Source organism: Streptomyces sp. NPDC052036, from assembly GCF_040680495.1.
In the GTDB taxonomy this organism is placed as follows: domain Bacteria; phylum Actinomycetota; class Actinomycetes; order Streptomycetales; family Streptomycetaceae; genus Streptomyces.
The window spans coordinates 57,672-220,560 of sequence record NZ_JBFAWW010000011.1 but is presented as its reverse complement, the minus strand read 5'-3'; the positions used below and the strand labels follow the sequence as shown (position 1 = coordinate 220,560).

Below are 162,889 nucleotides of genomic sequence, written 5' to 3'. Positions count from 1 at the left end.
CCCCGCGGCCGGTCCGCGCAGCAGGTCGAACAGATCACGCAGCGGCCGGATTCCGACCCTCCTGCGGGCCTGCGCCGGCGCGCCGGCCGTCGGAGCCGCTGTCGCCGGTCCTTCCAGGCCGGCCGTCAGCCGCTGCCACACCTGCTTCCAGCCGATCCCGGGAAACAAGGACCCGGCCAGCAGCAGGTACACCACCACACGCGAAGGCAAGTTCCGTATCCGCTGCTGGGTCCTGCCGGACTCGGCCAAGACCTCGTCGACCATCTCGAACGGGACGAGCTGCGTCAACTCGCCCAGATGACCGGGCGCGAACGGCCCCGCGGCAACCACTACCTCATGAGAAATGACAGACTTGGCGTCCAACGGAGCTCCTGCTGAACAGTGATCTTGGTCGACACGGTTCTCACAGGAGCTCCGTCTGTTCTCAGACCGCTTGACACATCAGCCACACGCCTCACTACACGGCATTGGGACTAGCCCAGCAACGGAATCTCGATGGCCGGGCAGCGGTCCATCACCATGTCCAGACCGGCCGCGCGCGTGCGTTCGTAGGCACCTTCGTCGATCACGTCCAGCTGGAACCAGACGGCCTTCGCACCGATCGCGGCGGCCTGGTCGGCCACCGGGCCCGCCAGGTCGCTGTTGACGAAGACGTCGACGACGTCCACCGGGAACGGGATCGCGTCCAGCGACGGATATCCCTGCTCGCCGTGGACCGTCTCCGCCTTGGGATGGACCGGCACGATCCGCTTGCCGAAGCGCTGAAGGACCGCCGCGACCCGGTAGGCGGCACGGCCCTGGTTCCCGGACAGGCCCACGATCGCCCAGGTGTCGCCCCGATCGGTGAGGATCTTGCGGATCGTTGCTGCGTCGCCGTACACGGCCGGTCTCCTTCGACGTCCCGCGACGCGGCGGACCCGCGCCGTCTGCTGTGGGGCAACCGCGCACGGAACAGAGGGATTCCCCGCACAGCGACGACCGCCACCCACGACCGTACGGTGGTCCGCCCCCTGCCCGGAACGGGCCCCTCCTCCCTGCGCCGGGGCGCTTGTGCGCCTACGCTCGCTCCGTGCTCCGTATCATCGACGCCCGCGACGGCGAGCCCACCGGCGTCCGCCCCGGCCTGGTCCGTGTTCACGCCCATGTCACCGGGGCCGACACCGCTGCGCTGAGGGTGCTGCTGATGGCCGATGTGCTGGCCCGGGCCCTGGAACTGGGCGGAACGCCCGTGGTCACGGTCGCGGCCCCGTCCACCTCCCTCCGCGAACGCGCCGACGCCCTCGGCATCCGCCCCGCGGAGCCGGACGCGCCGGGTCTCGGCCGCGCCCTGCATGTGGTCGGGGCGGGGCACACCGCACCCGACGGGGTGCGCATCGAGGTCGCCCCGGCCACCGGACCCGCCGACACCGCCGCCTCGCCGTCGGCCGTACGCCTCGCCCTGCTCGCCCGCCCCCGCCGCCACCCCGTGGACCTCGACCCGGCCGCCCTGACCGCGGCGCACGACACACTCGGGCGCTGGCGCGGCGCCGTCGCCGACTGGGCGGTTCACCCCTCGCGGCCCATCCCGGAACAGGTGCGGCAGGAACTGCGCGCCGCCTGGGAGGACGACCTCGACGTACCGGCCGTCCTGGAGGTGCTGGGGCGCGTGGAGGGTGACGACGACCTGCCAGCCGGCGCACGCTTCGAGACCTATGCCTACGCCGACCGCCTGCTCGGCCTGGACCTGGCCCGCGAGATCGGGGCCCGGGCATGATCACCCGTGCCGAGTACGGCCCGCTGCGCCGACTCGTGGTCCTGCGGCACGCCAAGTCCGCGTGGCCCGACGGTGTCGCCGACCATGAACGGCCCCTCGCGCCACGCGGCCGCCGGGATGCCCCGGCCGCCGGGCGTGCCCTCGCCGAGGCGGACTGCCTGCCCGACCTCGCGCTGTGCTCCACCGCCGTGCGCGCCCGCCAGACCTGGCAGCTGGCCTCGGCCCAGTGGGGCACCCCGCCACCCGTACGGTTCGACCCGCGGCTGTACGCCGCCGACCTGTCCGATCTGCTGGAGGCCGTGCACGAGACGCCCGCCGAGGTGGAGACACTGCTGCTGATCGGGCACAACCCGGAGCTGACGGACCTGGTGCTCGCCCTTGCCGGCCAGGGCCTCGACGACACGCTGGAGCGCGTCAGGACGAAGTTCCCCACAGCGGCCATCGCCGTCCTCGCCGCCCACGGCGTCAGTTGGGAGGTCCTCGCCCCCGGCAGGGCACTCCTGACGGAGATGACCGTGCCGAGGGGCGAGAAGAAATAGCCACGGGACGAAGCAGCTACGGGACGAAGCAGCTACGGGAAGAAACAGCGTTGGGAAGAAACAGCTATCCGACGTGGATGCGGGGGCGGCGCGCTGGGTCCGGCTCGGCGCGGCGCAGCACTTCGCGGGTGACCGGAGCGACCTCGCCGTCGCCGAACACCAGGAAGCGCAGCAGATGGCTGAACGGGGCGCCCTCGGTCCAGTTGAAGTAGGCGTGCGGCACCTGGCCGGTGCGGTCGCGCAGCTCCATCAGGACGGCCGCGATGGTGTTGGGCACGGTCGCCCCGGACACCCTCAGCCTGCGCACCCCGTACTTCTCGTCGCCGTGCACCGTCAGATCGGCGCTGAAGTCCGAGGAGTCGGTGACGAACACCTCCAGGAACAGCACCGGCCGCCCGTCCGGGATATGGGTCTGCTCGCGCTGGCTGTACTCCTTGGCGCGGTACTCCCGTCTGCTGTGCTCCTGGGGCTCGTTGGCGATCAGCCGCAGCGGCCCGCGCGCCGCCGCCGCCTCGATGAACCTCGTCGCCGGCTCGTCGAAGGTGACGGTCGCGGCGCGCAGTTCGAAGGCGCGGTGCACGCGCGAGGCGAACGACGTGATCAGGATCGCGAGGATGAAGATCAGCGCGATCTTGAGGCCGTCGGGACGCTCGATCACATTCGTGACCAGGGTGTACATCAAGACGGCGGTGATCGCTCCGAAGCCGAGCGCGGCGGCCCGGTGACCGCGCCGGTGCACGGCGACCGTCGAGGCGAACGCCGCGGAGAGCATCAGCACGAGCACGCCCGTCGCGTAGGCGCCGCTCTGGGCGTCGACATCGGCGTGGAACCACAGCGTGATGACCACGGCGGCCACCATGAAGACCAGGACCAGGGGCCGCACGGCACGGGTCCACTCCGGGGCCATGCCGTAGCGCGGCAGATAGCGCGGCACCAGGTTGAGCAGCCCGGCCATCGCGGAGGCGCCCGCGAACCAGAGGATCGCGATGGTGGCGACGTCGTAGACCGTGCCGAACGCCCCGCCCAGCTGCTCGTGCGCGAGATAGGCCAGCGCGCGTCCGTTGGCGGGGCCCCCGCTCTTGAAGGCGTCCTGCGGAATCAGGATCGTCGTCGCCAGGCTGGACAGCAGCAGGAGACAGCTCATGATCACCGCCGCCGTGGTGAGCAGTTTCCGTGTGTCACGCACTCGCCCGGCCGGATGGTCGTAGGTGTCCGTGCGATCGCCCTTGATCTGCGGCATCACCGCAACGCCCGTCTCGAAGCCGGACATGCCGAGCGCCAGCTTCGGGAAGACGAGCAGCGCCACACCGATCATCGCGAGGGGCGAGGAGTGCTCGGCGGTCATCGCGTCCGTCCAGTCGCCGATCTTCACCGGGTGGCTCAGCACCTCCCAGACGGCGACCGCGAGCACGATCACGTTGAGGCTCAGATAGGTCGCCACCAGGGCCAACGCGATGCCGATAGCCTCCTTGAACCCCTTCAGGAAGACGGCGCCGAGCGCGGCGAGCAGAAACAGGGTGATCCAGGTATTGGCGCCGTCCGCCCAGCGCGGGGCGTACGGGTTCTCCACGACGTGTGCGGCGGCGTCCGCGGCCGACAGAGTCATCGTGATCATGAAGTCGGTGGCCGCGAAGCCCAGTAGCACCAGCACGAGGATCTTCCCCGCCCACCACGGCAACAGCCGCTCCAGCATCGCGATCGAGCCCTCGCCGTGCGGGCTCTCATGGGCCACCCGGCGGTAGACGGGCAAGGCGCCCAAGAGGGTCAGCGCGATCAGCACGAGGGTCGCGAGCGGCGACAGCAGGCCGGCCGCGAGGGCGGCGATACCGGGCTGGTAGCCGAGGGTGGAGAAGTAGTCCACACCCGTCAGGCACATGACGCGCCACCAGGGATGCCCCTCGTGCGCGGCGTCCGGGGTGGCGTGCGGGCCCGGGTGCCGGGCCGCCCGCTCGCTCAGGCCGTCCAGCAGCCAGGCCCGCCAGCGGACTTTGGCGGGGGCGGACGGCAACTGGCCGGGCTCGGCGGCGTCCGGACTCTCCACCTGGGTGCCGGTCATGCTTACGCTCTCTCCTGTGCTCGCTCGGGCGGCCTCGCGAGGCCGCGGCTCCGGCCCGGGCCTTGGACGGCCCGGAACCCGGCAACGACGAGCGAGTATCCATCACGGGGCAGTGTGCCCGGCCCCTCGGGGGCGGACGCGCCGAGGTGCAGCGAATCGGTGAGATGTGTCGCACACCTGCTCGGAGGGGCCGGGAGGGCCGGGACCTGCGGGGAATCGGAGGGCGCGGAAGGCGCGGAGGCGCCCTCGTGCGGTGCTTCCGGGAGCGCCGCATAGGCTGGCGTGATGCAGGACGAGTACCGCACAGTCGCCCGCGCGGGCGTGCACGAGACCGAGGTCAACCGCTCCCGCTTCCTGTGCGCCCTCGCCCCGGCCGCCACCGAAAAGGAGGCACAGAACTTCATCGCCGGGGTCCGCAAGGAGCACGCCGACGCCACCCACAACTGCTTCGCGTACGTCATCGGGGCCGACGCCGCGATCCAGAAGGCCAGTGACGACGGCGAACCGGGCGGCACCGCGGGCGTCCCCATGCTCCAGATGCTGCTGCGCCGCGACATGCGGTACGTCGTCGCCGTCGTCACCCGCTACTACGGCGGGGTGAAGCTCGGTGCGGGCGGGCTCATCAGGGCCTACGGGGGAGCCGTCGGCGAGGCCCTGGACGCGCTCGGCACCCTGACCCGCCGCCGGTTCCGGCTCGCCACCGTGACGGTGGACCACCAGCGCGCGGGCAAGGTGCAGAACGACCTCAGGGCGACCGGCCGCGAGGTGCGCGACGTGCGCTACGGCGAGGCCGTCACCATCGAGATCGGACTCCCCGACGCCGACGTCGAGGCCTTCCGGGCCTGGCTCGCGGACGCCACCGCGGGCACCGCCGGGTTCGAACTGGGCGGGGAGGCCTACGGGGACGCGCACTCAGGACGGTGAGGGCTCCGGCGTGACGTGCTCCTCGTCTATCTGCGTGCCGGACCGGTAGACGGTCACGACGCCGTCGTGGATCTCGTAGCGGTACACGCCGTTGCGGGCCTCGTAGCCGTCGCTCGTCCGCTCGGCCTTCATGGCGATGCCCTTCGCCCGTCTGTCGAGGAACTCGCCGAAGTAGTACAGCGAGCCAGCCCGGGTGCGGCAGAGCGTGATCTGGTGGTGCGCGGTGTGGAACGCCGCGACCAGCACGGCGCCGTCGCCGCGCGGGAGTTGCCCCGCGATGCGCCCCGGACAGGCGGTGGAACTCGTCGCGGCCGAGCTGTCCGGAGTCGGCGAGGCGCCGGACTCGAAGAGGTTTCCGCAGCCCCGGGTGAGAAAGGTCAGCACGCCGAGGAGCAGAAGGACGACGACGCAGCCCGGGACGCAGCCGGACTTCGGCTTCGCCGGAGGCGGGGGGTAGGCCGGCCGCGTCACCGTCGGAGGGCGCGGGGGAAGAACCGGTCCCGGAGAAGGGGGCGCGGGAGCCGCGGGGGTCGTGGTGGGCGGCCGGTATCCGGCGGAGGGCGAGGACGGGAAGAAGACCGCCTCCTCGCTGCCCGTACCGGAGGCGGCGACCGGCGTCGTACCGGACGAGAACGGAGACGGGGACGGGGGACGGGCGGCGGCCGAGGTGCGTGGCGACCGGGGAGGGGGCGGGGTGCGCGGGGGCGTCGGGTCGCGGTCGGGCGCGCCGGCGGACGGCATCCTCTTCGGTGTGGGCTTCTTGGGAGCCGGCTTGCGGTCGGTGGTCTTCTTCGCCGTCGTCCTCGCGGACGCCGCGGACTTCGTCGCAGCCTTCTTGGTGGCTGTCTTCCAGCCGGTGCCGCACACGATGCACGACAGGTCCGTACGGGCGTTGTTCGTGTCGCACTTCGCGCAGCGCCAGTCGGCCGTCGGCCGGGCGGCCCCCGGCCGCTTGGCGGCGGGACGCGAGGCCCCCGACGCTCCGGAGCCGCCGGCCGGCTTGGCGGCCGGCTTGGACGTCGTCGAGGTCGCGCGGGGTGCGGCGCCGCGCCGTCTGCCGCCGCACGTCCCGCAGGACGTCTCCGCGGGGGCGTTGTAGGTGTCGCAGTCCGCGCAACGCCAGTTCGCCGATGCCGCCACTCGCCGGTGTCCTCCCTGTCATGCCGTCGGCCGTCGGATGCCGCCCGACTCCCGTACTGCTTCCGGGGGTTCAGCCCGGGTCGTCGGCGACGCGTGCCATCACATGCCGAAACAGTTCCTCGGACGCCGCTCCGGCGGAGGCGACGATCCACTCCCGTGTGCCCGGCGGCACCCGCTCCAGCACCGCGTCCTCGGCGGTGTCGTCCGGGCGGTCGGGGATCCCGTACCGGCGGCGCAGCACCTCGGCGTAGTCCTCCGCCTCCCCCACGCGGTCCGGTGGCACATCCACCCGGATCACGACGAGCCCGGGCGTCGGGCTCCGGGGGGTCCGGAACTGGAAGATCCACTGATGGGCGCCGTCCGAGCCCTGCGGCACCAGCCTGATGTGGGCGCAGTTCCCGGCATGCGACCTGACCTGGCTGAACGAGGGCCAGGTGAACGTCAGATAGCCTTCCTCGCTGCAGTGCAGCTGGAAGTCGGGCCAGTCGAGCGTCACAGGCTGTTCGCGATCGTCTCGATGATCTCGTCCATCTCGAACTCCTCCAGTCCCTCGCCCGCCTTTGAGGCGAAATGGAGGGTGAGATCCCACTCCTCCGCGATCGGGTCGGACCAGGGGGCCTCGTCCGGTGCGAAGAGCACCAGCCGCTTCGCCGACTGCTCCATGACCGCCGTCTGGCTGCGGGCGTACCCCCACTGCTCGAACAGTTCGTCGATGCTGCGCGGGATGCCTGCCGGGTAGGACTGGGCGGATGTACCGACCGTGCCCAACGGATGGGCGGGGGCGTCGGTGAACATCACGATGACGTGCCTTCTGCGGTCCAGGCCGGTCTCCCAGGGCGAGTTGACAGCCAGGGCGAGCGCCTCAAGGCCCGACTCGGGGATGTCGCCGCCGCCGGAGGCGTCGATGCCCCGGACGAACGCCTCGAAGTCCTTCGCCTGCTCCGGGAGACGGAGGAAACCGGTCTGCTGGATGGCGTCCGAGGCGTCGTCACCGAAGTCGCGGAACGCGATGACCTTCAGCCGGAGCTGGCTGATCGCCTTGCCCTTCTTGCCCATGACGTCGTTGAGCCGGTCGTGGAACTGCAGGGCGCTCGACTTCACGTTGTCGAGGACGGGGAACATGCTTCCCGTCGCGTCGACGCACAGCACGATGTCGACGGCGTACTGCAGATTCCCCTGGTACTGCTCGATGTTGGCGCTCATACGGAGTCTCCTGAGTGGTGCGGCGGATGTCGGCGGACGTGGTCACGAGGAGCCGCGGCCCGAGCCGGGGGTGCGGCCACCGAGGTTGATGCGGACGCGCGAGGTCCGGGGTGCCGACGCGTCGGGGGACGGCGGCGGAGGCGTCGGGGCGGCGGTGGGCTCAGCCGCGGGCGTCTCGTCGGGCACGGTCGGGGCCGGGTCCGCCGGGGGCGGGACCGGGGCGGTCCGCCCGCCGCCCGGGGGCCTCGTGGACTTGAGGTTGGCCTTGATACGGCTGGGCCGCCGGCCCAGGGCCGTCGGCCCGGGCGGCTCCGGCGTGCCGTCGGTGCTCCCCGTCGTGCTCTTCGCCGCGGTCTCCGGCTTGGTGGTGCCCGGGCGCCGGTGCTGGAGCGCGCACACCTTCGGGTCCGCCAGGGTCTTCAGGAACGTGGCCATGCGCGGCCGGCTGCCGGACGCACGGGCGGTCATGGCGCGCAGCAGCCCGAGCATGGGCTCTGACAGCCGGGTGTCCAGGTCCAGCCGTGCGCCCGCGTTGACGGCGTCGGCCGGAGACCCGTACCGCCGGTCGTGGTGGGGCAGGTCGCCCGTCAGATACAGGTGGGTCATCACCCCGAGCGCGAACACGTCCACCGCGCACGTCAGGTGCTCCGGGCCGACCGAGCCGTCCCCCTGGAGATAACGGCGCCACTCCGGGGCCCCGAACAGGGAGTCGCCCGCGATGTCCTCGGGGGCCGGCGGCGCGCCCGAGACGTACGAGTCGTCGAAGTCGATGAGCTTCGCCGTGTGGAACGCGGCGCCGTCCCGCTTCTGCACCAGCACGTTCAGCGGCTTGAGGTCGCCGTGCACGATGTCGATGTCGTGCAACTGCTTCAGGCTCATCCCGAGCGTCTTCAGGAGCACCATCTTCTGGCGCGGCTCCAGAGCCTGTGGCTTCTCCAGGCTGGAGGTGTCGATCCGCTCGGTGACCTTGTAGTAGGTGCTGCCCTCGTGGAAGAAGTCGATGGCGAGCACCAGATTGCCGCCGCCGCGCGCGTCCGGGCGCAGCCGCTTCATGATCGTGCGGTGGCGTTCCTCGAACTCGCGGGCGAGCTGGCGGCGGATCCGCAGGCTCGGCGTGTCCCGGGTGTCGTCGTCGCGGGGGCGTTTGGGTTCCAGGAACCTCTTGACGAAGTACTGGCCGCCGCCCTTCTCGGCGAACGCCCACATGCACTTTCCGCCGTTGGCGTTGGTGGGCTCGCTCGTGATGCGGTAGCCCCCGATGACATCGCCCTGCTTCATCCGTGCTCCTCGGGTGCCGGGGGCAGATGGCTCTCGTAACCGGGGCGGTACTCCTGCCAGGTGCTCTCCTGCCAGGCACGGACCCGGGCCGGCAGATCCGCGGAATCCTCCTGCGCCGACGGGCCGGCCGCCGTCCCGGCCTCGGAGAGCCGGTCCAGCCCCCGGGGCCTGGTGCGTACATACCGCTCGGTCATCTCTCCCAAGCGTGCCGTGAACCGGGCGCGCAGATCCTCGAAATGCCGGTAGCCGAGGGCCAGTACGGCCAGGGAGGCGTCGTCCGCGGTGTAGGCCTGCACCTCGCGCCGGATCAGGTCGGCCCACTCCTCCTCGTGGCGGGCCTCGTGCAGGGTGCGCAGCAGCAGCAGCTCGAAGTCGGCCGGGGTGTGCACATAGCCGAAGAAGCCGTCCGTCGCGGCCACCAGAACACAGGGGAGCCGACAGGCCAGCCGCCGGCTGTCGATCTCGAACTCACGGTCCGCGGAGACCAGATTGGTCATGGGCGGATCCGTGCGCAGCAGCTCCAGCGCATCGCTCTCCCGGGTGTGGTCCCGAGTGAGCACCCGTAGCCCGAGCTGTGGTTGCAGCACATACGCGCGGGAGTCCCCGGCCCACAGGGGCTGGAGTTCCACCTCCTGACCGACGGGGGTGTCGCGCAGCCGATAGTGCACGGCGGCCAGGGTGGTGGGCAGCAGTCGCCGCATGGTGCCGCCGATCTTGCTACGGCGCTGCGGTGCGAAGGCCAGGAAGTACTGGAGGTATTCGCGCAAGCTCTCCGGCACGGCCGGTTCGCCGCCGGTCGCCACCTCACGGAACCAGCAGTCCGTGGCCAGGCGCGCCACCCTGGCGCCGACCCAGGCACCGGTGCGGGGCGTGCCGTCCGGTGCCTGCCACACGGACGCGGACCCGGAGCCGCCGGATCCGTCGAAGACCGCCAGCAGGCCCTGGCCGCCCGCCCAGTGGTGGGCGACGAACGGCTCCGCGTCCTCACCGCGGTGCGGCACCCGCTCGGTCCACACGGACAGTGCCAGCAGGCCCTCGACGCTCTCCCGCCAGATCCCCGGGGGAAGCGGGCCGGCGGGACGTCCGGGCCGCTGCCCGTCGGGATCCGTGGCCCGGCGGTCGGCATCGGGGGGAGCCTCGACCACCGCCGCCTGCGGCGACGACGGGTGCGTCGGCTGGTACGGCTCCGACGGAGGAGCCGACTGCTGGGGGGAGGGCGGGACCGGTGGCTGCGGTGCGCGGGACGGGGCGGGCCAGCCGGCCGGAGGAGCCGGCGCGTGGTTCCGGGGCCCGGCCGTGGCCGGGGGTGGGCCCGACGTCGCCTGGCGCTGCGCCGACTGCTCGTGCTCGGTCATCGACGCTCCCCGTCCTGGGCCGTGGTGCCGGGGGTGCCGCCGCCGGGGCGCTTGGCGGTGCCGCGTACGCGGCTCACCCTGGGGGCGGGCGGTGTCACGGGCTCCGGTTCGGGGCGGGGGCCGACGCGTGTCGCCCCGTCCGCGCTGCCGTGCGGACGACCGGGTCCGCCCCGTGCCGAGCCCGCTGTGCGGCGGTCCGCCCCCGGAGCCGGACCGGCCGTGCCGCCGTCCGTCTCCGCAGGGGAGACCGGAGGCCGCGCCGGCCGCCGGACACGGCCGACGGGTCCCGCCCCGCCCGGCAGCGGTTCGTCCTCGGGCGGCCCGGCCGCCGTGCGGTCGCCCGGCCGGACGTCGGCGGGCCCGGAGACCCGTATCCGAGGGGCACCCGGCCGTCCGTCCCGGCGACGGGAGTCCGGCGGGTCAGCCGCGCCGCCGCGGACGGACGGACGGTCCGCGTGCCCCTCGTACCGGTCGCGGATCACTTCGCCCCGGAGCGGCTCCCGCTCCCGAGAGCCGTCCTCGGGCCCGGCCGGGTCGTCCGCGCCGGCCTCCAAAGCCCGTGCCAGGCTGCCGCGGAACCGCCCCCGGCGGGTCGCTGTCTCGAACAGTCCGTCGCCGTCCCGGAGCACCTCGTCGAGAACGGCCCGCTCCAGCGCCGCCTGCTCGAAGGGCTCGCGGTCGGCGTCGCCGCGCTCCAGGACCATGCGCATGACCTCGCGGCGGATCTCCCGCTTGTCCGCCTCGCTCTTCTCGATCCATACGAGGGCGGCCCGGGGGCCCTCCTCCTCCAGGATCCCGGCGATCAGTCCGTCGACACCCTCCTCCCGGATCATGTCGAGGTGCCGCTTGCGCCGCATCCCCTCCAGCCGGGTCTCGCGCACCACGTCCCGGAACTCCCTGCCGCCGGCCGCGATCTCGTCCTCGTCGACGAGCAACTCGATCTGGATGTCGCGCAGCCGGATCGCGTCGTCCCCGCGGAAGGAGGCGAGGGCCGCGTTCAGGGCCGTCTCCGCCTCGTGGAACTCGGCGATGTCGTAGTCCCGGGCGACCGAGCGCAGGGTCCTGCGCAGATAGCCGTACAGCGCGCCGCTCATGTCGCGCATCCCGCGCGCGACCACCTCCGCCGGGTCGGCGACCCGGCACACCAGGTCGACCCGGCTGCGGAAGGAGAACGTGGGGTCGCGGCTGAGAAGAGGGATGTCCAGGATGAGCCGGTGCTCGGTCATGTCGACCGTGAACACGCTGCGGTAGGCCCCGAACCGGGACGACGGGATCTCCTCGTCGCTGCGGACGGTCAGCGAAGGTCCGCCGTCACGGACGAGGACCAGAGCGCGGCCCGGAGCCGGTGGCCGCAGCGGGTTCGTCAGCCGCCACTTGGGCAGCTCCTCGACTTCCAGGACCGGGTTGTAGGTCTGTTCCTCCATGCCTCCCCCTCTCGGCTTGATGCCGGGATAGGTGTCGGATGCGGTGATGTGTCCGGGCGTCTTTCGGGCCGTGGTCCGCGTCCGCTCATGAACCGCGCTCCACGACCCGGAGCACATGGGCGGCGTCGGCCGACGGGCGGTCCCGGTCGCGAGCCCATGCCGCCAGCCACCACAGCAGCCGTTCGCGGTGCCGTCCGGGTCTGCGGGCGACGGAGACGAGGAGCGTGCCGATCTCGTCGAGCGCCCCCGGGGATCGCCCGGCGTATTCGTCGATCCACTGGTGCAGGGCGTTCAGCGCGGAGTCCTGCACCGGTCGCCGGGCCAGCGCCCGCGCCCACAGCTCCGCGAGCCGGTCGCGGTGCCGGGGAAGTCCGCTCAGCAGGACGGGAACTCCGGGCGGACCGGGGCGGTCCGTGTCACCGGTGTCGATGACGGGCTGCTCGTAGGGCCGGGAGACCGCGAACACGAAGGCGGACAGAGACTTGACGACCATGGGGGACAGATCCTGGGGCTGGGACCACTCCAGATAGGCGTCGAGCAGGGTCGCCGCCTGCCCCTGGTGGATGAGGTGGACGCCGCCCCAGGCCACTGACGGCAGCGTCCCCCAGTCGTCCTGGCGGTCCAGTGCGCTGCGCAGCACGGCCACGGCCCGTTCGGGAGAGGTACGGCCGAGCAGTCCGCCGACGGCGTTCGCCGCGGTTCCGGCGAGGCGCCTCCGGAATGCGGAACTGTCGCCGCGCGCCCACTCGTGCAGCAGTTCCCACACCGTCTCGGCCGTCTCGGGACGGCTGCCGGCCACGCCCAGGGCGGTGGCGGCGGCCTGCCGCAGCGGCCAGGAGGTACCGCCCGCCCACTCCCTGAGGAACCGGTGCACGGCATAGTGCGGATCGGCCAGGGCCAGCACACCGGTGGCCACCGATGCCCGGGCGCGCACCTCGAGATCCTGGTGGTTCACGAGCCGGCGCAGCCAGCCGAGGACGGCGTCACGGCGGCCGTCCAGCGCGTTCCACGCGTACGCGAGGATCGCCTGCCCCAGCAGCGCGCTGCGGAAGCGCACCCGGGGCGCACCGGCCGGGGAGCCGTCGTCCTCGGGCAGTTCGAGCCGGATCCACTGCTGTTCGTGGCCGATCCGGTCCCCGAACCTCAGGTCCGGCGGCGCCGGTTCGGGTGCGGCCAGGCGCGTGCGCAACTGCACCGCCGCGTCCGCGACGGTGAGATAGGTGCTCTCTTCCAGGACCGCCGCGGCGAGGGCGAAGGAGACCGCCTCGGGCCCACGGTGCAGGTCGAACCAGGCGCGCACCTGCTCGCTGGGGTCACGCAGGCGCGCCACCTCCCCGGCCACGTCGCCCCCCGCGGTGATCACGGCGGCCAGGCGGTCGGCGTCGCGGGCCGCGGGCTGCTCCCGCAGCGCTCCCACCGCGCCGGTCCTCTCCAGCAGCGCCTGCAGGTCCGCGTGCGCGTCCGTGGTGGGGCGGTAGCCGAGGACGCGCCGTTCCACGATGGTCACCGGGTCGGCCGGGGCGAGCGTCCGCCGGGCGACCCGGTCGCCGCCGCCGGCCGCGAGCAGGGCGAGGTCGTGCCCGCCGGTCAGCACCAGACGGCAACCGGCGGCCTTCAGCGCGGCCGCCACGGCGGCCCACTGGGCGGCGGTGCCGCCGGCGGCACCGGCCAAAGTGACCGCTCCCGGTCCGCCGAGCGCGGCCGCCAACTCCTGCGCTCCGGCCGGGCCGTCCTCGACCGCCGCCAGGTATCCAGCGTGACGGACGGGTGGTTGCCAGCCCGCCTCCAGCAGGGCCGCGGGCCGCAGAATCCGGTGGCAGCCGCCTTCGCCGCCGTCGTCGAGGGCCATGGACTCGGTCAGCAGGTTCACCGCGGCGGCCTCCCGCCCGCTGCCCGGCGGGCCGGTCAGCACGAGCAGGTCCCGATGGCACAGGGCTTCCAGGGCGTCGTCATAACCGTCGGGTTGGACGAAGAGTTCGGTGTGTCCCGTGATCTCGGCGTCGTCCATGGTGAGCACGGACACACCGCCCAGCTGGGGCCACGGTCCCTCGGTGCCGCCCGTGTGGAATCCGCCGCCGAAGCGGACCGTCTCGTTGAACAGTGCCAGGGTGCCGATGCGGATCCCCGAGGCGTCGGCGTTGAGCCGCTGGGCGATGGAGTCGGCGATCGCGCCCGCCCGCAGGGCGTCGGACCGCTCCGCGTCGTCCTGCGCCGCGTCCCCCGCCAGGGCGCGCAGCGCGTCCTGCTCGCTGACCGGTCCGTCCCGCTCCTCGGCGGCGGTACGGACATCGGGAGTGGCGGGGGAATCGGCAGGCGACGCCCTGTCGTCCTCCGGTTCCGGCGCTCCGCCGTCCTCGGCGGAACCTCTCCCGGTGTGCTTGCGATCCCTCGACGGATCGTCCGTGTGCACGCTGCCTCTGTCCCCGTCGCGGGGGCTCTCGGCAGACGACTCCTCGCTCATGCTGCGGCCTTCGGTTTCGGTCGCCGCCGACTCGGCTCTACGACGTCTTCCAGTCCCCCTGGACCTCGACCTTGCCGTTGAAGACCTGAGCGTTCTTGATCAGCGCCGCGCTGATCTGCGCGCCGGAGCGGCCCTGTGCCGCGACGGCCTCGTCGACCAGCCGCCGGATCTCCGTCTCGAAGGCCGCGTCCAGCAGCATCTGGGCGGCCAGCTGCCGTTCCAGGTCCTGCTGGGCGCCCTCGTCGTCCGGGGCACGGGTCACGCGGTCCAGGGCGTCCTCGGCGGAGGCGTTGCCGCGGAACCTCGCGTGGATCCGCTCGACGAGCCGTGCACCACCGCTCCAGCCGGACCGCCCGGCCTCCTCACCCGCCGCTTCGAGCGCGCCCTTGACCACGAGCGCCACCCCCGCCGCCGCGACGGCCGTCACTGGATCCATGCCGTTCCCCTGAGTGATTGCACAGAACAGGGGCGTCAATTTAGGGCGAGGAGTGCGAGCCGCGGAGTGGCTCCGGTCACGTTGGCCGAAAGTCACTGGACCATCACTCGGGCGTCCAGGGGGTCGACAGGGTGTCACCAGGGAATCGAAGCCGCTCCTGCGGCCACGGGCACCGGTGACACCAGTGGCAACCGAAACGTACAGGTGGGAAAGCTGGCTCAAAAAGGGTGCGTCGGAAACAGGGGGACCAACCGGTTCTCGGGAGGGGGGAGGGGGCGGCCGAAACGGGAGTATCCGCCCGTGATGTCAGACCCGGCCGTTAGTCTCGGGGATCATGAGGCTGCTGCACACTTCCGACTGGCATCTGGGACGGGCGTTCCATCGCGTGAACATGCTCGACGCCCAGGCCGCGTTCATCGACCACCTCGTCGCGACCGTGCGCGAGCGTGGCGTGGACGCCGTGGTCGTGTCGGGAGACGTGTACGACCGGGCGGTGCCGCCCCTCGCCGCGGTCGAGCTGTTCGACGACGCCCTGCACCGCCTCGCAGCCCTCGGCGTGCCCACGGTGATGATCTCCGGGAACCACGACTCGGCGCGCCGCCTCGGCGTCGGCGCGGGTCTCCTCGGCCGCGCGGGCGTCCATCTGCGCACCGAGCCCGCCGCCTGCGGCACCCCCGTCATGCTCGCGGACACCCACGGGGACGTCGCCTTCTACGGCCTGCCGTATCTCGAACCGGCCCTGGTCAAGGACGAGTTCAGCACCAAGGCAGGCCACGAGGAGGTGCTCGCGGCCGCCCTGAACCGAGTGCGCGCCGACCTCGCCACGCGCCCGCCGGGCACCCGCTCCGTCGTCCTCGCCCACGCCTTCGTCACCGGTGGCGAGCCCAGCGACAGCGAGCGGGACATCACGGTCGGCGGGGTCGCCGCGGTGCCCGCGGGCATCTTCGCCGGGGTGGACTACGCGGCCCTGGGCCATCTGCACGGCAGCCAGACCATCACCGAGCGCGTGCGCTACTCCGGCTCCCCGCTGCCGTACTCCTTCTCGGAGGCCGGCCACCGCAAGAGCATGTGGCTCGTCGACCTCGGGGCCGACGGCTCCCTGACGGCGGACCGGGTCGACTGCCCGGTGCCGCGCCCCCTCGCCCGGATCCGGGGCAGACTCGAGGACCTCCTCGCGGATCCGGAGCTGGAGCGCCACGAGGAGGCCTGGCTGGAGGCCACGCTCACCGACCCGGTGCGGCCCGCCGAGCCGATGGCCCGGCTGGCCGGGCGCTTCCCGCACACGCTCAGCCTCGTCTTCGACCCCGAGCGCGCCCCCGAGGACCCCGCCGCGTCGTACGCGCGACGGCTGGCGGGCCGCTCCGACCAGCAGATCGCGGAGGACTTCGTGGCCCATGTGCGCGGAGCGGGACCCGACGCACCCGAACGGGCGGTGCTCCAGGACGCGTTCGACGCGGTCCGCGCCGACGAGACCGTCCGGGAGGTCGCGTGACCCCGCACGCCCGGGACACGGAGGGAGCCCTGTGAGGCTGCACCGGCTCGACATCACCGCCTTCGGCCCCTTCGGCGGCACCCAGGGCGTCGACTTCGACGCGCTGTCCGCCGCCGGACTGTTCCTGCTCCACGGACCCACGGGCGCGGGCAAGACCTCGGTCCTGGACGCCGTGTGCTACGCGCTGTACGGGGCCGTTCCCGGCGCCCGGCAGAGCGGCCAGGGCCTCACCCTGCGCAGCGACCACGCGGCGCCGGGCACCCGCACCGAGGTCCGGCTCGAACTCACCGTCGCCGGACGCCGTCTGGAGATCACCCGGCAGCCCCCGTGGGAGCGCCCCAAGAAGCGCGGCACCGGCACGACGACCGACAAGGCACAGACCTGGCTGCGCGAGTACGACGCCACCCATGGCGCCTGGAAGGATCTGAGCCGCTCCCACCAGGAGATCGGTGAGGAGATCACCCAGCTGCTCGGCATGAGCCGTGAGCAGTTCTGCCAGGTCGTGCTGTTGCCGCAGGGCGACTTCGCCCGTTTTCTGCGCGCCGACGCCGAGGCCCGCGGCAAACTGCTGGGCCGCCTCTTCGACACCCGCCGCTTCGCCGAGGTCGAGAAGCGCCTCGCCGAGCGGCGCCGGGCCACCGAGGCCGAGGTGCGCGAGGGGGACGCGGCACTGCTCGCCGACGCGCACCGGATGCAGCAGGCCGCGGGCGACCCGCTGCCCCTGCCGGATCTGGCACCGGGCGACCCGGGCCTCGCCACCGCCGTCCTCGGCTGGGCCGCCGTCGCCCGGAGCACGGCCCGGGAGCGGCTCACGATCGCACAGTGCACGCGGACGGCCGCCGAGTGGGCTGTGACCGCCGCCGAGCGCGCTCTCGACGACGTACGCGAACGGGCCCGGCTCCAGCGCCGGTTCGCCGAGGCCCGGGAGCGCGCGGCCCTGCTCGAACAGCGGGCCGACGCCCACCGGGAGGCGCAGGGACGCATGGAGCGCTCCCGGAAGGCCGAGGCCGTGGCGCCCGCCCTCGATCTTCGGGAGTCCGCCGAGACCGAGCACCGCGGGGCCGTCGCCGAGGAGGCACGCACGCGTGCCCTGCTCCCGGAGACGTTCGCGAACGCCGGTGCGGCCGGTCTCGCCGCCGCCGCCCGCCGTGCCGCCGAGGAGCTCGGCGGACTGGAGTCGGCCCGCCGTGCCGAGCGGCGGCTGGCCGCCCTCACCGCGGAACGGACGGGTCTGGACCGCGAGGAGCGCGCCGACGAGGCCGCCCTCCAGGACGCCGAGGACTGGCTCGCCGAGTGGGAGGAGACCCGCTCGGGCCTGCAGGCCCGGATCGACTCCGCCCAGGAGGACGCGGCCCGGGCCGAGCAGCTCGCGGTGCAGCGCGAGCCCGCGCGCAAGCGGCTGGCGGCCGCCCGCGAGCGGGACCGGCTGACCCACGAGGCCGACGCCGCCCAGGCCTGCGCCCTCGCCGCACGGGAACGCGCGCTCACGGCCCATGAGCACTGGCTCGACCTCAAGGAACAGCGCCTCAAGGGCATCGCCGCCGAACTCGCCAGCGGACTCGTCGACGGCGAACCCTGCGCCGTGTGCGGCGCGACCGACCACCCCGCGCCCGCGCGGAAGGTCGCCGGACATGTCGACCGGGAGGCGGAGGAGCAGGCTCTCGCCGCACATCGGCACGCCGAGGAGCAGCGCGCCGAGGACGAACGGCGGCTCGGCGTCGTACGCGAGGCGCTGGCCGCCGCCACCGCAGAGGCCGGTGAGGAGCCGACCGCCGAACTCGCCGCGCGGGCGGAGGACATGGAGCGGCGCTACGGCATCGCCCGCGAAGGCGCCTCCCGGCTGCACGCGGCGCAGGAGGACCTGAGGCGGGCCGAGCACGAGCGGGAGCGGCGGACCGCGGCCCGCCAGGAAGCCGCCGTGCGCGGGGCGGCCCGGACCTCCCGCAGGGAGGCCCTGGAGAGGGAACGGCTCACGCTGGAGGAGGAGTTGGCCCAGGCGCGGGGCGACGCCGTGAGCGTGGCCGCGCGCTCGGCGCAGCTGGAGCGCCGGGCCGCCCTGCTCACCGACGCGGCCGACGCCGCCCGGGCCGCTCAGGACGCCGCACAGCGACTCAAGGAGGCCGACGCGCGCCTGGCCGACGTGGCCTTCCGCGCCGGGTTCGACACCCCGCACGCCGCGGCCGCCGTACTCCTGGACGACACGGCCCATCGCGAGCTGCAGCGCCGACTGGACGCCTGGCAGCAGGAACAGGCCGCCGTGCGCTTGATGCTGGCCGAGGCCGGCGCAACAGCCGCCGCGCAACAGCCGCCCGCCGATCTCGCCGCCGCCGAGCGGGCCGCCGGGGCCGCGGCCCGGCGCCTCCAGGAGGCGGTCTCCGCGCTGGACGCGGCGGTGAGCCGCTGCGCCGAACTCGACCGGCTGTCGGGGCGCGCCACCGCGTCCGTACGGCGACTCGCGCCGCTGCGCGAGGAGTACGACCGGGTGGCCCGGCTGGCGTCCCTTGCGGCCGGCACCTCCGCCGACAACGAACGCAGGATGCGCCTGGAGTCGTATGTGCTCGCCGCCCGCCTCGAACAGGTGGCGGCCGCCGCGACCGTGCGGCTGCAGCGCATGTCCTCCGGCCGCTACACCCTTGTCCACTCCGACGACCGCTCGGGACGCGGCCGCAGCGGCCTCGGACTCCATGTCGTCGACGCGTGGACGGGGCGGGAGCGGGACACCGCGACGCTCTCCGGCGGGGAGACGTTCTTCGCCTCCCTCGCCCTCGCCCTGGGCCTCGCGGACGTCGTCACCGACGAGGCAGGCGGGGTCCGGCTCGACACCCTCTTCATCGACGAGGGGTTCGGCAGCCTCGACGACCAGACCCTCGACGAGGTCCTCGACGTGCTGGACTCCCTGCGGGAGCGGGACCGCAGCGTGGGCATCGTCAGCCATGTCGCGGACCTGCGGCGCCGCATCCACGCGCAGCTGGAGATAGTCAAGGGCAGGACGGGGTCGGCCGTACGACAGCGGGGACCCGGCTGAGGCGGGTTCGACGGGAGCCGGTCAGCGGCCGAGGGGACGCTGGGGGAGGGGTGACGAGTAGACGACACTCGTCGTCACCGAACCCAGCGCGCCGATCCGGCCCGACACCTCCTCGAGGTGGCGCATCGAGCGCGCCGCGACCTTGATGACGAAACAGTCGTCCCCGGTGACATGGTGTGCCTCCAGGATCTCCGGTGTCGTGGCCACGAGATCGTGGAACGGACGGTAGTTGCCGTTCGGGTAGCGCAGGCGGACGAACGCGAGGATCGGCAGGCCCAGGCGCTCGGCGTCGACCACCGCCGCATAGCCCTTGATGACGCCTGCCTCCTCCAGCCGGCGGACCCGTTCGGTGACCGCGCTCGCGGACATGGAGACGGCACGGGCCAGTTCGGCATAGCTGGCGCGGCCCTCGCGCTGCAGGACGTCGAGAATGCGCCAGTCGGTGGCGTCAGGCGAATACGTGGTCATCACGGAGAGATAGCAGGGGAATCCCCGGCAGATCAAGGGGTGTGCCGTGGATCGCGCCTTCAGACAGTCGGTCAACGGCCATAGATTCATGGCACATCGAGATCAGCGAGAGAAGGGCCCACCCATGACCACCAGCCCCGCCGCCGTCAACGCCGTCCTGGGCGTCGCTCCGGCCGACCCGGCCACCGCCGCCGCCCACTTCCGGGCGAGCCTCGCCTTCCATACCGATGTGGCCGACGTCGCCGCCGCGCTGTCGGCGGGCGGCGACCCCGGTTTCGTGGTCATCGACTCACGCTCGACGCAGGCGTGGGACCGGGGGCATGTCCCCGGCGCGGTCCATCTGCCGACCGCGCTCATCCCCGAGCGGGCCGGGCAACTGCTGGACAGGTCCGTGCCGGTGGTCACGTACTGCTGGGGCCCCAGCTGCAACGGTGCGGCCCGGGCGGCCCTCGCCCTCGCCGAACTGGGCTTCCAGGTCAAGGAGATGCTCGGCGGGTACGAATACTGGGTGCGCGAGGGACTCGCCCACGACACCGGGCAGGGACCCGGACCCGCGGCCGTAGCGGACGACTGCGGCTGCTGACCGGGCCGGGAAGGCCCTGACGCAGTCGCCCCCCGCACGGGTCGCGAGGGCCGCGCGGGCGCTCGGCGGACGGACCGACATCCCTGGCGCCGACCACGCGCTCCGCGGCGCCGACGGCACGCTCGACACCGACAACGCCGCCATGCCGGCCCACGCGTGCGTGCCAGGCGTCGTCACGCCGGGCGCCCACTGCGCCCGCTCACTGACCCGCACCGCCGCCACCGGGCCCCGCCGGTGGCGCGGGCCCGGTCGCTCGCGGGTGTGGTCAGAGCCGGGACAGCTCGTCCACCAAGTCGTCCAGGCCCAGAGAGCCCTGCGAGAGCGCCGCCATGTGCCAGGCCTTCGCGTCGAACGCCTCGCCGTGACGCTTCCTGGCGTTCTCGCGGCCCAGCAGCCAGGCGCGCTCGCCGAGCTTGTAGCCGATCGCCTGGCCGGGCATGCAGAGGTAGCGGATCAGCTCGCTCTCCACGAAGTCGGCCGAACGGCTGCTGTGCGCGCCGAAGAACTCCTGCGCCAGCTCCGGCGTCCAGCGCTCGCCCGGATGGAACGGCGAGTCGGCCGGGATCTCCAGCTCCAGGTGCATGCCGATGTCGATGATCACGCGGACCGCCCGCATCATCTGGGCGTCCAGATAGCCGAGCCGCTGCTCCGGATCCGTGAGGAAGCCCAGCTCGTCCATGAGGCGCTCGGCGTACAGGGCCCAGCCCTCCAGGTTGGCGCTCACACCGCCCACCGTCGCCTGGTAGCGCGAGAGGTCCTCCGCCACGTGCGCCCACTGGGCGAGCTGGAGGTGGTGGCCGGGCACGCCCTCGTGGTACCAGGTCGAGACCAGGTCGTACACCGGGAACCGGGTCTGCCCCATCGTCGGCAGCCAGGTCCGGCCCGGGCGGGAGAAGTCGGCGGACGGCGCCGAGTAGTACGGCGCCGCGGCGCTGCCCGGCGGCGCGATGCGCGACTCCACCTTCCGTACCCGCTCCGCGAGCTCGAAGTGCGTGCCGTCGAGCGCCTCGATCGCCTCGTCCATCAGACCCTGGAGCCAGGCGCGGGTCTCCTCGACGCCCTCGACATGGGCGCCGTGCTCGTCGAGGTGCGCGAGCGCCACCCACGGCGTCGCGGCGCCGGGCAGGACCTTCTCGGCCTCCTTCTTCATCTCGCCGAGAATGCGGTGGTACTCGGACCAGCCGTACGCGTACGCCTCGTCCAGGTCCAGGTCCGTACCGTTGAAGTAGCGGGCCCAGCGGGCGTAGCGCTCGCGGCCGACCGTCTCCGGCGCGCTCTCGACCGCGGGTGCGTACACATCGCGCACCCAGTCCCGCAGCTCGACGACGGCCGCGGACGCCGCACGCGCGGCCTCGTCCAGCTCCGTGCGCAGCGACGCCGGCCCCGGCGAGGCGAAGTCCTCGAACCAGCCGTGGCCCTCGCCGTCCACGTCCGACCACTCGGTGAGCTGCTCGACGAAGGTCGCGGTCGCGCGCGGGCCGCCGTGCAGCTTGCGCTCCAGGCCCAGGGCGAGGGACTCGCGGTAGCCGCGCAGGGCGGCCGGTACGGCCCGCAGCCGCTCCGCCACCGCGGCCCAGTCCTCCTCGGTCGCGGTGGGAGTGAGCGTGAAGACGTCACGCACGGAGTGCACCGGGGTGTGCATATTGCCCACCGCCCTGAGGCCCTCGTCCGCCTCGTGCACGGCGAGTTCCGCGGTCAGCCGCTCGCGCAGCAGCCGCGCACACCGACGCTCGATGTCACTGTCCGCGCCGGGTAGGCGCTCCGCCTCGTCGAGCCGCGCGAGGGTCGCCCGCGCCAGCTCGGCGAGCGCCTCCTGTCCCGCGGGCGAGGTGTCGGGCAGCTTGCTCGCGCTTTCCTTCACACCGAGGTAGGTGCCGGTGACCGGGTCGAGGGCGACGAGGTCGTCGACATAGGCGTCGGCGACCTCCCGGGGCAGAAGTCTCCTGGTGGTGTCTGACATGCGGACCATCCTCATACGGTGACGTGGTCCGCGTCACGGGGTTTCCGCGTTCGGCTTACGCCTGCTCAGCGGGTTTCGGCGCGGTCTGGCCGGGTGGCAGCAGAGGCCCGCAGTCCCACTGCTGGAAGATCAGCCGGGTCTCCACCCGCGCCACTTCGCGCCGGGACGTGAACTCGTCCAGAACCAGCCGTTGGAGATCCGCCATGTCCGCCACCGCGACATGGACCAGATAGTCGTCGGGTCCGGTGAGATGGAAGACCGTACGGGACTCCGCCAGCGCCCGGATCCGCTCCACGAAGGGTCCCACCAGTTCCCGTCGGTGCGGTCTGACCTGCACCGACAGCAGCGCTTCGAGTCCGCGCCCCAGCTTCGCCGGATCCAGTCGCAACTGATGGCCGAGAATCACTCCCGAGCGGCGGAGCCGGGTCACCCGGTCCAGACAGGTCGAGGGGGCCACCCCCACCTGCGCCGCCAGGTCGCGGTAGGTCGTCCGGGCGTCGTTCTGCAACAGGCGCAGAAGGTGGAGATCCACCGGGTCCAGTACGACAGATTCGGCCATGCGCCGAACGTAACACGGGTCACGCCGCAGCGACCCCGTGCGGTGTTCAGGCTGCGGCCCATGGATTCCCGTACTCAGGACACGCGGAACGGATTTTTCGTCGGCGAGCTGCCCGGCCTCCGGGCGCTGGCTACCGAGGCCGTGCACGCCGGACGTGAGGACCTCGTCGCCCAGGGGCTGCACGCCCCGCCCCTCGACCTCTCCACCACCTATCCCTCCTACGACAGCCGTGGGGAGGCCGCCCGGATCGACGCCTTCGCGGCCGACGGCGGGGAGCTGACCGGCCCGCCCGTCTACGCGCGGCTCGGCAACCCGACCGTCGCCCGCTTCGAGACCGCGCTCGCCCGGCTGGAGGGCACCGAGAGCGCGGTCGCGTTCGCCAGCGGGATGGCCGCGCTGAGCGCCGTCCTGCTGGCGCGGAACGCGCTCGGACTGCGCCATGTGGTGGCCGTGCGACCGCTGTACGGCTGCAGCGACCATCTGCTGAACGCCGGACTGCTGGGCTCTGAGGTGACCTGGACCGACCCGGCGGGCATCGCGGCGGCGCTGCGCCCCGACACCGGTCTCGTCATGGTCGAGTCCCCGGCCAATCCGACGCTCGCGGAGGTCGACCTGCGTGCGATCGCCCACGCCTGCGGCTCGGTCCCGCTGCTGGTGGACAACACCTTCGCGACGCCCGTACTGCAGCGCCCCGCCGGACACGGCGCCCGGCTGGTGCTGCACAGCGCCACCAAGTACCTCGGCGGGCACGGCGATGTGATGGGCGGCGTGGTGGCCTGCGACGAGGAGCTGGCGCGCCGGCTGCGGCAGGTGCGCTTCGCGACGGGCGCGGTGCTGCATCCGCTCGCCGGCTATCTGCTGCTGCGCGGACTGTCGACGCTGCCGATACGGGTCCGGGCGGCCTCCGCCACCGCCGCCGAACTCGCCGGCCGGCTCGCCGCCGACCCGCGCGTCGCCCGGGTGCACTACCCGCGCATCGGCGGCGCGATGATCGCATTCGAGGTGCACGGCGATCCGCACGAGGTGATCTCCGGCGTCCGGCTGATCACCCCCGCGGTGAGCCTTGGCAGCGTGGACACCCTCATCCAGCACCCGGCGTCCATCAGCCACCGCATCGTCGACGAGCCCGACCGCCAGGGCGCCGGGGTGAGCGACCGGCTGCTGCGGTTGTCGGTGGGCCTGGAGGACGTCGAGGACCTGTGGGCCGATCTCGACGGCGCCCTCGGGACCCGGTCGACCGACGGCGAGCGGCGGACGGAAGAGGTCGCGGGGCGGTAGCGGGCGCGGCCTTCGTCCGAGCCCCGGGGAAGCCGAACGGCCCGGCGCAGTACGCCGGGCCGTTCCGTCTGCCGTCCGCCGTACGCGCGGCGTCAGTCCTGGGCGCCCTTGGCGCCGTGCTGCTCGTAGGCGTGGTCGTAGGGCAGCCTGGACGCCACCGGGGTCGCGTCCAGACGGGCCGTGATGACGAGGACGCCCTCCTCGATCTGGTAGTCGAGGGGCAGCCCGAGGCCGCGCATCGCGGCGACCATGCCCGTGTTCGACGCCTGCGTGACCGCGTAGACGCTCTCGCAGCCGGCCTCGACCGCCATCGTCACCAGACGGCCGAGGAGTTCGCTGCCGATGCCGCGCCGCTGCCACTCGTCCTCGACGAGCAGGGCCACCTCCGTCTCGTCGCCGTCCCACAGCAGATGCCCGAGGCCGACGACGCGTCCCGACGCCGTCTGCACCACGAGCGTGCGGCCGAAGCGGGGGCTGAGCAGGTGGTTGAGATAGCGGTCCGCGTCGCCGACGGGCCCGTGGTACCGCATGCTCAGGGTGCGCGGCGAGCACCGGTCGTGCATGTCCTTGGCCGCTTCGAGGTCCGAGGTGTCGGCCCGCCGCACGGTGATCGCGGTGCCCTTCGGCAGGGTCAGTACGTCCTGGCTGCGGGGGATGCGCGGACCGAGCCGGGCGTCCAGCTCGACCAGCGCCCGCGCCCGTGCGAACTCCGTCGGCGTGAACGGCAGATAGGGCCGCTCCACCGTGATCACTCCGCCCTCCGGCGCCCGCAGCCGCATCACCGTGTCCTCCAGGGCCCCCTCGACGGGAGCGTCCCCCTCCGGGCGTCCTGAGCCGGGGGAGCGGGCGGGCAACGAGCGGATGGTGCACCGGCCGAGCAACTGACGGAGCGCAAGCGGGAGTTCCGCCGCGTCCAGCGCGGTGCGCGTGGCCAGACTCAGCACCCGGGTGGGGGCGTCCACGAGGTCGTGCGCGTCGGCCCGCTCGATCCAGGTCTCGGAGCCTCCGGAGCGCGACACGGCCCGCGTGATCTCGCCCGCGTCCAGCGCGGCCGGGGACCGCAGAAGGAACTCGTCCACCGTGCCCTCGGCCAGGGGGTGCGTCTGCAGGCTCAGGATGTCGATCCGTTGCCCGGCCAGCGCCGTGCACAGCGCGGCCAGGGTGCCCGGCTCGTCCTTCACCGTGGTCCGCATCCGCCACAGCGCGGTCGCCCCGGCGGCCGCGTCGCGCTCGGACGGCCCGGCCTGCTGCTCCTCGGTGAGCGGCCGGGCGCCGGTATCACTCGTCGGGGGTGCGTGACCGTGGCGGCGTGTCCACCAGATGTGGAAGCCGGCCGTCGCGACCAGGGCCACGGCCGAGAGCACCAGCAGAGCGGGACCGTCGGGACCGTGCCCGACCAGATCGACGGTCACGTCCGCCACCGCCACCGCCGTGAACAGGGCGGCCAGCTCGATCAGGTCCCGTCGCCAGTGGTGGACCGGGCGACCGTGCTTCGCACGCGTCACATCAGACATGTCAGGAGTCATGCAACCACTGTGGAGGAAGGGTGTTGCGTGATCACAAACGCTTTGTGTCTGGCGGGTAAAGTATGCTTCTGTCCTTTTTGTTGTTCTTTTGACGAAGCTTTTGCGTGGGGGCCGATCGCCCACGAGTGCCGCGCACCGGGGGATGACTCCGGTGCGCGGCGTGATGATCGAGGGTACGCCAGCCGGCCGCCGGCCACGGACCGGGCGGGACCGGCGCGCAACCCTCAACCGGGCCGTGGACAGGACGGTTCGGCGAACTGCGGGAGAGTACGGGAGCGCCGCCGACTACTGCCCGACCCGCCCCGGCTGAAGCATCTGCGTGAACAGCACGGTCCCGTCCTGCTCCCGCAGCCGGACCGTCAGCTCTCCGCTGTCGCCGTCGATGTCGACCTCGCCGAAGAACTGGTAGCCACCGGCGGGGGAGACGTTGGAGTCCGTCGGCGCCTTCACGAACACCCGGTCCGGGCCGAACGTGTTGTCGAGCGCGCTCGCCGGGAACGCACCGGCGTTGAGCGGCCCGGAGACGAACTCCCAGAACGGCTCGAAGTCGGTGAACGCGGCGCGCGAGGGGTGGTAGTGCTGCGCCGAGGTGTGGTGCACATCGGCCGTCAGCCACAGCGTGCCCGTGATCCTGCGGTGCTTGATGAACCGCAGCAGCTCGGCGATCTGCAGCTCCCGCCCGAGCGGCGCGCCCGGGTCGCCCTGCGCCACCGCCTCGATGTTGGGCAGGTTCTCCATGGGGTCCGGTACCACCAGGCCGAGCGGCATGTCCGCGGCGATGACCTTCCACACTGCGCGCGAGCGGACGAGCTCCCGCTTGAGCCACTCCAACTGCTCGGCGCCGAGAATGCCCTGCGGGTCCACGGTCTGGTCGTCGGTCGAGTTGGCGTTGCGGTAGGTGCGCATGTCGAGGACGAAGACGTCCAGCAGCGGACCGTGCCGCATGACCCGGTACACCCGGCCGTTGCGGTCGCCCGGCTCCAGTGTCGAGATCGGGAAGTACTCGCTGAACGCGCGCCGGGCGCGGGCGGCGAGCACGTCGATGCTCTTCTCGGTGTAGCGGGGGTCGGAGGACGCGATCACCTCGCCGGGGTACCAGTTGTTGCGGACCTCGTGGTCGTCCCACTGGATGATCGACGGGACCTGGGCGTTGAACCGCCTGAGGTTCTCGTCCAGCAGGTTGTAGCGGAAGTTGCCGCGGTACTCGGCCAGCGTCTCGGCCACCTTGGACTTCTCCTCGGTGGTGATGTTGCGCCAGGTGCTGCCGTCGGGCAGGGTCTGGGTCGCCGAGATCGGCCCGTCGGCGTAGATGTTGTCGCCGCTGCAGAGGAAGAAGTCCGGGTCGAGCTTCGCCATCGCGTCGTAGATCCGGTAACCGCCGCGGTCCGGGTTGATCCCCCAGCCCTGGCCCGCCAGGTCGCCCGACCACAGGAAGCGCACTCCGCGGCGCCGGCCGGGCGGGGTCGTGCGGAAGGTGCCCGTCACGGGTTCGCCCGTGCGCCGCGGATCGTGCGGGTCGGCCAGCAGTACGCGGTAGTGGATCTGCTCGCCGGCCGGCAGCCCGTGCAGCCGTGTGGTGCCGGTGAAGTCCGTGTCCGCGCCGAGCAGCGGCCCTTGCCGGCTGCGCGGATTGCGGAACGACTCCGTCGCCGAGGTCTCGACGATCATCCGGGCGGGGCGGTCGGAGCGCACCCAGACGAGACCGGAATGGGCGGTCACGTCACCGGCCTGGACACCCCATCCCGCCTTCGGGCGCCCCGACAGGGCGAACGCCGGTGCCGCGCCGAGCGTGGTGGGCAGAGTGAGGGCCGCCGAGGCGGCCAGCGAGCCGCGCAGCACGCTGCGGCGGCCGGGAAAGGGACGGTGTGACATGAAGGCGCCTCCGGTGGACGGTTCCTGCCAATGGGCACTGTCACAACTACTGGTGCGCCGCAGCGCACACGGAAACCAGAAGTGAACAACCAGCCGTGGTGACACGGGGACTGCCCCGTACGCGCCCCTCGTGTCGGCCGCCATCCCTCGGGCGACGGGTGAACCGCCGTCCCCGGGTCTTCGTCGCGTGCTTCAGGGAACGGTCCGCGGGTGCGGAGGCCCCGTACCCGGCGTGCTCAGCGGCTGCCGTCCAGGATGACCCGAGCGACCAGCGCCGGATCGTCGTTCATCGGCACGTGCCCGCAGCCGGGCAGTCGCACCAGGCGGGCCTTGGGGATGATCTGCTTGGCGCGCACTCCTTGACGGCGCATCAGCACCCGGTCCCGGGTGCCCCATGCCACGGTCACGGGCAGCCCGGACAGGTCCTCCGCGAACTGGACGGAGGTGCCCGCCCGGAGGGTCGCGGCGAACCCCTCGGCGCGGGCCAGTGCGAGTGTCTCGGCGACGACGGCCTCGGGTGAACGGCGGCCGGGACGGGCGTAGATGGTGCTCGTCAGCACCGTGCGCCCGGCCGCCGTGCGCGACAGGCGCTCCACCATCGGCACCGGCATGTTCCGCGCGGCCCGGCGCATCGCGAGGAGGACCGTGAACGCGTACCGCCGCTCCGCCGGGGTCCAGAACCCGGCGGGCGAGAGCGCCGTGACGGACCGTACGAGCTTCGTGCGGCCCAGCTCCAGGGCCAGCAGACCGCCCAGGGAGTTGCCCGCCACATGCGGACGCCCGAGCTCCAGCGCCGCGCACAGCGAGCCGAGTGCGGGCACCACCGTCGACAGGTCGTAGGCGAGTCCGTCCGGCAGGGCCGGGGACGCGCCGAAGCCGGGGAGGTCCACCGCGATCACGTCGCGCTCGGTGGCCAGGATGTCCACGACCGGGTCCCAGGCCTGACGGTGGTGGCCGATGCCGTGGAGCAGCAGGAGCGGTTCGCCGGTGCCCACGCGCGCGTACGAGACGGTGACGGTCCGCGGGCCGTGCGGGGAGGGAACGCTGAAGGAGACCGTGGCGGCCATGCTGCTGCTCCTCGTCCGGGGACACGCTGAGGGTCGATGTTCGTAGACAGCTTGTCAGCAAGTGCTACCGGTCGGTAGCCCTCGGTCGCGCCGGGCTCGGAACACAAAGCTTCCGTACGTGAACATTCGAGGACGAAAGGGTGTGTCCTCGTGTCGTCCGTGTCGCGCACCACGAACGCCGCGTGAACGGTCCGCGGCATCGCGTTCCCGCGATGCGTAAGGGATCGAGGATTGGTATTGACCAAGGGTGGGGGCCGCCCTATGGTCGCAGAGAAGTGCAACAACCTTTAATAAACAAGGGCGCTAAAACGCCGTCGCACCACGGCGATTGCGGAGGACAGGGTGGGGACCACGCAGCTGGAACCGGTGCCGGAGCCTAAGTACCGGCATCTGAAGACCGTGCTCACCGAGGCACTCGACTCCGAGTTCTCGGTGGGCGAGATCCTGCCCAACGAACGCGATCTCGCGGCCCGCTTCGGCGTCGCCCGTGCCACGCTCCGGCAGGCCCTCGAACAGCTCGAACTGGAAGGGCGGCTGCAGCGCCGCCGCGGAGTCGGTACGACCGTGGCCCCGCCGCGCGTGGGGGTCGCCGTCGGCGCCGAGCGGCACCAGTGGCCGGGTGCCGCCGGGGACGCCTGGCAGCCCGTCGACTGCACGACCACCGCCCCGCCCGCCGCCGTGGCCGATCTCCTGGAGACCGACCGGGACGAGCAGGTGCACACTGTGCGGCGCTCCCGGATGACCCACGGCCAGCCGGTCGCCGCGGAAGTGCTCTACATCCCGGACTCCTCGGTTCCCGACCTCTCCGCGATCGACGCGCCGTCCGGTGCGGCACGCGCGCGTGCCGTGCTGCGCGAGCTGCAGCACCTCGGGCTGGAGGACCAGGACCAGTCCGTCGAGCTGGGCTCGGCCAGTGCCGAGGACGCCAAGGAGCTGGACCGGCTGCCCGGCGCGCCCGTCCTCGTCGTCACCACCCGCTACTACGCCGGGGGCCGCACGGCGGCGGTCTCGCTCGCCACGTACCGCGCCGACACCTGCCGGCTGACTTTCGGCGCCTCGGGCCGCGTCGAGATCCACCACGATCCGGAGCGCCGCGCCTCCTGACCGCCGGGAGCCCCGTCCGTCGCGCCCCGGGAATCCGGGGCGCGACGTCGTGTGCGTGCCTGGTGCGCGTACGCGGACGGACCGGTCCGGTGCGTACCTCACACCTACGCCGCCGGACCCGCCCCGTCCGGTTCAGCGCCGCGCGGTGACCGTGCCCTCCACCGCGAACAGTTGCTCCTCCACATGGTCCAGGGCCAGCCGCAGTGCCCCCGTCGCCACCGCGGCCTCGCCGAGCCGTGACAGGGTCACCTTGGGCGGGCGCAGACAGTAGCGGTCCAGCTCGCGGCGCAGCGGATCCAGTACGCCGTCCAGACCCGCCGCCCAGCCGCCGATGACGACGAGTTCGGGATCGAGGGCCAGGGCGAGGGCGGCCACATCGTGCACCAGTCGCTGGATGAACCGGTCCACGGCCGCGCGGGCCCGCTGGTCGCCCTCCCGGGCGAGGGCGAAGACATCGGCGACCTGCTGTTCGTCCAGCGGTTGCAGCGGTTCGTCCGTGGTCGACAACAACTTCTCCGGAGCCGCCTCGCGGCCCAGCAGATGCAGCGCGCCTATCTCCCCGGCCGCCCCGCCGTAGCCGCGGTGCAGCCGTCCGCCGATCAGTGCGCCGGCGCCGGGACTGAGCCCCGCCAGCACGAAGACGACGTCGTCGGACTCGGTGGCGGCCCCCTTCCAGTGCTCGGCCACGGCCGCTGCGTTGGCGTCGTTCTCGACGAGGACCGGGCACTTGAAGGAGCGGCCGAGTCGTTCGCCCAGCCGCAGACCGGTCCACTCCGGCAGGGCCGTGCCCAGACGCACGGTGCCGTCCGCCTCCACGATCCCGGGGCTGGCCACGCCCACCGCGCGCAGGGAATCGCGTGCCACGCCCGCACGGCGCAGCAACTCGGCGACCGTGCCCCGCAGCCGGTCCAGACGTTCGTCCGCCGGCGCCGACTCGGAGATCTCCTTGGACACCGAGCCCAGCTCCCGGCCGTCGAGATCGGCGAGGAGGGCGGTCACCCGGTGGGCGCCGACGTCCAGGCCCAGCAGATGCCCCGCCTCCGCCCGGAACCGGAACCTCCGCGCGGGCCGCCCCTGCCGACGGGCCGCACCCTCCTCGGCGGCCTGCTCCACCACGAGTCCGGCCTCGATCAGTCCCTCGACCACGCCCTCGACGGTCGGCCGGGACAGCCCGGTCACCGTGGTGATCTCGGTGAGCGTCGCGCAGTCCGTGGCGCGCAGCGCGTGCAGCACCACCGCGGAGTTGATCCTTCTGAGCAGAGAGGGGTCCCCGCCGGTCAGCCGCCCCAACGTCTGTCCTCCCAGCTCGTGCGCGTGTTGGCCGGATCGTACTCGGCACCGCGCTCACCCGCGAGGGCCGGGCGGCAACGGAGCGGAGCGGGAACCGCCGGGCGGCGCCGCGGACCGTCCGCCCGAGCGGTCCGCCCGGCGGCTCAGACCCTGACGCCGCGCATGAGGTTCGCGACCAGGCTCACCGCGAACTCCTCGGTGAGGGGCAGGTCGGGCAGCAGCAGACGGTGGTAGCAGGCACCCCAGAGCTGGTCGACCAGGACCTCGGGGTCGACGTCGGCGCGCAGTTGGCCGCGCGACCGGGCTCGTAGCATCGTCTCCACGGCCAGCTGCCGCCGTGGGCCGGAGTAGCGCTTCAGAAGGGCGGCGGACAGATCGGGGTCGGTCTGCGCCTGGCCGATGAGTTCGGCGATCACCCGCCCGGCGGGGGTCCGGGTGACGACATGGACGAACGCGCGGAGCTGCGCCGTCAGATCGGCCTCGATGTCGCCGCTGTCGGGGAAGGTCAGCGCGGACTCGACGGCGTGGAAATAGCCGTCGAGGGCGAGTGCCCCCTTGGACGGCCACCACTTGTAGATCGTCGTCTTGCTGACGCCCGCCTTGTCGGCGACCGCCTCGATGGTGAACGGGCCCATGCCCCCCTCCAGCAGCAGGGCGCCGGCCGCCTCCAGGGCGTCGGCGCGCACCTCGGCCGCGGGGCGCCGCCCCCGGCCGCGCCGCACCCGCGAGGGCCCTTGCTGCTCTGATGGCTCCGGCATCCCTGTCCTCCCGTATGGCGTATGACCGGTTTCCCACCCTCACATATGGACGGTGCGTTCACAACATGCTTATATGAACTTGGCGTCCATAAGCGGGTCGTTGATCAGGAGAGAAGGGCAAGACCATGTCCGACACCACACGCGTCGCACGCGTCGCACTCGTCACCGGGGCCTCTGGGGGCATCGGCCGCGCGGTCGCCCAGCGGCTCGCCGCCGACGGCATGGCGGTCGGCGTCCACTACGCGGGCAACAAGGCCGCCGCCGACGAGACCGTCGTCGCCATCGAGGAGGCACACGGCCGGGCGATCGCGGTGACCGGCGACGTCGCCGACGAAGCCGCCATGGCCGAGGCGTTCGACGCGGTCGAGCGGGCCTTCGGCGGGATCGACGTCGTGGTCCACACCGCGGGCATGATGCGCCTCGGTCCGGTCGTCGAGTTCGACCTGGACACCCTGGACCGGATGCACCGCACCAACATCCGCGGCACGTTCGTGGTGGCCCAGCAGGCGGCCCGCCGCGTCCGCGGGGGCGGAGCCGTCGTCACCTTCTCCACCTCGGTGACCCGGCTGGCGTTCCCCGGCTATGCCGCCTACGCCGCCAGCAAGGGCGCCGTCGAGGCCATGACCCTGGTGCTGGCCCGCGAGCTGCGCGGTCGCGACATCACCGTGAACGCCGTCGCACCCGGCCCCACGGCGACCCCGCTCTTCCTCGACGGCAAGGACCAGGAGGCCGTGGACCGGCTGGCCGCGCAGTCCCCGCTGGAGCGTCTGGGCACGCCGGACGACATCGCCGAGACCGTTGCGTTCCTCGCCGGACCGGGACGATGGGTCAACGGCCAGGTCGTCTTCGCCAACGGCGGTATCGCCTGACCGGCGCGACAAAGACCGAACGTCTCCCGCGTGCCTGACGCCGTGCCAGTTGTCAGTGGCGGCCGCTTTACTGGACCGCATGGACATCGCGAGGTACCTCTCCGTCATAGATCTGCTGTGCGCCCGGGAGTTCCCCGCGGCGCACGGCAGGACGGAGCAGGGTGAGAGCGGGCCCGGATATCACACGGCCGCTTTACAGACGAGCGCCGAGTTCTGGGGGGACGGCGGCTGTGAGCGGGAGGAGACGGCGGCGCAGTACGAGGCCGACCGGGACGGCCTCGGCGAGCGGCTGGCCGAGCGCTGGGGGCCGCCCCAGGCCTTCAGTCTCTACAGCGTTCTCGACCGGACCCTGAGCGGGGAGAACATAGAGGAGCCCTGGGCCACCCTCAGCGGACACATACCGGACGTCCAGCTGTGGAAGTCGGCCGAGACGGGCCGGTGGGTCGCCCTCGGGGTGTCCCAGTGGGACAAGGAGTTGCCGTTCCAACTCCTCGCGGTCGTCACGGAGACGGATCCCCCATGACGCTCCCGGCCGCCGTTTCCCCCGCGGCCGTCCGCAACCGCACGAACTCCGCCGCCATCGTCGCGGCCGTCCAATGCGCGTTCAGACCACTGGGGTTGGGCAGCACCCACACCCGGGTCGAGCCGATCGTCCGCTGCTGCGGGCCCACGGCGGCCCCCCGTTCCGCGAAGGCCGCGCGATACGCGGTCACCCCGACCACCGCCAGCCACGTGGGCCGCAGCCGCTCCACCTTGGCGGCGAGGACCCGCCCGCCCTCCCGGTACTCCTCGGGGCTCAGCTCATCGGCCCGCGCGGTCGCCCGCGCCACCACATTGGTGATACCGAGTCCGTACGTGAGCAACTCCCGTTGCTCCGACGGTTTCATCAGCCTCGGTGTGAAGCCGGACAGATGCAGCACCGGCCAGAAGCGGTTGCCGGGGCGGGCGAAGTGGTGGTCCGTCGCCGCCGTCATCAGCCCGGGATTGATGCCGCAGAAAAGGACCTTGAGGCCGTCCGCGACCACGTCCGGCACCAGACGGTCGCGGGCGGCCTGAAGCTCCGCCGGGGTGAACCGGGTCAGAGGATCGCCCCTGGGGTGTAGCCGGCGGCCTCGGGGTGCTGCTTCACGATCTCCTCGACGCGGCCCACGACCGCGGCGACCTGGTCGGCCGCTGCGCCCGTGAAGGACAGCTTGTCCGCCATCAACGCGTCGAGCTGGGCGTGGTCCAGCGGGATGCGCTCGTCGGCGGCCAGCCGGTCCAGCAGCTCGTTGCGCTCGGCGCCCTGCTCGCGCATCGCGAGCGCGCAGGCCACGGCGTTCTCCTTGATGGCCTCGTGGGCCACCTCCCGGCCGACGCCCGCGCGCACCGACGCCATCAGCACCTTGGTCGTGGCGAGGAACGGCAGATAGCGGTCCAGCTCGCGCGCGATGACGGCGGGGAAGGCGCCGAACTCGTCGAGCACCGTCAGGAACGTCTCCAGCAGACCGTCCAGCGCGAAGAACGCGTCCGGCAGCGCGACCCGGCGCACCACCGAGCAGGACACATCGCCCTCGTTCCACTGGTCGCCCGCCAGCTCGCCGGTCATCGAGGCGTAGCCGCGCAGGATCACCATCAGGCCGTTGACGCGCTCGCAGGAGCGGGTGTTCATCTTGTGCGGCATCGCGGACGAGCCGACCTGGCCGGGCTTGAAGCCCTCGGTCACCAGCTCGTGCCCGGCCATCAGCCGGATCGTCTTGGCCAGCGACGACGGCGCCGCCGCCAGCTGCACCAGCGCGGTGACCACCTCGTAGTCGAGAGAGCGCGGGTAGACCTGGCCGACCGAGGTGAAGGCCTGCGAGAAGCCCAGGTGACGGGCGATGCGCTGCTCCAGGTCACCGAGCTTCGCCGCGTCCCCGCCGAGCAGGTCGAGCATGTCCTGTGCCGTGCCGACGGGGCCCTTGATGCCGCGCAGCGGGTAGCGGCCGAGCAGCTCCTCGACCCGGCCGTAGGCCACGAGCAGCTCGTCGGCGGCGGTCGCGAAGCGCTTGCCCAGGGTGGTGGCCTGCGCGGCCACGTTGTGGGAGCGGCCGGCCATGACCAGCTCGCCGTACTCGGCCGCGAGCTTGCCGAGGCGCGCCAGCACGGCCACCGTGCGGCCGCGCATCAGCTCCAGGGAGAGCCGGATCTGCAGCTGCTCGACGTTCTCCGTCAGATCGCGGGAGGTCATGCCCTTGTGCACGTGCTCGTGTCCGGCGAGGGCGTTGAACTCCTCGATCCGGGCCTTCACATCGTGCCGGGTGACCTTCTCGCGCTCGGCGATCGAGGCGAGATCGACCTGGTCGAGCACGCGCTCGTAGTCGGCGATCGCCGCGTCCGGCACGTCGATCCCCAGGTCCTTCTGGGCCCGCAGCACGGCCAGCCAGAGCTGCCGCTCCAGCCTCACCTTCTGCTCGGGGGACCAGAGCGTGGCAAGCTCGGCGGAGGCGTAGCGTCCGGCGAGGACGTTCGGGATTCGGGGCTTTGCGGGCGCAGCAGTCACGGCACGGATTCTACTGGCGATTCCTGCAGGCCAGCGCCATCGGACGGTTCGGTGGAACCTACGAGACCGCCGTCACGCGGGCCCGGGGCCCGTGCGGCCGGGGGCCGCAACCGCACTGCGCTGCTACGACCGGTGCCCCGGGCGCTTCGGCTTCTCCGCGACCTCCGCCAGGATGTCGCCGTGGCACAGCTCGGGCGCGCACCAGCAGGCGAGCGTCATGCCGCGCAGGTCTGGCACCTGGGCCAGCAGATCCGGGCGTGCCATCAGATACTCCCGGTACTTGGCCATCACCTCGGCACGGGTCCCGTCGTGCTTCTTCTTCCCGGTGTCGATCTGGAAAGGGTTGAACAGGGGGTGCTGAGGCAGGTTCCAGCCGCCCCTGACCAGGCGGCGGCCGATGTAGACGAGGTCGCTGGGGGCGTATTCCAGCCGGGGACCGAAGTCCTGGAGACGGCCCTTGAGGTTGATCACCCTGGTGGTCACGCGCGACTCCCTCCGGAGCGTTCGCTACTCCTGGACGGCCGGGTCCGGGTACGGCAGCAGGTCCGGACGCTTGGCCGGGCGGCCGTCCCCCGATGAGCGGCCCGTCAGCCGCCGCCCTATCCACGGCAGCAGATGCTGCCGGGTGAAGCGGACGTCAGCGGTCCGGCGCGCGAGCCAGCTGGGCGGAGCGCTCGGCGGCATCGGCGTACGCCACTCCGAATCCTCCGCCTCGTACCCGAGGGTCTGCCACACGGCTTCCGCCACCCGGCGGTGTCCCTCGGCCGTCAGGTGCAGCCGGTCCACGTCCCACAGACGCGGATCGGCGAGCGAGGGCGCGCCGTAGAGGTCGACCACGAGCGCGCCGTGCCGCTCGGCGAGCTCGTCGACACAGGCGAACAGCTCCTCCATACGAGGCCGGAAGCGTTCGAGGACCGGGCCCTGACGGCCCGGGCTGCGCATCAGGACGAGCTGCTTGCACGAGGGGGCCAGCCGCTCCACGGCCTCGGTCAGCAGACCCCGTACGCGGTCCATGTCGCACTGGGGCCGCAGCGTGTCGTTCAGACCGCCGACCAGAGTGATCACATCGGGCCGCATCGCGGCGGCGACGTCGACCTGCTCGTCGACGATCTGCCTGATGAGCTTGCCGCGCACGGCCAGGTTGGCATATCGGAATCCGGGCGTCCGGGCGGCCATCCGGCCCGCGAGGACATCGGCCCAGCCGCGGTACGAGCCGTCGGGAAGCAGGTCCGACATGCCCTCGGTGAAGGAGTCGCCGACCGCGACCAGGCTGGTGTGGGTGGGGTTCGTCTGCATGGCGCCGACGATGGTATCCCGAGGCCATACCCGCCGGTCGGTCGGCCTGCCGCGTCCGGCGCGGGGCCACCGGCCGTCGGCTCCGTGCCCCGCCCCGGCTGTCAGGACCGCCGGCCGAACAGTTCCCGCAGGACGTCCTCCATCGTGACCAGGCCCGCCAGGCGGCCGTCCGCGCCCTGCACCGCCGCCAGATGCGTACGGCTGCCGCGCATCGCCGTGAGCACGTCGTCCAGCGGCGTGCTCTCCCGCACCCGCGCGATGGGCCGCAGGTCGCGCAGCCGGAACGGCTCGTCCCGCGGGGAGGCGTCCAGGGCGTCCTTGACGTGCAGATAGCCGGTGATCCGCCGCCCCTCGTCCACCACCGGGAACCGCGAGAACCCGGACTCGGCCGACAGCCGCTCCAGCTCCTCCGGAGTGATGCCCACGCGGGTGTACACCACACGCTCCAGCGGCACCACCACGTCCCGCACGGGCCGGCGGCCCAGTTCCAGGGCGTCGTGCAGCCGCTCCTGGGCGCGGTCGTCGATGAGCCCGGCCTCGGTGGAGTCCGTGACGAGCCGGGCCAGTTCGTCGTCCGAGAAGGTGGCGGTGACCTCGCTCTTCGTCTCCACCCGCAACAGCGCGAGCAACCCGTTCGCGAACGCGTTCACGGTGAAGATCACCGGGCGCAGGGTCCGGGCCAGCGTGACCAGCGGCGGGCCGAGCAGCAGCGCAAGCCGCACTGGCTCCGCGAGCGCGACGTTCTTCGGCACCATCTCGCCCAGCAGCATGTGCAGATAGGTCGCCAGGGCCAGCGCGATCACGAACGACACCACCCGGCCCGCGCCCGGAGGGAGGCCGACCGCGTGGAACACCGGCTCCAGCAGATGCTCGATCGCGGGCTCGGCGACGACACCGAGGACCAGGGTGCACAGGGTGATGCCGAGCTGCGCGGCGGCGAGCAGCGCCGAGACATGCTCCAGGCCCCACAGCACACTGCGGGCCCGTCGGTCGCCCGCCTCGGCGTGCGGCTCGATCTGGCTGCGGCGGACGGAGATGAACGCGAACTCGGCGCCCACGAAGAAGGCGTTCGCGACGAGCGTCAGCAGACCGATCAGCAGCTGGACGAGGGTCACCGCTCCTCCTCCCGCTCGGCGGCCGGTGCGTGCAGGAGCATCCGGGCGGCCCGGCGCCCCGTCGCGTCCACGACCTCGATGCACCACCCGGCCACCTCTACGCTGTCCCCCTTGGCCGGTATCCGCCCGAGCTCCGTGGCGATCAGCCCGGCGAGGGTCTCGTAGGGACCTTCGGGCACCCGGAGCCCGACGCGTGCGAGCTGGTCCATACGGGCCGAGCCGTCGGCCGAGTACAGCGTGCGGCCCGCGGCGTCCGTGCCGGCCGGGGCCAGATCGGGAGTCTCGTGCGGGTCGTGCTCGTCGCGCACCTCGCCGACGACCTCCTCGACGATGTCCTCCAGAGTGGCGACCCCGGCCGTGCCGCCGTACTCGTCGATGACGACGGCCATGGTGTTCTTGCCGGAGAGCCGGTCCAGCAGCCGGTCGACGGTGAGGGACTCCGGGACGAAGAGCGGTTCGCGCATCATCAGCGCGACCGAACGGTGGGGCCGCTCCTCCGCGGGCACGGCCACGACGTCCTTGATGTGCGCGATACCGACGACCGAGTCCAGGCTGCCGCGGTGGACGGGGAAGCGGGACAGTCCCGTCGCGCGCGTCGCGTTCGCCACGTCCTCGCAGGTCGCCTGGGCGTCCAGGGCGATCACCTGGACGCGCGGGGTCATCACGTTCTCCGCGGTCAGGTCGGCGAGGTTGAGGGTGCGCACGAACAGTTCCGCGGTGTCCGCCTCCAGCGCGCCCTCCTTGGCGGAGTGCCGCGCGAGCGCCACCAGTTCCTGGGGGCTGCGCGCGGAGGCCAGCTCCTCGGCCGGTTCGAGGCCGAAGCGGCGGACCGTGTGGTTGGCCGTGTTGTTCAGATGCGTGATGAACGGGCGGAAGGCGGAGCTGAACCAGCGCAGGGGCGTGCCCACCCGCTTGGCCACCGCGAGCGGCGAGGAGATCGCCCAGTTCTTGGGCACCAGTTCGCCGACCACCATCAGGAAGACCGTCGACAGGCCCGTGCCGATGACGAGGGCCACGGAGGTGGACGTGGCGCGAGACAGGCCCAGTGCGCCCAGCGGGCCCGCGATCAGCTTGGCGATCGACGGTTCGGAGAGCATGCCGACCACCAGGTTGGTGACCGTGATGCCGAGCTGGGCGGCCGAGAGCTGGAACGTCAGACTCCGTACGGCCTTGAGCGCGCCCGCCGCGCCGCGCTCACCACGCCGTACGGCGAGCTCCAGCTCGCTGCGCTCGACCGTGGTGAGCGAGAACTCCGCCGCGACGAATCCACCGCAGGCCAGCGAGAGCAGGATCGCCACCAGCAGAAGGAGCACTTCGGTCATCGGGTCACCTCCGTCCCAGGATCGGCCGGGGACGCGGCGACCGCGCGAGGTCGGGCTCTGGGAGGCTCGCTCTTCGGCTGATGCTCACACATCTCCATGGTGGGACGGGTTGACCACGCGGGGGGACCGTTCATCCCCTCCATGGTAAAAGATCGGCAAAGTGGTGCCGTTCGCCAGGGGCTTCACCCAGCGACGCCAGTGCTCCTCGGGTGCGTAGCCGGCAGCCCGCCAGGCATGCTGGGCCCTCTCGTTGCGCTGCAGCACCATCGCGTCCCCGCGGCGGCCCCCGAGCCGCACGAAGCGCTCCTCCGCGGCGGCCAGGAGCGCCGAGCCGATGCCGCGCCGCCGACGGCCCGGGTGTACCGCGAGCCGGTACAGATGACAGCGCCAGCCGTCGAAACCGGCGATCACCGTGCCGGCCAGTTCGCCGTCCTCCTCGGCGAGGAGCAGCGCCTCCGGGTCGCGGGCGAGGAGTCGCTCCACACCGTCGCGGTCGTCGCTGATGCTCGTGCCTTCGGCGGCCCGCCTCCAGAAGGAGAGCACGGTGTCGAGGTCCTCGGGCGCGGCGGCCCGTATCCGCAGTTCGCTCATGCGGTGATCAGATCACGCAGGGCCGGGCGGGACGGCCGGATCGTCATGACGGACAGGTCCGGAGCGGACCGGCCGCGCTCCGAGCTCCTCCCGTCACCGGACGACTTCGCCAGGACCTCCCCAGGACTTCGCCGGGGAGGCGCTCACTCGTGCGCGATCGCCGCCAGCACATTCATCCGCGAGGCGCGCAGCGCGGGCAGCAACGCGGCCACCACACCCACGACCGCCGAGCCCACCACGACGGCCACGATGGTGCCCCAGGGGATCGCCAGCGCCTTCATGCCCTGCAACGCCAGCACCCGATGGATGCACAGACCCCACACCAGCCCGAGCGCCAGCCCGAGGACCGCCCCGAACACGGCGATCACCACGGACTCCAGCCGGATCATCCGGCGCAGCTGCCGCCGGGCGAGCCCGATCGCACGCAGCAGCCCGATCTCCCGGGTGCGCTCGACGACCGACAGGGCCAGGGTGTTGACCACGCCGAGCACCGCGATGATGATCGCCAGGCCGAGCAGCGCGTAGACGAGATACAGCAGCACCGCGATCTGGTCGTGCACCAGCTTCTTGTAGTCGGCCTGGTCCCGGACCTGCACCTGGGGGTACGGGTCGAGCGTCTGCTCCAGGCGGGACCGCAGCCGGTCCTTGGACGTGCCGGGCGCGGCGTTCACATACAGCGCGGAGTCCTGTGCGTCCGGCAGGTACTTCTGCAACGTGGCCATCCCGAGGAACAGCCCGCCCTCGGTGCCGAACCCGTCCGAGGTGCCTTGGTCCGTGAGCGCGCCGACCCGGAGGCCGGCACTGCGCCCGTCCGGGAACCGGACGGGAAGGGTGCTGCCGAGGCGGACGCCGTGGTCCTTCGCGAACGTCACGTCCATGGCGAGGGCGCCGTCCGCGAGCGCGGTCGCCGTGTCCCCCCGGACGTAGTTGATGTGCGCCACGGCGTCCAGCCGCGGGTCGTAGCCCCCGGCGGTCGTCTCGACGGATCTGCCGTCCGGCAGCCTCAGCGCGACGGCGGTGAACCGCTGGCGCACCACGAGCCCCGCGCCGTCCGTCGCCCTGACCCGGTCGGTGATCTCCTTCGAGAAGGGCTGGAAGTTGCTGTTCTGCACCACGAAGTCGGCGCCCAGCGTCTTGTCGATCTGCTGGTCGAACGACTTGGACATGGAGGTGCTCGCCACCGACATCCCGGCGACCAGGGCGATCCCGACCATGAGGGCGGAGGCGGTGGCGCCGGTGCGACGCGGATTGCGCAGCGCGTTGCGCTGGCTCATCCGCCCGACGGCGCCGAACAGGGCGGGGAAGGCGCCACCCAGCACCCGGATCACGGGACGCACCAGCAACGGGCCCGCGATCACCGTGGCGACGAGCGTGAGGACCACGCCGAGCCCGAGCAGGGAGGCAGCCGGCGCGGTGTCGGTCGCCCGTACGCAGCCCGCCAGCGCGGCCACGCCGAGCGTGCCGATGACCGCCCCCGCCACCGCGCGGACCGTCAGGGGCCGTCCCACGCCGGCGACCTCGGCGTCCGCGAGGGCGGCCATCGGGGAGACGGCGGCCGCGCGCCGGGCCGGGAGATACGCGGCGACGAAGGTGACGCCGACCCCCACGACGTACGCGGCGACGGGGGTTCCCCAGCCGATCACCATCTCGGTGGACTTCAGGTTCATGCCGAACGCGCTCATCAGCCGGATCAGTCCGGCCGCGAGCCCGATCCCCGCGGCGAGTCCGAGCGTCGCGGAGACCAGGCCGAGCAGCAGGGCCTCCGTCAGCACGGACCGGCGCACCTGCCGCCGGTCGGCGCCCAGGGCGCGCAGCAGGCCCAGTTCACGGGTGCGCTGGGCGATGAGCATCGAGAACGTGTTGACGATGAGGAACACGCCGACGAGTACGGCGATGCCGGCGAAGCCCAGCATCACGTACTTGATCACGTCGAGGAACGCGCCGAGCTGGTCGGTGCTGGACTTGGCCTGCTCGCTCGCGGTCTTGAGGTCGTAGGACACGGAGCCGCCCGACGGGGAGGGGAGCGCCGTCGCCACCCGTTCCTTGAGCCGCGCGTCGGTCAGGCCCGGGGCCGCGTCGACCGAGATGGCGGTGGCCGTGTCGGGCCGGCCGAGCAGCCGGGTCTGGGCGGTCGGGGTGTCCAGGAAGACCAGGGCCGCGCCCGGGTTGGTGGTCGTGAAGGTGGCGATCCCGACCACCCGCACCGTGAACGAGCCGGGCTGCGCGAGCACCCTCAGCGTGTCGCCGATCCGCACCTGCTTGTGCCGGGCCGTGTCCGCGTCGAGCAGCGCCTCGCCGGGGCCGTGCGGAGCGTGCCCCGAGGTCAGCTTCACCGGGCTGCGGTCGGTGACGTACCAGTTCTTCGCGATGGTGGGCGCGCCGGTGGTCGGGCCCACGGGTTCGTTCCGGTGGTCGACGACCGTGATGTTCCGGACGGCGACGTCCACGTGGGCCGCCGCCACCCCGTCCACCCGGGCGATCCGCCCGGCGAGCGAGGCGGGCAGGGTCGCGGTCGCTCCGCTCGGGAACGGCGAGGCCAGGTCCTCCTGGGGGCTGACCGTCACATCGGCCGCGGTGGAGGCGAACAACCGGTCGAAGGTACGGGTGACCGTGTCCGAGAAGATCAGGCTGCCCGCGACGAATGCCACCGACAGCACGATCGCCAGAGCGGAGAGGGCGAGCCGTCCCTTGTGTGCCAGGAAGCTGCGCAGTGTCGCCTTCAGCACGGTCGCCTCAGTCCTCGCGGCGGGCCGCGTCGTCCATGCCCGCCGGGACCGTGCCGGAGGCGGGCTCCTGGTGGTGTCCCCCGGCGAACAGGCGCATGCGTTCCAGCACCGCGGGTGCCGTGGGCCGCGCCATCTCGTCCACGATCCGTCCGTCGGCCAGGAACAGCACCAGGTCGGAGTGGGCCGCCGCGCCCGGGTCGTGCGTGACCATGACGACGGTCTGCCCCAGCTCGTCGACCGCCTCGCGCAGAAAGCCCAGCACCTCCAGCCCGGCCCGGGAGTCGAGGTTGCCCGTCGGCTCGTCCGCGAAGATCAGCTCGGGGCGGGAGACGAGCGCGCGGGCGCACGCGACACGCTGTTGCTGCCCGCCGGAGAGCTGCGCCGGCCGGTGCGTCAGCCGGTCGCGCAGCCCGAGGGTGTCGATCACCTGGTCGAGCCACTTCCGGTCGGGCCGGCGGCCCGCGATGTCCATGGGCAGGGTGATGTTCTCGGCCGCGTTCAGCGTGGGGACGAGGTTGAACGACTGGAACATGAAGCCGATCCGGTCCCGGCGCAGCCTCGTCAGCTCGCGGTCCTTCAGACCGGTGATCTCGGTGTCGCCGAGCCACACCTGTCCGGCAGATACGGTGTCGAGCCCCGCCAGGCAGTGCATGAGGGTCGACTTCCCGGAGCCCGAGGGGCCCATCACCGCGGTGAAACGGCCGCGTGCGATGTCCACGTCGACCGCGTCGAGGGCGAGCACCGTCGTCTCCCCCGAGCCGTACGCCTTCGTCAGCCCCCGGGCGCGGGCGGCGATACCGCCCGCCTCCCCGCGCCCGGGGGAGTGCTCCGCAGCAGCAGTGGACAAGGCCGCCTCCTCGTTCCTGGACGTTCCGGCCCCTTCGCTCGTCCTGTCCCGCACGAGCGTAATGTGATGCGCGGCACACCTGATATCCCCCTGAGCCCAGGGCATGCCTCCCTCAGGGGGCGTATCCCGGTCAGCGGCATGTCCGCCCGGCCTGGCGGCGCGCGGGCGCTCGCCCCGTACGGCGTCGGCTTCCACGCCCCCTTGCCGGTGCTAGCACCACCGCGCTAGCGTCGAGGTATGGCGAAGACCCAGCTGAACGTGAGGGTGGACGAGAACACCGCCCGAGCCGCCCGCGAACGTGCCCTGGAGCGCGGTATGAGCGTCAATCGCTACATCGAGGAACTGGTCCGGCAGGACACCGGCGAGGCCGGCCACACGTTCGTCGAGGCCGCCGCCGACTTCATGAAGCAGTACGAGTCCGTCTTCGCCGAGGAGTTCGGGTCCGCCCCCGAGGGCCGGGCCGGCGGCCCGGGGACGCGCCGGGGCGAGGGCACGTCACTGAGCCGTTGAGCCCTCTCAGAATCGACCTCGCCTGGCTGCTGATGGTCGCCGAACAGAAGACACCCGGGGACCCCCAGGTCACCGACTGGGGAGCGCTGGTCGCGGCGGTGAGCCGGCACGAGGCGGAGATATTCGGCGTCCCGGTCTACGACACCCCGCACGCGCGCGCCGCCGCCCTGCTCCAACTCCTGCTGCACATACCGGCGCTGGAGCGCTCCAACGCGCTGTTCGCCTCCGCGGTCGCCTACGCCTATCTCATCGCCAGCGGCGTCAAGGTCGTCACCTCACCGGAGCAGGTGCGCGAGCTGGCCCGGCTGGTCAAGAGCGGTGCGGCCTCGGTGGACGACATCGCCCGGGAACTGCGGCAGTGGAGCCTGTGAGCCGACTACTCCGCGCGCTCGGGCCGCCAGGCGATGCCCATGACGCAGTACGACATCGGCAGCCGCGGCCCCTGCTCCGGCATGAACACCTTTCGGCAGGGGCCCAGTTCGAAGCCCGCGGCGCGCAGGGCCCCCACCGGGTCCCGGGAGAGGTGGCAGCCCCCCATGAGGGGCGGCCACACCGTGCGGTCCAGGGCCCGTTGGACGTACCGCATCGCGGGTCCCCCGCCCGCTCCGTGCTCGAAGAACCTCACACTCCCGCCGGGCCGCAGCACCCGCCGCACCTCGGCGAGCGCCCGGGCCACGTCCCGTACGCTGCACAGCACCAGTGAGAGGACCGCCGCGTCGAAGGCCTCGCTCTTGACCGGCAGCGCCTCTGCCGCACCCGGGGCCACGTCCACGGGCACGTCGGCGCGCAGGGACTCCTCGACCGCCCGCCGGCGCAGGCGCCGCTCCGGTTCGATGGCGACGACCTCCGAGACCGTCCGCGGATAGTGGGCGAAGTTCAGCCCGTTGCCCGCCCCGATCTCGATCACCCGGCCGGACAGCCCGGCCAGCAGCCGGTCCCGTATCACCCCCACACCGCCGCGGGTCTCGGCGGCCACACTGATCCGGTCGTAGGCGCGGGCGAAGAGCGGATGGTGCACGGTGTCGCGCGACTGCGCACGGGGGCGGGCGGATCGTGGCGCCATGAGCACCTCCGGGGAGGACGGGCCTTGTCGGGAGTCTCCCCCGCGCCCGCCGTCCGCATCCCCATGAATGTGCTCGCGGACGCACGGCCCGACGAACTGGATCCGTCCCGGCTGGTGGATCCCGCGCGGCAGCGGGAGGACCTCGCACGCATCATCGCCGGGGCGACGGACGGCCGTGCGGCACACCTCCTCGCACCGCGGCGACGCAGAAGCGGGTTCCGGCCGCTGGAAGCGGCGGCCCTGGCAGCCGTGGCGGCGTCCGTGGTGGCCGTGAGCACGCTCGACCGGCAGGAGCCGGCCGAGCCGGCGACCGCACCACCGCGGTCCTCCGCCGGGACGGAGGGGACGGGCGCCGGGGCGGACATCCGCGTCGACGGCCACCTCGAACTGCTCAGCGCGGCCAGGAAGGCGGCCACCTCGGTCGCCGAAGGAACGTACTGGCAGACCACCACGCGCTCGGTTTACGTGGACGTCGGCGGTGAGAAGGGGCAGCTCTTCGCCGTGCGCAGCACGTCCACCGACGAGTGGTCGGTGGGCGTCCGTCCCGGAACCCGGAGTTTGATGGTCTCCGGCCTGCATTCCGTGACCGAGCCCCGGACCGCGGCGGACGAGGCACGCTGGCACGCTGCGGGCTCCCCCGGCACGGTGCGGGTCGGGGTCGCGAACCAATCCGGGACCGGCGCGATCGGCTACACGATGGGAACCCGTCCGCCGATGGTCATGCGGACGAACATCGACGACAAGATCTACGCCGTCGGCCCGCGCAACGTCTCCTACAAGGATCTGCGTGCACTGCCCGCCACCAGCGGTGAGCTGCGCCGCTATCTGGAGCGACTGTACGCGGCGGACAACGGTGCCGAGACCAGCGCATCCGGCCACAGTGCCTGGATACTGCGCCGGGCAGCCGACCTGGTCACGATGCCCGTGAAGCCCGGCGTCCGGGCGGCCGCGTACCGGGCGGGGTCCGGGTGCTCGCGCGGGTCACCGATCCCCTGGGGCGCCAGGGCGTCGGCGTCGAGTTCCCCGAGACCTTCCGGACGCCGCTGGGGAGCACCCGGCAGCAACTGGTCGTGGACCCGTCGACCGGCGCCATGCTCAGCGAAGAGGTCGTGCTGGTCGAACCGTCGGCCAGGGCGAAGGCGGCGGGACTCGACGCGGGCACGACGGTGAACTACGCGGCGACCACCCGGATGAGCTGGGGCGAGCGCCAGATCAGCGTGCCGAAGAACGCTCGTGGTTGAGCCGAGAGTTATTTTCCCGCCCTCTTGAGAGAGCCCGCACCCATGCGCCTCCACAGGCCCTGCGTATCCGCGACCGCGGCGGTCGTCGTCTCCGCGCTGGGGATCGCCGCTTACCACCTCATACCCGAAGGGAACCCCGCCCCGGCCCCCGGGGCGGCCACGGTCGTCCAGGACCCCGCCGCCCCCGCCGCCGGGCAACGGGAGGCCACCCCCGTCAAGCCACGGACGACGGTTGCGGCGCGCCCGGAAGTCCCCGCCCGGCTGCCGGGGATCGGTAGCCGGACCTTGGCGCGCATCCCGGCCGGCACCCGGCAGGTCGTCCTGGTCACGGGGGCTGCGAGGAACTCGGCGTCCTCGAAGGTCGTGCTCTACGAGCGCGTCGACGACGGCTGGCGTCCCGGAGCGGTGTGGGCCGTGCACAACGGCTACCGGGGCTGGACCGACCGGCACTACGCGGGCGACCTGCGCTGCCCCATAGGAGTGTTCGGCCTCACCGACGCCGGCGGACGGCTGGCCGACCCCGGCACCAGGCTGCCCTACCACCGTTCCGGCGCTTTCACCGTCAGCGGGCCCGGTTTCGAGGGCGAATCACTCGCTGGTTCCTTCGACTACGTCATCGCCATCAACTACAACCGGCAGCCCGGCACGTCACCGATGGACGGCACCAAGCCGATGGGCGCGAGCCGCGGCGGCGGCATATGGATCCACGTCGACCACGGCGGCCCCACGCACGCCTGCGTCAGCCTCCCCAAGACGCACATGAAGCAGTTGCTGCAGGCCCTCGACCCCGCTGCCCACCCCGTCGTCGTCATGGGCGACGCGGACTCTCTCGCCCGGTGACCCGGACGCCGCTGGACCTGCCGGCCGTTGGAGCCGGCCGCTCACCGCCCGGGCCCGACCACGGCTGTGCAAAACCGCCGCGACAGGGGGAACAGATCATCCGGGCGCGTGCGACGAGGCGAACGCCTCGGGGTCCCAGGTCCCGCCGAGCCGCGGTGCCAGCCAACCGGGCGCTCCGGCGCGGAAGTCGGCGGGCGGGTAGGATCCGGCGCCCGCGGGCAGCGCCCCGAGCAGCGGTGCCCGTGTCACCGCCGGAAGGTCCGCGAGGTTGCACCGAGACGCGAGATCCGCGGCCTCGGGCCAGCTGCCGATCACCACACCCGCCAGGTCGAGCCCCCGGCGCCGCACCTCCCGTGCCGACAGCTCGGAGGCGTTGAGCGTGCCGAGGCCGGCCGTCGCGACCACCAGCACCGGTGCCGCCAGCAGCCGGGCCACGTCCGCCAGGGTGCCGTCCTCGTCGTCGAACCGTACGAGCAGCCCGCCCGCGCCCTCGACGAGCACGAGGTCGTGCTCGACGGCCAGTTTGGCGGCCGCCTCCGCCACCTCCTGCGGCCGCACGGGCGGCAGACCGGCGCGCCGGGCCGCCGTCGCGGGCGCCAACGGGTCGGGGTAGCGGGCGAGTTCACGCACCGTCAGGGCACCCGCGAGCCGGGCCACCTCGTCGGCGTCCCCGCGTTCGTCCGGTCCCACACCCGTCTGCGCGGGCTTGAGCACGGCCACCGACCGGCCCGCCGCGACCGCCACCGCCGCGACGGCGGCGGTCGTGACCGTCTTCCCGACCTCCGTGCCGGTCCCCGTGACCACCAGTACCGACATCTCAGCCCTCCTGTGCCGCCGCGCACACCGCGCGCCCGATCAGTGCCACGTCCGCGTCTCCCGTCACATACGGCGGCATCGTGTAGACGAGGTCGCGGAACGGACGCAGCCACACTCCCTCGCGCACGGCGGCCCGGGTCGCCGCCGCCATGTCCACCTCGTGGTCGAGCTGGACCACGCCAATGGCGCCGAGCACCCGCACCTCGCGCACCCCGGGCAGCTCCCGCGCGGGAGCGAGCCCCTCCTTCAGGCTCGCCTCGATCCGCTTGACCTCCGCCTGCCAGTCCTGGCCGAGCAGCAGGTCGAGCGAGGCGCAGGCGACCGCCGCCGCCAGCGGGTTGCCCATGAACGTGGGGCCGTGGGCGAGCACGGGCACCTCGCCCCGGGAGATCCCCTCGGCCATCCGCGGGGTGCACAGCGTCGCCGCCAGGGTCAGATAACCCCCGGTCAGCGCCTTGCCGACGCACATCACATCGGGGGTCACCGCCGCGTGGTCGGCGGCGAACAGCGCGCCCGTGCGACCGAACCCGGTGGCGATCTCGTCGAACACGAGCAGGACGTCATGCGCGTCGCAGGCCTCGCGCAGCACTCGCAGATACGCGGGGGAGTGGAACCGCATCCCGCCCGCGCCCTGCACCACCGGCTCGACGATCACGGCGGCCAGCTCGTCCGCGTACCGTGCGATCGTCTCGCGCAGCAGGTCGGCGTACGACTCCTCGTAGGCGGCCGGCGGCGCCTCGGCGAACAGCTGCCGGGGCAGGACGCCGCGCCACAGCTCGTGCATGCCGCCCTCGGGGTCGCACACGGACATCGGGTGCCAGGTGTCGCCGTGATAGCCGCCGCGCCAGGTCAGCAGCCGCTGCTTGGCGGGGCGGCCGAGCGAGCGCCAGTACTGCAGGCACATCTTGATCGCGACCTCGACCGAGACCGAACCCGAGTCGGCGAGGAACACATGCTCCAGACCGTCCGGCGACATGTCGACAAGGAGCTTCGCCAGCCGGACGGCGGGCTCGTGGGTGAGCCCGCCGAACATCACATGGCTCATACGCCCGAGCTGCTCGCGCACGGCCTCGTTGAGCACCGGGTGGTTGTAGCCGTGGATCGCCGCCCACCAGGACGACATGCCGTCGACGAGTTCGCCGGAGCCGTCGGCGAGCCGCAGCCGTACCCCGCTCGCCGACTCCACGACGAGCGGCTCCTGCCGGCCCGGCATGGGACCGTAGGGATGCCAGACGTGCTGCCGGTCGAGCGCCAGCAGCTCGTCCACGGACCACTCAGGCATTGGGCGCGACATCCGTTCCGGCGCCCCGGCGGCGCACCGCGACCAGATCCGTACGGGGTTCGCCGACGGGCGGCACCGGCGCGGAGCCACAGACACCGCCGCCCTCGTGCGACCCGCACGCGCTCCCCTCGTGGGACCCGCACCCGCCACTCTCGTGGGACCCGCCCCCGGCGTCCCCCTGCGACCCGCAGCCGGCCGCCATCCGGTGCCCGGGCAGCGTCACCTGGTCCGTGCCCTCCACCTCGAACCCGGCGTCGGCGATCATCTCCAGGTCGGCCTTGCCCGCCTGGCCCTCGCTGGTCAGGTAGTCCCCGAGGAAGACGGAGTTGGCCAGATGCAGGGCCAGCGGCTGCATCGAACGGAGGTGGACCTCGCGTCCGCCCGCGATCCGCACCTCGACGTCCGGGCAGACGAACCGCACCATGGCGAGGATCCGCAGACACCGCTGGGGCGTCAGGTTCCATTCCTTCGCGAGCGGAGTGCCCTCGAACGGGATCAGGAAGTTCACCGGAACGGAGTCAGGGTCCAGCTCCCGCAGCGAGAAGACGACGTCCACCAGGTCCTCGTCGCTCTCGCCCATGCCCGCGATCAGTCCGGAGCAGGCCGACAGACCGGCGGCGTGCGCCTTGTGCACCGTGTCCACCCGGTCGGCGTAGGTGTGGGTGGTGGTGATGTCCCCGTAGGTCGCCTCGGAGGTGTTGAGGTTGTGGTTGTAGGCGTCGGCGCCCGCCGCGCGCAGACGCTCCGCCTGGCCGTCGGAGAGCAGACCGAGGCAGGCGCACACCTCGACGCCCTCGTTCTGCTCCTTGATGGTCCTGATGGTGTCGGAGACCCGGTCCACGTCCCGGTCGGTGGGCCCGCGGCCGCTCGCCACCAGGCAGACCCGCTTGGCGCCGCCCGCGACCCCGGCCGCCGCGGCCTGCGAGGCCTCGTCGGCCTTGAGCCAGGTGTACTTGAGGATGTCGGCCTTCGAGCCGAGCCGCTGGGAGCAATAGGAACAGTCCTCCGGGCACAGGCCCGACTTCAGGTTGACGAGATAGTTGAGTTTCACCCGTCGGCCGAACCAGTGGCGGCGCACCTTGCCGGCCGCGGCCACCACATCGAGCACGTCGTCGTCGGAAGTGGCGAGGACGGCCAGCGCCTCCTCGCGGGTCGGCACCTCGCGCCGCAACCCCTTGTCCACCAGCGTGTTCAGCAGGTCCATGAGAGCCGATCCTGTCCTACGGGAGCGTTCCGGGCCAAGGAGAGTTTGCACAACAGACACCGTTCGACGTGTGGGTATTGCCACACCCTGGGTGGCTGGTCGTGCCGCTAGTGTCTGTGCACTGCCTACAAATGCCCCGGAGGGACCATGGCGTTCGGCTGGATCGACGAACAGGCGCGGGCGCGCCGCCGGGCCGGACTCGTCCGGACGCTGCGTCCCCGGCCCGCCGACTCCCCGCTGCTCGACCTGGCCGGCAACGACTATCTGGGCCTGTCCCGCCATCCTGAGATCACCGACGGCGCCGCGGAGGCGGCCCGGCGGTGGGGCGGCGGCTCGACCGGCTCCCGGCTCGTCACCGGAACGACGGAACTCCACGGCGAACTGGAGCGCGAGCTCGCCGACTTCTGCGGCTTCGAGGCGGCGCTCGTCTTCTCCTCCGGCTACGCGGCCAATCTCGCCGCGGTCAGCGCGCTCGCGCCGCACGGCTCCCTCGTCGTCTCCGACGCGGGAAACCATGCCTCGCTCATCGACGGCTGCCGGCTCGCCCGCGGCACGACCGAGGTCGTCGCGCACGCCGACCCCCAGGCGGTCCGCAAGGCGCTCGGCACTCATCGCGGGCCCGCCGTGGTGGTCTCCGACACGGTGTTCTCGGTGGACGGCGACGCGGCACCGCTGGACGGACTGGCGCAGGCGGCACGGGAGTTCGACGCCGGGCTGATCGTCGACGATGCCCACGGGCTCGGCCTGCTCGGGGCCGGCGGCCGGGGCGCTCCGTATGCGGCCGGTCTCGCGGGCGCGCCGGACGTGGTGGCCACGGTGACGCTGTCGAAGTCGCTCGGCAGCCAGGGCGGTGCGGTCCTCGGCCCGGCGCCGGTGATCGACCATCTGGTCAACGCGGCGCGGACGTTCATCTTCGACACCGGGCTCGCCCCGGCGGCGGCGGGTGCGGCGCTGGCGGCGCTGCGTCTGCTGCGCCGCGAGCCGGAGCGTGCCGAGCGGGCCCGCACGGTGGCGGCGACCCTGCACGCCCGCCTCACGGCCGAGGGCCATGAGGCGGTGCGCCCGGACGCCGCCGTCATCTCCGTGCGGGCCCCTTCTCCCGAACTGGCGGTGCGCTGGGCGGCGGACTGCCGGGCGGCGGGGGTCGCCGTCGGCTGCTTCCGTCCGCCGTCGGTGCCCGACGGCATCTCACGGCTTCGGCTGACGGCCCGTGCGGATCTCACCGACGGGCAGATCGAGCACGCCGTGCGCGTGATCGGCGAGACGCGACCGTGAGTCGGCGGGACGGCCGTGCGTCGCTCGTCGTACGCGGATGAGCGGTACGGAGCCGTGAGCGGAGTACTCCGTCGGACGTGGGGGAAAACGTTCGGACGCGAGGGGGGAATCGACTCGAAAATGGCTCAAAAGAGCCCGAGTCGAGCGGAGAGGATCAGCTCAGCCCCGTCAGGAACTCCTTCCAGGCGTCGGGGGTGAAGAGCAGGGCCGGGCCGGTCACGTTCTTGGAGTCGCGCACGGCCACCAGTCCCTGCCAGGGGCCGGTGCCCGGTCGGGCGGTCTCGACGCAGTTGTTCATTCCCGTGCTGCGGCTGCTGCGTCGCCACCTTGCGCCGTGGAGTGAGGTACTGAGGGGGATGTGCCGAGGCGGTGCTGACATGGTGCCTCCTTACGCATCGCCCGCCAACGCGGCGATGTAATCCAACGTGTCCTCGGGCGAAAGGGCGTGGATCCGAAGGGTGTCGAAGGCCTCGCAGTAGGCCTGGAGGTCTTCTTTCCGTTCGAGGTAGAGGCTACTCGTCAAGTGGTCGAGAACGACTACATCCAGATCGGATCTGCTCGGAAAGGAGAAGATAACGAAAGGCCCGGTGATTCCGATATGCGCCCCGGCGGCGAACGGCAGCACCTGTAGTCGCACATGGGGCAACCGGGCCGCGTCCAGCAGCCGCCGCAGCTGCCGCGTCATGGTCCTGGGCCCACCGACCCCCCGGCGCAGCACGGCCTCGTCCAAGACGGCGCTCAGCCGCAGCGGCGGATCCGCGCGCAGTACCTCCTGACGGGCCAGCCGCACCTCCACCAGGGCGTCCAGCTGGGTGTCCTCCAGGGTGCCCACGGCGGCCCGGGTGACGGCCCGGGCGTAGTCCGGCGTCTGCAGCAGCCCCGGCACCACCGAGGTCTCCAGCGTGCGCATCCCGCTCGCCTGTGACTCCAGACTGATGAAGTCGCGATAGGCCGGAGGCAGCACCCCGCGGTACGCGTGCCACCAGTTCTGCCGGCCGTCGCCGTCCTCCGAGCCCGCCAGCACCAGCAGCAGTTCCCGCAGTTCGGGATCCTCGATGCCGTACGCGTCCAGCAGCAGTCCTACGTCCCGCGGCTTGACCCCGCTGGATCCCGTCTCGATCCGGCTCACCTTCGACTGGTGCCAGCCGACACAGGCGGCCGCCTGACCGCTCGTGAGACCCGCCCGGGCGCGCAGGCCCCGCAATTCGGCGCCGAGTTTGCGGCGGCGCACCGCTGGTCCGTACTGCATGGCCGACTCCCTCCGCCCGGGGCGCGGTTTTCACAGCGACGGTAGGCGACGGTAAAGCATCACCCCGAGGGCCTCCCGAATACGGTCGGTCGTCGGAGAGTTCACCGCTTCGGGCGACAGATATATGCATATCTCGGGGGATGACACTCGGGAGGGCCCTGGTGATGGCAGTCTGGCGCGCAGCACCAAGTCCGGGACCGTTCTCGAACAGACCGCTCCGTGTCGGACTCCGGTCCCGTGGAAAGGGACGACGTCGCCATGGCAGACCATCAGGAAGCATCCGTCACTCTGCCGAGCGATCCCGCCTCGGTCTCCGCCGCCCGAACATATGTCTCGGACATTCTCACGGAATGGGGTCTGCCGAACGATGCCGAAGTCGCCGACTCCCTCCGCTTGATCGTGTCCGAACTGGCGACCAATGCGGTGCAGCACACCTTCGGGCAGTCACCGACGTTCACGGTCGACATCGCGCTCGCGCGGGAGGAATTACTGCGCATCGGCGTCACGGACAGCCACCCGCGCTTCCCCAAGCGACTGCCCGCCTCCGTCCAGCAGGACAACGGTCGCGGCATGGTGATCGTCCGTTGCCTGACCGCCGAGCACGGCGGGACGCTCACCGTGCGGCCCACCCGGGAGGGCGGCAAGACGGTCGCGATCGAACTGCCGTGGACCATTCCCGTGCGGTCGGTCTCGGCGGCGGCCCAGCCGGATCCCTGACCGCGGCGGGAGCGGGTGTCCGACCCTGTCGCCGGGTGGCCCGGCCGCCCGGCGCCGTGCCGTGGACGCCGGACGGGTCCCGCCCGGTGCACGGCCGGCGGCCTCTCAGCTGTGCCGCGTCGCTCGGCCGAAGGCACCGCGCAGCAGAGCGCGGAAGGCGTCGGCCGCGGGTGCCGGTTCGTCGGTGCGGTGCGCGACCGAGATCGTGCGACGCAGGGTGCCCGGCTCCAGGGGCCGTACCCCGAGCGGGGTCGCCGTGGTCCTGGCCACCATCTCCGGCACCACCGCCACCCCGAGACCGGCACTGACGAGTGCGCACACCACGGCGTATCCCGGCGTCTCGACCAGGACCGCCGGGGTGGCCCCGGCGGCGGCGAGGGCGGCTTCCACGCCCCGCCGTGCCGGATGCTGCGGCGCCATGCTGATCAGCGGCTGCCCGGCCAGCTCGGCGGGCGGCAGCCGCGACGTCTCCGCGCTCAGCACGTGGCCGGGGCTCGTGACCAGGACCAGCTCCTCCGTCAGTACGGGTTCCAGGGACACGGACGACGGCAGCGGTACGGGCTCGGCGGGCTCGTAGGTGTGCGTCAGCGCCAGATCGATGTCGCCCGCCGCCACCGCGTGCACCCCGGCCGGCGGGTCGTAGTCCGCGACCGCCAGTTCCACGTCCGGATAGGCCCGGCGGAACGCGCTGAGCGCCGGCGGCAGCAGATGGATGCCCGCAGTGGGAAAGGTCCCGAGCCGCAGTGTGCCGCCCCTGAGGCCGGTGAGCCGGGCGAGCTCGTGCCGGGCGCGCTCCAACTCGTCCAGCACCCGCCGCGCCCGTACCACCAGCAGTTCGCCGGCCCCGGTCAGCCGTGTGCCCCGCGGATGGCGTACGAGCAGCGCGGTGCCCGCCTCCCGTTCCAGCTTGGCCAGCTGCTGGGAGAGCGCGGGCGGCGTGTAGCCGAGACGCTCGGCGGCCCGGGTGATCGAACCGGCCTCGGCGACCGCCACCAGCGCCGCGAGCCGTGTCGCGTCGTACACACATCCCCCTGCCGGTCGAGGCAGCCCTGAAAGAGATGCTCAAGGCTCAAGCCCTAAAGAGATGCTTAAGGCTCACCCAGGATATTCGACATACCTGCTGAAGGCTCGAGGGCGGCAGGGTGGTCCGCATGGACACACAGCTCATCGCCTTCACCGGTGTGGCCGCGGGCATGGTCGCGATGCCGGGCGCGGACTTCACGGTCGTCGTACGCAACGCTCTGATCTCCCGGCGCGCCGGCGTCGTCTGCGCCCTGGGCATCGCGGGCGGGCTGCTCATCCACACGACGCTGGCGGTCGCCGGGGTCGCCACGGTGCTGGTGGCCGTGCCCGGACTGTTCCGCACGTTGCAACTGCTCGGCGGCGGCTATGTGCTCTATCTGGGCGCCCGGACCCTCTGGGGACTGCGCCGCCGCGAGGCCTCCGCTCCCGTCGCGGCACCCGCGGGGCCGGTCCCCGGCCATGACGAGCACCGGGCGGCGGGGGACGTGCCCCGGGGGCGGCCGCTGCGGCAGGGCTTCGTGACCAACGCGCTCAACCCGAAGGCGTCCCTGACCTTCCTCAGCCTGCTGCCGCAGTTCGTGCCCGCGGGCAGCCCCGCGATGCCGAGGACCCTGGTGCTCGCACTCATCGTGCTCGCGGTCTCGCTGGTGTGGTTCCCCACGGTCGCGCTGCTCGTGGACCGGCTCGGCCGCCGTCTGCGCCGGCCGCGGACCGCACGGACCCTGGAAGCGGTCACCGGGGGCGCTCTGACGGCGCTCGGTCTGGTGCTTCTCCTGGAGCCGCTCCTGGCCTGATGACCGCGTGCCGTACCAACATCGGCAGGACGCGCCACAGGGCCGTGCACACCAGGAGCGTTCCCGCGCCGGCCGCGATGCCCGCCGTGCGGCCCAGCGACACGTCCACCACCAGCAGCACCGAGCCGGTGAAGGCGAAGGCCAGCACCACCATCCCGGCGGCGGCGAGCCGGGAGGAGATCCGCACGATGACGGGCTTGACGTTCTTCTGGAAGAGCATCCGGTGCAGTGCCGCCGGTGCCGTGAACAGGGCCGCGGCCAGCATCGCCAGCAGCAGGGTCGTGACGTACGTGATGCGCTGGGCGGTGTCGAGGGTCGGGAAGCGCTGGGTGAACGCGAGGGTCAGCAGGAACGCGAAGAGAATCTGCACCCCGGTCTGGGTGACGCGGAGTTCCTGCAGCAGTTCGGCGAAGTTGCGGTCAGCGCGCTCCAGCGGTGTCTCGTGCCGTGCCTCGGGGGGTGGTCGGTCGGCCATGGTCAACGAGTAACCGCTGCGACCCTCTTCACGCCACCGGGGCGGCCGTACGGGCGCCCCGACCGCGGGGTGACGGCGCCCGTGCCGTCACCCCGCCCGCCGGGTCAGCTGACCCGGCCGTACCAGACGCTCTTGGTCCAGATCTTCTCCAGCCGTACGACGGAACCGGTCTTCGGGGAGTGCCAGATCTTTCCCTTCCCGGCATAGATGCCCACGTGGTAGACGCTTCGGCCGGAGTGGAAGAACACCAGGTCACCGGCCTTGCGGTGGGAGGCGGAGACATGGTGCGTCTTGTTGTACTGACCCGCTGCCGTGCGGGGCAGGGCCTTGCCGGCCTTCTTGTAGGCGTAGAGCGTGAGCCCCGAGCAGTCGAAGCGGCGTGGTCCGGTGGCCCCCCACTTGTAGGGGGCGCCCTTCTTGGACGCCGCGACCTGGAGCGCCTTGGTCGCCGGTGTCGCTGCCGCAGCGTCGCTTGCGACGCCCGGGACCGCGATGCTGCCGCCGACGGCGGCGAGAGTGAGGGCCGAGGCGGTGCCGGCCCGGGTCAGCAGCGACGGGACACGATTGAGCGCAGTCATGCGCAACCCTTCGTCAGCCGCCTGTGAAGGATGACCTGTCGGATTCGGGCTGGCGAAGTAGCCCGGCCGCTTGCGCGGCTTCACCCCAAGGACCCCCGGATCTCTCCGGCGGCCCGCCTTGCTGGGTCCTCCACTCCTGCCGATCCACTCCTGTCGACCGGTCATCCGGGCGGCGGCAGGATTCGGCGTCCGCCCGGACCGCCCCGCCGCGGTGGCGGGGGCTTGTCGTCAGGAAGGGATCTTCACCCAGGGATGTCGGAAAATCACAACGGAACCGGGGGTTTGTGGCATTACTCACCACTCACCCGTTCGGCTGGACACCCTTGTGAGCGCGGGCCGTTGAGGGGACCGACGAGGCCTGGACCTGCGGCGGAGCAACGCATGACGCCCTGGCTGCCCTGCACTTGGCCCACATTCTCCCGGCTCCCGGACGGAGCAGTCGCTACGCCGGCCGGGGGTACGCCATTCGGTCCGTTTGTGTCGCGGGTCCAGGGGCAGGGCCGACGGCGCGAGCCGGGTACGGGGGCCGACCGGACCGTGGCCAACTCCGCACGGGCGCACCGCAGATCACCGTCCGTCAGTCCGGCCCCGCCGGCCCCCGCACGCCTTGGTCACTCCAGCCCCGGTGGTACCGCGACACGGGAGGTGCGGCGCTCGCCGTCGAGGACGCGCAGGGCCCGGGCCAGTGTGGGGCCGTGCAGTTCGTGCTCCCCGCGCTGGTGCATGAGCGTCAAGGCGTCACGCAGAGCAGCGGCCTTGCTCGCCAGGGCCTGGGCGGCGCGCAGTCCCCGGTAGGTGTCCCCGGAGTGCCCGGGGTTGATGCGTCCGAGCAGGTCGACGACGTCGAGATAACGGTCGATCAGTTCGGCCTCCGCCCGGGTCAGTGCGGGCAGCGGCGGCAGTTCGGGCGGCAGCATGGGCGGCTCACCTCGCGTCGGTCGCGGCGCGTGACGCCTTGCGGCTCGGGATGATGCGGTCGAGGAGTCCGTACTCCACCGCGGCCGGTGCGTCGAGGATCGTGTCCCGCTCGATGTCGGCGGCGATCCGCTGCGGGCTCTGCCCCGTATGGCGTACGAGCATCTCCTCCAGCCGCCTGCGTACGCGCATCAACTCCTCGGCCTGGATCACCAGATCACTGGCCTGCCCCTGAACGGGTTCGGGCAGGGACGGCTGGTGGATCAGCACCCGAGCGCCGGGCAGCGCGAACCGCTTGCCGGGCGTTCCCGCGGCCAGCAGCACCGCGGCGGCGGACGCCGCCTGGCCGAGGCAGATCGTCTCCACGTCGCAGCCGACGTACTGCATCGTGTCGTAGACGGCGGTCATCGCGCTGAACGAGCCGCCGGGGGAGTTGATGTACAGCGAGATGTCGCGGTCCGGGTCCTGGTACTCGAGATGCATGAACTGCGCCATCACGTCGTTCGCCGCGATGTCGTCGATCGGCGTCCCCAGGAACACGATCCGCTCGTCCAGCAGCTTCGCGTAGGGATCGAGGGTTCGCTGCCCATAGCCGGTGCGCTCGGTGAACTCGGGCAGGACATGACGTGCGGACGGACGGTTCATGGCACGGGCCTCCTCGGCATCGATCCTGTAAAAAATGTACAGGACGTACGCTCTGTCGACGGCGAAGAACGCTGAGAGCGAAGTCGACACGCTGAGAGCGAAAACGGGGGAAGGTCCCCGGTTCGGGCGGTCTTCGGCCCCGGGGACTGTTCGGGACCCCGGTCTAAGCTGGTCCACATGGCCTACGAGATTCCGGTGACGCAAGCCAGGGCTGAACTCGCCGACCTGATCAACCGCGTGGTGTACGGCGGCGAGCGTGTCGTCGTCACACGGCACGGAAAGCCTCTCGCCGCCCTCGTCTCCGCCGCCGACCTCGAGCGTCTCGCCGCCCTGGACGCCGCGGAGGAGCAGGTGATCAGCTCGGTCTCCAACGTCCGCGAGGTCCCCTCGGCCCCGCGCGAGCGCCGTCGCTTCGGTATCGCCGCGGAACACCGGGGGCCCAACGCCTCCTGACGCCCGGCCGCTCGGACGAACGGCTGCGTGCCCCCGTCGGCACGTGTGCGGATCACCGTCCGGTTAACGCGCGCGAAACGCGGTCCAACTAGCCTGCCCCTCCATGCCACCAGGGACTTTGCCCCGTGGCTGCGGCAACCGGGCCCCGCACGGTCCGGGCGAGGACGGTGAGGTGGGACGTGCAACTGACCCCGCACGAGCAAGAGAGGCTGCTGATCCATGTGGCGGCCGACGTCGCCGAGAAGCGCCGGGCCCGTGGACTCAGGCTGAACCATCCGGAGGCGGTCGCCCTCATCACCGCGCACATCCTCGAAGGTGCCCGTGACGGCCGTACGGTCGCCGAACTCATGGCCTCCGGACGCAAGCTGCTCACCCGGGACGACGTCATGGAGGGCATCCCGGAGATGATCCACGACGTCCAGGTCGAGGCGACCTTCCCGGACGGCACCAAGCTCGTCACCGTCCACGATCCGATCGTCTGACGGGGGAGCGGCCGCCATGATTCCCGGAGAGATCCTGTTCACGGACGAACCCGTCGTCTACAACGAGGGCCGCGAGGTCACCCGGCTGACCGTGCTCAACGTGGCCGACCGGCCCGTCCAGGTCGGCTCCCACTACCACTTCGCCGAGGCCAACCCGGGACTGGACTTCGACCGCGCGGCCGCCCACGGCAAGCGGCTGAACATCGCCGCCGGCACCGCTGTCCGCTTCGAGCCCGGCATTCCCGTCGACGTGGAACTCGTCCCGCTCGCCGGCGCCCGTGTCGTGCCCGGCCTGCGCGGGGAGACCGGAGGTGCTCTCGATGCCTGAGATCTCACGCGCCGCGTACGCGGACCTGTTCGGACCGACCACCGGCGACCGTATCCGGCTCGCCGACACCGATCTGCTCGTCGAGATCGAGGAGGACCGCTCCGGCGGGCCGGGGCGCGCCGGAGACGAGGCCGTGTTCGGCGGCGGCAAGGTCGTCCGCGAGTCCATGGGCCAGTCGCGGGCCACCCGCGCCGAGGGCACCCCCGACACCGTCGTGACCGGTGTCGTCGTCATCGACCACTGGGGCGTCGTCAAGGCCGACGTCGGCATCCGCGACGGCCGGATCACCGCCCTCGGCAAGGCCGGCAACCCGGACACGATGGACGGCGTCCACCCGGACCTGGTGATCGGCCCGGAGACGGAGATCATCGCGGGCAACGGCCGGATCATGACCGCCGGAGCCATCGACGCCCATGTCCACTTCATCTGCCCCCAGATCGCCGACGAGGCCCTCGCCTCGGGCATCACCACCCTGGTGGGCGGCGGCACCGGACCGGCCGAGGGCTCGAAGGCGACCACCGTCACCCCCGGGCCCTGGCACCTGGCCAGGATGCTGGAGGCGATGGAGGCCTACCCCCTGAACTTCGGGCTGCTCGGCAAGGGCAACACCGTCTCGCATGACGCGATGCTCTCCCAGATCCGCGGCGGCGCCCTCGGCCTCAAGCTCCATGAGGACTGGGGCTCCACGCCCGCCGTCATCGACGCCGCGCTGACCGTCGCCGACCGCACCGGCATCCAGGTCGCGATCCACACGGACACCCTCAACGAAGCCGGGTTCGTGGGCGACACGCTCGCCGCCGTGGCGGGCCGCGGCATCCACGCGTACCACACCGAGGGCGCGGGCGGCGGGCACGCGCCGGACATCATGACCGTGGTGTCCGAGCCGCATGTGCTGCCCAGCTCCACCAACCCGACCCGGCCGTTCACCGTCAACACCGCCGAGGAACACCTCGACATGCTGATGGTGTGCCACCATCTGAACCCGGCGGTCCCCGAGGACCTGGCCTTCGCGGAGTCCCGGATCCGGCCGTCCACGATCGGCGCGGAGGACATCCTGCACGACCTGGGCGCGATCTCCATCATCTCCTCCGACTCCCAGGCCATGGGACGCGTCGGCGAGGTCATCCTGCGCACCTGGCAGACCGCCCATGTGATGAAGCGGCGACGCGGAGCCCTGCCGGGCGACGGCCGTGCGGACAACCACCGCGTACGTCGCTATGTCGCCAAGTACACGATCAACCCGGCGCTCGCCCAGGGCCTCGCCCACACGATCGGCTCCGTCGAGCCCGGCAAGCTCGCCGACCTGGTGCTGTGGGAGCCCGCGTTCTTCGGCGTCAAACCGCATCTCGTCATCAAGGGCGGCCAGATCGCGTACGCGCAGATGGGCGACGCCAACGCCTCCATCCCGACCCCGCAGCCGATCCTGCCGCGCCCGATGTACGGGGCGATCGGCCGGGCCCCGGCCTCGAACTCGGTCAACTTCGTCGCACCCCTCGCGATCGAGGACGGGCTGCCGGAGCGGCTCACGCTCGGGAAGAGGTTCGTGGCCATCGAGTCCACACGCGGTGTCACCAAGGCGGACATGCGCGAGAACGACGCGCGGCCCCGGGTGCGGGTCGACCCCGACAGCTTCGCCGTGCATATCGACGGGGAACTGGTGGAGGCCACCCCGGCCGCGGAACTGCCCATGGCCCAGCGGTACTTCCTCTTCTGATGTCCAGGGCAGCGCTTCTCGTCCTGGCCGACGGCCGCTTCCCCGCCGGAGGGCACGCACACTCCGGCGGGGCCGAGGAGGCCGTCCGCGCCGGACGGATCACCGAGGCCGCGAGCCTGGAGGACTTCTGCCGGGGACGGCTGCACACCGCCGGACTGGTCTCGGCGTCCCTCGCCGCGGCGGCCGCGCTCGGTGTGGACCCGGCCACGCTGGACGCCGCCGCCGACGCCCGTACGCCGTCGGCCGCGCTCCGGGCCGCCGCGCGCCGGCTGGGACGGCAGCTGATGCGGGCGGCACGGGCCGCCTGGCCCTCCGGCGAACTCGATGCCCTGGCAGGCGCGTTCCCCAAGGGGGCGCACCAGCCGGTGGTGCTGGGAGTCGCGGCCCGGGCCGCGGGACTCGGCGCGCAGGATGCCGCGTACTGCGCCGTGTACGAGAGCGTCAGCGGGCCCGCGACCGCGGTCGTACGGCTGTTGAGCCTGGACCCCTTCGATGCGTCGGCCGTGCTCGCGCGGCTGGCGCCCGAGCTCGATCTCGTGGCCGACCGCGCGCGGGAAGCGGCCCGGCGCGTGCTCGACGACGGGATCGAGGTGCTGCCCGCGGCGTCGGCGCCCCTGCTGGAGATCGGGGCGGAGGCCCATGCCGCGCGGCCCGTACGGCTGTTCGCCTCGTAGAAGAAGACCGTCCCCGGATCCCTCTCTCCCTTGCTCTCCCCTCCAGCCCCCGATGCGACAGGAGCCGCCCCATGCACCTCGACCACACCCACGACGGCCCCGCCGCCGTCGGCGCCGATGCCCGCCGGCCCGACGGTTCCCGGCGAGCCCTGCGGGTCGGGCTCGGCGGTCCCGTCGGATCCGGCAAGACCGCCACCGTCGCCGCGCTCTGCCGGGCCCTGCGGGCCGAACTGTCCCTCGCCGTCGTGACCAACGACATCTACACCCGTGAGGACGCCGAGTTCCTGCTGCGGGAGGCCGTACTGCCGCCCGAGCGGATTGCCGCCGTGGAGACGGGAGCCTGTCCCCACACCGCCATCCGGGACGACATCTCCGCCAACCTCGAAGCGGTGGAGGACCTGGAGGACGAGGTCGGGCCGCTCGATCTGATCCTCGTCGAGTCCGGCGGGGACAACCTCACCGCCACCTTCTCCAAGGGACTCGTCGACGCGCAGATCTTTGTCATCGATGTCGCGGGCGGCGACGACATTCCCCGCAAGGGCGGCCCCGGGGTCACCACCGCGGATCTTCTCGTCGTCAACAAGACCGATCTCGCGCCGTACGTCGGGTCCGATCTCGCCCGGATGGCGGCCGACGCGAAGGCACAGCGCGCCGAACTGCCCGTCGTCTTCCAGTCCCTGCGGACCGAGGCCGGCGTCGGTGACGTGGCCGACTGGCTGCGGGCGCGGCTCGCCGCGTGGACGGCGTGACGACGGGGGTACGGGCCACCGCGCGGATCGTGGCCCGGGACGACGGCCGGGGCGGCACGTCCCTGCCGGTGCTGGCGGGCGAGGGGCCGCTCGCGCTGCGCCGGACACGGGCGCGCGGTGCGGAGGCGCGGGTCATGCTCGTCGGCGCGATGAGTGGGCCGCTCGGCGGTGACCACTTCACCGTCGAGGCGGCCGTGGGCAGTGGCGCCCTGCTCCATGTGGGATCGGCCGCCGCCACCATCGCCCTGCCCGGGCAGGCCAAGGGCGAGGCCCGCTACGACATCCGGCTCGATGTCGCCGCGGAGGGCGAACTGCACTGGCTGCCGGAGCAGTTGATCTCGGCCCGGGGCAGCGAACTGTCTGTCTCCACGCGGATCGACCTCGCGCCCGGCGCCCGCCTCGTGTACCGCGAGGAGCAGGTCCTCGGCCGCGTCGGAGAAGAGCCCGGACGGCTCACCAGCCGTCTCACCGTGACGCTGGCCGGGCGCCCGCTGCTGGACCAGGAGGTGGCCTGCGGACCGGGCGCCCCCGGCGGATGGGACGGGCCCGCCGTTCTGGCGGGACATCGCACGATCGGGCAACTCCTCGTCGTGCGACCGGAGTTCGAAGCGCGACCGACGGAGGCGGGGATACTGGGGGAGGATGCCGCGCTCAGCCCGCTCGCCGGGCCCGGTGTGCTCGTCACCGCGCTCGCGCCGGATGCGCTACGACTGCGCGGAGTGCTCAACGAGGCCCTGAAAACGCTGACTTGACCAATCCGCCCGCTGGGCGGAGCGCCGTGCACCGGTTATCGGATTGGTAAAGAAGCCAAGTCCCCTCTGTTCTCAGGGATCTCACAGCAGCAAGGATCCCCGTACCTATAGCAACCTTGTACGGGGAGGTCCCACTTGAGGGGAATCAGACCGACGAGACGAGCGACCGCGCTCGGCTCCGCGGGAGCGCTCGTCACGGCGACGCTGATAGCCGGCGCCATGGCGGCACCGTCGGCCGCCGCCGACTCGCGCCACGGTCAGGACCGGGAGGCCCGTGGTGCGGCGATCGCCGCCGCGCGCGCGGCCAAGGCCGGGATCGACTGGAAGGACTGCCCGGCGGACTGGGGGCTCGCGAAGGCCGTCCAGTGCGGCTGGGTCACCGTCCCGGTCGACTACGCCCACCCGGACGGCAAGCACATCAAGCTCGCCGTCGACCGCGTCGGGAACACCGGCACCAAGCAGGAGCGCCAGGGCGCCCTGATCTACAACCCGGGCGGCCCCGGCGGCTCCGGGCTGCGCTTCCCGCTCCGGATCACCACCAACAACCCGCTCTGGACCAATGTCGCGAAGGCGTACGACTTCGTCGGCTTCGACCCGCGCGGTGTCGGCCACTCGGCGCCCATCTCCTGCGAGGACCCGCAGGAGTTCGTGAAGGCGCCCAAGGCGGACCCGGTCCCCGACTCCGAGGCGGACAAGCGCGCTCAGCGCAAGCTCGCCCATGAGTACGCGCAGGGGTGCCTCGACCGCACCGGCCGCACGATGCTGCAGCAGATGACCACCCCCAACACCGCGCGCGACCTGGACGTCATCCGGGCCGCCCTGGGGGAGAAGAAGATCAACTACCTGGGCGTCTCGTACGGCACCTACCTCGGCGCCGTCTACGGCACCCTCTTCCCGGGTCACGTCCGGCGCATGATCGTCGACAGCGTGGTCAACCCCTCGCGGGAGAAGATCTGGTACCAGGCCAACCTGGACCAGGACGTCGCCTTCGAGGGCCGTTGGAAGGACTGGGAGGACTGGGTCGCCGCGAACGACGCCACCTTCCATCTGGGCACCACCCGTGACGCGGTGCAGGCCAAGTGGCTCCAGCTGCGCGCCACGGCGAAGAAGAACCCGATCGGCGGCGTCGTCGGCCCGGCCGAGCTGATCTCCTTCTTCCAGAGCGCCCCGTACTACGACTCCTCGTGGGTGCCGGTCGCCACCGTCTTCAGCAAGTACGTGGCCGGTGACACCCAGGCGCTCGTGGACGCGGCCGCGCCCGACCTGTCGGACACGGCGGGCAACATCGCCTCCGAGAACGGCAACGCCGTCTACACGGCGGTCGAGTGCACCGACGCCAAGTGGCCGACGAGCTGGCAGAAGTGGGACCGGGACAACACCCGGCTCAACAAGGGCTACCCCTTCATGACGTGGGCCAACGCATGGATGAACCTGCCGTGCGCCACGTGGCCGGTCAAGCAGCAGTCCCCGCTGAACGTGAAGACGGGCAAGGGCCTGCCGACCGTCCTGATCGTGCAGTCCACGCGTGACGCCGCCACGCCGTTCGACGGCGCCGTCGAACTGCACAAGCGCTTCAAGGGCTCCCGCCTGATCATCGAGAAGGACGCGGGCTCCCACGGTGTGACCGGTCTGGTCAACCCGTGCATCAACAGCCGGGTGGACACCTACCTGCTCACCGGCAAGACGGACAAGGCGGACGTGACCTGCACGCCGCACGCGACGCCGAAGCCGTAGGCGCGGACGCGTAGGGCGGAGCCCTGCGCGCGCCTCGCGCCCCATGCGCGAAGGGGGCGGCCGGACATCCGGCCGCCCCTGCTCGCGTCCGGGCCACCTGGGCTCACCCCAGCGGCATCCGCGGAAATCTGGGCGCCCGCTCGCCCGTCTTCCCGGCCTCCTCGGCCTTGACGTCCGCCGCGTACCGGTCGACGTACTCCTGCTCCGAGAGGGACAGGATGGCGTACATGATCTCGTCGGTGACGGCGCGCAGCACCGCCTTCTCGTTCTCCAGGCCCTCGTAGCGGGAGAAGTCCAGGGGCTCGCCGAAGCGGATGGTCACGGGGTGGACGCGGGGAATGGTCCGGCCGGGCGGCTGTGCCTCGAACGTGCCGATCATCGCGCAGGGGATCACCGGGCACCGGGCCTTGAGGGCCATCACGGCGACGCCGACCTTGCCCTTGTACAGGCGTCCGTCGTGGGAGCGGGTGCCCTCCGGGTAGATGCCCAGCAGCTCGTCCTTGGCCAGCACACCGAGGCCCTCGCGGATCGCGGCCTGTCCCGCGTCCTTCCCCGAGCGGTCCACCGGGATCTGGCCCACGCTGCGGAAGAACGCGGCGGTCAGCCGGCCCTTGACGCCGGGCCCGGTGAAGTACTCGGCCTTCGCGAGGAAAGTGATGCGGCGTCTGAGGATCGCGGGCATCAGAAAGTGGTCGGAGAACGAGAGATGGTTGCCGGCGACGATCGCCGGCCCGTCCGCCGGTACATGGTCGAGGCCCTCGATACGCGGCCGGAAGACCAGTCTGAGCAGGGGGCCGAGAAGGACGTATTTGAGCACGTAATAGAACAAGGGCCTTGCTCCTCACTCCGGCGGATCGGCTCGACCGCCGTGTTCCAGCAGCTCAACCGGCATGTGACGGGGTGCCAGTGTAGGGTCGCGCGCGATCGGCGGGAACCGGGCGGACCCCACGCGTACGACACCCCGGACCGGGGGGCCGGGCCGGGGTGAGGGAAAGAGACCGCGAGCGCACGACGGACGTGAGCGCCGCCGCGCGGTCATGGGTCAGAGATAGTAGTCGTCCTCCTGCTGAGGGCGTGCGGGCGGCGACTCGTCGTCCCTGCGACGGGCCCGCTGCTCCTCCAGCCGGTGCTGGCGTTCCTGGCGCGCCTGCTCCTGGGCGCCCAGGGTCTCCTCGGTCATGTCCCTGAGGTGGCCCGAGTCGTCCTCGAACGGGTGGCGTTCCCGGTCGGTCATGGCGGCTCACTCCTCGACGAGGTGAGGCAGGGGGCGTGACTCCGCCCCCGATCAGCGTGGCATGACTCGTTCGGCCCTGCATATCGGCCGGTCGGGGGCGGGCCCCACGGCGGATCGGGAACAGGAGCGGGAGCCGGATGCCGCACGTCACGGCATACCTGAAGTCCCTTTCGTCATTTTGTGTTCCTGTACCTGGGCTTCTACGCTCGGCTTATGGGTGGAGTGCCTGAGCCGCACATCGGGTGGACGTTCCTCACCAATCACGCACGCGTCCTGGCCGCGATCGCCGACGACCGGACCACCCGGATCCGTGACATCGCGGCCCGCTGCCTGCTGACCGAACGCGCCGTCCAGAAGATCATCTCGGATCTGGAACAGGGCGGCTACCTCACCCACATCCGTGAGGGGCGCTCCAACACCTACCGCATCCAGCCCGGCACCCTCCTGAGGCATCCTGCGGAGGCGAGCCTGAGCGTCGCCGATCTGCTCTCGCTGCTCGCCCGGCACGAGCCCCGGCACATGTAGCGGCCTCGGCACGGGGCGGCAGCGGCCGTCAGGGTGTGCAGCTCCCGCGCGCACCGGGTACTCGCCCGTCCCGGTCATGAGAGGAGCAGCCAGTGAGCACCACAACGGGTAAGAAGATCGTGGTCACGGGCGCCACCGGCAATGCGGGCACCAGTCTCGTACGCCTGCTCGCCGAGGACCCGGAGGTGGACAGCGTGCGGGGCCTCGCGCGCCGCGTCCCCGACCTCGGCCCCGACCGGGTGCGGTGGTCGGCGGTCGACCTCACGTCGGCGGGGGCCGACATGGTGCAGGAGTTCGAGGGCGCGGACGCGGTCGTCCATCTGGCGTGGGCGTTCCAGCCGACCCATGATCCCGTCGCGACCTGGGAGACCAATGTGCTCGGCAGCGTCCGGGTCTTCGAGGCCGTCGCCGCCGCCAAGGTGCCCACGCTGGTGCACGCCTCGTCCGTCGGCGCCTACTCCCCGGGCCCCAAGGAACACGCCGTCGACGAGTCATGGCCGACGCACGGCTGGCCGGACGCCGCCTACACCCGGGAGAAGGCCTATCTGGAGCGGACCCTCGACGCCTTCGAGTACGAGCACCCCGACATCCGGGTCGTCAGGATGCGGCCCGCCTTCCTGTTCAAACGGGAGTCGGCGAGCGAACAGCGGCGGATCTTCGCCGGGCGCTTCCTGCCCGGACCGCTGGTCCGGCCGGAACTGCTGCCGTTCCTGCCGGACGTCTCCGGGTTGCGGGTCCAGGCCCTGCACACCGACGACGCGGCCCGCGCGTATCAGCTCGCCCTCCGCCGTGATGTGCGCGGCGCGTTCAACCTGGCCGCCGACCCGCCCCTCGACGCCGCCGTCCTGAGCGAGGTCATGGGGGCCCGCCCGGTACGGCTGCCCCGCACCGCCGCACGGTCGGCGATCGCCGCCGCGTGGGGGCTGCGTCTGCTTCCCGCGTCCCCGCATCTCTTCGACGCCGTGCTGCGCCTGCCGCTCATGGACTGCACCCGTGCCCACACCGAACTGGGCTGGCAGCCGCGACTGACGGCCACCGAGGTCCTGGAGGAGTTCCTCAAGGGACTGCGGGAGGGCGCCGGCGCGGCGACCGCGCCCCTGCACGGCCGCAAGGCCGGCTGACGGCGGTATCGTGCGCGCGGAGGTGGCGCGGCATGGCGGTGCAGGTGGCGGTGTGCGGGCCGGCGCGGTGCGGGGAGCGCGAGTGGGACCTCGCCCATGAACTGGGACGGCTGCTCGCGGAGCGAGGTGCCGTGGTGATCTGCGGCGGACACGGCGGGGTGATGGCCGCCGTCGCGGCGGGCGCCCGGACCCGCGACGGGCTGGTCGTCGGAGTCCTGCCGGGGGCCGACCGGGCCGGTGCCGGGCCGGATCTGAGTGTCGCGATCGCCACCGGCCTCGGGCAGGCACGCAACAGTGTGATCGTCCACAGCGGGGACGCCGTCATCGTGGTCGGCGGCTCCTGGGGCACGCTCTCGGAGCTGGCCCTGGCCATGCGCAGGGGCGGTGTGCCCGTGGTCCAACTCGGCGACGGCTGGCGCCTCGTCGAGGCCGGCGGACACGAGGTACCTGGCGTGCGGCACGCACGGACACCCGCCGAGGCGCTCGACCTCACGGGACTGTGGCCCTGACCGGCACGCCGACGTCGTAGGACTCGATGGCGGACAGCGGCACCCGGGATGCGTGCTGCTCGGGCTCCCGGGTGCCGCGAGCGCCGGTCCTCAGGCGGTCAGGACGCGCTCCAGCGCCTCCAGGGCCGATCCCAGCTCCTCGCCCGTGATGGTCAGCGGCGGGGCCAGACGGATCGTCGAGCCATGGGTGTCCTTGGCCAGGATCCCCTCCCGCATCAGGCGCTCGCTGATCTCACGGCCGGTGCCGATCGCGGGGTCGATGTCGACGCCCGCCCACAGCCCGCGCGAGCGGAATCCCACGACGCCCTTGCCGAGCAGCGCGGTGAGACCGTCCCGCAGCACCACGCCCAGCTCGGCCGCCCGGCGCTGGAACTCGCCCGTCTCCAGGATCCCGACGACCGCCGAGCCGACCGCCGCGGCCAGCGGGTTGCCGCCGAAGGTGGAGCCGTGCTCGCCCGGCTTGAGAACGCCGAGGACCTCACGGCGCGCGACCACCGCGGACACCGGCACGATGCCCCCGCCGAGCGCCTTGCCGAGCAGCACCGCGTCCGGCACGACCCCCTCGTGGTCCACGGCCAGCGTGCTGCCCGTGCGGCCGAGGCCCGACTGGATCTCGTCAGCGATGAACAGGCATCCGGCGCGGCGGGTCAGCTCGCGGACCCCGGCGAGATAGCCGTCGTCGGGGATGATCACGCCCGCCTCGCCCTGGATGGGCTCGATCAGCACGGCCGCCGTCGTCTCGTCGACGGCCGCCTCCAGCGCGGCCAGATCGTTGTACGGCACGATCCGGAAGCCGGGGGTGAACGGGCCGAAGCCCGACCGAGCCGTCTCGTCCGTGGAGAAGCTGACGATCGTCGTCGTACGGCCGTGGAAGTTGTCGGCCGCCACCACGATCGTCGCCCGGTCGGCGGGCACGCCCTTGACCTCGTACGCCCACTTGCGGGCCACCTTGACTGCGCTCTCCACGGCCTCGGCGCCCGTGTTCATCGGCAGGACCATGTCCAGGCCGGTCAGCGTGGCCAGGGACTCGGCGAACTCGGCGAGCTGGTCGTTGTGGAACGCGCGGGAGGTGAGGGTCAGACGGTCCAGCTGGCGGTGGGCCGCCTCGATCAGCACCGGGTTGCGGTGCCCGAAGTTGAGGGCCGAGTAGCCGGCGAGCATGTCGAGGTAGCGGCGGCCCTCGACGTCCTCCACCCAGGTGCCCTCGGCGCGCGCCACCACCACGGGCAGCGGGTGGTAGTTGTGCGCGAGAACCGGCTGCTCGGCGCTGATCAGCTCGTCGGACGAACGCGTACGGGCGGGTGCGGTCATGAACGGATCTCCTGAGTGCAGCACTTGATGCCGCCGCCGGCCTTGTGGAACTCCGAGAGGTCGACGGGGACGGGGTCGTAGCCGTGGTCGGCGAGCCGGGCGGCGAGCACCTCGGCCCGGGGAGCGATGAAGACATGGCGCCCGTCGGAGACGGAATTGAGCCCGAACACCATGGCGTCCTCGCGGGTCGCGAGCACCGCGTCCGGGTACAGCCGGGCGAGCACCTCGCGGCTGCCGGGCGAGAACGCCTCCGGATAGTAGACGATGTTGTGGTCGTCGAGGACGAACAGCGCCGTGTCCAGGTGGTAGAAGTACGGGTCCACCAGGGTCAGGCTGATGACCGGGTGACCGAAGAACTCCTGCACCTCGCGGTGCGCGTCCCGCGTCGTACGGAATCCGGTACCGGCCAGGAGGTAGCGCCCCGTCCAGACCAGGTCGCCCTCGCCCTCGCAGACGGATTCGGAGCGGTGCACGTCATAGCCGGCCGCCTTGAACCACGTCTCGTAGTGGTCGGACTCGGGGCGGCGCTCGGGGGCGTGGAAACAGGAGCCGAAGACACGGCCGTCGACGACGACCGCCGAGTTCGCGGCGAACACCATGTCGGGGAGGCCGGGGACCGGGTCCACGGCGTCGACGGTGTGTCCGTGGTCGCGGTAGGCGCGGATCAGCCCCTGCCACTGCTCCCGGGCCAGGTCGACGTCGACCGTCGTGTCGGGATGCATCCACGGATTGATCGCGTACTGCACGGCGAAGTGTCTGGGTTCGCAGACGAGGAAGCGCCGCCGGCGCGGCACACGGGAGTCGGTCACAGAGGGGTTCCTCCGCTTCCTGGGGTGTCGAGTGAGGGTGACACAAAGGTAGAAAGCGACGGAGACGCGCGACAAGAAACAATGGCTGCGTGTTCGCGCAGCAACGCTGCGTTTTCGGGCTGCTCAGCGCACGTCTGCTGCGCCGTCCGGGGCCGCCTGGTTGGCGCCTGCCTCCGGGCTCTCCGGCAGCAGGTGGGACAGGACCATCACGCTGATCGTCTTCCGGATGAAGGGTTCCGTGCGGATGCGCTCCAGCACCTCCTCGAAGTGGTCGACATCCCGTGCCCGCACATGCAGCAGCGCGTCCGCCGCGCCGGTCACCGTCATCGCCGCAGTGATCTCCGGATGGTTGCGTACGACCTCCGCCAGGCGCCGGGGCGGCGCCGCGCCCTCGCAGTACACCTCCACATACGCCTCCGTGCGCCAGCCCAGCGCCGACGGCTTCACCGTGGCCGTGAACCCGGTGATCACGCCCGTCTCGCGCAGCCGGTCCACCCGGCGCTTGACCGCCGTCGACGACAGGCCGATGGCCGCGCCGATCTCGGCGAAGCTGGTCCTGGCATTCGCCATCAGAGCGGTGATGATCTTCCGGTCGAGTTCGTCGAACGGCGCTGGCCTGCTGCTCATGCGGGCACTGTATCCAGCAGGAACGTCCATGTTCCGCACATGTCCAGGCGTACGGAATGCTCCTACACTCCACGTTCATGCTGCGCGCCCTCGCCGTCGACGACGAACGCCCTTCGCTGGAGGAGCTGGTCTATCTGCTGCACGCCGATCCGCGGATCGGCAGCGTGGAGGGCGCGGGCGACGCGACCGAGGCGCTGCGCCGTATCAACCGCGCCCTGGAGTCCGGGCCCGGCGGCCCCGACGCGATCGACGTCGTCTTCCTCGACATCCATATGCCGGGGCTCGACGGCCTGGAGATGGCCCGCTTGCTGACCGGCCTCGCCGAGCCGCCGCTCGTCGTGTTCGTCACCGCCCACGAGGGATTCGCCGTGCATGCCTTCGACCTCAAGGCGGTCGACTACGTCCTCAAGCCCGTGCGGCGCGAGCGGCTCGCGGAGGCCGTGCGCCGGGCCGCGCAGCTGCGCCGGACCGCACCGCTGATCCCCGTCCACGAACCCGACCCCGACCACATCCCGGTCGAGCTGGGCGGCGTGACGCGGTTCGTGCCCGTCGAGCACATCACCCATGTGGAGGCACAGGGCGACTACGCCCGACTGCACACCTCGCAGGGCAGCCACCTCGTCCGGATCCCGCTGTCCGCCCTGGAGGAGCGCTGGCGCGGGCGCGGCTTCCTCCGTATCCACCGCCGCCACCTCGTCGCCTTACGGCACCTCGACGAACTCCGCCTCGACGCGGGCACGGTGAGCGTCCTCGTAGGATCCGTCGAACTCCAGGTCAGCCGTCGGCACGCCCGCGAGCTGCGCGAGGTGCTGATGCGCCGGACCGCGAGCCGGTGAGGAGCGGCGTGCCCCAGGACCCCACCGAGCGCCGGGTCGTCGTCACCGGGCCGCCCCGGCACACCCGCCGCGCCTTCGGCTACTCCCGCCCGCGGACCGAGATCGACGAACAGACCACCCTCGGCCACACCTACGTCCGCTCCCTGATGCGCAGTCAACTGCGCGCCTCTCTCACGGTGTTCACCGTGCTCGTGCTGCTCGTGGGCCCGCTGCCCCTGGTCTTCGCCGCCACCCGCAACAAGGGGCTGGAGTGGGCCGTCCTCGGCTTCTGCCTCTACCCGCCGCTGGTCCTGCTCGCCCGCTGGTACGTGCGTCGCGCCGAACGCAACGAGAAAGACCTCGTGCGTCTCGTCGAGGACCGCTGAGGCGCGGCCCGTGAACCAGAACTACGCCGTCCCCGCGGTCGCCCTGGTCGTCCTCGCGACCGTTCTCGTCGGCGCCTTCGGCCTGCGGGTCTCCCGCACCACCTCGGACTTCTACGTCGCCTCCCGCACTGTGGGCCCCCGTCTCAACGCCGCCGCGATCAGCGGCGAGTACCTCTCCGCCGCCTCCTTCCTGGGCATCGCCGGACTGGTCCTCGTCCAGGGCCCCGACATGCTGTGGTACCCGGTCGGCTACACCGCGGGCTATCTCGTACTGCTGCTGTTCGTGGCCGCCCCGCTGCGCCGCTCCGGCGCCTACACCCTGCCCGACTTCGCGGAGGCCCGGCTCGCCTCGCAGCAGGTGCGCCGGCTCGCCGGGGGTTTCGTCGTCGGGGTCGGCTGGCTGTATCTGCTGCCCCAACTCCAGGGCGCGGGGCTCACCCTGGCCGTGCTGACCGGCGCGCCCGAGCCGCTCGGCGGGGTCCTTGTCGCGGTGGTGGTCGTCGCGACCGTCGCCGCGGGCGGCATGCGCAGCATCACCTTCGTCCAGGCCTTCCAGTACTGGCTCAAGCTCACCGCGCTGCTTGTCCCCGCGCTGTTCCTGGCGGTGGCCTGGCAGGGCGACGGCGCGCCGCGCGCCGTGTTCGCGGAACCCCCGGCCTTCCGCGACCAGCGCGTCGTACGCATCGACGACACCCTCGACCTGCGGCTCTCCGGCCCGCTCGCGGTCACCGCCACCGGCACTGTCGACGGCCGGCGCTACGCGGCCCAGCGGGTGCGGCTCACCGCCGGCGTCCACCGCATCGGACACGGCACCCGGCTGACCTTCGACCCGGGCGACCGCGTCCCCGCCCCCGTCACCGACCGCGGCGGAGGCATCTCCGCCCCGCCCGACTCCGGCCGCGAGGAGCGCCCCCTGTACGCCACCTACGGACTGATCCTCGCCACCTTCCTCGGCACCATGGGGCTGCCGCACGTCGTCGTCCGCTTCTACACCAGCCCGCACGGGGTCGCCGCACGCCGCACCACCGTCGCGGTACTCGCCCTGATCGGCGTCTTCTATCTGCTGCCGCCCGTCTACGGCGCGCTGGGCCGGCTCTACGCCCCCGAACTCACCCTCACCGGGAACGCCGACGCGGCCGTGCTGCTGCTGCCCGGCCGGATGACCGGCGGTCTCGGCGGGGACCTGCTGGGCGCCCTGGTCGCGGGCGGGGCGTTCGCCGCGTTCCTGTCCACCGCTTCGGGCCTGACCATGGCGGTGGCCGGGGTGCTCACCCAGGACGTTCTGCCGACGCGGGGCGTGGGGCACTTCCGGCTCGGCACGCTGCTGGCCATGGCGGTGCCCCTCGTGGCGAGCGTCCTGGTGGGCGGGCTGCCCGTGGCCGACGCGGTGGGACTCGCCTTCGCCGTGTCCGCGTCGTCGTTCTGCCCGCTGCTCGTGCTGGGCATCTGGTGGCGGCGGCTGACCCCGCCGGGCGCGGCGGCCGGGATGGTGGCCGGCGGCGGCTCGGCGTTCGTCGCCGTCGCGCTGACCATGGTGGGCCACCCGGCCACCGGCACCGCGCACACCCTGCTCGCCTGGCCGGCACTCTGGTCCGTGCCGCTGGGATTCCTCACCATGGTGCTGGTGTCCCTGGCGACACCGGGCCGGGTACCGGCCGGGACGGCCGCGATCCTGGCCCGGTTCCATCTGCCCGAGGAACTGCGCGCGGAGGCGGAGGCATGAGCGGTTTTCTCGCGGGCCTGTGCGTGGCCGTACTCCCGCTGCTGGCCGCCGGGTTCTGGCTCGGGCGGCGCACCGCACGCCCCGAGACCCTCGGCGGGCTCGGCACGCCCGTCGAGCACGCCACGTTCCAGACCCTGCACACCGCCTCCCTGGCCGCCCCGCCCCTGCGCGCCGGGCTCACCGAGGAGACCGCCCGCAGGTCCGCGCGGCGGCTGCGCACCCTGCTCGGCACCGACGCCCTCTGCCTCACCGACCGGGAGTCCGTGCTGGCCTGGGACGGTGCGGGGGAGCACCACCGGGACGAGGTGCTCGGGCGGTTCGCCGGCCCGCTGGAGAACGGCCGGGGCGAGGCCTTCCGTCTTCACTGCGACGCCCCCGACTGCCCGCTGCGCTGGGCCGTCGTCGCCCCGCTCACCGTCGACGACCGGGTGCACGGAACACTGGTCGCCTGCGCGCCCCGTGAGTCCGCGGTCCTCGTCCGGGCCGCCGGCGAGGTCGCCCGCTGGGTCTCCGTACAACTGGAGCTGGCGGACCTCGACCGGTCCCGAACCCGGCTCATCGAGGCCGAGATCAAGGCGTTGCGCGCCCAGATCTCCCCGCACTTCATCTTCAACTCGCTCGCCGTGATCGCCTCGTTCGTGCGCACCGACCCCGAGCGCGCCCGCGAACTCCTCCTGGAGTTCGCCGACTTCACCCGCTACTCGTTCCGCCGGCACGGCGACTTCACCACGCTCGCCGACGAACTGCACGCCATCGACCAGTACTTGGCGCTCGTCCGGGCCCGCTTCGGCGACCGGCTCTCGGTCACCCTGCAGATCGCCCCCGAGGTGCTGCCGGTCGCCCTGCCGTTCCTGTGCCTCCAGCCGCTCGTCGAGAACGCCGTCAAGCACGGGCTGGAGGGCACCGCCGACAAGCGCCACATCAGCATCACCGCCCAGGACGCGGGCGCCGAGGCCGTGGTCGTCATCGAGGACGACGGCGCCGGGATGGACCCCGGTCTGCTGCGCCGCATCCTCGCCGGGGAGGCCGGGCCCTCCGGCGGCATCGGCCTGTCCAACGTGGACGACCGGCTGCGCCAGGTCTACGGCGACGGCCACGGGCTCGTCGTCGAGACCGCCCCGGGCGCGGGCATGAAGATCACCGCCCGGTTGCCGAAGTACCAGCCGGGAGTGCACTCGGCCGGGCGGCTGCCCCGGCTCTGAGAGCCGCGAACAAATGGGGCGCCCGGCCGAACCTCACGCGTCGCGGGTCAGGACCATGGCGAGGGTGATCAGGCCGAGTACGACCCAGCCGAACCACAGCCAGCCACTGCTGCCGAGCGCCACCGTGTAGGCCGTCACCACGACGAGCCCACCGACGGTCAGCACTCCCATCGTCTTCGTGGAACCGGGCATCGCAACACCCTCCTCATGGTTCGTCCTTCCCCATGGTGCCCCCGTTCTGCCGACGCACGGTACATACGACCAGATGAGTTCGGGACGCCCATGCGGCGTTTCCCGTCCAGGAGGCGGCCGTATAGCGGTTCGGGTCATAGCCGTGGTCCTTCGGCGGCACGTCCCGCGCGCACGCCTCGTCCGACAGGCCCTTCGCCTTGGCAAGGGTGATGTCCGGGGCCAGCCGGGTGAAGCCGAGCACCCGCTGGTCGTGCGGCCCGGCGCAGGAGACCAGCTGTGCCGCCGACCGGGACGGGGCGTCCAGACAGTCCTGTTTCTGCATGTTCGCCGTGTCCACGAACCTCATTCCCGGCTTGCGGCGGTCGCCGAGCGGCCCGTAGACCGGCCCGTGCGCGCCGAGCACCAGACACGCGGTGCGCCGCCCGGCCGCCGCGAAGCCCGAGCCGGTCGGGACCACCGCGTAACTGCGGACGTCCGCGAGCTTCCCGCGGATCTCCCGGGTGCGCTGCTCGCACAGGGCGGGCCCCTGTCGGCGCGCCTCGTCGGCGGACGTGCCGTTGACGAGGGCCATGACCTGCCCGTCCGGGCTCGCGTCGGCGCAGCTCGGATCCACCGTCAGCCGCGGAGGGGCGCCCTGGAACGGGCGCCCGGGCCAGACGGCGACGACACAGTCGCCCTCTTCGAGCGGTCGGCTGAGCGCGACGGACTTCCCGTACGGTGCCGCCGTGCCGCCGGACGCCGCGCGGTGCACGGCGTACCAGACCCCGCCCAGCGCGAGGACCAGCCCGAGGACGCAGGCGACCAGGGCCCGCACGACGTGCGCGCGCCGCGGATGCGGCTCGCTGCGGGCGAGTGGCTGGCCGACCCCCCCTTCCTGTCCGTACGAGGCGGTGGGCGCGGTGGGCGGCCCGGGCCGTGCCCAACCGGTCGGCGCGGCTCCCACGGTGGGCGCCAGGTCGACCCGGGTGCGCGGATGCGGTCGCGGGGCGCTGACCGCGGCCAGCGCGGCCGCGGTGTCGGCCGCCGTGATCCGCTGCGCCGGGTCCTTGGCCAGCATCGCGGACAGCAGTGGCGCCAGCGCCCCGGCCCGGAGCAGAGGCCGGGGGTCCTCCAGGACCACCGCGGTGACCTCCGCGAGCTGTGTGTCGCGTTCGAAGGGACCACACCCCTCCGCCGAGAAGTACAGCGTGCAGCCCAGCGAGAACAGGTCGGCGGCGGCGGTCGGGGGCCCGCCCGTGGCGCGCTCCGGCGCCAGATAGCCCGCCGTCCCGACCAGCGCGGAGGCCAGCGTGTGCCGGGTCTCGGCCGCGTCCGGCTGCACCGCGATGCCGTAGTCGGTGAGCAGGACACGGGCGTACGGGGTGCCGGAGCGATCGGGCGCCAGCAGGATGTTCGCCGGTTTCACGTCCCGGTGCATGACGCCCCGCTCGTGCCCGGCGGTGAGCGCGTCCAGCACGGCGAGCCCGATGCGCGCGCACTCGGCGGGGGCGAGGGGGCCGTGCCGGTGGACCCGCTCGCGCAGGTCGAGGGCGCCCGGCACGTACTCCATGACGATCCACGGCAGACCCTCGTGCTCCAGTACGTCGTGCACGGTCACCACATGAGGGTGGCCGCGCAGCCCGGCCGCGTGGCGGGCCTCCGCGCGGGCACGGGCGACCCGGGCGGTCCGTTCCTCGGTCGCCTCGACCTGATTGCGGAACGCCACCTCCTTGAGGGCGACCTCGCAGGCCAGCCGCTGGTCGTGGGCGCGCCACACCTGGCCCATGGCCCCGCTGCCGAGCCGGTCGAGCAGACGGTAGCGGTCGGCGATGACCCGGCCCACTCCGGACTGCGGTGTTCCTGCTGCCATCCCTTCACTCCCGAATCCAGGTCGTGCCGGTCGTGGGCGAGGCGCCTGCCCCGCCCGTCATGGCGGAGGTCGGGCGGAGGGCTGTGGGGGAGCTGCCCGCCGTGGCGGAGGCCGGGCCGCCGTGGGGCGTCGTAGGGGAGATGCTTCGGGCGGTCGGGGACGAGCCGTCTCCGGACGTGGGGGATGAGTGGGTCGACGGGGACGAGCGGGTTGTCGGGGAGAAGCGCGGGGCCGAGGGCGAGCCGCCTCCGGCTGTCGGGGAGGAGCGGGCCGACGGTGACGAGCGGGCGGTCGAGGACGAGGCCCCTCCGGTTGTTGGCGACGAGTGGCCCGACGGTGACGAGCGGGCCGTCGAGGACGACCCCCCACCGGCCGTCGAGGACGAGTGGCCCGACGGTGACGAGCGGGACAGGGACGGTGACGACGAGCCGCTTGACGTCGGTGTCGTCGGCGGCGGAGAGGAGACCCGCCCGCTGTCGCTCGGCGTGGCCGAGGAGGCGCCCGACTTCCTCGGCGTCGGGCTGCCGGGCGACGGGGAAGAGGTCCCGCCGCCGGTCCGACCCCGGCCGGTGCCGCCGTCGGTCGGCCCCGCCCTTCCCGTCTCCGACGAGTCGGAGGCGCCCGGTGCCTGGGGGCCGTCTGTCTCGCCCATGTCCACCGACAGCGTCACATACCCTCCGAACGCCAGCTCGGTGCCGGGTCCGGGATCCGAGCCCGTGACCGCCGCGTCGTCGGGCGGCGCGCCCCGGCCGGCGTAGGCGACCGCGAGTCCCTCGGCCGTGAGCCGCCGTACGGCCTCCGCGTACCGCAGTCCCGTCACATCGGGCACCTTGTGCCGTACCCGGGTGTCGAAGGAGGAGTCGTGCCCGCCGGCCGTGCCCACGGGCCGGTCGAGCCCCCGGTCCGGGTCGTCGACGTCGACGAGCGCGAGCCGGGTCAGCCGCTTCGGGGCCGGGTGGATCACCACCACGGAGGCCGGGTCGTACCCGGCCCATTTCTCGTCGGCGCCCTCGAACTTGACGGAGACACGGGTGGTGTCGCCCCGGAAGGGGCGCAGCGGATTGCCGCAGGAGCACTTCACCGTCGGCTGCCCCCGCTCGTCCGCCAATACCGCGATTCCAGCCTGGAGCAGGGAGTCGAAAGGTGTGGCCTTGCCCTTCTTGAAGTCGTGATTCTGTACGAGGGTGTCGTGACGCAGAAGGACGGGTGTGAGCCGGTCCAGATAATCCGGGATCTCCGGCTGGACAATACCCTCGACCTGCGCCCACACCTTGGCCTTCGGGTCGTTCCGCGGATCGGTGAGGAATTCCTTCAGCCGGGCGACGTCACAGACCGTCGGGGTGCGTGAACCGCCGTAGAGCCCCGGTGTGTCGCCCGCCTGCAGGCCGCCGGGTGCCCGGCCCGCCCGGACGGTGGTGTCGCGGCCGAGACCGCTGCGCTCGTCGAAGAAGGGGGCGAGCGACGGAACCCCCGCGGCGACGGCCTTCACCGCGTACAGCTGTGTGTTTCTGCCGCATCCGCTGAGGATCAGCACGACGGCCAGAAGTAATCCGATCCTCCGGATCGCTGATTTTCCGGTCCTTCGCAGGAATACACGACGTGTCATCACCGCTCCCCCCGGCGGTCCCCCTGTGCCCTGCCGAGCGGAGGCAGGGCGCCGGGCACCAGGTTACCGAATGCGGGAGCATTTCAGGCGGCTTGAAAAGACTTGGAAGAAAAGGGAATTCAGCGCTGTGGCGGAACTCAGTGGCCGCGTGTGTTGAGTGAGGCCAGATAGGCGTTGTATGCCGCGAGTTCCTTGTCGCCGTCGCGGTCCGCGGCACGGTCCTGTCGCTTGGCCTGCCGCTGTTCCGAGCGGTACCACTGGAACAGCAGCGCGAGAAGCACCAGTACGGAGGGGACCTCGCTGAACGCCCAGGCGATGCCGCCCGCCGAGGTCTGGTCCGCGAGGGCGTCGATGCCGAGCGAGGCGGGCGGGTGCCGGTAGGTGTCGACCATCGGCGTGGACGCCATCATCAGCGCGATCCCGAAGAACGCGTGGAACGGCATGCCCGCGAACAGCTCCAGCATCCGCATCAGATAGCCGGGGCGGTGCGGACCGGGGTCGATGCCCATGATCGGCCAGAAGAACACCACGCCGACGGCGAGGAAGTGCACCATCATCGCGATGTGTCCGGCCTTGGACTGCATCAGGAAGTCGAAGAGCGGCGTGAAGTACAGCGCGTACAGGCTCGCGATGAACAGCGGGATCGTGAACGCCGGGTGGGTGACGACCCGCACATAGCGGCTGTGCAGCAGCATCAGCAGCAGTTCGCGCGGCCCCTTGCGGCCGCGGCCCGCCGTGGGCAGCGCGCGCAGCGCCAGCGTGACGGGGGCACCGAGCAGCAGCAGGATCGGCGAGAGCATGCTGATCACCATGTGCTGCACCATGTGCACGCTAAACATGACCATGCCGTAGTCGTTCAGCTTGGTGCACATGACCAGCAGCACCGTCAGCACACCGATGACGTACGACACGGTCCGGCCCACGGGCCACTTGTCCCCGCGCCGTACCAGCCGGGCCACGCCCCATCCGTACAGCCCCAGTCCGACCAGGCAGGCGACGAGGAAGAACGGGTCGGCGGACCATTCCAGGCCCCTCCCCAGCGTGAACGGCGGCAGATCCATGGTCATGCCGTGCCCGCTGTGATCCATCCGCCGGCTCCTGATTCGTGGGGGTTGTGCGCTGTCTGTCCGCACCAGAGTAGAACCGCCCCCGGTCGCCGCTGCGACCGGGGGCGGACTCTCCGACTCCGTACGCGATCAGTCCCGCACCGCACAAGACCGGTCCCGTGCTACAGCACGCACTCGGCCTCGGCGTACCTGTCCTCCGGCACCGTCTTCAGCGTCTCCACGGCCTCCGCCAGCGGCACCGTCACGATGTCCGTGCCGCGCAGCGCGGTCATCTTCCCGAACTCGCCGCGGTGCGCCGCCTCCACGGCGTGCCAGCCGAAGCGGGTGGCGAGCACGCGGTCGTACGCCGTCGGCGTGCCACCACGCTGGACATGCCCGAGGATCACCGGGCGGGCCTCCTTGCCGAGCCGCTGCTCCAGCTCGATGGAGAGCTGGCGGGCGATGCCGGCGAAGCGTTCATGGCCGTAGATGTCCTTGCCGCCCTCGTCGAACTCCATGGTGCCCGGCTTCGGCTTGGCGCCCTCGGCGGCCACCACGATCGCGAACCGCTTGCCGGCGTCGAACCGTGCGCCGACCCGCGCCGTCAACTCCTCGATGTCGAAGGGCCGCTCCGGCACGACGATCGCGTGGGCGCCCGCGGCCATGCCGGAGTGCAGCGCGATCCAGCCGGTGTGGCGGCCCATGACCTCCACGATGAGCACGCGCTGATGGGACTCGGCGGTGGTCTTCAGCCGGTCCAGGGCCTCGGTCGCCACGCCCACGGCCGTGTCGAAGCCGAAGGTGACGTCCGTGACGGCGATGTCGTTGTCGATGGTCTTGGGTACGCCGACGATCGGCAGCCCGTTGTCGGACAGCAGCCGGGCCGCCTTGAGCGTGCCCTCACCGCCGATCGGGATGATCGCGTCGATCCCCAGTTCCTCGACGTGGCCCTTGGCCCGCTCGACTCCGTCCCGCAGATGCTCCGGGCGCACCCGGGAGGAGCCGAGGATCGTGCCGCCGCGCGCCAGGATGCCGCCCACGGCGTCGAGGTCGAGCTTGAGGTAGTCGCACTCCAGAAGGCCCTTCCAGCCGTCCCGGAAGCCGATGACCTCGTCGCCGTGGTCGGCGACGGCGCGGTGCACGACGGACCGGATGACGGCGTTCAGGCCGGGGCAGTCGCCGCCGGACGTGAGGACACCAATGCGCATAGCCCGAAACAACCTTCTCCACGTGAGCCGGGACCGGACCACGTTGTCCGGCTCGATCCCCGCCAGCCTACCGGCGGCGGGGGGCGGGGCAGCACTGTGCGTCCGCCTGCTGGACGCACCCGCTCACCTGTGCGGACGAGGTGCCAGACGGGCCGGTTACGCCCGGAGGACCGAAGGGCGTACGGACCGCCGGGCGGCCTCCGCAGCAGCGCTTCGGGAGCGCTTCGCCGGGGCTAGGCCGGCTGCTGCGCGGCCGTGATCCGCTCGTTGCGCAGCGCCTCGTACCAGCGGTCGTCGACCGGCGGCAGGGCGTTGACGTCGAGCGCCAGCTTGAGCAGCAGGTCCGCGATCAGCGGGTTGCGCGCGAGCACGGGACCGTGCATGTACGTACCGAAGACGGTCCCGTTGTACGCGCCCTCCGTGCCGTCACCCGTGCCGTTGCCGTTGCCCAGCCGCACCTGCGCGAGCGGGCGGGCGTTCGGACCGACGTGCGTCACGCCCTGGTGGTTCTCGAAGCCGGTGAGCTGGGGCAGGCCCAGTTGCGGGTCGATGTCCCCGAGCACGTCGCCGACGCACCGCTCGCCCTCGCCGCGCACCGAGACCACGTCCAGCAGGCCGAGGCCCGGCTCGCGCTGCCCGAGGTCGTTGATGAACTCGTGGCCGAGGATCTGGTAGCCGGCGCAGACGGAGAACACGATCGCGCCGTTCTCCACGGCCCGGTACAGACCGCCGTCACGGCGCAGCCGCTCGGCCGCGAGCCGCTGCGGACGGTCCTCACCGCCGCCGATCAGATAGATGTCGCCGGACGTCGGGATGGGCTGGTCGCTGCGCACGTCGAGCCGGGCCACGTCCAGGCCGCGCTGGCGGGCCCGGCGCTCCACCACGAGCGCGTTGCCCTGGTCGCCGTAGGTGCTCAGCAGGTCCGGGTAGATCCACACCAGACGCAGGCTGTTGTCACTCATCGATGATCGTCCTTCGTGGTCAGTTGCCGACTCGGCGGCGCAGGTCCTGGAACGCGGTGTAGTTCGCGATGACCTCGATCCGGCCCGGCGGAGCGAGCTGGACGGCCTGGTCGAGGTCGTCGCAGACCTGGAAGGACTGGTTCGCGACCTCCAGGCGCACGGCGAGGTCCAGCTTCCGGTCGCCGACGACGAAGATCGGGTGGCCGGTCAGTCGCGTGTAGTCGACGTCCCACAGCCAGGAGGTGTCGGTGCCGTCCGCGCCGCGCGCGTTCACCGACAGGATCACCGGGGTCGGCGGCGGGTCGATCAGGGAGAACGTCTCCAGCCAGCCGGCCGGGTTCTTCGCGAGCAGCAGACGCAGGTCGCGGCCCTGGAACTGGACGACGTCGTAGCGTCCGGCCACCGCCTGCACCTGGTACATGCGCTCCAGCGCGACCTGCGGGGGCACGCCGAAGACGGCGGCGACGGCGGCCGAGGTGGCGGCGTTGGCCTTGTTGGCGCGGCCCGGCAGCTGGAGGTGGATCGGCCAGGCGGAGCCGTGCGGGTCGAGGACGTGGTCACCCGAGAGCACCCAGGACGGGGTCGGCCGGCGGAAACCGCACTCGCCGCAGAACCAGTCGTCGCCGGGGCGCTGCATCACACCGCCGCAGGAGGGGCAGGACCAGGCGTCGTCCTTCCACATCTGGCCGGCCGCGACCCAGATCACATTCGGCGACGACGAGGCGGCCCACACGACCAGCGGGTCGTCGGCGTTGGCGACAATCACGGCCTTGGAGCCGGCCAGGCCCTCACGCCAGTTCTCGGCGAGCATCCGGGTCTCGGCGGCGCGGTCGAGCTGGTCGCGCGAGAGGTTGAGCAGCGCGATGCACTTCGGGTCGGTGTCCCGGGCGACGCCGGCGAGGTACTTCTCGTCGACCTCGATGACACCGAACTTGGCGTCCGAGCCGCCGGCCAGCGCCGAGGTGATGCCGGCCGGCATGTTGGCGCCGAGCGCGTTGGAGACGACCGGGCCGGCGGCGCGCAGTGCCTCCGCGATCAGCCGGGTGGTGGTCGTCTTGCCGTTGGTCGCCGAGACCAGGATCACGTCCAGGTTCTGGGCGAGCCGGGCGAGCAGATCGGGGTCGAGTTTGAGTGCCACTCGGCCGCCGATCACCGATCCGCTGCCGCGCCCCGCGGCGCGCGATGCCGCAGCGACCGCCTTGCCCGCGGTCACGGCCAGCTTGGCCCGCGGCGTCAGCGGGTCCGAGTTGCCTGCCATCAGTTCTCGATCCTCCTTGCATACGGCGCCGCGCCCAGTCCCGGCAACGTGTGGACCTCAGCCTATCGAGATCCGTTCACGCGCCCGAACCGCGGCACCACCCCGGCGCCCACGCGACCCTGACGACCGTACCCTTGCCGCCATGCGACACCGTTTCATCCCGGGTGCCCGAGGGCGCGTCCGGCCCCTCACCCTGCTCGGCGACCGGGTGCTGCGCACCCCGGGCGCGGAGGTCACCGACTTCGGCCCCGAACTGGCCCGTCTCGTCGAGGACATGTTCGCCACCATGTACGCCGCGCGGGGCGTGGGGCTGGCGGCGCACCAGATCGGCGAGCCGCTGCGGGTGTTCGTGTACGACTGCCCGGACGACGACGAAGTGCGCCATCTGGGACATCTGGTGAACCCGCGGCTCGTCGAGGCGGACGGTGTGGTACTGCGCGGACCGGAGGGCTGTCTGTCCGTGCCGGGCCTGGAGGCGGGCACGGAGCGCTACGACCGTGCCGTCGTCGAGGGCCGCACGATGGACGGCGAGCCGGTGCGGGTGGAGGGGACCGGGTGGTTCGCCCGGTGCCTGCAGCACGAGTGCGACCATCTCGACGGCAGTCTCTACGTGGACCGGCTCGGCGGCTGGCGGCAGCGCAAGGTGATGCGGCAATGGCGGCGCAGGGCGCCCCGTTAGGGAAGCGCCCGCGCCATCCTCCTCCACCACTACGACCACGACTAAGACGAGCCGTCGGGCGGCGGGGACCTCGTAACCCGGACCTCGTAACCCGGACCTCAGAACCCGGGTCCTCCGACGCGGTCCCCGGCGGCCGCGAGCCGCCCCCACAGCAGGTCCGCCAGGCTCCGCACCAACTCGGCCCGGGTGCAGGGCCGCTCGCCGAGCCACCAGTCGCCGGCCGCGTGCATCATCCCGACGATGCCGTGTCCCCACACCCGGGCGAGCTGATGGCTGCCCGGGCCGAGGTCCAGTCGCTCCTCGATGAAGACGGCCAGCTCCTCGCCCATGCGGCGCAGCACCGGGATGGAGTGCCGGCCGGTGTCGAAGCCCTGGTCGCTCTGTGAGCCGCCCTCCGCCGGATGCATCAGGAAGCGGTAGACCTGCGGTCGTGCCTCGATGGCCGCGAGATAGGTGTCCAGGGTGGCCTCCACCCGCTCCCGCCGTTCGGCCGGGGCGTCCAGCGCCGCCCGCAGCGAGTCGAGCAGCGCGTCCGTGTGGCGCTTGGCGAGCGCGGCGTACAGGCCGCCCTTGTCGCCGAAGTGTCGGTAGAGGATCGGTTTGGTGATGCCGGCCTCGGCGGCGATGGCGTTCATCGAGGCCCCGGGGCCGTCGCGCAGCACCACCCGGTCGGCGGCCTCCAGCAGCTCTCGCCGTCGGCGGTCGGCGGACCGCTGTTGCTCGGTCCGCTGCGTGGTGTCCATGATCTCTCCCCACCCGTGCTGTATCGGTGACGCCTGCGCAAACTAACACTGAAAGGCGGGTCAGTATCGAACGAGCTGCCGACCGCCCGTCGTGGAGGACCGCTACGGCCTGGGAGTTGACTTCTCCTACTGGTGAGTAACAGACTGAAGTTACCGCAAGTAACAGGCTGGCGCAGTGCTGGAGGGGACATGGCCGAGTTCACCATGGAGCTCAACGACGAACAGAAGGAGGTCCGGGACTGGCTGCACGGCTTCGCCGCCGATGTGATCCGCCCCGCGGCCGCCGAATGGGACGAGCGTGAGGAGACTCCCTGGCCGGTCATCCAGGAGGCCGCCAAGGTCGGCATCTACTCCCTCGACTTCTACGCCCAGCAGTACTTCGACGCCACGGGCCTCGGCATCCCCATGGCGATGGAGGAGCTGTTCTGGGGTGACGCGGGCATCGCGCTGTCGATCGTCGGCACCGGACTCGCGGCCGTGGGCGTCCTCGCCAACGGCACCGAGGAGCAGATCGGCACCTGGATCCCCCAGATGTACGGCGACACCAACGATGTCAAGGTGGCCGCCTTCTGCTCCTCGGAGCCCGACGCCGGCTCCGATGTCGCCTCCATGCGTACGCGGGCCGTGTACGACGAGGCCAAGGACGAGTGGGTGATCAACGGCACCAAGACCTGGGCCACCAACGGCGGCATCGCCAATGTCCATGTCGTGGTCGCGGTCGTCGACCCGGAGCTGGGCTCCAAGGGACACGCCTCCTTCATCATCCCCCCGAACACCCCGGGTCTCGCCCAGGGCCAGAAGTTCAAGAAGCACGGCATCCGCGCCTCGCACACCGCCGAGGTGATCCTCGACAACGTCCGCGTCCCCGGCTCCTGTCTGCTCGGCGGCAAGGAGAAGCTGGACGAGCGCCTCGCCCGCGCCCGCGAGAAGGCGAAGGCCGGCGGCGACCGTGTGAAGAACGCGGCCATGGCCACCTTCGAGGCCTCCCGCCCGGCCGTCGGCGCGATGGCCGTGGGCACCGCCCGGGCCGCGTACGAGGTGGCGCTCGACTACGCGCGGACGCGCGAGCAGTTCGGTCGGCTGATCATCGACAACCAGGGTGTCGCCTTCCAGCTCGCGGACATGCGGACCCAGATCGACGCCGCCCGGCTGCTGGTGTGGCGGGCCTCGTGGATGGCGGTCAACGGCAAGCCGTTCACGGCGGCCGAGGGCTCCATGTCGAAGCTGTTCGCCAGCGAGACGGCGAAGAAGGTCACCGCGCAGGCGATCCAGATCCTCGGAGGCAACGGCTACACCCGGGAGTACCCGGTGGAGCGGATGCACCGCGACGCGGCCATCTACACCATCTTTGAGGGCACCAGCGAGATCCAGCGGCTGGTGATCGCACGTACGCTGTCGGGAATGCCGATCCGGTAGTGCCGCCCCTGCCTGCCTGCCTGCCGGCCGGTCCCGTGCCCGCCACGCCCACTGCGTCGTGGCGGGTGTCGCGCCGTCAGCTCCTGGAGGGTGCCGTCGGCGCGGAGAGACGCACGCCGGGGTCCGGCTCACCGGTGTCTGAGCGGTGTGAGCTGCTCGATGTCGTAGCGCCTGCGCAGCGCCTCGATCGCCTCCTGGTCCGGCGGACCCCCGTCCGCGAGGATCTCCAGCAGTTCCTCGAAGTAGCGTTCGTGATCCGGCGGCGGAGAGGCCTGGAAGAACATCTTCGCGGGGGTCTCCGTCGGGTTCGCGAACGCGTGCGGGCAGCCCGGCGGTACGACGATGACTGTGCCCGGAGTCGCTCGCACCACCCGGCGGCCCGACCGCGACTCCCACTTCTGCCAGCGGTCGGGGGTCCGTACCCGGGGCTCGAAGGCCAGCACGTCCAGCTCGCCCTCCAGGACGTAGAACAGCTCCTCGCTGCGGGTGTGGACATGCGCGCCGACGTCGAAGCCGGGCGGCACGATCACCTCGAACGTGGATGCCATGCGCGAGTGCGAGCCGGTCACCTTGAACGTCACATGCTGCGCCGGCGTCCGTACGACGCGGCCGTGGCCGGGCGGTACGAACAGCCCCTCGGCCGCCGACACCCTGTCGGTCGTCGTCACGTTCCGTTCTTCCCGTTCCCGGAGACATGCCAGCGGCCCAGGGCCATCTCCGCCGTGATGCCTGGTCCGAAGCCGGCCAGCAGGCCCCGCGCCGTGTGATCGGCGCCGCCCGCCTCGAAGAGCCGGCGCAGCGCGTCCAGGACGACCGCGCTCGCGATGTTGCCGTACTCGGTCAGCGTGGCCCGGCTGAACCGGAACGCCTCCGGCGGCACCCGCAGGAACTTGCTCAGGTCGTCCAGAATCCGCGGACCGCCCGCGTGGATGATATAGAAGTCCAGGTCAGAGGCGTCCCAACCGTGCTGGCGTGCCAGCTCCTGCAGGGCCGGGGCGAGGGGTTCCATCGTGGTCGGCACCCGCTTGTCCAGCAGGAAGTGGAATCCGGTGGCCCGGACGTCGTACGCGATCCACTCCTCGGTCTTGGGGATCAGATACGACCCGTTGCGCTCCAGCCTGACGCCGGTGCCGCCCTTGCCGCGGACGACGGCGGCCGCGATGCCGTCGCCGAACAGGCCGTTGGACAGCAGCGAGCCGACGCCCAGATCGGTGGGCTGGTAGCACAGCGAGCAGAACTCGCAGGCCACGATGAGCGCGTTGCCGTCCGGGTAGGCCCGGCAGAAGTCGTGCGCCCGGTTGATGGCGGCGCCGCCCGCGGCGCAGCCCAACTGGGCGATGGGTATCTGCCGGGTGTCGGTGGCGAAGTCCATCGCGTTGATCAGCCACGCGGTCAGCGAGGGCATCATGAACCCCGTGCACGACACGTAGATGATCACGTCGATGTCCGTGGTGAGCAGCTCGGCGTCGTCCAGCGCCCGCTGGACGACCGCCGGCACCCGGGCCTTCGCCTGGGCCTCGTAGAGATTGTTGCGCTCCTCGAAGCCGGGGTGCTTCAGGGTCTCCTCGATGGGCTGCACGATGTGCCGGGTACGGACCCCGGTGTTCTCGATCAAGCGAAGCGCCAGCGGGAGTTGGGGGTGGTCCGCGTGGCGGGAGCGTGCCAGTTCGAGTGTCTCCTCCATCGTGATCACATACTCAGGAACGGAAACCGCGGGTCTGCACAGAGTGGCCATGGAGCGCGCCTTCTTTCGCCTTGGCGGGGGACTCGTCGTCCCCCGGCGGAAGGGGTTCACCCGTATGAGGGCTTCACCCACGATGGCCCGGCGGGGCTGCGATATCTCGTCGGGTTACTCCGCTTCAGTGATGTACGCACAGTGACATTCCGGGCATGCTCGGTGAGTCGGACGAGGCGGAGGAGGGGCGCCGATGGCGCGCACGGCCAGGGAACTGCTGCAGGAGGCCGCCCGGAAGCTCGCCCCGGATCCGCACGCCAACCGGTTGCTTCCGCTGATCGCCCGGGGCGCGGCCCAGCCGGCCACCCTCGCGGCGCTCGCCCTCGAACAGCGGGAGGTGATCGCCGCGGACCGCAGGGCGTTTCTGCATCTGTCCGGGCGGTCGCGGGACGAGCCCGCGAGCGCGGCCTTCTTCATCGCACTTGCGGAGGGCGAGGTCGTGGCCGAAGATCGTCTGGGTGACTTCGCCGCGGTCTGCCGGGCCGGCGAGACCGCGAACACCTACGAACCGCCGGCGGACTGCCAGGGCTACCCGGCCTACGTGGCCTGGCTCGCCCTGAACGGGGAACCGGCCGACGTCGTCCTGGCTCTGAGCGCCAACTTCGCGGCCTGGGGCGGCTACTGCGCGTCCATCGCGCAGGCGCTGCGCCACCACTACGGCTTCGACGACGCGGCCTGCGGCTTCTTCGACTACTTCGCCGAGCCGTCACCGGACCTGCACCGCAGGGCCGAGGAGGCCGTGCGGGAGGGCCTGGACACCGGCCGTCTGGACGAGGACCGCGCCCATCGCTACGGCCGACTGCTCCAGGGGTACGAGACCCGGTTCTGGCACGCCCTGTGGGAACTGGACGCGCGCACCTGACCGGCCCGCGGCGACGCGGGTCGGCGCCGCACCTGGGCATCCCTAGTGCAACGAGCCGCTGCTGTGCGCGATGCACGCCACATCGATCCGGTCCGCCAGCTTGGCCAGCTCGATGGTCAGCGCGGCCACGGTGTCCTCGTCGAGCCCGTCCTCGCCGGCCTCCACCAGCCGCAGCCACCGGCCGCCCACCGTGCGCAGCAGCTTGCTGACGTCCGCGGCCGCCACCTGCAACGTGCCATGGTCGTCGACGATCAGAGGCAGGGTCACTTCGCGGTTCACAGCAGGGATCGTAGCCGCGGAACGCTCACGCTCCGTGCCATACGGTGGTGATGTTGCAGAACTCGCGGATTCCGTGCCCCGACAGCTCCCGCCCGTAGCCGGACCGTTTGACCCCGCCGAACGGAAACGCCGGATGAGAGGCCGTCATCCCGTTGATGTACACACCACCGGCCTCAAGGTCCTGGACGAAACGGTCCACCTCGGTGCCGTTGTGCGTCCACACGTTCGAACTCAGTCCGAACGGCGAGTCGTTCGCGATCGCCACCGCCTCGTCGATGCCGGCCGCCCGGTAGAGGGTGGCGACCGGGCCGAACGCCTCCTCGTGGTGGATGCGCATCTGCGGGGTGACATCGGCGAGGACGGTCGGCGGGTAGTACCAGCCGGGACCGTCCGGGCGTTCACCGCCGCACAGCACCGCCGCGCCCCGGGCGGCCGCGTCCTCGACCAGTTCCTCCACGTCCGCGCGGCCCTGCTCGCTGGCGAGCGGCCCGACCTCGGTGTCCTCCTCCATCGGATCGCCGACCCTCAACGCCTTCATCCGGGCCGTGAACCGCTCGGTGAACACGTCGAACACATCGGTGTGCACGATGAACCGCTTGGCGGCGATGCACGACTGCCCGTTGTTCTGCACCCGGGCGGTCACCGCCACCTCCGCGGCCCGTTCCACGTCGGCGGACGGCATCACGATGAACGGGTCACTGCCGCCCAGCTCCATGACCGTCTTCTTGATCTCGTCCCCGGCGACCGAGGCCACGGACCGGCCGGCCGGTTCGCTGCCGGTGAGTGTCGCGGCCTTGATCCTCGGGTCGCGCAGGATGCCCTCCACCGCGCCGGAGCCGACGAGCAGGGTCTGGAAACAGCCCTCGGCGAAGCCCGCCCGGCGGAACAGGTCCTCCAGATAGAGCGCGGTCCGCGGAACGTTCGAGGCGTGCTTGAGCAGCCCCACGTTGCCCGCCATCAGCGCGGGCGCGGCGAAGCGGACCACCTGCCACAGCGGGAAGTTCCACGGCATGACGGCGAGGACCGGGCCGAGCGGCCGGTAGCGCACGATCACCCAGGAGGCGCCCGAGTCCTTCGCGTCGTACTCGGCGGGCTCCTCGTCGGCGAGCAGTTCCTCGGCGTGCTCCGCGTACCAGCGCATCGCCTTGGCGCACTTCGCGGCCTCCGCGCGGGCCTGCCTGACCGGCTTGCCCATCTCGGTGGTCATCACCCGGGCGATCTCCTGCTCGTCCTCCTCCAGCAGGCCGGCCGCCCTGTTCATCCTCAGGGCCCGTTCGGCGAACGTGGTCGTGCGATGGGTGCGGAACGCGGCCTCGGCGGTGGCGAGCCTGCGCTCGATCTCCTCCTCGGCCAGGGCGTCGTACGTCTCCAACGTCTCGCCGGTCGCCGGATTGACAGTGGCGATGGGCATGGCTGACCTCCTGGGAACAGGCTGTGCTACGACCTTCCCGCGCGGCGGCCTCCACCGCAACGCGGCTCTTGCGTCAGCCCGAGTGCTCCGCCAGCCGGTCGAGAAACGCGGCCTGTGCCGTCACGATCACGGCACGGGCCCGGTCGAGCCCGAACCACTCCACCCTGTCCAGCTCGGGGAACTCCTGAAGGCGCCCCGAGCGCGGCGGCCACTCCATCGTGAAGGTGCCCGGGACGATCGCCGCCGGGTCGAGGTCCGCCTCCAGGGCCCACGCCGTGACCACCTTGCCGCCCCGCTGCCGCACCTCGCCGAGCGGCACGGCCTCCCCGTCCGGCGGCGGCAGCCCCAGCTCCTCCCGGAACTCGCGGCGGGCGGCCTCCCAGGAGGGTTCCCCGGACTCGTACTCGCCCTTGGGCACGGTCCACGCGCCCTCCTCGCGGCGGGCGAAGAACGGGCCGCCCATATGGCCGAGCAGGACCTCCAGACCGTGATCGGTGCGCCGGAACAGCAGCAGACCGGCGCTGCGCGCCGGCCGCCCGCTCATGGCACCACCCCGGGGTGTGCGGCCAGCAGGGTCTCCAACGTGTCGGCCTCCTCGGGCCGCTTGTCCTCGCGGTAGCGCACCACCCGGGCGAAGCGCAGGGTGACACCGGCCGGGTAGCGGGTGGACCGCTGGAGCCCGTCGTAGGCGATCTCGACGACGAGTTCGGGTCGTACGGTCACCACCCAGCCGTCGTCCGCCACCGCCAGTTCGCCGAGCCGCTCGGTCTGCCACGCGAGCATCGCGTCCGTCATGCCCTTGAACGTCTTGCCGAGCATCACGAAGGAGCCGTCCGGGGTGCGGGCACCCAGATGCAGATTGGACAGCTTGCCGGAGCGGCGGCCGTGGCCCCGCTCGGCGGCCAGCACCACGAGGTCGAGGGTGTGCACGGGCTTGACCTTGAGCCAGGAGGCGCCTCGCCGCCCCGCGCTGTAGGGAGCGTCGAGGGCCTTGACCACCACCCCTTCATGACCGCGCGCCAGGGTATCGGCGAGGAACGCCTCCGCGGCGGCCGTGTCCGCGAGCCCCTCCACCACCGTGCGCCGCACCCGCATCGGCTCCGGTACGAGCCGGGCCAGCTCCGCATGACGGTCGGCGAAGGGCAGGTCCAGCAGATCGCGGCCGTCCACCGACAGCGCGTCGAAGAAGACGGGGGAGACGGGCACGGCCGCGGCGGCGGTCGCCACGTCCACCCGGGAGCCGACCCGCCCGGAGGTCTCCTGGAAGGACCGCGGCCGTCCGTTCTCGTCCAGCGCGATGACCTCGCCGTCCAGGATGAACCGCTCGCCCGGCAGCCCCAGGGCCGCCGCCGTGATCTCCGGCAGCCGGGCGGTGATGTCGTCGAGGGTGCGGGTGTGGATCCGTACGTCGTCGCCGTCGCGGTGGACCTGGACACGGATGCCGTCGAGCTTCTCCTCCACGGCGCACGCGCCGAGCTTCCCGATGGCCTCGGCGACGGACGGCGCGGTGTGCGCGAGCATCGGCAGCACCGGCCGGCCGACGGTGAGCCGGAAGGTGCCGAGGGCCGCCGTACCCTCGGCGAGCAGGGCCCGCGCCACGACCTGGAGCGATCCGGCGAGCATGACGGCCCGCCGGACGTCCACCGGGTCGGCCCCCGTCGCCTCGGCCAGTCCCTCGAGGGCCAGGGCGTCCAGCGCCCCCTGCCGCACCTCACCGGACAGCAGCCCGGTCAGGAACCGCTGCTCGTCCGCGGTGGCCGCCGCCAGCAACTCGCCGACCAGGCGCTTGCGCTCGGCCTGGGAGCCGGTGCCGGTGACCGCGCCGATCCGGCTCAGCCGGGCGTCCACGTCCCGCACGGTGAGCGTGGGCTCGGCGGCGGGCGCGATCCGCTGCCCGAGGAGCTTCCAGCCGATGCCGAGCCGCCCCTGGGGCAGCCGCCCGGCCAGATACGGGATGACGACCGGCACATCGTCCGCGTCGGCGTCCCGGAACAGCTCGCCGAGCAGCGCGATCTTGCGGGACCGCGCCGACGTGGCGGCGACTTCCTGGGAGACACGGGCCAGCCGGGCGAGGAGCATGCAGTCATGGTGCACCGCGGGCGGTGGCTCTACACCCGGGCGGCCGCGTCCAGATCCGTCATGAGCAGTTCCCCGTTGATCCCGGCCCCGGCCCGGTACCCGCGGCTGGCCGCGTTCACGATCTGCTCCGCGAAACCGATGGCGTTGCCCGCCGCCCACAGCCCGGGCACGGTCGTCAGCCCCCGCTCGTCGACCACCGGATAGCTGCCGAACGGGGTCTCGCTCAGCTCGGCGCCCAGCCGCTCGAACAAGCCGCTGCGCGGGACGGCGCGGGGCGCGACGAACAGCACGGAGCGGTCGTGGACCGTTCCGTCCGCGAGTCGGACCCCGGTGAGCCGGTCCTCCTCGGCCACCAGCCCCGCGACCTCGCCGCGCACCACACCGACCCCTGCCGCCGCGAGCCTGCGCAGATCGAGGTCGGACAGTTCGTCCTCGGCGACCGTGTGCAGGAACAGGGTCACGTCCTTCGACCACTGGGAGACCATCAGCGCCTGATGCACGCCCGACGGGCTGGTCGCGAGCACCCCGAAAGGCCGGTCGCGCACCTCCCAGCCGTGGCAGTACGGGCAGTGCAGCACATCCCGCCCGAACCGCTCGGCGACCCCGGGCACCGGGGGCAGTTCGTCCCGCAGACCGGTGGCGAGCACCAGCATGCGGGCGTGCGCGGACCCCCCTCCCGCGAGTGTCACGTCGAACTCGCCGCCGGAGTCCCGGACGGCGTCCACGGCCCGGTCCCGGACCAGCTCCACGCCGTAGCGCGCGATCTCCTCGCGGCCCGCCGCGAGGAGATCGGCGGGCGGCCTGCCGTCCCGGGACAGATAGCCGTGCAGATGCGAGGCGGGCGCGTTGCGCGGTTCGCCCGCGTCGACGACGAGCGTGCGGCGCCGGGCCCGGCCCAGGACCAGCGCCGCCGACAGTCCGGCCGGCCCGCCCCCGACGACGACCACCTCGTACGTCCGGCTGTTCCTCTCGGTCATCGTGACCGCCATGGTGACCACCTCCGCCGGAACCGTCGCCCGACCGCCACGGCATTGACAAACTCATTTGCCGGAACTGCAATGAGGTCCATGGGTACGGACGAGGTTCTCGCGGGCGTGGGCCCCAGGCTCCGGCGGCTGCGCAAGGAGCGGGAGGTGACGCTCGCGGGACTGTCGGAGGCGACCGGCATCTCCGTCAGCACGCTCTCGCGCCTGGAGTCGGGCCTGCGCAAGCCCAGCCTCGAACTGCTGCTGCCGATCGCGCAGGCCCATGAGGTGCCGCTCGACGAACTGGTCGGCGCCCCGCCGGTGCGGGACCCTCGGGTGCGCGGCGAGCCGATCGTCCGCGATGGCCGCACCCACTGGCCGCTCACCCGCCAGCCCGGGGGACTGCAGGCGTTCAAGGTGGTCGAGCCGCAGCGCAGGCTCGAACCGGACCTGCGGACGCACGAGGGCTACGAGTGGCTGTATGTGCTCTCGGGCCGGCTCAGGCTCGTGCTGGGCGAGCACGACGTGGTGCTGGCGGCGGGCGAGGCCGCCGAGTTCGACACCCGGGTGCCGCACTGGTTCGGCTCGACCGGGGAAGGGCCGGTCGAGTTCCTCAGCCTGTTCGGGCCCCAGGGCGAGCGGATGCACGTACGGGCGCGGCCCCGCCGGTCGTGACGCGGACGACTGTTCCCTGATCGGCAAGCGACCGCTTAGTATGCGGTCGAACCCGGTCAGCGAACACGACCAGCACAGCCCTCTGGAGGCCGCGCATGCAGGCATGGCAAGTGCACGAGAACGGCGAGCCGCGCGAGGTGATGCGACTCGCGGAGGTGGAGCCGCCCACGCCTGGCGACGGCCAGGTCCTGCTGAAGGTGCGGGCCGCGAACGTCAACTTCCCGGACGCCCTGCTGTGCCGCGGCCAGTACCAGATCACCCCGCCGCTGCCGTTCACACCGGGCGTCGAGATCTGCGCGGAGACCGAGGACGGACGGCGGGTGATCGCCAATCCGGCGCTGCCGTACGGGGGCTTCGCCGATTACGCCGTCGCCGATGCCGCGGCCCTCCTGCCCGCCCCCGAGGCCCTCGACGACGCCGAGGCCGCGGCTCTGCACATCGGCTACCAGACGGGCTGGTTCGGTCTGCACCGCCGGGCCGGGCTGCAGGCCGGGGAGACACTGCTCGTCCACGCTGCCGCCGGAGGGGTCGGCAGCGCGGCCGTCCAGCTGGGCAAGGCCGCGGGCGCCACCGTCATCGGCGTCGTCGGCGGCGCCGACAAGGCCGTGGTGGCCCGCGAACTGGGCTGCGACGTCGTGATCGACCGCCGCGCCGAGGACGTCATCGCCGCCGTGAAGGAGGCCACCGGCGGCCGGGGCGCCGATGTGATCTACGACCCGGTGGGCGGTCAGGCCTACGCCCAGTCCGCGAAGGTCGTCGCCTTCGAGGGACGGATCGTCGTCGTGGGCTTCGCCAGCGGCCACATCCCGAGCCCCGCGCTCAACCACGCCCTCGTCAAGAACTACTCCATCCTCGGGCTGCACTGGGGCCTGTACAACACCAAGAACCCGAAGCTGATCCAGCACTGCCACGAGCAGCTCACCGAGCTGGCCGCGCAGGGCGCGGTCAAGCCGCTGGTGAGCGAGCGGGTGCCGATGGGCGAGGCCGCGGACGCCGTGCAGCGTGTCGCCGACGGCGTCACCACCGGCCGGATCGCCGTCGCACCGGAGAACGGAGCCGCCGTATGACCGACGCAGCCGAACTGCGCGAGCGCACCCGCTCGTTGCTGGCCGCCCACCCGCCCGCCGGTACCGACCGTCTCGACTTCCTGCGGGCCCAGTTCGACGCCGGACTCGCCTGGGTGCACTACCCGGAGGGCCTCGGCGGCCTCGGCGCCTCGCGCTCGCTCCAGCCGATCGTCGACGCCGAACTCCAGGGCGCGGGCGCGCCCGACAACGACCCGCGGCGCAACGGCATCGGCCTCGGCATGGCCGCGCCGACGATCCTGCGCTACGGCACCGAGGGACAGCAGCGCCGGTACCTCCGGCCCCTGTGGACGGGCGAGGAGGTGTGGTGCCAACTGTTCAGCGAGCCCGGCGCGGGTTCCGACCTCGCGGCGCTCGGCACCCGTGCCGTCCGCGACGAGTCGGGAGACTGGATCGTCAACGGGCAGAAGGTGTGGACCTCCGGCGCCCACCTCGCCCGCTGGGCCATCCTCATCGCCCGCACAGACCCGGACCTGCCCAAACACCAGGGCATCACCTACTTCATCTGCGACATGACCGCCCCCGGCGTCGAGGTCCGGCCCCTGCGGCAGATCACCGGTGAGGCCGAGTTCAACGAGGTGTTCCTCACCGACGTCCGCATCCCCGACGCCCGCCGCCTCGGCGAGATCGGCGACGGCTGGCGCGTCGCGCAGACCACGCTGATGAACGAGCGGGTGTCCATCGGCGGCATGCGGATCCCGCGTGAGGGCGGCATGATCAACCCGGTCGTGCGGACCTGGCGCGAGCGGCCCGAACTGCGCACCCCCGACCTGCACCAGCGGCTGCTGACGCTGTGGGTCGAGGCCGAGGTCGTCCGGCTCACCGGCGAACGGCTGCGCCAGCAGCTCGCCGTGGGCCAGCCCGGCCCCGAAGGCTCCGGCATGAAGCTCGCCTTCGCCCGCCTCAACCAGGAGATCAGCGGTCTGGAGGTGGAACTCCGCGGCGAGGAGGGCCTGTTCTACGACGACTGGACCCTGCGCCGGCCCGAACTCGTCGACTTCACCGGCCGCGACGCCGGCTACCGCTATCTGCGCGCCAAGGGCAACAGCATCGAGGGCGGGACCAACGAGGTTCTGCTGAACATCGTCGCCGAGCGTGTCCTGGGCCTGCCCGCCGAGCCGCGCACCGACAAGGACGTCGCGTGGAAGGACCTGTCCCGATGAACTCGCAGCCGACGCAGCCCGATCTGCTGTACTCGGAGGAGGAAGAGGCGCTGCGCGCCGCCGTCCGTGACCTCCTGGCCGACCACTGCGATCCTGCGGGCGTCCTCGCCCGCGCCGAGTCGGACGCCCCGCACGACCGCGCCCTGTGGAAGGCGCTCACGGAGGGCATGGGCCTCGCGGGGCTGCTGGTGCCGGAGTCCCTGGGCGGACAGGGCGCCTCGCACCGCGAGACCGCGGTCGTCCTGGAGGAGTTGGGGCGCGCGGTCGCCCCGGTGCCTTATCTGACGAGCGCCGTCGTGGCGACCGAGGCCCTGCTCGCCTGCGAGGGCGACGAGGCCGCCGCGCTGGTGGCGGAGCTCGCGTCCGGCCGCAAGGTGGGTGCGCTCGCGGTCGGACTGTCCGCGGGCCCCACGGGCGCCCCCGGCGTCGTACGGCAGGACGGCGGGCTGCTGCACGGGGAGGTGACCGCCGTCGCGGACGCGGCCATCGCCGATGTGCTGCTCGTTCCGGCCGAGGACGGTGCCCTGTACGCGGTGGACGCGGCCGACGTGACCGTCACCCCGCACGTGTCCTTCGATCTCACCCGGCCCCTCGCGGCCGTCACCTTCGACGGGGCGCCGGGGCGCCGTCTCACGGAGGACGCCGGGACGGCCGTGCGACGCGCCCTGCGGGCCGGGGCCGGACTGCTCGCCTCCGAGCAACTCGGCCTCGCCGACTGGTGCCTGACCGAGACCGTGCGCTATCTGAAGGAGCGCAAGCAGTTCAACCGGCCCGTCGGCGGTTTCCAGGCGCTCAAGCACCGGCTCGCGCAGATGTGGCTGGAGGTCGTGGGCGCGCGGGCCGCCGCGCGCAACGCCGCCGACGCGCTCGCGACGGACAGCGCGGACACGGACGTCGCGGTCGCCGTCGCCGCGGCCTACGCGGCCCCCGTCGCCGTGCACGCCGCCGAGGAGGCCGTCCAGTTGCACGGCGGTATCGGTATGACCTGGGAGCACCCGGTCCATCTGTATCTCAAGCGGGCGAAGGCGGATGTGACCGCCTACGGGAGTGCCGGACACCACCGTGCGGCCCTGGCCGAACTGGTCGACCTGCGGCCCCCGTTGTAGCCGGCCGCGCAACGGGCCCGTCTCCCCGTGGGCGGCGGGCCCGTCGTGCGCCCGCCGCCCGGAGCAGCTGAACCCCCGATTCCGCAAAGCGGTTGGAGAACCACACGTTCGGGGGACACGTCAGCCGCCCGGACCAACCCTTCGCTACGCCACACTTGCGGCCGAAAGCCGCGTCATGGGCGCGGCGAAGGAGGGTGACGATGGCCGTATCCATCTCTGTGGTGCTGTTGCTCCTGATCATTGCGGTGATCTTCATCCGCAACGGCGCGCTGAAGATCTCCCATGCCCTGATCTGCATACTGCTCGGCTTCTTCCTGGCCGGCTCCAGCATGGCGCCGACGCTCCACCAGGGCCTCGCCGCGACGGCGCAGATCGTCGGCGGGCTGCGCCCCTGACCGTCGGAGATCGACCGTCAGGGGCGACTGTTCCGGGCCGAGCGTCAGGAGGCCGGGAAGACCCCGATCCCGTTGGCCACCGCGCGCTCGACGCCCCCGCTGGGATGGTTGCGCACGGTCACCGCGCTCTCGCCCTGAAGCCGGGTGACCAGCGTCGTGGAACCGCCGCCGTCCAGATTGAAGCCGTCGGTGGCGCCCAGCCGCCGTAGCGTGGAGGCGAGTTCGGCGAGGGTCAGACCGCTGCGGTAGGCGGCCGCGCCGTCCAGCGCGAGGAGCAGCAGGTGCCGGCCGCCGTCCTCGATGCCCACCGCCGTCCGCACGGCGGATGTCTTGTTGTCGAGGCCGGACGCCGGCACGCCGCCCCGAAGCAGCGGGAAGCCGCCGATGGCGAAGCGGTACGGGATCCCGGACGAGGCCGCCACCAGCTGCTGCCGCACCTGGACCGCCTCGCCCTTGTACAGCGTGCGCAGATACCGGGCCCCCGCCTCACGGCCGACCAGCACGGTGGTGCCGGCGGCGACGGGACCGCCACCGGGCCGGGCGGCGGTCGCGACGACCCGGTCCTTTCTGACCGTCACCTCGTAGGTGTCGGTGCTGCACGGCGCGGCCCGGTCGGTGTCGGTGCCGCACACCGCCCGCATCCGTGAGGCCGTGCCCCAGTCCGAGGTGTACGCCCCGATCGACCCCACCGGCAGCGCGTACTGGTTGAGCCCGCGCAGGGTCGTCCGTCCGTAGGGCGTGCGCACCGAGCCGCTCAGGGACAGCCGGTCCAGGCGGGCCGTGCGGTCGGTGCCCACGCCGAGCACGTCCTGGGTGTCGGCACCCGGCGGCAGGGCGGGCCCGAAGCGCTGCCCGTTCGGGACGGCGGCCTTGAGCTCGTGCCCGCCCGCGATCGCCGGGCCGTCGCTGGAGCCGGTCGCCTCGACCCCCGGGTGCTGGGTCTCGGTGATGTCGAAGAAGTCGCCGTTGATCCCCGCGACCGCGCCATGCGGGCCGGCGAGCCGCGAGACGGTGGCCCGGGCGGCGACGGCGCCCGGATAGAGCAGATCGACCCGCACGTGCGGATCCCGCAGATCGACCGTGACCAGATGCGCGCGGGCCGTCCCGTGGGCCGCTGGGATGTCGAACTGGCTGTACCGGACGCCGGGAGCCACCGTCCGGGTGCTCTGCACACCAGTGGCCGGCGCCGCCCCCACGAGGGCCGCACCGGCCAGTGCGCTCCATGCCACGAGAACCGTCAGTACCGTTCTGAGCCGTCTGTCGCGAGGCCTCATTCTTCCCCCTGATGACTCGTCAACGTGCGCAGGACTCAGGGGAAGTGCAGCAGATGGCGGTGTCCCGTGGGGTGTTCAGGCGTCTACGACGCGAGAACGGATGAGAAAACGCACTCCTTCGGGTGCTTCCAGGGAGAAGCCGCTGCCCCGGCCGGCCACGACGTCGACGATCAGCCGGGTGTGGCTCCACACCTCGTACTGCTTCCTCGACATCCAGAAACCGACCGGCTCGTCGAACCCGTCGACCTCCAGCTCCGCGAGCAGGACGTCCGAGTCGCCGGTGCGGAACTCGCCCTTGGGGTAGCACATCGGGGCGCTGCCGTCGCAGCACCCGCCGGACTGGTGGAACATCAGCGGCCCGTGGGTCTCCCGCAGCCGCCGCACCAGTTCGGCGGCCGAAGGGGTCAGCTCCACGCGCGGGATCATGTCCATGGTCACCCGCACAGTCCAGCGCAGGGCACGTTGCAACGACGTTGCGCACGTGGTGGCGCCGGTCGCGCACGAGGCGGAGAGCCCGGGGGAGCGCGCCCGCCGGAGACCTGGACGTGCCCCTGCCGCGCTGCCTACCGGGACACCAGATCGCCTCGAACGGTCGCGACCACCATGGGGCGGGTTGCGGTGAAGGTCACGCCCGCCGCTGGGGCGGGCGCCGTCGGAAGGAGCCAGAAGGCATGTGCGGAATCGCCGGATGGGCCGACTTCGAGCGCGATATTTCCGCCGAGCGGCCGGTCGTACGAGCCATGACGGACACCCTGGCCTGCCGTGGCCCTGACGGGGACGGCGTCTGGGTGAGCGCCCACGCGGGTTTCGGACACACCCGCAACGCGGTCATCGACATCCCCGGCGGCGGCCAGCCCATGGTCGTGGAGGAGGACGGACGGCTGCTGGCCGCCGTCACCTACAACGGGGAGATCTACAACTTCCGTGAGCTGCGTACGGAACTGGAGGCACGCGGCCACCGGTTCCGCACCCGCTGCGACACCGAGGTGGTGATCCGCGGGTATCTGGAGTGGGGCGAGAGGTGCGGAGAGCACTTCAACGGCATGTTCGCCTTCGGCGTCTGGGACGCCCGGAGCGAGGAACTCGTGCTGATCCGCGACCAGATGGGCATCAAGCCGCTGCTGTACAAGCTGACGCCCGCCGGCATCGTCTTCGGCTCCGAGGCCAAGGCGCTGCTCGCCCACCCCGACATCGCCACCGCCGTGGACGGCGACGGGCTGCGCGAGCTGCTCGCCCAGACCAAGTCCCCGGGCACCTCGATCTACGCCGACATCCGCGAGGTGCTCCCCGGCAGCGTGCTCCGCTTCAGCCGCAGGGGAGTCAGCGAGCAACGCTACTGGGAGCTGACGGCCCGTCCGCACACCGACGACCTGCCCACCACCGTCGCGCAGATCCGCGAGCGCCTGGAGGCCGTCGTCGCCCGGCAGCTCGTGGCCGACGTGCCGCGCGGCATCCTGCTCTCGGGCGGACTCGACTCCAGCGTGCTGACCGCGCTCGCCGCCCGCTGGGTCGCCGCGCACGACGAGCCGCAGCTGCGGACGTTCTCCCTCACCCTGACCGGCGCGGACGGCTTCCGCGCCGACGAGATGCGCGGCACCTCGGACGCCCCGTACGCGGCCGAGATGGCCCGGTCCGTCGGCGCCCTGCACGAGGAGATCGCGCTGCCCGCCGCCGAACTCGCCGCACCCGAGGTCCGGCTCGCCACCATCGTCACCCAGGACATGCCGACGATGTTCGGCGACATGGACGCCTCCGCCTATCTGCTGTCGAAGGCCGTGCGCGAGAAGGCCACCATGGTCCTGTCCGGCGAGACCGCCGACGAGATCTTCGGCGGCTTCTCATGGGTGCACAACGAGCAGGTGGTCTCGGCCGAGACCTTCCCGTGGATGGCCATCATGCACGTCTTCGAGCCCACCCACCCCGGCCTCGGCCTCGGGCTGCTCGATCCGGGCCTGCTCCAGAAGCTCGACCTGCGCGGCTATGTGGCCCAGCGCTATCGCGAGGCCCTCGCGGACGTGCCCGTGCTGCCCGGCGAGGACGCCCATGAGCGGCGTATGCGGGAGGTCATCCATCTGCATCTGACGCGCTGGCTGGGCGTGCTGCTGGACCGCAGCGACCGGCTCGGCATGGGACCGGCCCTGGAGATGCGGGTGCCGTACTGCGACCACGAGTTCGTCGACTACGTCTTCAACACCCCCTGGGCGATGAAGAACCACGACGGCCGCGAGAAGAGCCTGCTGCGCTCGATCGCCAAGGACCTGGTCCCGGCGTCCGTCCTCGACCGGCAGAAGAGCCCCTACCCGGTCACCCAGGACCTCGGCTATCTCACCGAACTCTGCCGCCAGCTGCGCGATGTGCTCGCCGACCCGAACGCCCCCGTGCGGCCCTTCGTCAACCTTCCGGCCGCGCGCGCCGTCGCCGCCGACCCCCAGCAGGTCGCGGGCCGCCCCGGGGTGTGGGCGTGGATCTGCCGGCTGGACATCGAGATGCTCCTCAGCCTCAACATGTGGCTGGAGCACTACCGGGTGCAGGTGAACCTCTGATGTTCGGATACGGACACCCCCTCGTGCCCCGGCTGCCCGAACCGCCCGACAACGCCGAGGACTTCCTGCACGCGGTCGTCCGCGACGACATCGAGTTCGTCCTCGCCCTGTTCGTCAACATCGACGGCAAGCCGTGCTGCAAACTCGTCCCCGCCGCGGCCGTCCCCGAACTGCTCGAGGAGGGCCTCGGCTTCGCAGGCCATGCCGTCGGCGCCATCGGCCAGTCCCCGGCCGACCCCGACCTGGTGGCGGTCCCGGACGTGTCCACGTACACCGTGCTGCCCTGGCGCACCGGCCTGGCCGCCGTCATGTGCGACCCGCACGTCGGCGGCGCCCCCTGGCCGTACGCCCCACGCGTGATCCTGCGGCGCCGGCTCGCCGCGCTCGCGGACCGGGGCATGCAGTTCAAGGTCGGCGCCGAACCGGAGTACTTCCTCGTCCGGCGCACCCCCGACGGCGGCATCGCGGTCGCGGACGACGAGGACACCGCGGACCTGCCGTGCTACGACGCCCGCGGACTCGGCCGCTCTCTGGACCATGTCGCGACCGTCAGCCGGGCCCTGACCGCGCTCGGCTGGGGCAACTACTCCAACGACCACGAGGACGCGAACGGGCAGTTCGAGCACGACTTCGCGTACGCGGACGCGCTCGTCACCGCCGACCGGGTGATCCTCTTCCGCTATCTGGTGCAGATGCTGGCCCGCGAGGCGGGGCTGCTCGCCACCTTCATGCCCAAGCCCTTCGGCCATCTCACCGGCAGCGGACTGCATCTGCACATGAGCCTGTGGGACCGCGCCTCGGGCACCGAACTCTTCCGCGGCGCCAACGACGCCCGGGGTCTCGGGATGTCCGACCTCGGCTACTCGTTCATCGCCGGGGTGCTCGCGCACGCGCCCGGGGTCGTCGGCTTCGGCTGCCCCACCGTCAACTCCTACAAGCGGCTCGCGGCGCGCGACGCGACCGCCTCCGGCTCCAGCTGGGCGCCGACCTGGGCGACGTACGGCGGGAACAACCGCACCCAGATGCTCCGGGTGCCCGCCCCGGGCCGGGTGGAGGCGCGCTGCGTCGACTCCTCCGCCAACCCCTATCTGGCCATGACCGCGCTGCTCGCGGCCGGCCTCGACGGTATCGACCACGGGATGGACCCGGGGGCGCCCAACGAGGCGAACCTGGAGCGCGACGGAGGGCGGGGCGGCGTTCCCGCGCACTCCGCGCTCCCCGCGACCCTGGCCGACGCGGCCGCCGCCGTCAGCGCCGACCCTGTTCTCAGGGAGGCCTTCGGTAAGGTGTCGGGCGGCGAATTCGTGGACTACTACGCCCAGTTGAAGCAGAGCGAGTTCGACACGTACCACCGGCGGGTCGGGGACTGGGAGATCGAGCGGTACCTCACCGCGTTCTGACGGCACACCGGTCGTCCGTACGCCTTCCCGGTCATCCGAACCGTCCTGTGCGCCCCGGTCCCGCGCCGCCCGCGCGGGGCCGGGGCCACGACGCGTGAAGCCGGCCGCCTGTCCGCGCCGGCCCCTGAACGGCCCCGACCACCGCAAGGAGTCACGCATGTCCGAAGGGTTCCAGCTGGACGCCGAGGGGAAGATCACCGCGGCGACCTCCTTCCTCATGATCCACCACGCGTTACGACGCGACGCCGCCCGTTTCCCCCACGCCCTGGCCGCCCTGAACCCGCACGACGCCGAGCAGGCGCAGCGCCTGGCCGGACACTGGGAGCTCTACCACTGGGCGCTCGCCGACCACAGCGAGAACGAGGACGACAGCCTCTTCCCGCTGGTCACCTCGCGCGCCGGGGAACTCGCCCCCGTCATGACCGAGTTGGAGGAGGACCACGCGGATCTCGACCGTGAACTCCGGGAGATCACGCGGCAGATGGAACGGCTGCCGGAGGCCGGCGCGATCGAGGCGGCCCGGGCCGCGACCGAGCGTCTGCACGCGCATCTCGACCGGCATCTCGCGCTGGAGGAGAAGCACATCGTGCCCGTCCTGGTGGACCGGGTCCGGCCGGAGGAGATCGCCGGCGGCCAGGGCGGCGGGGGCCGCGGCCAGGGCGGCGGCCCCGGCGGCGGACCGCAGGGTCCCGGCGGCGGACCGCAGGGTCCCGGCGGCGGCCCCCAGGATCCCGGCGGCGCGCAGGACGGTGACGGCGGCGCGTACCGGCCGCCGACCTGGCTGATCTCGGCCTGGACGGACGAGGGCCTGGACCCGGCCGTGACCGACGCGGCGCTCGCCGCGCTTCCCCCGAAGTTCCAGGAGCAGATGGGCGCCGCCCTCGTCGGCTGGCGCGGCGACTACCACCGGCTGGCCGCCGAGGTCTGGCGCGACGTCCCGGCCGACCTGGCACCCAGGACACCCTGACCCGGGCACGAGAAAGCGGGCCGGGCCGTCATGGGAGGACGGTCCGGCCCGCGTCGTGGATGACGGCGGCGCCCGGGGCTCAGTACGCCAGGGAGCGGTGGACCGCGTCCACCACCCGTTCCAGCTCCGGAAGGTAGGCCTCCTCCAGACGCGACGGCGGGTACGGGGCGTCGTACCCCGTCACCCGGAGCGTCGGTGCCTGGAGGGCGTAGAAGCAGCGCTCGCCGATCGACGCGGCGAGCTCCGCGCCCGGGCCGAGGAAGCCCGGCGCCTCGTGCACCACGACCAGCCGGCCCGTCCGCGCCACCGACGCGGCGACCGTGTCCGTGTCCAGCGGGGAGAGCGAACGCAGGTCGATCACCTCCGTGCTGTGCCCCTCCTGGGCGGCGGCCGCCGCCGCGTCCAGACAGACGCGGACCGTGGGGCCGTAGCCGACCAGGGTGACGTCACGGCCCGGCCGGGCCACCCGTGCCGTGTGCAGCGGCAGCGGGGCGCCGGCCCCCGGGTCGAACTCCTCACGGTCCCAGTAGCGGCGCTTGGGCTCCAGGAAGATCACCGGGTCGTCGCAGGCGACGGACTGCTGGATCATCCAGTACGCGTCGGCCGGGCTCGCCGGTGAGACCACTCGGAGGCCCGCGGTGTGCGCGAAGTACGCCTCGGGGGACTCGCTGTGGTGCTCCACCGCGCCGATGCCCCCGCCGTAGGGGATCCGCACGACGACCGGCATCGCCACCCGTCCGCGTGTCCGGGTGCGGATCTTGGCGAGCTGGGAGACGATCTGGTCGAACGCGGGATGGGCGAACCCGTCGAACTGGATCTCGCACACCGGACGATAGCCCCGGAAGGCCAGGCCCACCGCGGTGCCGACGATGCCCGACTCGGCGAGCGGGGTGTCGACGACGCGGTCCTCCCCGAAGTCCTTGTGCAGCCCGTCGGTGATCCGGAAGACACCGCCGAGCCGGCCCACGTCCTCACCCATCACGAGGACCTTCCCGTCGCCCTCGAGTGCCCTGCGCAGCCCCAGGTTGAGCGCCTGGGCCAGGGTCGTCGCTGTCATGCCGGTCCTCCGCTCGGCCAGGGTGCGTCCTCGAACTGGGCCTGGAAGGCGGTGAACTCCTCGCGCTGGGCGTCGAGGAGCGCGTGCGGGCCGGCGTAGACATGGTCGAAGATCGCCGTCGGGGGCGGGTCCGGCATCGCCCGGCAGCCGCCGCGCACGCGTACCGCCAGTGCCCCGGCCTCCTCGTCGACCTCCTTGAAGAAACCGGCGTCGGCCCGCCCGGTGGTCTCCAGATGCGCCCGCATCCGGACGAGGGGGTCCTGCGCCGCCCACTCCTCCACCTCCTCGCCCGAGCGATAGCGCGTCGCGTCGTCGGACGTGGTGTGCGGGGCCATCCGGTAGGTGACCGCCTCGACCAGTACCGGTCCCGCCCCCGAGCGGGCGTGCTCCAGGGCGCCCCGGGCCACCGCCAGACACGCCAGGACGTCGTTGCCGTCGACCTGGATCCCGGGGAAGCCGAAGCCCACGGCCCGCCGGTACAGGGGCACCCGGGTCTGCCGCTCCAGAGGCTCGGAGATCGCCCACTGGTTGTTCTGGCAGTAGAAGACCACGGGGGCGCCGTAGACCGCGGCGAAGGTGAAGGCCTCGTTCACGTCGCCCTGGCTGGTCGCGCCGTCGCCGAAGCACACCAGGACCGCGCCGTCCGCCCCGTCCCGCTGCATGCCCATGGCGTAGCCGACGCCGTGCGGGGCGTGGCCGCCCACCACCACCTGGTAGTTGGCCATGCCCGCCTGGTACGGGTCCCAGCAGCCGTGCGCGGTGCCCCGCCAGAACCCGAGCATCCCCACCGGGTCCACGCCCCGGCACCAGGCGACGCCGTGCTCCCGGTAGCTGGAGAAGACGAAGTCCCGCAGGTCCAGGGCGCGGCCCGCACCGATCTGGGCCGCCTCCTGGCCGAGCAGGGACGCCCACAGGCCGAGTTCGCCCTGCCGTTGCAGGGTCGTCGCCTCCGCGTCGAACCGCCGCAGAAGCGCCATGTCCCGGTACAGCGACCGCTCCTCCTCGGTGGACAGATCGAGGGGCCACCGGGGGTCCTCGACCCTGCGGCCCTCGGGATCCAGGAGCCGTACCGGGGGCGGCTCATCTGTCGGTCCGGGCAAGCCTGTTGTGATCACTTTCCGTCCTTTCGGCTGGGAAGCGGACCCCGTCGGGGCGCTCACCGGCGGACGCGGCGGGCCGCGCTGACCATGGCGGCGAGCGAGGCACGCACCAGGTCGGCGTCGATCCCCACCCCCCACGCCGTGCGCCCGTCCGCCGCGCACTCCACATACGCGGCGGCGCGCGCGTCACCGCCGGGCGCCAGCGCGTGCTCGGCGTAGTCCAGGACCCGCAGGGGCAGCCCGGCCCCGGCCAGAGCGCGGGCGAGGGCGTCGACGGGACCAGTGCCGGTGCCCGTCAACTCGCGTACGGCACCGGCGAGACGTACCCGGACGGTGAGCGTCACCCGGCCGTCCGGCTCGGCGAGCAGATGGTGGGCGAGCAGTTCGAGCCCCGAGGTGCCCGGGTCCCGCCCCGGCAGATACTCAGCGGTGAAGGCCGCCCAGATCTCGGCCGGGGTGACCTCGCCGCCCGCCACGTCGGTGTGCGACTGGATCACCCGGGAGAACTCGATCTGCAGCCGCCGCGGCAGCCTGAGGCGGTGCTCGGTGCGCAGCACATGTGCCACACCGCCCTTGCCCGACTGGCTGTTGACCCGGATGACCGCCTCGTAGCTGCGGCCCACGTCACGCGGGTCGATCGGCAGATAGGGCACCGCCCACGGCAGCCGCTCCACCGGTGTGCCGGTCGCGGCGGCCGTGCGGTCCATCGCCGCGAACCCCTTGGCGATGGCGTCCTGGTGCGAGCCGGAGAACGCCGTGTAGACGAGGTCGCCCGCGTACGGATGGCGCGGCGGCACCGGCAGCCGGGTGCACTCCTCGGCGACCCGGCGGATCTCGTCGATCCGGGAGAAGTCGATCCGCGGGTCGATCCCATGGCTGAAGAGGTTCAGCCCCAGGGTCACCAGGTCCACGTTCCCGGTGCGTTCGCCCTGTCCGAACAGACAGCCCTCCACCCGGTCCGCGCCGGCCAGCACCGCCAGCTCCGCCGCGGCCACCGCTGTGCCCCGGTCGTTGTGCGGGTGCACCGACAGGCACACCCAGGAGCGCCGGGACAGATGGCGGCTCATCCACTCGACCTGGTCGGCGTAGACGTTCGGGGTGGCGCGCTCGACGGTCGCGGGCAGATTGAGGATGATCTCCCGGCCGGGACCCGGCTGCCAGACATCCATCACCGCCTCGCAGATCTCCAGCGCGAAGTCGGCTTCGGTGTCGGTGAACAGCTCCGGCGAGTACTCGAAGCCCAGCTCGGTCTCGGGGCCGAGGATCTTGTCCGCGTACGCCATCACCTGCCGGGTGCCCTCCACGGCGATCCCGGTGCAGCCGGCCCGGTCGGTGTCGAAGACGACCTGCCGGAACAGCGGGGAGGTCGCGTTGTACAGGTGCACGGTGGCCCGGTGCGCGCCGGCCACCGACTCCAGCGTGCGCGCGATCAGCTCCTCGCGGGCCTGGGTGAGGACGGAGACGGTCACGTCCTCGGGGATGGCCGCGTCCTTCACCAGAGAGCGCACGAAGTCGAAGTCGGCGCGGCTCGCGGCCGGGAAGCCGACCTCGATCTCCTTGTAGCCCATCGCCACCAGCAGGTCGAACATCCGGCGCTTGCGGGTCAGGCCCATCGGGTCGATCAGTGCCTGGTTGCCGTCGCGCAGGTCCGTGGAGAGCCAGCGTGGGGCGGTACGGGCCGTCCGCGAGGGCCAGTTGCGGTCCGGCAGCTCCACCGTCGTGGGCGGCCGGTAGCGGTGGGCCGGCAGGGGACCGGGCCGCTGTCGGTCGGTCATGTCAGTGCTCCTTCGAGGTCACACGGCCACCCAGGCCACCGCGATCGCGTTCAGGGCCAGCCCCAGCAGTGCCAGCGCCGTCCGCAGGTGGTGCCAGCCGCGCCACAGCGGCCGGGGATCCTGCCAGCCCGCCGGGATGGTGCCGGCGTCGACGAGGGCGACCTGGCGGTTGATGGGGACGTTGCACGCGCGGGAGATCACCGAGACCCCGAGCAGCAGCACCCCGGACAGCGCGAACAGCACCTGGATCCAGGCCCGGTCCACCAGCACGGCCAGCACCCAGTCCCCGAGGATCGAGGTGATCACGATGATCGGCATCATCGGGTCGTAGTTGCGGCCGAGCAGTTTGTGCACCTCCACATAGCGGTCGACGGGCAGGTCCATGGCCATCGGGATGACGCTGACGGCCACGGCGAAGAAGACCCCGGAGACGATGCCGCTGCCCAGCAGCACCAGCACGCTCAGTCCATGGGTGAAGAAGGTGCTCAACGTCTATCGCCTCCTACGTCTTCGTCTCCTGGGTGCGGCAAGCGCCAGTCACCCTGGCAACGCCCGCTGGTGGGCCTCTAGGACCCGCCTGAACGCCCGGCACGGCCCGCTCTCCGGCCGCCTCCGGGTTCCGGGGCCGTACCTGCGCTTCCTTCAGTCGTGCTCGATGTCCCGTAGAGCCGCTTTGGAGACCATCGCCGAACGGTCGCCGTCCGTGGGCGGTCCGGACCGCGGCAGGCCCGGCCGGGTCCGCGCCGGACGGGGCCGACGTTCCCGAGGGAGAGGAAAGAGCGTGTTGCGAGCCAGTTGCCGCCAGGAGCCACGCTTCGGCCGCATCATCGGGGTCGGGGGCTACCGACCGCAGCGGGTCGTGGACAACGGTGAGATCTGCCGGTCCATCGACTCCAGCGAGGAGTGGATCGAGACCAGGTCGGGGATACGGCGCCGCCACTTCGCCACGCGCGAGGAGACCCACGCCGTGATGGGTGCCGCGGCGGCCGAGAAGGCCATCGCCGCGGCGGGACTCGATCCGCTGGACATCGGCTGCGTCATCGTGGCCACCACGACCCATCTGGTCTCGCTGCCCTCCGTCGCGGTGGACGTCGCCCACCGGGTGGGCGCGCGCCGGGCGGGCGCGTTCGACCTGAACGCGGCCTGCGCCGGCTTCTGTTACGCGGTCGGCACCGCCTCGGCGATGATCCGCGGTGGGGAGGCGGGCCATGTCCTCGTGGTCGGGGCCGAGCGGCTGACGGACCTGGTGGACCCGACGGACCGGCAGATCGCCTTTCTGCTCGCCGACGGGGCCGGCGCCGCGGTCATCGGACCGTCCGAGGAGCCCGGGATCGGGCCCGTGGTCTGGGGAGCGGACGGCGACCAGATGGAGGCCGTGGTCATGACCCGGTCCTGGGGCGACTACCGGCATGACGCCGCGGGCCCCCCGCCGGTGATGAGGATGGACGGACGACGTGTCTTCCGCTGGGCGGTCGACGAGATGGCGCGGACCGCCCGGCAGGCGATGAGCGCGGCAGGCGTGACCACCGACGACCTCGCCGCGTTCATCCCGCACCAGGCCAACATGCGCATCACCGAGGTTCTCGCCAAAGAACTGGCGCTGCCCGCCCATGTCGTGGTCGCGGACGACATCGTCACCACCGGCAACACCAGTTCGGCGTCCATTCCGCTGGCCATGGAGCACATGCTCACCAGCGGCCAGGCCGCGAGCGGGGACCTCGCGCTGCTCATCGGCTTCGGCGCGGGCCTCACCTATGCGGCCCAAGTGGTGCGGCTGCCATGAACGGACGCCCGCAGGACACGGATGCCGTGCCCGGTGCCACCACCGACGCGGGGATCCCCGTGGAGGCCGTGTACACCCCCGAGCGTCATCCGGTGCGCACGCCCGAGCCGCCGGGCGAGCCGCCGTTCACCCGGGGGGTACGGCCGCTGATGTACCGCGAGCGGCCGTGGGCCGTGCGCCAGCTGGCCGGGTTCGGCACACCGGAGGACACCAACCGGCGGCTGCGGCTGCTCCTGGAGCACGGGGCCACGGCCATCAACACGGTCTTCGACTTCCCCACCAACCGCGGCTACGACAGCGACGCGCCCCTGGCACAGGCGGACGCCGGCCAGGGCGGGGTCGCCGTCGACAGCGTGGAGGACATGCTCGCGCTGTACGCCGGGATCCCGCTGGACGAGGTGAGCGTGTCGATCGTGGTCTCCCACCCGGTCGCCGCCGGCGTCGTGCTGGCCATGTTCCTGGTGGCCGCCGAACGCCGCGGCTACCGGCCCGAGGCCCTCGCCGGCACCCTGCAGAACGACTTCATGATGGAGACGGTGGTCCTGACCGCGCCGAGCGTGCTGGAGCCCGCCTTCGCCTTCCGGCTGTCCACCGACGTCGTCGAGTACTGCCTGGAGCATGTGCCCCGCTGGAACGCGATCAGCTACACCGGCTACAACTACCGCGAGGCCGGCGCCGACGCCGTGCAGGAGGCCGCGCTGGTCGTGGCGCACGCGGTCGCCACCACGGAGGAGATGGCTCGCCGCGGCCATCCCGTGGACTCCTTCGCCAGCCGGCTGACCGCGTTCTTCAGCGCGGACAACGACTTCTTCGAGGAGATCGCCAAGTACCGTGCGGCGCGACGCGTCTACGCCAGGGTCTTCGCCGAGCGCCTCGGCGCCCGCGAGCCCCGCAGCCGGATGCTGCGCTACCACGTGCAGACCGCCGGATCCGCGCTCACCGCGCAGCAGCCCCTGAACAATGTGACCCGGGCCGCGTACCACGCGCTCGCGGCCGTGCTCGGCGGCGCCCAGTCACTGCACGTCAGCGCCTACGACGAGGCCCTGTCGATCCCTTCGGAGAACGCGGCGCTGACCGCCCTGCACACCCAGCACATCCTGCGCCACGAGACCGGAGTCGACCGCACGGCGGACCCGCTCGCGGGCAGCCACTACGTGGAGAGCCTCACCGACGCGGTCGAGGAGCGGGTGTGCGAACTGCTCGCGCGGATCGACGCGTTGGGCGGTCTGGTGGCCGCCGTGGAACAGGGCTGGGTGCACAAGCACCTGCTCGCCAACGCCTACGACCGCCAGCTGGCGATCGACGACGGCACCCGCACGGTGGTCGGCGTCAACCGTTTCCGCTCCGAAGAGCCGCTGCACATCGATCCGTTCCGGGTGCCCGCGACCCTGGAGCCGCAGCGGGACAAGCTGCGCCGGCTGCGCGCCGGCCGGGACGGGGCGCGGGTCCGGGCGGTGCTGGACGATCTGCGCGACGCGGCCGGCTCGGACCGCAACACCATGCCGCCCCTGCTGGACGCCGTACGAGCCGGGGCGACGCTCGGGGAGTGCTCGGAGGTCTTCCGCACCCTCCACGGCGGCTGGCGGCAGCCGCTCATCTGACCGTACCGGGCGGCGGCCGTCCGCCGCCCCCAGTCTTCGAACCGCCGTCGTCCCGAACCGCCGTTGTCTTCGGACCGGCGTTCCGCAGCGATATGAGGAGAGCCAAGTGGACCGCATTCGCGTCGTGATGGCCAAGCCCGGCCTCGACTCCCACTACCGGGGGACCATGGTCGTCAGCCGCTATCTGGTGCAGCAGGGCATGGAGGTCGTCTACGTCGGCAACCAGACGGCCGAGCAGATCGTACGGACCGTACTGGCCGAGGACGCCCAGGTGCTCGGGCTGTCCAGCCTCTCGGGCAACCATCTGGCGACCATACCGCCCATCCTGGCCGGACTGCGATCCTCCGGGCTGGACGACGTCCTGGTGGTCCTTGGCGGAATTGTGCCGTCCGCCGATGCGGAGGTGTTGCGCGCGGCCGGGGTGCACGAGATCTTCGGACCGGGAAGTGAGCTGGTCACCATCGCGCGGACGATCAGGGCCGAGGTCGCGCGGCGCGCGGCCCAGAAGGCTCCCGCCATTACCGAAGGTATCGCGATGGCCTGAGATGGCCTTTAGAACGCTTCCAGACGGCGGTGTTTCGATCGAGCTGCCTGGCCGGTCCGGACCGGATCCGCGTCCGCATCCTCCGGGCACCGGGAGCGAGACGTACACCGACGGGAGGCACGGGCCAGATGAAACACCTCGGGGGACGGGCGGAGCGTGGCGGTGGCGCGGCGGAGTCCTCGGGCGCCGCCGAGCCACGGCTGTTCATCTGGTCGGCGCCGGACGAGAAGGGAGAAACGGTCCTCCGGGAGGAACTCGCCGCCTGGTTGCGGAAGACGGCTCCCGAGAAGTTCGGCGACACCGCCGACGCGACGGTCCGCCGCTTCGGCGGGGCCCGTACCTCGCACCACACCGTGCGCGGCGCGGTGGTCGCACGGGACGCCGAGCGGGCGGTCGCCCTGCTGCGCTCGGCCCGCTCGGGGGCCCGTACCCGCCGGGGCTCCGGGCCGCGCCCGGTCGCCCTGCTCTTCCCGGGGCACGGCTCCCAGCAGCCGCGGATGGGGGCCGGGCTGTACCGGCGGGACCCCGCGTTCACCGCGGCCATGGACGAGTTCTTCGCCGGCTACGAGGCCGCCGGGGGCAAGCCGCTGACCGAGGAGTGGCTCGCCGAGGACCCGAGCGGCTCCATCGACTCCGGCGAACTGGGCCAGCCACTGCTGTACGCGGTCGGCCTGGCGCTGGCCCGGATGGTGGAGAGCTGGGGTCCGCGGCCGAGCGCCCTGCTGGGGCACAGCGTCGGCGAGCTGGCGGCGGCGACCGTCTCGGGTGTGCTCGGGGCGGACGACGGGGCGCGGCTGATGGCCGCGCGGTCCCACACCTACGCGCCGGTTCCGGCCGGCGGACTGCTCGCCGTCGCCGCCTCCGTCGAGGAACTCGCCCCCTACACGGTGGGCGAGGTGAGCGTGGCCGTGGTCAACGGACCGCGGCAGACGGTGCTGGGCGCTCCCGAGGGCCAACTGGCCGCGGTCGAGCTGAGGTTGCGTACGGACGGTTTCCTCGCCCGGCGCGCCCGCATCCCCCAGCCCTTCCACACCCCGCACGCCCTGGTCGCGGCCGAGCTGTTCGAACCGGCCTTCTCCGACGTGCGGTTGACGCCGCCCGTCGTGCCGCTGTACTCGTCGGCGACCGGGGCCCGGGTGAGCGAGGAGGAAGCGACCCGGCCGCGGTTCTGGGCGCGTCAGATGTCCGACCCGGTGTTCTTCGGGCCGGCGCTCGACACCCTGCTCTCCGACGACGAGGTCCTGCTGGTGGAGGCTGGTCCCGGTCGGGCCCTGACCACCCTGGCCCTACGCCATCCCGCGGTCGCGCGGGGCGCCAGCGACGCGCTCGCCCTGCTGCCCGCCAGGGGAGACGCCACCGGGAGCGCGGACCGCGAGGAGGCTCTCTGGGCCGCGGCCCGGCTGTGGACCGAGGGCCACTCCCTCGACTGGAGGGCGGTTAATGCCATGGCAAAATTCCGACTCCCGGTTTGAAGGTACTTCCTCCCTTTACTCAGGCCCTCTTGAGCGGTTGTTTTCCGTACGGATAGCCTGCGTAGTCGAATCTCCGTGGTTACCGGACGGTAGCACTCATCTATGTCTGCTTTTCGTCAGGAAATGTGGTTCAACGTTCATGAATCCCGTTACCGCTGCTGTGAACACGGCACGCCCCGCAGAAGTTGAGTGCGGCTCAGTGTCGGGAATGGATCATCCAATCCGGATGGGGGAAACATGGAGTTCGCGGTGTTGGGCACGTTGATGGCCAGAGAAGGGGACGTCGACTGCACTCCCAGTGCACCCAAACTGCGCAGAGTGCTGGCGACTCTGCTGCTGCGCGCCAACAAGCTGGTTCTCACGGAGACGCTGGCCGAGGAGCTCTGGCAGCACAACCCGCCGCCCACCGCGATGGCGACCCTTCAGACGTATGTCTATCAGTTGCGCAAATCCCTGGGGGCCGACGGTCGTGATCGGGAAGGAATGATTCGAACCCGAACCGACCCTTCCGGATATGTGCTGAACGTCGACCCCGAAAAAGTCGACTTGGTGCGCTTCCGCAGCCTGCTCGGTCAAGGCCGACGCGCCCTGGAAGAACATCGTCCGGAAAGGGCATCCGATCTTCTTCACCGGGCACTGTCGCTGTGGCAGGGGCCGGTATTCGGAGGCGTCCGCAGCGGGCCGGTGCTCGAAGGGCACGCGGCGTACCTGGAGGAGGAGCGGATGAACGCCCTGGAGCTACGGATCGACGCCGACCTGCGGATCGGCCGGCACCGGGAACTGGTCTCCGAGCTGAAGTCGCTCACGGTCACCCACCCCCTGCACGAGTGGTTCCAGAGCCGATTAATGATCGCTCTGCATCTGTCGTCCCGGCGCGGCGAAGCCCTGGAGACCTTCCACCGCTACCGCCACGTCCTTCAGGAAGAGCTCGGTCTTGAGCCCAACCACGAGATACAGCAGGTACAGAGGGACATACTCAACTGCGAGCCGACGAGCTGGTACGGGATAGACCGCGTCTACCCCTCCGTACGCTGACCCGCAGGTCACTCACTCACTCCGCCGCAGCACGGCAACGTCCCCACGCCGCTCGTGCCCCGCACGAGACACCCCTGCAGACACGAAGGCCCGCAGCCGTCCCAGGCGCGGGCCTTCTGGCGTACGTCTGCCCCGTCAGAACCGTTCCACCAGGAGCTCCCAGGCCCGGCGTTCGGCCTCGGTGAGCAGGGTGTCGGGCGGCGGTGCCGACAGCGGTGCGGGTGCCGGCCGCAGCGGGGCCCGACGGCCGCGTCGTACGCGGGAAGCCTTGCTGATCAGAGCCGCGAGATGGGCGGGCGGCACCGCGCCGTGGTACGCCCCGAGCATGATCAGCCCGTCGACGGCGGTTCGCCCCACGCTCCGCAGGGCGTGTACCAGCCGGCGAGGGCCGGGGATCGGCAGCATGGCAGGTCCTCCGATGGACGTGCGGAAGCCGGGGCGGGGTGATGGGTCATCACCTCCGCCCCGGGAGCGAGGAGTTCTCAGTAGGTCGCGCGGACCGCGTACATGTCCCAGGGACGGCGGGTGGGGTCCTGATACGGCCGCAGCCCGGCCGTCTGGCCCTTGTGGTCGGGGCCCTCGTCCCAGGCGTGGAAGGCCTCGAAGCTCTCCCACTCGCTCATCACCGCGAACGCGTCGTCCTCGATCAGCGAGTGCAGCAGCTCGTTGCCGAGCAGCCCCGGCGTGTCCGCGAGGGTCTTGCTGATCTCGTGGTACGCCCGCTCGATGACCTCCGGTCCCTCGGCGGGCGCCCGGCAGAACAGCAGGATCCGGATCCGGTCGCTCACCCGGTCACCGCCCGCGGCTTGTCCAGCGCGTGCACCACCGTCATGGTCCACATGGCACCGCCGGAACGGTGCGGGTGCAGCCTGGTGCGGTGCTCCAGGTGCTGGTCGCTCTGCTCGAACTCGCGGAAGCTCGGCTCGTCCACCCACTCGCTGAGGATGTAGTAGACGTGCTCGTCCTCGTCGCTCCGCATCAGCCACTGGCCCAGATTGGCGGGGTGCCCGGTGACCCCGGTCCCCACCTCCAGCCAGGTGCGCTCGAAGTCCTCCGCCATACCGGGCTTGATCTCGGCCCGCAGCAGGACCCGGAAGCTTCCGGCCGCCATGGCTCAGATCCCCCCGTCGACGTGCAGCGTCTCGCCGGTGACGTACGCCGACAGGTCGCTCGCCAGGAACAGCACGGCACCGGCGATCTCGTCGGGGCGGCCGAGCCGGCCCATGCCGGTCAGGCCCCGGTAGCGGGTCTGGACGCGTTCCAGCTCCTCCGGGGACGCCTTCTCGAACTCCTCGGTCTCGATGACACCGGGGGCGACCAGGTTGACCCGGATGCCCTTCGGGCCCAGCTCCTTCATCAGCGAGCGGGTCAGCCCGATCAGCCCGGCCTTGGCCGCCGTGTAGTGGGCGCGCAACGGGATGCCGACGACAGCGGCGCGCGAGCCGACGGTGATGATCGAGGAGCCTTCCTTCAGCAGCGGCAGCGCCTTCTGGATCACCAGGAAGGGCGCGGTCAGGTTGGTGTCGATCACCCGCCGCCACTCGTCCAGCGGAAGCTCCGCGAACGGCACATGGCTGATCACCCCGGCGTTGTTGACCAGCACGTCCAGCGCGCCGAGCCGCGCCTCCGTCTCGTCGACGAGCCGCGCCACGGCCTCCGGGTCGCTGACGTCCGCCTTGAGGACGTGGTGGTCGCCGCCGATGGCCGTGAGTTCCTTGACCAGGCCCTCGACCGCCTCGCCGTCGCTGCGGTAGCAGGTGACGACCTTGGCGCCGGCCCGCGCGAACGCCAGGACGATGCCGCGGCCGATCCCGCGGGTGCCGCCGGTGACGAGCACCCTCTTTCCGGTCAGATCGACGTCCATGATGATGCCTTTCTCGTGATGGTCGGTGCGGGGTCGTCGGACGCCGTACGGCGCCCGGTCACGGGACGGGACGGCACTCCAGGACCGTCCACCGGCCCTGGACGGGCTCGTTGACCAGGTCGAAGCCGGCGGCGGTGAGCAGTTCCCGCCACTCGGGCAGGGTCCGCTCACGCCCGCCGAAGCGGAGCATCATGTCGAGATCGAGGAACTTGCCCTGGTCCCACTCGTTCGGCGGGGCCAGCACATGATCGAGGACGATCAGCCGTGCGTCGGACCGGTCCCCGATCGCGGTACGGACGCCTCGCAGGATGCGTACGGCGTCCTCGGCACCCCAGTCGTGCAGGACCTGCTTGAGCAGATACGCGTCGCAGCCGGCGGGCAGCGGCCCGAAGAAGTCACCGGGCACCACCTCGACCCGGTCGGCGACCCCCGCCTCGGCGAGGTGCTCGGGCGCCCCGGCGACCACGGAGGGCTGGTCGAGGAGCAGACCGCGGGCCTCCGGCACGTTCTGCAGAACGGCACCGAGGAAGTACCCGCGACCGCCCCCGATGTCCGCGATGCTGGCGAAGCGCGTGAAGTCGTACTGCGACAGGAACAGATGCGTGGTGGAGCGGCTCATCTGGGTCATCGCCCGGTCGAACAGACCGCCCGCCTCGGGGTGTTCGGCGAGATGCTCGAAGAAACCCTGCCCGAAGACATGCTCGAACGACGGTTCCCCGGTGCGGACCGTGTGCAGGATCTCGCCGTACGGCAGGCGCACCGACTCGGAGCTGTTGTACAGGACCAGGTCGCGCACGCTGAACGGGATGTCGCTGCGCAGGCCCACCGTGAGGTCCGTCTCGGCGAAGCGCCGGCCGGGCTCCTCGGCGACCACCCCGAACGCCGCCGCACAGCGCAGCACCCGGTACAGGGAGTCGGCATGGGTGCCGGTCTTCTCGGCGAGCCGCTCCGCCTCCAGCGGCCCGTCGGCGAGATGGTCGGCGATCCGCAGTTCCGCCAGCACGTACAGCACCTCGGAGACCCGCCGCCCGTTGGTCAGCAGGACGAGCCGTACCGGGGCGGGCAGCGACTCCGGATCGGGAGGGCCACCGGTCATGGGTGCCACGCTCATGGGCGATCAGCCCTTTCTGAGAGGCCGTTGACGGACCCAGGGAGGTCCTTCGGGAGGGATGTCAGAGGAGGGTTCCGGTGACGGCGACGAGAACCGCGAGGGAGCACACCACCAGCGCGGTGCGCACCCGGTTCCAGTTGCTCCACCGCACCCGCGGGTCGACCTGCTCCCAGTTCGCGGGCAGCCGGCCGGGGTCCACGGTGGCGATCCACCGGTTGATCGGCACGTTCTTCGTCAGCGAGACGACGATCGCGCCGACCAGCAGCAGCGCGGAGACCGTGAACAGGGCGCTCGCACGCGCGGTGGGCGCCGCGAAGGTCAGCGCCACGTCGCACAGCAGCGCGGTGAGCATGCACGCGGGCATGAACGGGTCGAACCGGGTCACCATGAACTGGTGCGTGGGCACGTACCGTTCCGTCGGCAGGGACAGCAGCAGCGGCGCCCCGCCCAGCACCGCGATCATCAGACCTCCCGCCGCGAGGCCGTTGCCCATCAGGGCGAAGGGGAGCAGCACGCGTACGACGCCCACGATCAGTCCCGCCGCCAGGTGTAGAACGGCTGCGCCATCGCGTCCTTGGGCTCCGCCCAGGCCGGGTCGTAGGGGCGCATGTACTGGGCCAGCTTCTCGTGGATGTCCTGGTAGAGCGGGTGGCTGCGGGCCTTGTAGAGGTCCGGCTGGATGTCCTGGTCCGACTCCACGAGATGGAAGTACAGATCGTGGAAACGGAACAGGGTGCGCCCCCTGGCGCCGATGAGGCGCGGCAGATCCGTCGCGTCCGACTCGGCGAATATCTTCGCCACCGCGGGGGCGTCGGCCGGATCCATCCGGGCGACGATCAGCGTCCGGTCGGTGTGTTCCATGGGCGATCTCCCTCTCCAGGCCCGCGGCGTCGATCGGCGACCGGTCCCCGGAGCGCCGTGGCCAGCGGGCCGTGCGGTCAAGGCGCGAGGCCCCGGCTGTGGTCGGGCGCCATCGTGACAACGCGAAGTCCAAGGGTTCTCAAGAGCGTCTGAAGCGACACCTACGTTCTGACGGTTGCGGGCGCGGGCGCCTCGCGGCGGGGGTGGGGTGCGACCTGTCCGGCGGGGCTCGGCGGCCGGGTCTGCGGGGCTCGGCGGCCGGGTCTGCGGGGCTCGGTGGCTGGGTCTGCGGTTGTCGGCCGTGCCCGCGTCACTCGGGCCTAGGCCCCGGCCGGCTCCGCGGCCCCTCGCCCGACCACCGGCTCCCGACCACCCGGCTGTCCTCGCGGCCGTCCCCCGCCCATGCCGCGCCCTGGCCGCCTTTGCCGGCCGTCGATCGGCTTTGCCGCAGTCCTGGCGTCCATGCCGTCAAACCGTCGCCGAAGCCGTCCTCCGACCGTCTGAGCCGTCCCCCGACCGTTTTGGCCGCCCGCCGACCTCCCCGCCGGGTATGTGCCGACGGGTGTGCGGGGCATTGGGTTCGTGTCTGGGGGGCGTTGCCTGGGGGAGCGTTGCGGCCTTCAACGCCAGGGGCGTGCCCCGGCCCCGCTCCACCACCCCGTCGGCCGACTCGCAGCCGCCCACCCGGCCCCAGACCGCATCCGGCCGCGGTTCAGCCCGTCCTCCGGCCGTCGTCGCCGTCCCTGGACCGCCTTTGCCATCCTTCAGCCCTCATTGCCGTCGGGAGTCCGGCCACGGCGTCGCGCGACCGTCTGAGCCCTCCGCCGGCCGTGCAAGCCATCACCCAGCCGTCTGACGCATCCCCGACCATCCGGCCGTTCCTTCGGCCTCCCCGGCCGGCCCCCGGCTGTCCGCGCGTCCGCTTCCCGACTCCCTTCGGCTGTCCCCGCGGACGTCTCACCGCGTCCGGCTGTGCCAGGGCCGCTTCCCCGGCCGTTTCCACGGTCCGTCGATCGCTTATCGCTTTTGCCGTCCATCAGGGGGCATGGCCGCACGACGTCTGGCCAAGACGTCTCTCGGCCGTCTTCGCCATCCGGCAACCGGTCAAGCCATCTCCCAGCCGTCTGATGCATGCCCCGATCGTCCGGCCGTCCTTCGACCTCTCGGTCCTGCCCTGGCTGTCCCTGCGGCGTCCCACCGCCTCCAGCCGTGTGCTCGCCGTCTCTGCCGTCCTTCAGACGTCTTGGCCGGACAAGCATCGGGCATGGCGTCCTGCCAACGTCATAGCCGGTACTCAACCGTCCAGGTCATCTCCCAGCCGTCTGACGCATCCCGCGACCGCCCGCCGTCCCGCCCTCCCCGGCCGAGTCTCCGCGTCCGCCTCCGGCCGTGCCCGGGCCGTCTCCGTCACTCATCGATCGCCTTTGCCGTCTTTCAGGCGACTTTGCCGAGCAATAGCGCCATAGGCGACCTGCGAACGACTCAGCCGTCCGGCCGCCGTCCACGTCATCTCCCAGCCGTCCGGTGCAGGCACCTCCCGACCGTTTCGCCGTCCTCCGGCCTCCCCAGCCGGGGCCTGGCCCTCTCCCGCTGTCCCTCCGGCGGCCCCCCACCGTCCCCGCAGCGGCCCTCGGCCGCCTCCCGACCGGCGCCCGTCACGGCGAACCGGCTCCGCAGCCCCAGGCGGCAAGGGTCCTCGCTAGGCAAGGCTTCGGCGTGTGCCCCGTGTTCGGGAGCGGAGCGGCGGGGCTTCAGACGTTTCCGATCGTGCGTGGACCGCGCGACTGCACGATCCGTCACAGACAAGCCCACCGGCGGACAGGGAGCGTCATGGCTTTCATCGCGATCAGCTACAAGGTCCGGACGGGCCACGAGGAGGAGATCGCCGACATCTTCTCCGAGCGGAACTTCAAGCGGGTCGACTCCGCCGAGTACCACGACGGAGAGGGCCGCTCGGCCGGTCGCAACGTCTCCACCGGGCTGTTCATCCGGGGCGAGTTCATGACCCGAGTGGTGCAGTTCGAGGGCGACCTGCGGCAGATCGGCCCGCACATGGGCGCCCAGGAGGGCGTGAAGGAGGCGGAGCGCCGGCTCTCGCCCTATCTCCAGGTGGAGCGCGACACACAGACCGTGGAGGGGTTCCGGGAGTACTTCCAGAACGCCCTGATGCAGTGCGTCTTCCAGGAGGCCCGTGCCGAACGCTCCGCGCAGCTGGCCGCCTGGACGTACCGCGTCACCCCCGGCCACGACGACGCGCTCGGTGAGGTCTTCGAGAAGGCTCAGGGGAACGTCTTCGACGGGACCGCCGGGCCGCTGCTCGCGTCGGCCGCCTTCGTCAAGGACGAGTACCTGGTGTGGGCGGTGCAGTACGAGGGCGAACTCGACGCCGTCGTAGCACAGTTGACCGGTAGTGGCATCGCCGCGCAGACCCACGAGGGCTTGCTGCCGTACCTCGCCGACCGGCGGGACACGACGGGGCCCGAGGAGTTCGGCGCCGCAACCATGCGGCGCCTGCAGATGCTCTCCGCGGATGTCTCATAAGGACCCGCGGACCGAGCGTCCCCACCGCCCGTCGCAGGGAACCATGGCGACGGGCGGTGGGCTGTGCTGTGCGCGGCCGAGGGGCCGTACGGTGTCACAGGGCGAGGCGGACACCGTACTCGGTGAGCCACAGGTGCAGTTGCAGGACCATCTCGATGTTCGTGCGGCTCAGCCAGTGCGCCCCGCCGCGCCCCTCGGCCGCCGCCGCCCGGGCGGCCACCGGGTCGAGCAGCGGTGCCACGGGCGAACCGGGATCGTCCAGCACCCGGGTCAGCTCGCGCCGCAGCACATGGGTGTACGCGGGGTCCTGGTTCACCGGGAACGGGCTCTTGCGGCGCTCCACCACCGACCTGGGCAGCAGCTCGCCCACCGCGGACCGCAGCAGGCTCTTCTCCCGGCCGTCGCAGGTCTTCAGCTCCCACGGCACGTTGAAGAGGTACTCCGCCAGCCGGTGATCGCAGAACGGCATCCGCACCTGAAGACCGGCGGCCCGACTGAGCCGGTCGTCGCGGTCCAGGAGCCGGGGCAGCCAGCGTACGAGGTACAGATGGCACACCTCCCGCAGGCGCCGGTCGCGGTCGCTCTCGCCGTCCAGCCGGGGCACTTCGGCCACAGCCTGCCGGTAGCGGTCGGCCCCGTAGGCGGGCAGGTCCAGTTTCCCCAGCAGTCCCCGGTCGAACAGGCCGAGGCCCAGACCGTGCCGGGACGCCTCGTGGGAGCGCTCGTACGCCACCCACGGGAACTGCTCGGGGCCCGCCGTCTCCAGCTCGGACATCCCGGTGAAGCCGCCGAAGATCTCGTCGGCGCCCTCGCCGGAGAGCGCGACGGGGGAGTGCTCCCGGGCCGCCCGGAAGATGAGCAGCCCGGCCACGTCCATCTCGGCGAACGGGGTCGGCCTGTCCTGGGCCCGCAGCACCGCCCTGCGCAGCCGTGGATCGAGCAGGTCCGCCGTGCCGAGCACGACGTCGGTGTGGTCGGAGCCGATATGCCGGGCGACCTCGGCCGCGTACGGGGCGTCCGGGGTGGTGCGTACGTTGTCCGGGCGGAAGTTCTCCGCGTAGCCGATGAACGTCGCGGTCGCGGTGCGCAGCCGGCCCCGGTCCCCCAGGGCGTGGGCGGCGAGCGCGGTGATCGCACCGGAGTCCAGCCCGCCGGAGAGCAGCGAGACCGGGAGGATGTCGCCCGACACGGCCCGGCCGACGTTGTCGGCGAGCAGTGAGCGGACCGTGGCGACCGTGGTCTCCGGGTCGTCGGTGTGGGCGCGGGCCTGGAGCGTCCAGTACGGCCGCTCGACGACCCGGCCCCCGGCGGCGTCGAGCAGATGGCCGGGCCGTACCTCGGCGACGCCCCGGAAGACGCTCGCGCCCGGCGTCTTGGCCTGGGAGAACAGCTCGCGCAGCCCGTCGGCGTCGAGAACCGGCTCCAGCAGGGAGCCCGCGAGGAGCGCCTTGGGCTCCGAGGCGAAGTACACCGTGCCGTTCAACCGAACGTAGTGCAGGGGGCGTACGCCGAGCCGGTCGCGGACCAGCAGCAGGCGGTCGCGCCGGAGGTCGAACACGGCGAACGCGAACGCGCCGTCCAGGTACGCGGCACAGTCGTCGCCCCACACGAGATAGGCGTGCAGCGCGGCCTCCGCGTCCGTGCCGTGACGGGGGCGGTGCCCGCGTGCGGCGAGCGTGGCGCGCAGCGGGGCGGTGTCGTGGAGCACACCGTCGAAGACGACGGCCACGTCCGGTCCGTCGCCTTCGACGGCCGGAGCCGCCCGCTGTTCGGCGGTGCCGCCGGGTGCGGCGGCGGACGCCGCGCGCGTCCCGCGCCAGGTGTGCAGCTCGGCGGGGACGTCCCGGCTCGTGGTGGCGGCCATCGCGTCCAGCACCGACCGTGTGTGTCCGGGTCCGGTGCCGAAGCCGATCCAGCCGGCGATACCGCTCATGCGGAACTCCTTGTCGCGAAACGCCTGGTGGGATGCCCGGCACGGGGAGGACCCGGCACATGGCCGGCCCTGCGACCCGCGGCAGGGCGATACCCGCACAGTGTGGATTCGGCCGCTGGGAGGCGGGTCGAGCACGTCTGAACACGACGCGGTGCCGTGGGACGCCGGGCCGGACGCGTACGGCGGGTTCGGGTTCACGACGTCCCCCGGCGGGCCGCGTACCGCGCACGCGCCCCGCTCTCAGACGTTCTCGATTCCTGCACCACCGGCCCCGGCCACGCTGTGGGCACATCGGTCCGCACGGAGAGGTGTCCGTCCATGGTGTCGACTTCCGCTCACGCGCCGAACCGCCCCGCGCCGCACGGCATCCCGCACCACCGGGTCGCCGCGATCGGCGCGGGCCCGGCCAACCTGAGCCTCGCGGCCCTGGCCGAGGACGTCCTGCCCCACGACGTGGTGCTCTTCGACCGGCGTCCGGCCCATGCCTGGCACCCCGGTCTGATGCATCCGGGGGTCCGCCTCCAGACCTCGTGGATCAAGGACCTGACCACCCTGGTCGACCCCCGCAACCGTCTGTCCTTCCTGAACTACCTGGTCACCACCGGCCGCGTCTACGCCTTCCTGAACGCGCAGTTCGACGCCATCCCGCGGCTGGAGTACGACCGCTATCTGTCCTGGGCCGCCGAGCAACTGGCGAACATCCGCTACGGCGTGGACATCAGGGACGTCCGGTTCGCCGGGCCGGGCGTGGGGTTCGTGCTGTACGACGCCGACGGCCCGGTCGCGAGCAGTGACCACCTCGTCGTCGGCACCGGCACCCGGCCCCATGTCCCCGACTGCTTCCGGGACCGCCCCGTCCCCGGTGTGCTGCTCGCGGAGGAGATCGGCGAGCACTTCGAGACATGCCGCTGCGCGCCGTACGAGCCCGCGGTCGTCGTCGGCGGGGGCCAGACCGGTGCCGAGGCGGTCCTCGCGCTGCTCAGCTACGGACTGCGGGAGATCCGCTGGATCGGCCGCCGCCCCTGGTTCGCGCCGCTGGACGACTCCCCGCCGGCCAACGACTTCTTCCGCCCGGCCTATCTGCGCCACTTCCAGGCCCTGCCGGGCCAGGTCCGCGAGCGGCACGTCGCCGAGCAGATCCTCACCAGCGACGGCGTGTCGATGTCCACCCTGCAGGAGCTCTACCAGGCCAACTACGAGACCTGGCTCAGCGAGGGCCGGTCCCCGGTGATGATGCTCCCCGGGCGGGACGTCGTGGAGGCCGCGCACCAGGACGACCTGGTGGTGCTGCGCTGCCGCCGCGCGGCCGGCGGCCACGAGCGGCACACCGCCCGCCATGTCGTCCTCGCCACCGGGCGCCGCCCCGCGCCCCTGCCCCTCGCACCGGACGTCCTCGATCTGGAGCCCGGCGAGGAGCCGTACGTCGAAGCCGACTACTCGCTGCGCTGGAAGCACGCCGACCGCCACAAGGTCTTCGTGCAGAACCGCGCCCAGCCCAGCCACGGAGTGGCCGACCCGAACCTCAGCCTGCTGTCGGTGCGCAGCGCGGCCATCCTCAACTCCCTGCTGGAACGCGAGGCGTTCCCCATCCGCGACGAGCAGGTGCAGACGCTCTGGGCGTGAAGGCCGCACGCCCCGACGCCCGCACACGACCCTCCCTAGCCCTCAACACCCCTTGGAGGAACAGCAGATGCAGGACGAACGGACCCAGGTCCTCGTCGTCGGCGGGGGCATGGTCGGCCTGTCGGCCGCGGTGTTCCTGGCCTGGCGCGGAGTGCGGCCCCTGCTCGTGGAACGGCACGCCGAGACCCTGATCCACCCCCGGGCCCGCGGGATCAACGCCCGCTCCGTCGAGCTGTTCCGCCAAGTCGGCCTGGAGGACGCCCTGTTCGCCCAGCGCGGCGAGGGCATCGTCGCCTCCGACGAGGACTCCTCGCGGATGCTCGTCGCCGAGTCCCTCGCCAGCCACGACCACGACTTCGTGGACCTGGCGACCGGTGAGGCGGAGGGCGCGAGCCCCTGCGAGTGGTGCCCCATCGACCAGGACCGGCTGGAGATCGCGCTGCACGGCCGGGCCGCCGAACTGGGCGCCGTGATCCGCTTCAACACCGAGTGCGAGGAGCTGACCCAGGACGCCGACGGTGTCACGGCCGTGCTGCACGACCGCGGCACCGGCGAGCGCCGCACCGTACGCGCCGCCTACGCGATCGCCGCCGACGGCCAGCGCAGCCCGATGCGGCACGCGCTCGGCATCCCAGTCGAGGGTCCGGGCATCCTGCTGCACACCCTGTCCATGGTCGTCGAGGCCGACATCGACGCCGTCCTGGGCGGCCGCCGCTTCGGCTTCGCCTACCTCGACAGGCCCGAGAAGGGCTCGGTCATCTTCCCGCACGACGGCGTCAAGCGCTGGTGCTTCGGCGTGCCCTACCACCCCGACCAGGGGGAGACCGTCGAGGACTACCCCGAGGAGCGCTGTCTGGAGTTGTTCCGCCAGGCCGTGGGCATCCCGAACCTGACCGGCCGTCTCGTCCCCCAACTGCCCAGCGACGGAACCACGGTGCTGCCCTTCGTCATCGGCGCGCACTGCGCCGAGCGCTTCGCCGAGGGGCGGGTCTTCCTGGCCGGCGACGCCGCCCGGATCGTGCCCCCGACCGGCGCGTTCGGCGGCAGCACCGGCATCCAGGACGCCCACAACCTCGCCTGGAAGCTGGCCGCCGTGCTGCGCGGCGACGCGGGCGAGGACCTCCTCGCCACCTACGACGCCGAACGCCGGCCGGTCTCGGAGTTCACCATGGAGCAGGCCATGGCGCAGATGGTGGGCCGCACCGGCAACCGGGCGGCCGACGTCGGCGGTGTCCAGGTCCACGACTGGTGGTCGGTGATCCTCGGCTACCGGTACCGCTCGGCAGCCGTCCTCTCCGAGGACGACGACGACCGCCCCGCCTACCCGCCGCATCTGCTCACCGGACTGCCCGGCACCCGCGCCCCGCATCTGCCGCTGGAGCGCGGCGGCGAGAGCGTGTCCACCCTCGATCTGTACGGCCCGCGCTTCACCCTGGTCGCCGGAGCGGCGGGCGAGGCCTGGGGAGCCGCGGCGGCCCGGGCCCGCGAGACCCTCGGTGTCGACCTCGATCTGTACCGGGTGGGCACGGACGTCCACGACCCCCTCGGCCACTGGGCCGGCCGGCACGGCGTCAAGGAGGACGGCGCCGTACTCGTACGCCCGGACGGGTTCGTCGCCTGGCGCGGCACGGACGACACCGGCGCGGACGACCGGCTCACCGACGCACTGGCCCGGGTGCTGGCCGTCAAGCGATAGCCGGCGCCCCGCCGAAGAGCACACCCCGCACCCTTCCACCCAGCTCCCAAGGAGATTCGCCATGTCCGACCTGGCCACACGGTTCGCGGAACTCGTCACCTTCGTCGACACCACCTCCAAGGACGACCTGGAGAAGCTGCTCGCCGAGCGGCCCGGCGGCGTCGACGCGGCCCTCGACACCGTCTACGAGAAGCTGGCCTCCACCTTCAACCCCGCCAAGGCGGGCGGCGAGAAGGGCACCTTCCAGTACGAGGTCACCACCGCCGAGGGGACCAAGGAGTACTACCTGCACGTCGAGAACGACACCTGCGCCGTCGGGCACGGTGTCCGGGAGGGCGCCGACGTCGTCATCGGCATCAAGCTGGTCGACATGCTGCTCCTGGCCACCGGGAAGCTCAGCGGTCAGAAGGCGTTCATCACGGGCAAGCTGAAGCTGCGCGGCAACGCGTTCTTCGGTATGAAGCAGGGCGAGTGGTTCGACTGATGCTGCGCACCGAACTCGCTTTTGCCGCCGCGCCGTTGCTGGGGAAGATCAAGGACCACCCGTTCTTCGCCGGGCTCCGGGACGGCACGCTGGACGGGGCCGCGCTGCTGCACTTCGCGCGCCAGGACGCCGACTTCCTGCTGCCGGCCTACGGCCGCGCGCTCGCCCGTACCGCCGCCCTCGCCCATGACAACGCCCATGCGATGGTGCTGGCGCGGATGGCGGTCGGCACCCTGGAGGCCCGCCAGGCCATGGCGATGGGCTACGACATCATGGCGGCCCAGCTCGGCGACGGGGACGGCTCCTGGCGTACGGCACCGGCCGACCCGGTCACCCACGGCTACACCTCGTTCTTCTCGTCGGCCGCCGCGAGTTCGCTCGTCGAGGCGATCGGGGCGCTGCTGCCCTGCTCCTGGTTCTATCTGAGCATCGCCGACGACCTGAAGGAACGGCACGACCCCGCCGCCCGCTACGCGGACTGGGTGAAGGCCCTGCACCCCGGTGACGACTACCGCGAGGTGCTGGAGGAGTTCCTGACCGTCGTCGACGAGGTGGGCGAGCGGCTCTCGGCGGACGACCGGGACCGGCTGACAGGGACCTTCCTCACTGCCGCGCGCTACGAGTGGTCCTTCCTCGACGCGGCACTGCACCGACTCGGCTGGCCCGTCTGACCGCCCGGCTCCCGAACCGTCCTACTCGCAGATCGGAGGGGCGCATGCGCCTAGGACTCAACCTCACCAACTTCAGCTGGTCCGGCTCCCCGGAGAACCTCGGCCCGGTGCTCGGGCGGATCGCCCGCACCGCCGAGGAGGTCGGCTTCGACAGCTTCTGGGTGATGGACCACTTCTTCCAGACCCCGCTCAACCGCGGGCCCGAGGGTGCCTGTCCGGAGGCGTACGCGACCCTCGGCTTCGTCGCCGGGCAGACCTCCCGCATCCGCCTCGGCACCCTGGTGACGGGCGTCGTCAACCGGCATCCCGGGGTGCTCGTGAAGACCGTCAGCACGCTCGACGCGCTCAGCGGCGGCCGGATGTACTTCGGCATCGGGGCCGCCTGGTTCGAGGACGAGCAGCGGGGCCTCGGCATCCCCGTCGTACCGAAGGCGGAGCGTTTCGAACGCCTGGAGGAGGCCGTCCTGATCGCGAAGCGCATGTGGGCGGGCACCACCGAGCCGTACGAGGGCCGGCACTACCGCCTGGAGCGGCCCCTGAACGAGCCGAACTCCCCGCAGCGCCCGCACCCGCCGATCCTGATCGGCGGGCAGGGTCCGAAGAAGACCTTCGGACTGGTGGCGCGGTACGCCGACGCCTGCAACGTCTACGAGCTTCCCGACCCGGACATGATCCGGGAGAAGCTGGCCAAGCTGCCGCCGCAGCACCCGATGCGCCGCAACGCGCACATCAAGCCGACCGAGGTGATCCGCAAGCAGTTCGCGGTGCTGCGTGAACGGTGCGAGGAGGTGGGCCGGCCGTACGGCGAGATCGAGCGGACCACGCTGGGCACGGGCGCGCTGACCAGGGACGGCGCCGACGGCTCGTACACCGTCAAGGGCGCGATCGAACGGTTCCACCAGCTCGCGGAGCTGGGGGTCGACCACGCGATCGTGGAACCGCCGGACCCGGCGGAGGAGGGCGCGCTCGACCTGTGGGCCGAGGTGGTGCCCGAGATCGCGAAGATCGTCCCGGCGGGGCGGTAGCGGCAACCGACGGGAACCGGGGCCGGAGCGTGCGCCGCACGCTCCGGCCCCGGTCGTGTCAGGACTCGGGTACCTCGCCCTCGGGGTCGGGACGGCGCCGGCCGATCCGGCGGCGGACCGCCGCGCCCCACCGGTCTATCCTCTCCCGGCCCACACCCAGGTAGCGCAGTACTCCCAGCAGCAGGAGCAGCAGAGCGAGTGTCACGGCAGAGCCTCCCTCGGTGTCTGCGTCGTCAGAAGCCGTCGGAAGTCGTCAGTCATGGCCGGAACATGCCGGAACGTGTCAGAACTCGCCGCTGACCGTCGAGGCCAGATAGCCCGCCAGGTCCGGCGTCCCCGGTTGCACCACATGCCGCACCCAGGCGTCCCGCTCGTGCGCCATCGCGACCATCTCCCAGATGCACGCGGTGGCGCCGTGGGGCGCCGGCTGCCAGTCGGCCGGGTCGTCCCAGGTCGACAGCCAGGTCCGGGTGTGCAGGATGACCTTGTTGCGGCTCCACCAGCCGACGACCGCGTAGCAGCCGTCGGGATCCTCGTGCAGCACGCTGTAGCCGTACGCGAGCGCGTCGCCGTACGCCTCCGGCAGCGTCCGCTCCACCGCGGCGCGCGCCGCCTGAACCACCTCCTCGGGCGGGGCCGGCCGGGTGGCCGAGATCCCGTATCGCTTGACTATCCAGCCCCGTGCACGGTCGGGCGCATAGGCCACCATGCGGCGGGGCGCGTACACCAGCGGAACTTCTCCCACAGTCATGGCCCGCAGGGTAGGCGGCGCTTCTCAGGACCCGCTGGTGACGGCCACAAGTCCGGCCGCGCCCGGCCGCGCTGACCATGAGCGGCCTTCGAGATGCCCACCAGCGCGCTGGGCCACGATGAGCCCGTCCACCGACAACGAGCACGTCCACCGACAAAAGGATGGTGCGAAGTGCGCAGGCTGAGCAGCGAATCCGCGGTTCTCACCGACGAGTACGCGATACGGATCGGACGGTGGAGCCAGTACGCGGGCAGCGAGGCGCTGCCCTTCGGCGCGATGTGGTGTGTCGTTCCGCCCGGCGGCAGCAGCGCCCCGGATCGCCACCCGGAGGTCGAACTCGCCGTCGTCGTCGGCGGACGGGCGGCCTTCGCCGTCGAGGGCGGGGAGCCTGAGCCCACCCCGGTCGGTACGGCCGTCCTGCTCGACCCCGAGGAGCGGCACGTCATCCACAATCTGTCCGACACGGAGCCGGTGACGCTGCTGAGCATCTACTGGCTCCCCGAGGACCCGGAAGCCGCGACCGCCGGGGATGCCGAGGTGGCCCGTGACGCCCGCTGACGACGCGCGGGGGCCGGTCGCCGTGCTGAGCCCGCCGCCGACCCCGAACGGCCCGCTGCACCTCGGCCATCTCTCCGGGCCCTACCTCGCCGCCGACATCGCCACCCGGGCGGCCCGCGCCCGGGGCGAGCGGGTGCTGGCCGTGTGCGGGACCGACGACCACCAGAACTACGTCGTCACCAAGGCCGAGCAGCTGGGCCGCAAGCCCGACGAAGTCGCCGACGAATACCGGGAGTTGATCCGGCAGGCGTTCACCCTGGCCGGCATCGGCCACGATGTATTCACCGCACCCCGCACCGACGCCGGCTACCGGTCCGCGGTCCTGCGGTTCCTGGAGGAGCTGCGCGAGAGCGGGCTCGTCCGGGACGGCTCCTGGACCATGGCGGTGTGCGACGCGTGCCGGCGCACCCTGCACCACGCCTATGCGACCGGCGGCTGCCCGTCCTGCGGCGCGGCGATGGGCGGCGGCACCTGTGAGGGCTGCGGCTGCTTCACGACCGCCGCCGGCCTCGCCGATGTACGCTGCGCCGGCTGCGGGGGCGTCCCGCGCCGGGTGCGGCACCGCGGACCGGTGTTCGCACTGGGTTCGTACCGGGAGGCGCTGACCGAGATCTGGTCCCGGGCGCACATCCCGCCCCGGGTGCGCGCCCTGCTGGCCCGGCTGCTGGAGCAGGGACTGCCGGACATCCCGGTCACCTACCCCACGGACTGGGGCATCGAGACACCCGACGGCACCGAACGGCTCGACGTCTGGTTCGAAATGGGGCTGGCCTACCTGTATGTGATGGGACGTCACCTCGATCCGGAGGCCGTGAGCCTGGCGGACCACGCCCGGGCCTTCGGCGGGCTCGGCGCCCTGTGGTCCTTCCTGGGCCTGGACAACGCCTTCTACTACGCGGTGCTGTTCCCGGCACTGGCCGTGGCCGTCGAAGTGCCCCGCGACAAGGCGCTGACCGGGCTCGTGGTCAACGAGTTCTACCGGCTGGACGGGCGGAAGTTCTCCACCAGCCGCGGCCACGCCGTCTGGGCGCACGAGACGCTCGCCGAGCGGGACCCGCGCGCCGTACGGCTCTTCCTGTCCTGGGACCGCCCGGCCCCCCATGCCAGCAACTTCACCGCCGACGCCTTCGAGGCGAACGTACGGCGCTGGCCGCTGCACGCGACCGGGGCCGGTACCGGCGGTCCCCGCCAGGACCCGGCGCTCGTACGCGCCGAGCTGGACCGGGCCGAACAGGCCCTGTGCTGGGAGTCCTTCGACCCCGCTCTCGCCGCCCGCTGTCTGCTGCCCGCGGCGCTGGACACCGGGCACGCACGGGCACAGCAGCTGCTGGGTCTTCTCACCGGCCGCTCCGGCGGCCCCGGGCGCTGAGGGAGAGCCGATGCGGATCTGTGTCGTCGGTACGGGCATCGCCGGCACCCTGCTGGCCTGGCATCTGCTGCGGGCCGCCCCGAAGAGCGAGGTGGAGCTCCTGGCCGCGCCCGGTGAGCTGCCCGGCGAGGCCACGACGGCCTCCGGCGGGCTGGTGCGCGGCTACGAACCCGACCCCGCCGCCTGCCGGCTCGCCTGCGAGAGCCTGGCCGAGCTGCGCTCCGACCCCCGGCTCGCCCGGTGGGCGGATTACCGCGAGGGCGCCTCGGTGTACGCGCATGACGGGCGGGAGACCCCGCAGCCGGTCGAGCAACTGGCCCTGATCGACAAGTATGTGACGGGTTCCGCGGAACTCGCCGATGCCGCGGCCCTGGAGCGTGACCACGGCATCGCCGTCCCCGAGTACACGTATGCCGTCGTCGAGCGGGCCGCCGGCCACATCCGGCCGGCCCGGCTGCGGGAAGAGGTCACCCGCGATGTGCTCGACCGGGGCGGCACCCTCGTCACCGGGCTGGTCCACCGAGTCGTGCCGTCCCCCGACGGGGGAGTGGTGGTCGACTGTCCCGACGCCGAGCGCCGCTTCGACATGGTGGTCCTGGCGACGGGCTGGCGCACCGGTGCCCTGCTGCACCGCAGCCGACTGCCCGTCGGTGAGCTGCGCGTCAAGCTCATCCAGTACGACCTGTACACCGTCACCGGCCGCCGGCCGCCGGGCTTCGTCGACGAGACGAGCGGCCTGTACGGGCGGCCGGACGGCACCGACGGCATGCTGCTCGGCGTGCCGAGCGACAGCTGGGACGAGGAGGCGGAGCGGCTGCGGTTCTCGCCGGGACAGCGCGCCCGGGCCGAGGGGCACGCCGCGACGCGGCTCCCGGGTCTCGGCCTGGTCGCCCACCGGCGCAGCGCCGTGGCTGCCGACGCCTACTCCGCCTCGGGGCTGCTGGGGCTGCGTCCCACCGCCCTGCCGCCGCTGTTCACCTTCACCGGCGGCAGCGGCGGCGCCGCCAAGTCCGCGCTCGCCGCGGCCAGGCGGGCGGCCGGAGCACTGCTCGACGGCCCGCCCCACGACTGACCGCCCGCCCTGTCAGGACGCCAACCCCAGTGAGGAGTCGCCATGGCCCGCGCCGCGCGCCGCACCCTGGCCGGCATCTGCCCGGACCGGGTGATCACCCCGGACCATTCCCGATACGACGCCACGCGTCTGCTCTTCAACGGCATGTACGACCACCGTCCCGCGCTGATCGTGCTGCCCCGCACCCCCGATGAGCTCCAGGACGTGGTGCGCGCCGCACGTGACACGGGGCTGCCCGTGGCGGTGCGCGGCGCCGGCCACAACATCGCCGGCTCCGGCGGGGTGGAGGACGGTCTGGTGATCGACCTCAGGCTGCTGGACCGGGTCGAGCTCGATCCCGGCACCCGGATCGCGAGGGTCCAGGGCGGCGCCACCTGGGCGCAGTTCGACGCCACGGCCGCCCGGCACGGCCTCGCGGTCACCGGGGGCACGTTCGACACCACCGGCGTGGGCGGGCTGACCCTCGGCGGCGGGATCGGGCATCTGATGGGCAAGTACGGGCTGTCCTGCGACAACGTGCTGTCGTACGCCCTGACGACGGCCGAGGGCAGGCGGCTGACCGTGGACCCCGAGTCCGACCCCGAACTGGACTGGGCGCTGCGCGGCGCCGGGCACAACTTCGGCGTCGTCGACGAGTTCACCTTCCGGCTGCACCCCCTGGAGCGGGTGCACGGCGGCATCGTCGTCTACCCGCAGCACGAGATGGCTGCCGCCGTGCGGCTGTTCCGGGAGCTGATGACCGAGGCGCCCGATGAACTGGTGTGCATCCTGCTGCTGGAGCGGTACGGACCGGCGCAGATCCCGACCGCGGTGATGAGCGTCAGCTACTGCGGCACCGACCCCGAGTACATCGCCTCGCTGGAGAAGCGACTGCGCGGCCCCGAGGTCCTGGACTGGCAGATCCAGGAACGGCCGTACATCGCGATGCAGCAGATCCTGGGCCGGCTGCGGTACGGGCTGCGCCACTACTGGAGTGCGCGCTGCACCGACGAGCTGCCGGACGAACTGGTGGAGACGCTCGTCCAGCGGTTCAAGGCGGGCAAGTGGCGCGGCGACTTCAACGACACCGTCTATCTGGAGGCTTTCCACGGTGCCGTGCGCCGGGAGCCCGAACGGCCCTCGGCGGTCCCGTTCCGCGGCGCCCGCTTCAATGTGACCGGCATGGCGATCTGGGAGCCGGCCTGGGCCGACGAGGAGCAGATCGCCTGGGCGAAGTCGGTGTCGGCGGCGGCCGAGCCGTGGGCGGTGTCCGGCGACGGCTACATCAACTACGTGACGGACGGCGGCGCGGGCGGCGCAGGCGCCGCGGACCGGGCGGTGCGGACGTACGGCGTCGAGGGCCACCGGCGGCTGACGGCGCTGAAGCAGCGGCTGGACCCGGACAACTTCTTCCGGTCCAACTACAACATCGAGCCCGCCCGATGACCGCGTCGGCCGGGGGAGCCCCGGACTACAACAACCGGTTCTTCGTCTCCAGCGCGGCCGAGACGGCGGGCCCCGACCACGAAGTGCCGGTGGGGCACTACCACCAGGCGGGGCCGATCGTGTGGGCCGAGTTCCGCGGCGGGAAGGTGCTCATCGGCCGGATCGTCGGCACCTGCGACCCGGACGGCACCCTCCATCTGGCGTACTGCCAGGCGCTGGACGGCGGCACGGTGGTGGCGGGGGAGTGCACCAGCACACCCGAGTTCCTCCCGGACGGCCGGATCCGGCTGCGGGAGGAGTGGCGGCGCCTCGATGCGGCGGGTTCGTCGGGCGTCTCGTACATCGAGGAAGTGACCGCCGCGCAAGGGGCCGTCCTGGCGGAGACGGCCCGGTCCCCCGAGGGTGCCTAGGTCAGAGGCCAGGGCGGGGCGCACCGGAGGAGACACCAACGCGCCGCCGGGGATCTCCCACCCCGGCGGCGCGTTCGTGTGTCCGGCCCGGTCAGGTCCCGGCGGGCTCGTCCGCGCCGTCCACGGCCGGGTCGTAGACGTACTGGCTGCGGACGGGGACGCCCGCGAACTTGCCCAGCAGCCGGGCGAAGTCCTGGCGGTCCCTGGCGGACCAGTCCTGCATGATCTCGCCGAAGTACTCCTGGCGCACCTGGTGCGCCAGGGCAGCGAGGGCATGTCCCGCCTCGGTCAGTTCCAGGCAGGCGCGCCGGCTGTCGGCCTGCGACGGCACCCGCCGCACATAGCCCGCCTCGACGCTCGCCGCCACCAGCCGGCTCGCCCGTGAGGGGTCCACGGCGAGGCGCTCGGCGACCAGCCCCACCGTCACCTCCTGGCCCGGCTCCTCGGGTTCCTCCTCGACGGCGTCGACCACGACGGTGTGCGTCAGGTCGATGGACCGGTCGAGACGACTCGTCACGAAGCGGCCCAGGGTCCGCTTGGTCTGGTTGCGCCGGATGCGGACCATGGCGCGCTCTACGGCGACCAGCGCCGGATCCGGCTCGTGGTCGGTCAGGGGGGCCGTGGGGGCAGCCTCGGAGGCGTCGGAGGAGGAGGTCGAGTCCACGGGCTTGGTCATGTCCCCCATGGTAGCCCGTTGACGTGTGACTTAGGCAGTTCTATGCTGAAGGCATGTAATTGACTTTGGCACGTATGTGCAATTGTCAAATAAATCCTTCGTTCCAGGGGGCTGCCCGTGTCCACCGCCCACGAGGCGCGCGACGGTGCCATCGCACCGCAGGCGACGCCGACCATGACCCATCAGCAGGTGATGCTCGTCTACTTCGGTCTGCTGTTCGCGATGCTGATGGCCACCCTCGACTCCTCCATCGTGGCCACCGCGGTGCCGACGATCGTCGGCGACCTCGGCGGACTCGGCAGCATCGGCTGGGTCGGCGCGGCCTACATCCTCGCCACCAGCGCGGTGATGCCGCTCGCCGGCAAACTGGGCGACCTCCTCGGCCGCAAGCCGGTGTTCCTCGCCTCCACCGTCGTCTTCCTCGCCGGCTCCGCGGCCTGCGGCGCGGCCCAGAGCATGACCCAGCTCATCGTCTTCCGGGTGGTGCAGGGCATCGGCGGCGGCGGAGTGATGGCCGCGATGTTCGCCCTCACCGGCGATCTGTTCAGCCCCCGCGAACGCGCCAAGTACCAGGGGTACTCGGCAGGGGTCTTCGCCCTGTCCGCCATCGGCGGCCCCCTCGCGGGCGGCTTCTTCTCCGACCACCTCACCTGGCGCTGGGTCTTCTACGTCAACCTGCCCATCGGCGCAGTGGCCTTCGCGCTGGTCGCGGTCTTCCTCAAGGGCCGTACGCACGCGGAGCGTCCGCGCATCGACTACCTCGGCATGCTGCTGCTCTCCGGCGGCCTCGTCGCCCTCGTCCTGGCCGCCAACTGGGCCGGCACCAAATACGCCTGGGGCTCCCCGGTGGTGATCGGGCTCTTCACCGGCGCCCTCGCCTTGCTGGTGGCCTGGGTCCTCGTGGAGCGCCGGGCCGCCGAACCCGTCATCCCGCTGCACCTGTTCCGCGACTCGACCTTCGACATCTGCAACCTCGTGTCCCTGGTCGCGGGCCTGACCGGCTTCGGTCTCGTCTTCTTCCTGCCGCTCTATCTGCAGATCTCCTCGGGCGCCACGGCCACCAACTCCGGCCTGCTGCTGCTCCCGATGATGTTCGGCCTGATGATCGCCTCCTTCGGAGTCGGCGGCGCCGTCGCCAAGAGCGGCCGCTACAAGTGGTTCCCGGTCGCCAGCATGGCCGTGTCCGGCATCGCCGCCTACCTGCTCTCCACCATGGATGCCGACACCGGCAGAGTCACCTCAGGCTTCTACATGTTCCTGCTCGGCGTGGGCGCCGGCCTGTCCCAGCAGGTGGTCGTCGTCGCCGTGCAGAACGCCGCGCCACCCCGCGACATGGGCGCCGCGACCTCCACGGTCACCTTCAGCCGGATGCTCGGCACCTCCTTCGGTGTCTCCGTGTTCGCGACGATCCTCAACCACCGGCTGAGCCACGAGATCCCCCGGTATCTCACGCCGAAGGACGCGAGCCGTCTGCCGTCGGGCGGGTCCATCGGCCCCGAGTGGCTCAAGCACCAGCCGCACAGCCTGCGCGACGGGCTGGCCCAGGCCTACGCACACGCCCTCAGCCCGGTCTTCCTGACCGCCGCGGTGATCCTCGCCGTGGGCTTCGCCGCCTCCCTGTTCCTCAAGGACGTCGTGCTCGAACAGCGCGGCTGGGGCGGCGCCGACACCGAGACCCCCGCCGAAGCCGCCGGCTGACCGGCGGGGGTCCACCCCGCCGTCCCCTCCCCGCCGTCCCCCGGGCGGGGAGGGGACGGCCCAGCCGGCTCGCACCTCCCGTACCTGCCTCGCACCTTCGCACCTTCGTACCTCCACAAACCCGCCTCACCGGGCGGGCCGGGAAAGGAAACACCATGCCGGTCTGGAAGCGGCTCGCGGTCTGGCCCGCGGGCTCCCGCACCAAGTGGGCGGTCCTGCTGCTGTGGCTCTTACTCGCCTTCGTGGCGGGGCCGCTGGGGTCCAAGCTCACCTCGGCCCAGAGCAACGACGCCACCGCATGGCTGCCCAAGAGCGCCGAGTCCACCCTCGCCTTCGAGGCGGGCAAGCACCACTTCGGCGTCGGCAACACCCTGCCGGCGGTGGTGGTGTACTCCCGCGACGGCGCCGTCACCGCCGAGGACCGGGCGAAGGCCGACGCGGACCGCGCCCGCTTCACCCACTACAGCGACGGCGCCCTCGCGCCGGTCGCCACCTCCCAGGACAAGAACGCGCTGCTTCTGACGGTCCCGCTGACCATGCACGGCGACGACGGCTTCAACCAACTCGTCGACCATGTCAAGGACATGCGCCACCAGGCCCGTACGGGCGCCCCCGGCGGACTCCAGGTCGATGTCACCGGACCCGGCGGCTCGGCCGCCGACCTCGCCGGCGTCTTCGGCGGTGTCGACGGCCCGCTGCTGCTGGCCACCATCGCTGTCGTCGCCCTCGTCCTGCTGCTGACCTACCGCAGCCCCGTCCTCTGGCTCGTCCCGCTCCTCTCCGTCGGCCTGAGCGCGGCCCTGGCCAACGCGGTCGTCTATCTGCTGGCCACCCACGCCGGACTCGTCGTCAACGGCCAGAGCGCGAGCGTGCTGACCGTCCTCGTCTTCGGCGCGGGCACCGACTACGCCCTGCTGCTCATCGCCCGCTACCGCGAGGAACTGCGCCACCACACCAACCGCCATGAGGCGATGGCTCTCGCGCTGCGCCGCTCGCTGCCCGCGATCCTCGCCTCCGCCACCACCGTCACGCTCGGCCTGCTCTGTCTGCTCGCCGCGCGCATGAACTCCACCCGCGGCCTCGGCCCGGTGGCGGCCGTCGGCATCGTCGTCGCCTACCTCGCCATGACCACCCTGCTCCCCGCCCTGCTGGTGATCCTCGGACGCTGGCTGTTCTGGCCGTTCGTGCCGCGCGCCGGCGCCGACACCACGACGGACGCGGAACACGGCACCTGGGGACGCATCGCCCGCTGGGTGGCCCGCCGTCCGCGCACCGTCTGGCTCTGCGGCGCCGTCGCCCTGGCCGCCTGCGCCCTCGGCGGCCTCGGTCTGCGCACCGGACTGACCCAGGCGGACTCGTTCACCACCACCCAGGAGTCCGTCGTCGGCCAGAGCACCGTGGCCCGGCACTTCCCGGCCGGCTCGGCCGCCCCCTTCGACGTCTACGCCGCCGCCGACCGCACCACCGAGGTCACCGCGGCACTCGAACACACCCACGGCGTCGCCCGCGTCCTGGACCCGCAGCGGTCCGGAGACTGGGTGCACCTCAAGGCCGTGCTCGCCGACCCGCCCGACAGCAAGGCCGCCGAACACACCATCGAGCAGGTCAGGGACGCGGTGCACGCCGTGCCCGGCTCCTCGGCCCTGGTGGGCGGCGACACCGCGACCCGGCTCGACACCGCCCGCGCCTACACACATGACGAACGGACCGTCATCCCGCTCGTCCTCGCCGTCGTCTTCCTGGTGCTCGTCGCCCTGCTGCGGGCCCTGGTCGCGCCGGTGCTGCTGCTCGCCAGCGTGGCGCTGTCCTTCCTCGCCGCCCTCGGCATCTCCGTCCTGCTCTTCCGCGGTCTCGGGCATCCGCGCTCGGACGAGTCGCTGATCCTGATGGGCTTTCTGTTCCTGGTCGCCCTCGGCGTCGACTACACCATCTTCATGGTGACCCGGGCCCGGGAGGAGGCCGCCGTACGGGGTCATGCGCCCGGTGTGGTGCGCGCGGTCGCGGTCACCGGTGGCGTGATCACGAGTGCGGGGCTGGTGCTGGCCGCCACGTTCTCCGTGCTCGGTGTGCTGCCCGCGGTGAGCATGCTGCAGATGGGACTGCTCGTCGCCGTCGGCGTCCTGTTCGACACCCTGCTGGTGCGCACCCTGCTCGTGCCCGCGCTCGCCCTGGACGTCGGTCCCCGGCTGTGGTGGCCCAGCGCACTCGCCCGCCAGGCGGCGGTGCCGGCGGCGGCCCGGGGCGCTGTCCCGGTGCCGGGACCGGCGCGGTCGGGGGAGTCCGGAGCCTCGGAGTCCGCCGCGGCGCGACCCCGCCACTGAACCTCGCCCGACTCCCGTACGAGCCCCGTACGACCCCGTCTGCGTGCCGTACGACATCGGGAACGACTGCCAAGGAGGCACGGTCACCATGGCCGCACCCATCCATCACCGCATCGGCGATCAGGAGCGGGAGGCCGCCGCACAGCAACTGGGCGAGCACTTCGCGAGCGGCCGTCTGACCAAGAGCCAGCTGGACGAACGGCTCGGCGTGGTGCTCGCCGCCGAGACCGCGCCGGCCCTGAACGAGGCGCTGCACGACCTGCCGGACCCTTCCGCGGCACCGTCGGATCAGCAGCGCCGGGGCCGGTGGGCCGGTGTCGCCGCCCGTCTGAAGTCGCGGCGTGGCACACGCGCCCTGGCCCTGGCCGTCGCCGCCTGGGCGGCCGGCGGGGCCCTCTTCGGCGCGGACTGGCTGCTGTCGTGGCCGGGCCGGCTACTGCTCGTGGGCGGGATCGCGGTGGCGCTGCTGGGCGGCCGCCCCCACCGCACCGGCCACGACCGCCGTCCGGGCCGCGTACGGGGCGGCCCGGACGGCCATATCCCGGGTGGAGCCCGGCCGATGGGCCACGGCGGACCCTTCGGTCACGGCGGCGGACGCCCCGGCCGAGGCGGCCGCGGGCATGGCTCCGACCCCCGACTCCCGTCAGTGTGACATCCCCCGCGCACTGACGGGCCACGTGGCCCGGGGAGCACGTCCGACGTGCTCCCCGGGCCACTCTCATGCCGCCGACGCCCCGGCACGACCTGCCGGAACCGCGCAACCGGAACGCCCGGCCGGTACCCGCCCCCACGACGGGCCCGGCCGGGCGCGATCCGTTGTCCCCCGGCCCGCTCAGCCGGCCGGCGCGGCCTCCGTGCGGGCCGCCTGCTCGATCCGCTCCTTGATGGCGCTCATCTGCACCTTGGTGTTCTTCAGCAGATGCTCGGCCATCTCCGGGTCGCCGTAGGGCAGTTCGTCCCGGACGTGGAAGTCCTGCACCCACCGCATCTCGACCCCGCCCGAGGGGAGCGCCCGGTACTCCCAGAAGATGTTCATGTACGCGAAGGGCCCGGTCTCGATCCGGTGCGCCCGCACCGTGCGCGTCCGCACGTCGGTGGTGCGCTCCGAGACCCACGACCGCTGGATCCCCTCCTCGTCCGGATGCATCGTCAGCCGGAACCGCACGGTGTCACCGTCCCGGTCGAGGATCTGCACCGACGCGTACTCGGTGAACAGGTCCGGCCAGGACGCGACATCGTTCGTCATCCCCCAGACGAGGTCCATGGGGGCGTCGATCACCACGGTGGACTCGGTGTGCCCGGCGGCCATGGTCACGCCCCCGCCTTCTGCGCGGCCACGTACTCGACCAGCGCGCCCGGTGTCTCGATGTCGTTGAGCGCCTCGTCCGGGATGGCCACGCCCAGCCGCCCCTGCACCTGGGTCACCACCTCGAGGACGGCCAGCGAGTCGTACCCGAGGTCGGTGAACGCGGTGTCGCCGATGTCGCCGTCCAGGTTGACCGATTCACCCGTGCCCACACAGTGCCGCATGATCTCGCGGAGGCCGTCGAGGGTCAGTTCGTCCATGTCTGTCTCCGTTCCAAGACGAGTCGTTGAGGACGTTGAGGAGCTGAGCGGTTGCCGGGGCACGGGGCGGGAACCGTCGGCTCCCGCCCCGTGCCCTGCCGCCTGAGCCGGCCGGTCAGGCGACTGCCTTGACCACCACGGCCGCGTTGAACCCGTTGTGGCCACGGGCGATCACCAGCGCCGTACGCGCCCGAGCCTCCCGGGGATCCCCGAGGATCAGGTCGACCGGGCAGTCGGGCGAGATGTCGGTGACGTTCAGCGTCGACGGGATCACCCCGTGCCGCAGGGCCAGCAGCGCCGCGACGAGGTCGACGGTCGGCCCCGCCGCGTACATCCGGCCGGTGGCCGTCTTCGGGACGGTCACCGGCACTCCGCCGGGCCCGAACACACCGGCCAGTGCCTCGCACTCCAGCCGGTCCAGACGCGGCACGCCGTAGCCGTCGGCGAACACCACGTCCACGTCCTCGGGGGCGGTCCGCGCATCGGCGAGGGCGCCCTCGATCGCACGCCGGAGGTTCGGCCCGCGCCCGGTGCGCGGATGCGGGTCGAAGGCGGTGGCGTACCCGGCGATCTCCCCGTACGGCCGCACCCCGCGGGCCTGTGCCGAGGTGGCCTCCTCGACCAGCAGGATCGCCCCGCCCTCGCCCGGCGTGTACCCGCGGGCCGCCACGTCGAAGGGGAGATAGGCACGGTCGGGGTCCGTGCCCAGACTCACGAGACCCGGCGGGATCTGCCCGACCAGACCGGAGGGGGAGAAGGACGAGTCGGTGCCGCCCGACAGCGCGAACGTACTGCCGTTGCGGATCACCCGCCGCGCCTGCCCGACACAGTCGAGACCGCCGACCTGGTCGGTGATGAACACCCCGCTGGGCCCACGCATCCCGTGCCGGATGGAGATCTGGCCGGAGTTGGCCGCATAGAACCAGGCGATGGCCATGTACGCGCCGACCTGGGACGGCCCCTTGGCGTACAGGTTCTGCATCTCCCGCTGGCCGAACTCGGCGCCGCCCGTCGCGTTGGCGGTGACGACGCTCATCTCGTACTCGGGCTGCTCCCCGGGGTCCAACTCGCCGTCGCGCAGCGCCTCGTCGGCGCAGACGAGCCCGAACTGGGTCATCAGCGCGGTCTCGACGACCACCCGGCTGGGCAGCAGATCGCCCGGCACGAAGTCGGGCACCTCGCCGATGACCTTGATCGGATAGCCGGAGGGGTCCATGCGCGTCATCGGGCCGAGCCCGCTGCGGCCGTCCAGCGCGGCCGCCCAGTACGCCTTGGTCCCGATGCCGGTCGGCGTCAGTACGCCGAGCCCCGTCACCACCGCTCGGCGTGTCATGCGTACGTCCTCTCCGGTGCGGCCACCACGATGGCGCTCTGGAAGCCGCCGAACCCGCTGCCGACGCTGAGCACCGCGTCGGTGCGCTGTTCCCGGGCGGTGACCGGCACATAGTCCAGGTCGCACTCGGGGTCGGGGGTGGACAGGTTGGCGGTCGGCGGGATCGCGTCGCGGTCGATCGCCAGACAGCAGGCGGCGACCTCGATGGCGCCGATCGCGCCGAGCGAGTGCCCGATCATCGACTTGATGGAGCTGACCGGCGTGTCGTACGCGTGATGCCCCAGACTGGCCTTGAACGCGGCCGTCTCGTGCCGGTCGTTCTGCTTGGTGCCCGAGCCGTGCGCATTGATGTAGTCGATGTCCTCCGGGTTGAGCCGTGCCTGGCCCAGGGCGACCCGGATCGCCTCGGCCATCTCCCGCCCGTCGGGCTTGAGTCCGGTCATGTGGTAGCCGTTGGCCCGGCTCGCGTAGCCGCGTACCTCGCAGTACACGCGGGCGCCGCGGCGCAGGGCGTGCTCCCGCTCCTCGAAGACCATCACGGCCGAGCCCTCGCCGAGGATCAGCCCCTTGCGGTCGCGGTCGAAGGGCCGGCACGCGTGCTCGGGGTCGTCGTTGGCGGTGGACTGGGCGCGCAGGGTGTCGAAGCACGCCACCGTGACGGGCGAGACCGGGGCGTCCGTGCCCGCGGCCAGCACCACATCGGCGCTGCCCTCCCGGACCAGTTCGAAGCCGTGCCCGAGCGCGTCGATGCCCGAGGTGCAACCGGTGGACACCAGCGCCACCGGGCCCTCGGCGCCCACGGTCCAGGCGACCTCGGCCGCCATCGAACTCGGCACCATCACGTCGTACAGCTGGGGCACCGCGTACTCCGGGTCCACCAGCCACTTGCGACCGCCGTCGCTGAGGACGACGTACTCACGCTCCATCAACTCGGTGCAGCCGATGGCGTTGCCGAGCGACACGCCCACCCGGGACGGGTCCAGCGCGTCCGTGTCCAGACCGCAGTCGGCCAGCGCCTCCCGCGAGGCGACCAGCGCGAGCTGGCCCGCCCGGTCCAGGCGGCGGGCCTCCTGCGGGGAGAGCCCGTGCGCCGCCGGGGCGAAGTCGATCTCGGCCGCGACCTGGCAGCGGAAGCCGGACGGATCGAAGTGGGTGATCCGCCGGGTCATCGAGCGGCCGGCCATCAGGGTGTCCCAGAACGCGGGCACGCCCAGGCCGCCGGGGGCCGCCACGCCGATGCCGGTGACAACGACACGCCGCTCGCTCATGCGCGCCCCCCGACCTGGGGGAGGCCGCCCTCGCCGGGCAGCTCCTCGGTGTCCACGTGCCCGAGCTCGGGGCGCGGGGCGAGGGGGCCGAGGAAGAAGACCGCGAACAGGTCCTCGTCGCCGTCGTTGTCCATCCGGTGCCGTACGTTCTTCGGCACCATGAACGAGTCGCCGGCCGACAGCTTGACCGGCTGTCCGTCGAGGCGGAGCGTCATCTGTCCGCGCACGATGTAGAAGAACTCCTCGGAGTACGGGTGATAGTGCTCGGAGACGAACTCCCCGGGCAGCAGGGTCCCCGCACCCATGAAGCCGGCGGTGGCGCCGCAGGTCTTCGGGCTCAGGAGGACGCGCAGGTCGCCGCCCCGGCGACGATTCGGCTCCACGTCGGCGAACGCGACCTTCCCGGGTTCTGTCCGCGGGGCTGGGGGCATGGCAATCTCCTTCTCCGACCAGGTGGGGCCCCGTCCACACAGCGGCACGCCAGGGCCGAGTCGAAGAATGACAACGGGCTCTCCAAGGAGCCTGGGGAGCATCTGAAGACCACCGGCCACCGGCTCCCGGCTCGCCGGCGGGCGCGGGGCGTGCAGGCAGGCCGGGCGCGGTGCGTGCCGTCCGCCATCGGCCGGACGGGCGCGCTCCGATGGCGGCGTCCCCCGTGCGACGCGACGATCCGAGGAGGGACTGTCCGGCTGTACGACCTGAGGGCTGTTGGTGGAGCTGCCATGCCGCTTCCTCCGTCCGGCGGACACCGGGATCCGCCCCCGGGGCCGCTGGCCCCGAACGGCGACCCCCTGCTGGCGGCACGGTTCACCGTGCCCACCCCGCCCCGCGCCTATCTGCGCAGGCCACGCCTGACGGAGCGGCTGGAACGCGGCGTCGAAGGACCCCTGACGCTGGTCAACGGCCCCGCCGGCGCCGGCAAGACCCTGCTCGTCGCCGACTGGATCACCGCCGGGGGCGCCCCGGGCCGCACGGCATGGCTGACGGTCGCGGCCGACGACAACGCGCCCGGCGTGTTCTGGACCTACGCCCTGGAGTGCCTGCGCCGCCACGGCCTGGAGGCCCCCGAGGACATCGGCAGTCCGGCCCGCCCCGGCGAGGTGGACCAGTCCCTGCTGACCAGGCTCGCCGCGCGGCTGAGCCGGCGGACACAGCCCCTGATCCTCGTCCTCGACGAGTTCGACCGGATCGTGACCTCGACCGAGGTCGCCGAGCAACTCCAGTTCGTCCTCCGTCACGCGGGCGGCGGACTGCGCCTGCTGATCGTCAGCCGTACGGAGCCCCTGCTGCCGCTGCACCGGTACCGGGCCGCCGGCGAGGTCACCGACATCCGCGGCGCCGACCTCGCCCTCGGCCCGGAGGAGACCGCCGAGCTCCTGGACCGCCACGGCATGCGGCTGTCGGAGGCCGGCACCCGGGCCCTGACCGAGCGGACCGGTGGCTGGGCGGCCGGTCTGAGGCTGTGCATCCTCGCGGCCCAGGGCGCCCAGGACCCGGAGACCTTCCTGAAGGACTTCGAGGCGGGCCGCAGCACCCTCGCCGACTTTCTGCTCGCCGAGGTGCTCGACACCCAGCCGGCCGAGACCCAGGACCTGCTGCTGCGCACCAGCATCCTCGAACAGATCCACCCCGGGCTCGCGGCCGCCCTCACGGGCCGTGACGACGCCGAACGGATCCTCGCGGTACTGCAGCGCGCCAACGCCTTCGTCGAGAGCATCGGCGGCGCCTGGTACCGGCTGCACCCCCTGTTCGCCGAGATCCTCCGGGTCCATCTGCGGGTCAGGCACCCGGGCCTGGAGCCCGAACTCCACCGAAGGGCTGGGCGCTGGCTGAGCGAGGCGGGACTGCTCACCGAGGCCCTCCCGCACGCCGCGGCGGCCGGCGACTGGGAGCCGGCCACCACCCGGTTCATCGCGGAACCGGCGATCGGACGGCTGCTCACCGGACTCGACGCCGAACGTCTCGACGCACTCTTCTCCCGGATGCCGCCGAACGCCCGAGGACCGGCCGCGGACCTGGTGCGCGCCGCCCGCGCACTGGCCTCGCACGACCTCGACCGTGGCCTTGGCCATCTGTACCGCGCCGAGCGGCACCTGCCCGGCGACGACGCCCCCGACTCCGCCGCCCTGCGGCTGAGCTGTGCCCTGCTGCGCGTCCTCGCCGCCCGCACGACCGGCTCGGCCGACCTCGCCGAGGCCGCAGCCCGGGACGCGGAGACGGCCCGGCGCGCCCTGCCCGCCGACCGGCTCGCCCGGCATCCGGAACTGTCCGCGCTGCTGCTCAGCGACCTGGGATCGGCCCAGCTGTGGGCGGGACGCCTGGAGGCCGCCCGGTCCGCCCTGAGCGCCGCGGCACAGGTGGACGACGGTCCGCAGACCGCGCACCTGCGGCAGGAGTGCCTCGGCGGGCTGGCCCTGATCGACTTCCTGCACGGCCGGCCGGGCCGCGCCGAGACCCACGCCGGGGAGGCGGTCGCGGAGGCCGAGCGGGCCGGTCTGCCGCCCGCCGCCCGGGCCGGCGTCGCCCGGCTGGTGCTGGCCGCCGTGGCCATCGAGCGCGACGACCTGGCCGTCGCCCGTACCCACCTCGACCACGCCGTCGCGGCGGCCTTGCGCGAGCCGCTCGTCACCGCGGGCCTGGCCCTTCTGCGGTCACGTCTGCTGCTCGCCCGGGGGAAGGCACGGGCGGCACTGCGGCTGGTGGCCGCGCTGGGACCGTCGGCCACCGTCGAACCCTCGCCCTGGCTGCAGGAGCGTGTGGCCTTGGCGATGGCAGCCGCTCATCTCGCCGAGGGCCGTACCGAGGCCGCGTCCCGGGTGCTGGAAGAGGCCCTGGGTGAGCGAGTCGGGGGAGCGGAGACCCTGGTGGCGGCGGCCCGCGCCCATCTCGCCGCCGGCGATGACGAGGCGGCGCAGGCCCTGCTCGCACGGCTCCCTGTCGGCCGGGGCGAAGGGCCGGGCATCACGGTACGGGTGCTGCTCGCGCGGGCCCAGGCCGCCGACGCACGGGGCGACGACGCGGAGGCCCACCGCCTGGTCGTCCGGGCCCTGGCGGTGGCCCGGCCCGAACGGCTGCGGCGGCCGTTCCTGGAGTGCGGCACCTGGCTGCGGCGCCTGGCGCGGCGCCGGAGCGCCCTGGCTCAGAGCCACGACTGGCTGGGGGCCGGGCTGACGGGCCACGCCCCGGTGCGGGACGCCCCCGGGGACGGCGTGCCCGCCCCGGTGACGGAGTCGCTCAGTGAGCGTGAGCACGAGGTGCTGGAACGGCTGGCCCAGCTGATGTCTACGGAGGAGATCGCCGCCGACCTGTATCTGTCGGTGAACACCGTCAAGACCCATCTGAAGAGCCTCTACCGCAAGCTCGCGGTCACCCGGCGCAGCGAGGCCGTTCGCCGCGCCAGGGAGCTGCATCTGCTGTGAAGGCTGCTGTGCTGGCGAAGGCGAAGGCTGTTGTGCAGGAGGCCCCGACCCGGGCGGGGCGCGGATCACCCCGGCAGCTGCCGCAGCTCCACCACCCGCAGGCCCAGCGACTGGCAGCGCGCCAGCAGGCCGTACAGCTGTGCCTCGTCGGTGACGTGGCCGAACAGCACGGTCTGGTCGGACACGGCGCAACTGTCCAGCTCCGGGAACGCCTCGCTCAGCGCCCTCGGCAGCGGTCCGTCGACCCGGATCTCGTAGCGCATGGCGACTCGGTCACCTCCGCCTGCAAGGGCCCGGAAAGGTCTTGCGGCCGGACACGCACAGCGCCCAGATGATGAGCCCGTACAGCATGATCAGAATGAGCGACCACTCCGGGTAGTACGGGGCGGACAGGACACGGACGGCGATGACCAGGGCCGTCAAGGCCACCCCGAGGACCCTCGCCCAGGCCGCTGCCGCGAGCAGCCCGAGGCTCACGGCCACAGCGAGGGCCCCGAGGCACAGATGGACCCAGCCCCACCCCGTCACATGGAATCTGAAGACATAGTTGCGAGTGGCGACGAAGACGCCGTCCTGGGTGATCGCCATGATGCCGCGGTAGATCGCGAGAACGCCGGAGCAGAACAGCATCACGGAGGCGAACAGCGTCAGGCCGATGGCTGCCGCCGCCGTCAGAGCGCCGGGCGAGCGACGGGGGGACGGGGTCGTGGCGGCCATAGGGGGTCTCCTTTCCGTGTCCGGCTGCTCTGCGCAGCCGCTCTCCGGTCGAGCGTGCGCCGCCTTTGCCCGTGCGGTCCTCACCCGCTGGGGGTGACAACGGGATCCTCCAGCCGCCACGGCTCGGGCGGAACGGTCCCCGACGGGGCTCCACGACATGCGCGTTCCGCCATTCGGCCGCATGCTGAAACGGCCCACCACACCAGGCCGCACAGGCCGACCACCCACGGGAGGTCCTGTGATCCTGATTGCCCTCCTCGTGCCGGTTCTGATGATGGCCTTCCTCTTCGGAATGGCCGCCTTCGAGGAATTCCTCTTCCTACGCCCGACATCCACGGACGACACCAACCCTCCGGCCGACGAGGCGCAGACGCCCTCGCCCTGAGGGCGCCGAGGGACACATCCGGCCCCCGGACCCCGGTCTGCGGACGGCGGCGACTGTCGGTGATCCGTAGGCGACCTGTCGGCGGCCGCGCCCACCGTGAGTGACGGGCCGGTCCCTCGTGGGCGGCTCCGACCGTCGAGCCGCCCACCGAGGGAGCCCACCGCCATGCCGTCCGCATCACCCATGCCGTCCGTAGCTCCCTGGGACGTCCACCGGCTGCCGCGTGCCGACGGCGCCGTCTTCCCGGTCACCGGCGGCAACGCGGGCATCGGCTACTTCATCGCGGAGCAACTGTCCACCAGGGGAGCCACGGTGGTGCTGGGCAGCCGGAGTCCGGCAAGGGCGGAAGCCGCCCTGACCTCGCTCCGCTCCCGGGTCCCCGGTGCCCGGGTGTCCGCCCTGCGGCAGTCCCGTCGCCAGGGCAAGCACGCGGACGCATGGCCCGCGGTGAGAGCCGTGCTCGACCCGGGAGTGCGCGGCGGCGGGCTGTGGGGACCGCGCGCCTACGGTCTGCGCGGCAGGTCCGGGCCGGCACCGCTGTGGGCCCACCTGACCGACACCTCGGTCGCCGCCCGGCTGTGGGACGCCGGCCGTGACCTGACCGGTGTCGACCCGTCCCCGAGACCTGACGGCGGCCCCATGATCACGCGGCCCGGCCGTCGGCACCCACGCAGGTGAGGTCCCTCCGCAGGGTGCGGTAGGGTTTACCTGCGTGATCACGCGGAACACTGCGGACAGCGCAACGGGACGTGGCGCAGCTTGGTAGCGCACTTGACTGGGGGTCAAGGGGTCGCAGGTTCAAATCCTGTCGTCCCGACTTGTGAGAGTCGCAGGTCAGGGCCGGTTTCGGAGACATCCGAAACCGGCCCTGACTGTTTTCGGGGACCAGCCGGGGACCGGCGGCCCTGACCGGCGCCGGCGAGCGACGACGATCGGGCTCGGCAGGGGGCGCGGGGCGCGCAGCACGCTCAGGTGCGCCGAGGGTGCCGCCCCGGCCGCCGTGATCTCGTGCATCTCCGGGTGCAGGCAGCGCTGAGTGGTGGTCAGCGATCCGTGGTCGGCGATCGTTTGCGGGATGCGGACCGGGACTCCTGCGTCGGCGAGCCAAGTCAGGCGGAGACCGACGATCGGCCGGAGTGTGGCTCCCCGCGGCCTTTCTGACGCTCAGCTGTGCACAGCGCAGCTTGAGGCGACGCCGGTCGCGAGGCGCGCTGCTTCCGTTGTGCACACAAAGCGGAAGCATAGATTCCGATCGACTCCCTGGACTGCGACAGTATGCAGATCTCCTGAAACTTAGCTGGTCACATGATGTTTGGTGTCGGATTCCGGTCCAGTGGTGCGCTCAACGGAACTCTCAGATTTCCGTATTCGGCCCAGGCGGCGGAAACCCCGCGTTCACAAGAACGTCGCCATGGGACGGCTTGCTTAGGGGCCAGGTTATCTAGACAACTTTGCTCATCCGGGTGCCGCCACGGCGGTACCCCGGGCGGAGAGGACCAACCCCCGTGTCATCCCTCTCACAAGCCGCCGCATCCGGGAGCAGCATTGCGATCGGCTCCCCGGCGCAGCCCCAGCGCGGCGACAAGCTGACCTTCACCTGGGCGACGGACGCACCCGACCCGAACAACTGGATCGGCGTCTACGCCGGCGACGAACAGCCTGGCAGCGGGAGCAGTTCGCTGGTGTGGGCGTACGTGCCGGGCGCGTCCGGGCAGACGACCCTGGACACCTCCGGATTGAGCGACGGACCGTACACCGCCTACCTGTTGGCCAAGGACGGCTACACCGTCCTGGCCAGGACGGACCCGTTCAGCTTCGCCGGGGCGCTCATCGGTGACTCGGTCACGCTGACGACGCGGACCCCGCACGAGGGCGACAAGCTCTCCTTCCACTGGACGACGGACGCGCCCGACGCGAAGAACTGGATCGGCCTGTACGACGGCGACCGGCAGCCCGGGCACGGCTCCTCCACCGCCTGGCAGTACACCCCCGGTGCCTCCGGTGACGTCACCATCGACACCTCGGGCCTGAGCGGCGGCCCGTACACCGCCTATCTGCTGGCCAAGGACGGGTACGGCATCCTGGCCAAGACCGCCCCGTTCAGCTTCCTGGTCCGTCCCGTGATCCCGCGCCCGCACGCGGTGGTGGACGCCGTCACCACGGAACCGCAGACCGCGGGCAGCGACTTCACGGTGAAGCTGGGCGGCCTGTGGGTCAGGCCGCAGGGCAATGCCGCGGGCAGCGCGACCTTCCAGCGGGTCGCCGGCGACTCGTGGCTGTCGGTCGCCGCGGACGGCACCGTCAGCGGCAAGGTCCCGGTCCTCGCGCCGCGGGCGCCCGGCCGGATCGTGGTCGCCGTCACCGACAGCGCCGTCGGCGCAGACACCGTCACCGTCCAGGTGCCCGTGCGCGCCTCCTGGGACCGGCTCCGGCTGAAGGTCGCCACGCTGAACCTCTGGGACGCCGGCGCACACATCGACGGGTTCCTGGAGAAGCAGCTGCGGCTGGTGCTGACGCAGGGTCTGGACGTCGTAGCGCTCCAGGAATGCGGTGACAGCGGCGCGGAGCAGCTCGCCACGGCGCTGGGCTGGCAGGTGCACCAGGCCGGTGGGCTGGGCATCGTCAGCCGCTACCCGCTCAGCGACGTCGTCGCCCCGACCGAGGCGCTGCCGGCCGTCGCGGCGACGCTGCACCTGTCCGGTGGCCGCACGGTGCGGCTGTGGACGACCCAGCTGGACGAGGCCGACTACGGGCCGTACGCGTTGCTGGCGGGCCGGACGCCGGCGCAGGCCGAGGCGGCGGAGAAGAGGACGGCACGCTACCGGCAGACGGAGGCACTGCTGGCCGCGCTGCGGCCGGAGTTGGCCTCTCGCACACCCGTCGTGCTGGCGGCCGGACTCGCCTCGCCCTCGCACCACGACTGGACGAGCCGGACGGCGGCCGCGCACGGGGGAGCGGGCCGGGTCCGCTGGCCCGTCACCGAGGTGCTGGAGAAGGCCGGCCTCGTCGACGCCTTCCGCGCGGACCACCCCAATCCGGTGAAGGCGCCCGGCGACACCTGGTCACCGGTCAGGCCGCAGCGCGAAGGCGGTGGCGGGGCGGAACCGCAGGACCGGATCGACCAGATCCAGTTCGCGGGCCGGCTGAAGGTGCTGGAGGCGCACACCCTGTGCACCGGCTGGCCCCGCCCGGTGCCGAACACCACCGACAACGGCTGGCCCTCCGATCACGCCGCCGCCGTCGTCACCTTCTCCCTGCCCGCCCGCGGCTGACTCCCGACGAACCGAAGGACCTCTCTCCCATGACTCCCCTGCCCGAGATCAGCCGCCGCTCCTTCATCGGCACCGCCGCGGCCGGAGCCGCCCTCGCCGCCGGCATACCCGGCACCGCGGAGGCCGCGGGCGCCCGGCACGGCAGCATCGCCGACGTCAAGCACGTGGTCATCCTGATGCAGGAGAACCGCAGCTTCGACCACTACTTCGGCACCCTGAACGGCGTACGCGGCTTCGGTGACCGCCAGGCGACCGTCCTCTCGAACGGCGACTCGGTGTTCCGCCAGCCCGACAGAGGCCGCAAGGAGGGCTACCTTCTGCCCTTCCGCATGGACACCACGAAGTACAACGCGCAGAACGCGGCCGGACTCCCGCACGACTGGGACACCGGCCACACGGCCGTGAACGGCGGTGCCATGGACAAGTGGATCGCCGCCAAGGGCGAGCACACCATGGGCTACTTCACCCGCGAGGACATCCCCTACCAGTACGCCCTGGCCGACGCCTTCACCCTCTGCGACGGCTACCACTGCTCCCTGAACGGCCCCACCGACCCCAACCGCCTCTACCTGTGGACCGGCACCGCCGGCCCCGGTGTCGACGGCACCACCGGCCCGTGGACCGACAACACACCGGTCACGGGGAACCCGGTGGCCGACTGGACGACGTACGCCGAGCGCCTGGAGAAGTCCGGTATCACCTGGCGCGTCTACCACAACCCCGACGGCTCCGACGACCGGTACGGCGACTACGACGACAACGCGCTGTCGTACTTCAAGCAGTTCCACGAGTTCCCCAAGGACGACCCGCGTTACATCAACGCCATGACGAAGTGGGACCTCACGGCGTTCGACCAGCACTGCAAGGACGGCACGCTGCCCACCGTCTCCTGGCTGGTGGCGCCGTACCTGTTCTGCGAGCACCCGAACGCCAGCCCCGACTACGGCGCCCACTGGGTCAACACCGCGCTGCAGTCGCTGTTCTCCAATCCCGACGTGTGGAAGAACACCGTCTTCCTGCTCATGTACGACGAGAACGACGGGTACTTCGACCACGTCATCCCGCCGTACCCGGAGCCGGGCACCAAGGACGAGTTCGCGGGCGGCAAGCCCATCGGGCTCGGCAGCCGGGTGCCGCTGTGGGTCGTGTCTCCGTGGTCGCGCGGCGGCTGGGTCAACTCCCAGGTATTCGACCACACTTCGGTGGTGCGCTTCCTGGAGCGCGTCACCGGCGTGCAGGAGCCCAACATCTCCGACTGGCGCCGCACTGTCTGCGGCGACCTCACCAGCTGCTTCGATTTCACCAAGCCCGACTACAGCATCCCCCGGCTGCCCGACACGGTCGCCCTGATGGCCAAGGCCGACGCCGGCGACTCGCTGCCGGCGGTGCCGGTTCCGGGCCAGCAGTCCATGCCCGAGCAGGAGAAGGGCGCACGCCCGCACCGCGCCCTGCCGTACCGGCCGTGGGCCGATGTGCGGGTCGACCGGGCCACCGGCAAGGTCACCTGCACCCTCACCAACGACGGCAGCGTCGGCTACCACTTCACCGTGCTGCCGAACGTCGCCCTGCCGTTCACCGGCACCCCGTTCACCGTCCCGGCACGCTCCTCGCGCAGCTATGTGTGGGACGCCGCCGACACCGACGGCCGCTACGACTTCTCCGTGTACGGCGCCGACGGGTTCGTTCGCCGCTTCTCCGGCACGGTCGTCCGGGAGGGCCAGGACGACGTGGCCGTGCCGTCGGTCAAGGCGACCCTTCGGTCCCCCGGACGGCCCGAGCAGGCCACGGTCGAGCTGGAGCTGCGCAACTCCGGCGGCACCGACGTGGCGTTCACCGTCACGCCGAACGACTTCGCGGGCAAGGAACGGACCGTGTGGGTCGCCGCCGGCGACCGCACGCAGCTGACGTGGCGCACCGACGAGGGGCGCTACGACTTCACGGTCACCGCGGGGACGGGCACCCGCTTCGCCCAGCGATACGCGGGCACCGTGCACAAGGCGAGCTGACCCGGCACCGGGTGGGGCCGCGCGAGACACCGCACGGTCCCACCCGGTTGCGGCTGTCGTGGGCCGCGGACGTGTGCGCTGCCGGCGGCATCACTTCGTGCCGACGGCGAACTGGCCGGCGCCCATCACCGTGAGCAGGGCGAGTTTTCGTGGCTCTCCGTACCCGGGGTGGCGGTGAAGATGAGCAGCGACCGGCCCTCGTCGGGCTCCAGCAGGAGCTGGCAGTAGAGCTCCAGCGGCCCGACCTGGGGATGGACGAATCGTTTGGCGTCGCTCCACCGGAGGCCCACCTCGTGGCGTTCCCCCCGCTGGGCGAACTCCTCGCTGGTGCGGCGCAGGACGCCGGCCAGGTCGGCCGCGGGGGAGCCGGGTCCGTCGCGGGTGACAGCCTCGCGCAGCAGCGCGGCGTTGATCCGGCTCTTCGTGCCGTGCTCCGCGGGGTCGTACCGCTCACGGGCGGCCGGATCGGTGAACCAGCGGTACGGTGCGCAGCGTGCGTTGCCGGTGTAGTGCGTCTGGTCGCCGAGCAGCGCCATCGCGGACGGCGTCTGCAGCAATGTCTCGCCCAGCGGACCCATGACCTGTGCGGTGTTGCCGGTCAAGCCGTCCATGATCTGCATCAGCCCGGGGCTCACGTGCTGGGCCCGCAGACCGCGGCGGGCGGTGCGGTGTCCGGCGAGCAGGAACAGGTGATCGCGTTCGTCCGGGGTCAGTCGCAGGCCGCGGGCGATGGCCGCGACCATGGGCTCCGATGGTTGCGGCCCGTCGCCGCGTTCCAGGCGGGCGAAGTAGTCGGCGGACATGGTGCACAGCTCCGCCACCTCCTCGCGACGCAGGCCCGGAGCGCGCCGGCGTTGCCCCCGGCGCAAGCCGACATCGTCCGGTTGGAGTGCCGCGCGCCGGGTGCGCAGGAATGCGCCGAGGGACGAGCGGTCGAACGTACGGTCCGTGGTCACCATGGTTGGCCATCCGGTGTGCCTCAGCCACGACCGGTCATTCAGTGGTTGAGCGTTGTCCTTCCTGAGCCCGTGACGCGGTGCGTTCACTGGTGAGGCGATCGCCGGTCGACTCGAACCGCGAGCCACGGAGTCAAGACCCATGACCAGTTGGACAGCGAAAGACCTTCCGGACCTGATCGGCCGGACGGTGGTGATCACCGGCGCCGGCCGTGGCCTCGGCCTGATCACGGCGCGCGAACTCGCGCGCGCCGGCGCCCGTGTCGTACTGGGCGTACGGGACACCGGCAAGGCCCGCCGCGCTGTCGCAGGTCTGCCCGGAGACTTCGACGTCCGGCCGCTCGACGTGGCGGATCTGACCTCGGTGCGGGCCTTCGTCGGCGCCTGGTCCGGTGGCCTCGACATCCTGATCAACAACGCCGGTGTGATGGACATCCCCGCCGCGCGGACCAGGGACGGCCTCGATCTGCAGACCACCACCAACCACTCCGGTCCCTTCGTGCTGACGAACCTGCTGCTCGAGCACATCACCGACCGTGTGGTGCACGTCACCAGTCAGCTGCACCGTGCGGGGCAGGATCGACTTGAACGATCTCGACTGGCGCGCACGCAAGTACAACAGCATGCGTGCCTACGAGGCGTCGAAGCTCGCCTGCGTCCTGTTCTCCCTGGAGTAGCAGCGCCGGCTGACCGCCTCCGGCAGCCGGGTCCGCTCGGTGCTCGCCAGCCCGCGCATCGCCCGCACCGCACTGGCCGCCCACTTCCGGTCGAACGTCGTCAACCGGTTCACGTTCCTCACCAACGACCCTGAGCGCGGGGCGCTGTCGCTGCTCTACGCCGCCACCCAGGACGTCCCCGGCAACTCCTACGTCGGACCGGACGGCCTGGGTGGCCTCCGGGGCCACCCGGCCGTTCGCCGACAGGGCAAGGCCGGCCTCGACGAGGTCATGGCCGGTCGGCTGTGGGACGTGACCGCCGATCTTGTCGGGGCGGTGACCCGATGAGGTACCTGGACGCCGCGGACGGCGGACCGGTGGCCGGCCCGTCCCGTCACCCAGTTGCCGCCGCCGCTCGACGCGATCCCATCGAAACTGCTGGAGGCACACGGTCCTCGGTTGCCGAGGAACACGACCGGGTGAAGCATGGCATAGGTGCGGTTTCTCGCGCTTCGAGCAATAAGGGTGGGGTTTTTCGTCGGGGCTTGCACGTGCGACCTATGGAGGGCTCATGTACACGACTCGATCCCGTGCCCGTTCCGCCGCCGTCTGCGCCGCCACCCTGTGTGTCATGGGTGCCACGTCGCTCCCGGCTCTCGCTTCGTCGTCGCTCTCGCCGTCGCCGGTCTCCGCCCTGGACAAACAGCTCCTGACCGCAGCCCACCAGGGCAACCTGTGGGAGATTTCGGTCGGTCAGCAAGCTCAGAGCGCCGCGACCACCGACTGCGTCAAGCAGGTCGGCGCCCACTTCATCCGCGACCACCGCGCCCTTGACGCCGGTGTCGTCAAGACCGCGGCAGAACTCGACGTGGCACTGCCGTCCGGGCAGACGGACGGGCAGCTGAGGCAGACCGCCGCCCTCAAGTCCCTCGCCGGGACGCCCGCGTACGACGCGGCGTGGCTCAAGGCCCAGTACCCCGCCCATGTGCAGACCCTCGCGCTCATCGACAAGGAGATCGCCTCGGGCACCAACCCGCTCGTGAAGTCCCTGGCCAAGAGCGCGCGCCCGGTGGTCGCACGGCACACCCAGATGGTCAACCACGGCATGTGCCACGCGTAGCCGCCCCCGGCTCAGTGGTCACCCGGCGGCGCGGACGAAGACAGGCTTGAGGTGCTTCTCGGACAGTGCGTCGGGGAGTTGCTCCCAGTCCAGGACGTGGGAGACGACGCGTGCGGGGTCGACGCGGCCGGAGCGGGCGGTCCTCCACCAGGCCGCTCCTGCGCCGCTCGGACAGCGCACCCTCGGGCCCGTGCTGGCCGTCTCTGTCGAGGAGCCGCCGACCGACGAGGTTCCCCCGGCCTGACCGCACAAGGGCCCCGGCCCGGGCGCCGATCGTGGGTCTTCGAAGTTAAGCGGTGCGGAGGTGTCCGTGGGCCCGTCGTGTCGTGACGCAGCGTGTCCGTAGACGCTGGTTGTCGGGGGTGGCGCCTCTCCCTGCCAGGCCGCATGCCTATCCGTGGTGCGATGGCCGAGGCGGGGCCGGGGGGATGGTGTCCGTGCTGGGGGCGGGTTCGGGCCAGACGAGCAGGAGCGGGCAGGGGGCGTGGTCGACGACGAAGCGACTGGCGGGGCCGAGGCTGTGGGGCCCGAGACGGGTGCGGTCGCCGTCGCGGGCCAGGACGAGCAGATCGGCGCCTTCGGCGGCGGCCACGACTTCCCGTTCCACGCGGCCGGTGCGCTCCTGCCGGGTGCACGGCCGTCCCAGGCGTTGTGCCGACGCGGTCAGGAGGTGTTCGCCGGCGGCGGTGGCCAGGTGCTCCAGCGCGGTCCCGGGGTCGCGGGCGGGGTGGGCGCGGCCGAGCAGTCCGGCGAAGGCACCGTGGGCGGCGCCCGGCGCGCCGGGGTCGGCGACGTGCAGCAGCACGATGTCGGCGTCCTCGGGCGCATGGGTTCTGGCGGCGTCCACACAGGCGGGCCAGGTGCCTTCGACGATCCAGGCGATGACGGTCACGATGTTCGGCCTCCGATCCCTTGGGGCGAGGCCCACGGTGCCACCCGCGGGACCGTTCCCGCACCCGGCCCGCCGACCGGTTCACCTCCGGGCGTGCCGGGCCTCCTCGCCGGGGGCGGCCCACAGGCCCCGCACATGGCCCAGATGCCGCGTCATCACCTTCCGTACGGCCTCCTCGTCCCCGTCCAGCAGGGCGTCCAGGAGTTCGAGGTGCTCCTGCGCCGAGGCCGTCAGCCGACCGGCCTCCACGAGCGCCGTCAGCCCGTACAACCGGGACCGCTTGCGCAGATCGCCGACGACCTCCACGAGGTGGGCGTTGCCGGCGAGCGCGAGCAGACCGAGGTGGAAGCGGGTGTCTGCCTCGACATACGCGATGAGGTCCCCGGCGGCCGCGGCGGAGACGATCTCCCGCGCGGCTGGGCGCAGGGCCTCCAGCGAGACACGGTCCGCGCTCCCGGCCAGCCCGGCCGTCGTCGGGATCTCGATGAGGGAGCGGACGTGGGTGTACTCGTCGAGCTGCTTCTCGGAGACGGCGGTGACCCGGAAACCCTTGTTGGGGACGGTGTCGACCATGCCCTCCTTGGCCAGGTCGAGCATGGCCTCGCGCACCGGGGTCGCCGAGACGCCGAAGCGGGCGGCGAGGGCCGGCGCGGAGTGGACCTCGCCGGGGCGCAGCTCGCCCGCCACCAGAGCGGCGCGCAGGGCGTCGGCGACCCGCTCGCGATAGCTGCTCTTCTTCCCGCCCAGTGTGGGCAGGGCGGGCGCGGCGGACGGCGAACCGGTGCGCGGGGCGGCCATGGAGTCTCTCCTCGTACGGGCACCTGCGGGGTGCGGGAACCGGCATCGCACGGGCCGGTTCGGCAGACGGTGCAATGTCACGCACCACGAGTATCCCAGGCGGGGGAGCGGCTGGGGGTGCGGGCATGTGTCGGTCAGAGGACGAATCCCGCAGGGAAGGGGTCGCGTGGGTCCAGGAGGTACTGCGCCGTGCCGGTCACCCACGCCCGTCCCGTGAAACTGGGCAGCACCGCGGGCAGGCCCGCCACCTCCGTCGTGCCGAGCAGCCGCCCCGAGAACCGCGTCCCGATGAAGGACTCGTTCACGAACTCGGTGTGCAGGGGGAGTTCACCGCGCGCGTGCAGCTGGGCCATGCGCGCGCTGGTGCCCGTGCCGCAGGGGGAGCGGTCGAACCAGCCCGGATGGATGACCATGGCGTGCCGGGAGCGTCGCGCGGTGGCGCCCGGCGCGTACAGATGGACGTGATGGCAGCCGCGGATCGTCGGATCCTCAGGATGGACGGGCTCCTGCTCCGCGTTGACAACGTCCATGAGCGACAGCCCTGCCGCGAGGATGTCGTCCTTGCGGGAGCGGTCGAAGGGCAGCCCGAACTCCTCCAGCGGCAGGATCGCGTAGAAGTTGCCGCCGTAGGCGAGGTCGTACGTCACCGTACGCCCGTCCGGCAGGGTCGCCTTGCGGCCGAGACCGACGGAGAAGGACGGCACGTTCCTGAGGGTGACGGACAGGGCGGCACCGCCCTCGACGGCGACCTCGGCGACGACGGGCCCCGCCGGGGTGTCCAGGCGGATGGTGGTCACCGGTTCGGTGACCTCGACCATCCCCGTCTCCACGAGCACGGTCGCCACACCGATCGTGCCGTGCCCGCACATCGGCAGATAGCCCGAGACCTCGATGTACACGACGCCCCAGTCGCAGTCCGGGCGGGTGGGCGGCTGGAGGATCGCGCCGCTCATCGCCGCATGCCCGCGCGGTTCGTTCATCAGCAACCGCTTGATGTCGTCGCGGTGTTCACGGAACCACAGGCGCCGCTCGTTCATGGTGTCGCCGGGGATCGTGCCGATGCCCCCGGTGACCACCCGGGTCGGCATCCCCTCGGTGTGGGAGTCGACGGCGTGCAGGACGAGCTTGCTGCGCATGACCGGTCTCCTTCCGTTCGGTGTGCGCCGGTTCAGCCGAGTCCCGCCGCCACGGCCTGTTCCGTGGCGGCCCGGACGGCACTCTCCTGCTCGGGCAGCAGGGGGACCCGCGGAGGCCGCACGGGGCCGCCGTACCCTCCGACGATGTCCATCGACAGCTTGATCGCCTGGACGAACTCCACCCGGGAGTCCCAGCGCAGCAACGGGTGCAACTGCCGGTACAGCGGCAGCGTGCTGTCCAGGTCGCCCGCGACCGCCGACCGGTACAACTGCACCGCCGCCCGGGGCAGTGCGTTCGGATAGCCGGCCACCCAGCCCTTTGCGCCCGCGACCGCGAGTTCCAGCAGGACGTCGTCGGCGCCGATCAACAGGTCCAGTTCCGGGGCCAGTTCCGCGAGGCGGTAGGCGCGCCGGGGGTCGCCCGAGAACTCCTTGACCGCCTGGACGCACCCCTCGGCGTGCAGCTTCGCGAGCAGCTCGGGGACCAGGTCGACCTTGGTGTCGACCGGGTTGTTGTACGCCACGACCGGCACCCCCGCCCGCGCGACCTCCGCGTAGTGCGCGAGCACGGACCGCTCGTCGGCGCGGTAGGAGTTCGGCGGCAGCAGCATCACCGACGCACAGCCGGCGTCGCGTGCCTGCTCGGCCCAGCGGCGGGCCTCCGCCGATCCGTACGCCGAGACGCCGGGCATGACCCGGGACCCGCCGACCGCGGACACCGCCGTCTCCACCACCTTGGCGCGCTCCTCGGGGGTGAGGACCTGGTACTCGCCGAGCGAGCCGTTCGGCACGACGCCGTCGCAGCCGTTCGCCACGAGCCAGGCGCAGTGCTCGGCGAATCTGCCGTGGTCGACGGTGAGCCGGTCGGTGAACGGCAGCGCGGTGGCCACGAGGACACCGTGCCAGGGCCGGTGCTGCGGGACGGTCATGGGCGGTCCCCCTTGGATGATGTGTGACATAGTACTGATGCCAGCCTTTCCCTCGGTCCGTGCCTTCCCTCAACTGAGCCCATCCTGTTGCTGTCGTGGCTGTCTACCCTCCGACTGCCGCCCCTCCTCCCGCTGCTGCCCCTCCTCCGGCTCCCGGGCGAGCACACCCAACGGCACCGGCCGGGCGAAAGGCCTGCGTGTCACCGTCTCCTGGCAGCCGGCGACCCCCGCGACCGCGGTCCCGCACATCCGGCCCTGACACCACCCCATCCCGGCCCGGGTGAGCAGTTTGACGGTGCGCAGATCGCCGGCGCCCAGATCCTGTACGGCCTCCCGTACGGCCCCCGCCCGCACCTCCTCGCAGCGGCACACCACCGTGTCGTCGGTGATCCGCTCGGCCCAGCCGGCGCGGGGCGCGTAGGCACGGTCGAGTGCTGCGGCGAAGCTCCGGAGCGCGGCCCGGCGTTCGGCGGCGCGCTCCCCACCGCGCGGACCGGGCGCGGCGCCCGCGAGCCGTGCGGCGATCGACCGTCCGGCGAGGTGCCCCTCGGCGAGTGCGAGCGCCGCACCGCCGACCCCGGTGGCCTCGCCCGCCGCCCATACCCCCGGTACGTCGGTGCGCTGCTCGTCGTCGACGTGCACACGCCCGCCGTCGACCCGGCAGCCCAGGGTCTCGGCGAGATCGGTGTGCGGCAGCAGGCCGTGCCCGACGGCCAGGGAGTCGCAGGGGATACGGCGCCCACTGCCGGGCCGTACACGGCCGTCGGCGTCGAGCGCGGCCACCGTCACCGCCGTCAGCCGGTCGCTGCCCTCCGCCTCCACCACGGTGTGGCGGACCAGGACCCGTACCCGGTGGCGCAGCAGCCGTGCCCCGTACCCCGCCGCCTCGACGGCCTTGCCGGGCTCCGCCGCGAGGGCCCGGGCCTGTCGGGCGAACCGCCCGGGGTCGGCGGACTCCACCAGTGCGGCGACCGTCGTCCCCGCCGCGGCGAGCCCCGTCGCCACCGGCAGCAGCAGCGGCCCGGTCCCGGCCACGACCGCCCGGCACCCCGGCACCACGAGCCCGCCCTTGAGCAGGGCCTGGACGCCCCCGGCGGTGACGACCCCGGGCAGGGTCCAGCCGGGGAAGGGCAGCACCTTCTCATGGGCGCCGGTGGCCAGCAGTACGGCCGCGGCGCGTACGACGACCGGCTCCTCCTGCTCCGGACCGAGCAGCGCATGCACGGTGAATCCCTCGGACTCCCGCTCCACGCACCACACATGATGGTCCTTCAGATGGTGAGTGCGCCCGGCGGCGATGTGCCGGCCGAGTCCCTCGCGCAGCCGCCTCCAGGTGCGCCCCCGGTGCTGTGGTCCCCACGGGTGCCGTGCCCCGAGTCCGGCGGCGGGCTGCCGGTAGAACTGGCCGCCCGCCTCGGGCGCGGCGTCGACCAGTGCGACGCGTACGCCCCGCGCCGCCGCCGCGAGGGACGCGGCCAGCCCGGCCGGGCCCGCGCCGATCACCGCGAGGTCAGTGCGCATGCCCGGTCCCCTCCTGTGTACGGATCACATCGCCGGGCCGCACCGGCACCAGGCAGGCGCGCTGGTTCGGCCGGTCGTTGACGGTCACAAGGCAGTCGAAGCAGACGCCGATCCCGCAGAGGACCCCGCGCGGTCGGCCCTCGAACCGGGTGGTGCGCCAGGAGACGATGCCCGCCGCCCACAGCGCGGCGGCGACCGTCCAGCCGGGCCGGGCCTCGATCTCGCGGCCGTCGAAGGTGACCGTGAAGGCGGGGCCCGGCCGGGGCCGCGCCCGGTTCAGGGGATTCACCGGGCCTCCCGTTCGAAACGCTCCGGCCGGAAGGGCGCGAGGTCGAGTTCCGGCGCCCCGCCGCTCAGGAGCCGGGCGATCAGCTGTCCGGTGCCGGTGGCGAGCCCGATCCCGGCGCCCTCGTGACCGCAGGCGTGGAACAGCCCCGGGGCCCGCGGATCCGCGCCGATCGCGGGCAGATGGTCGGGCAGATACGGCCGGAAGCCCAGGTAGGAGCGCATCGCCCGCACCCGCTCCAGGAAGGGGAAGAGCCGGGTCGCCCCCGTCGCCAGCGCCCGCACGGCCGGCAGCGAGAACGACCGGTCGAACCCGACGCGTTCGCGGCTCGCGCCGATCAGGACGGGTCCCGCGGCCGTGCCCTCGACCACCGGAGAGGTCCCCAGAGCCGCGGAGTCGCTCGCCACGTCCGCGACATAGTCGGCCGCGTACACCTTGTGCCGGACCCTACGCGGCAACGGCTCGGTGACCAGGACGAATCCGCGGCGGGGCAGCACCGGCAGGCGCACACCCGCCCGCTGTGCCAGCTCGCCTCCCCAGGCTCCCGTGGCGTTCACGACCGCCCCCGCATGGATCACGCCCCGGTCCGTCCGTACCCCGCGCACGGCGCCCCGCGGGGTGCGCGGTATCTCGGTCACCGTCCGGCCGGTCAGCAGGCGGGCGCCCGAAGCCCGTAGCAGACGAGCGGCGGCGAGGGCAGGCATCACCTGGCAGTCCTGCGGGTAGAGCACACCGCCCGCGAGTCCCGGGGCCAGCTGCGGCTCCAGCTCGTGGAGCCCGTCGGCGGCGATCTCCACCGCGCTCACCCCGGCCGCCCGCTGCCCGGCGGCGAAGTCGGCTAGGGCGGCGAGCCCTTCGGGGGCCGAGGCGACGACGAGGCCGCCCTTGGTCTCGTACTCGACGGCCGGGCCCAGCTCCTCGGCCAGTTCGGCCCACAACCTCAGGGAGAACAGGGCGAGTTCGAGCTCCGGTCCGGGTGCCTTGTCGGAGACGAGCAGATTCCCCTCGCCCGCCCCCGTCGTGCCGCCGGCCACGGGCCCGCGATCCACGAGTGCGACGTCCAGCCCGGCCCGGGCGGCATACCAGGCGCAGGCCGCGCCCACCATGCCCGCGCCGACGACCACGACATCGCAGGTCAGTCGCTCGGTCACGTCAGTACTATGTCACATGGTTCCTCGACCGAGGCAACCCCCGTTTCGTATCGGCCGTCATTTCCCGCCCGGTGAACCGCCTATGAACCGCATGTGCGGGCCATGGGCGACTGGCCGGACGTCCCGCCCCTTCCGTCCGGACCTGTGCCCCAGGGGCCGGACGGAAGGGATGCGGCGGACGGTATCGCCGGCGTGTCGTTCAGAGCAGACAGCCGACATGGGCCAGGGCCTGCTTGAGGAGGACGCCCTGACCTCCCGGCATGTCGCTCTGGACCACGGCCGAGGACGCTTCCTGGGGGCTGAACCACTCCAGGTCGAGGGCGTCCTGACGGGGACGGCAGTCCCCGGCCACCGGGACGATGTAGGCGAGGGCCACCGCGTGCTGGCGGGGATCGTGGAACGGCGTGATCCCCTGGGTCGGGAAGTACTCCGCGACGGTGAAGGGCTGGAGGGAGGACGGGACGCGGGGGAGTGCCACCGGTCCGAGGTCCTTCTCCAGATGGCGCAGCAGCGCGTCCCTCACCCGTTCGTGGTGCAGCACCCGCCCGGAGACGAGCGTACGGCTGACGGTTCCGTCTGGCCCTATCCGCAACAGCAGTCCGACGCTGGTGACTTCACCGCTGTCGTCGACGCGCACGGGCACGGCTTCCACGTACAGGATCGGCATACGGGCACGTGCCAGCTCGAGGTCGTCGGGAGACAGCCAGCCGGGCGTGGTTTCGGTCGTGTCAGGCATTGCCTGATCGTACGGTCAACGGCTCGCGTGGTGCGCGTGTCACTCCAGGTCAGACACAAGTCACACGGACGGGTAGCCGCGCGGCCCGGGACACCGGCGGGGTCAGGTGATGTGCCGCAGCAGCGCCGCGACGGCCGCGGGAGGCTCGCCGGGGGGCCGTACCACCATGACCTGCCAGGTCGGCGCGTGCCGGTCGAAGCGGTAACGGTCCAGGTCCGGGAAGTGCGAGGCGATGGACGGGGGCATGATGCACACGCCCAGGTCGTGGCGGACCAGCTCGGCCGCCGCGACGATGTCGTTGACCTCGAAGGTCGTACCGCGCTCCACACCGGCGGCGCGCGCGGCCCGGTCGACCGCGTAGCGGATGGCCCAGCCGGGGGTGAAGTCGACCAGCGGCAGCCGGGCGACGTCCGGCCAGGTGACCGTGGCCTCCCCGGGCCCCGTGTCCAGCCGCCGCCGGGGTGAGGCCACCAGGACCATCGCCTCGCGGGACAGCAGCCGGGTCACCAGCCCCCGTTGCTGCTGGCGGTCCAGCGCCACCACGGCCAGGTCCACCGTGCCCTCGCGCAGGGCCTGCCGGATGTCGGCCACGGGTGCCTGCCGCAGCCGGAGCACCACGCCCGGGTGCTCCGCGCGCAGCTCGGCCAGGGCCTGGTGCAGTCCCGCCCAGACGCCCTGCATGATGCCCACGGTGACCTGGCCGCGCAGCTCCCCCTTGGCCGCGTCGACCGCCTCGCGGGCGAGTTCGGCGGCCCGGAGCGTGACGCGGGCGGCG

General features: G+C 72.2%; 162 protein-coding genes, 1 tRNA gene, 4 pseudogenes and 1 riboswitch (1 of these 168 running past the window's edge). Of the genes and pseudogenes, 73 read left to right on the top strand and 94 right to left on the bottom strand.

The window, feature by feature from the left end:
- Both AB0L95_RS18315 and AB0L95_RS18310 read right to left on the bottom strand, forming a co-directional pair.
- On the bottom strand, positions 1–363 hold a 363-nt coding region (locus AB0L95_RS18315), incomplete at its 3' end, for a transposase domain-containing protein (protein ID WP_365162702.1).
- A 110-nt stretch (positions 364–473) separates the two neighbouring features.
- The gene (locus tag AB0L95_RS18310; RefSeq protein ID WP_365162701.1) at positions 474–881 is read right to left on the bottom strand and encodes a CoA-binding protein; all 408 of its coding nucleotides are present in this window, start codon (positions 879–881) and stop codon (positions 474–476) included.
- A 188-nt stretch (positions 882–1,069) separates the two neighbouring features.
- Here AB0L95_RS18310 and AB0L95_RS18305 point away from each other — a divergent pair, with 188 nt between their 5' ends.
- A complete protein-coding gene (locus tag AB0L95_RS18305; RefSeq protein WP_365162700.1) occupies positions 1,070–1,753 on the top strand; it encodes a hypothetical protein in 684 nt (227 codons plus the stop codon).
- Entirely contained in the window at positions 1,750–2,292 is a 543-nt protein-coding gene (locus AB0L95_RS18300) for a histidine phosphatase family protein (RefSeq protein WP_365162699.1), read from the top strand. Before AB0L95_RS18305 ends, AB0L95_RS18300 begins: the two co-directional genes overlap by 4 nt.
- 64 nt (positions 2,293–2,356) lie before the next feature.
- On the opposite strand, the gene AB0L95_RS18295 is transcribed toward AB0L95_RS18300, so the two are convergent.
- Positions 2,357–4,348 carry an amino acid transporter gene (locus AB0L95_RS18295; protein WP_365162698.1) on the bottom strand — a complete coding sequence of 664 codons (1,992 nt, stop codon included), beginning with the start codon at positions 4,346–4,348 and terminating at the stop codon, positions 2,357–2,359.
- A 285-nt stretch (positions 4,349–4,633) separates the two neighbouring features.
- Between AB0L95_RS18295 and AB0L95_RS18290 the strand changes: the two genes are divergently transcribed.
- Complete coding sequence (locus AB0L95_RS18290; RefSeq protein ID WP_365162697.1) at positions 4,634–5,272, top strand: YigZ family protein; 639 nt, start codon at positions 4,634–4,636, stop codon at positions 5,270–5,272.
- On the opposite strand, the gene AB0L95_RS18285 is transcribed toward AB0L95_RS18290, so the two are convergent.
- Positions 5,261–5,743, bottom strand: coding sequence for a hypothetical protein (locus AB0L95_RS18285; RefSeq protein WP_365162696.1), 483 nt, complete (start codon positions 5,741–5,743; stop codon positions 5,261–5,263). The two genes, AB0L95_RS18290 and AB0L95_RS18285, sit on opposite strands and share 12 nt — an antisense overlap.
- A gap of 61 nt (positions 5,744–5,804) precedes the next feature.
- Between AB0L95_RS18285 and AB0L95_RS18280 the strand changes: the two genes are divergently transcribed.
- Complete coding sequence (locus AB0L95_RS18280; RefSeq protein ID WP_365162695.1) at positions 5,805–6,371, top strand: hypothetical protein; 567 nt, start codon at positions 5,805–5,807, stop codon at positions 6,369–6,371.
- A 111-nt stretch (positions 6,372–6,482) separates the two neighbouring features.
- Here AB0L95_RS18280 and AB0L95_RS18275 read toward each other — a convergent pair whose 3' ends face one another.
- The 7 genes from AB0L95_RS18275 to AB0L95_RS18245 form a co-directional block, all read right to left on the bottom strand.
- The gene (locus AB0L95_RS18275; protein WP_365162694.1) at positions 6,483–6,908 is read right to left on the bottom strand and encodes a hypothetical protein; all 426 of its coding nucleotides are present in this window, start codon (positions 6,906–6,908) and stop codon (positions 6,483–6,485) included.
- Positions 6,905–7,615 carry a vWA domain-containing protein gene (locus AB0L95_RS18270; protein WP_365162693.1) on the bottom strand — a complete coding sequence of 237 codons (711 nt, stop codon included), beginning with the start codon at positions 7,613–7,615 and terminating at the stop codon, positions 6,905–6,907. The genes AB0L95_RS18275 and AB0L95_RS18270 overlap by 4 nt, the downstream gene beginning before the upstream one ends.
- Before the next feature lie 42 nt (positions 7,616–7,657).
- Positions 7,658–8,893 carry a lipopolysaccharide kinase InaA family protein gene (locus tag AB0L95_RS18265; RefSeq protein ID WP_365162692.1) on the bottom strand — a complete coding sequence of 412 codons (1,236 nt, stop codon included), beginning with the start codon at positions 8,891–8,893 and terminating at the stop codon, positions 7,658–7,660.
- The gene (locus AB0L95_RS18260; protein WP_365162691.1) at positions 8,890–10,248 is read right to left on the bottom strand and encodes a serine/threonine protein phosphatase; all 1,359 of its coding nucleotides are present in this window, start codon (positions 10,246–10,248) and stop codon (positions 8,890–8,892) included. The genes AB0L95_RS18265 and AB0L95_RS18260 overlap by 4 nt, the downstream gene beginning before the upstream one ends.
- A complete protein-coding gene (locus tag AB0L95_RS18255; RefSeq protein ID WP_365162690.1) occupies positions 10,245–11,672 on the bottom strand; it encodes a hypothetical protein in 1,428 nt (475 codons plus the stop codon). The genes AB0L95_RS18260 and AB0L95_RS18255 overlap by 4 nt, the downstream gene beginning before the upstream one ends.
- Positions 11,673–11,757: 85 nt before the next feature.
- Entirely contained in the window at positions 11,758–14,133 is a 2,376-nt protein-coding gene (locus tag AB0L95_RS18250; RefSeq protein WP_365162689.1) for a hypothetical protein, read from the bottom strand.
- Between the two features lie 37 nt (positions 14,134–14,170).
- Entirely contained in the window at positions 14,171–14,569 is a 399-nt protein-coding gene (locus AB0L95_RS18245) for a hypothetical protein (protein WP_365162688.1), read from the bottom strand.
- A gap of 334 nt (positions 14,570–14,903) precedes the next feature.
- Here AB0L95_RS18245 and AB0L95_RS18240 point away from each other — a divergent pair, with 334 nt between their 5' ends.
- Entirely contained in the window at positions 14,904–16,061 is a 1,158-nt protein-coding gene (locus tag AB0L95_RS18240; RefSeq protein WP_365162687.1) for an exonuclease SbcCD subunit D, read from the top strand.
- Between the two features lie 31 nt (positions 16,062–16,092).
- Positions 16,093–19,086, top strand: coding sequence for an SMC family ATPase (locus AB0L95_RS18235; RefSeq protein WP_365162686.1), 2,994 nt, complete (start codon positions 16,093–16,095; stop codon positions 19,084–19,086).
- A 21-nt stretch (positions 19,087–19,107) separates the two neighbouring features.
- On the opposite strand, the gene AB0L95_RS18230 is transcribed toward AB0L95_RS18235, so the two are convergent.
- Positions 19,108–19,554 carry an Lrp/AsnC family transcriptional regulator gene (locus tag AB0L95_RS18230; RefSeq protein WP_365162685.1) on the bottom strand — a complete coding sequence of 149 codons (447 nt, stop codon included), beginning with the start codon at positions 19,552–19,554 and terminating at the stop codon, positions 19,108–19,110.
- A 124-nt stretch (positions 19,555–19,678) separates the two neighbouring features.
- Between AB0L95_RS18230 and AB0L95_RS18225 the strand changes: the two genes are divergently transcribed.
- Together AB0L95_RS18225 and AB0L95_RS18220 are read left to right on the top strand one after the other, a co-directional pair.
- A complete protein-coding gene (locus tag AB0L95_RS18225) occupies positions 19,679–20,137 on the top strand; it encodes a rhodanese-like domain-containing protein (RefSeq protein WP_365162684.1) in 459 nt (152 codons plus the stop codon).
- 40 nt (positions 20,138–20,177) lie between these two features.
- Positions 20,178–20,291: pseudogene (locus AB0L95_RS18220) on the top strand (3-ketoacyl-ACP reductase); the annotation flags it as partial.
- Between the two features lie 111 nt (positions 20,292–20,402).
- Here AB0L95_RS18220 and AB0L95_RS18215 read toward each other — a convergent pair.
- Both AB0L95_RS18215 and AB0L95_RS18210 read right to left on the bottom strand, forming a co-directional pair.
- Entirely contained in the window at positions 20,403–22,097 is a 1,695-nt protein-coding gene (locus AB0L95_RS18215; protein ID WP_365162683.1) for a DUF885 domain-containing protein, read from the bottom strand.
- 55 nt (positions 22,098–22,152) lie between these two features.
- Positions 22,153–22,656, bottom strand: a complete 504-nt coding sequence (locus tag AB0L95_RS18210; protein ID WP_365162682.1) for an Lrp/AsnC family transcriptional regulator — start codon at positions 22,654–22,656, stop codon at positions 22,153–22,155.
- A 60-nt stretch (positions 22,657–22,716) separates the two neighbouring features.
- On the opposite strand from AB0L95_RS18210, the gene AB0L95_RS18205 reads away from it, so the two are divergent.
- Entirely contained in the window at positions 22,717–23,934 is a 1,218-nt protein-coding gene (locus AB0L95_RS18205; protein ID WP_365162681.1) for a PLP-dependent transferase, read from the top strand.
- 92 nt (positions 23,935–24,026) lie between these two features.
- Here the strand turns inward: AB0L95_RS18205 and AB0L95_RS18200 are convergent, their stop codons facing one another.
- From AB0L95_RS18200 to AB0L95_RS18190, 3 genes are all read right to left on the bottom strand, one after another.
- Positions 24,027–25,460, bottom strand: a complete 1,434-nt coding sequence (locus AB0L95_RS18200; protein WP_365162680.1) for a GNAT family N-acetyltransferase — start codon at positions 25,458–25,460, stop codon at positions 24,027–24,029.
- Between the two features lie 285 nt (positions 25,461–25,745).
- Complete coding sequence (locus tag AB0L95_RS18195) at positions 25,746–27,332, bottom strand: alkaline phosphatase D family protein (RefSeq protein WP_365162679.1); 1,587 nt, start codon at positions 27,330–27,332, stop codon at positions 25,746–25,748.
- Between the two features lie 236 nt (positions 27,333–27,568).
- Complete coding sequence (locus tag AB0L95_RS18190; RefSeq protein ID WP_365162678.1) at positions 27,569–28,399, bottom strand: alpha/beta fold hydrolase; 831 nt, start codon at positions 28,397–28,399, stop codon at positions 27,569–27,571.
- 342 nt (positions 28,400–28,741) lie between these two features.
- Here AB0L95_RS18190 and AB0L95_RS18185 point away from each other — a divergent pair, with 342 nt between their 5' ends.
- Complete coding sequence (locus AB0L95_RS18185) at positions 28,742–29,503, top strand: GntR family transcriptional regulator (RefSeq protein ID WP_365162677.1); 762 nt, start codon at positions 28,742–28,744, stop codon at positions 29,501–29,503.
- 132 nt (positions 29,504–29,635) lie between these two features.
- On the opposite strand, the gene AB0L95_RS18180 is transcribed toward AB0L95_RS18185, so the two are convergent.
- Together AB0L95_RS18180 and AB0L95_RS18175 are read right to left on the bottom strand one after the other, a co-directional pair.
- Complete coding sequence (locus AB0L95_RS18180) at positions 29,636–30,793, bottom strand: ROK family transcriptional regulator (protein ID WP_365162676.1); 1,158 nt, start codon at positions 30,791–30,793, stop codon at positions 29,636–29,638.
- Between the two features lie 143 nt (positions 30,794–30,936).
- Entirely contained in the window at positions 30,937–31,551 is a 615-nt protein-coding gene (locus AB0L95_RS18175) for a TetR/AcrR family transcriptional regulator (protein ID WP_365162675.1), read from the bottom strand.
- A 125-nt stretch (positions 31,552–31,676) separates the two neighbouring features.
- On the opposite strand from AB0L95_RS18175, the gene AB0L95_RS18170 reads away from it, so the two are divergent.
- Both AB0L95_RS18170 and AB0L95_RS18165 read left to right on the top strand, forming a co-directional pair.
- On the top strand, positions 31,677–32,420 hold the full coding sequence (locus AB0L95_RS18170; RefSeq protein WP_365162674.1) for an SDR family oxidoreductase: 744 nt from the start codon (positions 31,677–31,679) through the stop codon (positions 32,418–32,420).
- Between the two features lie 79 nt (positions 32,421–32,499).
- Positions 32,500–32,943 carry a hypothetical protein gene (locus AB0L95_RS18165; RefSeq protein WP_365162673.1) on the top strand — a complete coding sequence of 148 codons (444 nt, stop codon included), beginning with the start codon at positions 32,500–32,502 and terminating at the stop codon, positions 32,941–32,943.
- Here AB0L95_RS18165 and mug read toward each other — a convergent pair.
- The 9 genes and pseudogenes from mug to AB0L95_RS18120 form a co-directional block, all read right to left on the bottom strand.
- Positions 32,921–33,502 carry a G/U mismatch-specific DNA glycosylase gene (mug, locus tag AB0L95_RS18160; protein ID WP_365162710.1) on the bottom strand — a complete coding sequence of 194 codons (582 nt, stop codon included), beginning with the start codon at positions 33,500–33,502 and terminating at the stop codon, positions 32,921–32,923. The two genes, AB0L95_RS18165 and mug, sit on opposite strands and share 23 nt — an antisense overlap.
- Positions 33,499–34,941, bottom strand: coding sequence for an adenylosuccinate lyase (purB, locus tag AB0L95_RS18155; protein ID WP_365162672.1), 1,443 nt, complete (start codon positions 34,939–34,941; stop codon positions 33,499–33,501). The genes mug and purB overlap by 4 nt, the downstream gene beginning before the upstream one ends.
- 123 nt (positions 34,942–35,064) lie before the next feature.
- Positions 35,065–35,424: a DUF4326 domain-containing protein gene (locus AB0L95_RS18150; protein WP_365162671.1), complete on the bottom strand. Its 360-nt coding sequence runs from the start codon at positions 35,422–35,424 to the stop codon at positions 35,065–35,067.
- A 24-nt stretch (positions 35,425–35,448) separates the two neighbouring features.
- Positions 35,449–36,237, bottom strand: coding sequence for an SGNH/GDSL hydrolase family protein (locus tag AB0L95_RS18145; protein WP_365162670.1), 789 nt, complete (start codon positions 36,235–36,237; stop codon positions 35,449–35,451).
- Positions 36,238–36,338: 101 nt separating this feature from the next.
- The gene (locus AB0L95_RS18140; RefSeq protein ID WP_365162669.1) at positions 36,339–37,352 is read right to left on the bottom strand and encodes a hemolysin family protein; all 1,014 of its coding nucleotides are present in this window, start codon (positions 37,350–37,352) and stop codon (positions 36,339–36,341) included.
- The gene (locus tag AB0L95_RS18135; RefSeq protein ID WP_365162668.1) at positions 37,349–38,674 is read right to left on the bottom strand and encodes a hemolysin family protein; all 1,326 of its coding nucleotides are present in this window, start codon (positions 38,672–38,674) and stop codon (positions 37,349–37,351) included. The genes AB0L95_RS18140 and AB0L95_RS18135 overlap by 4 nt, the downstream gene beginning before the upstream one ends.
- 171 nt (positions 38,675–38,845) lie before the next feature.
- Positions 38,846–39,265, bottom strand: a pseudogene (locus AB0L95_RS18130) (GNAT family N-acetyltransferase); the annotation flags it as partial.
- A gap of 143 nt (positions 39,266–39,408) precedes the next feature.
- Positions 39,409–41,991, bottom strand: a complete 2,583-nt coding sequence (locus AB0L95_RS18125) for an ABC transporter permease (RefSeq protein WP_365162667.1) — start codon at positions 41,989–41,991, stop codon at positions 39,409–39,411.
- A gap of 7 nt (positions 41,992–41,998) precedes the next feature.
- Positions 41,999–42,838, bottom strand: a complete 840-nt coding sequence (locus AB0L95_RS18120) for an ABC transporter ATP-binding protein (RefSeq protein ID WP_365162666.1) — start codon at positions 42,836–42,838, stop codon at positions 41,999–42,001.
- A 237-nt stretch (positions 42,839–43,075) separates the two neighbouring features.
- Between AB0L95_RS18120 and AB0L95_RS18115 the strand changes: the two genes are divergently transcribed.
- Positions 43,076–43,348 (top strand): toxin-antitoxin system HicB family antitoxin, encoded by a 273-nt coding sequence (locus AB0L95_RS18115; RefSeq protein ID WP_365162665.1) that lies wholly within the window; start codon positions 43,076–43,078, stop codon positions 43,346–43,348.
- The gene (locus AB0L95_RS18110) at positions 43,345–43,719 is read left to right on the top strand and encodes a fic family toxin-antitoxin system, toxin component (RefSeq protein WP_365162664.1); all 375 of its coding nucleotides are present in this window, start codon (positions 43,345–43,347) and stop codon (positions 43,717–43,719) included. Before AB0L95_RS18115 ends, AB0L95_RS18110 begins: the two co-directional genes overlap by 4 nt.
- 5 nt (positions 43,720–43,724) lie before the next feature.
- Here the strand turns inward: AB0L95_RS18110 and AB0L95_RS18105 are convergent, their stop codons facing one another.
- The gene (locus AB0L95_RS18105; RefSeq protein WP_365162663.1) at positions 43,725–44,411 is read right to left on the bottom strand and encodes a class I SAM-dependent methyltransferase; all 687 of its coding nucleotides are present in this window, start codon (positions 44,409–44,411) and stop codon (positions 43,725–43,727) included.
- Between the two features lie 24 nt (positions 44,412–44,435).
- On the opposite strand from AB0L95_RS18105, the gene AB0L95_RS18100 reads away from it, so the two are divergent.
- Together AB0L95_RS18100 and AB0L95_RS18095 are read left to right on the top strand one after the other, a co-directional pair.
- Positions 44,436–45,581 (top strand): hypothetical protein, encoded by a 1,146-nt coding sequence (locus tag AB0L95_RS18100; protein WP_365162662.1) that lies wholly within the window; start codon positions 44,436–44,438, stop codon positions 45,579–45,581.
- Positions 45,582–45,694: 113 nt separating this feature from the next.
- Positions 45,695–46,492 (top strand): L,D-transpeptidase family protein, encoded by a 798-nt coding sequence (locus tag AB0L95_RS18095; protein WP_365162661.1) that lies wholly within the window; start codon positions 45,695–45,697, stop codon positions 46,490–46,492.
- A 96-nt stretch (positions 46,493–46,588) separates the two neighbouring features.
- Here the strand turns inward: AB0L95_RS18095 and bioD are convergent, their stop codons facing one another.
- Genes bioD through bioB form a run of 3 tightly spaced genes read right to left on the bottom strand, consistent with a single transcriptional unit; the run spans position 46,589 to position 49,794 of the window.
- On the bottom strand, positions 46,589–47,308 hold the full coding sequence (gene bioD, locus AB0L95_RS18090) for a dethiobiotin synthase (protein ID WP_365162660.1): 720 nt from the start codon (positions 47,306–47,308) through the stop codon (positions 46,589–46,591).
- A 1-nt stretch (position 47,309) separates the two neighbouring features.
- A complete protein-coding gene (locus tag AB0L95_RS18085; protein ID WP_365162659.1) occupies positions 47,310–48,590 on the bottom strand; it encodes an adenosylmethionine--8-amino-7-oxononanoate transaminase in 1,281 nt (426 codons plus the stop codon).
- The gene (gene bioB / locus AB0L95_RS18080) at positions 48,583–49,794 is read right to left on the bottom strand and encodes a biotin synthase BioB (RefSeq protein ID WP_365162658.1); all 1,212 of its coding nucleotides are present in this window, start codon (positions 49,792–49,794) and stop codon (positions 48,583–48,585) included. The genes AB0L95_RS18085 and bioB overlap by 8 nt, the downstream gene beginning before the upstream one ends.
- Positions 49,795–49,941: 147 nt before the next feature.
- On the opposite strand from bioB, the gene AB0L95_RS18075 reads away from it, so the two are divergent.
- Positions 49,942–51,069, top strand: coding sequence for an 8-amino-7-oxononanoate synthase (locus AB0L95_RS18075; RefSeq protein ID WP_365162657.1), 1,128 nt, complete (start codon positions 49,942–49,944; stop codon positions 51,067–51,069).
- A 154-nt stretch (positions 51,070–51,223) separates the two neighbouring features.
- On the opposite strand, the gene AB0L95_RS18070 is transcribed toward AB0L95_RS18075, so the two are convergent.
- Positions 51,224–51,448, bottom strand: a complete 225-nt coding sequence (locus AB0L95_RS18070) for a DUF397 domain-containing protein (protein ID WP_365162656.1) — start codon at positions 51,446–51,448, stop codon at positions 51,224–51,226.
- Positions 51,449–51,457: 9 nt separating this feature from the next.
- Complete coding sequence (locus AB0L95_RS18065) at positions 51,458–52,318, bottom strand: helix-turn-helix transcriptional regulator (protein ID WP_365162655.1); 861 nt, start codon at positions 52,316–52,318, stop codon at positions 51,458–51,460.
- A 258-nt stretch (positions 52,319–52,576) separates the two neighbouring features.
- Between AB0L95_RS18065 and AB0L95_RS18060 the strand changes: the two genes are divergently transcribed.
- The gene (locus AB0L95_RS18060; protein WP_365162654.1) at positions 52,577–53,035 is read left to right on the top strand and encodes an ATP-binding protein; all 459 of its coding nucleotides are present in this window, start codon (positions 52,577–52,579) and stop codon (positions 53,033–53,035) included.
- Between the two features lie 105 nt (positions 53,036–53,140).
- On the opposite strand, the gene AB0L95_RS18055 is transcribed toward AB0L95_RS18060, so the two are convergent.
- A complete protein-coding gene (locus AB0L95_RS18055) occupies positions 53,141–54,058 on the bottom strand; it encodes a LysR family transcriptional regulator (protein WP_365162653.1) in 918 nt (305 codons plus the stop codon).
- A gap of 128 nt (positions 54,059–54,186) precedes the next feature.
- Between AB0L95_RS18055 and AB0L95_RS18050 the strand changes: the two genes are divergently transcribed.
- Positions 54,187–54,852: a LysE family translocator gene (locus AB0L95_RS18050; protein WP_365162652.1), complete on the top strand. Its 666-nt coding sequence runs from the start codon at positions 54,187–54,189 to the stop codon at positions 54,850–54,852.
- On the opposite strand, the gene AB0L95_RS18045 is transcribed toward AB0L95_RS18050, so the two are convergent.
- The 4 genes from AB0L95_RS18045 to AB0L95_RS18030 all read right to left on the bottom strand — a co-directional run bounded on the left by AB0L95_RS18045 (position 54,791) and on the right by AB0L95_RS18030 (position 57,465).
- The gene (locus AB0L95_RS18045) at positions 54,791–55,327 is read right to left on the bottom strand and encodes a DUF6328 family protein (RefSeq protein ID WP_365162651.1); all 537 of its coding nucleotides are present in this window, start codon (positions 55,325–55,327) and stop codon (positions 54,791–54,793) included. The genes AB0L95_RS18050 and AB0L95_RS18045 overlap by 62 nt on opposite strands.
- 104 nt (positions 55,328–55,431) lie before the next feature.
- A complete protein-coding gene (locus AB0L95_RS18040) occupies positions 55,432–55,905 on the bottom strand; it encodes a C40 family peptidase (RefSeq protein ID WP_365162650.1) in 474 nt (157 codons plus the stop codon).
- Positions 55,906–55,908: 3 nt separating this feature from the next.
- Positions 55,909–56,103: riboswitch (cyclic di-AMP (ydaO/yuaA leader) on the bottom strand.
- Positions 56,104–56,516: 413 nt separating this feature from the next.
- Positions 56,517–56,822: a hypothetical protein gene (locus AB0L95_RS18035; RefSeq protein ID WP_365162649.1), complete on the bottom strand. Its 306-nt coding sequence runs from the start codon at positions 56,820–56,822 to the stop codon at positions 56,517–56,519.
- 7 nt (positions 56,823–56,829) lie between these two features.
- Positions 56,830–57,465 (bottom strand): ATP-dependent Clp protease proteolytic subunit, encoded by a 636-nt coding sequence (locus AB0L95_RS18030; RefSeq protein ID WP_365162648.1) that lies wholly within the window; start codon positions 57,463–57,465, stop codon positions 56,830–56,832.
- A gap of 177 nt (positions 57,466–57,642) precedes the next feature.
- Between AB0L95_RS18030 and AB0L95_RS18025 the strand changes: the two genes are divergently transcribed.
- From AB0L95_RS18025 to AB0L95_RS17990, 8 genes are all read left to right on the top strand, one after another.
- Positions 57,643–57,918, top strand: coding sequence for a type II toxin-antitoxin system Phd/YefM family antitoxin (locus AB0L95_RS18025; protein WP_365162647.1), 276 nt, complete (start codon positions 57,643–57,645; stop codon positions 57,916–57,918).
- A gap of 179 nt (positions 57,919–58,097) precedes the next feature.
- Positions 58,098–58,400 (top strand): urease subunit gamma, encoded by a 303-nt coding sequence (locus AB0L95_RS18020; RefSeq protein WP_067256018.1) that lies wholly within the window; start codon positions 58,098–58,100, stop codon positions 58,398–58,400.
- A 16-nt stretch (positions 58,401–58,416) separates the two neighbouring features.
- Positions 58,417–58,728, top strand: coding sequence for an urease subunit beta (locus AB0L95_RS18015; RefSeq protein WP_365162646.1), 312 nt, complete (start codon positions 58,417–58,419; stop codon positions 58,726–58,728).
- Positions 58,721–60,442 carry an urease subunit alpha gene (locus tag AB0L95_RS18010; RefSeq protein ID WP_365162645.1) on the top strand — a complete coding sequence of 574 codons (1,722 nt, stop codon included), beginning with the start codon at positions 58,721–58,723 and terminating at the stop codon, positions 60,440–60,442. The genes AB0L95_RS18015 and AB0L95_RS18010 overlap by 8 nt, the downstream gene beginning before the upstream one ends.
- Entirely contained in the window at positions 60,442–61,116 is a 675-nt protein-coding gene (locus AB0L95_RS18005) for an urease accessory UreF family protein (RefSeq protein ID WP_365162644.1), read from the top strand. Before AB0L95_RS18010 ends, AB0L95_RS18005 begins: the two co-directional genes overlap by 1 nt.
- Before the next feature lie 71 nt (positions 61,117–61,187).
- Positions 61,188–61,865, top strand: a complete 678-nt coding sequence (ureG, locus tag AB0L95_RS18000; protein ID WP_365162643.1) for an urease accessory protein UreG — start codon at positions 61,188–61,190, stop codon at positions 61,863–61,865.
- The gene (locus AB0L95_RS17995) at positions 61,853–62,617 is read left to right on the top strand and encodes an urease accessory protein UreD (protein ID WP_365162642.1); all 765 of its coding nucleotides are present in this window, start codon (positions 61,853–61,855) and stop codon (positions 62,615–62,617) included. Before ureG ends, AB0L95_RS17995 begins: the two co-directional genes overlap by 13 nt.
- Before the next feature lie 135 nt (positions 62,618–62,752).
- Complete coding sequence (locus tag AB0L95_RS17990) at positions 62,753–64,351, top strand: alpha/beta hydrolase (RefSeq protein WP_365162641.1); 1,599 nt, start codon at positions 62,753–62,755, stop codon at positions 64,349–64,351.
- Positions 64,352–64,454: 103 nt separating this feature from the next.
- On the opposite strand, the gene AB0L95_RS17985 is transcribed toward AB0L95_RS17990, so the two are convergent.
- Together AB0L95_RS17985 and AB0L95_RS17980 are read right to left on the bottom strand one after the other, a co-directional pair.
- Positions 64,455–65,180 (bottom strand): lysophospholipid acyltransferase family protein, encoded by a 726-nt coding sequence (locus AB0L95_RS17985; RefSeq protein ID WP_365162640.1) that lies wholly within the window; start codon positions 65,178–65,180, stop codon positions 64,455–64,457.
- A 213-nt stretch (positions 65,181–65,393) separates the two neighbouring features.
- Positions 65,394–65,585, bottom strand: coding sequence for a hypothetical protein (locus tag AB0L95_RS17980; protein ID WP_365162639.1), 192 nt, complete (start codon positions 65,583–65,585; stop codon positions 65,394–65,396).
- A gap of 213 nt (positions 65,586–65,798) precedes the next feature.
- Between AB0L95_RS17980 and AB0L95_RS17975 the strand changes: the two genes are divergently transcribed.
- The 3 genes from AB0L95_RS17975 to AB0L95_RS17965 all read left to right on the top strand — a co-directional run bounded on the left by AB0L95_RS17975 (position 65,799) and on the right by AB0L95_RS17965 (position 67,740).
- Positions 65,799–66,110 (top strand): helix-turn-helix domain-containing protein, encoded by a 312-nt coding sequence (locus AB0L95_RS17975; protein WP_365162638.1) that lies wholly within the window; start codon positions 65,799–65,801, stop codon positions 66,108–66,110.
- Positions 66,111–66,202: 92 nt separating this feature from the next.
- A complete protein-coding gene (locus AB0L95_RS17970) occupies positions 66,203–67,231 on the top strand; it encodes an SDR family oxidoreductase (protein ID WP_365162637.1) in 1,029 nt (342 codons plus the stop codon).
- Positions 67,232–67,263: 32 nt separating this feature from the next.
- Positions 67,264–67,740, top strand: coding sequence for a TIGR00725 family protein (locus AB0L95_RS17965; RefSeq protein ID WP_365162636.1), 477 nt, complete (start codon positions 67,264–67,266; stop codon positions 67,738–67,740).
- A gap of 90 nt (positions 67,741–67,830) precedes the next feature.
- On the opposite strand, the gene rocD is transcribed toward AB0L95_RS17965, so the two are convergent.
- From rocD to AB0L95_RS17950, 3 genes are read right to left on the bottom strand one after another with little or no spacing between them, the layout of a single operon-like run.
- Entirely contained in the window at positions 67,831–69,051 is a 1,221-nt protein-coding gene (gene rocD / locus AB0L95_RS17960) for an ornithine--oxo-acid transaminase (protein ID WP_365162635.1), read from the bottom strand.
- Complete coding sequence (gene ddaH / locus AB0L95_RS17955; protein WP_365162634.1) at positions 69,048–69,935, bottom strand: dimethylargininase; 888 nt, start codon at positions 69,933–69,935, stop codon at positions 69,048–69,050. The genes rocD and ddaH overlap by 4 nt, the downstream gene beginning before the upstream one ends.
- Before the next feature lie 48 nt (positions 69,936–69,983).
- Entirely contained in the window at positions 69,984–70,487 is a 504-nt protein-coding gene (locus AB0L95_RS17950) for an Lrp/AsnC family transcriptional regulator (RefSeq protein ID WP_365162633.1), read from the bottom strand.
- A gap of 77 nt (positions 70,488–70,564) precedes the next feature.
- Between AB0L95_RS17950 and AB0L95_RS17945 the strand changes: the two genes are divergently transcribed.
- From AB0L95_RS17945 to AB0L95_RS17930, 4 genes are read left to right on the top strand one after another with little or no spacing between them, the layout of a single operon-like run.
- Complete coding sequence (locus AB0L95_RS17945; protein ID WP_365162709.1) at positions 70,565–71,323, top strand: response regulator transcription factor; 759 nt, start codon at positions 70,565–70,567, stop codon at positions 71,321–71,323.
- Positions 71,324–71,331: 8 nt separating this feature from the next.
- Entirely contained in the window at positions 71,332–71,688 is a 357-nt protein-coding gene (locus tag AB0L95_RS17940) for a hypothetical protein (RefSeq protein WP_365162632.1), read from the top strand.
- Between the two features lie 10 nt (positions 71,689–71,698).
- The gene (locus tag AB0L95_RS17935; RefSeq protein WP_365162631.1) at positions 71,699–73,411 is read left to right on the top strand and encodes a cation acetate symporter; all 1,713 of its coding nucleotides are present in this window, start codon (positions 71,699–71,701) and stop codon (positions 73,409–73,411) included.
- The gene (locus AB0L95_RS17930) at positions 73,408–74,613 is read left to right on the top strand and encodes a histidine kinase (RefSeq protein ID WP_365162630.1); all 1,206 of its coding nucleotides are present in this window, start codon (positions 73,408–73,410) and stop codon (positions 74,611–74,613) included. Before AB0L95_RS17935 ends, AB0L95_RS17930 begins: the two co-directional genes overlap by 4 nt.
- A 33-nt stretch (positions 74,614–74,646) precedes the next feature.
- On the opposite strand, the gene AB0L95_RS17925 is transcribed toward AB0L95_RS17930, so the two are convergent.
- The 7 genes from AB0L95_RS17925 to AB0L95_RS17895 form a co-directional block, all read right to left on the bottom strand.
- Positions 74,647–74,805, bottom strand: coding sequence for a hypothetical protein (locus tag AB0L95_RS17925; RefSeq protein WP_311691433.1), 159 nt, complete (start codon positions 74,803–74,805; stop codon positions 74,647–74,649).
- A 13-nt stretch (positions 74,806–74,818) separates the two neighbouring features.
- On the bottom strand, positions 74,819–76,654 hold the full coding sequence (locus tag AB0L95_RS17920) for a protein kinase (RefSeq protein WP_365162629.1): 1,836 nt from the start codon (positions 76,652–76,654) through the stop codon (positions 74,819–74,821).
- Positions 76,655–76,658: 4 nt separating this feature from the next.
- A complete protein-coding gene (locus AB0L95_RS17915; RefSeq protein ID WP_365162628.1) occupies positions 76,659–78,188 on the bottom strand; it encodes a PASTA domain-containing protein in 1,530 nt (509 codons plus the stop codon).
- A 209-nt stretch (positions 78,189–78,397) separates the two neighbouring features.
- The gene (locus AB0L95_RS17910; protein ID WP_365162627.1) at positions 78,398–79,348 is read right to left on the bottom strand and encodes a cytochrome c oxidase assembly protein; all 951 of its coding nucleotides are present in this window, start codon (positions 79,346–79,348) and stop codon (positions 78,398–78,400) included.
- Positions 79,349–79,488: 140 nt separating this feature from the next.
- Positions 79,489–80,514 (bottom strand): 6-phosphofructokinase, encoded by a 1,026-nt coding sequence (locus AB0L95_RS17905; RefSeq protein ID WP_365162626.1) that lies wholly within the window; start codon positions 80,512–80,514, stop codon positions 79,489–79,491.
- Positions 80,515–80,747: 233 nt separating this feature from the next.
- Positions 80,748–81,476: a glutamine amidotransferase gene (locus tag AB0L95_RS17900; RefSeq protein ID WP_365162625.1), complete on the bottom strand. Its 729-nt coding sequence runs from the start codon at positions 81,474–81,476 to the stop codon at positions 80,748–80,750.
- Positions 81,477–81,495: 19 nt separating this feature from the next.
- Complete coding sequence (locus tag AB0L95_RS17895) at positions 81,496–82,734, bottom strand: MurT ligase domain-containing protein (protein ID WP_365162624.1); 1,239 nt, start codon at positions 82,732–82,734, stop codon at positions 81,496–81,498.
- 142 nt (positions 82,735–82,876) lie between these two features.
- Here AB0L95_RS17895 and def point away from each other — a divergent pair, with 142 nt between their 5' ends.
- Positions 82,877–83,413, top strand: a complete 537-nt coding sequence (gene def, locus AB0L95_RS17890; RefSeq protein ID WP_365162623.1) for a peptide deformylase — start codon at positions 82,877–82,879, stop codon at positions 83,411–83,413.
- Positions 83,414–83,511: 98 nt separating this feature from the next.
- Here the strand turns inward: def and AB0L95_RS17885 are convergent, their stop codons facing one another.
- Positions 83,512–84,156 carry a TetR family transcriptional regulator gene (locus tag AB0L95_RS17885; RefSeq protein ID WP_365162622.1) on the bottom strand — a complete coding sequence of 215 codons (645 nt, stop codon included), beginning with the start codon at positions 84,154–84,156 and terminating at the stop codon, positions 83,512–83,514.
- A 189-nt stretch (positions 84,157–84,345) separates the two neighbouring features.
- Here AB0L95_RS17885 and AB0L95_RS17880 point away from each other — a divergent pair, with 189 nt between their 5' ends.
- Positions 84,346–85,572 (top strand): acyl-CoA dehydrogenase family protein, encoded by a 1,227-nt coding sequence (locus tag AB0L95_RS17880; RefSeq protein WP_365162621.1) that lies wholly within the window; start codon positions 84,346–84,348, stop codon positions 85,570–85,572.
- 128 nt (positions 85,573–85,700) lie between these two features.
- On the opposite strand, the gene AB0L95_RS17875 is transcribed toward AB0L95_RS17880, so the two are convergent.
- The gene (locus AB0L95_RS17875) at positions 85,701–86,222 is read right to left on the bottom strand and encodes a cupin domain-containing protein (RefSeq protein WP_365162708.1); all 522 of its coding nucleotides are present in this window, start codon (positions 86,220–86,222) and stop codon (positions 85,701–85,703) included.
- A 14-nt stretch (positions 86,223–86,236) separates the two neighbouring features.
- Positions 86,237–87,367, bottom strand: coding sequence for a type III polyketide synthase (locus AB0L95_RS17870; protein WP_365162707.1), 1,131 nt, complete (start codon positions 87,365–87,367; stop codon positions 86,237–86,239).
- A 133-nt stretch (positions 87,368–87,500) separates the two neighbouring features.
- Here AB0L95_RS17870 and AB0L95_RS17865 point away from each other — a divergent pair, with 133 nt between their 5' ends.
- Positions 87,501–88,169 carry a transcriptional regulator gene (locus AB0L95_RS17865; protein ID WP_365162620.1) on the top strand — a complete coding sequence of 223 codons (669 nt, stop codon included), beginning with the start codon at positions 87,501–87,503 and terminating at the stop codon, positions 88,167–88,169.
- A gap of 42 nt (positions 88,170–88,211) precedes the next feature.
- Here the strand turns inward: AB0L95_RS17865 and AB0L95_RS17860 are convergent, their stop codons facing one another.
- From AB0L95_RS17860 to AB0L95_RS17840, 5 genes are all read right to left on the bottom strand, one after another.
- Positions 88,212–88,448: a DUF6213 family protein gene (locus AB0L95_RS17860; protein WP_365162619.1), complete on the bottom strand. Its 237-nt coding sequence runs from the start codon at positions 88,446–88,448 to the stop codon at positions 88,212–88,214.
- Positions 88,449–88,473: 25 nt separating this feature from the next.
- On the bottom strand, positions 88,474–89,859 hold the full coding sequence (locus tag AB0L95_RS17855) for an NADP-dependent succinic semialdehyde dehydrogenase (protein ID WP_365162618.1): 1,386 nt from the start codon (positions 89,857–89,859) through the stop codon (positions 88,474–88,476).
- A gap of 73 nt (positions 89,860–89,932) precedes the next feature.
- The gene (locus AB0L95_RS17850) at positions 89,933–90,403 is read right to left on the bottom strand and encodes an NUDIX domain-containing protein (protein WP_365162617.1); all 471 of its coding nucleotides are present in this window, start codon (positions 90,401–90,403) and stop codon (positions 89,933–89,935) included.
- Positions 90,400–91,938, bottom strand: a complete 1,539-nt coding sequence (locus tag AB0L95_RS17845) for an ATP-dependent DNA ligase (RefSeq protein ID WP_365162616.1) — start codon at positions 91,936–91,938, stop codon at positions 90,400–90,402. The genes AB0L95_RS17850 and AB0L95_RS17845 overlap by 4 nt, the downstream gene beginning before the upstream one ends.
- A 29-nt stretch (positions 91,939–91,967) precedes the next feature.
- Positions 91,968–92,927 carry an NAD(P)/FAD-dependent oxidoreductase gene (locus tag AB0L95_RS17840; protein WP_365162615.1) on the bottom strand — a complete coding sequence of 320 codons (960 nt, stop codon included), beginning with the start codon at positions 92,925–92,927 and terminating at the stop codon, positions 91,968–91,970.
- 78 nt (positions 92,928–93,005) lie between these two features.
- On the opposite strand from AB0L95_RS17840, the gene AB0L95_RS17835 reads away from it, so the two are divergent.
- The 5 genes from AB0L95_RS17835 to AB0L95_RS17815 all read left to right on the top strand — a co-directional run bounded on the left by AB0L95_RS17835 (position 93,006) and on the right by AB0L95_RS17815 (position 97,327).
- Positions 93,006–93,578 (top strand): XRE family transcriptional regulator, encoded by a 573-nt coding sequence (locus AB0L95_RS17835; RefSeq protein ID WP_365162614.1) that lies wholly within the window; start codon positions 93,006–93,008, stop codon positions 93,576–93,578.
- A 95-nt stretch (positions 93,579–93,673) separates the two neighbouring features.
- On the top strand, positions 93,674–94,645 hold the full coding sequence (locus tag AB0L95_RS17830) for an NADPH:quinone oxidoreductase family protein (protein WP_365162613.1): 972 nt from the start codon (positions 93,674–93,676) through the stop codon (positions 94,643–94,645).
- On the top strand, positions 94,642–95,826 hold the full coding sequence (locus AB0L95_RS17825; RefSeq protein ID WP_365162612.1) for an acyl-CoA dehydrogenase family protein: 1,185 nt from the start codon (positions 94,642–94,644) through the stop codon (positions 95,824–95,826). Before AB0L95_RS17830 ends, AB0L95_RS17825 begins: the two co-directional genes overlap by 4 nt.
- Positions 95,823–96,932 (top strand): acyl-CoA dehydrogenase family protein, encoded by a 1,110-nt coding sequence (locus tag AB0L95_RS17820; protein ID WP_365162611.1) that lies wholly within the window; start codon positions 95,823–95,825, stop codon positions 96,930–96,932. The genes AB0L95_RS17825 and AB0L95_RS17820 overlap by 4 nt, the downstream gene beginning before the upstream one ends.
- Positions 96,933–97,132: 200 nt before the next feature.
- A complete protein-coding gene (locus AB0L95_RS17815) occupies positions 97,133–97,327 on the top strand; it encodes a hypothetical protein (protein ID WP_361785259.1) in 195 nt (64 codons plus the stop codon).
- Positions 97,328–97,371: 44 nt separating this feature from the next.
- On the opposite strand, the gene AB0L95_RS17810 is transcribed toward AB0L95_RS17815, so the two are convergent.
- Positions 97,372–98,601, bottom strand: coding sequence for a phosphodiester glycosidase family protein (locus AB0L95_RS17810; RefSeq protein ID WP_365162610.1), 1,230 nt, complete (start codon positions 98,599–98,601; stop codon positions 97,372–97,374).
- Between the two features lie 75 nt (positions 98,602–98,676).
- Positions 98,677–99,033, bottom strand: coding sequence for a DUF779 domain-containing protein (locus AB0L95_RS17805; RefSeq protein WP_365162706.1), 357 nt, complete (start codon positions 99,031–99,033; stop codon positions 98,677–98,679).
- A gap of 239 nt (positions 99,034–99,272) precedes the next feature.
- On the opposite strand from AB0L95_RS17805, the gene asnB (AB0L95_RS17800) reads away from it, so the two are divergent.
- The 3 genes from asnB (AB0L95_RS17800) (at position 99,273) to AB0L95_RS17790 (ending at position 103,511) form a co-directional block, all read left to right on the top strand.
- Positions 99,273–101,144: an asparagine synthase (glutamine-hydrolyzing) gene (gene asnB / locus AB0L95_RS17800; protein ID WP_365162609.1), complete on the top strand. Its 1,872-nt coding sequence runs from the start codon at positions 99,273–99,275 to the stop codon at positions 101,142–101,144.
- Positions 101,144–102,544: a type III glutamate--ammonia ligase gene (gene glnT, locus AB0L95_RS17795; protein WP_365162608.1), complete on the top strand. Its 1,401-nt coding sequence runs from the start codon at positions 101,144–101,146 to the stop codon at positions 102,542–102,544. Before asnB (AB0L95_RS17800) ends, glnT begins: the two co-directional genes overlap by 1 nt.
- Positions 102,545–102,701: 157 nt before the next feature.
- Positions 102,702–103,511 carry a hemerythrin domain-containing protein gene (locus AB0L95_RS17790; RefSeq protein WP_365162607.1) on the top strand — a complete coding sequence of 270 codons (810 nt, stop codon included), beginning with the start codon at positions 102,702–102,704 and terminating at the stop codon, positions 103,509–103,511.
- Positions 103,512–103,590: 79 nt separating this feature from the next.
- On the opposite strand, the gene AB0L95_RS17785 is transcribed toward AB0L95_RS17790, so the two are convergent.
- Genes AB0L95_RS17785 through AB0L95_RS17770 form a run of 4 tightly spaced genes read right to left on the bottom strand, consistent with a single transcriptional unit; the run spans position 103,591 to position 107,932 of the window.
- A complete protein-coding gene (locus AB0L95_RS17785) occupies positions 103,591–104,568 on the bottom strand; it encodes an alpha-ketoacid dehydrogenase subunit beta (RefSeq protein ID WP_365162606.1) in 978 nt (325 codons plus the stop codon).
- On the bottom strand, positions 104,565–105,668 hold the full coding sequence (gene pdhA / locus AB0L95_RS17780; protein WP_365162605.1) for a pyruvate dehydrogenase (acetyl-transferring) E1 component subunit alpha: 1,104 nt from the start codon (positions 105,666–105,668) through the stop codon (positions 104,565–104,567). The genes AB0L95_RS17785 and pdhA overlap by 4 nt, the downstream gene beginning before the upstream one ends.
- A gap of 56 nt (positions 105,669–105,724) precedes the next feature.
- A complete protein-coding gene (gene leuA, locus AB0L95_RS17775) occupies positions 105,725–107,443 on the bottom strand; it encodes a 2-isopropylmalate synthase (RefSeq protein ID WP_365162604.1) in 1,719 nt (572 codons plus the stop codon).
- An 18-nt stretch (positions 107,444–107,461) separates the two neighbouring features.
- Positions 107,462–107,932 carry a DUF1772 domain-containing protein gene (locus AB0L95_RS17770; protein ID WP_311691490.1) on the bottom strand — a complete coding sequence of 157 codons (471 nt, stop codon included), beginning with the start codon at positions 107,930–107,932 and terminating at the stop codon, positions 107,462–107,464.
- A 292-nt stretch (positions 107,933–108,224) separates the two neighbouring features.
- Between AB0L95_RS17770 and AB0L95_RS17765 the strand changes: the two genes are divergently transcribed.
- From AB0L95_RS17765 to AB0L95_RS17745, 5 genes are all read left to right on the top strand, one after another.
- Positions 108,225–109,226: a beta-ketoacyl-ACP synthase III gene (locus tag AB0L95_RS17765; RefSeq protein WP_365162603.1), complete on the top strand. Its 1,002-nt coding sequence runs from the start codon at positions 108,225–108,227 to the stop codon at positions 109,224–109,226.
- On the top strand, positions 109,223–110,827 hold the full coding sequence (locus AB0L95_RS17760; RefSeq protein ID WP_365162602.1) for a methylmalonyl-CoA mutase family protein: 1,605 nt from the start codon (positions 109,223–109,225) through the stop codon (positions 110,825–110,827). The genes AB0L95_RS17765 and AB0L95_RS17760 overlap by 4 nt, the downstream gene beginning before the upstream one ends.
- Before the next feature lie 106 nt (positions 110,828–110,933).
- Positions 110,934–111,371, top strand: coding sequence for a cobalamin-dependent protein (locus tag AB0L95_RS17755; RefSeq protein WP_365162601.1), 438 nt, complete (start codon positions 110,934–110,936; stop codon positions 111,369–111,371).
- A gap of 128 nt (positions 111,372–111,499) precedes the next feature.
- Positions 111,500–112,843, top strand: a complete 1,344-nt coding sequence (locus tag AB0L95_RS17750) for an acyltransferase domain-containing protein (RefSeq protein ID WP_365162600.1) — start codon at positions 111,500–111,502, stop codon at positions 112,841–112,843.
- Between the two features lie 237 nt (positions 112,844–113,080).
- A complete protein-coding gene (locus tag AB0L95_RS17745) occupies positions 113,081–113,878 on the top strand; it encodes an AfsR/SARP family transcriptional regulator (protein WP_365162599.1) in 798 nt (265 codons plus the stop codon).
- Positions 113,879–114,013: 135 nt separating this feature from the next.
- Here the strand turns inward: AB0L95_RS17745 and AB0L95_RS17740 are convergent, their stop codons facing one another.
- From AB0L95_RS17740 to AB0L95_RS17710, 7 genes are all read right to left on the bottom strand, one after another.
- Positions 114,014–114,283: a hypothetical protein gene (locus AB0L95_RS17740; RefSeq protein ID WP_365162598.1), complete on the bottom strand. Its 270-nt coding sequence runs from the start codon at positions 114,281–114,283 to the stop codon at positions 114,014–114,016.
- Positions 114,284–114,360: 77 nt separating this feature from the next.
- Positions 114,361–114,666 (bottom strand): antibiotic biosynthesis monooxygenase, encoded by a 306-nt coding sequence (locus AB0L95_RS17735; RefSeq protein WP_365162597.1) that lies wholly within the window; start codon positions 114,664–114,666, stop codon positions 114,361–114,363.
- The gene (locus AB0L95_RS17730) at positions 114,663–114,989 is read right to left on the bottom strand and encodes an antibiotic biosynthesis monooxygenase family protein (RefSeq protein WP_365162596.1); all 327 of its coding nucleotides are present in this window, start codon (positions 114,987–114,989) and stop codon (positions 114,663–114,665) included. Before AB0L95_RS17730 ends, AB0L95_RS17735 begins: the two co-directional genes overlap by 4 nt.
- A 3-nt stretch (positions 114,990–114,992) precedes the next feature.
- On the bottom strand, positions 114,993–115,742 hold the full coding sequence (locus tag AB0L95_RS17725) for an SDR family NAD(P)-dependent oxidoreductase (RefSeq protein ID WP_365162595.1): 750 nt from the start codon (positions 115,740–115,742) through the stop codon (positions 114,993–114,995).
- 58 nt (positions 115,743–115,800) lie between these two features.
- The gene (locus AB0L95_RS17720) at positions 115,801–116,838 is read right to left on the bottom strand and encodes a methyltransferase (RefSeq protein ID WP_365162594.1); all 1,038 of its coding nucleotides are present in this window, start codon (positions 116,836–116,838) and stop codon (positions 115,801–115,803) included.
- Between the two features lie 76 nt (positions 116,839–116,914).
- Positions 116,915–117,382: a DUF1772 domain-containing protein gene (locus AB0L95_RS17715; protein WP_365162593.1), complete on the bottom strand. Its 468-nt coding sequence runs from the start codon at positions 117,380–117,382 to the stop codon at positions 116,915–116,917.
- 2 nt (positions 117,383–117,384) lie between these two features.
- A complete protein-coding gene (locus AB0L95_RS17710) occupies positions 117,385–117,714 on the bottom strand; it encodes a TcmI family type II polyketide cyclase (protein WP_365162592.1) in 330 nt (109 codons plus the stop codon).
- Between the two features lie 1,830 nt (positions 117,715–119,544).
- Between AB0L95_RS17710 and AB0L95_RS17705 the strand changes: the two genes are divergently transcribed.
- Entirely contained in the window at positions 119,545–120,255 is a 711-nt protein-coding gene (locus AB0L95_RS17705) for a SchA/CurD-like domain-containing protein (RefSeq protein ID WP_365162591.1), read from the top strand.
- 94 nt (positions 120,256–120,349) lie between these two features.
- Here the strand turns inward: AB0L95_RS17705 and asnB (AB0L95_RS17700) are convergent, their stop codons facing one another.
- Entirely contained in the window at positions 120,350–122,188 is a 1,839-nt protein-coding gene (asnB, locus tag AB0L95_RS17700) for an asparagine synthase (glutamine-hydrolyzing) (protein WP_365162590.1), read from the bottom strand.
- 318 nt (positions 122,189–122,506) lie between these two features.
- Between asnB (AB0L95_RS17700) and AB0L95_RS17695 the strand changes: the two genes are divergently transcribed.
- The 5 genes from AB0L95_RS17695 (at position 122,507) to AB0L95_RS17675 (ending at position 127,687) form a co-directional block, all read left to right on the top strand.
- Positions 122,507–123,811 carry a SidA/IucD/PvdA family monooxygenase gene (locus tag AB0L95_RS17695; protein WP_365162589.1) on the top strand — a complete coding sequence of 435 codons (1,305 nt, stop codon included), beginning with the start codon at positions 122,507–122,509 and terminating at the stop codon, positions 123,809–123,811.
- Positions 123,812–123,878: 67 nt separating this feature from the next.
- Positions 123,879–125,507, top strand: a complete 1,629-nt coding sequence (locus AB0L95_RS17690) for an FAD-dependent oxidoreductase (RefSeq protein ID WP_365162588.1) — start codon at positions 123,879–123,881, stop codon at positions 125,505–125,507.
- 61 nt (positions 125,508–125,568) lie between these two features.
- Positions 125,569–125,991, top strand: a complete 423-nt coding sequence (locus tag AB0L95_RS17685; RefSeq protein ID WP_365162587.1) for an SCP2 sterol-binding domain-containing protein — start codon at positions 125,569–125,571, stop codon at positions 125,989–125,991.
- The gene (locus AB0L95_RS17680; RefSeq protein WP_365162586.1) at positions 125,991–126,662 is read left to right on the top strand and encodes a TenA family transcriptional regulator; all 672 of its coding nucleotides are present in this window, start codon (positions 125,991–125,993) and stop codon (positions 126,660–126,662) included. Before AB0L95_RS17685 ends, AB0L95_RS17680 begins: the two co-directional genes overlap by 1 nt.
- Before the next feature lie 44 nt (positions 126,663–126,706).
- A complete protein-coding gene (locus AB0L95_RS17675; RefSeq protein WP_365162585.1) occupies positions 126,707–127,687 on the top strand; it encodes an LLM class F420-dependent oxidoreductase in 981 nt (326 codons plus the stop codon).
- A 58-nt stretch (positions 127,688–127,745) separates the two neighbouring features.
- On the opposite strand, the gene AB0L95_RS17670 is transcribed toward AB0L95_RS17675, so the two are convergent.
- Both AB0L95_RS17670 and AB0L95_RS17665 read right to left on the bottom strand, forming a co-directional pair.
- On the bottom strand, positions 127,746–127,892 hold the full coding sequence (locus tag AB0L95_RS17670) for a hypothetical protein (RefSeq protein WP_365162584.1): 147 nt from the start codon (positions 127,890–127,892) through the stop codon (positions 127,746–127,748).
- A gap of 78 nt (positions 127,893–127,970) precedes the next feature.
- Positions 127,971–128,438: a hypothetical protein gene (locus AB0L95_RS17665; RefSeq protein WP_365162583.1), complete on the bottom strand. Its 468-nt coding sequence runs from the start codon at positions 128,436–128,438 to the stop codon at positions 127,971–127,973.
- A gap of 171 nt (positions 128,439–128,609) precedes the next feature.
- Between AB0L95_RS17665 and AB0L95_RS17660 the strand changes: the two genes are divergently transcribed.
- Genes AB0L95_RS17660 through AB0L95_RS17640 form a run of 5 tightly spaced genes read left to right on the top strand, consistent with a single transcriptional unit; the run spans position 128,610 to position 133,272 of the window.
- Entirely contained in the window at positions 128,610–128,996 is a 387-nt protein-coding gene (locus tag AB0L95_RS17660; RefSeq protein WP_365162582.1) for a cupin domain-containing protein, read from the top strand.
- On the top strand, positions 128,983–130,365 hold the full coding sequence (locus AB0L95_RS17655) for a class I tRNA ligase family protein (protein WP_365162581.1): 1,383 nt from the start codon (positions 128,983–128,985) through the stop codon (positions 130,363–130,365). Before AB0L95_RS17660 ends, AB0L95_RS17655 begins: the two co-directional genes overlap by 14 nt.
- A gap of 10 nt (positions 130,366–130,375) precedes the next feature.
- Complete coding sequence (locus AB0L95_RS17650) at positions 130,376–131,437, top strand: FAD-dependent oxidoreductase (RefSeq protein ID WP_365162580.1); 1,062 nt, start codon at positions 130,376–130,378, stop codon at positions 131,435–131,437.
- Positions 131,438–131,479: 42 nt separating this feature from the next.
- Positions 131,480–132,862, top strand: a complete 1,383-nt coding sequence (locus tag AB0L95_RS17645; RefSeq protein ID WP_365162579.1) for an FAD-binding oxidoreductase — start codon at positions 131,480–131,482, stop codon at positions 132,860–132,862.
- Positions 132,859–133,272, top strand: coding sequence for a hypothetical protein (locus AB0L95_RS17640; protein ID WP_365162578.1), 414 nt, complete (start codon positions 132,859–132,861; stop codon positions 133,270–133,272). The genes AB0L95_RS17645 and AB0L95_RS17640 overlap by 4 nt, the downstream gene beginning before the upstream one ends.
- Positions 133,273–133,363: 91 nt before the next feature.
- Here the strand turns inward: AB0L95_RS17640 and AB0L95_RS17635 are convergent, their stop codons facing one another.
- Positions 133,364–133,948: a MarR family transcriptional regulator gene (locus AB0L95_RS17635; RefSeq protein WP_365162577.1), complete on the bottom strand. Its 585-nt coding sequence runs from the start codon at positions 133,946–133,948 to the stop codon at positions 133,364–133,366.
- A 117-nt stretch (positions 133,949–134,065) separates the two neighbouring features.
- Between AB0L95_RS17635 and AB0L95_RS17630 the strand changes: the two genes are divergently transcribed.
- From AB0L95_RS17630 to AB0L95_RS17620, 3 genes are all read left to right on the top strand, one after another.
- On the top strand, positions 134,066–135,646 hold the full coding sequence (locus AB0L95_RS17630) for an MDR family MFS transporter (protein WP_365162576.1): 1,581 nt from the start codon (positions 134,066–134,068) through the stop codon (positions 135,644–135,646).
- A gap of 155 nt (positions 135,647–135,801) precedes the next feature.
- The gene (locus tag AB0L95_RS17625) at positions 135,802–137,967 is read left to right on the top strand and encodes an MMPL family transporter (RefSeq protein ID WP_365162575.1); all 2,166 of its coding nucleotides are present in this window, start codon (positions 135,802–135,804) and stop codon (positions 137,965–137,967) included.
- Positions 137,968–138,055: 88 nt separating this feature from the next.
- Positions 138,056–138,619, top strand: coding sequence for a DUF1707 domain-containing protein (locus AB0L95_RS17620; protein ID WP_365162574.1), 564 nt, complete (start codon positions 138,056–138,058; stop codon positions 138,617–138,619).
- Between the two features lie 180 nt (positions 138,620–138,799).
- Here AB0L95_RS17620 and AB0L95_RS17615 read toward each other — a convergent pair whose 3' ends face one another.
- From AB0L95_RS17615 to AB0L95_RS17595, 5 genes are all read right to left on the bottom strand, one after another.
- Positions 138,800–139,276 (bottom strand): SRPBCC family protein, encoded by a 477-nt coding sequence (locus AB0L95_RS17615; protein ID WP_365162705.1) that lies wholly within the window; start codon positions 139,274–139,276, stop codon positions 138,800–138,802.
- Positions 139,277–139,278: 2 nt separating this feature from the next.
- A complete protein-coding gene (locus tag AB0L95_RS17610; protein ID WP_365162573.1) occupies positions 139,279–139,533 on the bottom strand; it encodes an acyl carrier protein in 255 nt (84 codons plus the stop codon).
- Between the two features lie 115 nt (positions 139,534–139,648).
- The gene (locus tag AB0L95_RS17605; protein WP_365162572.1) at positions 139,649–140,866 is read right to left on the bottom strand and encodes a ketosynthase chain-length factor; all 1,218 of its coding nucleotides are present in this window, start codon (positions 140,864–140,866) and stop codon (positions 139,649–139,651) included.
- The gene (locus tag AB0L95_RS17600; RefSeq protein ID WP_365162571.1) at positions 140,863–142,134 is read right to left on the bottom strand and encodes a beta-ketoacyl-[acyl-carrier-protein] synthase family protein; all 1,272 of its coding nucleotides are present in this window, start codon (positions 142,132–142,134) and stop codon (positions 140,863–140,865) included. Before AB0L95_RS17600 ends, AB0L95_RS17605 begins: the two co-directional genes overlap by 4 nt.
- A complete protein-coding gene (locus AB0L95_RS17595; RefSeq protein WP_365162570.1) occupies positions 142,131–142,565 on the bottom strand; it encodes a cupin domain-containing protein in 435 nt (144 codons plus the stop codon). The genes AB0L95_RS17600 and AB0L95_RS17595 overlap by 4 nt, the downstream gene beginning before the upstream one ends.
- Positions 142,566–142,856: 291 nt before the next feature.
- On the opposite strand from AB0L95_RS17595, the gene AB0L95_RS17590 reads away from it, so the two are divergent.
- The gene (locus AB0L95_RS17590) at positions 142,857–145,553 is read left to right on the top strand and encodes a LuxR C-terminal-related transcriptional regulator (RefSeq protein ID WP_365162569.1); all 2,697 of its coding nucleotides are present in this window, start codon (positions 142,857–142,859) and stop codon (positions 145,551–145,553) included.
- Between the two features lie 65 nt (positions 145,554–145,618).
- On the opposite strand, the gene AB0L95_RS17585 is transcribed toward AB0L95_RS17590, so the two are convergent.
- Together AB0L95_RS17585 and AB0L95_RS17580 are read right to left on the bottom strand one after the other, a co-directional pair.
- On the bottom strand, positions 145,619–145,816 hold the full coding sequence (locus tag AB0L95_RS17585) for a hypothetical protein (RefSeq protein WP_365162568.1): 198 nt from the start codon (positions 145,814–145,816) through the stop codon (positions 145,619–145,621).
- 10 nt (positions 145,817–145,826) lie between these two features.
- The gene (locus AB0L95_RS17580; RefSeq protein WP_365162567.1) at positions 145,827–146,270 is read right to left on the bottom strand and encodes a hypothetical protein; all 444 of its coding nucleotides are present in this window, start codon (positions 146,268–146,270) and stop codon (positions 145,827–145,829) included.
- Between the two features lie 238 nt (positions 146,271–146,508).
- On the opposite strand from AB0L95_RS17580, the gene AB0L95_RS17575 reads away from it, so the two are divergent.
- The 5 genes from AB0L95_RS17575 to AB0L95_RS17555 all read left to right on the top strand — a co-directional run bounded on the left by AB0L95_RS17575 (position 146,509) and on the right by AB0L95_RS17555 (position 151,933).
- Complete coding sequence (locus AB0L95_RS17575; protein ID WP_365162566.1) at positions 146,509–146,655, top strand: hypothetical protein; 147 nt, start codon at positions 146,509–146,511, stop codon at positions 146,653–146,655.
- A gap of 165 nt (positions 146,656–146,820) precedes the next feature.
- The gene (locus tag AB0L95_RS17570; RefSeq protein WP_365162565.1) at positions 146,821–147,333 is read left to right on the top strand and encodes an SDR family NAD(P)-dependent oxidoreductase; all 513 of its coding nucleotides are present in this window, start codon (positions 146,821–146,823) and stop codon (positions 147,331–147,333) included.
- Positions 147,334–147,398: 65 nt separating this feature from the next.
- Positions 147,399–147,472 (top strand) — tRNA-Pro (locus AB0L95_RS17565).
- 688 nt (positions 147,473–148,160) lie between these two features.
- Positions 148,161–149,927 carry an endonuclease/exonuclease/phosphatase family protein gene (locus AB0L95_RS17560; protein ID WP_365162564.1) on the top strand — a complete coding sequence of 589 codons (1,767 nt, stop codon included), beginning with the start codon at positions 148,161–148,163 and terminating at the stop codon, positions 149,925–149,927.
- Positions 149,928–149,956: 29 nt separating this feature from the next.
- Positions 149,957–151,933 carry a phosphocholine-specific phospholipase C gene (locus tag AB0L95_RS17555; RefSeq protein ID WP_365162563.1) on the top strand — a complete coding sequence of 659 codons (1,977 nt, stop codon included), beginning with the start codon at positions 149,957–149,959 and terminating at the stop codon, positions 151,931–151,933.
- A gap of 125 nt (positions 151,934–152,058) precedes the next feature.
- Here AB0L95_RS17555 and AB0L95_RS17550 read toward each other — a convergent pair whose 3' ends face one another.
- A complete protein-coding gene (locus AB0L95_RS17550) occupies positions 152,059–152,892 on the bottom strand; it encodes a helix-turn-helix transcriptional regulator (RefSeq protein ID WP_365162562.1) in 834 nt (277 codons plus the stop codon).
- 139 nt (positions 152,893–153,031) lie between these two features.
- On the opposite strand from AB0L95_RS17550, the pseudogene AB0L95_RS17545 reads away from it, so the two are divergent.
- The 3 genes and pseudogenes from AB0L95_RS17545 to AB0L95_RS17535 all read left to right on the top strand — a co-directional run.
- Positions 153,032–153,391 (top strand): annotated as a pseudogene (locus AB0L95_RS17545) (SDR family NAD(P)-dependent oxidoreductase); the annotation flags it as partial.
- A 214-nt stretch (positions 153,392–153,605) separates the two neighbouring features.
- Positions 153,606–153,893: a hypothetical protein gene (locus AB0L95_RS17540; RefSeq protein WP_365162561.1), complete on the top strand. Its 288-nt coding sequence runs from the start codon at positions 153,606–153,608 to the stop codon at positions 153,891–153,893.
- Between the two features lie 223 nt (positions 153,894–154,116).
- Positions 154,117–154,665, top strand: coding sequence for a DUF4142 domain-containing protein (locus tag AB0L95_RS17535; RefSeq protein WP_365162560.1), 549 nt, complete (start codon positions 154,117–154,119; stop codon positions 154,663–154,665).
- A gap of 18 nt (positions 154,666–154,683) precedes the next feature.
- Here the strand turns inward: AB0L95_RS17535 and AB0L95_RS17530 are convergent.
- From AB0L95_RS17530 to AB0L95_RS17485, 10 genes and pseudogenes are all read right to left on the bottom strand, one after another.
- Positions 154,684–154,803 (bottom strand): annotated as a pseudogene (locus AB0L95_RS17530) (dehydrogenase); the annotation flags it as partial.
- A 253-nt stretch (positions 154,804–155,056) separates the two neighbouring features.
- Positions 155,057–155,557, bottom strand: a complete 501-nt coding sequence (locus tag AB0L95_RS17525) for a universal stress protein (protein ID WP_365162559.1) — start codon at positions 155,555–155,557, stop codon at positions 155,057–155,059.
- Between the two features lie 81 nt (positions 155,558–155,638).
- Complete coding sequence (locus AB0L95_RS17520) at positions 155,639–156,355, bottom strand: GntR family transcriptional regulator (protein WP_365162558.1); 717 nt, start codon at positions 156,353–156,355, stop codon at positions 155,639–155,641.
- Positions 156,356–156,489: 134 nt separating this feature from the next.
- Positions 156,490–157,491 carry a proline racemase family protein gene (locus AB0L95_RS17515; RefSeq protein ID WP_365162557.1) on the bottom strand — a complete coding sequence of 334 codons (1,002 nt, stop codon included), beginning with the start codon at positions 157,489–157,491 and terminating at the stop codon, positions 156,490–156,492.
- 32 nt (positions 157,492–157,523) lie between these two features.
- Complete coding sequence (locus AB0L95_RS17510) at positions 157,524–158,420, bottom strand: dihydrodipicolinate synthase family protein (RefSeq protein WP_365162556.1); 897 nt, start codon at positions 158,418–158,420, stop codon at positions 157,524–157,526.
- 69 nt (positions 158,421–158,489) lie between these two features.
- Positions 158,490–159,941: an FAD-dependent oxidoreductase gene (locus AB0L95_RS17505; protein ID WP_365162555.1), complete on the bottom strand. Its 1,452-nt coding sequence runs from the start codon at positions 159,939–159,941 to the stop codon at positions 158,490–158,492.
- Positions 159,931–160,230: a (2Fe-2S)-binding protein gene (locus AB0L95_RS17500; RefSeq protein WP_365162554.1), complete on the bottom strand. Its 300-nt coding sequence runs from the start codon at positions 160,228–160,230 to the stop codon at positions 159,931–159,933. The genes AB0L95_RS17505 and AB0L95_RS17500 overlap by 11 nt, the downstream gene beginning before the upstream one ends.
- Positions 160,227–161,378, bottom strand: coding sequence for an FAD-binding oxidoreductase (locus AB0L95_RS17495; RefSeq protein WP_365162553.1), 1,152 nt, complete (start codon positions 161,376–161,378; stop codon positions 160,227–160,229). The genes AB0L95_RS17500 and AB0L95_RS17495 overlap by 4 nt, the downstream gene beginning before the upstream one ends.
- A gap of 199 nt (positions 161,379–161,577) precedes the next feature.
- The gene (locus tag AB0L95_RS17490; RefSeq protein ID WP_365162552.1) at positions 161,578–162,114 is read right to left on the bottom strand and encodes an NUDIX hydrolase family protein; all 537 of its coding nucleotides are present in this window, start codon (positions 162,112–162,114) and stop codon (positions 161,578–161,580) included.
- Positions 162,115–162,216: 102 nt separating this feature from the next.
- Positions 162,217–162,889, bottom strand: the 3' portion of a protein-coding gene (locus tag AB0L95_RS17485; protein WP_365162551.1) for a LysR family transcriptional regulator. Its footprint extends 200 nt past the window's final position; 673 of the gene's 873 nt are visible here — the last part of the coding sequence; its start codon lies off the right edge, out of view; it ends in the stop codon at positions 162,217–162,219.

Bases quoted from the DNA above. Each gene is read 5' to 3' on its own strand.
- AB0L95_RS18300 (WP_365162699.1), top strand. From the start codon at position 1,750: ATGATCACCCGTGCCGAGTACGGCCCGCTGCGCCGACTCGTGGTCCTG.
- AB0L95_RS18295 (WP_365162698.1), bottom strand. From the start codon at position 4,348: ATGACCGGCACCCAGGTGGAGAGTCCGGACGCCGCCGAGCCCGGCCAG.
- AB0L95_RS18290 (WP_365162697.1), top strand. From the start codon at position 4,634: ATGCAGGACGAGTACCGCACAGTCGCCCGCGCGGGCGTGCACGAGACC.
- AB0L95_RS18270 (WP_365162693.1), bottom strand. From the start codon at position 7,615: ATGAGCGCCAACATCGAGCAGTACCAGGGGAATCTGCAGTACGCCGTC.
- AB0L95_RS18265 (WP_365162692.1), bottom strand. From the start codon at position 8,893: ATGAAGCAGGGCGATGTCATCGGGGGCTACCGCATCACGAGCGAGCCC.
- AB0L95_RS18260 (WP_365162691.1), bottom strand. From the start codon at position 10,248: ATGACCGAGCACGAGCAGTCGGCGCAGCGCCAGGCGACGTCGGGCCCA.
- AB0L95_RS18255 (WP_365162690.1), bottom strand. From the start codon at position 11,672: ATGGAGGAACAGACCTACAACCCGGTCCTGGAAGTCGAGGAGCTGCCC.
- AB0L95_RS18250 (WP_365162689.1), bottom strand. From the start codon at position 14,133: ATGAGCGAGGAGTCGTCTGCCGAGAGCCCCCGCGACGGGGACAGAGGC.
- AB0L95_RS18245 (WP_365162688.1), bottom strand. From the start codon at position 14,569: ATGGATCCAGTGACGGCCGTCGCGGCGGCGGGGGTGGCGCTCGTGGTC.
- AB0L95_RS18240 (WP_365162687.1), top strand. From the start codon at position 14,904: ATGAGGCTGCTGCACACTTCCGACTGGCATCTGGGACGGGCGTTCCAT.
- AB0L95_RS18230 (WP_365162685.1), bottom strand. From the start codon at position 19,554: ATGACCACGTATTCGCCTGACGCCACCGACTGGCGCATTCTCGACGTC.
- AB0L95_RS18225 (WP_365162684.1), top strand. From the start codon at position 19,679: ATGACCACCAGCCCCGCCGCCGTCAACGCCGTCCTGGGCGTCGCTCCG.
- AB0L95_RS18215 (WP_365162683.1), bottom strand. From the start codon at position 22,097: ATGTCAGACACCACCAGGAGACTTCTGCCCCGGGAGGTCGCCGACGCC.
- AB0L95_RS18210 (WP_365162682.1), bottom strand. From the start codon at position 22,656: ATGGCCGAATCTGTCGTACTGGACCCGGTGGATCTCCACCTTCTGCGC.
- AB0L95_RS18205 (WP_365162681.1), top strand. From the start codon at position 22,717: ATGGATTCCCGTACTCAGGACACGCGGAACGGATTTTTCGTCGGCGAG.
- AB0L95_RS18200 (WP_365162680.1), bottom strand. From the start codon at position 25,460: ATGACTCCTGACATGTCTGATGTGACGCGTGCGAAGCACGGTCGCCCG.
- AB0L95_RS18195 (WP_365162679.1), bottom strand. From the start codon at position 27,332: ATGTCACACCGTCCCTTTCCCGGCCGCCGCAGCGTGCTGCGCGGCTCG.
- AB0L95_RS18190 (WP_365162678.1), bottom strand. From the start codon at position 28,399: ATGGCCGCCACGGTCTCCTTCAGCGTTCCCTCCCCGCACGGCCCGCGG.
- AB0L95_RS18175 (WP_365162675.1), bottom strand. From the start codon at position 31,551: ATGCCGGAGCCATCAGAGCAGCAAGGGCCCTCGCGGGTGCGGCGCGGC.
- AB0L95_RS18170 (WP_365162674.1), top strand. From the start codon at position 31,677: ATGTCCGACACCACACGCGTCGCACGCGTCGCACTCGTCACCGGGGCC.
- AB0L95_RS18165 (WP_365162673.1), top strand. From the start codon at position 32,500: ATGGACATCGCGAGGTACCTCTCCGTCATAGATCTGCTGTGCGCCCGG.
- AB0L95_RS18145 (WP_365162670.1), bottom strand. From the start codon at position 36,237: ATGCAGACGAACCCCACCCACACCAGCCTGGTCGCGGTCGGCGACTCC.
- AB0L95_RS18135 (WP_365162668.1), bottom strand. From the start codon at position 38,674: ATGACCGAAGTGCTCCTTCTGCTGGTGGCGATCCTGCTCTCGCTGGCC.
- AB0L95_RS18115 (WP_365162665.1), top strand. From the start codon at position 43,076: ATGGCGAAGACCCAGCTGAACGTGAGGGTGGACGAGAACACCGCCCGA.
- AB0L95_RS18105 (WP_365162663.1), bottom strand. From the start codon at position 44,411: ATGGCGCCACGATCCGCCCGCCCCCGTGCGCAGTCGCGCGACACCGTG.
- AB0L95_RS18095 (WP_365162661.1), top strand. From the start codon at position 45,695: ATGCGCCTCCACAGGCCCTGCGTATCCGCGACCGCGGCGGTCGTCGTC.
- bioD (WP_365162660.1), bottom strand. From the start codon at position 47,308: ATGTCGGTACTGGTGGTCACGGGGACCGGCACGGAGGTCGGGAAGACG.
- AB0L95_RS18085 (WP_365162659.1), bottom strand. From the start codon at position 48,590: ATGCCTGAGTGGTCCGTGGACGAGCTGCTGGCGCTCGACCGGCAGCAC.
- bioB (WP_365162658.1), bottom strand. From the start codon at position 49,794: ATGGACCTGCTGAACACGCTGGTGGACAAGGGGTTGCGGCGCGAGGTG.
- AB0L95_RS18075 (WP_365162657.1), top strand. From the start codon at position 49,942: ATGGCGTTCGGCTGGATCGACGAACAGGCGCGGGCGCGCCGCCGGGCC.
- AB0L95_RS18070 (WP_365162656.1), bottom strand. From the start codon at position 51,448: ATGTCAGCACCGCCTCGGCACATCCCCCTCAGTACCTCACTCCACGGC.
- AB0L95_RS18065 (WP_365162655.1), bottom strand. From the start codon at position 52,318: ATGCAGTACGGACCAGCGGTGCGCCGCCGCAAACTCGGCGCCGAATTG.
- AB0L95_RS18060 (WP_365162654.1), top strand. From the start codon at position 52,577: ATGGCAGACCATCAGGAAGCATCCGTCACTCTGCCGAGCGATCCCGCC.
- AB0L95_RS18050 (WP_365162652.1), top strand. From the start codon at position 54,187: ATGGACACACAGCTCATCGCCTTCACCGGTGTGGCCGCGGGCATGGTC.
- AB0L95_RS18045 (WP_365162651.1), bottom strand. From the start codon at position 55,327: ATGGCCGACCGACCACCCCCCGAGGCACGGCACGAGACACCGCTGGAG.
- AB0L95_RS18040 (WP_365162650.1), bottom strand. From the start codon at position 55,905: ATGACTGCGCTCAATCGTGTCCCGTCGCTGCTGACCCGGGCCGGCACC.
- AB0L95_RS18035 (WP_365162649.1), bottom strand. From the start codon at position 56,822: ATGCTGCCGCCCGAACTGCCGCCGCTGCCCGCACTGACCCGGGCGGAG.
- AB0L95_RS18030 (WP_365162648.1), bottom strand. From the start codon at position 57,465: ATGAACCGTCCGTCCGCACGTCATGTCCTGCCCGAGTTCACCGAGCGC.
- AB0L95_RS18025 (WP_365162647.1), top strand. From the start codon at position 57,643: ATGGCCTACGAGATTCCGGTGACGCAAGCCAGGGCTGAACTCGCCGAC.
- AB0L95_RS18015 (WP_365162646.1), top strand. From the start codon at position 58,417: ATGATTCCCGGAGAGATCCTGTTCACGGACGAACCCGTCGTCTACAAC.
- AB0L95_RS18010 (WP_365162645.1), top strand. From the start codon at position 58,721: ATGCCTGAGATCTCACGCGCCGCGTACGCGGACCTGTTCGGACCGACC.
- AB0L95_RS18005 (WP_365162644.1), top strand. From the start codon at position 60,442: ATGTCCAGGGCAGCGCTTCTCGTCCTGGCCGACGGCCGCTTCCCCGCC.
- ureG (WP_365162643.1), top strand. From the start codon at position 61,188: ATGCACCTCGACCACACCCACGACGGCCCCGCCGCCGTCGGCGCCGAT.
- AB0L95_RS17980 (WP_365162639.1), bottom strand. From the start codon at position 65,585: ATGACCGACCGGGAACGCCACCCGTTCGAGGACGACTCGGGCCACCTC.
- AB0L95_RS17975 (WP_365162638.1), top strand. From the start codon at position 65,799: ATGGGTGGAGTGCCTGAGCCGCACATCGGGTGGACGTTCCTCACCAAT.
- AB0L95_RS17965 (WP_365162636.1), top strand. From the start codon at position 67,264: ATGGCGGTGCAGGTGGCGGTGTGCGGGCCGGCGCGGTGCGGGGAGCGC.
- rocD (WP_365162635.1), bottom strand. From the start codon at position 69,051: ATGACCGCACCCGCCCGTACGCGTTCGTCCGACGAGCTGATCAGCGCC.
- AB0L95_RS17950 (WP_365162633.1), bottom strand. From the start codon at position 70,487: ATGAGCAGCAGGCCAGCGCCGTTCGACGAACTCGACCGGAAGATCATC.
- AB0L95_RS17945 (WP_365162709.1), top strand. From the start codon at position 70,565: ATGCTGCGCGCCCTCGCCGTCGACGACGAACGCCCTTCGCTGGAGGAG.
- AB0L95_RS17930 (WP_365162630.1), top strand. From the start codon at position 73,408: ATGAGCGGTTTTCTCGCGGGCCTGTGCGTGGCCGTACTCCCGCTGCTG.
- AB0L95_RS17925 (WP_311691433.1), bottom strand. From the start codon at position 74,805: ATGCCCGGTTCCACGAAGACGATGGGAGTGCTGACCGTCGGTGGGCTC.
- AB0L95_RS17920 (WP_365162629.1), bottom strand. From the start codon at position 76,654: ATGGCAGCAGGAACACCGCAGTCCGGAGTGGGCCGGGTCATCGCCGAC.
- AB0L95_RS17910 (WP_365162627.1), bottom strand. From the start codon at position 79,348: ATGGATCACAGCGGGCACGGCATGACCATGGATCTGCCGCCGTTCACG.
- AB0L95_RS17905 (WP_365162626.1), bottom strand. From the start codon at position 80,514: ATGCGCATTGGTGTCCTCACGTCCGGCGGCGACTGCCCCGGCCTGAAC.
- AB0L95_RS17900 (WP_365162625.1), bottom strand. From the start codon at position 81,476: ATGAGTGACAACAGCCTGCGTCTGGTGTGGATCTACCCGGACCTGCTG.
- AB0L95_RS17895 (WP_365162624.1), bottom strand. From the start codon at position 82,734: ATGGCAGGCAACTCGGACCCGCTGACGCCGCGGGCCAAGCTGGCCGTG.
- def (WP_365162623.1), top strand. From the start codon at position 82,877: ATGCGACACCGTTTCATCCCGGGTGCCCGAGGGCGCGTCCGGCCCCTC.
- AB0L95_RS17885 (WP_365162622.1), bottom strand. From the start codon at position 84,156: ATGGACACCACGCAGCGGACCGAGCAACAGCGGTCCGCCGACCGCCGA.
- AB0L95_RS17880 (WP_365162621.1), top strand. From the start codon at position 84,346: ATGGCCGAGTTCACCATGGAGCTCAACGACGAACAGAAGGAGGTCCGG.
- AB0L95_RS17865 (WP_365162620.1), top strand. From the start codon at position 87,501: ATGGCGCGCACGGCCAGGGAACTGCTGCAGGAGGCCGCCCGGAAGCTC.
- AB0L95_RS17855 (WP_365162618.1), bottom strand. From the start codon at position 89,859: ATGCCCATCGCCACTGTCAATCCGGCGACCGGCGAGACGTTGGAGACG.
- AB0L95_RS17850 (WP_365162617.1), bottom strand. From the start codon at position 90,403: ATGAGCGGGCGGCCGGCGCGCAGCGCCGGTCTGCTGCTGTTCCGGCGC.
- AB0L95_RS17845 (WP_365162616.1), bottom strand. From the start codon at position 91,938: ATGCTCCTCGCCCGGCTGGCCCGTGTCTCCCAGGAAGTCGCCGCCACG.
- AB0L95_RS17840 (WP_365162615.1), bottom strand. From the start codon at position 92,927: ATGGCGGTCACGATGACCGAGAGGAACAGCCGGACGTACGAGGTGGTC.
- AB0L95_RS17835 (WP_365162614.1), top strand. From the start codon at position 93,006: ATGGGTACGGACGAGGTTCTCGCGGGCGTGGGCCCCAGGCTCCGGCGG.
- AB0L95_RS17830 (WP_365162613.1), top strand. From the start codon at position 93,674: ATGCAGGCATGGCAAGTGCACGAGAACGGCGAGCCGCGCGAGGTGATG.
- AB0L95_RS17825 (WP_365162612.1), top strand. From the start codon at position 94,642: ATGACCGACGCAGCCGAACTGCGCGAGCGCACCCGCTCGTTGCTGGCC.
- AB0L95_RS17820 (WP_365162611.1), top strand. From the start codon at position 95,823: ATGAACTCGCAGCCGACGCAGCCCGATCTGCTGTACTCGGAGGAGGAA.
- AB0L95_RS17815 (WP_361785259.1), top strand. From the start codon at position 97,133: ATGGCCGTATCCATCTCTGTGGTGCTGTTGCTCCTGATCATTGCGGTG.
- AB0L95_RS17810 (WP_365162610.1), bottom strand. From the start codon at position 98,601: ATGAGGCCTCGCGACAGACGGCTCAGAACGGTACTGACGGTTCTCGTG.
- AB0L95_RS17805 (WP_365162706.1), bottom strand. From the start codon at position 99,033: ATGGACATGATCCCGCGCGTGGAGCTGACCCCTTCGGCCGCCGAACTG.
- asnB (WP_365162609.1), top strand. From the start codon at position 99,273: ATGTGCGGAATCGCCGGATGGGCCGACTTCGAGCGCGATATTTCCGCC.
- glnT (WP_365162608.1), top strand. From the start codon at position 101,144: ATGTTCGGATACGGACACCCCCTCGTGCCCCGGCTGCCCGAACCGCCC.
- AB0L95_RS17790 (WP_365162607.1), top strand. From the start codon at position 102,702: ATGTCCGAAGGGTTCCAGCTGGACGCCGAGGGGAAGATCACCGCGGCG.
- AB0L95_RS17785 (WP_365162606.1), bottom strand. From the start codon at position 104,568: ATGACAGCGACGACCCTGGCCCAGGCGCTCAACCTGGGGCTGCGCAGG.
- leuA (WP_365162604.1), bottom strand. From the start codon at position 107,443: ATGACCGACCGACAGCGGCCCGGTCCCCTGCCGGCCCACCGCTACCGG.
- AB0L95_RS17760 (WP_365162602.1), top strand. From the start codon at position 109,223: ATGAACGGACGCCCGCAGGACACGGATGCCGTGCCCGGTGCCACCACC.
- AB0L95_RS17750 (WP_365162600.1), top strand. From the start codon at position 111,500: ATGAAACACCTCGGGGGACGGGCGGAGCGTGGCGGTGGCGCGGCGGAG.
- AB0L95_RS17745 (WP_365162599.1), top strand. From the start codon at position 113,081: ATGGAGTTCGCGGTGTTGGGCACGTTGATGGCCAGAGAAGGGGACGTC.
- AB0L95_RS17740 (WP_365162598.1), bottom strand. From the start codon at position 114,283: ATGCTGCCGATCCCCGGCCCTCGCCGGCTGGTACACGCCCTGCGGAGC.
- AB0L95_RS17730 (WP_365162596.1), bottom strand. From the start codon at position 114,989: ATGGCGGCCGGAAGCTTCCGGGTCCTGCTGCGGGCCGAGATCAAGCCC.
- AB0L95_RS17725 (WP_365162595.1), bottom strand. From the start codon at position 115,742: ATGGACGTCGATCTGACCGGAAAGAGGGTGCTCGTCACCGGCGGCACC.
- AB0L95_RS17720 (WP_365162594.1), bottom strand. From the start codon at position 116,838: ATGACCGGTGGCCCTCCCGATCCGGAGTCGCTGCCCGCCCCGGTACGG.
- AB0L95_RS17710 (WP_365162592.1), bottom strand. From the start codon at position 117,714: ATGGAACACACCGACCGGACGCTGATCGTCGCCCGGATGGATCCGGCC.
- AB0L95_RS17705 (WP_365162591.1), top strand. From the start codon at position 119,545: ATGGCTTTCATCGCGATCAGCTACAAGGTCCGGACGGGCCACGAGGAG.
- asnB (WP_365162590.1), bottom strand. From the start codon at position 122,188: ATGAGCGGTATCGCCGGCTGGATCGGCTTCGGCACCGGACCCGGACAC.
- AB0L95_RS17695 (WP_365162589.1), top strand. From the start codon at position 122,507: ATGGTGTCGACTTCCGCTCACGCGCCGAACCGCCCCGCGCCGCACGGC.
- AB0L95_RS17690 (WP_365162588.1), top strand. From the start codon at position 123,879: ATGCAGGACGAACGGACCCAGGTCCTCGTCGTCGGCGGGGGCATGGTC.
- AB0L95_RS17685 (WP_365162587.1), top strand. From the start codon at position 125,569: ATGTCCGACCTGGCCACACGGTTCGCGGAACTCGTCACCTTCGTCGAC.
- AB0L95_RS17680 (WP_365162586.1), top strand. From the start codon at position 125,991: ATGCTGCGCACCGAACTCGCTTTTGCCGCCGCGCCGTTGCTGGGGAAG.
- AB0L95_RS17675 (WP_365162585.1), top strand. From the start codon at position 126,707: ATGCGCCTAGGACTCAACCTCACCAACTTCAGCTGGTCCGGCTCCCCG.
- AB0L95_RS17665 (WP_365162583.1), bottom strand. From the start codon at position 128,438: ATGACTGTGGGAGAAGTTCCGCTGGTGTACGCGCCCCGCCGCATGGTG.
- AB0L95_RS17650 (WP_365162580.1), top strand. From the start codon at position 130,376: ATGCGGATCTGTGTCGTCGGTACGGGCATCGCCGGCACCCTGCTGGCC.
- AB0L95_RS17645 (WP_365162579.1), top strand. From the start codon at position 131,480: ATGGCCCGCGCCGCGCGCCGCACCCTGGCCGGCATCTGCCCGGACCGG.
- AB0L95_RS17640 (WP_365162578.1), top strand. From the start codon at position 132,859: ATGACCGCGTCGGCCGGGGGAGCCCCGGACTACAACAACCGGTTCTTC.
- AB0L95_RS17635 (WP_365162577.1), bottom strand. From the start codon at position 133,948: ATGACCAAGCCCGTGGACTCGACCTCCTCCTCCGACGCCTCCGAGGCT.
- AB0L95_RS17625 (WP_365162575.1), top strand. From the start codon at position 135,802: ATGCCGGTCTGGAAGCGGCTCGCGGTCTGGCCCGCGGGCTCCCGCACC.
- AB0L95_RS17620 (WP_365162574.1), top strand. From the start codon at position 138,056: ATGGCCGCACCCATCCATCACCGCATCGGCGATCAGGAGCGGGAGGCC.
- AB0L95_RS17615 (WP_365162705.1), bottom strand. From the start codon at position 139,276: ATGGCCGCCGGGCACACCGAGTCCACCGTGGTGATCGACGCCCCCATG.
- AB0L95_RS17610 (WP_365162573.1), bottom strand. From the start codon at position 139,533: ATGGACGAACTGACCCTCGACGGCCTCCGCGAGATCATGCGGCACTGT.
- AB0L95_RS17605 (WP_365162572.1), bottom strand. From the start codon at position 140,866: ATGACACGCCGAGCGGTGGTGACGGGGCTCGGCGTACTGACGCCGACC.
- AB0L95_RS17600 (WP_365162571.1), bottom strand. From the start codon at position 142,134: ATGAGCGAGCGGCGTGTCGTTGTCACCGGCATCGGCGTGGCGGCCCCC.
- AB0L95_RS17595 (WP_365162570.1), bottom strand. From the start codon at position 142,565: ATGCCCCCAGCCCCGCGGACAGAACCCGGGAAGGTCGCGTTCGCCGAC.
- AB0L95_RS17590 (WP_365162569.1), top strand. From the start codon at position 142,857: ATGCCGCTTCCTCCGTCCGGCGGACACCGGGATCCGCCCCCGGGGCCG.
- AB0L95_RS17585 (WP_365162568.1), bottom strand. From the start codon at position 145,816: ATGCGCTACGAGATCCGGGTCGACGGACCGCTGCCGAGGGCGCTGAGC.
- AB0L95_RS17580 (WP_365162567.1), bottom strand. From the start codon at position 146,270: ATGGCCGCCACGACCCCGTCCCCCCGTCGCTCGCCCGGCGCTCTGACG.
- AB0L95_RS17570 (WP_365162565.1), top strand. From the start codon at position 146,821: ATGCCGTCCGCATCACCCATGCCGTCCGTAGCTCCCTGGGACGTCCAC.
- AB0L95_RS17555 (WP_365162563.1), top strand. From the start codon at position 149,957: ATGACTCCCCTGCCCGAGATCAGCCGCCGCTCCTTCATCGGCACCGCC.
- AB0L95_RS17550 (WP_365162562.1), bottom strand. From the start codon at position 152,892: ATGGTGACCACGGACCGTACGTTCGACCGCTCGTCCCTCGGCGCATTC.
- AB0L95_RS17535 (WP_365162560.1), top strand. From the start codon at position 154,117: ATGTACACGACTCGATCCCGTGCCCGTTCCGCCGCCGTCTGCGCCGCC.
- AB0L95_RS17520 (WP_365162558.1), bottom strand. From the start codon at position 156,355: ATGGCCGCCCCGCGCACCGGTTCGCCGTCCGCCGCGCCCGCCCTGCCC.
- AB0L95_RS17515 (WP_365162557.1), bottom strand. From the start codon at position 157,491: ATGCGCAGCAAGCTCGTCCTGCACGCCGTCGACTCCCACACCGAGGGG.
- AB0L95_RS17510 (WP_365162556.1), bottom strand. From the start codon at position 158,420: ATGACCGTCCCGCAGCACCGGCCCTGGCACGGTGTCCTCGTGGCCACC.
- AB0L95_RS17505 (WP_365162555.1), bottom strand. From the start codon at position 159,941: ATGCGCACTGACCTCGCGGTGATCGGCGCGGGCCCGGCCGGGCTGGCC.
- AB0L95_RS17490 (WP_365162552.1), bottom strand. From the start codon at position 162,114: ATGCCTGACACGACCGAAACCACGCCCGGCTGGCTGTCTCCCGACGAC.